Origin of the sequence: Variovorax sp. PAMC 28711 (assembly GCF_001577265.1) — a bacterium.
Classification (GTDB): domain Bacteria; phylum Pseudomonadota; class Gammaproteobacteria; order Burkholderiales; family Burkholderiaceae_C; genus Variovorax.
The window spans coordinates 425,001-648,997 of record NZ_CP014517.1 but is presented as its reverse complement, the minus strand read 5'-3'; the positions used below and the strand labels follow the sequence as shown (position 1 = coordinate 648,997).

Here is a 223,997-nt window from a genome sequence, read left to right as displayed (position 1 = left end):
CGCGTATCCGCTCGACGGGCTGGCGCGAGGCCTGTTCGGCTGGTGCTGTGCTGTCGTGGTGTACCTGTTGCTGGTCTGGCGCCTCGCGATGACCTGCGACGCCAAGCGCGTGCGGGCCCGAGCGCAGGCGCTCGACCAGCCCAACATGCTGATCCTCTTCGCGATGCTGGTCGCCATCGGGGTCAGCGTGGTGGTCATCGGCATGTTGCTCCGGCAGGTCAAGGACATGGGCGATCTGGACCGGGCGTTGCACATCGGGCTGGGCGTCGTGTCGCTCGCCGGCTCGTGGTTGCTGATCCACACGCTGTTCACGTTCCACTACGCGCATCGCTACTACCAGGCCGAGAAGAGCGCCGATTCGAGCAAGCAAGCCGGGCTCGATTTCCCAGGCACGGAAGACCCGGACTACTTCGACTTTCTCTATTACTCCTACGTCGTCGGCATGACGTCGCAGGTGTCCGACGTCCAGGTCACGTCGCGCCAGATGCGTCGGCTCACGCTGCTGCACGGGGTGTTGGCGTTCGCCTTCAACATGGTGGTGCTCGCGCTGTCGATCAACGTGGTGGCCAGCGCCATCTAGGGGCAACTGCCGGCTCAGGGTTTGCGAAGCGGCGCCGCAATGCCCGACGATGGGGATGGTTCGCCGATCACCAGATTTCCCAGCGGATCGAATATGGCGCTGGCCGCCGCACCCGACCGCAATTTCTGGACGTCGAGGATGGCCGCTTGGCGGGTGCTGAATCCAGCACGCAGCGCGCGATGGCTGAGCCATCGGCCGCCCGGAATTCCCAATCCCAGCGACCGCCGGCAACTTGAAAGACAACGAACTTCATGGCTGAGTTGGGCGAGGAGCGAAATGGAGCACAGCGTCGCCAGCATGCACGTTGTCAGCCCGTTTGCAAATCCGAAATTTCCTCACTCTTGTAGGAAATTCCCTTCAACCGCCCGAGCTTCAAGCGCCTGCGGCGCGGCGCCCGAGTTTGACAAGGCCCGTCGACAGCGCCACGCCGCAGACGATCACCACGGCGCAGAGCAGCATCCACTGGGTGATGCTCTCGCCCAGGAACACCGCGCCGTAGAACACCGCGAAAACCGGCACCAGAAAGGTCACGGTGAGCGCGCGCGCCGGCCCGGCGTTTTCGATCAGCCGGAAAAACAGGATGTACGCGATGCCGGTGCTGGCCACGCCGAGCGCAATGAGCGCGAGCCAGGCGCGCAGCCCCGGCATCTGCGCAGGCCAGAACCAGATCGCGGGCAGGGCGAGGAACAGCGTGGCGCCGATCTGGCTGCCGGTCGCGGTCGCCAGTGCAGGAATGCCGCCGAGGTAGCGCCGCGCTGCGCTGGCCGAAATGCCGTAGCTCACGCAGGCGCCCAGGCAGGCCAGCACGGCCCACAGTGCCGCGTTGCCGCCGCCGGCTTCGGCATGAAGCCCGGCACTGCGACTCGCGAGCATGGCCACGCCGGCAAAGCCGATGACCAGGCCGATCAGGCGCGCACCGTCGGGCCGATCCTTGAACCAGGCCCACGCGACGAGCGCGCCGAACATCGGCACCGTCGCGTTGAGCACGGCCGCCAAGCCGCTGTTGATCGTCAGCAGCGCGAAACAGAACAGTGCGAACGGAATGCCCGAGTTGAAGACGCCGATCAGCAGCGCCGGCTTCCAGTGGCGCACCAGCGTCGCGCCATGTCCGCGCGCCATCATCAGCGGGATGAGGAACACCATGGCCACCGCCACCCGCACGGCGGCGGCCGGCAGTGCGCCGAACTCCGCCGCACCGATGCGCATGAACAGGAACGACGCGCCCCACAGCGCGCCAAGCAGCACCAGATCGACCAGCCAGCTGCGCGGCGCGCGCGCTGCCGCCGCGCTCACAGCGCGCCTTCCAGTTCGAGCAGCGCCGTTTTGCGGTCGAGCCCGCCTGCGTAACCGGTGAGCGAGCCATCGGCGCCGAGCACGCGATGGCACGGCACGATCACGCTGATCGGGTTGCGCCCGACAGCCGCACCCACGGCGCGAACCGCGGCCGGCTTGCCGACCCCGGCGCTCAGCCGGCCGTAGCTCGTGGTCGCGCCGGCCGGGATCGCCCGCAACGCCTGCCACACGGCCTGCTGGAACGCGGTGCCATGCGAGAGGTCGAGCGGCAGGTCGAACTGCCGGCGCCGGCCTTCGAAGTAGTCGCGCAGCTGCGTCGCTGCTTCGGCCAGCACCGGGTGGGCGTCGTTCGTTTGCCAGCCGGTGATGTCGGGGAAGTGCCGTTGCGCGTCGAACCAGACGCCGGCCAGGCCCTGGTCGGTGGCAACCAGGCGCACGCCGCCCAGGCGGGTGTCGATGTGCGAGGTGAAAAGGAGGGTGTTCTTGAATTTCATGGGAGCAATCAGGCGCGGGCAGCGGCTGGTGGAGTTGAAAGGGTGTGCCATGCGCGCAGCACCGCGTAGCCGCGCCACGGGCGCCAGGCTTGCGAGGCCTCGGTGGCCGCGCGGGCGCCGGTCACGCCGAGTGCTTTTTGCAGCGCCACGTCGCCGGCCGGGAACGCGTCGGGCCAGCGCAGTGCGCGCATCGCGATGTATTGCGCGGTCCATTCGCCGATGCCGGGCAGCGCCTGGAGCGCGACCAGCGTCGAGGGAACGTCGGCGCCGGCGTGCAATGCGAGCCGGCCTTCGGCCACCTCGCGTGCGATGGCCTGCAGCGCGGCCTGCCGCTGGCGCACGATGCCGAGGTGGCCCAGGGCGTCGCCGCTTGCCGCGGCAATCGCGGCGGGCGTCGGGAACAAGCGGTCGAGTCCGGCCACCGGCGTGGCGATGGCGTCGCCGAAGGCCTCGACCAGCCGCGCGCCCAGCGTGCGCGCCGCGGCCACCGTGATCTGCTGGCCGAGCACGGCGCGCACCGCGAGCTCGAAGCCGTCGACCGTGCCCGGCACCCGCAAGCCGTCGCCGTCCGGGAAGCGCGCGTGCAGCGCCGCATTGATCGCCATCGGCTCGGCATCGAGATCGAGCATGGCGCGCACGCGGCCGATCACGATCGGCAACACGCCGGCGAGCGAATCGCTGACCGACAGCAGCAGTTGTTCGCGCGACGGCTCGAAGCGCATCTGCAGCCAGCCGGTGTGCGTGTGCGCGCCTTGCAGCACGCGCAGCGTGCGCGCGATGCCCGCCTGCCCGCCGCTGCCGGTGACGGCCTCGATGCCGCGCAGTGCGCGCCGTCCGAAAAAGCCGAGCATCGCCGCCGCGTCGTACGGTGGCCGGTAACCGAGGCGCACTTCGACCGGCTGGCCCTCGCGGCGCTCCGCCGTGCCACCGGCGCGTCGCAGCGCGCTCGGGTTGAGCCCGTAGTGCGCGACGAACGCCGCATTGAAACGCCGCACGCTCGCGAAGCCGCTGGCCGGCGCCACCTGTGTCATCGGCAGGCGGGTGTCGGCGATGAGTTGCTTGGCCGCGAGCAGCCGGCGGGTTTGCAGGTATTGCAGCGGCGAGACGCCGAACTGCGTTTCGAAGATGCGGCGCAGATGCCGGTCGCTCACGCCAAGGCGCGCCGCGATCTGCGCGGCGCCGGGGCCGCTGCCCTCGGTGAGATGCGCCCAGGCATCGGGCTGGTCGATCAGCCGCGCCGCCTGCAGCGCGAGGATGCGCGACGCGTCTTCGGTCGACCAGCTCGCCGCACGCGGCGCAAGTTCGGGCCGGCAGCGCAGGCAGGGGCGAAAACCTTCGGCTTCGCACTGCGCCGCGTGGCGAAAGAACCGGCAGTTCTCGCGCCGCGGCAGCTTCACCCGGCACACCGGGCGGCAATAGATGCCAGTCGATGTCACGGCGGTAAAAAAAGAACCGTCGAAACGCGCGTCGTGCGTCTTCATCGCGAGGTAGCAGGCATCGCCTTCAAGGCCGGGCGTGAGAGGGGTGGACATGGTCGGATGATACGAGTCTGTCATTCTGGCGCTGGCCGTTTTCGGACATGTGGCTCGGGGTGCGGATGCCTACAATGGTTCCCAGTTTTCAGCCAACCACAGGGCACTCATGCAGCTCAACGCATCCATCTTCAAGGCCTACGACATTCGCGGTGTCGTGCCCGGCACGCTCGACACGCAGGTCGCCGAGGCATTGGGCCGGGCCTTCGGCAGCGCGGCCCGCGCCGCCGGCGAAAAATCCGTGGCCGTGGGACGCGACGGTCGCCTCTCGGGTCCGTCGCTCGTCGAGGCGCTGATCAAGGGCCTGGTCGCCACCGGCGTCGAGGTGCTCGACGTCGGCGCGGTGACCACGCCGATGCTCTACTTCGCGGCGCACACGCTGTGCACCAGCGGCATCCAGGTCACGGGCAGCCACAACCCCAAGGACTACAACGGTTTCAAGATGGTGATGGCTGGCCGCGCGATCTATGGCGACGAAATCCAGGCCTTCGCCGCACGATGGAGGCCGACAGCGCCATGCGCGCACCCGGCGGCAGCGTGCGCCAGGTCGATGTGACCGAGGCCTACACGCAGCGCATCGTGGGCGACATCCAGCTGGCGCGCCCATGAAGATCGTGGTCGATTCGGGCAACGGCATCGCCGGCGCCTCGGCCCCGGCGATCTTCCGTGCGCTGGCTGCGAAGTGACCGAGCTTTTCAGCGAGGTCGACGGCGACTTTCCCAACCACCACCCCGACCCGAGCCGGCCCGAGAACCTCAAGGATCTGATGGCTGCCTTGAAGGCTGGCGACGCCGAACTGGGCCTCGCGTTCGATGGCGACGGGCGACCGCCTCGGCATCGTCACCCAGGACGGCCAGAACATCTTCCCCGACCGCCAGATGCAGCTCTTCGCAGCGGATGTGCTCTCGCGCGTGCCGGGCGGCACCATCACTACGACGTGAAGTGCTCGCAGCGCCTGGGCCCCGGCCATCGAAGCCGCCGGCGGCGTGCCGATGATCTACAAGACCGGCCACTCGCTCATCAAGGCGAAGATGAAAGAGATCGACTCGCCGCTCGGCGGCGAGATGAGCGGCCACATCTTCTTCAAGGAGCGCTGGTTCGGTTTCGACGACGGCACGTATGCGGGTTGCCGTCTGCTCGAGATCCTGAGCAAGAGCCCGGATGCGAACGCCGTGCTCAACGGCCTGCCGACCAGCTTCTCGACGCCTGAGCTGAACGTGAAGTGCGCCGAAGGCGAACCGCATGGCCTGGTCGAGCAACTCGTGAAGACGGCGACCTTCGATGCGCCGGCGGTGGTGTCGACCATCGACGGCCTGCGCGTCGACTGGCCCGACGGCTTCGGCCTGATTCGCGCTTCCAACACGACGCCGGTGCTGGTCATGCGCTTCGAAGGGCAGACCGACGCCGCGCTGCACCGCATCCAGGACACGTTCCTCGCACTGCTGCGCACCGTCAAGCCCGACGCGTCGCTGGCGGAGGCTTCCCACTGAACGCGTCAACACGCAACGTGCGGTCGTTGATGCTGCGCCTCTACGGCGCGTTCACGCGGTTGTCGCAGCCGCTGGTGCGGCGAAAGCTCAAGAAGCGCGCCGTGGCCGAGCCCGGCTACGCCGTGGCGGTGGAAGAGCGCTTCGGCATGTACGACCCCGTACTCACCGGCCAGGACTGGTGCTGGATCCATGCGGTGTCGCTCGGCGAGGCGCGTGCCGCCGGCATCCTGCTGATCGAGCTGCGACGCCAGCATCCGGGCGTGCCGATCCTGCTCACGCACGGCACGGCGACCGGCCGCGAAGAGGGCGCCCGACTGCTCGAGCCCGGGGACCTGCAGGTGTGGATGCCGTGGGACACGCCGAAAGCGGTGGCGGCATTTCTCGATCGATTCCGCCCGCGCATCGGCGTGCTGATGGAAACCGAGGTGTGGCCCGAAATGACCGCGGCCTGCGCCGAGCGCGGCATTCCGCTGGTGCTCGCCAACGCCCGCCTGAACGAGAAGTCGCTGGCGTCCGCCGAGCGCCTCGCCTGGCTGGCGCGGCCGGCCTACGGCGCGCTCACCGCGGTGTGGGCGCAGACCGAAGCCGATGCGCACCGGCTGGTGTCGCTCGGTGCCAAGGTCGAAGGCGTCTACGGCAATCTGAAGTTCGACGCCGCCCCCGACATTCGGCAACTCGCCGCGGCCGATCAGTTGCGCGCTTCGCTGCCCAAGCCGATCGTGGTGTTCGCCAGCTCGCGCGACGGCGAGGAGCAAATGCTGCTCGAGGTACTGAAGCGGTTCGGTGCCGCCGTGCCCGTTCCGCCGGCGCAGGCCGCGATCAATTCCATCGCGAAGCGCGTGCACGACGTGCAGTGGATGATCGTCCCGCGCCATCCGCAGCGTTTCGACGAAGTGGCTGCGCTGGTTGCCTCGCATGGCTTCGGCGTCGCGCGCCGGAGCGCCGCTGCCGACGAGCTCAGCGATGCCGAGATCTGGCTCGGCGACTCGCTCGGCGAAATGGCGCTTTACTACGGCCTGGCCCACGTGGCGCTGCTCGGCGGCAGTTTCGAGCCACTGGGCGGGCAGAACCTGATCGAAGCCGCCGCCTGCGGCTGCCCGGTGGTGATGGGGCCGTCGACCTTCAACTTCGCCGAGGCGGCCGAACTGTCGCTGGCGGCGGGTGCCGCGCAGCGCGTGGCCGACATGGAGCAGGCGGTGAAGGCCGCTTTGGCCATCGTCAACAACGCGGCCAAACGCGATGCGATGGTTCAGGCCGCGCTGGCGTTTTCGTCATCGAACCGCGGCGCCGCGCAGCGCACGGCGGCGGCGGTGCTGGCGCTGGTGCAGGACGTGCCGCGGCCCGTCGCGGGTGCGGGCGCCTCGGGTCCGGCCGGCGTGCCGGCGGGTGCGTCCGCGGAGCGAACCGACCCGGTGCTCGACGACCTCAGCGCACCGGCGGACTGAGGATGACCGGCGGCGGCGGTGCCGTCGGCATCACGGGCGGCAGCGGGTTGAAGGGTTGCTGCGGCACCGGCGGCACGGTGGGAATCGTCGTCGGCGCGACCGGCACCGGGCTTTGCGTCGCAGCCGACGGCGTGACGGCCGAGGCGGCGGCGCCGGCGGTGCCCGGTGGCGCCAGCGTCGCGTTGATCGCCTGCAGGTCTTCCGGCACCAGCGTGCCGTTGGCCTGGCGCAACTTGAGGTTGCCCAGCAGAACGTTGTAGCGCGCCTGCGCGAGGTCGCGCTTGGTCTGGAACAACTGGCTCTGCGAATTGAGCACGTCGATGTTGATGCGCACGCCGACCTGATAGCCGAGGCGGTTGGCGTCCAGCGCACTCTGGCTCGACGATTCGGCCGCCTCCAGCGCCTTCACCTGCCCGGCACCCGACACGAGCCCGAGATAAGCCGCGCGGGTCGCCTGCGTCACGCTGCGGCGCGTGGATTCGAGGATCTGTCGCGATTGCTCTTCGAGTGCCAGCGTTTCCCGGATCCGGTTTTCGGTCGCGAAGCCGGCGAAGAGCGGCATGTTGAACACCACGCCGATGCTTGCCGCGTTGACGCGCGTGCCCACGGTGGCGGTGCTGGTGCCGGTCGGGTTGCGCGAGATGTTGTAGCCGAGGTTGGCGTCCAGCGTCGGCTTGTGGCCGGCTTCGGCCTTCTTCACTTCCAGCCCGGCCACGTCGAGGCCCAGGCGCGCCTGCCTGATCGACGGGTGCACTTCTTCGGCCTGCGCGACCCACACGTTCATGTCGGTGGGCGTGGCAACCGGCAACACCACCGGCGCGGCGAGCGGCACCGGCACGCTGCCGGGCCGGCCGACCAGCTGGTCGAGCACGATCTTCTTGACCTGCAAGTCGTTCTCGGCGGCGATCTCCTGTGCGATCACCAGGTCGTAGCGCGCCTGCGCTTCGCGCGAATCGGTGATGGTCGAGGTGCCGACTTCGAAGTTGCGCTTGGCCGACGCGAGCTGTTCTGCCACGGCCACCTTCTGCGCGCGAACCAGCGCCAGGCTGTCCTGGCTGGCCAGCACGTCGAAGTAGGTCTGGCTCACGCGCACGATGAGGTCTTGCTCCGCACTGGTCAACACCGCCTGCGCCACTTCGGCCTGCAGCTTGCCCTGCTCGTAGGTCGCCCAGGCGGCGGGGCGGTAGATTGGCTGTGTCGCGTTGATGCCGGCGCTCTGCGTATTGAAGTCACGCGACGCGGAGCCCTGCTGGCTGCCGCTGATCACGTGGATGTCGAGGTCGTTGCGGTTCACGCCCGCCGACAGACCCACCGCGGGCAGGATGCCAGCCTTCGCCTGTGCGGCGCGTGCCACGCTGGCATCGAACTGCGCGCGGGCGCCCTGGTACGTGGCGTCGTAGCCGCGCGCAGATTCATAGAGGTCGATGAGGCTCTGGCCATGGGCCGGCAACGCAAGCGCCGCGACGAGTGCAGCCGGAAGGGGAAGTAGCCGGGGCCAGACAGACATCGCAGGTCCTTGGAAGATCAGTAGCGCGGCACGCTCGCGTCGTGTTGCGCCGACCAGGCGTCGATGCCGCCCGCCACATTGGCGATGTCGGCAAAGCCGTTCTGGCTCAGAAAGGCGGCCACGCGTTGACTGCGCGCGCCGTGATGGCACAGGCAGGCAATGCGCAGGCCGGGATCGAGTTCGGCCACACGCGCCGGGATCTCGTTCATCGGAATCGCCACCAGCGCAAAGCCTTGCGGCGTGACACTCGCGGTCTGCAGCTCCCACGGCTCGCGCACGTCGAGCAACACGGCAGGCGCGTCACCCTCCTGTGCGAACCAGGCGGCGAGATCGGCGGGGCGGACCTGATCGATCATCGCGTTCAGAAGGCGAACTTCGACGGCTCGGGGAAGCTGAGCAGGCGCGGCGCCACGGTGTCCCAGGGCTGCGCCGTTTCCCACTTGCCTTCGCTCACGCGCGTGACGATGTGGGTGCGCATCATCGGCTCGTCGCCCACGATGGCAATCAGACGGCCACCGACGTTGAGCGAGCCGAGCAGGTTCTGCGGCACCTTCGCGACCGAGCCGCTCAGCACGATCACGTCGAAGCTGGGGCCGCTCGCCAGCGGCTTCGCGCCGTCGGCGTGGCGCACCTCGACATTGGACATGCCGTTCTGGCGCAGCGTCTCGGCGGCGCGGGCCGCCAGCGCGGGATTGATCTCCAGCGTCAGCACGCTGGCGGCGCGGTTGCCGAGCAGCGCGGCCATGAAGCCGGAGCCGGTGCCGATCTCCAGCACCTTCTCGTGCTTCTGCACATGCAGGTCGTGCAGCATGCGCGCTTCGACCTTCGGCGCCAGCATGGTTTCGCCCGGCACGCTGCCGTCGCCGAGCGGCAGCTCCATGTCGAAGAAGGCCAGCGCGCGGTGTGCCTGCGGCACGTAGTCCTCGCGGCGGATCTGGTCGAGCAACGCGAGGATCTCGGCGTCGTGCACATCCCAGGGACGGATCTGCTGCTCGATCATGTTGAAGCGCAGGAGCGCGAGCGTGGCGGGGGATTGGTGGGGTTCATGGGACTTTCTCCGAGGGGTCTCAGGACAAACCCTCAATTTTAGGTGGGGTCGTTGGCAAGGGTGTGGGCGAGCCGTTCCAGCGGCGGCGCGCCCAGGTCGCGAGATCGTCCATGTAGCAGTAGACGACCGGCACCACGACCAGCGTGAGCAGCGACGAGGTGATGACGCCGCCGATGACGGCCTGGCCCATCGGCGCGCGCTGCTCGGAGCCTTCGCTGAGGGCGAAGGCGAGCGGCACCATGCCGAAGATCATGGCGAGCGTGGTCATCAGGATGGGCCGCAGCCGCACGCGCGCGGCGAGCAGCAAGGCGTCGGCGCGATCCAGGCCCGGTACTTCCGTGCCGTCGTCGGCAAGGTGCGGTTCGCGTGAGCGAATCGCGAAGTCGACCAGCAAGATCGCGTTCTTGGTGACGAGGCCCATCAGCATCACGATGCCGATGACCGAGAACATCGAGAGCGTCGAATGGAAGGTGAGCAGCGCCAGCACCACGCCGATCAGCGTGAGCGGCAGTGCCGTCATGAGCGCCAGCGGCTGCAGGAAGCTTTTGAACTGGCTCGCCAGGATCATGTAGATGAAGATGATCGCGAGCGCCAGCGCCGACACCGCGTACGCGAACGACTCCTGCATGTTCTTGGTCGAGCCGCTGAACTGGTAGCTGTAGCCGGGTGGAAAAGCGATCTCGGCCAGCGCGGTGCGCACGTCGTTCGACACCTCGCCAGCCGAGCGGCCGTCGGTGTTCGCGTTGATGCCCACTTCGCGCGCCAGCGCGCGGCGGTTGATCTGGTTCGGCCCGGTCGATTCGCGCACGTCGGCCACCTGGTTGAGTCGCACGATGCGGCTCGAGCCGTCCGCGTTGCTGCCGGCGGCGGTGGTCACGAACGGCAGGCGCGCCAGGTCGGCCGGCGAGTTGCGCACCTCGGGCGCGAGCCGCACATTCACGTCGTAGGTCTGGTCATCGGGTGCGCGCCAGTTGCCGACCGTGGTGCCGGCCACCAGCGTGCGCAGCGCGGTGGCGATCGGTGCCACGCCGAGGCCGAGGTCGGAGGCGGCGTCGCGGCGCACCACCACGCTCACCGTCGGCTTGTTGGGCTTGAGGCTGGAGTCGAGGTCGACCAGGCCGGGGATCTGGCGGAGGCGCTCCATCACGCGCTGGCTCAGGCGTTCGAGCTCCTTCAGGTCGGGCCCCTGCAGCGAGAACTCGACCGGCTTGTTGCCGCCGACCGAATCGCGCAGGCCGACGTGCGTGACGGTGATGCCGGGCACGGACCGCAACCGCTGGCGCAGCACCGCCGACATCTGGTCGACGCTGCGCTCGCGCGCACTGCGGTCGACCAACCGCACGTAGATGCTGGCGTACATCTTTCCCTGCGCGTCGCCGGTGTTGATGGTTGAAAGCGTGTAGCGCACCTCGGGCATCTCGCGCAGGATGCCTTCGACCTGCCGCGCCCGCGCTTCGGTGACTTCGATCGACGAGCCGACCGGCGTGTAAAAGTTGATCGCCGTCTCCGAAAAATCGGCCTTGGGCACGAACTCGGTGCCGAGCAGCGGCACCATGAAGACGCTGCCGACGAAGATGCCGATTGCGATGAACAGCGTCGTCAGCTTGTGCACCAGCGACCAGCGCAGGATGCGTTGATAACCTTCGGCCAGCCGTTCGGTCGCGCGGTCGAATCCGCCGGTGACGCGGCCGATCGTGCGGTCGTAGAAGGTGACCGGCCGGCCGCGCTTGCCGTGGTTGTCAATAGCCGGGTCGTGCCAGAGGCTGGAGAGCATCGGGTCGAGCGTGAAGCTCACGAACATCGAGATCAGCACCGCCGCCACGATGGTGATGCCGAACTCGTGGAAGAACTTGCCGATGATCCCCCCCATGAAGCCGATCGGCAGGAACACCGCGACGATCGACAGCGTGGTGGCCAGCACCGCCAACCCGATCTCCTGCGTGCCCTCGAGCGCGGCGCGGTAGGGCGTCTTGCCCATCTGCACATGCCGCACGATGTTCTCGCGCACCACGATCGCGTCGTCGATCAGCAAGCCCACGCACAGCGACAGCGCCATCAGCGTGACCATGTTGATGGTGAAACCGAACATCGCCATGAACCAGAAGGTGCCGATGAGCGCGATCGGCAGCGTGAGGCCGGTGATGACGGTGGAGCGCCACGAATTGAGGAACAGGAAGACGATGAGTACCGTGAGCAGCGCGCCTTCGATCAGCGTCTGGCGCACGTTCTGTACCGCGACGCGGATCGGTCGCGAGGCGTCGCCGATGGGTTCGAGCTTCACGCCCGGCGGCAATTGCGAGCGGATTTCGGCGATGGCCTTCACCAGCCCGTCGACCACTGCGATGGTGTTCTCGTCCTGCGCCTTCTGCACCGAGAGCAGCAGCGTGCGCTGGCCGTTGTAGAGCGCGAGGCTGTCGAGCTCCTGCGCGCCGTCTGACACGCGCGCCACCTGTTCAACGCGGATCGGTGCGCCGCCCTTGCGCATGACGATGATCCGGCCGAAGTCTTCGGGCCGTTCCATCCGCGCATCGATCTGCACCACCCGGTCTTGCTCCAGCGAGCGCACCGAGCCGACCGGCAGCGCCTGGTTCTCGTTGCGCACCGCGTTCACGACCTGCTCGGTGCTGACGCCGAAGCCTTCCATGGCCTGCGGATTGAGGTAGAGGTTGATCTCGCGTTTGGTGCCGCCCACGAGCGTGACGGAGCCGACGCCGCGCACGTTCTCCAGGCGCTTCTTCAGCACCTGGTCGGCCCAGTTGGTGAGCTCGACCGCGCTCGGTTGCTTGGCGGCGCCGCCATCGGGCAGCACCGCGACCGACCAGACGGCCCGCGAGGCCGGATCGAAACGCAGCACGCGCGGGTCTTTCACCTCGTCGCGAAACAGCGGCCGCACCGCAGCGACTTTTTCGCGCACGTCGTCGGCCGCCTTGCGTCCGTCCACGTACAGCTGGAACTCGACGATGACGACCGACTGGCCCTCGTAGCTGCGCGAGGTCAGGGCGTTGATGCCGGCGATCGAGTTGACGCCTTCTTCTACCTTCTTGGTGACTTCGCTCTCGACGATTTCGGGCGACGCGCCGGGGTACTCGGTGATGATGACCACCACCGGGAAGTCGATGTTGGGGAACTGGTCGACCTGCAGCCGCTGGTACGAAAAGAGGCCGAGCACCACCAGCGCGAGCATCAGCATCGTCGCGAAAACGGGGTTCTTCAGGCTGACGCGGGTGAACCACATGAGGGGGCGGGAAGATCAGGGGGCGGGCAGCCGCACGGCGGTGCCGTCGCGCAAGGGCCCGACCGTGCCGGCCACGACCATCGCGCCGTCGGCGATGCCGCTCACCACCACCATCGTCTGACCATCGACCTGGCCGCGCGGGCCGGTCTGCACGCCGCGGTGTGCGATGCGGCCATCAACCACTGTCTGCACATACGGCGCGGGCTTGTCGATGCGCACTGCCGACAGCGGCAGCGCGAGTGCCGTGCTGCGGCCGACCTCGATGCTGCCCTGCGCGAACAGGCCCTGGCGGAAGCCCGCGTTGCGGTCCAGCCGCAGATACACCAACACGCTGCGGCTGCCGGCCTGCGCGGTCGGGTTCACGCGCACCACCGTCGCGTTGACCTGGCGGTCGGCGCCGCTCGCATCCACGCCGCTGCCTTCGATCTGCAGGCTCGCGCGCTGGCCGACCCGCACCGCGACCGAATCGGCCGCCGCGAGCGTGGCCTCGACCTCGATCTTGCTCAAGTCGACCACTTCGATCACGCGCGTGTCGATCGCGACGCGCTCACCCGACTGCACCAGCCGCTGCGCGACCTGGCCCGCGATGGGGCTCTTGAGCACGGTGTCGTTGAGCGACTTGCGAGTGACCTCGACCGCAGCGAGCGCGGCACGGTGCGTGGAGCGTGCGGAATTCAGGTTGGACTGCGACGTGTCGAGCGCCGTCTTCGAGATGAACCCCTGGTCGACCAGTGCCTTGTTGTTGTCGTACGAACGTTGGGCCACGTCGGCCTGCGCAGCGGCAGCGTCGGCTTGCTCCTGCGCCTGCCGCACGCGCGATTCGTATTCGGCCGGCTCGATGCGGCCGATGACCTGGCCGGCCGTCACCGTGTCGCCCTCGCGCACGGTGAGGCCGGTGAGTTCGCCGGCGACCCGCGCCTTCACGGCGGCCGAGTCGACCGCCTTGAGCGAGCCGGAAACGCCGAGCGTTTGGGCCAGCGAACGCGGCCGCACCGTGACGACATCGGCCGCGGCCAGTTGCACCACCGTTTCCGCCGGCGTGGCCGAGGCCGCAGCGCTCGCCTGCGTGGCCTTGCGGGCGCCGATCGTGCGGAAGGCGCCGCCGGCCACCAGCGCGATCGCGAGCACCGCGATGCCCCATTTAACGGCGCGCTTCATGGCTTGGCATTCCGCTGCGCCGAGAGGCCGAACAGCACCGTCTCGGCCTGGATGGCGAGGTATTTTTCAGGATCGATCTGCGTCTGGTCGTCCACGCAGATGTTGCTTGCATGCTTCCAGAGCATCAGGAACATCATCGGCGCGAGGACCGAATAGATCGCGTGGTCGACATCGACCGGCGCGAACTCGCCGCTGTCGATGCCGCGGCGCAGGATCCGGCGCAGCAGTTCGTGGCCGGGTCGCACCACCTCCTGCCGGTAGAACTCGGCCAGCGCGGGAAAGTTGCCGCCCTCGCTCATCATGAGCTTGGTGAGGCCCGAGGCTTTGGTCGAGCCCACGCGCTCCCACCAGATGCGCATGCAGTAGCGCAACATGTCGGCGCTGGTGCCTTCGAAAGCCTCGAATTCCTGGTTCCACTCGGTGAAGCGGCCCGACAGGTTCTCGACGATCACCGCCTTGAACAGCTCTTCCTTGCTCGGGAAATAAAGAAAGAGCGTGCCCTTGGAAACACCCGCGCGCGCCGCCACCTCTTCGGATCGCGTAGCCGCAAACCCTTTTTCGACGAACAGGTCCAGCGCTGCTTCGAGCAACTCGCCCGGGCGCGCTTCTTTCCGACGCTCGCGCTTGGCGCGGATCGGGCAGAGCTTGTCGGCGAGGGAGCGGGGCGCGGACATTCGGCGGGGCGGGTTAATGACTGACGGGTTAGTAATGTAGTGACGGGCAGGAAGCCCGTCAAGCCGCGACAATACCGGCCCCCGCCTCTTTCAATCCAGCAGGAGTCCTTGAACATGTCCACAACGTCGAACACCGAATCCATCACCCTGGGTGGCGGCTGCTTTTGGTGCACCGAAGCGGTTTTCGACCGCGTGCAGGGCGTCGTCGATGTCGAGTCGGGCTATTGCAACGGCGCCGTGATCAATCCGACCTACGAGCAGGTGTGCACGGGCCGCACTGGGCACGTCGAGGTGGTCAAGGTCGCGTTCGACCCGGCCGTCATCAGCTTGCGCGAGATCCTCGAGATCTTCTTCGTCGTGCACGACCCGACGACGCTAAACCGCCAAGGCAACGATGCCGGCACCCAATACCGCAGCGGCATCTACACGACCAGCGACGCGCAAAAAGAAGTGGCGCAGGGCGTGATTCGCGAGATCACCGAGAGCAAGACGTACAAGTCGCCGATCGTCACCGAGGTGGTGCCGCTCGCGAACTACTCGACGGCCGAGGCCTATCACCAGGATTACTTCCTGAACAACCCGAACCAGGGCTACTGCGCGTTCGTCGTCGGCCCGAAGGTCGAGAAGTTCCAGAAGACCTTCGCGTCGCGCGTGAAGTAGCCACATGCGGCTGCCCCGGTTCGCCTTCCTCACCGCCTGCGTGCTCACGCTGGCGTTGTGGTTCGCGTCGACCCTGGGGCTTGTGCATGGCGTCGTGCACGCGCCGGGGCTGGCACACACGCATGCCACGGCCACCGCACAAGACACGCACAGGAGCCTGTTCGGCTCGGTGGCCGCACTCTTCACCGACCACCACGATGGCGATGCGCAGTGCCGCATCTACGACCAGCTGTCGCACGGGCCGGCGGCCATCGCCGTCCCGTTGATCGTGTTGCCGCTGGTCCTGCCGGCGGCCAGCTTCGACTTTTTCCAGGGCGAAGCACTCGCCCGCTGGGTCGCGCTGTTCCAGGCACGCGGCCCGCCTTCTCCTCGTTGAATTTCCGTTTTCCGGTTCCGGTTGCGATGCCCTTGCGGGCGTGCGGCCGGCCCGATGCCGTTGCGGCATCGATTCAACGAGTTTTCCTTCATGACTTCCCCTTTCCGTCGGGGCGCCATCGGCGTCGCCGCATTCACGTTTCTTGCCTCTTTCGTTTCCGTCGCGTCGGCACAAACCGCCACGTTGCAGGAGATCACCGTCACCGGCAACCCGCTCGGCGCCACCGATTCGATCGCGCCCACCGCCGTTCTGCAGGGCGACGCCTTGCTCCTGCGCTCGCAATCCACGCTGGGCGAGACGCTCGACAGCCTGCCGGGCGTGAGCAGCAGCTATTTCGGCCCGAATGCCAGCCGGCCGATCATTCGCGGACAGGACGGCGACCGCATCCGCATCCTGCAAAACGGCGGCGGTGCACCCGACGCCTCGGCGCTGAGCTACGACCACGCGGTGCCGATCGATGCACTGGTGACCGACCGCATCGAAGTGCTGCGTGGCCCGTCGGCGCTGCAGTACGGTGGCAGCGCCGTCGGCGGCGTGGTCAACGTGATCGACAACCGCATCCCGACCGAGCCGTTCGACGCGGCCGGCAGCTTCGGCGGGCGTGCGGATCTCGGCTATTCGATGGGCAATCGCGAGAAGAACGGCGGCGTGGTGCTGGAGGGCGGCAACGACCGCTATGCGCTGCACGTCGACGCGTTCAGCCGCGACTCCGACGACGTGAAGGTGCCGATCGAACTGCAGTGCAGCAAGCCGGGATCGCCGTGGGTAGCGCGCCGCATCTGCAACTCGGCCAATGAAGCGCACGGCGGCGCCATCGGCGGCACACTGTTCTTCGATCAGGGCTGGATCGGCGCCTCGGCCAGCACCTATCGCAGCACCTACGGCACCGTCGCCGAAGACGACGTGACGATCGGCATGAAGTCGGACCGCTACGCGCTCGAAGGCGAGTGGCGCCCGGGCGGCTTTTTCACCAGCGTGCATGCCAAGCTGAGCCGCACCGACTACCGTCACACCGAATTCGAAGGCAGCCAGGCGGGCACCACCTTCGCCAACAAGAGCGACGACTTTCGCCTCGAAGCCAAGCACCGGAAGATCGGCAATCTCGAAGGCCTGGTCGGCTTCAGCAGCGAGAGCAATCGTTTCTCGGCCGATGGCGAAGAGGCGTTCGCACCGAACAGCCGCACGCGGGCGAACGCCTTCTTCCTGCACGAGGAATACGGCACCTCGTGGGGCCGCCTGAGCTTCGGCGCACGCACCGAGCAGGTGAAAGTGACATCGCTCGGCTACCCGGAAGACCTGTCGGTCACGCGCTTCACGGAGGGCGAGCGCAGCTTCAATCCGCACAGCGCAGCCTTCGGCGCACTGGTGAACCTGACGCCGCAATGGCAGCTGACCTCGAACCTCGCCTACACCGAGCGCGCACCGAAGGACTACGAACTCTTCGCCAACGGCCCGCACGTCGCGACCGCGGCGTGGGAAGTCGGCGACGCGTCGCTGCAAAAGGAAAAGTCGACCGGCATCGACTTCGGGGCGCAGTGGAAATCGGGTGCGAACACGGCGAAGGTCAACCTGTACGCCACGCGTTTTCGCAACTACATCGGGCTTGCCGCTTCGGGCCGCAACCTCGATGAAGAAGGCAACGTCGTGACCGATCCGGAGGTCACCGACACGCTGGCCGAGTACCGCTACAGCGGCGTGCGGGCCCGCTTCGCCGGCGTCGAAGCCAGCGGCAATCTGCGGCTGCTCGGCAAAGACGGTTTTGCGCGTGCGGACGATGCCTCGACGCTCGACCTCGAGTGGCGCGGCGACGCGGTGCGCGCGACCAACAGCGACACCGGCGAGCCCTTGCCACGCATCGCGCCGTGGCGCCTGGGTGCGACGCTGGCCTACGCCAACGGTCCGTGGGGCGCGCGTGTCGGGTTCGACTACAACGCTGCCCAGCGCCGGGTGCCGACCGTGGGCGCACGCGAAACCGAGGCCTACACGCTGTGGAACGCCGCGCTGACTTACCGCATGAAAGTCGATCGCGCCAACCTCACGTGGTATGCGCGCCTGGACAACATCGGCAACAAGCTGGCGTACAGCGCGACATCGATCCTGACGACGACCGTGTTCCCCAACGCGCCGTTGCCGGGCCGCACCCTCAAGGTCGGACTTCGCGCGACCTTCTGAAGCTTGCGGCCGGGCGAGCGCGAAGGTTGATGATTCGCGCGGGCGACGAGCAGGCGTCCGATGGACGGCGGGCGAGAACCATCTTAGGATTCAGGAATGAATGCTTTAAGACTACTTTCGCTCGGCGCCATGGTCTGCGCCCTTGTGCCTCTGGCGTCCGCGCAGGAAGTCAATTCCTGCAGGGACGCCAAGGGCCGAACCATCCTGACCGACCGGCCTTGCAACATCGCACAGGTCGATCGGCCCACGGTCCCGGCACAGGTGGGCAGCCCGCTTGATCGGCTCGAGGCCAAGGACATTTTTTCGGCGCAGAAGAAGATCCTCGATGACGGCAAGCCGATGCCGCCCGAGTTGACGGCGCCGCAGCCCGGCAGGCCGTTGCCGGACACTTTCTAGCCGACTCGTCAAGAAGCGCTCAGGGCGCCAGGCGCTCGCGCAACCAACCGGCTCCTTCACCGTCGCGCCGATAGCGCAGCCTGTCGTGTAATCGGCTCTTGCGGCCTTGCCAGAATTCCCAGCGCTCCGGCACCAGCCGGTAGCCACCCCATTGCGGCGGTCTCGGCGGCGAGAGCAAATGCCTGGCGGCGACGACCGCCGCGTTCTTGACGAGCACGTCGCGACCCGAGATCACTTCGCTTTGCGGGCTGGCCCATGCGCCGATGCGCGAGTCGAGTGGACGGCTCGCGAAGTAGGCGTCGCTCTCTTCATCGCTCACCTTTTCGACCGTGCCTTCGATGCGCACCACGCGTTCCAGCTCGACCCAGTGAAACTGCAGCGCGGCATACGGATTGCCCGCCAGCTCCTGGCCTTTGCGGCTTTCGTAGTTCGTGTACCAGACGATGCCGCGCGCGTCGTAGCCCTTGATCAGCACGATGCGGGTCGAAGGCCGCAGGTCGCCGCCAACGGTGGCCAGCGTCATCGCGTTCGGTTCGGGCACTTTGGCGTCGATCGCTTCGGCCAGCCAGCGCTCGAACTGCATGAGCGGCACCTCGGCACTGGCGTTTTCGTCGAGTTCGGCCCGTTCGTAGCTTTTGCGCAGGGCCGCGAGATCGTCGTTCGGAGAAGTCATGGAAGGCATTGTCGGTCGATACTGGCGGCATGAGCGCGCCACTACCCGTTGTGATCGTGCTGGCGTCCGGACGCGGTGAGCGTTTCCGGGCCGCCGGTGGCGAAGGATCGAAGTTGCAGGCGAGGCTGGGCGGGCAGACCGTGCTGGCCCGCACCCTGGCCGCCGTGCAGGCCAGCGGCCTGCCCTGGCACCTGGAAGACGCGGGGCATCCGGGCATGGGCGATTCGATCGCAGCCGCGGTGCGAGCCACGCCGGATGCGGGCGGATGGCTGGTCTTGCCGGGCGATCTGCCGCTGGTTCAGCCATCGACCTTGCGTGCCATGGCAACGGTGCTCCGTGGAGCCTTGCAGGCGGCACGACCGTCGTATCGCGGTGAGCTCGGTCATCCGGTGGCCTTCGCGCGCAGCTGCTTCGCTCAACTCTCCGCGCTCGAAGGGAACCAGGGCGCTGCACCTGTCTTGCGGATCTTGGCCGCCGCCGATCGGGTCGCCATCGTCGACACGGACGACATCGGAACGGTGACTGACATCGACACGCCCGCCGCGCTCCGGCATGCCGAAGCGCTCCTCGCTAAAGGGGCGTGGGAGGCCTAGGTCCGCGCGATCACGGCACATGCCGTGCGCGGCCCGGAGTTGCCTGACGGCTGGGTCTTGAAGTCGTCGGGGTCGCGGTGCACCACCAGCGCGCGGCCGACCACGTTGTTGTCGGCACCGTCCATCAGCGACACGGTGTGGTCTTCGACGCTGAAGCGCGCGACGCCATTGGCATCGGCGACCAGGCTCGGCAGTTCGCCGGCATGGCTGCCCGGCGCGCCGAACTTGCCGTGCGTGCCGCCGGCCGGATTGAAGTGGCCGCCGGAGGCATCGCCGTTGTTGCCGCAGTCGCCCTTTTCATGGATGTGGAACCCATGCTCGCTGCCCGGTACCAGGCCGCGCACTTCGCCGGCGATGCGCACGCCGTGTTCCAGCGCGTCGAACGTGACCTTGCCCATCGTCGGGTTCGGCGTGATCGCGGCGGTGGGGGTGAGGTTGGCGACAGCGGCGGCCTTGCCGCCCATCTTCATGCCGCCACAGCCGGCCAGCGCGGCCGTGGTGAGCAGGGCGGCGACGCTCAAAGTGAATCGGTTCGTCATGTGTCGGGTTCCTTGAAGTGAATGCGCATCGTGCGACTGCCGATGGTTTAGCGCATCGGCCCATTCTGTGGCGTCGGACGCGGTCTACAGATCGGAACGGGCCAGCCGGAGCAGCCGCGCCAGCGCCGCATCGTGGATCGCGTGGCGCTGCAGCTCGACCAGCGTCTGGTGGGCGTAGTCGAGCGAGGTGCCGTAGCGGCCGGTCGCGCTCGCGAAAATTTGCCGGTAACGCGCTTCGGTCAGGTCGCCGGTGAAGTTGGGGCTGCGGCGCGACAGCGTGAAGGCGAGTGCCCGCACGTTGCCGCCGGGTGTCACGCAGTCGAGCCAGCGCGGGTCGTAGACGCCGGTCGGCATTTCGCGCAGCCAGAGCCGGCCCAGCGTGTCGAGCGCATCGGCGCGCGGAATCCGGAACACCATGCCGCGACAGCTGCCGCCCGACAACAGGCCGAACACCAGGCCCGGGTTCTCGACCGTGCCGCGGTTCACCCGGCTCCACATCTTGAGTGCCCGATGCCAGCCATGCACCCGCGCCGGTCGCCGCTCGGCGAAGTCGAATTCGGGGCGCCAGATCAGCGAGCCGTAGCCGAAGACCCAGAAATCGTCGTGGCCGCCCCATTCGTCGATCACGCGGTCGAGCATCGGTTGGGGGTCGCGCACAGGCTTCGTCATGGGGTAGAGAGGGAGGCCACTTACAATTTCGCCGTCATGGAACACCCCACCATTATTTACCGACCCCTTTCTTACGGAGATCGCCCGATGGCATCCAGCAACGACGACGACAGCCAGCAACGATTCGCTCTCGGTTTCCTGATCGCACTGCTCGCAGTGGTCGTGTTCTTCGTGATCGGCATCGCGCTCTGGCACAACGGCCGCAGCGCGGCGGCGAAAACGCAGGCGCCCGTCGTCGTGGTCAATCCGCCGACGCTCGCCGTGGTGACCGAAACGGTCACGGTGACCATTCCCGACGGCGCAAGCATCCGTGTCAACGACGGCGTGGTGAACTTCTACTTCGCCACCGGCAGTGCCGACCTGGCACCCGGCGCGGCCGAAGCGCTGGCCGCGGTGATCAAGGGCGTGCAGGACGGTCGCAAGGCGGTCGTCTCGGGCTTCCACGACACGACAGGCGACGCCGCCATCAACGAGCAACTGGCGCAAAAGCGTGCCGAGATGGTGCGCGACGTGCTGGTGGGCCTCGGTGTACCGGCCGACAAGGTGAATCTGCAAAAGCCGGCCGTCACCGCCGGCAGCGGCAACGACGCCGAAGCGCGCCGCGTCGAAGCCAAGCTGGTGGACTGAACGCAAAAGCGCTGCAGTGGCGCAAATTCCTATCGACCTGAAGCCCGGCAATACCGGGCTTTTTCATGGGCGCTTGGTACCATGGGTTTTCCCTGATCGATGAGAACCTCATGAGCCCACATGCCACCGTCCTCGCGGTCACCGACCGCATCCGGGAACGCAGCCGAAGCACGCGCAGCGCCTACCTGCAGCGCCTCGCCGAGATCAAGAACCGCGACCGCGGCGCCGAACGCATGGGCTGCGCCAACGTCGCGCACGCCGTGGCCGGCGCCCCCGCCAACGACAAGCTGCGCATCGTGGCCGAGCACGCGCCCAACATCGGTATCGTCACTGCGTACAACGACATGCTCTCGGCGCACGCGCCGTACCAGGACTACCCGGACATCATCAAACACGAAGCCCGCCGGCTCGGCGCCACCGCGCAGGTGGCGGGCGGCGTGCCGGCGATGTGCGACGGGGTGACGCAAGGCACCCCCGGCATGGAGCTGAGCCTGTTCAGCCGCGACCTGATTGCGATGAGCACCGCCGTCGCGCTCACGCACGACATGTTCGATGCCGCGCTGATGCTCGGCGTGTGCGACAAGATCGTGCCCGGCCTGCTCATCGGTGCGCTGCATTTCGGGCACCTGCCCACGGTGTTCGTGCCTGCGGGGCCGATGTCTTCCGGGCTTTCGAACAACGCGAAATCGAAGGTGCGGGAACAGGCCGCGCAGGGCCTGGTCGGCCGCAAGGGCTTGCTCGAAGCGGAGATGGCGGCCTATCACTCGGTCGGTACTTGCACCTTCTACGGCACGGCCAACAGCAACCAGATGCTGCTCGAAGCGATGGGGCTTCACGTGCCCGGCACCGCGTTCATCCAGCCCGGCGATGCGATGCGCGAGACGCTGACGCGCGAAGCGGTGCGCACCGTGCTCGGCCGTGCCGGCGATGTGGCCCACACCGTGCCGCCGATCGGCGAGATGGTCGACGAGCGCTGCATCGTGAACGCGATGGCCGCGCTGCTCGCCACCGGCGGCTCGACCAATCACCTGATTCACTGGGTCGCCGTGGCACGCGCCGCAGGCATCCTGATCGACTGGAACGATTTCTCCGAACTGTCCGACGTGGTGCCGCTGCTGACGCGGGTCTATCCGAACGGCAGCGCCGACGTCAACGAATTTCAGGCCGCAGGCGGCCCGGGCTTCGTGATCGGCGAACTGCTCGACGCCGGCCTCATGCACGCCGATGTGTTGACGGTGCGCGCCGGCGGCCTGCGCGAATTCGCCGGCATTCCCGCGGTGGCCGAGGGCGCGCACGCGCTGCGGTGGGTGCCTGCGCAGCCTTCTAAAAACGACGCCGTGACGCGGCCTGTCGGCAACCCGTTCAGCGCGAGCGGCGGGCTGAAGCTGCTCGAAGGCAACCTCGGTCGCAGCGTCATCAAGGTGTCGTCGGTGCCGGTCGCACTGCATGTGATCGAGGCGCCGGCCCGCGTGTTCGATTCGCAGGCGGCGCTGCAAACCGCCTTCACCGCGGGCGAGCTCGACCGCGACGTCATCTGCGTGGTGCGCTGGCAGGGGCCGCAGGCCAACGGCATGCCCGAGCTGCACAAGCTCACGCCGCCGCTGTCGGTGCTGCAGGGCAAGGGCTACAAGGTCGCGCTGGTCACCGACGGCCGCATGAGCGGTGCGTCGGGCAAGGTGCCGGCCGCGATCCACGTGTCGCCCGAGGCCGCAGCGGGCGGACCGTTGGCCAAGGTGCGCGACGGCGATGTGATCCGGCTCGACGCCGGGGCCGGCACGCTGGTCGTGCGGGTGCCGGCCGACGAGTGGGCCGCCCGCGAAACGGCGACACTCACCGATTCCCAGCGCATCGCCGATGGTCACGGGCTCGGCCGCGAACTGTTCGCCGGCATGCGCCGCAATGCATTGACTGCTGAAGAAGGAGCCTGCACATGGCTGTAGACAAAAAACTCACTGCCCTCGACGTGATGCGCGACGCGCCGGTCATACCGGTGATCGTGCTGTACGACGTCAAGGATGCGGTTCCGCTGGCGCGTGCGCTGGTGGCCGGCGGCATCCGCATGCTCGAGGTGACCTTGCGCACGCCGCAGGCCTTGCAGTGCATCGAGGCGATCGCGAAAGAAGTGCCCGATGCCGTGGCCGGCGCGGGCACGATCCGCAGCGCTGCCGATGCGCAGGCCTCGGCGTTGGCCGGCGCGAAGTTCGGCGTGAGCCCGGGCTACACCCGCGCGGTCGGCAAGGCGTGCCACGACCTCGGCCTGCCGCTCTTGCCCGGCGTGGCCACCGGCAGCGAAATCATGACGGCGCAGGAAGACGGCTACACACAGCTCAAGTTTTTCCCGGCGCTGCAGGCCGGCGGCTTGCCGATGCTCAAGGCGTGGCAAGGCCCGTTCGGCGACGTGACCTTCTGCCCGACCGGCGGCATCCACGCCGGCAACGCCGAGGAATTTCTCGCGCTGTCGAACGTGGCGTGTGTGGGCGGCTCGTGGATCGTGCCGGCCGATGCGATTCGCGACGGCGACTGGGGCCGCATCGAGCAACTCGCCCGCGCGGCCACGCAGCTGACGCGCTGACGCCATGACGACGACGTTCGACGCGAGCGATCTCAAGGTCATCGCCTTCGACGTGTTCGGCACCGTGGTCGATTGGCACAGCGGCATCGCCGCCGAAGCCGAGCGCCTGTTGCCCGGCGTCGACGGCAAGGCATTCGCGCTGGCCTGGCGCGCCGGCTACAAGCCCGCCATGAAAAGCGTGATGGCGCGCATCGCGGCGGGCGAGGGCGGCTTCACGCTCATCGACGAACTGCACCTGAGCATCCTCGGTCCGGTGCTGCGCGACTTCGGATTCGACGGCCTCGACGAGGCCCGCAAGCGCGAGCTGAACAAGGCGTGGCACCGCTTGCCGGCGTGGCCCGATGCCGTGGAAGGCATCACGCGGCTCAAGTCGAAATACATCGTGTGCACGCTCTCCAACGGCAACATCGGCCTGCTCACCGACATGGCGAAAAACGCGGGCCTGCCCTGGGACTGCGTGCTGTCGGCCGAGGTGTTCAAGGCCTACAAGCCCGATCCGCGCACCTACCTCGGCGTCGCGGGTGTGTTCGATGTCGCGCCGGGGCAGGTGATGCTCGCGGCGACGCATCAGGACGATCTGGCGTCGGCTCGCGCCTGCGGTTTGAAGACCGCCTACATCGAGCGCCGGGCCGAGTTCGGTGCGGCGCAGCCGAAAGACGTGTCGCCCGTGGCGGCCAACACGCTCCACGCGCGCGACATCGTCGCGCTCGCGGAGCAGCTCGGCTGCTGAATCAGGCCGCGACGCGCAACAGCTTGCCGGTCGACGAGGCGCGGGCCAGCAGGCGGCCATCGGCAGCCCACAGGTCGGCCTCGAGAAACACGATGCTGCGGCCCCATCGAACGATGCGCGCCTCGACCTCGAAGGTCTCCACGCCGACGCGCTCCAGAAACGACACCTTCAGTTCGAGGCTCGCGAGCGCGGCAGACGGGTCGCGTCCCACCACGGCAAACGCCATCGCGTTGTCGAGCCAGGCCGTGATGATGCCGCCCTGCACGATGGTGCCGTTTGTGTGGGCGAACTCGGGGCGCGCGATGAAGCGCACGCGCGCGGTGCCGGCCTCGGGGTCGGTCTTCAACAGGCTGGAAAAGCCGATTGTGTGCAGCAGGGGTTCGGGGAAATCTTCGAGGGCCATGGCGAGTCAGCGCAGTCCGCCGCCGCCGGCGCCTTCCTGGCGCTGGATCAGCTCGATCTTGTAGCCGTCGGGGTCCGTCACGAAAGCGATCACCGTCGTGCCGCCCTTGACCGGGCCCGGCTCGCGCGAGATGGTGCCGCCGGCGGCCTTGATCTTGTCGCACGCGGCGTAGGCGTCGGGGACGCCGAGCGCGATGTGGCCGTAGGCGGTGCCGAGCTCGTAGTGGTCGGTGTCCCAGTTCCAGGTCAGCTCGATTTCGGCCTGCGCCGGATTGCCTTCGTAACCGACGAACGCGAGGCTGTACTTGTATTCGGGGTTCTCGGAGGTGCGCAGCAATTGCATGCCGAGCACCTGGGTGTAGAAGTCGATCGAACGCTGGAGGTTGCCAACGCGAAGCATCGTGTGAAGTAGTCTCATAGTGGCGGAATTATTGCGCGCGTGGCGGTCCAGCGCACGAGGCGGCCGTTGTGCATCACGCCGGTGTGGTCGGCCATGGCGCGGGCTTCGGCTTCGTTGTGCGTCACCAGCACGGCGGTCTGGCCGGCGGCCTTGAGGATGCTGCGCACTTCGAGCGTGAGCCGGTCGCGGGTGGCGCCGTCGAGGTTCGAAAAAGGCTCGTCGAGCAGCAGCAGGGCCGGCGCCGGCGCGAGGGCGCGGGCCAGTGCGATGCGCTGCTGCTGACCGCCCGACAGCTCGTGCGGAAAGCGACCGCCGGCGTCGGCCAGCCCGACCGTCGCGAGCATTTCACTCACGCGCCTGTTCCGCGTGTCGGCGGTCTCGCGCCGCAGTCCGAACCCGACGTTCTGCGCTGCCGTGAGGTGCGGGAACAGCGCGTATTCCTGGAACATCATGCCGACCCTGCGCCGCTCCGGCGGCAGGTGAACCTGTGTCGACGACAGCAGCGTGGCGCCGAGCTGGATGCGGCCGGCGCGCAGGGGTTCGAAGCCGGCAATGGCACGCAACACGGTCGTCTTGCCGCAGCCCGACGGGCCGAGCAGGCACCCGATGTCGCCTGCGTCGAGCGCGAGCGAAAAGTTGTCGAGCACGGCGTGCGCGCGGTGGTCGTAGGCGACGCGCACGGCGTCCAGGTGCAGTGAGGCGGTCATGCGATGCGAGTGTCGAGTGGGGTGCCGAGTTGATGGCGTGCGAGCAGCACCACGGGCAACAGACCGGCCAGCACGATGGCCAGTGCCGCGATCGCGCCTTCTTCGTAGGTGCCGCGCGACGCTTCGGCATAGAGCCAGGTGGCGAGGGTGTCGAAGTTGGCCGGCCGCAGCAGCAGCGTGGCGGGCAGTTCCTTCATGGCATCGACGAACACCAGCAGTGCGCCGGCCGCCAGTGCCGGGCGCAGCAGCGGCAGATGCACGCGGCGCAGCGTGCCGCTGGCGGTTTCGCCGAGCAGGCGCGCGGCTTGCTCGATGGTGGGCGGGATGCGCGCCAGCCCGGATTCGATGCCGCCCACCGGCATCGCGAGAAAACGGATAGCACACGCGATCACCAGCACGATCCCGGCGCCCATGAGCGGCAGGCCGGGCAACCCGAAGAACGCCGCGAAGCCGGCATCGAAGGCGAGGGCCGGTGTGAGCAGGCCGATCGCCAGCACGGTGCCGGGCACGGCGTAGCCCAGCGTGGCGGCACGGGCCTGCCATTGCGCAGGATTGCGTCTCGCGCCGGCACTGCGCGTCGCCCATGCCACGACGAGGCCGGCCGCCACGGCCACCAGCGTGACGCCGGCGGCCAGCCCGAGCGTGTTGACCAGGCTGGCGACGAGACCCGGCGACACGCCACCGCCCTGAAGCAGCCGCTTGGCGCTTTCCCAGACCAGGTAAAGCGCGGGCGCAACGAAGCCGATCACGACCGGCGCGGCCGTCAACACCGTCGCCGTGCAGGCGGCGGCGCCGTGCAGCCGGCGCGGCTGCATCGCGCGCATGCGTTGCGCGGAACCGAAGCGCTGGTTCCGGCGACCGTGGCGTTCCATCCAGACCAGCGCCACCACCAGCAGCAACATCGCGCACGCGATCTGCGCCGCGCCGGCCAGGTCGGAGCGCGTGATCCAGGTGGTGTAGACCGCGACGGTGAGCGTGTTCACCCCGAGGAATTCCGACGCGCCGATGTCGTTCAGCGTTTCGAGCAGCGCCAGGCTCAGCCCGACTGCGATCGCTGGCCTCGCCAGTGGCAACGCGACCCGCAGGAACGCGCCGAGCCGGGTCTCACCGAGCGTGCGTGCGGCTTCCATGAGGTGGGCCGGCTGCGTCGTGAACATCGCGCGGCTGGTGAGGTAGACGTACGGGTACAGCACGAAGCCGAGCACGAAGATCGCGCCCGGCAACGAGCGCAGGTCGGGCAAGCGGAATTGCCGTGGGCTGTCGAAGCCCAGCAGCCACCGGATGGCGCCTTGCACCGGCCCGATCGGGTGCAGCAGGTCGAGGTAAGCGAAGGCGACGATGTAGGTCGGCATGGCGAGCGGCAGCAGCAGCGCCCAGTGCAGCGTCGCGCGGCCCGGAAAGTCCCACGCCGTGACCGCCCACGCGCAACCCACGCCGATCAGCAGCACCAGCGCGCCGACGCCCGAGAGCAACAAGGCCGTGTTGAGCGCTGCCTGCGGCAGCACGGTGCCCAGCAGGTGCGACCAGTGCCCGAGGCCCGAACCGAACGCCAGCCACGCCAGCGTGAGCACCGGCGCGAGCACGCCGAGCGCGATCAGCAACGAGGCGCCGCGCCAGAGCGGCCCGGCCGCTGGCAGGCCCGCGGCCCGCGCGATCACTGGTCGAAGCCGACCTTGTCGACCAGCACGCTGGCCTGCTTGCGGTGCTTCGCGATCTCGGTCAGCGGCAGCGGGTCGACCTTGAGCTCGCCGATGGTCGCGGCCAGGATCGGATCGAGCGCCACGCCCTTGCGCACCGGGTATTCGTAGTTGGCTTGCGCGTACAGCACCTGCGCCGGGGCCGACACGAGGAACTCGACGAGCTTCACCGCGTTGGCGCGGTTCGGCGCGTTCTTCGCGACGGCGGCGCCGCTGATGTTCACGTGCGTGCCGGCACCCGTACCGCCGGTTTTGGCATTGGCGAAGGTCGGGCGTATCACTTTGATGGCGTCGCCCCACTTGCGCGCGTCGGTGCCTTCCTTCGAGGCCTTCATCTGGCCCACGTAGTAGGAATTGGCGAGGCCGACATCGCAGATGCCGCCGAGGATGTCGCGCGCCACGTCGCGGTCGCCGCCGGTCGCCTTGCGCGCCAGGTTGGCCTTCACGCCGCGCAGCCATTGTTCGGTCTTGGCTTCGCCGTCGTGCGCGATCATCGAGGCCACGAGGGCCGTGTTGTAGGGGTGCTGGCCGGCACGGATGCAGACCTTGCCCTTCCACTTCGGATCGGCCAGGTCTTCGTATCGGAAGCTGGTGAGCGGCAGGCTCTTGTCGGCATAGAGCACGCGGGCGCGCAGCGAGAGCGCGAACCACTGGCCGTCGGCGCCGCGCAGGTTGGCCGGGATCGCGGATTCGAGCGCGGCGGATTTCACCGGCTGGGTCACGCCGCCATCGACCAGGTCGATCAGGTTGCCGATGTCGACCGTCATCAGCAGGTCGGCCGGCGAGCGCGCGCCTTCGGCCTTGACGCGCTCGAGCAGCCCGTCCTTGATGAACACGGTCTTGACGTCGATCTTCGTCTGCGCGGTGAAGGCCGAAATCAGCGGCTGGATCAGCGCGGCTTCACGGGTGGTGTAGAGCGTGAGTTCTTCGGCGGCATGCGCGGGGAGCGCTGCGGCGAGCCATGCGGCGGCAGCCACGCAAAGCAGGGTGGTGGGGCGTCGGGTCACGGGTGTCCTCCAGAGATTCTCGAATTGGAATGGTGCATTGGCGCAGGCGTGTCAATGCGAACAATTATCAACTCGCGGTCGCGCGAATGCCTCAAAACACGTACGCGATGCAGGGTCAGCGTTGCGGCAGTTCGAACACCAGGCAGGTGGTGGTGGCGTGCGCGTAGAGCGTGCCGTCGGCGCCGACGAGCCGCGCTTCGGCGGTGGCGAGCTGGCGACCGCAATGGATCACCTTGCCTTCGGCCCGCACCCGTTGAATTTTCGGCGTGAGGCCGCGCACGTAGTTCACGCTGAGTTCGGCCGTCGTGTAGCCGCGGCCCGCCGGCATCATCGTGTGCACCGAGCAGCCCAATGCGGAGTCGAGCATCGTCGCGGCCCAGCCGCCGTGGATGGTGCCGAGCGGGTTCAGGTGGCGGGGCAGCGGGGTGCCCTGGAAAATCGCCACGCCGGGGCCGACTTCGACGATCGTGAAGTCCAGCGTCTTGGCGATGGCCGCATACGGAATCTCGCCAGCCAGCATCATCTGCATGACTTCGAGGCCGGTCTTGCCTGCGACCTGTTCGGGGCGTGCCAGGCCCGGACCCGGGCCGGCTTCCAGCCGCGCGATCACTTCGCTTTCCGCGGCGAGCCAGGCGTCGAGCTGATTGCTTTGGGTCATGGTTTCTCCGTTAAGTTGCATATGCAACGATTGTAGCTACAATTGTTTTCATGAAAACCGCCATCAAGCCGCAAGGCTGTACCAACCTGAGGCTGCGCCGGCTGGGTCGGCTTGTCTCGCGCCACTACGACGCGCACGTGTCGGTCAGCGGGCTGAAGACGACGCAGTACTCGCTGCTCTCGCATGTGCTGCACCTCGGGCCTTTGCGTCCGGTCGATCTGGCGCGCGCGATGAACATCGAGGCCTCCACGCTCACCCGCAATCTCAAGCCGATGGTGGGGGGCGGCTGGCTCACGCAGACCGAAGGCCCGGACGCGCGCAGTCGCCTCATTTCGATCACCGAGGAAGGGCGCGCCAAGCGGGCGCAAGCGCAGGCGCACTGGCGTGAAGCGCAAGAAGGCCTGAACGAACTGCTCGGTGTGGAGCGCGTGCTGGCGCTTCATGCGCTGCTCGACGAGAGCCTCGAGATCCTGCAACAGGCCGGTTTGGCCGACGACCGGCGAGCCGACCATGAGTGAACCTCTGAAGACGGCGACCGCACCGGCCTATCGCGCGCTCTGGATCGTGCTGCTCGGCGCCGCCGGCGCCTTCGCACTGACGATGGGCGTGCGGCAGACGATGGGGCTCTTCCTCTCGTCGCTCAACACCTCGACCGCGCTCGGCATCGGCAGCATCAGCCTGGCCTTCGCGTTCGGCCAGCTGTGGTGGGGCCTGACCCAGCCGTTCGCCGGGGCAGTGGCCGACCGCGTCGGCACCGGTCGCGTGGTCTTCATTGGCGTCGTGCTGGTCGCCATCGGCACGCTGATCACGCCGCTCATGACGACGACCGCCGGCCTGATCTTCGCGATCGGCGTGCTCGCCGCGGGCGGCGCCGGCATGGCCGGGCCGTCGGTGCTGATGGGCGCGACGACGCGGCTCGTGCCGCCTGAGAAGCGCGGCCTGGCCACCGGGATCGTGAATGCCGGCGGCTCGTTCGGGCAGTTCGCGATGGCACCGATCGCCATCGGCCTCACGGCGACGCTCGGCTGGGCCGCGTCGATGCAATGGCTGGGCGTGCTGGTGTTGCTGGCGCTGCCGGCGGCCTGGCTGCTGCGTGGCAACTCGAACGCGATCGCGGCGCAGGCTGCAGCAGCGTCGGGCAAGAAGGCATTGACGGCGCGGGAAGCGATCGGGCAAGCGCTTTCAACACCGAGCTACCGCTATCTGAGCCTGGGCTTTCTCGTTTGCGGTTTTCACGTCGCGTTTCTCGCGACGCACTTGCCGGGCGTGGTGGCGGCCTGCGGCTTGCCGCCGGAGGTGGGCGGCTGGGCGCTCGCGATGATCGGCCTGTTCAACATCGTCGGCAGCCTCGCGATGGGTTGGGCGGTCGGCCGTTGGCGGATGAAGTCGCTGCTGTCGCTGCTCTACGCGACACGCGGTCTTGCGGTGCTGGTCTTCCTGTTCGCACCCAAGACGGCCGGCGTGATGCTGGTGTTCGCCGCGGTGATGGGCGTGACCTTCCTGTCGACCGTGCCGCCGACCGCAGGCCTCGTCGCCAAGATGTTCGGCCCGAGCAACATGGCGATGCTGTTCGGCATCGTGATGCTGGCGCACCAGGTCGGCGGCTTTCTCGGCGCGTTCCTCGGCGGCTACATCTTCCAGGCGACCGGCAGCTACGACTGGGTCTGGTACATCGACATCGTGCTGGCCGTGGGCGCAGCGCTGATCAACCTGCCGATTCGCGAGGCGCTGCTGCCACCGCGTCGCGCACCGAAGGTGGCCGCATGAGCGCCGCGCTCGACCCCCGCACACGGATGCTGCTCGAAGCGCCGATCGTGCCGACACTGCTGAAGCTGGCCGCGCCCAACGTGGTCGTGATGGTGGCGCAGGCAGCGGTCGGCCTCATCGAAACCTATTTCGTCGGCAAGCTGGGGCTCGATGCGCTCGCCGGCATGGCGCTCGTGTTTCCGGTCGTGATGCTGATGCAGATGACGTCGGCCGGGGCCATGGGCGGCGGCATCGCCTCGGCCATCGCGCGTGCGCTCGGCGCGCAGCGGCGCGACGATGCCGATGCGCTGGTGCTGCATGCGGTCGTGATCGCGCTGGGCTTCGGCATCGCGTTCTCGCTGGCGCTGCTGCTCGGCGGGCGCTGGCTCTATGCGCTGATGGGCGGCACCGGCGCGGCGCTCGAGGCGGCGCTGGTCTATTCCAACTGGGTCTTCGTCGGCGCCATCCTGGTGTGGATGTTCAACTCGCTGGCCGCCGTGATCCGCGGCACCGGCAACATGGCCGTCCCGGCGAACGTCACAGTGGTCGGGGTGCTCTTTCTCATTCCGGTGTCGCCGCTGCTGATCTTCGGCTGGGGTCCGATTCCCGGCATGGGCATCGCGGGCGGCGCCGTCGCGCTGCTGCTGTACTACCTCTTCGGCACGCTCGCGCTGATCGTGTACCTGCGATCGAGCCGCAGCCTGCTCAAGCCGAAGTTCGCCGGCGTGAAGCTGCGCTGGCCGCTGTTCCGCGACATCCTGCGCATCGGGTTGGTCGGTTCGATCGCGACCTTGTCGACCAACCTGTCGATCGGCATCGCGACCGCGCTGTCGGGCCACTTCGGGTCGGGTGCGATCGCCGGCTACGGCACGGCGTCGCGGCTCGAATACCTGCTGGTGCCGCTGGTCTTCGGGCTCGGCGCGCCGCTCGTTGCGATGGTCGGCACCTGCATGGGCGCAGGCCAGCGCGAGCGGGCCATGCGCGCGGCGTGGGCCGGCGCGGCGATGGCCTTCACGCTCACGGAATTGATCGGGCTTGTCGCGGCGTTCTTTCCGCGACCCTGGCTCAGCCTGTTCGGCAGCGATCCGGCCATGCTCGATACCGGCACGCAATACCTCCAGGCGGTCGGGCCCTTTTACGGTTTCTTCGGCGTCGGGCTGGTGCTCTATTTCGCTTCGCAAGGCGCGGGGCGCTTGCTGTGGCCGGTGGTCGGCAACCTGACGCGCCTGCTTGTCGCCGGTCTCGGCGGCTGGCTGGCGCTGCGTTGGGGCGGCCAGCTTCATCACGTGTTCGCCATCCAGGGGCTGGCGATGGTTTTCTATGGCGTCGTCATCGCTTCGGCGATTGCCGGCGGCGCCTGGTTCGGCCGTGTCGGCTGGCCCCGAACGACGGCCGGCCTGTTGCGACGGCTGCCGGCTGGCGCGCCGACATGATCCGGCATCCGGTCAGCGTCGATAGGGATTGTTCGGCCGGCTGTCGTAGCGGTTCGGCACGCCGTCACGGTCGTTGTCCCAGCGGCCGCGGCGGTTGTCCCAGCGACGGTCATGGCGATCGCGACGGTCGTAGCGGTCGTGCCGGTAATGGCGCGGCGGCGGACCGTAGTAGCGGCGCGGCTCGGCGTGGCGGTAATAGCCGGGCGGCGGCGGTGCGGGCACCACGTAGACCTGGGTCTGGATGAGGCGTCCGGCGGGCTGCGCCTGCGCGGTCGTGCCGAGCGAGGCGAGCGACAGCAAGGCTGCAAGGGCGACTGCGAAAGAGAGTTTTTTCATGGCGACTCCGATGGGGTTGAGTGAGCCTCTATCGTCGCGGCCCGATGTGAAGGCTGTGTAAGGCGCGCGCGAAGTGTCATGAACAACTGTAAGCCGTCAGGTGGCACTCAGCCAGTGGTGGTTACCAGTCGCGCCGTCGCGGTGTTCGGATGCGCGTTGCCCGTGGACGTGGTCTCGACGAGGAAGAAGCGCGCCACCATCTCGCGCGTGATCTCGATCGCGCGCTTCAGGCTCATGTCGATGTGTTCGGTCAGCGTCTGGAGTGCGGCCGCGGTGTCGCGCCTGGCGATGAGCGCCATCAGCTCGCGGTGCGCATCGAACGCGCGGGCGTTCCAGTCCGACGATTGCTCGATGTCGATGTGCCGCGCCACGTGGATGCGTCGCGTGACCACTTCCATGAACGCCGACAGTTCCTTGTTGTGCGACAGCGCGACCAGCCGGCGATGGAACTCTTCGTCGGCCAGCACCATGTCGCCGCTGGCGAGCCGCGCGGATTCGTCCAGGAACGTCTGCCAGAACCCCGCCACGGCCGCGATCTCGTCGTCGCTCGCGCGCTGCACGGCCAAGAACACCGCGCGTCGCTCCAGCGCGATCCGCACCTGGTAGAGATCGAACACTTCGTCGACGCTGATCGCCTTGCGAAAGAAACCCTTGTTCATCACGAAGTCGAGCAGGCCTTCGGCAACCAGCCGGTTCAGCGCCTCGCGCAGCGGCGCGCGGCTCACGCCGAGTTCGCGCCCGAGTGCCTGTTCGTTGATGCGGGCGCCGGGCTTGAAGTCATAGCGCATCGAGCGCTCCCGCAGTTCGAAATACAGGCGCTCGACGCTGCTCTCTTCGCGGGGTGCGCGAAGCGGCTTCTTGATGGCGCGGGGCGCGGTTTTGGGCATTCGGGGCGAGTCTCGCAGGTGACTGACAACGGCGCAGTGTAGCCAGACCGCGCCCGCAAGCAGGGCCATCGGACTTTCCCTAGTAGGCGGCCGAAAAATAAGTGTCGACACTTGTGCCGGCAAAGTTCGGACGCGCGTTCGAAGCGACCCCTATTCCCACGAAAACGAGGACCGGCCATGGCTCTGAAGACGGTGACGCTGGATGACAAGTACACGCTCACGAGCGGGCGCATTTTCATCACCGGCACGCAGGCGCTGGTGCGCCTGCCGATGACGCAGCAGCAGCGCGACCTGCGCGAAGGCCACGCCACCGCGGGCTACATCAGCGGGTATCGCGGTTCGCCGCTCGGCACCTTCGACGAGCAGATCGGCCGCGCGAAAAAGCACCTCGATGCGCACCACGTCGTCTTCGTGCCGGGCGTCAACGAAGACCTGGCGGCCACCGCGGTCTGGGGCACGCAGCAGGCCGAGATTGGCGGCGAGGGCAAGTACGACGGCGTGTTTTCGATGTGGTACGGCAAGGGCCCCGGCGTCGACCGCACCGGCGATGCGTTCCGGCACGGCAACCTGGCCGGATCGTCGAAGCTGGGCGGCGTGCTCGTGCTGATGGGCGACGACCACACCTGCGAATCGTCGACCACCTGCCACCAGAGCGAGTTCGCGATGGTCGACGCGATGATCCCCGTATTGAGCCCCGCCGGCGTGCAGGAAATTCTCGACTACGGCGTGATCGGCTGGGCCATGTCGCGCTTCAGCGGCTGCTGGGTCGGCATCAAGTGCGTCAAGGACACGGTCGAGGCGACCGCGTCGATCGACGTCGACATCGACCGCGTCGAGATCACGCTGCCGCAGGGCGTGGACTTTCCGGCCGACGGGGTGAACATCCGCCAGCCCGACACGCCGCATGCGCAAGAGGCGCGGCTGCACCGCTACAAGCTTGGCGCGGTCACGGCCTTTGCGCGCAGCAACCGCATCGACCGCGTGGTCCTCGGCGGCGCGGGCGCGAAGCTCGGCGTCATTTCGCACGGCAAGAGCTACCTCGACACGCTGCAGGCGCTCGACGACCTGAACCTCTCGGAAGAGATGGCGGCCGACCTGGGCCTGCGGCTCTACAAGGTCGGCATGCCGTGGCCGCTGGAGCCCGAAGGCGCAGTCGAATTTGCCGAGGGGCTCGACAAGATTCTCGTGGTCGAAGAAAAGCGCAGCCTCATCGAATTCCAGCTGAAGGAGCAGCTCTACGGCCGTGCGCACGCACCCGCGATCGTCGGCAAGAAGGACGAAGCCGGGCAGGTGCTGCTGCAGTCCGAAATGGCACTCGACTCGAACCAGATCGCGATCGCCATCGGCGAGCGGCTGCTCGAACTCGGCGAGAACGCGGCGCTGCGCCAGCGCATCGAAGAGATCCGCGCCTACCGCGCGCCGAAGGGCGTGATCGACATCCTGTCGCGCAGCTTCTACTTTTGCAGCGGCTGCCCGCACAGCTCGTCGACCGTGCTGCCCGAAGGCAGCAAGGGCTACGCCGGCATCGGCTGCAGCTGGATGGCGCAGGCCATGGACCGCTCCACCACCGGCTACACGCAGATGGGTGCAGAAGGCATGTCGTGGGTCGGCGAGGCGCCGTTCTCGAAGCGGCCGCACATGTTCCAGAACATCGGCGACGGCACCTACTTCCACTCGGGCCTGCTCGCGATCCGCGCTGCCGTGGCCGCGAAGACGAACATCACCTACAAGATCCTGTTCAACGACGCGGTCGCCATGACCGGCGGGCAGAAGCACGACGGCCCGCTCGACGTGCCGACGATCACGCACCAGGTGCGCGCCGAGGGCGTCGGCCGCATCGTCATCGTGACCGACGAGCCCGACAAGTACCCGGCCGACATCCGCTGGCCCGACGGTGTGACGGTGCATCACCGCGACGACATCGATGCGGTGCAGCGCGAGTTGCGCGAGCTCACCGGCACCACCGCGCTCATCTACGACCAGACCTGCGCCGCAGAAAAGCGCCGGCGTCGCAAGCGCGGCGCGTTCCCCGACCCGGCGAAGCGCCTGGTGATCAACGACCTCGTGTGCGAAGGCTGCGGCGATTGCGGCGTCAAGTCGAACTGCGTCTCGGTGCAGCCGCTCGAAACCGAGTTCGGCCGCAAGCGCGCCATCGACCAGTCGTCCTGCAACAAGGACTACTCCTGCGTGAAGGGCTTCTGCCCGAGTTTCGTGACGGTGCTCGGCGGGTCGCTGCGCAAGCCGCAGCCCGTCAGCGAGAGCACGCTGTTCCCGGTGCTGCCGGAACCGGTGCGCCCGTCGATCGACGAGAAGGTCTACAGCGTGCTCGTGACGGGCATGGGCGGCACGGGCGTCGTCACGATCGGCGCGATCCTCGGCATGGCCGCGCACCTCGAAGGGCGCGGCTGCGGCCTGCTCGACATGGCGGGGCTGGCACAGAAGGGCGGCTCGGTGTGGAGCCACCTGCGCTTCGGTCCGTCGCCGGAGTCGATCAAGACGATCCGCATCGCGGCCGGCGGCGCCGACCTCGTGCTGGGCTGCGACGTGATCGTGGCGGGCAACTCCAAGACGCTGGCCGCGGCGCGCCGCGGCAGCACGCGCATGCTGGTCAACACGAAAGAGTTCATGCCCGGCGAGTTCTCGCGCAACGCGAACATGCAGTTCCCGCGCGATGGCTTGCGCGGCAACGTGATCGACGCGGTCGGTGAAGACCATGCCGAATTCGTCGATGCCGGCCGCATCGCGACGGCGCTGCTGGGCGACAGCATCGCGGCCAACATGTTCATGCTCGGCTTCGCGTACCAGCGTGGCCTCATCCCGATCGCGGCGGAGTCGATCGACGCGGCCATCGACCTCAACGGTGCGGCGAAAAAAATGAACAAGGACGCCTTCCTCTGGGGCCGTCGCACGGCGGTCGACGCGAAGGCGGTCGAACGGTTGCTGGCCTCGCGCCGCGCCACCTCGGAGGCCGGCGTGTCGCCTTCGCCGGTCAAGACGCTCGACGAAACGATCGCGCTGCGCAAGACCTTCCTCACCGGCTACCAGGATGCGGCCTACGCACAGCGCTATGTCGATCTGGTCGGCAAGGTGCGCGCCGTCGAGGCCAGGACGTTCGGTGGCAGCACCGCGCTGACCGAGGCCGTGGCGCGCTATCACTTCAAGCTGCTCGCGATCAAGGACGAATACGAAGTGGCCCGCCTTCATGTGAACAGCGGCTTCCTCGACAACGTGGCGCAGCAATTCGAGGGCGACTACAAGCTGGTGTTCAACCTCGCGCCGCCGCTCCTGTCGAAGCGCGATGCGGTCACCGGCGAACTCAAGAAGCAGGAGTTTGGCGCCTGGGTCATCCCGGTGTTCCGCGTGTTGGCGAAGCTGCGCTCGTTGCGTGGCACCGCCTTCGACATCTTCGGCTACAGCGAGGAGCGGCGCAGCGAGCGCGCGGTGCTGGCGCGCTACGAGACTACGATCGCCCAGGCGCTGCTGACCCTCGAGGCGCACGCCGACCCGGTCCACCACGAAGCCGCCGTGGCGTTGGCCTCGCTGCCGGAAGAGATCCGCGGCTACGGCCATGTGCGTGCCAAGGCACTGGCCGCGACCCGCCTGCGCGAGCAGGACCTGATCGCCGCGCTGCAGCGCCGCGTGATCCCGCTGAAGCGGGCTGCCTGAACCTGCGGGTCACCACAAGAAGGGGCGGGCGCTGAAGTTTCAGCGCCGCCACTTTGAGTCTTAGGCCACCCCGAGATAGATCTGCTGGATGCGGTTGTCGGCAGCCATCTCGGCCGACGTGCCGCATTGCGCGACCTTGCCGTGCTCGAGCACGTACACGCGGTCGGCGATGCGCAGCGCCGACAGCGCGTCCTGCTCCGCCATCAGGATTGCCACGCCTCGATCGCGGATCGCGCAGATGGCCTCGAAGATCTGCTGCTTGAGCTTGTGCGCGATGCCCACCGAGGGCTCGTCGAGCAGCAGCAACTTCGGCGCACCCATGAGCGCCCGGCCGATGGCGACCATCTGCTGCTGGCCGCCCGACATCGTGCTGACGATCTGGCTGCCGCGTTCGTGCAGCACCGGAAAGAGGTTCAGCACCCAGTCGTAGTCTTTGTTGATCGCGTCGCGGTCGGTCCGCAGGTACGCGCCCAACATCAGGTTTTTGCGCACCGTGAGCTCGCCGAACAGGCGCCGCCCTTCCGGGCAGTGGCACACGCCGCGGCCGACCACCGCATGCGCCGGCAGGTTCTGCAGAGACACGCCCTCCAGTTGGAGTTTGCCGATGCCCTGTACCGTGCGCGAAATCGCCTTGAGCAACGTCGTCTTGCCTGCGCCGTTCGGCCCGAGCACCGCGACCAGTTCGCCGCGTTCGACGCCCAGCGTGATGTCTTCCAGCGCCATGGCCTTGCCATAGAACGCCTGGAGGTGTTCGATCTCAAGCAGCATGTTCCACCTCCTGACGGCCGATGTAGGCCTCGACGACGCGCGGGTTCTTCACGATGTCTTCGGGCGATCCCATGCCGATCACCTCGCCGAAATCGATCGCCACCACACGCGACACCAGTTTCATGAATTCGCGCAGCTTGTGCTCGATGAGGATGATGGTCAGCCCCTTTTCGCGGTGCAGGTGGCGGATGAGCACCGACACCTCTTCGATCTCGCCCGAGCCGAGGCCGGCGAACGGCTCGTCGAGCAGCAGCAGGTCGGGTTCGGTTGCGAGCGCGCGCGCGATCTCCAGGCGCCGCAAGTCCCCGTAGGAAAGCTGCTCCGACGGGTAGTGCGCCTTCGCGGCGAGGCCGGTGTCGGCGAGCAGCCGGTGCGCGCGCGCTTCGCGGTCGCCGGCGGGCACGCGCGGCCCGAGGCTGCCGACCAGCACGTTCTCCAGCACCGACATGCCGACGAAGGGCCGGCACAGCTGGAAGGTGCGCGCGATGCCCAGGCCGACGATTCGGTGCGGCCGCACGCCGCGAATCGATTTGCCATTGAGCAGCACCTCGCCGCTGTCGGCCGGGATGAAGCCGGTCAGCAGGTTGTAAAGCGTGGTCTTGCCGGCGCCATTGGGCCCGAGGATGCCGACGATCTCGCCCTTCTCCACGTCCATGCTGATGTTCTTGACCGCATGCAGGCCGCCGAAGTGCTTGTTCAGGTTGCGAACGGTGAGGAGCGTCATGCCGAGGCCTTTCCGAGGCGCGCGCGCAGCCACTGCCAGCCCGGTGCCACGATGCCCTTGGGCAAGAAGAACAGGATGAGGATCAACACCACGCTATAGATCATCAGGCGCCACTCGCCGAAGTCGCGCAGCAGCTCGGTCATGAGCGTGAGCAGCAGGGCGCCGCCGATCGCGCCGTAGATCGACGTCATGCCGCCGACGTAGACCATCGTGATGATGGTGACCGAGGTGACGACCGCGAACAACTGCGGGCTCACCTGCAGCTGGTAGTGCGCATACAGCGCGCCGCCCAGCCCGGCGAAGGCCGCGCTGATCGCGAGCGACGCCAGTTTGTAGAACGTGATGTTGAGGCCAGCGGCCAGGCAAGTGGCTTCGTCGCCGCGGATCGCACGCAGGATCAGGCCCCAGTTGGAGCGCGCGATCCAGGCCAGCAGCGCGGTCGTGAGCGCGAGCACCCCGATCACGAACCAGTAGAAATGCAGCGGGGACGACAGCAGGGGTTCGATGCCCTGGATGCCTTCTTCACCACCGGTGTACTCCCAGAAGATCAGCATGAGCCGCTGCATGATGACCGCGCCCGACAGCATCGCCAGCGCGAAATAGGGGCCCTTGAGCCGCAGCGTGGGAAAGCCCATCACAAGCGAGAAAAAGACCGCGACCAGCATGCCGGCCGGCAGCCCCCACCAGGGTCCGAGGCCCATGCTGGTGTTGAGGAAGCCGGCCGCATAGGCGCCCACGCCGATGAAAAGCGAGTGGCCGAAGTTCTCGCGGCCGGTGAGGCCGGACATGAAATCCCAGCTCACGGCCCAGATCCCGTAGATCGCCGCGACCGTGAGGACGCCGATCAGGTAAGTGCTTTGAATGACCAGCGGCAGCGCGATGAAGAGCGCGAGCACGAGGACGCATGCCGCAGCGTCGAGTTTTCGGAGTTTTCTGTGTTCCATGTGCAGTGCTCCGCCTCAGAACGCCGCCCGGCGGCCGAACAGGCCGGCCGGCCGGACCACGAGCACCACCAGCGTGATCAGCACCGACAGGATTTCGGTCCAAGCGGTCGACACGAGGTAGCTGACGATCGTCTCGGCGTAGCCGAGCATGAACGCCGCGATGATGCTGCCCGGAATCGAGCCCAGCCCGCCCAGCACCACGATCGCGAAAGCCTTGACCAGCGGCAGCAGGTGCATCGACGGATTGACCGAGAGGAACGGCCCGGCCATCACACCAGCGAGGCCCGCGAGCGCGGCCGAGATGCCCATCACCACCGAGAAGATGCGGTCACTCGGGATGCCCATGTACTGCGCGGCTTCCGGATCCTGCGAGATGGCGAGGATCGCGCTGCCGAGGCGCGTGGTGCGGATGAACACGTACACCGCGACGATCGCAATCACGCCGACCACGAGCGCGAGAAGGCGGGAGCCGGCCACGTCGACGCCGGCGATCGTGTACTTCACGTCCGAGAAGGCGGGCACGTTGCGGTACTCCGAACCGAAGGTGAGGAAGAGGGTCTGCTCGACCACCAGCGCGACGGCGAGCGACATCATGAGCACCGCGAGCTGTGAGGCCCGCATCGGCCGGATCAGTACCCGCTCGACCAGCATGCCGAAGATCGCGACGAACAGCACCGACAAGATGGCGGCCGCCCAGAGCGGCAGGCCGGCCACCGCCGTCAGCGTGTAGGCCCCGTAGGCGCCGAGCGCATAGAACGAGCCATGCGCGAGATTGAGGATGCGCGCCACGCCGAAGATCAGCGTGAACCCGACCGCGAGCATCGCGTAGATCGAGCCCGTGATGGCGCCGAAGATGAGAATCTCTGCCACGTGCAACTCCCGAGCCCCCGCCATGCGGCGACTCAACGGTCAGATGAAAAGGGAAAGAAAGAAGGCCCGGTGCAGCGCACGCGGGCCAGGCGGCATGACCGCTACTTCTTCGCCAGCCACGGCGGGCTGATCACCGGGCCGGTGCGCAGCGCCTTGGGCCACACGACGACGCGGTTGCCCTTGTCCTGCCATTGCGCGAACAGCAGGTTGTTGAAGCCGGGGCCGGCCTTGACGTCATGGTTTTCGTCGTACTCAAGCTTGCCGGCGATGCCGGGCATCGACGTCTTCTCCAGCGCCTTGATGATGGCGTCGGTGTCGAAGCTCTTGGCTTCCTCGACGGCGGCCGCATAGGCGTACACGCTGTCGTACGCGCCGTAGGCGGTGTAGACCGGCACGCGGTTCGTGCGCTTCTTGAACTCGTCGAAGAACGGAATGGTCTTGGGCGTCAGTGGTGCGCGCACCGCGAAGTTGGCGGCGATCTCGCTGATCGCCTTGCCCCCGACGCGCTCGTAGAAGTCACCGTCCATGCTCTTCACGTCGATGCCGCCGTAGGGAATCGGGAAGCGCGCGTCGTGCCACTGCTTGGCGAAGGTGTCGCTCGAGCCGTGCGACAGGATCACGATCATGAACTGCGCCTCGCTGGCTTTCACCTTGGAGAGCAGCGGCGAGAAGTCGGAGGTGCTCGCGTCGAACAGCTCGGTGATGCGCACGTCGGCACCGACTTCGCCGGCGCCCTTCTTCAGGATCGGCACGAGGTCTTGCACCCACTTCGCGTTTTCGCCGACGATCGCGATCTTCTTCAGACCCATCTCGCCGATCACGAGGCCCGAGATGAAGTCGACCAAGCCACGCGCCTGGTGCGCTGCGTTGATCGGGCCGGTGCGGAAGATGTACTTGTTCTTGTCGTAGTCTTTTCTCACACCGGCGGTGATCGACGGCGAGGCCGCGCCGACGCCCAGGTAAATGGTCTTGGACGCGGTGATGTGCGGCAGTTGCGCGAGCGTCACGCCGCTGGTGTAGCCGCCGATGAGCACATCAACCTTTTCATCGGCCGTGAGTTTCTTGATCGCGTTGATGCCGGCTTCGGGGTTTTCGGTTTCGTCCGCAACGGTCATCTCGAGCTTGCGCCCGCGCACACCACCCTTGGCGTTGATCTCGTCCATCGCGATCTTGATGGCGTCCTGCGTGTCGCGTCCGACCTGCAGTTGGATGGGTGTGGTGATGCCGAGCTTGATCGGCTTGTCTTGCGCTTGCGCAGTGCCGGCGAGCATGCCCGCAGCCATTGCCAGCCCGCACGCCCATGTCGTCTGACGGGGGAAAAAAGTCATTTGTCTCGCTCCTTCTGTGGATAGATGGAATCGTCGATGCGAGATTTTTTATGAAGCAAATCGTCTGCACCCAGCACGCGTCGCACGGCGCTTTTCAGTGCCGTTTTCGTGTGCCGAGCAAAGTGTAGACAGTTGTCGTCAAACCGTGGAATGCTGTTTGATAGTGGTTTACGCTAGATCGGAAGCAGGCGTCGGAGGGCTTCGAAAAACAGATCGGATTGCTCGCGCTCGCTTTGCACCTGCGCGGCGACGCGCGCCGCCAACGCGGCGTTCACCGGGGCCAGCGGCCGGCCCGTCGACTGCGCGATCACCTGGTGCATGCACGCGCGTTCGAGGTAGTAGAGATCGTCGTAGGCATGCGCGACGGTCGCGCCCGCGACGATGACGCCGTGGTTGCCGAGGAACGCGACATCCTTGCCGGCCATCGCGTGCGCGAGACGCTCCCCTTCGGCATCGTCGAGCGCGAGTCCGTTGTAGTCGTGATCGATCGCGATACGGTGCATGAAACGCATCGCGTTCTGGCTGAGCGTCGGATCGAGCGCGCGGTCGACAGTGAGCGTGAGTGCTGTCGCGTAGGGCATGTGGCAATGCAGCACCACCGCGTGGCCGGTGAGGCGATGCACCGCGCCGTGGATGAAGAGCGCCGTCGGCTCCACGCGATGCCGGCCCGCCAGGACGTTGCCCTGCACGTCGATCAGCACGATGTCGTCGAGACCGATCTCGCTCCAGTGCAGCCCGCGGGGATTGATGAGATAGCGGTCTTGCGCGCCCGGCAGTGCCACGCTGAAGTGGTTGCAGACGCCTTCGGACAAGCCGTGGTGCGCGGCGGCGCGCAGGGCCAGGGCGAGGTCGTCCCGCAGGCGGCGCACCGAGGGGCTGGCGTAGTCGGATTCAGCGGACATGGGGAATCGGCGTTGTGCCTTCGTGCGCCGCGATGAATTCGAGCGCGCTTTCTCGCACGGCGACCGCGCTCTTTCCCGGTTTGTAGAGCGCCGAGCCGATGCCGAAACCGACTGCCCCCGCAGCGCGCCATTCGGCCATGTTGTGTGGCGTGATGCCGCCCACCGGCATGAGCGGCGTGCCCTTCGGCAGGACCGCGAGCAGCGCTTTCACGACCGCCGGCGAAGCCAGCTCGGCCGGGAACAGCTTGAGCCCCGTCGCGCCGGCGGCCACGGCGCCGAAGGCCTCGGTCGGCGTCATCACGCCGGGCAGGCAGACCATGCCGAGATTCACGGCTTCGCGAACCACGTCGGCATCGAAGTTCGGCGAGACGATGAGTTCGCCGCCCGCCGCGTGCACCTCGCGCACCCGGCGCGCGTCGAGCACGGTGCCGGCCCCGACCAGCGCATCGGGAAAGCGGTCGCGCATCGACGCGATGCTCGCGTACGGATCGGGCGAGTTGAGTGGCACCTCGAGCAGTCGGAAGCCCGGCTGGACGATCGCGTCGCCGATGGCGGCGGCTTCGCCGGGCGTCAGGCCGCGCAGGATGGCGACGAGTGGCAGCGTGTGCATCGCGCCGGTGAATTTTTCGAGAGGTGTCATGCGGTTCATGGGTTGTCGAGAAAACCGGACAGCGCATACAGCCCGGCCCAGGTGGCTTCGGCGCCGAAGGTGCGCGTCGCGACGCCCTTGCTGCGCAACGCCAGCGCGTAGCGGTCGGTGAGCGACGGGGTGCCGATGAGCACGACGTCGCCGGTTGCACGCAGCGACTGGGTGCGCAGTTCCTCGCCGATCAGCACGCCGGAAAGATAGCTCGCCACCTCGGCGACCGGCATGCGTTGGAAGAGCGGCAGGGTGCGCGCGCTGAACGCGTTGTGCAGCAGCCCTTCGCCGTTGCCGGACTGCGTCACGCCTTGCAGGAAAGCCGCTCCGTCGAGCGGCGCGTCGGCGTCGAGCATGCGCGCCAAGATGGAGTGTTGGCCGAGCAGCGCATAGAACTCGCCCGTCATGAAGGTGCGGAATCCGGTCACGCGACCGCGCTGCACGGTGACCCATTTGTTGTGCGTGCCGGGCAGCACGAACACACCGTCTTCCAGGCCCGCCAGCGCCATCGCGCCGAAGATCTGCACCTCTTCGCCGCGCATGACATCGGGCACCCCGTCGTGCTCGCACTGCAGGCCGGGCACGATCGCGATGCGACCGTGCTCGATGTCGACGATCGCATGGCCGACGTCGGCAGGCGTCGCAGGGCAGGCGCAGTAGGGCGCTTCGATCCAGCCCTGCTGGCTGCCGGCCATGCCGGAGATCAGGCACCGCGTGTTCGGCGGTTGCATCCATGCCCCGAACAGCGAATCGAATACTTCGCCGAATCCACCCTTCGAAACGCTCAGAATGCCACGCGGATGGCTCTGCGTTTCGAGCACGGCACCGTCTGCATCGAGCAGCGCACCCCGCAACGATGTGGTGCCCCAATCCACTGCGACCAGACGCATTGAAATGTCTCCGAATTTTGTGCTTTCGAGGTCGACCTGTCAGGGTTTGTCCCGCGAGATCGACCTTTTCAATCATCATATGATAAGACCCGGAAGCCGTCTGCAACGCGGGGGTTTCCATTCACTCATCTGGAGAAAACTTCGTGCAACACACCCTGAAGACCGCTGCGTCATGAGTGACAAGGTCGAAGTCCTCGTCGTCGCGCCGCTGATGCCATTCTTGATGGAAGCGCTGCGCGGCCAATACACCGTGCATGACCGCATCCACGCCGGAGATCCGGCCGCGTTCGCCGCGGCGGCGCCGCGCATTCGTGCCATCGTCGCGAACGGCGAAGCCAAGGTGCCGCGCGCCCTGATCGCGCAGCTGCCAGCGCTCGAGATGATCTCGGTGTTCGGGGTCGGCTACGACGGGGTCGATGTGTCCGCGGCCCGCGAGCGCGGCGTGCCGGTCACCAACACGCCCGAAGTGCTGAACGACGATGTGGCCGACCTGGCCATCGGACTGCTGATTTCGATCGCACGGCGCATTCCGCAGGCCGACCGCTTCGTGCGCGGCGGCGAGTGGTTGAAGGGCCCCATCGCCCTGGCGCGCAAGGTGACCGGCGCCCGTGTGGGCATCGTCGGCATGGGACGCATCGGTCAGGCCATCGCCCACCGGGCGCTCGCTTTTCGCATGGAGGTGTCGTACACGGCGCGTTCGCCGCGCGACAACGTGCCCTACACCTACTACCCGGATGCCGCGGCGCTGGCCGAAGCGGTCGATTTCCTTGTCGTCATCACGCCGGGCGGTGCCGCAACGCGCGGCTTGATCGATGCGAGCGTGCTCAAGGCGCTCGGGCCGCAGGGCTATCTCGTGAACGTGGCGCGGGGCACCGTGGTCGACCAGCCGGCGCTGATCGAGGCGCTGCAGCAAGGCGTGATCGCCGGCGCGGCGCTCGACGTGTTCATCGACGAGCCCAATGTGCCGATCGAACTGAGCCGGCTGGACAACGTCGTGCTCACCCCCCATGTCGGCAGCGGGACGCGGCAGACGCGCGAGGCGATGGCCGACTTGACCTTCAACAACCTGCGCGCACATTTTGCGGGCGAGCCGCTGCTCACGCCGGTCGACGCCTGAACGCTGCGATGAGCAAGAACGCCCACGGCCAAACCGTCGACCTGTTGGGCGAAGCCATCGTTTCCGGGCGGTACGGCGAAGGCGCGATCATCCCGCCGGAGCCCATCCTCGGCGAGGAGCTCGGTGTGAGCCGAACCGTGGTGCGCGAGGCCATCAAGGCGCTGGCCGCCAAGGGTCTGATCGTCACCGGCCCCAAGGTGGGCAGCCGTGTGCTGCCGCAAGACGTCTGGAACTGGTTCGATCCGGACGTGATCGCTTGGCAGGCCCACGCCGGACTCACTCCGGAGTTCTTGCGGGATCTGCAGGACCTGCGACGCGTCGTCGAGCCGGCCGCGGTGCGACTGGCTGCCGAGCGCGCCAGCGATGTCGACATCGCCGAGATCGAGGCGGCCTACGCGGGCATGAAGCACGCCATCGAGCATGGCGGGGACTACGTGACCAGCGACCTGCGCTTTCACCATGGCCTGCTGCGCGCCGCGCGCAATCGCATGCTCACTCAAATGAGCAAGGCGTTGAACGCGTTGCTGCGCACGAGCTTTGAAATTTCCACTGCCCGCAGGAATGGCCCGGCGCTGTCGCTGCCGATGCATCGTGCCGTGCTCGACGCCGTCAAGGTGCACGACCCGGCGGCCGCCGAGCGCGCCATTTTGAAATTGATCGATGGTGCACGCGCGGACATCGAAGGCGTATTGGGCTCGCGCAGGAGCCTTCCAAGACTGAGCCGCCCACCGCCACGCCTCCAGGCGATCTGAGCCGCTGCTGATTTTTTCCACGTGTTCCCCGTGATTCCCAAAGAAGGAGACAACCGACCATGAAATTCAAACTGAAATCGCTGATCGCCCCGACGCTGATGGCGCTGGGGCTGACAGTCGCCGGTCAGGCGAGCGCGCAGCAAACACTCACCGTCTGGTGGGTCAAAGGCTTCTACAAGGCCGAGGACGACGCGCTGTTCGCGGCGATCAAGAAGTTCGAGGAAAAGCACAAGGGTGTGAAGGTCGAGCTGTCGCAGTATCCCGTTCAGGACATGATTCCCAAGACCGTGTCGGCGCTCGATTCGGGCAGCCCGCCCGATGTGGCGTACGCCGACGTGTACGACTTCCAGGTCACGGGGAAATGGGCCTTCGAGAACAAGCTCGAAGACATCAGCAGCGTGATCACGCCCATGAAAGCCCGCTTCGCGCCCAACACGGTGGAGACGACCTATCTCTACAACGATCAGGCCAAGGCCAAGGCCTATTACGCGTTCCCGATCAAGCAGCAGACCATGCACATCGAGTACTGGGACGACATGCTCAAGGAAGCGGGCTTCAAGGATTCGGATATTCCGACAAAGTGGAGCGACTACTGGTCGTTCTGGTGCGAGAAGGTCCAGCCGGCGAGCCGCAAGGCCAGCGGCAAGCGCACGTTCGGCATCGGCATGCCGATGGGCGTGGATTCGAGCGATGCGTTCTATTCGTTCCTGACTTTCATGGACGCCTACAACGTGAAGCTGGTGGACGACAGCGGCAAGCTGCTGGTCGACGATCCGAAGGTCAAGGCCGGCCTCGTCGGTGCGCTGACCGACTACACCCGTCCCTACATGACGGGCTGCACGCCGCCGTCGTCGACCAGCTGGAAAGACCCGGACAACAACGTCGCCTTCCACAACAAGACGACGGTGATGACGCACAACGCGACGATCTCGATCGCCGCGAAGTGGCTGGACGACATGAACAACGCGACGCTGACCCCCGAACAGCGCGAGGAAGCCAAGAAGAACTTCGAGGAGCGCATCCACACGGCCGGCTTCCCGAACAAGCCCGATGGCGGCAAGATGGTTTACCGCACCGCCGTCAAGACCGGCGTGATCTTCAGGGAAGCCAAGAACAAGGCGCTCGCGAAGGACTTCGTCACGTTTTTGATGCAGGAGGAAAACCTGACGCCGTATGTGGAAGGCTCCCTGGGACGCTGGTTTCCGGTCACCAAGGCCGGACAGGCCAGCCCGTTCTGGCAGGCCAACACGCACCGCAAGTCGGTGTTCAATCAATACGCGTCCGGCACCGTCACGTTCGAATTCACCAAGAACTACAAGTTCACGATCCTGAACAACGAGAACGTCTGGGCCAAGGCCATGAGCCGTGTCGTGACCGACAAGGTGCCGGTCGACAAGGCGGTGGACGAGATGATCGAGCGGATCAAGGTGGTGGCGAAGTAGAAGCTCGCCCCCAGGCTGCGCGGCACGTCGTGTCCGCGACGCCTTTCCCCTACCGGGGGCGACACCTGCGGCCCGGCGAAGCCGGTTCCGCGGTGTTTCTCGAATGAACCGTCCAAAAGAAAAAGGGGGGTGCATGAACAGCATTGCCACCACTGCGGCCGCCAGCGCGCCGCCACTGCAGCGCAAAGACCGCTGGCAGCACTGGGGCCGACTGATGGTCGTCCCCTACCTCATCATCTTTCTGGTGTTCGTGGTCTACCCGGTGTGCTACGGCCTCTGGCTGGCGCGGCACCCGCAAAGCTACGTGCACCTGGTCGAGGACCCGATCTTCTTCAGGTCGGTGATCAACACGCTGGTGTTCCTGGTCGTCGCCATCAACGTCAAGATGATCCTGGCACTGGTGCTGTCGGGCTTCTTCGTCACGTCGCGCTGGTGGATCAAGATCGTCTCGGCGCTCTTCATCCTGCCCTGGGCGATGCCGTCGATTCCCACCATCCTTTCGGTGCGTTTCATGCTCAACCCCGAGTGGGGCGTGATCAACACGACCATTTTCCGGTTGACCGGCCTGGACGGTCCCAATTGGCTCAACGATCCGATGCTGGCGCTGACCTTCGCCATGTTGATGCATGTCTGGAAGTCGTTGCCGTTCTGGACGCTGATTCTCGTGGCCGGTCGCCTTGCGATTCCGAGCGATCAGTACGAGGCGGCCTCGGTCGATGGCGCGACGTCATGGCAGAAGTTCCGGTTCATCAGCTGGCCGGCGCTCAAGACGCTCTACATCACCTCCACCATCCTGTCGATGATCTGGACGCTCGGAGACTTCAACAGCGTCTATCTGCTCACCGGCGGGGGCCCGGCCGACATGACGCATGTGCTGGCCACGCTGGGCATCCGTTACCTGCGGCTCGACCAGGTCGACTTGTCGATGGCATCGATCGTGGTGGCGATGCCGCTCGTGCTGCCACTGGTTTATTTCATGATGAAGAGGTTGTCCAAATGAGCCGCAAACGCTGGACTGCCAAAAGCGTCGGCACCGAGGCAAAGCTGGTCCTGATCGGCATCCCGGTGGTGTTGTGGACGCTGATCCCGATCTACCACATGGTGCTGTTCGCGATTTCTCCGAAGGACTCGGCGACCTCCGGCCGGCTCTGGCCGGATCACCCGACGCTGGGCAACTTCGCGACCGTGTTCCAGCAGAAGCACTTCTACCTGAACCACTTCTGGACGCAGCTGGGCAACTCGCTGTTGATCGCGGTGACGGTGAGCGTGCTGACGCTGTTTGTGTCGACCACCGCAGCGTTCGCCATCAGCCGGTTGCGCGTCAACGGAGGGCGCACGGTCATGAACCTGGCGCTGTTCACGTACTTCATTCCTGCCGCATTCCTGGCGGTGCCGATGTACAAGACCATGGGCAACTACGGGCTGCTCAACAGCCAATGGGCGCTGATCCTCGCCATGGTGACGATCGCTTCGCCCTATTGCATCTGGGTGTTGAAACAGGCGTCCGACAAGCTGCCCTACGAACTGGACGAGGCGGCCCGGATGGATGGCGCGTCGCCTCTGCAGCTGTTCCGCCTCGTGTACCTGCCGCTCATGGTGCCGTCGTTGGTGGCCGTTGGCACCTACGCGCTGCTGCTCGCCTGGAACGAATACCTCTACGCCTTCCTGCTGCTGTCGAACGACAGACAGATCACCCTTGCGGTGGCGCTCGGCAACTTCCTTTCGGCCGACGACTCGCCCTGGGAACTGCTGATGGCCACGGGCCTGATCTACGCGCTGCCGCCGGCGGCAATCTATTACGCCTTCAAGCGCTACATGGTGGGCGGCCTGACCGCCGGTGCCGTGAAGAGCTGACCGGGGAGAAACATGGCTTCCGTCTCTTTTCGCAATATCCAGAAATCCTTCGGCAAGGTCGACATCCTGCGCGGGCTCGGATTCGACATCGCCGATGGCGAATTCGTCGTGCTGGTCGGGCCCTCCGGCTGCGGCAAGTCGACCCTCTTGCGCATGCTCGCCGGCCTGGAAGACATCACGGGCGGCGAGATCCTGATCGATGGCCGGGTGGTCAACGATCTGGAATCCAAGGACCGCGACATCGCGATGGTGTTCCAGAGCTATGCGCTCTATCCGCACATGACGGTCGGCGAGAACATGGCGTTCAGCATGCGGCTGCGCAATGCCGACAAGGCGGTCACGGCGGAACGCCTGGCCAAGGCGGCAAAGATCCTGAACCTCGATCAGTTGCTCGACCGCTATCCGCGCGAGCTGTCCGGCGGCCAGCGCCAGCGCGTGGCCATGGGCCGCGCCATCGTGCGCGACCCGAAGGTGTTCCTGTTCGACGAGCCGCTGTCCAACCTCGACGCCAAGCTGCGCGTGGCCATGCGGGCGGAGATCAAGGCGCTGCACCAACGGCTCAAGACCACCACCGTCTACGTGACCCACGACCAGATCGAGGCCATGACCATGGCCGACCGCATCGTGGTGATGCACGACGGCGTCATCGAGCAGATCGGCACGCCGCTGGAGTTGTTCGATCGTCCGGGCAACCTGTTCGTGGCCCAGTTCATCGGATCGCCCTCGATGAATGTGCTGGCCGGGGTCGCCCGTGTGGCCGATGGCGAGCGCTGGGTCGACGCGCAGGGCGCGCGATGGCCGCTGCCGAGCGGCGCCGGCGTGACCGATGGCCAGGCCGTTCATTACGGCGTGCGTCCGACCGACCTGATGCTGTCCACGACCGGACAGGGCATTCCGGCGCAGGTGGTGGTGGTGGAGCCGACGGGCGCGGAGACCGAACTGCTGCTGCAGGTGGGACAAGAGAAGTTCGTGCTGGTGATGCACGGTCGGGCTGATGTGGGGCCGGACGATGGCGTCCACCTCACGCTCGATCCGGTCAACGCCCACGTCTTCGATGGCGCGAGCGGCGCGCGTCTGGGGTAAATCGGGCGGCTCCGAGTTCCCAGCCGACCCACGTGATATCGCACACCACACCCTTGATTGAAAGAGACACCGTCTTGAATCCCGTTCTGAAAAGCTTCGACCTCACCGGCCGCACGGCCTTGATCACCGGATCGAGTTCGGGCATCGGCTTCGCCCTGGCACGCGGACTCGCGGGGGCCGGGGCACGTGTCATCCTCAATGCCCGCAATGCCGCCAAACTCGAGAGCGCCGCCGAGGTGCTGCGAAACGAGGGCCTGCAAGTGCTCACGGCGGCATTCGACGTGACATCGGGGCAGGCGGTGGCCGACGCCATCGCGCGCATCGAATCCGAGGTCGGCGCGATCGACATCCTGGTCAACAACGCCGGCATGCAGCGCCGCGCGCCGCTCGAGCAGTTCGCCGAGGCCGACTGGCACGAGCTCATGAAGACCAACCTCGACAGCGTGTTCCTGGTCGGCCAGGCCGTGGCGCGCTGCATGATTCCGCGTGGGCGCGGCAAGATCGTCAACATCTGCTCGGTGCAGAGCGAGCTCGGCCGGCCCGGCATCGCGCCCTACACCGCCAGCAAGGGCGCCGTGAAGATGCTCACCAAGGGCATGGCGATCGACTGGGGGCCGCACGGGATCCAGGTCAACGGCCTCGGGCCGGGCTACTTCAAGACCGAACTGACCGAAGCGCTGGTCGAGAACGAAGAGTTCACGCAGTGGCTGGTCGGACGCACGCCGTCGCGGCGCTGGGGCGATGTGGAAGACCTGATCGGCGCAGCCGTTTTTCTTTCCAGCGATGCCTCGAACTTCGTCAACGGCCACATCCTCTACGTGGATGGCGGCGTCACCGCCACCCTTTGAAAGAAAGCACCATGGAAGCCCTTGTCATTCATGCCCCCGGCGACCTGCGCGTCGAGGAGGTTCCGACACCCGCACTCGGCGCCGACCAGCTGCAGGTGCGCGTGCGCTGTGGTGGCATCTGCGGATCGGACCTGCACTACTACCAGCATGGCGGCTTTGGCACGATTCGCATCAAGGAACCGATGGTGCTGGGCCACGAGATCGCCGGTGTCATCGAGGCGGTCGGTTCGTCGGTGACCGGGTTCGCTGCAGGGCAACGCGTGGCGGTGAGCCCGAGCCGCCCGTGCGGAACTTGTCGGTACTGTCAGCAGGGCCTGCAAAACCATTGCCTCGACATGCGCTACTACGGCAGCGCGATGCGCACGCCGCACGTGCAGGGCGCTTTCCGGCAGCAGATCGTGGTCGAAACGCATCAGGCGCACCTGCTCGCAGATTCGGTGAGCGACGGCGAAGGCTCGATGGCCGAGCCGCTGTCGGTCGCGCTGCACGCGGTGCGCCGCGCCGGCTCGCTGCTCGGCAAGCGGGTGCTGGTCACCGGCTGCGGCCCGATCGGCGCGCTGGCCATCATTGCCGCGCGAAGGGCGGGCGCCGCGCACATCGTGGCCACGGACGTCGGCGCGCATACTTTGGGCAAGGCGCTCAAGGTCGGGGCCGACGAGGTCGTCAACGTGGCGGACGAGCCGGACGGCCTTCAGCGCTTCACTGCCGACAAAGGCAGCTTCGATGTGCTGTTCGAGGCCAGCGGAAACGCCCGCGCGCTGGTCGGTGCCTTCGACGCGTTGCGTCCTCGCGGCATCATCGTTCAGCTCGGTCTGGGTGGCGAGATGACGCTGCCGATCAACACCATCGTGGCCAAGGAATTCGATCTGCGCGGCGCGTTCCGTTTTCACGAGGAGTTCGCCATGGCGGTGGGCTTGCTCAACAAGGGGCTGGTCGACGTGAAGCCGCTCATTTCCGCAACGCTGTCGTATCGCGATTCGGCCCGTGCCTTCGCACTGGCCGCCGACCGGTCGCAGGCCATGAAGGTGATCCTGAACTTCGACTGATCGCCACGCTGGCAGCCGCAACAGGCATTCCCGGCTACGTACGAAAAAAGGGCGCCGAGGCGCCCTTTTTTTGTGTGTACCGCTGAAGATCAGCGGTCGGTATCAGCGGTTGTTGAACGACCGGCCACCGCCGCCCGAACGGTTGCCGCCGTAGCCACCACCGCCGCCGCCGCCCTGGCGACGACCGCGGCCGCCGCCCATGCTGTCGACGCTGGTGCGCAACGGATCCGGCTGGCCCTGGGCCATGCTTTCGCCGGCTTCGGCGCGCAGATGCGCGACCTGATTGGCCTGCGTCGGGCTGTGGCTGTTGCCGTGATAGCTGGGCTGACGCTCGTCGTACAGCGCATGGGCGCTGCCGCCCTGCGCCGGGTTGTGGCGCGCCGGAGGACGCTGGCCTTGTCCCTGGGGCGCGCGAGGCGCACCCGGGCCGCCGGGACCGCGCGGGCCGCCGGGGCCACGCGGCGCCGGGCCTCGGCCGGCGGCATTGCGACCGCCGTTGCCACCATTGCCACCGTTGCCGGCGCCACCGCCCGCAGGCCCACGGCGCGGCGCACCGCCACCGCCGTTGTTCGGACGCGCACCGCCGCCGCCTTGGCCTGCCTTGTTCTCGCGAACGCGGGTGAGCATTTCGGTGCGGGCGGCCTTGGCAGCCGCCTGCATCACGTCGCGGCTTGGCGGACGGCCTGCACCGCCCCAGATGGTCTGGCGACCCATGGCGATCGGTTCGGCGCGTTCGCCTTCTTCGGGGCCGAAGCCTTCGACGATCTGCACCGGGATCTGCTGCTTGGTGAAGCGCTCGATCTCCTGCATGAAGCCTTCTTCGTCCAGGCAGACGAAGCTCACGGCCTCGCCGCTGTTGCCCGCGCGGCCGGTGCGGCCGATGCGGTGCACGTAGTCTTCGCTGACGTTCGGGATTTCGAAGTTGACGACGTGCGGCAGCTCGTCGATGTCGATGCCGCGGGCCGCGATGTCGGTGGCCACCAGGGCGCGGATGTCACCGCTCTTGAAGCCGGCGAGTGCCTGCGTGCGCGCGCTCTGGCTCTTGTTGCCGTGCAGGGCCATGGCCTCGATGCCGTTCTTGGTCAGGAATTCAGCCACGCTGTTGGCGCCGAACTTGGTGCGCGTGAACACGAGCACCTGGCTCCACTTGTGCTCGTTGATGATGTGCGCGAGCAGCGCCTTCTTCTTGCCGCGGCCGACCGGATGGATCACCTGCGTGATGCGCTGGACGGTTGTGTTGCGCGGCGTGACCTGCACGCTTTGCGGGTTCTTGAGCAGCTGCGCAGCCAGGTCGCGAATCTCGTCGCTGAAGGTGGCGGAGAACAGCAGGCTCTGCTTTTCCTTGGGCACCAGCGCGAGGATCTTCTTCACGTCGTGGATGAAGCCCATGTCGAGCATGCGGTCGGCTTCGTCGAGCACGAGAATCTGCACTTGCGACAGGTCGAGCATGCCTTGCTGCTGCAGGTCGAGCAGGCGGCCCGGCGTCGCCACGAGGATGTCGACACCCTTCTTGAGTTTGCTGATCTGCGGGTTCATGCCGACGCCGCCGAAGATCACGGTCGACTCGAGTTGCAAGTACTTGCCGTACGTGCGAACCGATTCCTCGACCTGTGCGGCGAGTTCGCGGGTGGGGGTGAGCACCAGGGCACGGATGCCGGTGCCGCCGAACTTGTTGGTCGCGCTGCGGCTCATGGTGAGCTTGTGCAGCATCGGCAGCGTGAAAGCCGCCGTCTTGCCGGTACCGGTCTGGGCGCCGCCCAACAGGTCGTGACCATCGAGCACGACGGGGATCGCCTGGGCCTGGATGGGGGTGGGGGTGTCGTAGCCGTGCTCAAGCACTGCCTTCAAGATGGCAGGAGCCAACTTCAGTTCTTCAAAATTCATTGGAATCAATAAGCGCCCTACACGGCGCAGTGGTATCGGCCCGCTTCGCGCCCATTCCTTCGGAGGAAGCAACGCAGAGCCAGTCAAGGCAGATGAGAGTCAGGAGTGGGAGCCGGAAGACCGTCTATCGCAAGCAGTCGCAAGGAAAGCGGGCTTCTTCGTCCCCGGCAGAGAGCCGGTGTTGCGGGCAACTGGACCCGGCAACGGAGGCAATTGTCGCACGAGACGATAATCGACGGTTTGCCGCGGCCGGATATTTTCCGGACCGCCCGCGCAACCACCCTGACCCAACGCAAGTACACAGATGGCCCAATACGTCTATTCGATGAACCGCGTCAGCAAGACCGTGCCGCCCAAGCGGCAGCTCTTGAAAGACATTTCGCTCTCGTTTTTCCCCGGCGCCAAGATCGGCGTGCTCGGCCTCAACGGCTCCGGCAAGTCCACCCTGCTCAAGATCATGGCGGGCGTCGACAAGGAGTTCGAGGGCGAGGCGCTGCCCATGCCGGGGTTGACGATCGGCTACCTCGAACAGGAGCCCAAGCTCAACAACGAGCACACGGTCCGCCAGTCGGTCGAAGAATCGATGGGCGCGGTGTTCGCGGCCAAGGCACGGCTCGAAGAGGTCTACATCGCCTATGGCGCCGAGGACGCCGACTTCGACGCGCTGGCCGCCGAGCAGGCCCAGCTCGAAGCGGTCATCGCCACGGCCGGCACCGACTCCGAGCACCAGCTCGAAATCGCCGCCGACGCGCTGCGCCTGCCGCCGTGGGACGCAACGATCGGCAATCTGTCGGGAGGCGAAAAGCGCCGCGTCGCGCTGTGCCGCCTGCTGCTGAGCAAGCCCGACATGCTGCTGCTCGACGAGCCGACCAACCACCTGGACGCCGAGTCGGTCGAGTGGCTGGAAGTCTTCCTCAAGCGCTTCACCGGCACCGTGGTCGCCATCACCCACGATCGCTACTTCCTCGACAACGCGGCGGAGTGGATTCTCGAAATGGACCGCGGTCGCGGCATTCCTTGGAAGGGCAACTACAGCACCTGGCTGGAGCAAAAGGGCGAGCGCCTGGCGCAGGAGCAGAAGGGCGAAGAAGCCCATGCCAAGGCGCTGAAGAAGGAACTCGAATGGTCGCGCCAGAACCCCAAGGCACGCCAGGCCAAGAGCAAGTCCCGTCTCGCGCGCTTCGAAGAGCTGAGCGACATGGAATACCAGAAGCGCAACGAGACCCAGGAGATCTTCATTCCTGTGGCCGAGCGGCTGGGCCAGCAGGTGTTCGAGTTCCACAACGTCAGCAAGTCCTTCGGCGACCGGATGCTGATCGACGACCTGAGCTTCACCGTGCCACCGGGCGCGATCGTCGGCATCATCGGCCCGAACGGCGCCGGCAAGTCGACGCTGTTCAAGCTGATCGCCGGCAAGGAACAGCCCGACAGCGGCCAGGTCGTCATCGGCTCGACCGTGCGCGCGGCCTTCGTCGACCAGCACCGCGACGAGCTTGCCAACCAGAAGACCGTGTGGGAAGACATCTCGAACGGCCTGGACATCATCAACGTCGGCAAGTTCCAGATGGCCAGCCGGGCGTACGCCGGCCGCTTCAACTTCAACGGCGCGGACCAGCAGAAGAAGGTCGGCACGCTGTCGGGCGGTGAACGCGGCCGGCTGCACCTGGCCAAGACGCTGATCGCCGGCGGCAACGTGCTCATGCTCGACGAACCGTCGAACGACCTCGACGTGGAAACCCTGCGCGCGCTCGAAGACGCGTTGCTCGAATTCGCCGGCACCGTGATGGTCATCAGCCATGACCGCTGGTTCCTCGACCGCATCGCCACGCACATCCTCGCGGCCGAAGGCGACAGCCAGTGGACCTTCTTCAACGGCAACTACCAGGAGTACGAAGCCGACAAGAAAAAGCGCCTGGGTGAAGAAGGCGCCAAGCCGAAGCGGATGCGCTACAAGGCGTTGAAGTAAGGTTCGCCGCCAAAGGAAAAAGCCGCGAGTCGCGGGCTTTTTTCATGGGGAGGCGGTGGCCGAAGAAACCGGCGGCGCCGCCTTGGGCCACGTGCCCAGCAAGCGCTTGCGCACGGCGTAGATGTTGTTGCGCAGCGCATAGAGCTCGTCGGTGTACGACAGCGGCACGGTGATGCGGTGCGTCACGCGATCGAGCTCGTCGAGTTCGTCGAGCAGCGCGTCGCGGTCGCCCTTGCGCGTATCGACTTTCGCTTCGATGTCGCGCAGCCGCGCATACCAGCGGAACACCCGGCTGCGCACGCGGAACTGGTAGAGCGGCGGCACGATTTTGCTGAGCGGCAACATCAGCACGATCAGGCCGCCGAGCACCAGCCACATGCGCTCCACGAGGTTGCTGGCCCAGAAGGGCAGGTAGCGTTGCCAGAAGGGCGGCGTGCCGTTGATGGCGCGGTCGCCTTCGGGGCTCACGGGAAGTTCGCTGGTCTTCGTGTTGGGAAAGTCGCGTGCCCGGTTGAACCAGCCGGCGTCGCTGTGCACGGTCTGCGCGGTCTGTGCAAAAAGCTGGCGCAAGGCCGGGTGCGTCTGGTCGCGCGAGATCAGCGAGGTCGTCGCGGCCACCAGCGACACGTCGTGCGGTGGGACATCGGCGGCAAGGTCGACCACGCCGCGCGGCAGCGTCACCGCCTGCAGGAAGGGGAAGCGGCGCGCGTAGGCATCGCTCTGGCCGAAGTCCATCAACTGGATGCCGGGCGCGCGCAGCAGGCGCTGCACCAGCGGCGACTGCGGCGCCGAGGCGAGCACGACGGCATCGAGCATGCCCGCTTCGAGCGCCTCGGTGGCGGGCGCGGGTTCGAGGTTCGACAGCTGCAGCGTGCTGGCGTCGATATGGTTCGCCTTGAGCAGTTTCTCCATGATGTCGGGCACACCGCTGCCCGCCTTGTCGACGTTGACGCGCAAGCCCTTGAGCTGCGCCATCGAACTCAACACGCCGGTCTTGCGATCGATCTTCTGCGCGACGTCGGTGCGGTAGAACAACCACAGCGGTTCGTAAAACAGGCTGCCGAGCGAGGTCAGGCCGGCCTCTTCGTCGGCCAGCGTGTCGGCGCTGCCGCCGCGCACGAAACCCACATCCGCCTCGCCGCTGCGCAGCAGCTGCAGGTTGTCCGACGAGCCCGCCGTGGCCTTCAGCTCGACCTCGATGCCGTTCGCCCGCAGGGCGCGCGCATAGCGCTCGCCGAAGCCGGCGTACGCGCTGCCCGCCGGGCCGGTGGCGAGCGTGACTTTCTGCGGGGGTTGCGGATCGAGATACCAGTACGCCGCGATCAGCGCACCGATCACGATGAACACGACCGGGCCGGCCGACACGATGAGGTCGCGGATCGACAGCAGGATCAGCTTGAGGGTCTTGGGCATTTGCATCGGGGCCTTCTACCTTTTATTGCGGTGCGCCGGCCAGATCGGCGGCGCACGGGATGTGCAGCGTGCCGACCGTCACGGAGCGGGCAGCGCGCACCGCGCGCACCGTGGCGCGCGCGACGACTTCGGCCGCCATCGCACCGAGCACGGTCATGCCGGGCGTCGAGTCGTCGAGCGGCACGCGGCAGGTGGCGAGCGTGAAGAGCGTGTCGCCGTCGCTCATCGTGTGCACCGGGTTGATGCTGCGCGCCAACCCGTCGTGCGCCACCATGGCGAGGCGGTTCGCCTGCACCTTGGTCAGCACGGCGTCGGTCGCGACCACGCCGATCGTGGTGTTGGTGCCTGCCAGCAGCGGCTTGGGCAATTCGCCGCGCATCAGCGCGCGGCGCGTGTCGAGCAGCGCCTTGCCATCGGCGGTGCGCGCACCCGCCACCACCTGTGCGGTCTCGGGGTCGATCACGTCGCCCAGTGCGTTGCAGGCGATCAGGGCGCCGACCGTGACGCCGCCGACCGTGATGGACGCGGTGCCGACGCCGCCCTTCATCGCGCGGTCGACGCCAAACAGCTTGCCGACCAGCGCCCCGGTGCCGGCACCCACGTTGCCCTCGGCCGGGGCGTGCGTCGATGCGGCTTCGCAGGCCGCGTAGCCGGCTGCGGCGTCGGGCCGGATGCGTGCATCGCCCATCGGCAGGTCGAACAGCACCGCGGCGGGCACGATCGGCAGGGTGCCGAAGCGCACGTCCATGCCGATGCCGCGCTCTTCGAGCCACTGCATCGCGCCTTCGGTGGCGGCCAGGCCCCAGGCGCTGCCGCCGGCCAGCATGATCCCGTGCACCCGTTCCACCAGGTTGCCGGGCGCGAGCAGATCGGTCTCGCGCGTGCCGGGCGCCGCGCCGCGGACATCGACGCCACCGACCGCGCCGTCGCGGGTGACGATCACCGTGCACCCCGTCGGCCGGCGCGTGTCCGTGAAGTGGCCGACCTCGAGGCCGGCGACATCGGTGATGGTGCCTGCGGCGGCCGTATTGGGGGTGGGGGCGTGTGACATCGGCGGCCATGATAAGGCGCACCTTCGTTGTCGCCAGACGCCGGGAATTCCACTGACAGACTTGACCGGGAACGCCGTACACCGGCGCACGGCCCGCGCGGCGACAGTGCTGGCCTCCTCGGATTCCACACGCCCGCGCATGTCTCAACTCACCACCGCCCTCGGCCCGACGACCAGTCGCGCCTACCGCTGCATTTGCGGCAAGCCCGTGTTCCTGCGCAACACGCAATGCCTGCATTGCGCGCGCCAGCTGGGCTACGACGTCGGCCTGCGCACGATGGTCGCCATCGAGCCCGGTCCCGAGCCGATGGACTGGCTGGTGCCCGGCACGACCGACGGCCAGATTTTTCATCGCTGCAACAACCTCGAAACACCGTCGGCGTGCAACTGGCTGGTGCCAGGCGGGACGGCAGAACTGCGCCAGTCGCCAACCAATCTCGCGCCCGGGCTGTGCCTGGCCTGCAGCCTGACGCGCACGATCCCTGATCTGTCGACGCCGGAAAACCAGGCGTTGTGGCGCAAGCTCGAAATCGCCAAACGGCGTCTGCTGTCGCAGTTGCTGTCGCTCGCGCTGCCGATCGAGACCCGCCTCGAAAAGCCGAACGGCATCGCCTTCGACATGCTGGAAAACCTGCCCGACGGCCCCCCGGTGCTGACCGGCCACGACGACGGCCTCATCACGCTGAACATTGCCGAGGCCGACGATGCCGAGCGCGAAAAGATCCGCGCGGCCATGCACGAGTCGTATCGCACGCTGCTCGGCCACTACCGCCACGAGATCGGCCATTACTACTGGGACCGTCTCGTGAAAGACAGCCAGTGGCTGACTGCTTACCGCGAACTGTTCGGCGACGAAACCGTCGATTACGGCGAGTCCTCAAGCGCCATTACGAGAACGGGCCGCCGCAAGACTGGCCGCTGCATTACGTCACCAGCTACGCCACCACCCACCCGTGGAGGACTGGGCCGAGACGTGGGCGCACTACCTGCACATGGCCGATACGGTCGACACGGCGGTGAGCTTCGGCATCGATTCGAATTCGGTCGACATCGACAGCGATCCCTACACGGTCGACGACCTCTGGCAACCCGACCATCCGGATGCGGAGGCTTTCCTCGCATTCCTGAATTCTTGGGTGCTGTTGACGCACGTGCTGAACGAACTCACGCGCAGCATGGGCCAAGCGGACTATTACCCCTTCGTGCTGCCGCGCGATGCGATTGCCAAACTGCAGTTCATCCACGAGGTGGTGCGCTCGGCCAGCAACCCGGTCGTGGTCAACATGACGCCGGTGGAGCAGCCCGCGCCGAGCTCTGTCCCGGCCTAGCGCCGGAGGCGTATCGGGATCGATTTGGCTGCGGGCACTTGGCTTTTTTCCGCATGGTGCGCGAGCGGCATGAGCGGGTTGCACTCGGGGTAGTAGCCTGCGACGCAGCCCGGCGGAATGTCAAAGCGGGTCACGCGCAGGCCCGTCACTTCGCGCAGCGTGTCGTCGGCCACCGCGGTGCTCGCCGTGACGATGGCGCCGTCTTCGAGACCCAGCCGGACGATGTCCCCGTCGTTCATCAGCAGCACCATGCGCGTGCCGTAAACGCCGCGAAAGCGGTCGTCCAGGCTGTAGATCGTCGTGTTGAACTGGTCGTCGCTGCGCATCGTCATCAGGCGCAGCACGTCCGGTCCGGTCTCGGGTGTGTCGGGGTCCGCCACCAGGCCGGCCTCGGCGATGAAGGTCGCCTTCCCGCTGGCCGTTTTCCACACGCGCTCGCGTGCCGGGATGGGCCGCTGGAAGCCGCCGGGGTGAACAAAGCGTGCTTCGAAATCGCGGAACACATCGGGGTAGGTCGCTTCGATCGCCTGGCGCACCAGCGCGTAGTCGCCCGCCCAGGCTTCCCAGGGCACAAGGGCGTTGGCATCGAGCGCGGCGCGCGCGATGCCCGCGACGATGGCGGCTTCCGAACGGAGTGTGGCCGCGGCGGGCTCGGCCACGCCCTTGGAGGCATGGATGAAGCCCGTCGAGTCTTCCAGTGCCACCGTCTGCTCGCCGCTGGCCTGCCGGTCGATCTCGATCCGGCCGAGGCACGGCAGCAGATACGACACCTCGCCGTGCACCAGGTGGCTGCGGTTGAGCTTGGTGGCGATGTTGACAGTGAGCCGCAAGCGCTGCCAGGCCGCCTCGATGAGCTGCGTTTCTGGCACCGCGCGCACGAAGTTGCCGCCGAGCCCGATGAACGCGCGTACCGAGCCGTCGAGCACGCCCCGGCAGGCTTCGACGGTGTTCAGGCCCTCGTCGCGCGGCGGCTCGAACGCGTACAGCGCGGCGAGCTTGTCGAGGGGCGCGAGTTCCGGCTTTTCGGTGATGCCGACGGTGCGCTGCCCCTGCACGTTCGAGTGGCCGCGCACCGGGCAGATGCCCGCGCCGGGGCGGCCGATGTTGCCGCGCAGCAGCAGCAAGTTCGACACCATCTGCACGTTCTGCACGCCCTTGCGGTGCTGGGTCAGGCCCATGCCGTAGACGGCGATCACCGCACGCGCTGCGGCATAGACGCCGGCCGCTTCCTCGATGTCGGCGCGCGACAGGCCCGACTCCCGTTCAATGTCGGGCCACAACGCGTCACGCATCGCTTGCGCGAACGCATCGAAGCCGCTCGTGTGTTCGGCCAGGAAGTCCGCGTCCAGCACGCGCCCGGCGCCCTCGCGCTGCGCGGCATCGTCGGCCTCGACCAGCCACTTGCACATGCCGGTGAGTGCAGCGATGTCGCCGCCGATCTTCAGCTGCAGGTACTGCGTGCTGATCTGCGTCTGTGCGGGCGTGAGCATGTCGATCGGTGACTGCGGGTTGGCGAAGCTCACCAGCCCGCGTTCGCGCAACGGGTTAAACGTGACGATCGGGACGCCGCGCTTGCGGGCGTCCTGCAGCGGATGCAGCATGCGCGGGCTGTTGACGCCCGTGTTCTGGCCGAAGAAAAAGATGGCATCGGTCTGCTCGAAATCGTCCAGCGTGACGGTGCCGACCGGCACGCCGATCGTCGCCGGCAAGGCCACCGAAGTGCTCTCGTGGCACATGTTCGAACTGTCCGGCAGGTTGTTGTTGCCGTAGAGGCGCGCCAGCAACTGGTACATGTAGCTGGTCTCCAGCGACGCGCGGCCCGAGGCATAGAACACCACCGATTTCGGATCGACCGCGCGCAGCCGACGCAGCTCGGCACCGATGCCGGCGAACGCCTCGTCCCACGACACTTCGAGGTAGCAGTCGCTCGCCGCGTCGTAGCGCAGCGGAACCGTCAGCCGCCCACCGGCTTCGAGATCGTGGTCGCTCCACCGAAGGAGGCTGGTCACCGTGTTGTCCGCAAAGAAACCTGCCGGCATGCGCTTGCCCGTGAGTTCCCACGCGGTGGCCTTGGCGCCGTTTTCGCAGAACTCGGCAAAGTGAGGCTTCGCCGGCTTGGCCCATGCGCAACTGACGCAGGAAAAGCCACCGGGCTTGTTTTGCACCAACAGTGCCTTGGTGCCCGCGACCAGCGCCTCTTCGCGCAGCAGATACGTCGTCACGGCCTTGACTGAACCCCATCCGCAGGCAGGATGGTCATTGGGCTTGATCTCGGGGACGGTGCTCATCCGGCAACGGTAGGGAGACGCCATCCGCGACGAAGTAGGGAAGGCCGGCCACGCGCTGTCGGACGAGCGGCCTCGTGGTCACGGTTTGACCGGGTCCATCGACATCACGGTCAGCGCCCCGTCGACCTTGTCGGCGGTGAAGGTCACCTTGTCGCCGGCCTTCACCTGCTGCAGCAACGCCGGGTCTTTCAGGCGGAAGACCATCGTCATCGCGCCCATGTCGATGTTCGGAATCTCGCCATGCCGCAGCGTGATCTTCTGCGCGTCGACGTCGACTTTGCGGACTTCGCCCTCGACGCGCGGCAGCGCACCGGCCGTTTGCGACACAGCGTTGGCGGCGCCCAGCAGCAGGGCGCAGGCGGTGATGAATTTGCGGGTGTTCATGGTGTGTTTGCTTTTCGTCATCAATGGTTGTGGGCGCCATGGCCCGAAGGTTTGCGGACCGTCGCATCGGGCGCGCCGGTCGGCCCGGTCGCCGCCGGGGGCGCCGCGCGCGACGGTGCCGGCGGCGCGGCGTCGACGACTTCGCGGGCCACCGTGCCGGCCGGGTGCCTGAACCAGCCGGGGTCGGTGTAGTCGCCCGGCTTCTGGTCGCGCCGCACTTTCAGCAAGGTGAACATGCCGCCCATTTCGGCCGGGCCGAACGGGCCTTGCCCGCTCATCATCGGCAGCGTGTTGTCGGGTAAGGGCATTTCCATCGCGCCCATGTCGGCCATGCCCTTGTCGCCCATCACCATGTAGTCGGGCACGAGTTTTCTGATCTTGTCGGCCACGTTCTGGTGGTCGACGCCGATCATGGTGGGCACCTCGTGGCCCATCGGTCCCATCGTGTGGTGCGCCTTGTGGCAATGCAAGGACCAGTCGCCTTCCTCGTCGGCGACGAATTCCATCTGGCGCATCTGGCCGACGGCGATGTCGACCGACACCTCGGGCCAGCGCGCGCTCTTCGGCACCGGGCCGCCGTCGGTGCCGGTGACCTCGTATTCGTGGCCGTGGATGTGGATCGGGTGGTTCGTCATCGTGAGGTTGCCGACGCGGATGCGCACGCGGTCGTTCCTGCGCACGTTGAGCGTGTCGATGGCCGGGTACACGCGGCTGTTGAAGCTCCAGATGTTGAAGTCGGTCATGGTGTTGACCTTGGGCGTCTTGCTGCCGGGCTCGACGTCGAAGCTGCCGAGCAGGAAGCAGAAGTCGCGGTCGACCTTGTCGATGAGCGGGTGCGCCGCCTTCGGGTGCGTCACCCAGAAGCCCATCATCCCCATCGCCATCTGCACCATCTCGTCGGCATGCGGGTGGTACATGAAGGTGCCGGGTCGCCGCGCGGTGAACTCGTAGACGAAGGTCTTGCCCGGCGGGATGTGCGGCTGCGTGATGCCGCCCACGCCGTCCATGCCGTTCGGCAGGCGCTGGCCGTGCCAGTGCACGGTGGTGTGCTCGGGCAGCCGGTTGGTGACGAAGATGCGCACGCGGTCGCCTTCGACCACCTCGATCGTCGGCCCCGGCGACTGTCCGTTGTAGCCCCACATGTTGACCTTGAAGCCCGGCGCCATCTCGCGCACCACGGGCTCGGCGACGAGATGGAATTCCTTCACCCCGTTGTTCATGCGCCAGGGCAGCGTCCAGCCGTTGAGCGTGACGACGGGGTTGTACGGCCGGCCGGTCGGTGGCATCAACGGCGCGGCAGTGGTGGTCGACGTCTGGATCACCGGCTCGGGCAGCGCGGCCATCGCGACGCGGCTCACCGAGGTCGCGGCCACGGCGGCGGTGGCGCCGGCGAAGAAGTTGCGGCGGTTCATGTCGCGCTCCCGGTGAGCGTCAACTGGAGGTCGACATCGGCCAGCCAGAAGTCGCGTTGCGCGTCCATCGCGGCGTTCACGGCCAGCATCGAGGCGCGCGTTTCGCCGAGCAGTTCCCACACGCTCGCGAGCATGCCGTTGTAGCGCAGCACCATCTCGTCGTTGACCTGGCGGCGCAGCGGCAACACCTCGGTCTGGTAGCGCAAGGCGATGGCGTACGCGCTGTTCCAGCGGGCGAGCGATTCGCGCGCTTCGCTGGCGGCCCGCACGCCGGTGTCGCGCACCCGCGCTGCAGATTGAAGGTAGAGCGCTTCGGCACGCGCGTTGCCGGCCTGGCCCCAGTCGAACAGCGGGATCGGCAGCGCGAGCTCGACGCCGCGTTCGGTCGTGCGTGACCGGTCGGGGCCGTTGCCGAACACGGTGTTGCGCACCGCGCCGAGTTCCAGCGCGTTGACGACGCGTGTCGCGCGCGTGAGGCCGAGCGCATCGGCGGTGGCGGCGTTTTGCGCCTGGGCAGCGCGCACGTCGAGCCGGTCGCGCAACGCCAGCGCCTGCACGTCGCCGAGCGCGGGCGCGGCCGTCGGCAGCGCGGGCAGGCGGTCGGGCAGGGTGTACGACGCGGCCTGTGCACCGACGAGGCCGAGGGTGCGCGTCAGTTGTTCGCGGCTCTCGACTGCGGTCTGTTCGGCGCGCGCCAATTGCGCGGCGGCGTCGGCCAGCAGCAGCTGTTCGCGCGTGCGCTGCAGCGTGCTCCAGTTGCCGACCTTCGCCATGCGATGTGCGAGTTCGGCGCCGGCTTCGGCCGCGTCCTTCGCGTCGCGCAGGTACACCACGCTCTGTTGCGCCGCCACCGCGCGCACCCAGGCGCGGCGGGTGTCGGCGGCGAGCAGCAACACGCGCTGCGCGGCCTCGAGGCGGGCGACCTCGTGCCGTTGACCGGCCCAACGCGCCTGCCACGGCAGTGCGATCAGGTTGATGACGTTGAAGCTCAGCGCGCGGTCGATCTCCAGGGCGCTGCTCTCCCGCAGCCGGCTGAAGGCGAACACCGGGTTCGGCAGGCTCGACGCCTGCACGCGCTCGGCGTCGCTCAGCTGCAGGGTCGCAAAGGCATCCTGCACGCGCGGGCTGTTGACGAGCGCGATGCGCACGGCGGCTTCGACATCGAGGGGTTTCGCGAGCAAGGCCTCGACGGCGCGGGCCGAGGCGTCGTCGGGTGTGCGTTGTGGCGAGGCGCCGCGGGTCAGCGGGTTGTCGCCGACCAGTGCCTGCACGTCGGCGCTGCCGCCGTCAGGTGACAGGCTGGCGCAGCCGGTGACCGCCATGGCGGCGGCAAGTAAAAGGAATTTCAAGACAGATCTCCACGGGCAAGGAAACGGCCGACCGGCGCGCGAGCGCTTCAGGCGGACGGACTACGGGCACGGAGATCAGGAAATGGGCGGTTTCAGGCCCGGCGCCGGCTCGGCGCTGGCGAACGCGGCGGTGGCGAACGCCGGCGCGGTGCGTGGCGCCTCGACAGGCGTGGCCAGGGCGGGCCACAGCGTCACCGCGACGGAATGACAGAGCTGGCAGTCACCGCAGGTGCTGTGGCAGTCGTGCGGTGGCTGGCTTGTTTCGGCCGGCGCGCCATGGCCTTGATGTGCGTCATGGCCATCGTGGCCGTCCTGCGTGGCACCGGCCATCGAATGCGTCGCATGGCCGGTGGCGGACAGCGCCACCGCCTCGATCGCCATCGCTTCAATCGCCATCGCGTCACCCAGCCAGCCGCGCAAGGGCAGCAGCAGGATCGCGAGGGCGAGGATGAGAACGCGCATGGCCCGGATTTTAGGACGGTGTGTGCACAGGCGGCAACGCGCGCAGCAGCCGCAACCCGTTCGCCACCACCAGCAGGCTGGCACCCATGTCGGCGAACACGGCCATCCACATGGTCGCGCTGCCGAAGATCGCGAGCCCGAAGAACACCACCTTGATACCGATCGCGAGCGAGATGTTCTGCCACAGCACCGCATGCGTGCGGCGCGACAGCCGCACCGTCTCGGCGATGCGGCCGAGGTCGTCGTTCATGATGACCACGTCGGCCGCTTCCATCGCGATGTCGGTCCCCGCGGCGCCCATGGCGAAACCAATGTCGGCCTGCGCCAGCGCCGGCGCATCGTTGATGCCGTCGCCGGTCATGCCGGTGGCGCCGTAGCGCTGGCGCATCTCGTTCACCGCGGCGAGCTTGTCTTCGGGCAGCAGTCCGCCGCGCGCATCGGCGATGCCCGCGGCCTCGGCCACCGCCCTCGCGGTCGTCGTGTTGTCGCCGGTCAGCATCACGGGCGTGATGCCGAGCGCCTTGAGTTCGGCGATTGCGGCGCGCGATCCGGGCTTGACGGTGTCGGCCACCGCGAAGAGCCCGAGCACCGCGGCCTCGTCCGCCAGCAGCGTGACTGTGCGACCTTGCTGCTCGTGCGCGGTCAGCGCCGCTTCGAGTGCGGGGCTGCACAGGCCGCGCTCCTCGATGAGGCGGTGATTGCCGAGCACGAGCGCGCGCCCGGCGACGCGGCCCTCGACGCCGCGCCCGACCAGTGCGCGGAAATCGTCGACCGGCGCGTCGTTGCGCTCGATGCCGGCCGCGATGGCTTTGGATACCGGGTGGTCGGAGCGCAGTGCGAGGCTGGCAGCGGCCGCACGGGTCGCGACGTCGTCGGCGCCACCCCACGCTTGCCAATCGACTAGCACCGGCTTGCCTTCGGTGAGGGTGCCGGTCTTGTCGAGTGCCACCGCGCGCAGCTTGCGCGCCGACTCGAGGTGCGTGCCGCCCTTGATGAGGATGCCGCGCCGCGCCGCCGCCGTGAGGCCGCTCACGACCGTGACCGGCGTCGAGATGACGAGCGCACAAGGGCAGGCGATGACCAGCAACACCAGCGCCTTGTAGATGGCCTCGAGCCAGGGCCAGCCGAACAGCAGCGGCGGCAGCACCGCGACGGCCAGCGCCAGCACGAAGACCGTCGGCGTGTAGATGGCGGCGAAGCGCTCGATGAAGCGCTGCGTGGGCGCGCGCGACGCCTGCGCGCGCTCCACCGATTCGATGATGCGATCGAGCGTGGTGTGGCCGGTCTCCGACGTCACGCGCATCTGCAGCTCGCCGGTCTGGTTGACCGTGGCGGCGAACACGGTGTCGCCGACGGTCTTGTCGACCGGGATGCTCTCGCCCGTCACGCTGGCCTGGTCGATGGCGCTGGCGCCCGCCGTGACCACGCCGTCGAGCGGCACGCGGTCGCCCGGGCGCACCCGCACCACCGCGCCGACCGGCACCTCGCGCGCCGCGACGCGCTGCCAGTCGCCTTGCGGCGTCTGCATTTCCGCCTCGTCGGGGGCCAGCGCCATCAATCCGCCGATGGCGTTACGGGCGCGGTCGGCAGCGCGGTGTTCGATGAGCTCGGCGAGCGCGTAGAGCGCCATCACCATCGCCGCTTCGGGCCACTGGCCGATGAGGAATGCGCCGGTGACGGCGACCGACATCAGCGCGTCGATGCCGAGCTTGCCGCGCAGCAGGGAGCGGATGCCGCTCTGGTAGATGCCCAGGCCGGCCAGTCCGATGGCGACGGCGGCGAGACCCATGCCGGTGATGCGCCACGCGAGCGTGTCGGGCAGCAGCAGGTGGCTGAGCTCGGCGGCGATCGCGACGACGAGCGCGGCCGCGATGCGCGGCCAGGCGGGCAACGGCCCGTGGTCGTGGCCGTCGTGGTCGCCCCCTGCGGACTCGGCGTCGTGGTTGTGCGCCTTCTTCGCCGGGGGCTTCAGGGAGATGGGCGTGCCGCAGCAGCCGGTGTCGCAGGCGGCGGCAGCGCCCTTGGCAGCGGTGGGGGTCATCGGGCTTTGGTTTTCGGTGGTTCTCAACATGTGCCACGATTGGAAACGTTGAAGTCACTCGAAGGTCAAGCCCCATGCGCAATGTCCCTGCACCTCTCATTTACCGCATCGGCGAAGCCGCCACGGCCAGCGGCGTGAGCGCTGCCAACATCCGCTACTACGAGCAGCAGGGGCTGATCGCGCCGCCGGCGCGCGGTGACAACAGCTACCGCGTCTACAGCGATGCCGACGTGCACCGGCTGCGCTTCGTGCGCCTGTGCCGCGCAATGGACATGTCGCTCGACGAGGTGCGCACGCTGCTCGCGCTCGACCTGCGCAGCAAGGCCGATTGCGAGGCCGCTTGCGTTGCGCTGGATTCGCATCTGGGCCATGTGCGCGAGCGGCTGCGCGAACTGCGCTCGCTCGAAAAAGACCTCGTCGCGCTGCGCGACAGTTGCGACGGCACCGACGCGCAATGCCACATCATCGAAACGCTGCACGCCCGGGCGGATGCCCAGCCGGTAACCGGCGAGCGGGGCACGCCCGCCTCACGTCATGTTTAGGCCACGTTCAGGCCACGTCTCGCGCGCAGCGCCCGCCGGCAGCGGCATGCCGCGTTCCTGCTGTACCGCGCGCAGCACATCGGGGAAATCGGTGATGACGCCGTCCACCCGCATCTCGACCAGGCGGGCCATGTCGGCGCGCTGGTTCACCGTCCACGGCAGAACCAGGAGGCCGAGCTGGTGCGCCTCGGTGACCTGCTCGGCGCGCAGGTCGGCGAAGGCGGGCGACCAGGTCACGGGCGTCCTGGCGTCGCCCGCTGCCTGCTTGACCAGTTGCGGCGCCGAGCCGCCCACCGTGCCCACATCCAGGCCTGCGGTCCAGCGCGGATCCTTGAGGGTGCGCGGGCTGCTGAGGTAGGCACGCGGCAGTTGCGGTGCGCGCTGGCCGACGATCGCGAGCGTGCGCCAGTCGAAGCTCTGCACCGTCACGCGCGATGCCATGCCGGCCTTGTCGATTTCGGCCAGCAACGCACGCACCATCGGCTCCGGCGCGGCGGTGTCGTCGGGCCGGGTCGGGTCGATCTTGGTCTCGATGTTGAAGCGCACGTTGGCTGCGCCGCCGTCGCCGCGCGACTTGACCAGCGCGAACAGCGCGGCCAACGTCGGGATGCGTTCGCCATCGCGCGGCTGCTGGCCCGCGAAAGGCTTGCCGTAGGCGCTCGACGGGTTGAGCCGGCCCACGTCGTAGGCCTGCAGTTGCGCCAGCGTGAGCGAGCGGATGGCGGGCCCGGTGGCACCCAGCCACGCGCCGGCCGCATCGCGTGTGTGGTCGGGGTTGAGCGCGGTGTCGTGCGAGATAACGACCACGTCGTCGGCGGTGAGGCCGATGTCGAGTTCGAGCGTGGTCACGCCGAGGTCCATCGCTTGGGCGAACGCCGCCAGCGTGTTTTCAGGCGCGAGGCCGCGCCCGCCGCGGTGCGCCTGCAAATCGAAGGCGAGGGCGGGCGCGCCGAGTGAGAAAGCCAGCGCGGCGAGCAAGAAACGCAAGGTGTTCATTGTGGTCATGCGTGCGCGCCTAGCGCAGCTGCACCTTGATGCCGTCGCCGACGACGGTGATGTCGCCGATCTCGTAGGTCTTGCGACCGACCGTGAGTTCTTCGGGCTTGAAGGTGCGCAGCGCCTGGTCGCGCAGCAGTTCCTGCGCGACCACGGCGCCGATCTGCTGCAGCCGCTCCGCGTCGCGCCCGGTGATGCCCTGCAGTTCGAGGCGCTCGGCCTTGGGCTGGTCGAGCCGCAGCGTGCGCGTGGCGGCGTCGTATTTCAACGCGCTGCTGACCGTGACGACGCCCTGGATGGCGGCCGGCTGCAAGAGGGGGCTCGCGATCGACAGCACGGCCGTCAGCGCCGCGCGGTTGGTGCGCGCATCGAGGCCGAGTTGTGGCTCGCGCAGGCCGACGGTGAAGATTTCGGCATAGCGCTGCGCCACCGGAAAGTGGCGCTCGATCTGCGCCTGCAACTCGGCCCGCGTGGCTGTGTATTCGTTGGTGAAAAAGTTGAAGCCTGCCCACGCACTGGCAGCGGGCAACACGGCGGCGGCGAACGCAGTGCGAAGGGCGGTGCGTCGGGACATCATCGGTGTCATGCGCCCTCGCGCCGGGTCAGGTCGTCACGAAAAAATACGTTCAGTTCATCGCCCGGCGCCGCATCGGCGAAGCCTTCGAAGCTGCCTTGCTCCGCGATCAGTTGCGCGCTGCGCATGAAGGCGCCCCAGGCGGCTCGCGCCAGTCCGCCGCCGACGCTGACGCGGCGCACGCCCAAGTCGGCAGCGTCCTTCAGCGTGAGGCCGCCGGCCGATCCGATCAGCAGGTTGAAGGGCTTGGGCGCGACCGCGTCGACCACCGCGGCGATTTGTTCGCGGGTGCGGAGGCCGGGCGCGTAGAGGCAGTCGGCGCCCGCATCGGCATACGCCTTCAGCCGCGCGATCGTTTCGTCGAGGTCGGGGCGGCCGGCGAAGAAGCCTTCGGCGCGTCCGACCAGCAAGGTGTCGCCGCCTTTCTTGTCGATGGCGGTGCGCGCGGCACGCAGGCGCGTCACAGCGGTGTCGATGTCGTAGAGCGGGTGCGCGGCGTCGCCCGTCGCGTCTTCGATCGAGAGGCCGGCGACGCCGGTCTCGATGGCGAGGCGCACGCTTTGCGTGACGCCGGCCGCGTCGGGCGCGAAGCCGTTCTCCAAATCGGCGTTGACGGGCAGATCGGTCGCGGCGACCAACTCGTACAGGTGCGCGAGCACCGCGTCGCGCGAGGTCGCACCGTCGGGCTGGCCCTGCGACCAGGCGAAGCCCGAACTGGTGGTTGCCAGCGCCTTGAAACCGAGTCCCTGCAAGTAGCGCGCACTGCCGATGTCCCAGGGGTTGGGAAGCACGAAGCATCCGGCCACGTGCAGCTGGTGGAACGTGCGGCGCTTGTCGGCGATGCCGGGCCGTGTCGTGCTCGTCGTCATGGGTCGATAGTGCCAGAACACGCTTGCCCATCGCTCGCGTGGCGTGGTGTAGGCGGTGTCCGTCAAAGCGTTCCGCATAAGCCTGCCATGCGCCCGCCGAGCGCAATGTCAGATTGCATCGGCTTTCAGAAATACACAGAAGGAGACATCTCATGACATGCGAAGCGGTTCATTGCTTCGACAAGGCGAGTGTTCGCTTTGCCCTTTACCCCGATGGTTTCGACGGTACGCGCGTGCTGGCTGAAATTTCGGAAGACGCGTTGCGCGACGTGTTCGGCGCGCGCGGCAACGGCGAGAGCTTGGTCGAAGCCTGCAAGATGCACTTCAGTGCGATCGAGGCGCGCGCGCTCGAACACTATCGCGCGGTGCCTCGTGGCAGCCTCAACCTGGTGACCGACGACTTTTCATTCCACGTCATGCGCCGGACCGCCGTGCAGCCGCCGGCTGCTGGTCCGGCCAACGCGAGCCGCTTTGCCGATGCAACCCAGGCCCTTCGGGGAATTGCGATCGCCTGATCAGTCGTGGAGGGACGACAGGAACTGTTTGAGTTCCGGCGTCTGGGGATTGCTGAAAAGCTCCGTTGGCGGGCCCATCTCGTGAACCTTGCCCTGGTGCATGAAGATCAGCCGATCGCTCACCTTGCGGGCAAAACTCATCTCGTGCGTGACCATCAGCAACGTCATGCCTTCTGCGGCCAGTGACTCCATCACGCGCAGCACCTCGCCGACCAGCTCAGGGTCGAGCGCCGACGTGATCTCGTCGCACAACAGCACAGCGGGTTCCATCGCCAGCGCACGCGCAATGGCAACGCGCTGCTGTTGACCACCCGAGAGTTGGTCTGGCATCGCATCGAATTTTTCCGCCAGCCCGACGCGCAGCAACAGCTTTTTGGCCTGTGCACTCGCATCCGCCGTGCTCCGCTTCTTGACCAGCGTCGGGGCCAGCATCACGTTCTTGCCGACCGTGAGGTGCGGAAACAGATTGAACCCCTGAAAGATCATGCCGACGCGCTGGCGCAGCTCGCGCATGGCCATGGCACTTTCCTGGAGCAGCGGCTTGCCGTCGACGGTGAGGGCGCCTTCCTGGAACACCTCGAGCCCGTTGATGCATCGCAGCAGCGTGCTCTTGCCCGAGCCGCTCTTGCCGATGATCGCAATGACCTCGCCGCGCTTGACCGAGAGGTCGATGCCCTTGAGCACCTCGTTCGTGCCGTAGGACTTGCGCAGCGCGGTGATCTGCACAATGGCGGCGCCGTGCGCCACGCTCGCCTGGACGGGAACTGCTTCAGCGACGTTGGACATTGAGTTTTCTTTCAAGATGCTTGGCGTACAGGCTGATCGGGAAGCACAGCGCGAAGTACAGCAGCGCGACGCAGCTGAACACCACAAACGGCTGGAAGGTGGCGTTCGAAATCATGCTGCCCGCCTTGGTGAGCTCGACGAAGCCGATCACCGAGGCCAGTGCCGTGCCCTTGACCACCTGTACCAGAAAGCCAACCGTTGGCGCGGTCGCGATCTTGACGGCCTGCGGCAGGATCACGTGGCGCAGCTGTTCGCGAAAGGTCAGCGCGAGGCTGCTCGACGCTTCCCACTGGCCCTTGGGGATCGAGGCCACGCAGCCGCGCCAGATTTCGGTGAGGTAAGCGCTGGTGTAGAGCGTGAGCGCCAGGGTGGCGGCCGTCCAGGCAGACACGTCGATGCCCATCAGCGCGATGCCGAAGTACGCGAGGAACAGCTGCATCAGCAACGGCGTGCCCTGGAACAGCTGCACATAGACACTGATTGCGCGTTCGAGCCACTTGCCCGCCCGCAATCGAAAGAACAGCAGCAGGGCACCGACCAGCCCGCCGCCGACAAAAGCGATGAGCGACAGCACGACGGTCCAGCGCAATGCCATCAGGAGGTTGCGGACGATGTCCCAGAGAGTGAATTCCTGCACGTGTCTGTCTCGGGTTCAACGGCCGAAAAACCATCGGGGCCCGGCCCAGTCGAGCAGGCGGCGCAGGGCGACCGACAGTGCAAGGTAGATCAGCGTGGCGACGATGAAGGCTTCGAACGCGCGGAAGTTGCGGCTCTGGATCAGGTTGGCCGCGTAGCTCAGTTCCTCGACGGAGATCTGGCTGCACACCGCCGAGCCGAGCATCACGATGATGATCTGGCTCACCATGGCCGGCCACACCTTCTTGAGCGCGGGCGGCAGCACCACGCGCAGGAACACCTGAACCTTGTTCAGCGCGAGGCTGATCGCGGCTTCGATCTGGCCCCTGGGTGTGGCCTCGATGCCGGCACGGATGATCTCGGTCGAATAGGCGCCGAGGTTGGCGACCATGGCGATGATCGATGCCGTTTCCGGCGTCAGTTTCACCCCGGCGGCCGGCAGCCCGAAGAAGATGAAAAAGAGCTGCACGATGAACGGCGTGTTGCGGATGAGCTCCACATAGGCGCCGACGGTCCAGCGCAGCCAGGTCGGTCCGCTCGATCGCGCCCATGCACACGCCACCCCCACCACCATCCCGACCACGGTCGCGATGGCCGTGAGGCCGATGGTCCAGACGATGCCCTTGGCCAGCAGGCGCCAATCGACAAGGATGGCGCCGAAATCGAACTCCATCGGATCAGACCGGAAGGTCGCCGATGCCCTTGCCGAGCCACTTCTTGGACATGGCGTCGAGCGTGCCGTCCTTCTTGGCCGCCGCGATGATCTCGTTCACCTTGGCCTTGAGTGCGTCTTCGCCCTTCGGGATGCCGACGAAGCACGGGCTGTCCTTGAGCAGCAGCTTGTACTCGGCGTTGATCTTCGGGTTCTTGCGGATCATCTCGGCCGCGACCGCGCCGCTCATGGCGATGGTCTGCGTCTGGCCGGCCACGAAGGCGGCGATGGTCGCGTTGTTGTCCTCGAAGCGGCGATAGTCGACGTTGGCCGGCGCCACCTTGTTCAGTTCCTGGTCTTCCATCGCGCCGCGCGTCACGGCGACCGTCTTGCCGGCCATTTCCTTGAAGTCGGTGAGCTTGAGCGACTTGGAAGCGAACACGCCCTGAAAGAACGGCGCGTAGGCCGACGAGAAGTCCATGACTTTCTCGCGCTCGGCGTTCTTGCCGATGGTGGAGATCACGAGGTCGGCTTTCTTGGTCTGCAGGTACGGGATGCGGTTGGCGCTGGTCACTGGCAGCAGTTCGAGCTTGACGCCCAGCTTCGCGGCAATGAGCCGTGCGGTGTCGATGTCCAGGCCCTGCGGCGCCATGTCGGGGCCGACGAAACCGTAGGGCGGATAGTCGGTCGGGATGCCGATGCGGATCGTCTTGGCCTTCATGACGTTGTCCAGCACGTTCTGGGCATGGCTGCCGGTGGCGAGGAAGGCGGCGGTGGCGAGGACGGCCAGCGAAGCGGCGCGACGGGTGAAAGTCATGAACAGGATTCCCTTGGCGTGTGATCGGACCAGCGCAAAACGGTGCGCCGGGGGTGCCCGAAGGGATAAGCAAGAGGTGTGCCGAAGGTCCAGAATGGCGCCTTTCGACTCAGGAGACAACGCGATGAGCGCTTCCCCGATCGCCGCATGGCATCGACTCGTCATGAATCGCCACGCAGCCGGCATCGAGGCCATGCTGGCCGACGACGCCGTGTTCTATTCGCCCGTGGTGCACACGCCGCAGGTTGGCAAGCCGATCACCTTCAAGTACCTGGCATCCGCCTTCGACGTGTTGTTCAATCCCACCTTTCGCTACACGCGGGAGATCGAGGGGCCGCGCGATGCGATGCTCGAATTCGAAACCGTGATCGACGGCCTGACGGTGAACGGCGTCGACATCATTCGCTGGAACGACGCCGGCCTCATCACCGAATTCAAGGTGATGCTGCGGCCGCTGAAGGCCGTGAACCTGGTCCACCAGCACATGGGCGCGATGTTGCAGGCGGCGCAGCAGCAGCAACAGCAGCCGGGTTAGCTCAGGACTTGAGCGTGGCCTTCAGCGTGATCTCGGGCACGCTGGCGAGCGCCTTCGACAACGGGCAGCCTTCCTTGGCCCCCTTGGCGATTTCCTGAAACTTGGCTTCGTCCAGGCCCGGCACGGCGGCATCGAGTTCGAGCTGAATGCGGTCGATCTTGAAGCCGGCGCCGTCCTTGGCCAGTCGCACGGCCGCTTTGGTGTCGATGGACGTGGCCGCCAGGCCTGCGGCTTCGAGCGCGAAGGCAAATGCCATCGTCAGACAGGCGGCATGCGCAGCGCCGACGATCTCTTCCGGATTGGTGCCGCGCTTGTCGTCTTCGAAGCGGCTTGCAAAGCCGTAAGGGTAGCTTTTGAGAGCGCCGGTTTCGGTGCTGATTTTGCCCTTGCCGGTCTTGCCGGCGCCTTCCCAGTGAACGCTTGCGTGCTTGTCGGCTGCCATGGGTATTCCTTCGAAGTGGTGGATGAAGCGTCTCAGGCTACGGCAGCGAAGCGACCGTGTCTGTCGGCCGTCGGCTACGTCGCCAAGGTGACTCGGCCCGGGCTTCCCCGATTGGGCAGTCAGGTTGTGCGGCTTAGGCTGACCGCCTTCCCGAGACCGACCGAAAGAACCATGGACCGCCCGCATTACAAGTTCTGGCCAAAGCGCCTTCCGCATTCGATCACCGTCCCTGCCACCTCGCTCTGGCACAACCTCGCCACCAGCGCGGCGCGCTTTCCCGACAAGGCTGCCCTCGTTTTCTTCGGCACCGTCATCACCTACCGCGATTTCCTGGCGCAGACCGAGCGGCTGGCCGGCACGTTGCACGCGTTGGGCGTGCAGCGCGGCGACCGCGTGGTGCTCGACATGCAGAACTGCCCGCAGCTCGTGATCGCGCATTTCGCGATCCTGCGCGCCAATGCGGTCGTCGTGCCCGTCAACCCGATGAACCGGGCCGAGGAGCTCAAGCACTACATCACCGATCCGGATGCCAAGGTGGCCATCACCACCGGCGACCTCGCGCACGAACTCGCCAAGGCCAGCAATGCGCTGGCGCCACAAGACCGGCTGGCGCACCTGATCGTCACCCAGTTCACCGACACCTTCGACGCCGGGGTGAGCGGCGACGAAGCGCCCGCTGCGGCCTGGCGCGACTGGCTGCTGACCCGCCATCCGATGCCGCAACTGGATGGCGGAAAGACCATGGCGTGGACCGACGCGCTCAACGCCGGCCACGCGCCGCCCGAGCACGTGGTCGGCGCGAACGACATGGCGTTGCTGCCGTACACCAGCGGCACCACCGGCCTGCCCAAGGGCTGCATCCACAACCATTCGAGCCTGAACCACAACGCCTTCGCCGGCCACCTCTGGGGCCTGGGCTCGTCCGAGGCGGTGGTGCTGGCGGTCGTGCCGATGTTCCACATCACCGGCACGGTGAGCATGATGCACACGTCGATCGTGTTCGGCGGCACGCTGGTCATCATGCCGCGCTGGGACCGCGACGTGGCGGGCCGTCTCATCTCACGCTGGAAGGTGACGAGCTGGACCAACATCCCGACCATGGTGATCGACCTGCTCGCGAGCCCGAACTTCGCGAGCTACGACCTCAGCAGCCTCACCTACATCGGCGGTGGCGGCGCCGCGATGCCGCAAGCCATCGCGCAGCGCCTGCTCGAGCAGTACGGCCTGAAGTACCTCGAGGGCTACGGCCTCACCGAGACGGCCGCGCCGTCGCACGCCAACCCGTATGAAAACCCGAAGCAGCAGTGCCTCGGCATTCCCTACATGAGCACCGATTCACGCGTGGTCGACCCCGACACGCTGAAGGAATTGCCGATGGGCGAATCCGGCGAAATCATCACGCACGGCCCCGAGGTTTTTCAGGGCTACTGGAAGCGGCCCGACGCCACGGCCGCCGCCTTTGTCGAGTTCGAAGGCAAGCGCTTCTTCCGCACCGGCGACATGGGTCGCGTGGACGAAGACGGCTACTTCTTCATGACCGACCGGCTCAAGCGGATGATCAACGCGAGCGGCTTCAAGGTGTGGCCCGCCGAGGTCGAGCTGCTGATGTTCCGCCACCCCGCGATCCAGGAGGCCTGCATCATTTCGATGAAAGACGCCTACCGCGGCGAATCGGTCAAGGCCGTGGTCGTGCTGCGCCCGACCCACAAGGACACGACCGAGCAGGACATCATCGACTGGTGCCGCGAGAACATGGCGGTCTACAAGATCCCGCGCAAGGTGCAGTTCGTCGACTCGCTGCCCAAGAGTGGTAGCGGCAAGGTGATGTGGCGGTTTCTGCAGGAGGCGGAGGAGAAGGCGGGCTGAAAGGCGAGGGCTCTGGGTCGCTGCGCCGGCCTGATCGTGGGTGGGCGCAGAGGAGCGTGCACAGGCACCGATGAAACGGGAAGGCGCTGCTTCTCTGAATGGCCGCGTATGCCTAAAGCCGCTCATCGAGATGCGGCGTGAGCGACCGCTGTGCAGCGGTAGCTGCCGTTCAAGTTCGCGCTTGAAATGTCCGCTTTGTGGTCCACAAGCGGAAGTACACATCGCTCCGAAGCGGCGCCTCAATGAAACTCAACTTTTGGCTTTTGCACCTGTTTCTCTGCCCTATGTACTGAGTTGCGCGGGGAAAAAAGCAGCGCGGCACTGATAATTCTTCAATGGATACACGGCAAATGCGCTGCGTCGTCGCGATTGCCGACAGCGGGAGCTTGACCCGCGCTGCAGAGATTCTGGGTCTGGCACAGCCCGCACTGACGCAGACCGTCAATCGACTTGAAGCGGAAATCGGCACCCGGCTCTTCGTCCGCTCGCGGCGAGGAGCCACATTGACCGATGCAGGGCACGCCATCATCGACGACGTGCGTGCGAGCTTGGCTTATGGCGACGTTGCGCTGGCCCGTGCTCGTTCCATAGGCACCGGCACGGGTGGCGAATTAACCATCAGCTTCGTGTCGCATGCTTTGTACGAAGTGCTGCCGCGAGCGCTCCGGGGATTCAGAGCCCTTTATCCCGAAGTCAAATTCCGCCTGCGGGAGATGAACAACGCCGAGCAGGTCGAGGCGTTGGAGCGCGGTCACATCGACGTCGCGCTTCTCCATCCGCCTGTTTCGGTCAACGCCAAGGTTCACGAACTCAAACTCGGTGCGGAAGGCATGGTGGCAGCGCTTCCTTCCGCGTTCAAGCTGGCAGACGATGGGCGCGTCTCGTTGGCCGAACTGGCACAGCACGGGCTGGTGTGGTTCCCAGAGAACCAGGTGTCGGGCCTTCGAAACGAGATGCTCAGCGCGATTCGCAGCGCCGGACATCATGTGAGCGTGACGCAGGAAGCCAATCGTACTTTGACGGTGCTCGCCGCCGTGGCTGCAGGTCTGGGATGGTCGTTGCTCCCGCAGTCCGTGCGCGCCTTGCACCATGACGGAGTGCGCTATGCAGAGGTGAGAGACGGTGATGGTCTGCCGTCGTACGAACTTGCCGCCATGTGGCGCGTGCGATCAAGGCCAGGTTTCGCAGATTCCTTCGCAGCGCTTCTTGACAAACGCGGCACCTGAGCAGATCTCAGTCAAGGCTGATCTTGTTGTCTTTTGCGAGTTTCGTCCACTTGTCAATTTCGGTGCGACGGAAGCGATCCAGTTCCGCACTCCCGGATCCGATCACTTCGGCACCCATGGCTTCCAGGCGGCTCTTCACGGCGGGCTCCTGCACGACAGCGGCCAACTCGGTTGAGAGACGTTCTATCACTGCTGGGGGTGTGCCACCAGGCGCGAAGATGGCGTTCCATTCATAGACCTCGTAGCCTGGCAAGCCAGATTCCGCCACGGTGGGCAGTTGTGGCAACACCGGCGATCGTGCTTTGCCCGTCACTGCGATCGCCCGGAGCTTGTCGCTCTGGATGTACGGAAGACTGGAAGCAAGGCTCGCAAAGAACACGGGCACCTGGCCTGCCATAACGTCGGTCAATGCCGGACCACCGCCTTTGTATGCCACATGCGTCATGCGCACAGCACCCATCGTCTGGAACAGCTCGCCGGCGAGGTGCTGCGCCGAGCCGTTGCCGGAGGATGCGAAATTGATCTCGCCGGGCTTCGCCTTGGCCTGAGCAAGCACATCCTTCACGCTTCGATAGGACGTGGATGGCGTGACCACCAGGACGTTCGGAACCTTGACGAGCAGCGACACCGGCGTCAGGTCGCGCAGGGTGTCGAATGGCATTTTGCTGCGCAGCGCAGGGTTCTGTGCGTGGTTGGATGCGTCTAGGAGAAAAGTGTAGCCATCGCCGGGGGCCTTCGCGACGGCATCGCCGCCAATGGCGCCGCCGGCGCCGGCCCGGTTGTCCACCACCACGGGTTGCTTCAAGCGTTCAGACAATCGAGGTGCGATGACGCGCGCGACCGCGTCGACCGTGCCTCCGGGCGGATAGCTCACGACCAGCTTAATCGGCTTGGAGGGCCATGCCTGGGCCATGACGCAGCTGGATGCAAACAGGCACGTGGCCGCGAAGCCAATGAGGCGCAGAGGGCGATAAGTCTGAGATGGGGTCATTGTTGTCTCCTTTAAAATTTGAATAAGCGACGGGGCGTGTCGACAAGGATGGTGTGCCGCACTGCGGCGTCGGGCACCCAGGCGTGCAGGGCCGCGAGGGTGGATGGAAATGAAGCGAGTTCGCGATGCTGGGTGTGTGGCCAGTCGCTGCCCCACAACAGGCGCTCGGGACCGAATGCGTCGAGCAGTTCGGCGGCAGCGGCGGCGGCCTTGTCCGCCGTCGAGGGCGGCCAGTTGCGATACGCGGCAGAGAGCTTGACCCAAACGTGGCCCGTCTTTGCCGCACTCATCAGCCAGGTCCGGCTTGCAGCGTCATCTGCAGCCGGCCGCCCGAAATGATCGACGACGAGCGGACAGCCGCTGTCAATTACCGCCTGACCCACCGGAGGCAGTTCGGCCAGCTCGATGTGAACCTCCACATGCCACCCCAGCACTCGGACGCACTCGAGCAAAGCTGTCCAGGCATCGCTGGAAAAATCGCGTACTGCAGCACCAATGAGGTTCAGGCGGATGCCGCAGACCCCTCGACTTGCGAATCGACGCAGGTCGGCCTCGGTGAATGACGGGTCGATGACTGCGACCCCGCGCAAGCGATCAGGGCACGCATCCAGCGCGGCAAGCAGGAAGGTGTTGTCGGTTCCAAGGAAGCTCGGCTGAATCAGGAGCGCGTGCGAGACCCCGTTCGCGTCCAGCAGCCCGACGTAGTCCGCGAGCAGTGCATCGAAGTCGGGAGAATGCCGCCGGCCCTCGGCAAATCTCAGGTCGCGGCGGAAGACGTGTGCATGACTGTCGACTGCGCGGACGGGGTGCTCGCTGTGAGAAAGGGAGGATGTCATTCGGATGCGTATGGCGTTCGGCCAAGTATCCAAAACCCCCCGCGGTTTCGTCAGTCTTCAGGCGTTGTGTTTGCATAAGCGGTACTTATGCCGTCGGGCACGCGGATGGAGGCTCGGTACCGCCACGTCTGCACCGTTGACCGGCGACAAGGCTCATGGGCGGCTTTGGGATGTGCTGCTGCGCTGCGTTGAACGGCCACTGGTGGCTGGAAGGCTGCCGTCGCGAGTTCGCCTCGTGATCGACCGCCGTCAGTCCATTGCCGACGCGGAAGCGCCCACCGTTGACTTTCGCTTTCGGCGAGGAGCAGCCGGTCAGGTTTGGGCTCCGTCGGACCGAAACCATGGTCGACCTGTGGGCGGCGACCCCTGTGCCAACGCGGCGATCCTGATCGGGAGCGTCGTGGTATTTGCGGCTGCGCTTTGGTTGGTGCGCAGCCAGGCCACCGTGGGCGAGGTGTTTTGGATGAAGGCGCCGATCAAGGATCTGGAATCGAAGTGACCCTGTCGGAACCGACGAATCGCTGGCGCGCAAGCGGCGCATAGCGTCAAAGCCAATGGCATTCCCAACGGTCTTGTCCAGCCAGCGCTTGACCTTCACATGATGTCAGGGATGAGACTGTGTCTCTCACTTTTGGAGTTCCTCATGCAAGAGTTCCTTATCCCTTCGATGTCCTGCGGCGGTTGCGCGAGCCGTATTGCGCAGACGCTCCACAACTTGGATGCCAGCGCGATGGTTGAAGTGGACCTCCCGAACAAGACGGTGCGGGTCGACAGCAACCAGGAAAGCGCGAGCATCGAGGCTGCGCTCAAAGAAGCTGGCTACCCACCCATCGAAATCGATTCCGTCGCCAAACCGGAGACGGCAGGTACCGGGATGCGGCGAAGCGGCTGTTGCTGCGGCTGATCTTTCCATTGACGGTCTGTTGCGTTGGTTTGCCAGCGCACAGACGCATGAAAGCTCAAGGCCTAGAAGCAAAGCTCTGTGAGCGGCACCGCATTCACAAACCGAGCCTCTTGGATCACGCAGCGCTGGACCGACGCGCACATTCAGAAAGACAGATCAATGAGCACACTTTTGGAACACCGGCGCGATGTGAAGCCAGAGAAGGCCGGCGGCGCCAACGATGCGCCCGAAGGACCCGAGAAGCTGAAGGACCCGGTCTGCGGGATGGCCGTGACGGCGGAGGCCGCTCACCGTCCCGAGCATGAAGGCAGACCGTATTACTTCTGCAGTGCGGGCTGCCAATCGAAGTTCGCAGCCGATCCCTCGCGCTACATCGCCAAGATGACTGGACCCGACGCGCCGGCCACCACGCCCGGCCCCAGTGCGCCGTCGAATGCGCAGCCAGCAGCCGCGATCTACACCTGTCCGATGCACCCCGAGATCCGGCAGGACCATCCAGGCAACTGCCCGAAGTGCGGCATGACCCTGGAGCCCGTCATGCCGACGCTCGACGACGACGATGAGAGCCCTGAGCTCGCCTCCTTCACCCATCGCTTCTGGTGGACGCTGCCGCTGACCGCCATCGTCGCGTCGCTTTCCATGTTCGGCCACTCGTTGGGTTGGTTCGACATGGCCACGCAGAGCTGGATCGAGTTGGTTCTGTCTCTGCCCGTCGTGCTCTGGGCCGGCTGGCCGTTCTTTGTACGTGGTGCGCAATCGGTGATGAACCGCAGCCCCAACATGTGGACGCTGATCAGCCTGGGCACGGGTGCCGCCTTCGTCTACAGCGTGGTGGCGACGCTGGCCCCTGGCGTCTTTCCGGCCTCCTTCATCTCGATGGGACGCGTGGCGGTCTACTTCGAGGCGGCCGTGGTCATCATCTCGCTGACGCTGTTCGGGCAGCTGCTCGAATTGAAAGCGCGCTCGAAGACCTCAGCAGCCATCAAGTCCCTGCTCGGCCTGGCGCCCAAGACGGCTCGCCGCGTGAAAGCAGACGGCAGCGAAGAAGACATCCCGCTCGCCAATGTGCACGAAGGCGACAGCCTGCGCGTGCGTCCCGGCGAGAAGGTGCCGGTCGACGGTGTAGTCCTGGAAGGCAGCAGTGCGGTCGACGAATCGATGCTGACCGGCGAGCCGGTGCCAGTGACCAAGCGCATCGGCGACAAACTCATCGGCGCCACGCTCAACACCAGCGGTGCCTTGGTGATGCGATCGGAACACGTCGGGTCGGCAACAGTACTGTCCCAGATCGTCCAGATGGTGGCGCAGGCCCAGCGTTCCAAAGCGCCCATGCAGCGCATGGCGGATGTGGTGGCCGCGTACTTCGTCTATGGGGTCGTGGGCATCGCACTGCTGACCTTTTTTGCATGGGGCGTCTTCGGCCCGCAGCCGAGCTGGGTCTACGGTCTGATCACGGCCGTCACGGTGCTGATCATTGCCTGCCCCTGCGCACTGGGGCTGGCCACGCCCATGTCGATCATGGTCGCCACCGGTCGCGCCGCCACGCAGGGCGTGCTGTTCCGCGATGCCGCCGCGATCGAAAACCTTTGCAAGGTCGACACCCTCATCGTCGACAAGACCGGCACGCTGACCGAGGGCAAGCCGGCCTTCGAGCAGGCGGTGGGAATCAATGGCTTCAGCGAAGACGAGGTGTTGCGTTTGGCGGCCTCTCTGGACCAGGGCAGCGAGCACCCGCTGGCCGCGGCCATCGTCCATGCAGCGCGGGATCGCAAGCTGACGCTGGAGAAAGCCGAACAATTCGACTCCGCGTCGGGCATCGGGGTCAAGGGCGTTGTGGGCGGCAAGTCCCTTGCGATCGGCAACGCGACGTTGATGCAGCAGTTGGGCATCGATGTGGCGCCGCTGGCGGACCAGGCCGAAGCACTGCGCGCGCAAGGTGCCAGCGTGATGCACCTGGCCGCAGACGGCAAGCTGGCCGGGCTGCTCGCCGTGTCCGATCCGGTGAAGGCCAGCACGCAAGAGGCGCTCACGATGCTTCGCAAGTCCGGCCTTCGCATCATCATGGCTACAGGCGACGGGCTCACCACGGCTCAGGCTGTCGGCAAGCGCCTGGGGATCGACGAGGTTCATGGCGAAGTCAAGCCGCAGGACAAACTGCAACTTGTCGAACGCCTGCAGAAAGAGGGGCGCATCGTCGCGATGGCCGGTGACGGCATCAACGACGCGCCCGCATTGGCCAAAGCGGATGTCGGCATCGCAATGGGCACGGGCACCGACGTGGCGATGAACAGTGCCCAGCTCACCCTGGTGAAAGGCGATCTGCGCGGCATCGCGACGGCGCGGGCTTTGTCGGTCGCCACGGTCGCCAACATGAAGCAGAACCTGGGTTTTGCCTTCGTCTACAACCTGGTCGGCGTGCCCCTCGCGGCCGGTGTGCTGTTTCCATTCACGGGCTGGCTCCTGTCGCCGATGGTGGGCGCGGTGGCGATGAGCCTCAGCTCGGTGTCGGTGATCGGCAACGCGCTGCGGCTGAGGATCACGGCGCTCAAGTCTGACTGATCCGACGTCCGCGGCGCACAAGGAAGGACGCAAGCCGACTAGCTCGATGTACGAGCAGCAACTGAACGGCGCGCAGATTCTGGGTACGCCCACAGATCAAAGGCCGTCGTCCTGCGCATCGAGTGTGTTCCATCGTCGGCGCGATCCAGCCCCAAATCATCCACCCAATGCTCCAGGATCCGGGCGTACTGCCGGGTCCCCGAGTGGGCAGAGTCGTGAAGCCGGCTGGGAAACAGGAAGTCTTCCGACTTCAGCTCGGCCAAATTGATCCATGCCAGAAGGGCTTCTTTCGCTGCTGGCGTCATCTCAAACTGTACGGGTCGTTGAGTCTTCTGCGAAAGCAAGAACCCTCAGGACTCTTCCTTCCCAGCCACATCCGCCACCACCCGCGCATTTCGCCGAAAACTCCAGTACGCGCTGGCCCAATCCATCAGCACCACGAAGCGGTTGCGGAAGCCGATCAGGAAGTAGACGTGGGCGAAAAGCCAGAACAACCACGCCGACTTGCCGCTGAAGCGCAACGGGCCGAAGGGCGTGCCGAGGTCGACGACGGCGGCGTTGCGGCCGATGGTCGCGAGGTTGCCGTAGTCGGCGTAGCGGAACGCCTGGGTCGGCTGCCCGGCGATGCGGCGCAGGATGTTGGCGGCCGCCGCGCGGCCCATCTGCTTGGCGGCGGGTGACACGCCGGGCACCGGCTGGGGTTCCTTGCCGGGCGCATGGCTTTGCGCTGCGGCGAGGTCGCCGACCACGCTGATCTCCGGATGGCCGACGAGACTCAGGTCCGGCTCGACGGCAATGCGACCGGCGCGATCACACGCGATGCCGGTCGCGGTGCCGAGCAGTCGACCCAGCGGCGATGCGGCCACACCCGCCGCCCACACGATGCAGTGGCTGTCGATGCGATAACCCGTCGCGGCGGTTGCGTCGGCACCGTGAGCTGATTCGACCTGCAAACCTTCCGCGTCGATGGCGGTGACCCGTGCATTCAAGCGCACCTCGACGCCGAGTTTTTCGAGTTGCCGCAGCGCCTTCTGGCTGAGGCTTTCCGGCATCGCCTGCAACACGCGCGGACCGCCTTCGATCAGCAAGATCTGCGCGGTGCTCGGATCGATGCGGCGGAACTCGCCGGCCAACGTGTGGCGCGCGATTTCGGCCAGCGTGCCGGCCAACTCGACGCCGGTCGGCCCGGCGCCGATCACGCAGAAGGTGAGCAGCGCGCGACGCTGCGCGGGGTGCCTTGCGTTTTCTGCCATTTCGAACGACATCAACACGCGGCGCCGGATGTCGAACGCGTCGGCCAGCGTCTTGAGGCCCGGCGCCATCGGTGCCCATTCGTCGTGCCCGAAATAGCTGTGGGTGGCGCCGGCCGCCACGATCAGGTGGTCGTAGCCGATGCGCGTGCCGCCGGCGAGTTCAACCGTGCGCGTGTCGGGGCGGATGGCGGTCACTTCGCCGAGCAACGTGGTGATGCTCGGCTGATTGCGAAACAAGAGGCGCACCGGCGCCGCGATCGAAGGCGCAGCGAGTCCGGCGGTCGCCACTTGGTAGAGCAGCGGCTGGAACAGGTGGTGATTGGTCTTCTCGATCACCGTGACGTCGACGTCGGCGCGCTCGAGTTTCCGGGCGGCTTCCAGGCCACCGAATCCACACCCGATGATCACGATGTGCGGGCGGCCCGCGGGGGAGGGCAGGGTCATGCCGGGGATGATACGCAGCCGCCCTGCAAGCACCTGGGCGTTGTGCCACAGTGAGCGGTCGCGCCGGCGGGTGCGCTGCGCGGGCTTGTCCTACGCGTGGCGCCAGCGACCTTCGGCTACAACAACTTTCCAAAAAGCCCGAGCGGAGACCCCATGACTTTTTCGCGCCCGACGGCGCCGGCGGCCGACGCACTGCGCTCGCGTTTTCGCGAGGTTCGCGCGCACAGCGTTGCACTGGCGGCGACGCTCTCCGCCGAAGACCAGTGCATCCAGTCGATGCCCGATGCCAGCCCGACCAAGTGGCACCTTGCACACACCACCTGGTTTTTCGAGACGGTGCTCTTGCAGATGCATGCGGGTGGCTACCGTCCGTTCGACGAGCGGTTTCACTACCTCTTCAATTCGTACTACGAAGCGCTCGGTCCGCGCCACCCGCGACCGCAGCGCGGGCTGCTGACACGCCCGTCGGTCGATGAGGTGCACGCGTATCGGCTGCATGTCGACGCCGCCGTGCAGGCCCTGTTCGACCGCGCGGATGCCGGGCTGTGGGTGACCATCGAACCGATCGTGACGCTCGGCCTGCACCACGAGCAGCAGCACCAGGAACTGCTCGTCACCGACATCCTGCATGCGCTGTCGTGCAACCCGTTGCTGCCGGCCTACCGCGCCCCGGCGGGCCCTGCGCTGCGCCTGGCCTCGGTGGCGACCCCGATGCGCTGGCTGCGGCAGACGGGCGGCATCGTCGACGTCGGGTTCGAGGGCGACGGCTTCGCCTTCGACAACGAGACGCCGCGGCATTCAGTGCTGCTGCGTCCTTACGAAATCGCCGACCGCGTGGTGAGCTGCGCCGACTACGCCCAGTTCATCGCCGATGGCGGTTATGAGCGTGCCGACCTGTGGCTCTCCGACGGCTGGGCGGCCGTCAAGGCGAACGGATGGCGTGCGCCCGCTTACTGGCTCGCACCGGACGATCCGCGGCTGGCGCACCAGGGCTCGACCGCAGGCTGGCATGTGTACGGCCTGCACGGCGTGCGTCCGCTGGAACCGGAGGCGCCGGTGTCCCAGCTGAGCTTCTACGAAGCCTCGGCCTATGCGGAATGGGCTGGCGCCCGCCTGCCGACCGAGTTCGAGTGGGAGGCCGCGAGCCACGCGCCCGGCATCACGCAAACCACCGGCCACGTGTGGCAGTGGACGCGCTCTTCCTACGATCCTTACCCCGGCTTCCGGCCTCTGCCCGGCATCGCCGCCGAGTACAACGGCAAGTTCATGGTGGGGCAGCTGATCCTGCGCGGTGGCAGTGTGGCGACGCCTGACGACCACACGCGCCCGACCTATCGCAATTTCTTCCCGCCGGCCGCGCGCTGGCAGTTTTCCGGCGTGCGCCTGGCGCGCGACGTGGAGTGAGACCCGACATGAGAAATCCAGCTGTCAACCTGCAAGTGCCGCCCGCGCCGCCCCGTCTGGCGACCTCCGAATTCGGTCGCGACCTGCTCGCCGGCCTCGCGCGCACACCGCGCAGCGTGCCGCCCAAGTATTTCTACGATGCCGCGGGCTCTGCGCTGTTCGACGGCATCTGCGATCTGCCGGAGTACTACCCACGCGCACTGAACTCAAGATCCTCGCCGAGCGTGCGCCCGAGATCGCCGAGCAGATCGGCCCCAACGCCGAGCTTGTCGAATTCGGCGCGGGGTCGCTGACCAAGGTGCGGCTGCTGTTCGACGCGTTCGATGCCGCGTCGGCACCCAAGCGTTACCTGCCGATCGACATTTCCGGAGAGCACCTCGAAGGCGCTGCGGAGCGCCTGCGTGCGGACTATCCGTCGATGGTGGTGCAGCCGATCGTGGCCGACTACACGATGCCGCTCGTGTTGCCGGCCACGGGCGCGGGCGTCGGCCAGCGCGTGGGCTTTTTCCCCGGCTCGACCATCGGCAATTTCCACCCGGAGGAGGCGCTTTCTTTCCTGCAACTCGCCGCGCGCCTGCTGCGCGGCGGCGGCATGCTGGTCGGTGTCGACCTCGTGAAGGAGCCGTCGCTGCTGCATGCGGCCTACAACGACGCGCAGGGCGTGACCGCCGCCTTCAACCTCAACCTGCTGCGCCGTGCCAAACTCGAACTCGACGCCGATTTCGACCTGGACGGATTCGACCACTACGCGTTCTACAACCTGCAGCTGCAGCGCATCGAGATGCATCTCGTGAGCCGCCGTGCCCAGGTCGTGCACATCTCGGGCGTGCGCTTCGCGTTCGAAGAGGGCGAGAGCATCCACACCGAGAACTCGCACAAATTCACCGTCGAAGGGTTTCGGACACTGGCCACGCGCGCGGGTTTCCGGCCGGGCCCGGTGTGGACCGACGAGGCGCGCCTGTTCAGCGTGCACTGGCTGCACGCGCCGGCGGCACAATAGACGCCTCCCTGGAGTACCCGATATGAAAGCAACCTGGAACGGCGCCACCATCGCCGAGAGCGACGACATCGTGGTCGTCGAAGGCAATCACTACTTTCCGATGAGCTCGCTCAAGCGCGAGCACGTCACGTTCAGCAACCACAAGACCACCTGCGCCTGGAAGGGCTCGGCGAGCTATTACTCGCTGCTGGTCAACGGCGAACTCAACGCGGACGCCGCCTGGTACTACCCCGAGCCGAAGTTCGAGGCCGAGGAGATCAAGGACCGCGTCGCCTTCTGGAAGGGCGTGAAGGTCGAGGCGTGAGCGCCCCGGCTTTTTCACCGCCTTTCACCCCGCCCGAACACGCCATCCCGCTCCTGCGCGAGCAAGGCTACGCCGTGCTCAGCGCATCGGGCGTGGCCGAGTGGCTCGCCACGCCGATTGCGCAGCTCGAAGCGCTGCACGGCGACTGGGACCATCTCCCGCCCGACGAGTACCTGAAAGACGGTGGCCGTTACCGGCAGCGTCGGCACGCGTGTTTTGCCGTTGATGGCCAGGCGGTCGCGCAGGTGCCGCACCGCGCGCACTGGCAGCCGGTCGAATACAACGCGTTGCATGGCGGCATGCAGCGATGGTTTGAGCCGATGGAGGCGGGCACCGTGGCCCAGCCGGCCTGGCAGCATCTGATGCGCAGCCTGGCGGCCGTGGCGTCGGGCCTGCGAGGCCCGCAGCGCTGGTTCGTCGAGGCGCACCAGTTCCGCATCGACACAGCCGGCGGCATCGGCCGGCCCACGCCCGAGGGCGCCCACCGCGACGGCGTCGACCTGGTGGCCGTGGCATTGATTGGCCGGCACAACGTCAAGGGCGGCGAAACGCGCGTTTTCGAGGCCATCGGCCGGCGCGGCGAGCGCTTCACCATGACCGAGCCCTGGACGCTGCTTTTGCTCGATGACGCCCGCGTGATCCACGAATCGACGCCGATTCAGCCGGCAGACGACACGCAGCCCGGTTTCAGGGATACGCTCGTGGTCACGTGCCGCGCTCAGGGTTTTCAGGGCGCGCTGTAAATTTGTGAATGACAAGGAGGTCCGCATGTTCAATCACATCCTGGTTCCGATCGACGGCTCCGAAACATCCATGTTCGCGGTCAGCAAAGCCAGCGGGCTGGCACTCGCGTTCGGCAGCCGCATCACGCTGATTCACGTCATCGACAACTACCCGTTCATCGGCGTGGGCGCGGACTACGCGCTGGGCCAGAACGAATACCTCGCCGCCGCGACCAGCAGCGCCAACGCGGCACTCGCCCGCGGCGTGACGGCGCTGGCCGCGGAAGGCCTGCACAGCGACCAGCGGGTGATCGACGGGCACGTGGTGCACGAAGGCATCGTCGACACCGCCAACGCGCTGGGTGCCGACCTCATCGTGATGGGCTCGCATGGCCGCACGGGCATCGAAAAGCTGCTGCTCGGCAGCGTGACGCAACGCGTGTTGCAGGACGCACCGATGCCGGTGCTGGTCGTCAAGGGCGGCTGAGCCCGACGCGCCTCAATCGAACGGCGCAGCGCTCTCGAAGCGCATCGGCTCACCCGTGACCGGATGCACGAACGCCAGTGCGGTGGCGTGCAACAGCAGCCTCGTCGCGCGCGCTTGGACGGGTGCATCGCCGTACAGCGCATCTCCGAGGATCGCGTGGCCGATGGAGTGCAAGTGAACGCGCAACTGGTGCGTCCGCCCCGTGACAGGTTCCAGCAGCACATGCGTGGCGCCGCCCGCGGCGCTTGGCGCCACCGCCATCCAGCGCGTGACGCTCGGCTTGCCCGCCGGGTCGATCTTTTGCCGCGGACGGTTCGGCCAATCGGCCATCAGTGGCGCATCGATCTCCGACCACGCGTCGTTGCACGGCACCCGCCCGTCGACGATGGCCTCGTAGCGCTTGTGGACCTCGCGACGCGCGAAGGCGTCGCCGAGCGCCCGCTGGACCGCGATGCTGCGTGCCATCACCACCAGGCCGCTGGTCGCCATGTCGAGACGGTGCACGATCAACGCGTCGGGCCATTGCCGTTGCGCGCGTGCGCTGAGGCAGTCCTGCTTGTCGTCGCCGCGCCCGGGCACGCACAGCAGGCCCGCGGGCTTATCGAACACCAGCAGGTGCGCATCGTCGTGGAGTGCGTGCAAGACCGTCATCGGGCAGCAGTCTAGGGGCTCGGCTATCCTCGACCGAATGCCTGCCGACGCCGCTTCCGTTGCTCCTGCTCCGTCCAGTTTTTCCGATCTGCGCCGCGTCAAGCCCTTCATGCAACTGTGGGTGGCGCGGCTGTTCGGCACGGCTGCAGCGCAGATGTTGCTGGTCGCCATCGGTTGGCACATGTACGACCTCACCTCCAGCGCATGGGACCTGGGGCTCGTGGGGCTCTACCAGTTCGCGCCGGCGCTGGTGCTGGCGCTCTATGCGGGCCACGTCGTCGACCGGCATCACCGGGGTCGCATCGTCGCCGCCTGTTTCGCGGTGCAGGGCATCGTCGCCCTCGGGCTTCTGGTCGCGCACCAGGCGCAGCACGACTCTCGCGGCCTGCTGCTCGGCATGTCGCTGGTGCTGGGCGCGGTGCGCGCCTTCCAGATGCCGGCGCAGCAGGCGCTCACGCCGATGCTGGTGGCGCCGCTCATGCTGCCGCGCGCCATGGCGTTCAGTTCGGCCGGGATGCAAGGCGCGATCATCGGCGGGCCGGCCCTCGGCGGCCTGCTTTTCATCCTCGGCATGGGTGCGGTCTACGGGGCCAGCGTGCTGTGTTTCGTGGTCGGTGGCATGCTGGTCGCGCGGCTGCGCTACAGCTACACGCCGGCGGTGCGCGAGCCTGTGACCGTCGCCACGGTGCTGGCGGGCGTCGACTTCATCTGGAAGCGCAAGCCGGTGCTCGGTGCCGTGTCGCTCGACCTGTTCGCGGTGCTGCTCGGCGGGGCGGTGGCGCTGCTGCCGATCTATGCCCGGGACATCCTGCACACCGGGCCGTGGGGGCTCGGCCTGCTGCGCGGCGCTCCGGCGGTCGGTGCGCTGGTGATGTCGATCGCGCTCACGCGTCGGCCGATCGAGCGCAACGTCGGGCGCACGCTGCTGCTGGCGATCGCGCTCTTCGGCGTGTGCATGGTGGTGTTCGGGTTCTCGCGCAGCTTCCTGGTGTCGCTCATCGCGCTGGCGGTGTCGGGCGGCGCGGACATGGTGAACGTGGTGATCCGCCAGACGCTGGTGCAGCTCGAAACGCCCGACGCGATGCGGGGGCGGGTGAGCGCGGTCAACTCGATCTTCATCGGCGCGAGCAACCAACTGGGCGAGTTCGAGTCGGGGGCGACGGCGGCGCTGATCGGGCCGGTCGGTTCGGTGGTGCTGGGCGGGGTCGGCACGGTGCTGGTCGCGCTGACCTGGTTTCGGCTCTTTCCGTCGTTGTCGCGGCGCGACCGGATGACCTAGAAAACCGACCTGGCGTGCGGCACGACGAGCGTCACGTCGCCGAGCGGCTCCGCCACGCACGGCAGGATCCAGCCGTCTTCTTTTTCGTCGTAGCTGACGCCTGGCCACTCGATGCGGTAGCGCACCGCGCCGGCGGTCATGTGGCAGAGGCAGGTGCGGCAAGTGCCGTTGCGGCAGGAGCTCGGCAGTTCGATGCCGGCAGATTCGGCCGACTGCAACAGCGTGGCGTCGGGCTCGGCCTCGAAATCGAAGCCGGCCGGCGCGATCGTCACTTTCATCGGCCCTTCATTCGCCGCGGGCATTGCGCCGCTGGTCGCGCAGCATGAAGAGGTAGAGGCTCTCGACCTTTTCGCGCGCCCAGGGCGTCTTGCGCAAGAATTTGAGGCTGGACGCGACGCTCGGGTCGGTCGTGAAGCAGCGCACCGGAATGCGCTGCCCGAGGTCTTCCCAGCCGAAGTAATCGGCCAGCGCAGTCACGATGGCCTCGAGTGTGAGCCCATGCAGCGGATTGCGCGCCTGCGCGGGTGACTCGGACCGGTCCGGCCCGGTCACTTGTTCTTGAGCTTGCCGCGCGGAATGACCGCGGTGGTGACGGTGGCACGCACCGGTTCGCCGCCCAGCACCGGCGCCTTGGGGGGCGAGGTGTCTTTCTTGGGCTTCTTGGTTTCTTTGCTGCTGCGTTGTTGACTCTTGGCCATGACGACTCTCCTGTGATGGTGCGATGCGAGCGGGGAGTTTAGCGGGCAAGGGCGTGGCGCACGCCGGGCGCGGCGACAATAGCCGGTCCATTTGTTTCACCTGCCGCCATGTCCGATTACGAAGTCCGCCCCGCTGAAATGAGCGATGCCAAAGCCATCGCCGAAGTTCACGCCGCCTCCGCCCGCGCCGCCTACGAGGGCATCCTGCCCGAAGACCAGCTGCGCGCCCTGGCGCCCGCCACCCGCGAAGCCAAATGGCGCGAAGCCATCGAATTCAGCGAGCCGCAGGTGCAGGTCGCGGTGCTCGACGACGAAATCGTCGGCTTCGTCGGCTACGACCGTTCGCGCGATCCCAAGACCAAGTCCACGACCGGCGAGATTTGGTCGATCTACGTCAAGCCCGAACACTGGGACAAGGGTGTCGGCGTGGCGCTCTGGGATGCGGCTCGCGAAGGCCTCGAAGAAGAGGGCTGCACCGAGGTGACCATCTGGGTGCCGATTCGCAACGAGCGCGCCATGCGCTTTCACGACCTCGCCGGTTTCAAGCGCGACATGAAAACGCTCAAGACCACCAGCGTCGGTACGGTCAAAGTCGAAGAAATCCGCTTCAAGCGCGCGGTGGTCTGATCGCGTGGCTGCCAGTCTTTTCCTGCTGCTCGACGACATCGCAACGGTGCTCGACGATGTGTCGATCCTCACCAAGGTCGCCGCCAAGAAGACTGCGGGCGTGCTCGGCGATGACCTCGCGCTGAATGCGCAGCAAGTGACCGGCGTGCGCGCCGATCGGGAAATTCCCGTGGTGTGGGCCGTCGCCAAAGGATCGTTCGTCAACAAGGCGATCCTGGTGCCGGCGGCACTGGCGATCAACGCGTTCATCCCATGGGCCGTCACGCCCTTGCTCATGCTCGGCGGTGCATTCCTGTGTTTCGAAGGCTTCGAAAAGCTGGCCCACAAGTTCCTGCACAAGAACGAACACGATGCAGGCGTCGCGCAGCATGTGAACGCCATTGCCGATCCGGCCGTCGATGTGCTCGCCGTCGAAAAGGACAAGATCAAGGGCGCCGTGCGCACCGACTTCATCCTGTCGGCCGAGATCATCGTGATCACGCTCGGCACGGTGGCCAGCCAGCCCTTCACCACGCAGTTGACGGTGCTCGCGCTCATCGCCGTCGTGATGACGGTCGGCGTCTACGGCCTCGTCGCGGGCATCGTGAAGCTCGACGACGCCGGTCTGTGGTTGAGCCGGCGCGCGAGCAACGCCCAACAGGCCCTCGGCCGTGGCCTGCTGGCGGCAGCGCCATGGCTCATGAAGACGCTGTCGGTGGTCGGCACGGCCGCGATGTTCCTGGTCGGCGGCGGCATCCTGGTGCACGGCGTGCCGGCGGTCGGGCATGCGGTCGAGGCCTGGGCGCAAGGCGTCGGTGGATTTGTCGGCGTGGTCGGATCGAACCTTGCCAACGCCGTCGTCGGCCTCGTGGCCGGTGCCGCGGTGCTGGCCGTGGTGGAACTCGTGAAGCGGTTGCGCCCGAAGGGCTGAGCCCTTCGGCGGTCCGGGTCAGTTCCGGAACTTGCGAACCAGGTCTTCCACGCGTGGCCCGCCAGCCTGTGCCCCGCTGGAGACCTTGATGATGCTCAGCGTGCGTTCGGCGCCGGCTTCGAGCGTGGCCTGGTGGACGGCCTGCAGGAGCGGCCAGACCTTCTCGGGCGGGCCTTCGACGACGGTGCCCAGGCCGTGGACTTCGTAGCGCAGGCCCGACGCCTGAATGACGGCAATGGCGGCGTCGACGTGCTTGTAGCGGTCGTCTGCCGTGCCGGCTGGCCGCGGGATGACCTGGATTTCGGCCAGCATGTGCCCGCTCGGGGTCGGGGCCGGCGCCGTGGCGCTCGATGGCGCCTGTTGCGCCCAGGCGGCGCCGCAGGCAAGGAGCGACAGCGAGACGAGCGAAAGCCGCAAGCGACGCGAAAGTGAAAACGATGGATGTGCCATATGCAATTCATGCAAACAGCAGGTCGGCGAGCGTTCGAGGTCGCTCTGCCGGCGCGAGAAGGAGAAAGCCGGCAGGCCTCGAAACTTGCTTCCCTGCGCGAGGATTACCTCAATCAGGTTCAAAGGGACTCTCTCAGTCGGCGCGCCTTGCGGTCGTGCCAACACCCCCAGCGGGTGCCGCGCCGGCAGCCTGATGGCAGCCGACATGACGATCGCGATTGTAGAGCGGGCAGTGCGCCCCGTCGGGCGCCCTAGTTGCGCACCTTGCCGCGCTTGAACAGGTCGACCGCGATGAGCGCAATGCCCAGCACCACCGCGAACCAGCCGACCACCGACGCGCCCGCGATCATGTCGCGCGTGCCGGAGGCGCCGAGAAAATGCGGCGCCACCAGCACGGCCGCGCCGATGAGCACACAAAGAATGCCGCGCTCGACCATCCGCGGGGGCGTGATTGTTTCTTTGCCATCAGTTGATTTTGCTGCGCATCGCGGCCGGGTGGCCCTGCAGCGCGAACGACTTGCCGGTGGGCACCAGCGTGTCGCCGTCGAGCCGCAGGATGCTGATGTCCTGGTCGATGAAATTGCCGACATACAGATACCGGCCGTCAGCGCTCCACACCGCCCCTTCCGGCAGGCCGCGCACCACGACTTCGTTGCCGCGCGTCACCTTCTTGCCGTCGATCTTCAGCAGCACCACCGAGCCTTCGCGGTGGTGGAAGTACGCGCTCTTCGCGGCGTTGCTGCCGCGCAGGATCACGGCCACCGCGTGCTTGCCCGTCGGGCTGATCGCAAGACCTTCGGGGCCGTCGCCGACCACCACCTTGTCGACCACGCGCGGCGGCATCGCTTCCATGTCGATCACGCTCACCGTGTCGACCTGGCCGTCGGAGGCGCCCGAGTTGCCGTTGTCCGCGGTGAGCGCGAGTTTGCCGTCGGGCGTCACATCGACGTTGTACGGCCACAGGCCGGCGGCCATGTCGACCTTGTTGTAGCTGACCTTCTCGCCGTTGACTTCGAGCAACGCGATCTTGTGCGTCGTGAACTTGGCGGCGAGCGCGCGCTTGCCATCGGGCGTGAAGCGCACGTGCGCGACCGAATCGCCCATCGGCACGGTGTCGATCAGCGACACCTGCTTGCCGGCGATGCGCAGCACGCTGACCGAGTTGTCGGCGCGGTTCGCGACCAGCGCGAGGTTGCCCGCGCGATTGATCGTGAGGCCGGAAGGTTGCTTGCCGATCGTGAGCGTGTCGATCAACTTCGGCGGCACGGTCGTCAGGTCGATCACGAAAAGCCGGTTGTCGGGCACTTGCTTTCGCACGCCGTTTTCTTCGACCACGTTGAGCGAGTTGGCGACCAGCGCCAGCGTTTCGCCGGGCGTGATCGCCAGGTTGGTCGGCGGGCCGGCGATGGTGTTGTCGAGCTGCAGCGTGCCAAGCACCTTCGGCGCGAGCGGGTCGGTGCCGATGTCGAGGATCTGCACGGTGTCCTTGCCCTGCGGACTGAGGACGACGCCGCCGGCGTCGTTCCACGCCTGCTTTTCGTCGTTGGCGACCAGCATCAGCTGGCGCTGCGGCACGGTCGGCGTCATGTTCGTGCAGCCGCCGAGGGCGGCGAGCGCGGCCAGCGTGAGGGCGGCGAGGCTGCCGGTCAGGGTGTTCATTTTGTTGTCTCCTGTTGTGGGGACCGGCCGTGCCGGGTGGGGCATGGTAGCGAGCAACGGCACAATCGCCGACACGTTTTTGCCGGAACCCACGCATGACCATCGAAATTTCCAGGGAGGCGCGGCAAGAAGCCATCGCCTCCATCGAACGCTACTTCCGCGAGAACATCGAAGAGAAAATCGGGAACGTCGCCGCCGGCGCGTTGCTGGGTTTCTTCCTTGAAGAGATGGGTCCGCTGGTCTACAACAAAGCCGTCGCCGATGTGCAGGATCGGCTGCAGGCGCGCATCTCCGAACTGGACATCGACGTGCACGAAGACGAGTTCGCCTACTGGCGCAAGTTCGACAAGGCGCGAGGCAAGCGATGAAGGGCGCGAAAATCACCGCCATGACATGCCATCGCATCCTCCTTGCCCTGACGCTGGCCCTCGTGGCGCCGCTGGCCTCTGCGCAGGCGCCGGCCTCGGAGTTTCCGCTCGCCGCCACCGGCTTCCTCAACGAGGAATTGCCACGGATGGAAACCGCGGTGGCCGAGCGCGATCGCGACTACTTCGAGGAATCGATGGGCCGCGCGATGGTCTTTTCGGAGCAGTGGGGCTTCAAGACGAAGGCCAACCCGGCGCTCGCGCGCTACAAGCCCTGCTCCGATGCGGTGTCCGACTACATCGTGGTCGGCCTGTGCCGGCTGATCCCGTCGGGCGACGTGTGCGAACCCGGCCTGGCACCGCGCTTCAACAGCAATCTGAAACTCTGCCGCGACATGGCCGCCGCCCGCTGAACGTCAGTTGGCCGCGAGCTGGTAGCTCAGCATCAGGCTGAGGCGCGGTTTGCGGGCCGGGTTGGTCGCTGAGGCATCGCCCGTCGGTTTGGCGACGGCGATGTCGACGCTGTAGTAGCGGCTGTCCGACAGCCGCACCCCGAGCGCGACCGAGCGCAGTTTTTCCGGCGCCGGCGTGCCCACGTGGTTCGACACGCGCGCCGCTTCGACCAGCAGGTAGGGCTCGACCTGGTTGAGCCACACGCCATCGAACTTGAAGAGCCGGTTGAGTTCCAGTCCCACGCCCCAGCCCGCGTCGCCCGCGGCATCGCCTGCCGCATAGCCACGGCCGAAGCGCGCGCCGCCGAATGAAATGCGCTCCGACGCCGCCAGCGTGTGGCCGCTGTACTGCGCGCCGAACGACACGCCGGTGCCCCACTGGTTGGCAAAGCGGTCGCGCTGGCTCGCGTCGAACGCGATGCGCGTGAAGTCGAGACTGGCGCTGCCGGGGCCGGAGAGTCCGGCGATGTTGCTGCGCACCTCGGCCTGCGCGCCGACGCCGTCGATCCCTTGCGCGACGAGCACGCTGGCGCTGCGGCTGCGGTCAGGCTGTGCGTCGGCATACGCGAGTTGGGCGAAGAGCGCGCGCACGCGGGTGTCGTCGGCCAGCCGGCCGCCGGTCGAACGTTCGCGGTAGTCGTCCACGTTGTCGACCGCGTAGAAGCCGCCGTTCAGCGTGACGCTGCTGCGGGCGCTCAGGTAGAGCGGGTAGCTGGCCGACAGCTCGAAGCGGCGGTTGGTGTTGAAGCGCTCCAGCGGCTCGCCGCGGCCCAGTTGCTCGTCGGGGTAGCCGCGATAGGTCGAGAAACTGGTCTTGAGCTGCAAGCCGTCGGCGCCGACCAGTTGGGTGTAGCCGAGCGTGAGCAGTTTCTCGCGCTCGAAGTTGCCGAGCAGCGTCGAGGCGCTCAGCTGTCCACCGGACCCGAACGGGTCGTTGAGCACGCCGCTCAGCACGGCGCGCGGTGTCGGCTGGCGCACGTCGGCGCCGAGTGACACGTTGTAGGGCTGGCGCTTCACCTTGAGCACCAGCACGGTGGCGCCGTCGGTCGTCTCTGGCAGTGACGCGGTGGCGTCGACCTTGACGCCGGGCAGGCGCGCGAGGAGTTGCGTCACCCGCTCGAAAGTCGCCTGCGACAACGGCCGGTCAGCCTGCAGGCGCTCGGCGATCTCGCGCAGCTTGGGCTCGGCCGCGCCGCTGTCGCCCTCGATGCGCACGCTCGCGATGTAGCCCTCGACTGCGACGACGCGCACCACGCCGCCGTCAAAACTCTGGTCGGGCACGAAAACGAAGGACAGCGGATGGCCGCGCTCGCGATAGAGCGCGGTTGCATCGCGCGACAGCGCCACCAGGCGGGCCACCGTCACCGGTTGCCCGGCCAGCGGCGCAAACAGGTTCGCCACATCGGCGAAGGGGATCGCGTTGACGCCCTCGATGTCGAAACGCGAGGGCGTCACGCTGCGCGCCAGCTTGGCTTCGGCCGGGCCGGCCGGAGCCTGCACATCGACCGTCGTCCGCGGCGGCGGAACCGGCTGCAGCGGACGCGTCGCCGGCAACTGGTCGAGCGGATTGCCGCCACCGGACTGCGCGTGCAGTCCGGTGGCGGTGGTGGCCAGCGCCAGGGCCACCACCACACTCACACGGCGCATCGGGTGCGGAAGCCCAGTGCTCATCTGCGGCCCAGACCCAGGCCGCCGATCAGGCCGCCGGCCACGCCGCCCACCGTCGCGACCGTGCCGCCCACCACGGTGCCCACGCCACCGCCCACGTTGCTGACGGCACCGGTCGTGCCATTCACCACGCCGCCCACCACGGTGCCCGCAGTCGCGACCACGGTCCCGGTCGTCTGCACGACGGTACCGACCACCGGCGTGACGACGGCCACGACCGGCGCCAGGACCGGGCTTGCGATGGCGGTGACGGGCGAGAGCACCGGGCTCAGGACCGAGTTGATCGGCGCGGTGATGCCGGCCACTGCACCCAGGCCGACGCCTGCGCTGACGCCGCCGGAGCCGGCCGAGACACCTGCGCCGGCACCCACGCCGAGACCGGCCGTGACGGCGCCGAGGCCGCTGCCACCGCTGCTGCTGCCGCCGCTCAGGCCGCCACCGAGAACGCCGCCCAGGCCACCGCTCAAGCCGCCGAGGCCCGAGGGCGTGCTGCCCGGTGCATTGACCAGGCCGCCGACGCTGGCGACGGTGGTGCCAAGTGCGCTGGTGAGGCCGTTGGTCTGGTTGCCCGGCAGCTTGCCGCCGAGCTGCGCAATGCCGGCACCGACCTTGTTGGTCAGGCCGTCGATCGGGGCGCCCAGGCCTGTTGCCGCACCCACTTTTTGCGTTGTCGTGAGCAGCCCGTCGTCGATGCGTGCGACCACCGTGCTGACGCCGGTCGTCACCTGGCGCACCGCGCCGTTGCCCGTCACGCCGCCAACCACGTCCGATGCCTTGTTGACGATGCCGCCGACGGTGCCTGTCACCGGCGCGAGCGCCGTTCCGGCGCCCACGCTGGCGACCCCGTCGCCGAGCTGCCCGACCGCCACCGGCACGCTGTCGACGGTAACGCCCAGCGCATTGGGTTGCTGCAGTTGACCGATGCCGTTGGTCACGCCCTTGCCGAGCGTATCGATCGCGCCACCCGTGTTGCTGACCAGTCCGGTCGCGGGGCCGGCATTGAGGCCGCCGACCAGTTGCCCGGTGGCACTGACCGTCTGGCCGACGCCGCCGAGCAGGCCGTTGCTCGCGCCAAGCGCGGGGCTGATCGGAGTGACCGTGCCACCACCCGTGCCGCCACCGCCGGTGCCACCACCACCCGTGCCGCCACCGCCCGTTCCACCGCCGCCCGTTCCACCCGTGCCGCCGGTCCCGCCGGTGCCGCCACCCGTGCCGCCGCCCCCAGCGACGACTTCACCGCCGCCCGCGGCGCCCGTGCCACCGTTCGCGCCGCTGCCGTCCGCGGCGACCCCGCCGCTCGTGCCGTCGGTGCCCGCGCCGCCCAATCCGCCTGGCGTCGCAGCGCTGGTGCCGCCGAATCCGAAGCCGGCTTTGCCGTCGGACGCACAGCCGCTCAGCACCGAGAGTGCAGCTGCCACGGCTGCGCCGCACAGCACTGCGCGAAAGCGCGTTGGTTGAGAAGTCTTCATATCGATCTCCAGACAAGGGTTGAAAAAGCGCGTAGGACTCGGCCGACGCGTGATTGATTTTTCAATCCGGAGACCGGTTTGCTAGCAAAAGTAGCCAGGGGACAGGCCGTTTCAGCCAACACCGACTGTGTAGAAGTTCACATTTGGTGACGTTGGATGAAGCATGTAAACCAAAGGACCACATGTCGTCCGCGGGACGAACAGTCCGCATCTTCCGCGTCAGAGCGCCGGAAACTCGACGAGGGGACAGCCTGGCGCCCAGGCGGCGTATTTGTGCATGGCGGTGGCGAAGGCCGCCGTGCCGGTCCAACCGACGAGCCAGGCCTGCAGGTGGGGCCAGTGTTGGGCGGCAAACCAGTGCGGCTCGACCATCGAGAACTGCCGCACGAAAGGCATGAGCGCCGCATCGGCCAGCGAAGGCCGCTCTCCGGCCAGGTGGGTGGACGCCGCCAGCCGGGCATCGAGCATGGCGAGGAATGCTGCGCCGCGGTCGCGAGGGGTCGGCTCGCCTTCGACGAGGACGAAGCGGTCCGGGTATTTGTAACGATCGAGTTGCGTCTTGAAGTCGCCGTCGCAGCCAGTCACCAGCGCCAGCAGGTCATCGAGCGACGCCGATTCGGGTGCCAGCCAGCCCCAAGGATCATTGCGCCGCAGCGCCCACAGCATGACGTCGAGGCTGTGTTCGATGACGGCGCCGTCGGGGGTCACCAGCACCGGCACCGTGCCCTTGGGCGATGTGGCGAGCAGGGCGGCGGGCTTGTCGCGCAACACGACTTCGCGCAGCTCGCAGCGCTCGCCGCTCGCGATCAGCGCCAGCCGGGCCCGCATCGCATACGGGCAACGCCTGAACGAATACAGGATGGGCAGCAGGCGCCGGCCCTCAGTAGCGCGCCAGCATCTGCTCGGTATTGAGCTTGCGCTCGGCGTTCACGGCCTGCACATGCGGCCTGGCGTTCAGGCGCTTGAGGTAGTCGCGCGCTGCAGGCAGTTGGGCGGCCAGCATGTCTTCGCCGTAGATGATTTTTGTGGCGCTGGCGAGCACCGGCAAATGACACACCGCTGCGCAGTCGGCCAGCGTGAGCTGGTCGCCCGCGATGAAGGGCGTGTCGAAGCGCGCCAGCTTGCCGAACGCAGCGATGTTCTTGGTGAGCTGCTTGCCGATCATCTGCTTCAAGCCATCGCTCACCTTGCCGCCGAAAAACGCTTCGGAATAGACGTTGCGCACCACCAGTTCGAGGTGCAGCTCGAGATACAGCACCAGCTCGCGCACCTTGGCCGCGGCAAAAGGGTCGGCCGGCAGCAGCGGGACTTCAGGGTAGGCCGCTTCGATGTATTCATTGATGGCGGAAGACTCGCACAGCGTGCCTTCGGTGGTGCGCAGATACGGCACCTTGCCGAGTGGCGAGGCGGTCAGGTCGGTCTCGCCGACCCAGGCCAGTTCTTCGTCGAAGCGCACGCCTTTTTCGAGCAGGGCGAGTTTGACCTTGTTGTAGTAGTTGCTGGCGGCAAAGCCGATCAGGGTGAGCATGGGTGTGTCTCCGTCGTTGTTGCGATCGACGGAGATTGTCACTCCCTGAACGACGAGACCACTGTCGCGGCGAGCGCTGCGGCATCTTCTTCGCTCTGCAATTCAGCCGCCAGCAACGCTCGCCCCGAGGCGACGGCAGCGACGGCGATGGCTTTTTTCGGGCACAGGCCGAGACAGCTCGATGCCACGATGCGCAGCCGCACCGGCGACTGCACCAGGCCGCGCTTCATTTCCTTGCGCACGGTCTTTGCCTTGAGCTTCGACGGGCCGCTGCTGCGGTCTTCGCAATCGCTGCAAACGAGCACGACGCCGCCGAACTTGACCTTGACGAGCAACGACGGGTCGGGCGTTGCGGGGGAGGGGGAATGGCTCATGGGGTTCCTTCTTGGCGCACTATGTTGCGCCGTCGGGCGCCACTTCCGAGTCAGCAAAAGGGCCGTCCGGATGCGGGGCTCGAAGGGTCGATAGTGCGATATGGTCACGCCATGTCACGTCCTCCCATCGAAATCGAAACCGGCCCCCACCCGACCGCCACGGTCATCCTGATGCACGGCCTGGGCGCCGACGGCAACGACTTCGTGCCGATCGCCGGCGAGCTCGACCTGTCGAGCGTCGGCCCGGTGCGCTTCGTGTTCCCGAACGCGCCGGTCATCCCGGTCACCATCAATGGCGGCTACGAGATGCCGGCCTGGTACGACATCGCGGTCGCCGATCTGGTGCTGCGCGAAGACGAAGCCGGCCTGCGCCGTTCCCAGGCGGCCATCGAGACCCTGATCGCCGCCGAAAAGGCGCGCGGCATTCCGGCCAGCCGCATCGTCGTCGCCGGGTTCTCGCAGGGCTCGGCGATGGCGCTGATGACCGGCCTGCGCCACACCGAGCGCCTGGCGGGCATCGTCGGCCTGTCGGGCTATTTGCCGATCGCCGCGACCACGGCGGCCGAGCGCCAGGCAGCCAACCACGACACGCCGGTGTTCCTCGGCCACGGCACCCGCGACGGCGTGGTGACGATCGCGCGGGGCCACCAGACGCGCGATGCGCTGGTCGCGCTGGGCTGCGCCGTCGAGTGGCACGACTACCCGATGGAGCACTCGGTGTGCATGGAAGAAATCGCCGATCTGAACGCGTTCCTGCTGCGGGTGTTCGCCCCGGGCGCCTGAAAAGGCTCTGGCGCCGGATGGCTGGATTTCCGGTGCCAGCAGCATCGGCGTGCGCGTGCTACCTTCCGTGCCCACAAGAACGAGGGTCACAAGAACATGAGCAGCACATTGCACGAACGCCTGGGTGCGCTCTCGCCTGCGCGGCTGAAGGGCATCCGCCGGGGCATCGAGAAGGAAAGTTTGCGCGCGCAGCCGGATGGCACGCTGGCGCTCACCCCGCATCCGCTGCCGCTCGGTTCGGCCCTCACGCATCCCCACATCACCACCGATTTCAGCGAATCGCAGCTCGAGCTGATCACCGGCGTGCACGACGGCGTCGATGCGGCGCTGGATGAGCTCACCCGCGTGCACCAGTACACCTACCGCGTGCTCGATGCCGCGGGCGACGAGCGGTTGTGGGTGTCGAGCATGCCCTGCGGGCTCCCGACCGACGAGACGATTCCGATCGGCCGCTACGGTTCGTCGAACGTGGGCCGCGCCAAGAGCGTGTACCGCATGGGCCTGTCGCACCGCTACGGGCGCCGCATGCAGACGATTTCGGGCATTCACTACAACTGGTCGTTGCCAGGCGTGGGAAGCGACCAGTACTTCGGGCTGATCCGCAATTTCCGCCGCAACGCGTTCTTGCTGCTGTATCTCTTCGGCGCGTCGCCGGCACTGTGCAGCAGCTTCGTCGCGGGGCGCCCGCACGAACTGCAGCCGCTGGGCGAGGGCAGCGTCTACATGCCGCATGGCACGTCGCTCCGCATGGGGCGCCTCGGCTACCAGAGCGAGGCGCAGGCATCGCTGGCGGTGAGCTACAACAGCCTCGACGGCTACGGCGCTTCGTTGCAGGACGCGCTCACCCGACCGTGGCCGGCCTACGAAAGCATCGGCATCCAGAACCTGGGCGGCGACTACAACCAGCTCGCCACCAGCCTGTTGCAGATCGAGAACGAGTTCTACGGGACGATCCGACCGAAGCGCGTGATCTACCCGGGCGAGCGTCCGCTGCATGCGCTGCGCGAGCGCGGCGTGGAATACGTCGAAGTGCGGCTGATGGACCTCGATCCGTTCGAGCCGGTCGGCATCAATGCGCAGACGATGCGCTTCATCGATGTGTTCCTCTTGCACTGCCTCTTGAGCGACAGCCCGGACGACACCCCGCAGGAAATTGCCGAACTGGCGCACAACCAGAACCTGACCGCTGCGCGCGGTCGCGAGCCCGGCCTGAAGCTGCAACGCGCGGGTCGCGAAGTGCCGCTCACCGCGTGGGCCGCTGAGCTCGTCGCACAGTGCGAGCCGATCGCGGCGGCACTCGATGCCGCGCACGGCACCGCGCTGCACGGCGAGGCGGTGCGCGCTGCGATGGCGGCGCTCGACGATGCCGACAGCCTGCCGTCGGCGCGCGTGCTGGCAGCCATGGCCGCATCGCACGACAACTCGTTCACCGGGTTCGTGCGGGCGCAGTCGGAGTCGACGCGCCGCACGCTGCTCGGCTTGCCGTGGAGCGCCGAACAGCAGGCGCAGTTCGATCGCATGACGCAGACCTCGATCGACGACCAGAAGCGCATCGAAGCGGGCGACACGCTGCCCTTCGAAATCTACCGCGAGCAGTACGTGTCGCCGAGCCGGCTGGGCATCCGGAGCCGCACTGCGGTTGCCGCCTGAACGCGGCTGCATGAAATTGGTGCGGTAGGTTCACGCCTACCCACATTGGCCTGCATCGCCCACCCGTGGTGCGGCCAGGGCTGCGACCATGCGATGGTGTACCGAACCACCAGCACCCATGTTCAACCTCCGTCGCTTCCATCCTTACCCGCCATGACCTTCCAGACCTATTTGGTGGAAGACAGTCCGGTGATTCGGGAGAACCTCGTCGACTTTCTCGAAGATGTGGCTGACACCCACGTCGTTGCGCATGCGAGCACGGAGAGCGAGGCGGTCGAATGGCTGCGGGCCAATCCAGAGGGCTGGGATCTCGCACTGGTCGATCTTTTCCTCGAGCAAGGCAACGGGCTGGCGGTCGTCAAGGCGTGCCGCACCCGTCGACGCTCGCAGAAGGTGGTGGTGTTGAGCAACTACGCCACGGCCGAGATGAGAGTGCGTGCCAAAGCACTCGGTGCCGATGCGTTCTTCGACAAGTCGTCGCAGCTCGAAGAACTCGCGGCTTACTTCGACGGGCTGTCGAGACCGGCGCTGCGCTGAGCGTCTTTCGACCGCCCAGGCTTGTCGCGACCGCGCGAGCCTCGCCGTGCTTTCTGGGGTAAAACGCCACGCGTCAACGACTCCCAACCGAAAGCAGCGACAGACATGAGCAGCAACTCCAGCATCGAATTTTCCGGCCGCGTGGCCATCGTCACCGGCGCGGGCGGCGGCCTCGGCCGTCAGCACGCACTGGCACTGGCGGCGCGGGGCGCCAAGGTCGTGGTCAACGACCTCGGTGGCGCGGTGGATGGCGCCGGCGCATCGGTCAGCGCGGCGCAGGCCGTGGTCGACGAGATCAAGGCGGCCGGCGGCGAAGCCATGGCCAACGGCGCCTCGGTGACCGACTTCGAGGCGGTGCAGGCCATGGTGCAGCAGGCGATGGACACCTGGGGCCGCGTCGACATCCTGGTCAACAACGCCGGCATCCTGCGCGACAAGAGCTTTGCCAAGATGGACGTGGCCGACTTCAAGCGGGTGGTCGACGTGCACCTGATGGGTGCGATGCACTGCACCAAGGCCGTGTGGGCCATCATGAACGCGCAGAAATACGGCCGCATCGTGATGACCACGTCGTCGTCGGGCCTCTACGGCAACTTCGGCCAGAGCAACTACGGTGCGGCCAAGCTGGCGCTCGTGGGCTTCATGCAAACGCTCGCCATCGAAGGCGCGAAGAACGACATCCGCGTCAATTGCCTCGCGCCCACGGCGGCCACGCGCATGACCGAAGGGCTGATGCCGCAGGAAGTGCTCGACGCGCTCAAGCCCGAAGCCGTGGTGCCCGCGATGCTGGTGCTGGCAGCACGCGACGCACCCACGCGCACCATCCTGTGTGCTGGCGCGGGCACCTTCGAGTCCGCAAATATCACGCTGACCGAAGGCGTCTTCATCGGCATCGGCGGCGATGCGCCGGAGCGCCTGGCTGCGCGTCTGGTCGAGGTGACCGATCGGACCGGGGAAACCGTGCCGCAGAGCGGCGCCGCCCAGGGCACGAACGAAGTCGGCAAGGCGATGGCGGCCGCCAAACGCTGAGCGTCCGGCCTTATTCCTCGATGAGGCTGCCGTCCTTGCGGATCGAATCGCGATCGCGATGCTTGTTCAGCCGGCCGAGCGTGCTGTCGAGCACGCGCTTGAGCTTGTCGCTCGCGCCGCGAAACGCGTCGTCCAGCGTGCTGGCGTGGTGGGTCACCGCCAGCGGCTGATGGTGCGCAAGGCGCGCTTCCATCACGCAGCACTTGTCGGCGCTGCCGGCCTTGTCGTGGTTCTCGTCGCTCAAATGAACTTCCACGCGCGTCACGTCTTCGGCGAAGCGCGCGAGGTGTTGCTTGATCTCGGCATCGGCCCAGCGTTCCAGCGTGTCCTTGTTTTCGATGCCGTTGCTTGCGTTGACTTGAATTTGCATGCGAATGCCTCTCTTGGTTGACGAGGCTCCACTGTGCACCTGAAACGAAAGCCCCTGCGTAGGTCTGCGGGCATTGCCGTCGGCAGAGGCGACAATTCGACCCCGAAAGAGAAAGACCCAATCGATGGCCATTCAATGGTTTCCCGGCCACATGCACCTCACGCGCAAGGCCATCGGCGAGCGCGTGAAAGACACCGACGTGGTGATCGAGCTGCTCGATGCCCGCCTGCCCGCGTCGAGCGCGAATCCGATGCTCGCCGAGCTCACTGCGGCGAAGCCGACGCTGAAGGTGCTGAACAAGCAGGACCTGGCCGACCCCGAACGCACCGCGCAATGGCTGACCCACTACAACGCCTTGCCCGACACGCGCGCGATTGGCCTTGACGCGAGCCTGACCACGCCGGCGCAGCAACTCGTGCGCGCCTGCCACCAGCTGGCGCCCAATCGCGGCGGCATGGCCAAGCCGATGCGGGTACTGATCTGCGGCATTCCCAATGTGGGCAAGTCGACGCTCATCAACACGCTCACCGGCAGCAAGAAAGCCAAGACCGGCGACGAGGCCGGCATCACCAAGCTGGAGCAGCGCATCACCCTGGCCGACGACTTCTATCTCTACGACACGCCCGGCATGCTGTGGCCGCGCATCATCGTGGCCAAGAGCGGCTACAACCTGGCCGCCAGCGGCGCGATCGGCCGCAACGCCTTCGACGACGAAGAGGTCGCGCTCGAACTGCTGGCCTACCTGAAGACGCACTACGCAGGATCGATTGCCACACGCTTCAAGCTCGACCTCGGCGCTGCCGACATTGCGGCCATGAAGGACGAGGAAGTGCTCGACATCATCGGCCGCAAACGCGGCGCCATTCTGGGCAAGGGACGCGTCAATCTGCAGAAGGCGGCGGAGATCGTGATGCACGAGTTCCGTGCCGGCAACCTCGGGCGCATCACGCTCGAAACACCTGAAGAATTCGCGCAATGGCTGGCGGTCGGGCAGCAGCTCGACGCGGAGCGGCAGGTCAAGAAAGAGGCGCGCGGCAAGCCGCAGCGCAGTGCGCAGACCGGTGCGCCACCGGCCGACAAGGGCTAGTTTTCGAACCCGCAAGACGGAGGTCGGCTGACCTACAGGCACCGGCTCGACGGGCTGACAGGGTCGCGCCGGCTTGGAGCGAACCATGGTGTTTTCCCAAAACAAAGGAGCGCTCCATGGCCAACGAAGCAATCAACCCCGTCGGGAAGGGCCGCGAAGCACTCGCAAATGACAAGGTGGTCGGCGTCCTGAATGACCTGCTCGAGAACGCGCACGACGGCGAATACGGCTTTCGCGTGTGTGCGGACGAGGTCGACGCGTCCTCGGCGCTCAAGCGCGTTTTCGGTGAACGCGCGGTGCAATGCCGCGTGGCAGGCAATGAACTGGCTGCGCTGATCGCGCAGTACGGCGGCACGCCGGCCGAAGGCGGCTCGGCCACCGGTGCAATGCACCGTGGGTGGGTGCATGTGAAAGCCGCGGTCGGCGCCAACAGCGAACTCTCGATGCTCGAGGAATGCGAACGCGGTGAGGACGCGGCTGTCGCGCGTTACCGCAAGGCGCTCAAGCAGGACCTGCCGATCGACGTGCTTGCGCTGGTGCAGCGGCAGGCCGACGGCGCACAGCGCAACCACGACCAGATCCGCGACCTGCGCGATCAGGTGCGCGCGCGCAAGTGATCAACGCGCCTGCAAGCGCGCTTCCTTCGGGTAGCGGATGGTGCAGTCGGCGGCCACGCGGGCACGCCTGCGGGCTGCGTCACAGCGGGGCTTTCGGCGGGTAAGTATTCGACCCCTACTCATGCGGACGAGTGCGCCCCAAGGGGTCAAGCCGCATGAATAAAACGCATGGGGCGCGTCACGCCTGCGACGGCTGCGCCGGCATCGGCTTCCTACAGTCCATGCAACTCACAAAGGATTTGCCATGCTCGACACGCTCCAGGCCATCAACGCGACCGCGGCCTTCAATCGCTGGGCAGGCTTCGAAGTGACGCGCGCAGACAAGGGCGAGGCCGAGTTGCGCATGCGGTGGCGGGAGGCGGACATGGGCCAGTACGCCGGCTACCTTCACGCAGGGCTGATCGGCGCGATGCTCGACACCGCCTGCGGCTTCGCAGCGGCCACGGTGTCGGGCCGCGTGCTGGCTTCTCATTTTTCGGTGAACTGCCTCGCGCCGGCCGTGGGCCGCAGCTTCATCGCGCGTGGCCGCGTGGTGAAGGCGGGGCGAAAGCAGGTTTTCGCGTCAGCCGAATTGTTCGCGCAAGGCGAGGGCGACGCGCTCAAGCTGGTCGCGACCGGCGAGGCGATCCTCGTGCCGGTCGAGGCATGAAGCAGGCGCTCGGGCTCAGGCTTCCGGCCGGATTTTTCCTTCCTTGAGATAGCGCTCGTACTCGTCGATCGGGATCGCGGTGAGGCCGGCGGCGTCGTCGCCGGCGTCCCAGCTCAGCGTGGCGCTGTCGGGCGCGGACAGGTCGACTTCAACGCGGCCTTCGGGAATGCCGATGGGCACGCCGTCGCCGGGGGTGTAGGTAACGTGGCCATGAATGGTGGCGAAATGCGTCATGTAAAAACTCTCGGTCAATGATGGGCCGGGGGTGGCCCTGAGAGCGTAGCGCATTGCGCAAGGACTTCTGCGGTGTAGCAAACTCTCACACACCATGACAGACATTCCTACCCCCACCATCGAGGTCGTCCAGGGCGACCTTTCCGCCTATCGTCAAGGCAACACCGGCATCGACTATGTGCACCGCTTCGAGTCGGGCCGGCCCGGCCCGCATGTGCTGGTCAATGCCCTGACGCACGGCAATGAAATTTGCGGCATGGTGGCCGTCCGGCACCTGCTCGACACCGGCGTGCGGCCGCTCGTCGGCACGCTCACCGTGAGCTTTGCGCACGTCGAGGCCTACGACGCTTTCGATGCGACCAAGCCCTTCGACAACCGGCAGATCGTGCACAACCTCAACCGCATCTGGTCCGACGAGATGCTGAGCGGCACCGAGGACAGCCCCGAGCTGCGCCGCGCACGCGCCCTGCGGCCGGTGGTGGCGGCGGCCGATCACATCCTCGACATTCACTCCACCAGCCAGGACGTGGTGCCGTTCTGGGTCTATCCGGACTTCGGGCGCAATGCGACGGTCGCGCTGGCGATCGGTTTGCCGTCGGTGCACCTCGTCATGCCCAACGGTCTCGGCTCGGGCACCCCGCTCATCCAGCACGGCGCGCATGCGGGCGCCGACGCGCCGGGCGCGGCGATGGTCGCCGAGTGCGGCCAGCATTTCAAGCGTGCCACCGCTGACGTCGCGACCGAAGTGGCCTTGCGCTTCCTTGCGCACTTCGGCTCATCGAGCGCCAGCCGTCGGCGCCTTCGGCCCGCAGCGGCGCTACGAGCTGCTGCAGACGCACATCATCCAGAGCGAAGACTTTCACTTCGTGCGACCGCTGATCGGCTTCGAGACCTTCGCCAAGGGCGAGCTCATCGCGGTCAACGGCCCCGACGAAATCTGCGCGCCGTGCGACGACTGCACGGTGTTCATGCCCGCGCAGCGTGCGATCGTCGGGCGCGAAGCGGTGTACCTGACGCGGCCGATGCTGTGACGGCTGCACGCTGGCGCATCGCCGGTCTGGCATTCGTCTTTCTGTGGTTCGCCATCGGCGGCGTGGCGCACTTCGCGTTGACCGACACCGAGATGCGCATCGTGCCGCCCTGGATGCCGTGGCCACGCGCCGCGGTGCTGGCGAGCGGCGTGTTCGAACTGCTTGGCGCGGCCGGCCTCTTGTGGCGACCGACGCGGCGCGCCGCAGGCATCGGGTTGTTCGTGCTCACGATCGCTGTGACGCCGGCGCACTTCTACATGCTGCAGCAATCCGCGCTGTTCCCGACCGTGCCTTACTGGGCGCTGTTGTTGCGCTTGCCGATCCAGGTCGCGTTGCTCGCCCTCATCGCGTGGAGCACCGGCGCGTTCGCACCGAGGCGCACGCGCTGACGCGGCGTCAGCCCGCCCAGCTGCCCGGCGCGAGCCCGTCGAGCGTGTGCGGACCGATGGCGGCACGGATCAGGCGCAAGGTCGGCAAACCCACCGCGGCCGTCATGCGGCGCACCTGCCGATTGCGGCCTTCGCGGATGGCCAGCTCGATCCACGCCGTCGGAATGTTCTTGCGTTCGCGAATCGGCGGCTGACGCGCCCACACATCGGGCGGCGGATCGAGCCGGCGCGCGCGGGCCGGCCGCGTCAGGCCGTCGTTGAGCTGAACCCCGCTGCACAAGGCGGCCAGCGCGACCTCGTCGGGCGTGCCTTCGACCTGCACCCAATACACCTTCTCCATCTTGAAGCGCGGATCGGCAATGTGTGCCTGCAGCTTGCCGTCGTCGGTGAGCAGCAGCAGGCCTTCGCTGTCGGCATCGAGCCGGCCCGCGACGTACACGCCGGGCAGGTCGATGAAGTCCTTGAGACCCTGCCAGCGCCCCTCGGGCGTGAACTGGCTCAGCACGCCCCAGGGCTTGTTGAAGCGGATCAGGCGGGCGGCAGGCATCGACGCAGCGTCAGGCCGCAATGAACAGCGCGGGGTCGACCATCGCGCGGTTCAGCATCACCGACCAGTGCAGGTGCGGCCCGGTGACGCGGCCGGTGGCGCCGACGGCGCAGAAGCGCTCGCCGGTCTTCACGAAGTCGCCCACCTTCACGTCGACGCGGCTCAGGTGGCAGTACATCGAAAGCAGGCCGCCGCCGTGGTCGAGCCACACGGTGCCGCCGTTGAAGAAATAGTCGCCGGTGTCGATCACGCGGCCGGGCAGCGGCGCCACCACCGGCGTGCCGGTGCCGGCGGCGATGTCCATGCCGCTGTGCGGATTGCGCGACTGCCCGTTGAACACGCGCCGCAGTCCGAACGAGCCCGAGCGCCGTCCGGGCACCGGCACTTGCATGCCCAGCGCGCCGGCGAGCATCGCTGGGATGGCGTCGGTGAACGTGGCCATCACCTTCGCCAGGTGTTCGCGCTCGCGGTTGTAGCGGGCTTCGTCTTCCGGCGAGAGATCGACCTTGCCCGGCGCGACCGTCAGCCGCTGCTCGCGGTACTGCTTGGGCGCGACGGTGTAAGGCAAGCGGTGGGCATCGCTGCCCACGGTGATGATGGCTTCACCCGGCGTGGCCGACAGCGGAATGCCGACCAGCGCGGTCCACTCGATCGCGTCGCCGATCACGAGCAACGGCACGTCGCCTTCGGCCGTGCGCGCCACGGGGCGCGCAGACGAAGGGCCGAGCGACAGACGCGCGACGCCGCCAGGCACTTGCGAGTCGCGCGGCCAGATGTCGGTTGTCGCGGAGGCGGGTGCTGCCTTGGGCTTGACGGCGTGCGCCGACGGCAGGGCGATCAGGCCGGCCACACCGAGCAGGGCGGAGCGGCGGGTGAAGTGGGGATGAGAGGAATAGCGCATCAGCAAAGTGTGTATAGAAATGGATTTTCGGCAGCCGATCAGGGGCGCTCCTGCGCCAACTGCGGCAGGTAGTCCGCTACCAGTCGCGCGACCGTGTCGGCCTGCAGTGCGTCGCGCCTCGACTTGAGCGGATCGCGATCGGGACGGCCTGCGAGCCAGCGCTTGAAGCGCACGAAAGCCAGCGGATGCACGGTGTTCATGCGTGCCATGTGGCCGGTGGTGCCGACCGTGACGGCCGAGAAACGTTGCGCGCTCACCAATTGCTCCGCGTTGCGCGCTTGCACGACCCAGAACTCGTCTTCGGCATCGCTCGGTTGCGCGGGATGCGGGTCGTTCTCTTGTGCCTCGCGACGCAGGATGTCGACCTCGAAGCCGCTGCTGTTGACTGCGGTGTACCGCTGTTCGTCGATGAGCGAGAAGCTCTTGTCGACCTTGCGCAGAAGCGAAAGCATCGACAAGTCGAGACGTTTGAGTTGCGTCGCCAGTCGGAAGCGTTTGCGCGTGTCCCACAGCAAGTCAACGTCACGCGTCGCCACCGCTGCGCTCTGCACCCGAACGCCTGCAGCGGCCTCGTAGGCATAGAGCGCGTGAGTGCCGACGACTGTGAAATGCTCGGCGACATCGGCGCGGTGCAGCATGTCGAGGATGTCGATGACGATGGTCGGCACACGGCCGACGAAAAGCGCGCGGTTCATGCGCTGGTGACGCTTCAAGGCATCGCTCAAGTCCTTGACGCGCGACTGCACCTCTTCCTTTCGGCTCGCGAAACTGCGCTGCATTGCTTCGGTTTCGGCGCTCCGTGCGCCGAGGCTCTTTTGCGCATTGCGGGTGCTGGTCCGCACCAAGTAGTCGGTGCCGGAAACGGTTTTCCAGTACATCCCGCCGCGCACGCCCGCCGCCTGCCGTTCGGCCGCTTCAAGGGCTTCGAAGGTGGCGCGTGCGTCGATGTACTGGCGACGGGCGTCGTCGCCGATGTCCTGGAAATCCATTTTTTCCGTGCATAAATAGAAAAACGTAATTTATACGGAAATCGATTTGGTTTCAAAGACTTATTCGAGCTTCTGGTCCTCGCTTTTCGCCTCCGCCATCGCTTCCGGCTCCAGCTCCTCGGCGTAGCGGTTGAGGCGAATGAACACGCCCCAGCCCGCCAGCACGATGCCCACCGCGGCGAACATCACGGCCGCGTGGAGCATCAGTTCGGGCTTTTCGCGCGACTTGAAAGTCGCGACCAGCGCCTCGACCGCGATCGCCACCACGATCACCACCATGAAGCGCGAGAGGAAGCGTCGCACGCGCGTCGGGGCGCCGATGTGCGCATCGCGAATCACTTCTTCTTCAGTGATGGTCTGCGAGATCTGCAACGCCACGACGGCGGCGGCAAGCAGGCCAATCGCCTCGATCACCGCTTCGCCGGCGGTGGTGTCGACGCCGCCGGTGACGGCCATCCACCCGTTGTGCGCGGCGATCACCATGAGTGCCATGCTGGCACCGGCAAAGAGCAGCGCCATGAGCGCGTGGACGAAGGGGTAGAGGCGCAGAAAGAATTTCATGGCGGACAGCAGGTTGACGGCGGTGCGCGATTCTCTGGCGTGCATCGCGTGAAGGCTGTCAGCGGCGGGCTTGACCAAGCCCGGCACCGGCTACCGACGGCACGGTCTCGGCTCCTTCATACTTTCATCCATGACGCTCTCCACCTACCTCCTGTACGTCGCAGCCGTCGCGCTGCTCATCGCCACGCCGGGCCCCACCATGCTGATGTGCATGACCAATGCGCTGAACCACGGCACGCGGCGCGCGATGACATCGGTGGCCGGCTCGGTGACCGCCGTGCTGGTGGTCATGCTGCTCTCGGCGGCCGGCCTCGGTGCGCTGCTGGCCACATCGGAAGCCGCCTTCACGACCGCCAAGCTCATCGGCGCCGCTTACCTCGTCTGGCTCGGCATCAAGACGTTCCGGAGCGATGCGTCGGCGTTGACCGTCGACCAGGATGCGGCGGCCACGCCGCGCCGCTCGTTCTACCTGCAGGGCCTGCTGGTCGGTGCGAGCAACCCGAAGGCCGTGCTGTTCTTCGCGGCGTTCTTCCCGCAGTTCCTGAACCCCGCCGCACCGATGGCGCCGCAGTTCGCGATCCTCGCGCTGACCTTCATGGCCTTCGAGTTCGCCGTGCTCACGACCTGCGCGCTCAGCGTGTCGCGGCTGGCGCCGCTGCTGCGGCGCAGCGGGCCGGTGAAGTGGGTGAACCGAGTGTGCGGTGGGCTGTTTACCCTGATGGGCGGGTTGCTGTTGCTGACGCGGCGGAGCGTGTGATCCGGATCGAGTAGGCTGCCGAGCGAGCCGCCCAAAGAAGTGGCGCTGAGATGCCCAGATTGGGTTCGCTCATACCCAATGTGGGTTTGATCGGAGTCGCTGTTCGACCACAGCCGGTGGCGGCCCGAAGCTGTGATTGAAAGCTAGGCTCTGCCGGACTCAGTGACCGCTACGCCGAGCGCATCGCAAAGTGGGTCTTGCACCGCGGATAGTTGCTGCAGCCCCAGAACTTGCCGCCGTCACGCTTGCGCTCCCGTTCGACGGTCTTGATGCCGCAGCTTGCGCACGTCGGCTTCCAATATTCGCCTTCGTAAGCGACCGCCAGCAACGCCGCCTGCTGCTCCGGCGTCCGCTGGCCGATCAGCTTGAGCAGCGCCGCGCCGTCCTGCAACTGGATGCCGTTCGCCTTGGCGAAAGCCGTGGCGTCCGCGGTGAAGGTCGAGCTCGTCACGTAGGTGCCGCTCTGCAGCTGGTGCGACGCCATGACGCCGCGGAACTCGCGCATTTCCTTCACGCCGACCGGCTTGCCCAGCCAGTGCTTGCACTGAACGATGCGCGGCGCGCTCATGTGTTTGGACTGCGGCCAGATATCGACGCCGCCGTCTGCGCCGTGGGATTGGCTGCGCGTGGCGAGGCCGGCTTGCGCATAGAACGCTTCACAGATCGCCTCGAAGCGACGCCACTCGATGGAGGCGAGCGCGGCGGGGCTCCATTGCTGCGTGGCTTGAGGCCATGGCGCTGACGGCGTCTGCTGCGGCGCGGTAACCGCAGCCGCTTTGGTGTCCTGACTCTTGATCGCGCGCTGCGGTGGCGCTTGCTCGACCGGACTCGATGCGGATATGCGGCGCAAGACGTAGTGCAGGGCGAGCAATGCCGTGCCGATCGCCAATGCCGTCCAGCCTGCTGGCCGCAAAGCGATCGCCAGCATGGCGGTCATCGGGCTGCGCATGAACAGTGGAGCAACCACCAAAAACATCACGCCGAGGACGATGGCGGTCCAAGCCTTGCCGGCGAATTCGCGGCGGGCGTTTTCACGGCGGCGGTCGGCTTTGTTGGGGCGGGACATGGAGAGCGCTTTCGGACGATGGGGTCAAGACTTCGAGCTTACAAGCCCGAAGTGGCTTTCCGCGTCCGTTGGCATTGCGCAGGGGGCTATCAAAAACATAGCGCGGATATCCCTCTCGGCGGAGCCACTTGGCAAACCGCTGGATGAACAGCCGCATCTGCACCGGCAGCTCCGCAAAGCCTTGGGTGCTGCGTGTGACCACCACCCGATCGTGTACCGGCGCAGTGGCGGCGAGCAGGGTGCCGATGTCAGGTCACAGCCGGCCGGCCGGCCGGCTGGCGTCGTCGTCGGCTGGACCTTTCGGTCTGCCAACCTGATCATGGGCTGGCGCGGTGCACGAAATGCGAACGCGCATTCCTTTCATGCAGTGCGCCAAAGTCGCCGGCAAACCGTTATGAGCCGCTGTTAGAAACGCAGTAGATTCAAGCAGCTGCAGCGACCACCTGCCGCTTCGCTTCGTCCAGCGTTCTGCCAGAAGCATCTTTCCACTCTAACCATCCGTTGGCGGTGCGGCCTTGCAAGGCGGTGGCCGCCATGCTGGGACTCGAAAATAGGTAGTCACGGGTGAGCACCACGCCACTGCTGTCGACGGCAAGGATGCCTTCCTCGAGTAACTTTTGGCGGAAGCGCTCACTGGATGTGCCTTGGATGGAGGCCACGTTTTCCAGTCGACCTCGTGAGCCTTTAAGCACCACAAAGCCCTCGGCGGTGTACTCGCCCACGCCGTCGGCTCCTGATCCTTTGCAGTAGAAGCGTTCAGTCACACCCTTAGCCGTGGGAGCGTTGGTCAGCGGCTCAAAGATCGGCTGCCCCAGCGTGGCCAGCAAGGTGGCGGCAGTCTCGTGAATTTCATGGCAGTCAGCTTGCAACGGCGCGGGGGTGTAGGGCTGCGAGCCGGCATTGCCGTTCTCAAGACTGTAGCGCCCGGCTTTGGTCGCCTCTGCTATCGCAAGCCACTCCAGAAACAATGCATGTGTTTGCGTCATGCTGTTGGTGAGGGAGATGACCACCAGCGCCCGGTTCCAGAAGTCTTTGCTCTGGTTCTGCTGCACGAGTCGGCTGCCCACGTTGCCAGACTGGCCGATGTAGGCGCGTGGCAATCCGGTTTCCGACAACTCGCCCATCAAAAAGTAAACGCCTACCTGCTGTGCCTCAGGCAGCTTCAGGAAGTCAGCCAACTGGCTGCGCGGCACCTCAATCACGCGAACGATGCGCGTCGTGATCTCAGCCACGCGCATTCCGCGCGGGTCACCAGCCGGGAGAAAGATTTGAATGGTTTGGGGACGGATCATTTTTCTGGCAGCGCGTGCCGAGCAGTGCGCACGCACGTTTTTTTGCTCAAGCAAAGTTAAGAACGAACGACTTATTTCCCCCACCCATCCCGCATCCCCGCAGCCCGATTGAACACACGCGTCCCGCCCGCACCGGTAGCCTTCGCGTCAATTACAAAGTACCCATGCCGCTCGAACTGAAACCCTGCGCCGCTGGCCGTCGCACCGGCCAGTGACGGCTCCACAAACCCCGCACACGTCGTCAAGCTGTCCCGGTTCAGTTCGTCAAGCAGTTCCCCATTCCCCGGCTTCTCCGCCGCGAACAACCGCTCATACAAGCGCACCTCCGCAGGCAGCGCATCCGCCACCGCCACCCAGGTGATGTTCCCCTTCACCTTCACCGCGTCGGCGCCAGGCGTGCCGCTCTTGGTGTCGGGCACCAGCGTGGCTTGCACTTCGAGCAGCTTGCCGTCGGCATCGCGCGTGGCGCCGGTGCATTCGATGGTGTGGCCGTATTTCAGGCGCACCTTGTTGCCGGGGAACAGGCGGAAGAAGCCCTTGGGCTGGACGTCTTCGTAGTCGGTGCTTTCGATCCACACCTCGCGGCCGATCTTGAAGTGGCGCAGGCCGGCGTCGGGGTCGCGCGGGTTGAGGGGCGCGGTGCAGTCGTCGAGCACGTCGTCGCCGCCCATCAACTCGCCCCAGTTGGTGATGACGAGCTTGACCGGGTCGAGCACGGCCATGGCGCGCGGCGCGATGGGGTCGAGCGTGTCGCGCAGGGCGGCTTCGAGGCTGGCGTAGTCGATCCAGCCGCCGGACTTGGTCACGCCGCTGCGTTCGCAAAAGAGCTTGAGCGCGTCGGGCGTGTAGCCGCGGCGGCGCAGGCCGGCGAGGGTGGGCATGCGCGGGTCGTCCCAGCCGTCGACGTGGCCTTCTTCGACCAGCTGGCGCAGCTTGCGCTTGCTGGTGATGACGTGCGTGACGTTCAGGCGCGCGAACTCGTATTGGCGCGGGTGTGGGCTGGCGATGAGGCCGCCTTCGGCCAGGCGATCGAGCAGCCAGTCGTAGAACGGGCGCTGGTCTTCGAATTCGAGCGTGCAGATGGAATGGGTGATCTGCTCCAGCGCGTCTTCGATCGGATGCGCGAAGGTGTACATCGGGTAGATGCACCAGGTGTCGCCCGTGTTGTGGTGCGTGGCCCGGCGGATGCGGTAGAGCGCCGGGTCGCGCAGGTTGATGTTGGGGCTCGCCATGTCGATCTTGGCGCGCAGGATGGCGGCGCCGTCTTCGAGCTGGCCGTCGCGCATGGCGCGGAAGCGGGCGAGGTTGTCTTCGACGCTGCGGGCGCGAAACGGGCTGTCTTTTCCGGGCGTGTTGAAGTCACCGCGGTTCACGCGCATTTCGTCTGCGCTTTGCTCGTCGACGTAGGCGAGGCCGGCCGAAATCAGGTGCTCCGCCGCGCGGTACATGAAGTCGAAGTAGGCGCTCGCGAAGTACTCGTGCGGCTGCAGCGTGCCGGGCGCGCTCGGGCGGTCGGCCAGATAAGTCTCGTAGCCGAGCCATTCGACGGCGTCGCGGATGGCGTCGACGTATTCCTGCTCTTCTTTCTCCGGGTTGGTGTCGTCGAAGCGCAGGTGGCACACGCCGCCGTATTCCTTCGCCATCTCGAAGTTGAGCCAGATGCTCTTGGCGTGGCCGATGTGCAGGTAGCCGTTGGGCTCGGGCGGGAAGCGCATGCGCACTTTGGCGGGGTCGGCCATGCCCTGGGCGTGGTGCTGCGCGTCGCCGGGCGAGCCGCCCCACTGGCGGGCGGCGTAGGCGCCGGTTTCGAGGTCTTTCTCGATGACGTGGCGGAGAAAATTGCTGGGTGTGACAGGTGCGGGAGCGGCCGCGGATTTGGGCGTCTTGGCGCCGTCTTTGGGAGCAGGAGAGGTCATTTGTTCATTCTAGGCGGGGCCTCTCCCGGGTTACCTTTGGCAACGATCTTCACATTGCCGAGTGCACCTGATTCACGCCTGACGCGTTCAATACACACATGGGCAGCTTCTGCCCGCAACAGGAGTCCGAAACATGAGCCTCACACGTTCAACCTTCTTCAAGTGGGCCGCTGCCGCCACCGTGGCCGCCGGCGCACTGTTCGCCGCCAATTCCGCCAACGCCGGTGTCAACTGGTCGGTCGGCATTGCCGCCCCCGGCATCGCCGTCGGCGTGAACCAGCCTTACTATGCGCCGGCGCCCGTTTACTACAACGCGCCCCAGCAGTACTACGCACCGCCGCAGCAGTACTACGCACCGCCACCGCCGGTTTACTACCGCCCGGCCCCGGTGTACTACGCGCCGCCGGCACCTGTCTACTACGGCCCGGGCCGTGGGTATTACCGCGGCGGTCCCGGCTATCGTCATCACCGCGACTGGCGCTGATTCGCCTGACGGCGGCCCGAGCGGGTTGCCGTCACGCCCAAAGAAAAAGCCGACCTCCGGGCCGGCTTTTTCTTTGGGTGGTCACATCGCACGAAACAGGTGGGCGTAGAGCCGGCTGACCGCAATGCGCTCGCCGCGCCCGCGCAGCGCCAGGTGCAGCTTGCCGCCCTCGTCGCGCTGCACCGATTCGATCGCATCGCTGCGCACCACCACCGCGCGGTGCACCTGCCAGAAGGTGTTGGCGTCGAGCTGCGGCATGAGCTGCTTGAGCGGCGTGCGGATCAGGTATTCGTGCCCGGCGGTGAGCACGCGCACATATTTGTCGGCCGCCTCGAAATACAGCACCGCGTCGATCGGCACCATGTGGACGGTGCTGCCGCCGGTGTCGCTGGCGGCGATGAACTTGAGCAGCGCGGCTGCCGGGGCGAGCGGCGCACCGCTGCCGGCGGCGGCAAGCAACTGGCGCCACTGGGCGAGCGTCTGTTCCAACGCGGCCGGTGCGGGCAGGGCGTTCGACGTCACGGGTGCTTGCGTTGCGAGGGCTTGCTGGAGCCGCCCGACCGTCTTGCGCAAGCGCTCGGCCTGCACGGGCTTGAGCACGTAGTCGAGCGCCTGCGCCTCGAAGGCGCGCGCTGCGTATTCGTCGTAGGCCGTCACGAAGACGAGCTGCGGCATCGGCGCCTCTTCGGCTGGCCAGCTTTCGGCCAACTCGGCCGCGGCGCCGAGGCCGTCGAGGCCGGGCATGCGGATGTCGAAGAACAGCACCTGCGGCAGCCGGTCGAGCGCCTCGCGCACGGCGCTGCGGCCGTCGCCGACGAGCGCGACGATTTCCAGTTCGGGCCACGCGGCCGCGAGCTCGGCACGCAGCGCCTGCGCGAGCAGCGGTTCGTCTTCGGCGATGAGTGCGGTGGCGTGCATGGCGTTGTCGACGGCCGCTACAGGCGGTGAGCACCTGTCAGCTTGGACAAATCTTTGTCAAATGTGCCGAGCGGCGTGTGGCCCGCCTTGAGCGCGATTTCGAGAACGAGGCAGTCTGAAAAGCCAAGCGCCGGCCTCTGCCTGAAATTGGCAAGCGCTGCGCCGATCGTGTCGGCGTCTTGCAGTGTCAGCGTCTCGTGCGCCAGCAGTATTTCGAGCGCCGCGGCCAGTTGGGCCGGCGTGCGGTCGTAGACCGATTCAAGAACCCTCAGCGTTTCGGCCAATACCAGCTGCGAAACCCACGCGCTGCCGCCGACAAAGGCTTCCGTCGTTTCGACCTGCTTCGGGTCATCGCGCACCAGCAGGCGGACCAGCACGTTGGTGTCAATCGCCCGCATGGCGGCGCTTCATGCGTTGACGGATGCCTTGCTTGAGCTCGTCGAGCGACTTCGCGGCGGGCATCGCGGCGCCTTCCGGAAAAAGCGCGTCATGCACCGCTTGCGAATTGTGGCGCGCAGCCCGCTTCACCACGATGCGGCCCTGCTCCTCGGTCCATTCCAGCGTGGAGCCGGGCGTGAGCCCGAGGGCGCGGCGCACCGAGGCCGGCACCGACACCTGCCCTTGCGAGGTGAGTTTGGTGTGGGTGTGAATCATCGCGAAAGGCTAGCACATTACCCGGGTAATGTGAAATTCAACGAACTGGATAAGTCACAGAGGAAAAGTGACCGTAGCGCTTGTCCCGCCTACAGGAGATGCCACTAAATTCATGGCACTTCGACTGCCGAAGGTCGCCGCGAGGCGCTCCCGCACCTGTGCCACGCCGAAGCTGCTGCCGTCGGATGCAGGCGCTGCACCCAGGCCGACCCCGGTGTCGTTCACCTCGATCGTGATCCGGGTCTCGCCGTCGGGGCCGGTGTCCCGCCTCGCGCGCACGGTGATCTCGCCGCCTTCCACCTGCGGCTCTAGGCCGTGGCGGATCGCGTTCTCGACCAGCGGCTGCAGCAGCAGCGGCGGCACCGGCACGTCGCGCAGGTCGTCGGGCAGGTCGAGCGTGTAGCGCAGCCGCGGGCCCATGCGGATCGACATGAGTTCCAGGAAATCGCCGAGCCGCGCGAACTCGGCCGACAGCGGATGCGACAAGGCGCGCGAGCCGGCCAGCGTCACCCGCAGGTAGTTGTTGAGGTGGTCGAGCATGGCGATCGCGCGCGGCGGATCGAGCTGGATGAGCGCCCGCAAATTGGCGAGCGTGTTGAAGAGCATGTGCGGCTCGAGCTGCGTTTCGAGCAGTCTGAGTTTGGCTTCGCTGGCGTCGCGCTCGGCAATGGCCACCTGTGCTTCGAGCGCACGGGCGGTACCGCGGCTGAAGAAGAAGTACGCGACCACGACGGTCGCGATCAGCGAGATCACCACGATCGACAGGAACTTCGAGGGCGCGAACGACAACAGCTGCCAGGTGGATTCGCCACTGTACGCGTCGCCGATGCGGGTGCCGACGACGAAGCCGACGCTGGTGCCCAACACCACCAGCGCCGCGCCGTGCCAGCCCCGGTTCCAGAACTTGCCTTCGCCGCGTGCGATGAGCCACCAGCCTCCGTCGATCACCGCGAAGCTGACCAACCCGATCGACAGCGAATACACCATCTGCACGTCCCACCGACCGCGCCCCGACACCGCGAGCGCGACCGCGATGACGCAGCAGAACGCCATGGTGATCACCGCGTGCCGAAGCACATCGAAGATCTTGATACGGGTCGCGTCGGACAGACTCATGCCGGCAGATTCTGGACGAAGAACGACCGGCGTCGTGGTGCGGTTCACCAGAGGTCGGCCTTGGCGCCGGCCAGCTTGATGCGTTCGCGCTCGACCATGCGGTTCAACAGGTCGCCGCCTGGCGGCAGCATCCAGACCGAGAGGCCGTGCGCCATCAGGCCGATGCCCCAGCCGAGCAGCGGATACACCGCCCACATCTGGCCGTTGGCCGCCGACAGGCCGACCAGGCCCAGGTTGACGACTGCATACACCGTCGCGTGGCTGAAGAAGCCGAGCTTGGCCCTGGCGCGGCGGCGTGCGAGGCGGTCGATGCGGGCGGTGTCGTTGACGTTGACGTTCATGACGGTCTCCTTGATTTGTAGATCGGGCGGTCAAACGGCGCGGGCGGCGCTCAGGTCGCGGTCCTGCCGCAGTGCCAGCTTCCAGAGGCGGATCGCGCGGCCGGCGAACACCCCGGAGAACACGCCGTAGAGCGTCGGCACGACGGCGGCAATGGTCGCGTCATGGCGCGTTTCCGGGTGCATCGCGAGCATCACACCGACCACGTACTTGGTGAAGAAGATGCCCATCATCAAAACGAGCGGGACGGCACTGCCGGCCACATGGAACTGGCGCGTGGTGGCGTCGTAGCGGGTGCTGGCGGGCAGGGTGCGTTGCAGCACGAGGGCGGCGACGACCACCGCGGCCGCCGCCCAGCAGGCCAATGCCGCAGGCGAATCGCCGAACACCGAGATCACGCCGTAAACCGACAGGCCGGTCATGACGATCGGCATGACCGTGACGCGGCCGAGGCCAACGGTGCCGGCCATCATTTGCTTGGCGCCAAGCCAGACCAGGAACACGAAGAGGCCGAACACCCAGTGGGGCGTGTGGGTCAGGATTTGCAGCAGCATGGTGGACTCCTTGAAACAGGGGGTTGAAAAGTCGATGGGTGGACTGTCTTCCTGACGCGCCCCCGCTGCGAGCGGGATGCGACGAAACGCAGCGTCGCGGCGCCAAATGCCGATCCCGGGGATGGATGGCGGGCGCTTTACAGAAGGTTTACGGACCGGTCTGACAGCCGTCGCAATCCCCGGCAGGGTGCAGGCTACGATTCGCCGCGGTCGCTCCTTTCGGCGCCCGCCGCCTGCTTTTTGCTTTCCTCAGGACTTCCATGGACCCCCGACCGCCCGAACCTCCGATCGCCACTCCCACCAACCCCGTGCCGCCCAGGCGCCGGCGGCGCTGGCTCGGTTCGGTCGTCGCGGTGCTGGGGCTGGCCGCCGTGGTCGGCGCGGCCTATTACCTGGTGAACCGCCCGCCGGCCGATGCCGCTGCGGGCGCGCGCCGGGTGGCGGCCCCCGGGGCCGGGCGGACCGGGTGGCGCGCGGCCGCGCGGTGCGGGCCCAGGCAGCGGGGTGCCAGCGCCGGCCCGACGGTCACGGTCGGCATGGCGGTGGCCAAGCGCGCCGACATCCCGGTGATCATCGACGCGCTCGGCACCGTGACGCCCGTCACCACGGTCACGCTGCGCCCGCAGGTGAGTGGCGTCATGACCGATGTGCTCTTTTCCGAAGGCCAGACCGTGAAGAAGGGCGAGGTGGTCGCCCGCATCGATCCGCGCCCTTACGAACAGCATGATGCGCAGCACAGGGCACCCGCGTGCGCGACGAGCGCAATTGCAGGCCGCGCGCGTCACGCTGGAGCGCTACCGCACGCTGCTCACGCAAGATTCGATCGCGCGGCAAGACGTGGACACGCAAGGCGCCCTGGTCAAGCAGCTCGAGGGCACCGTCATCACCGACAAGGCCTCCGAGGCCACTGCGAAGCTCAACCTCGACTACACGCGCGTGACTGCGCCCGTCACCGGCCGCATCGGCCTGCGCACGGTCGACCCCGGCAACTACGTGGCCGCCGGTGCGACCACCGGCATTGCGGTCATCACGCAGATGAACCCGATCGACATCCAGTTCACGCTGCCGCAAGACCGCATCCCCGAAATCCAGGCCCGCATGGCGTCGAAGGCGAAGCTCGAAGTGACGGCACTCGACCGCAACCGCACCGCCACGCTCGACACCGGCGTGTTCTCCACGCTCGACAACGTGGTCGACGTGACCACCGGCACCGTGAAAGCCAAGGCGCGCTTCGCCAACGACAAGCTCGCACTGTTCCCGAGCCAGTTCGTCAACGTGAAGCTGCTGCTGCGCACCATCGATGGCGCCGTGGTGGTGCCGGTCACCGCGCTTCGCACATCGGGCACCGGCAACTACGTCTATGTGATCAACGAAGACCGGACCGTGTCGCAACGCGCGGTGAAGCGGGGTGATTCGACGGTCGAATCGGTGGTCATCACCGAGGGGCTGAAAGACGGCGAACGCGTGGTGACCGAAGGCGGCGACCGCCTCAAAGATGGCTCGCGCGTGCAGTTGCCGACAGACGTTCCCGCAGCGGGCGGACGCGCCGGCGGACGGCGCCAGGGCGCTTCGGCGCCGCGCGGCGCCGCATCGGCCCCGGGCGCCATGCCGGCGACGGAACCTGCCGCGCGCGGCACCGCGACGCCCGAAGGCGCGCCCACCAATCCGGGCGTCGAAAAGCCCGTGCCCACGGCCGAGCAACGCCAGCGCATGGGCGAGCGTCGCCGTGAAGGCGGCGGCCCGTCGCAATGAGCCCGTCACGTCCTTTCATCGAGCGGCCCGTCGCGACGGCGCTGCTCATGGTCGCGATCGTGCTCGCGGGCCTGGTGGGCTTCAAGTTCCTGCCGCTGTCGGCGTTGCCGCAGGTCGACTACCCGACCATCCAGGTGCAGACGCTCTACCCCGGCGCCAGCCCGGAAGTGATGAGCCGCACCGTGACCGCGCCGCTCGAGCGCCAGTTCGGCCAGATGTCGGGCCTCTCCCGCATGAGCTCGACCAGCGCCGCGGGCGTGTCGATCGTCACGCTGCAATTCGGCCTCGGCGAAACGCTCGACGTGGCCGAACAGGAAGTGCAGGCCGCCATCAACGCCAGCAACTCGCTGCTGCCGGCCGACCTGCCCGCGCCGCCGGTGTACGCCAAGGTGAACCCGGCCGACGCGCCGGTGCTCACGCTGGCGATCAGCAGCAAGGAGATGCCGCTCACCGAGGTGCAGAACATCGTCAACACCCGGCTGGCGCAGAAGATCAGCCAGGTGTCGGGCGTGGGGCTCGTGACGCTCGCCGGTGGTCAGCGGCCGGCCGTGCGCATCCAGGCCGACACGCGCGCGCTGGCGTCTTTCGGCATCGGGCTCGATTCGCTGCGCACCGCGATCTCGGCGGCCAATGCGAACAGCGCCAAGGGCAGCTTCGACGGCCCGAAGCGTTCGTACACGATCAACGCGAACGACCAGCTCGTCACCGCTGCCGATTACAAGGGCTTGATCGTCGCCTACAAGAACAACGCACCGGTGCGCATGAGCGACGTGGCGCGCGTGATCGAGAGCGCCGAGAACAACCGGCTCGGCGCCTGGTCGGGCGAGACCGGCACGCTCACGCCGGCCATCATCCTGAACGTGCAGCGCCAGCCCGGCGCCAACGTGATCGCGACGGTCGACGCCATCAAGAAGCAGTTGCCCGAGCTGCAGGCGGGCCTGCCCGCATCGCTCGAGGTCAAGGTGCTGAGCGACCGCACGACCGGCATTCGTGCGTCGGTCAAGCACGTCGAGATCGAACTGCTGCTGGCCGTGTTCATGGTCGTGCTGGTGATCTTCTTCTTCCTGCACAGCTGGCGCGCCACGCTGATCGCGAGCCTCGCGGTGCCGATCTCGCTCATCGGCAGCTGCGGCCTCATGTACATGCTGGGCTACTCGCTCAACAACCTGAGCTTGATGGCGCTGACGATCGCGACCGGCTTCGTGGTCGACGACGCGATCGTGATGATCGAGAACATCGCGCGCTACCTGGAAGAGGGCGAGACGCCGTTCGCGGCTGCGCTCAAGGGCGCCGCGCAGATCGGCTTCACGATCATTTCGCTGACGGTCTCGCTCATCGCGGTGCTGATTCCACTGCTCTTCATGGGCGACGTGGTGGGCCGGCTGTTCCGCGAATTCGCGGTCACGCTGGCGATCACGATCCTGATCTCGGCGGTGGTCTCGCTCACGCTGGTGCCCATGATGGCGGCGCGCATGCTCAAGAGCGAGCCACACAACGCGACGCGCGGGCTGGCGGGCAAGGTGCAGGCATTTTTCGACCGCGTGATCGCGCGCTACGACATCTGGCTGCAGTGGGTGTTCCGCCGTCAGGGTCTCACGCTCATCGTCGCGCTGATGACGCTGGTGCTCACCGTGCTGCTCTACGTGTTCATTCCCAAGGGCCTGTTCCCGACGCAGGACACGGGACAGTTGCAGGGCCGCATCGAGGCCGCGCAAGACGTGTCGTATGCGCGCATGTCCGAACTGCAGCAGGCCGCGGCGCGCGCCATCCTGGCGGATCCCGATGTCGACACGCTGAGCTCGTTCACCGGGGTGGACGCGGCCAACAACACGATGCTGAACACCGGCCGCCTGCTCATCAACCTGAAGGCCGATCGCGGCTCGCAGGAAGACACGATGAACCGTCTGCGCCGGCGCGTGTCGGAAGTGGCGGGTGTCACGCTGTACCTGCAGCCGACGCAGGACCTGACGATCGACGCGGAGACCGGGCCCACCGAGTACCGCTTCTCGATCGAAGGCGTCGATTCGGCGACGGTGACCGAATGGGTCAACAAGCTCAAGGCGCGCCTGCAGGACGTGAAGCAGGTGCGCAACGTGACGAGCGACGCGGGCGCGCAGGGCCTCTCGGCCTATGTCGACATCGACCGCAACACGGCCTCGCGCTTGTCGGTGACGGCGAGCGCGGTGGACGACGTGCTCTATAGCGCGTTCGGCCAGCGCATCGTCTCGACGATCTTCACCGAGACCAACCAGTACCGCGTGATCCTGGAGGCGCAGCCCGAATCGATCGAGACGCCGCAGCAGCTCGGCACGCTGAACCTCAAGACGGGTTCGGGCGCGCCCACGCCACTGTCGGCTGTGGCGACCATCCGCGAGCAACTCGCGCCGCTGCAGATCACGCACGTGGCGCAGTACCCGGCCGCGACGGTGGGCTTCGATACGGCCAACGGCGTGTCGCTCGGCAAGGCGGTCGATTCGATCCGCCAGGCCGCGAAAGACATCGGGCTTCCGAGCGGCGTGTCGATGACCTTCCTGGGCGCATCGGGCGCGTACGAAAAATCGCTGTCGAACCAGCTCTGGCTGATCCTGGCCGCGGTGTGTGCGTGTACATCGTGCTGGGCGTGCTGTACGAAAGCTACATCCATCCGCTGACCATCCTGTCGACGTTGCCGTCGGCCGGCGTGGGCGCGTTGCTGGCCTTGATGGTGACGGGCAACGACCTCGGCGTGATCGGGATCATCGGCATCATCCTGTTGATCGGCATCGTGAAGAAGAACGCGATCATGATGATCGACTTCGCCATCGAGGCCGAACGGCACCAGGGCAAGACCGCGCTGGAGGCGATCCATCAAGCGGCGCTGCTGCGCTTCCGGCCAATCCTGATGACGACGCTGGCCGCGCTGTTCGCGGCCGTGCCGTTGATGCTGGGCTTCGGTGAAGGCGCCGAGCTGCGCCGTCCGCTCGGCCTCGCGATCTTCGGCGGACTGATCGTGAGCCAGGTGCTGACGCTGTTCACCACGCCGGTGATCTACCTGGCGTTCGATCGACTGGGGCAACGGTTCGGTCGCAAGCCGGCTGCGGGCGAGCAGGTGGTCGTGTGAATCTTTCCCGTCCCTTCGTCGAGCGCCCGATCGCGACGGTCCTGCTGACCATCGGCATCGCTCTGGCGGGCATTGCCGCGTTCTTCGTCTTGCCTGTCGCGCCGCTGCCCAGGGTCGACTACCCGGCGATCTCGGTGAGCGCCAGCCTGCCCGGCGCCAGCCCGGACACGATGGCGAGCAGCGTGGCGACGCCGCTGGAGCGGCGGCTCGGCACCATTGCGGGCGTCAACGAGATGACGTCGAACAGCTCCACCGGCTCGGCCCGCGTGAGCTTGCAATTCGACCTCAACCGCAACATCGACGGCGCAGCGCGCGAGGTGCAGGCCGCCATCAACGCGGCGCGCGTCGACCTGCCGGCCACGCTCAAGAGCAATCCGACTTACCGCAAGGCGAACCCCGCGTCGTCGCCGGTCATCATCCTGGCGCTGACGTCCAAGACCAAGACGCCGGGGCAGATTTACGACGCGGTGTCGAACATCGTGAGCCAGCGCATTTCGCAGGTGAACGGCGTGGGCGACGTGGAAATCGGCGGCGGCTCGCTGCCGGCGGTGCGCGTCGAGCTGCTGCCGTTCGCGCTCAACAAGTACGGCATCAGCACCGAAGACGTGCGCGCGGCCATCCAGGCGAGCAACGCGAACCGGCCCAAGGGCGCGATCGAAGGCGAAGGCCGGCGCCTGCAGATCTACACCCCGGCTCCGGCGCGTCGTGCAGCCGAATACCGCTCGATGGTCATCGCGTGGCGCAACCAGGCGGCCGTGCGGCTGTCGGACGTGGCCACGGTCTCGGATGGCGTGGAAAACCGCCGCACGCTCGGCCTCTTCAACGGCGATCCGGCCATCATCGTGCTCATCACGCGCGAGCCGAGCGCCAACATCATCGAGACGGTCGACGGCGTGCGCGCGCTGCTGCCCGAACTGCGTGCGCAGCTGCCGCCCGACATCGAGCTGCAGGTCGCCTCCGACAGTACCAATTCCATTCGCGCTTCGCTGCACGAGGTCGAGATCACGCTGATGATTTCGGTCGTGCTGGTGGTGCTTGTCGTCGGCCTGTTCCTGCGCCGCGCGCGCGCCACCATCGTGCCGGCCGTGGCCACCGTGGTGTCGCTGCTCGGCACCTTCGGCGTGATGTACCTGCTGGGGTTCAGCCTCAACAACCTGAGCCTGATGGCCCTAACCGTCGCGACCGGCTTCGTGGTGGACGACGCGATCGTGGTGCTCGAAAACACGATGCGCCATATCGAGGCCGGCATGGACCGCGTGGAGGCGGCCCTGCAGGGCGCGCGCGAAGTGGGCTTCACGGTGCTGTCGATCAGCCTGTCGCTGGTGGCGGTGTTCATTCCGCTGCTGTTCATGGACGGGCAGGTGGGCCGGCTGTTCCGCGAGTTCGCGGTCACGCTGTCGGCCGCGGTGCTGATCTCGCTCGTCATCTCGCTCACCACCACGCCGATGATGTGCGCCTTGCTGCTGCGCCGCGAGCCCGTGCTCCCCGAAGGCACGCCGCCGAAGCGCCATGCCTGGCCGGTGCGCTGGGCCGAGGCGGGCTACGACTTCACGCTGCGCGGCTACGAGCGCAGCCTCGACTGGGCGCTCGCGAGCAAGGCGCTGGTGATGATGATCCTGGTGGTGGTGATCGGCCTCAACTACTACCTGTTCACCAAGGTGCCCAAGGGCTTCTTTCCGCAGCAGGACAACGGCCAGCTCAACGGCGGCCTGCGGGCCGACCAGAGCATTTCGTCCGAAGCGCTGGGCAACAAGTTGCGCGAGGCGGTCGACATCATCCGCAAGGACCCCGCGGTCGACACCGTGGTCGGCTTCGCGGGCGGCAGCCGGGCCGGCGGCGGCTTCATGTTCGTGAACCTGAAGCCGGTGAACCAGCGCGACGTCACCAGCCCGCAAGTCATCGCGCGCCTGCGCCCGCAGCTCGACCGGCTCACTGGCCTGCGCGTGTTCCTCGGCCAGGTGCAAGACCTGCGCATGGGCGGCCGGTCGAGCAATTCGACCTACCAGTACACGATCAAGAGCGACAATATCAAGGACCTGCGCCTGTGGGTCGGCAAGCTGACCGACCGGATGAAGCAGCGGCCCGAACTCACCGACATCGACAGCGACCAGTCCGACAACGGGGTGGAGAGCTACATCACGGTGGACCGCGACCGCGCATCGCAGCTGGGCCTCACCTCCGCCGCGATCGACAGCTCGCTCTACAACGCCTTCGGCCAGCGCTCGGTGGCGACGATCTACGACGAGCTCAACCAGTACAGCGTGATCATGGAGTGGGCACCGCGTTTTGCGCAGGGGCCGGTGGTGCTGAACGACCTGTACCTGCCGTCGAACCCGACCGCGACCAGCGGCACGGTGTTGACGACGACCTCGGCCAACCCGGGCCTGCGCGGCGCCTCGACCGGCGCGCCGCTCACCACCTCCGCCACCACGATGGTGCCGCTCGGCACGCTGGCCAAGGTGTCGGAGCGCGCCATCCCGACATCGATCTCGCACGACGGCGGTGAACTGTCGAGCACGATTTCGTTCGACCTGGCGCCGGGCGTCGCGATCGGCGATGCCCGAACCCTCATCGAACAGGCCACCGCCGATATCGCAATGCCGATCAACGTGCGCGGCAGCTTCAGCGGCACGGCCGCGAGCGCACAGGCGTCGCAAGGGCAACAGGCGTTCCTGATCGTCGCGGCGATCGTGGTGATCTACATCGTGCTCGGCGTGCTGTACGAGAGCCTGATCCACCCGATCACCGTGCTCACCACGCTGCCTTCCGCGGGCGTCGGTGCCGTGCTGGCGTTGATGCTGTTCCGGATGGACTTTTCGATCATTGCGCTGATCGGCGTGTTCCTGCTGATCGGCATCGTGAAGAAGAACGCGATCATGATCATCGACTTCGCGCTCGACGCCGAACGCGCGCGGGGCCTCTCCGCTGCCGAGGCGGTGCGCGAGGCCTGCATGCTGCGCTTCCGCCCGATCCTGATGACGACGATGGCCGCCGCGCTCGGTGCACTGCCGCTCGCCGTCGGATTCGGGCAGGGCGCCGAGCTGCGGCAGCCGCTCGGTGTCGCGATCATCGGCGGACTCATCGCGAGCCAGCTGCTCACGCTGCTGACCACACCCGTCGTCTATGTGCTGATGGACAAGTTGCGTCGCCCGACCTCGAACGAAAAACACCTGAGCCGCGCCGCCGGCGCCCAAGCATGACCGTCCTCCATCGCATTCCCGTTCGCTATCGACAACTCCCGGTGCTGCTGCTGGCCGCCATGCTGGCCGGCTGCGCGATCGGGCCGACCTACGACCGGGCCACCATCGTGTCGCCGGGCGCCTGGAAAGAAGCGCCGGCTGCCGCCGGCTGGTTGCCCGCCGCACCGGCCGATGCGCTCGACCGCGGCGAGTGGTGGAGGCTCTTTGGCGATGCCACGCTCGACGATCTCGCCGGCCGGGTACAGGTGTCAAACCAGAACATCGCCGCTGCGGTCGCGAACTACGCCCAGGCGCAGGCATTGGTGCGGCAGCAACGCGCGGCCTTGTTCCCGCAGGTGTCGGTCGTTGGCACCGGCCGCCGCAGCGGCGCGCGAAATTCCGACACCCCGCCCAGCAACGCGTTCTCCGCCACGCTGGGCGTCGACTGGGCGCCCGACGTGTGGGGGCGGCTTCGCAACGCCGTTACCAGCGCGCAGGCCAATGCGCAGGCAACCGAGGCCGATCTCGCATCGGCCCGGCTCTCGGCCGTCGGTGAACTCGCGATCAACTACTTCTCGGTGCGCGAGGCCGACACCGAACTGCGCCTGCTCGACGAAACCATCACCGGCTACGAGCGCGCCTACACGATCACCAAAAACCGCTACGACGCCGGCATCGTCGCGCAGACCGACGTGCTGCAGGCGCAGACGCAGCTCATCAACACGCGCGCCGACCGGCTGACCGTGCAGCGCACGCGGACTACGCTCGAACACGCGATCGCCGTGCTCATCGGCGTGGCTCCCGCCGACTTCAGCCTGGCCGCTGCCGAGTGGACGGCCACTGTGCCGGGCATCCCGAGCGGCGTGCCGTCGACCGTGCTGCAGCGCCGGCCCGACATCGCGGCCGCCGAGCGCGCGATGGCCTCGGCCAATGCGCAGATCGGGGTGGCGCGTGCGGCGTACTACCCGAGCTTCGGCCTGAACGCGTCGCTCGGCAGCAATGCGAGCCGCGTGGGCGACCTGTTCAGCGCGTCGAACACGCTGTGGGCGCTGGGCCTGTCGGTCGCGCAAGTGGTGTTCGACGGCGGTGCGATCGGTGCCGGCGTCGATGCGGCCAAAGCGTCGTACGACGCCAGCGTCGCGCGCTACCGGCAGACGGTGCTCACCGCCTTCCAGTCGGTCGAAGATCAGCTCACCGCCGGTGCCACGCTGGCGCAGCAAGAGGGCTTGCGCCGCGAAGCCTCGCTCGCGGCCGACAAGACCGAGCAGCAGCTGCTCAACCGCTACCGTTCGGCGCAGGTGAGCTACACCGACGTGGTCACTGCGCAGGCCGCCGCACTCAACGCGCGTCGCTCGCTGGTGCAGACCCAGGTGAACCGCCAGATCGCCGCGATCACGCTGATCCAGGGCCTGGGCGGCGGCTGGCAGGCGGCGTGGTTGGCCGATCCTGCGTCGTAGCGCGGATCTGTACCCAATCCCTCGGCCACCTCCGAATTTGAACTTCAAGATGGGCGCTCCTGGTGCCTGGCGCATCTGGTCGACTGGTGGCGAAGCGCATCAGCCGCCGCGTGGCCCCGGCGTCTTCAGGTAGGCGCCAGATTCGAAAAGCTGCATCTCGGACCGGTCGATTCGCTTGACCACCGACTTGCCGGCGCGGCTCGCCAGCAACTCCAGCAGGGCTTCTGTGACCGCGAAGCCCGAAGTGACCGACGGAAAGAACGACGGACTGCGGATCGCGAACAGGATTGTTTCGTCGGCCAGCAGCGACAGTGGCGAGGCGGCACTGTCGGTGATCGCGACGATGCGGCAGCCTGCGGCTTTCGCGGCTTCCGTCACCTGCAGGGCTTCACGGGAGTAAGGCGCAAAGCTCACGATCACGAGCGCATCGCCCTTGACCATCGCGCGTTGCTGCATCTCGAGCGAGCCGCCCTGGCCATCGACCAGATGTACGCTGCTGCGGAACAGCCGATACACGTAGACGAAAGAGAAGGCGAGCGGAAAGCAGGCGCGAAAACCGGCGGCGTGCACTGCGCCAGCTTTCTCCAGCAGCGCAGCGGCGGCCTGCAGCGAATCGACGTTCTGCCGTTCCGTGACATCCAGGTTGGCGCGCTGGACGTCGAACAACTCATGCACCAGCGTGTGGTCCTTGACGCGGCCCACGAGCTGGCGTGCGCGGTCGCCGTAGGCCTCCGTGCTGCCCAGGCCCATCTCGCCGGCCACGGCCTCCTTGAGCTGCGGCCAGCCCGGGTAGCCGAGGTGCTGCGCGAAACGCACCAGCGTGGCGGGCGTGCTGCGGGCGCGCGTGCCGATCGTGCGCATCGAATTCGTCACGATGTCGTTGGGGTGGTCGAGCAGGTACTTGGCAACCTGCTGCAGGGCGGGGCTCAGGTCCGCGAAACGTTCGCGCAATTCGTCTTTGACAGCCATGGTTTCTCTCCGGGTTCTGGAACGAATGTACCGGAGCGGAACAGTCGTGTTTCAAGCTTTGATTGACGGAGCATATGTTCCAGACAATAATTAATACGGAACAATCGAAACATGCCCAATTCCATGACACACGTCTTCCATCGCCACCTGCGCAGGACGCCGCCCGTGGCTGTCGCCGCCAGCGGCATGACCATCCGCGATGCGGACGGTCGTGAGTACCTCGATGCCTGCGGGGGCGCTGCGGTGTCATCGCTCGGCCACGCGCACCCCGATGTGCTCGCGGCCATGCATGCGCAGATCGACCGGCTGCCTTATGCGCACACCAGTTTCTTCACGACCGGGGTGGCCGAGCAGCTGGCCGACGAACTGATCCGTACCGCACCGAAAGGCATGAGCCATGTCTACCTGGTGAGCGGCGGCTCCGAAGCCGTCGAATCGGCGCTGAAGATGGCGCGGCAGTACTTTGTGGAGATCGGCCAGCCGCAGCGCTCCCATTTCATCGCGCGGCGGCAGAGCTACCACGGCAATACGCTGGGCGCGCTGGCGGTCGGCGGCAATGCATGGCGGCGCGCGCCGTTCGCACCCATCCTGGTGCCGGCAACGCATGTGGCGCCGTGCTATGCGTACCGCGAACAGCGGGACGACGAGACGCCTGTCGCGTACGGTCTGCGGCTGGCAGCCGAGCTCGAAGCGGCGATCCTGCAACAGGGCGCCGACAGCGTCATCGCCTTCGTGGCCGAGACCGTCGGCGGCGCGACGGCCGGCGTGCTGACGCCGGTGCCGGGCTACTTCAAGGCGGTGCGCGCCGTGTGCGACAAATATGGTGTGTTGCTGATCCTGGACGAGGTGATGTGCGGCATGGGACGCACCGGCACGCTCTACGCGTCGGAGCAGGAGGGCGTCGTGCCCGACCTCGTCACCATCGCCAAGGGACTCGGTGGCGGTTACCAGCCGGTGGGCGCGGTGCTCGCGCAAAGGAAGATCGTCGACGCGATGTCGAAAGGCAGCGGGTTCTTCCAGCATGGCCACACCTATCTCGGTCATCCGGTGGCGTGCGCCGCGGCGCTGGCGGTGCAGCAGGTCATCCATCGGGACGGGCTGCTCGACAAGGTGCGCGACGACGGCGAAGTCTTCGATGCGATGCTGCGCGAAGCGCTGGGTGCACACCCTCACGTCGGCGACATTCGCGGCCGCGGATTCTTCCGTGGACTCGAACTGGTGGCCGACCGCGCCAGCAAGACGCCGTTCGATCCGGCGCAGAAGGTGAATGCGCGGATCAAGCAGGACGCGATGACGCGCGGCCTCCTGTGCTACCCGTTCGGCGGCACCGTCGACGGCCTGCAGGGCGACCACGTCCTGCTGGCGCCGCCTTTCATTGCGACACGCGGCGATCTGCAGACGATCGCGACCCTGATGGCCGAGTCCATCGAGGCGGTCACGCGCGCCGTGACCTGACCTTCGTTTACGTCTCCGGTTCTTTTCTTTCTTTGTTCAACTCCTGAGGAGTGTCTCCATGGCTTTGCCCTGCCTGTCGAATTTCACACGAACCGCAGCCCTGCTGGCGGCCATCGCGCTGGTGCCATTGACTGCCGCGCAAGCGCAGGACACGAGCACGCTCGCGAGGATCAAGGCCACCGGGGCCATCACCGTGGGTTATCGCGAGTCGTCGTTCGGCTTCTCGTATCTCGACGGCAGCGTGAAGCCCGTGGGCTACAGCCTGGACATCTGCAAGCGCATCATCGAAGCCGCGCGCGACGAACTGAAGCTGCCGCTGATCGAGGTGAAGTATCAGGCTGTCACCTCGGCCAATCGCATTCCGCTGGTAGTCAACGGCACGGTCGACATCGAATGCGGGTCGACCACCAATCTGGTCGAGCGGCAGAAGCAGGTCGCGTTCTCGCCGGACATCTTTCGCTACAACGTGCGCATGCTGGTGAAGGCCGACTCGGGCATCCGCAGCATCGCCGACCTGCAGGGCAAGACGGTGGTGACGACCACAGGCACCACTTCATTCCGGCTGCTGCGCGATGCCGACAAGGGCCGCAACCTCGACGTGAACAACCTCGCCGGCAAGGACCACACCGATTCGTTCCTGCTGGTGGAGAATGGCCGCGCTCAGGCCTTCGTGCTGGACGACATCCTGCTGGCGGGGCAGATCGCCAATGCGAAGAATCCGAAGGATTTCGTCATTACCGGTGAGAGCCTGCGCACTGAAAACCAGTCGCTCATGTTCCGCAAGGACGATCCGGCCTTCAAGGCGCTGGTCGACCGCGTGGTCGGTGGGATGATGAAGTCCGGCGAGATGGAACGGCTCTACACGCGATGGTTCATGTCGCCGATCCCGCCGAAGAACATCAACATCAACTACCCGCTGAATGCCGAAACGAAGGAAGGCTTCGCCAATCCTTCCTCCAAAGGCATCTGAACCCGACTGCATGACCCGCATCGCCCTGATCCACGCCCTCGCACATTCGGTTGCGCCCATCAACGAGGCATTCGCGCGCGACTGGCCGCAAGCCGAGCGCATGAACCTGCTGGACGACAGCCTGTCGGCCGATCTGGCGCGGAGCGGTCGAGGGCTCGATGCCGCCATGCACGCGCGCTTCGAGCGCCTTGCGCAGTACGCGGTCGACACGGGTGCCGACGCGATCCTCTTCACCTGTTCGGCTTTCGGTGCGTGCATCGAGGCGGTGGCGCGCCGGCATTCGGCGCTGCCGGTGAAAAAGCCCAACGAAGCGATGATCGAGGAAGTGGCGCGCGGCACGGGCACGCTCGGCCTGATCGCGACTTTTGCGGACACCCTCAGGTCGATGCCGCCGGAGTTCCCGGCGCAACTTTCGCTTCGCACCGCGTTGGCCGTGGGTGCGCTCGAGGCGCTCGACGGCGGTGACGTGCAGCGGCACGACGCGCTCATCGCCGAGCAGGCGATCGCCTTGCGGGCGAAGGGCTGCACCCGCATCGCGTTGGCGCAGTTCAGCATGGCGCGTGCACGCGCAGCATGCGAGGCCGCGACCGGACTGCCAGTGCTCACGACGGTCGACAGCGCGGTGCGGGCGCTCAAGCGTCGACTCGCCTGAACGCGGCCTGACCGCGCGGCTCGCCATAATCGGCGCCACTGCTGATTACGCAAGGAGCGTGTGTGGACATCGTTTTGTTGGTCAAGGCCGCGATCATGGGCATCGTCGAGGGCCTGACCGAATTTCTGCCGATCTCGTCGACCGGTCATTTGATATTGGCCGGCGCGCTGCTCGGCTTCGACGACGACAAGGCCAAGGTCTTCGACATCGCGATCCAGACCGGCGCCATCTTCGCGGTCATCCTCGTCTACTGGCAAAAGATCAAGTCGACCGTCGTCGCGCTGCCTCGCCAGCCCAAGGCGCGGCGCCTGGCGCTCAACATCGTCATCGGCTTTTTGCCGGCGGTGGTGCTGGGCCTGCTGTTCGGCAAGGTGATCAAGGAACACCTGTTCATTCCGGTGGTGGTGGCGACCACGTTCATCATCGGCGGATTCATCATCCTGTGGGCCGAAAAGCGGCCGCCCGGCTCCGTGCGCGTCGAGCATGTGGACGACATGACGCCGTGGGATGCGCTCAAGGTCGGGCTCGTGCAGTGCTTCGCGATGATCCCCGGCACCAGCCGCAGCGGCTCGACCATCATCGGCGGCATGCTGCTCGGCCTGAGCCGGCAAGCCGCGACCGACTTCTCCTTCTTTCTTGCGATCCCGACGCTCATCGGGGCCGGTGTGTACAGCCTCTACAAGGAACGTGCGTTGCTGTCGGTGGCGGACATCCCGATGTTCGCGGTGGGGCTCGTCTTCTCGTTCCTGAGCGCTTGGCTTTGCGTGCGCTGGCTGCTCAAGTACATCAGCACCCACAACTTCGTGCCCTTCGCCTGGTACCGCATCGCGTTCGGCATCGTGGTGCTGGTGACGGCGTGGACGGGGATGGTGGTCTGGGCCGAATAAGGCCCTGACTCGGGGCTCAGTCGAGCAGATTCCGCAGCGACGTTTCGATGGCCGCAGCCGTGGCGATCGGCTTTTCCATGGGGAACAGGTGGGTGCCGTCGAGCATGCTGATGCGGCCCTTGGTCACTTGCTGGGTCATGGCCATGCCGACCTGCTTCATCTCGCGCGACTGCAGCCCACCGATGAAGGCGACCTTGCACTTGAGCGGATGGCGGCGCAGCAGGGTGCTCAGGTTGTGCGGCAGCGTGTCGTAGATGGCGGTCTCCACGTCGCGGTCGAAGCTCAGCGTGCGCGCTTCATCGCCTTCGAGCGTGCCGTGGTCGATGTAGTCGTGCAGCACCTGCTCGTCCCACCGCGCGAAGGCCTTCTTGCTGCGAAAGTGATTGAACACCGCCTCGCGGTCTTCCCAGCTGTTGCGGCGTTTGCGGCTGATCAGGCCGGGCGACAGGCTCTTCATGAGTGGCGTGCGCTTCACGAGGCTGAGCGTGTCGGCGCGCCAGCCGCCGATGATGGGCGAATCGAGCAACAACACGCCGGCGACCAGGTCGGGGTTGCGCGCGGCGCACATCAGACTCAGGAAGCCGCCGAGCGAATGGCCGACCAGGAACACCGGGCCCCGCGCGTTGTCGGCGGCGCCCTGCGCGAAATCGCCGAGCTGCTGCACCAGGTGCGGCCAGTTGTCGGTGACGGGGTAGGACGGATCGTGACCGAACTTCTCGATGGCGTCGACGGCGAAACCGCGATTGCGCAGGCTGTCGAGCATCACCCGGTAGGTGCTGGCCGGAAAGCTGTTGCCGTGCGAGAAGATGACCGGGGGCAACGCACTCATCGGCGCGGTCAGATCAGCTTTTCTTCGGGCGTCGAGATCTTGCGCAGCGCGCTGTGGCGCGTGGCCGGCATCTTGAGCGGATGCGCGGTGGCGGCGTCGTCCCAGACCGGGTCTTCGATGCTGTCGAACACTTCGCGCAGCTTCTGGCCCCAGCTGTTGTGCATCATGCGGTAGTACGGATTTTCGGCATCGATGCAGATCACCTTGTCGGTTTGCAGGCGGTTGGCTTCGTACACCACCAGGTCGAGCGGCAGCCCGACCGACAGGTTCGACTTCATCGTCGAATCCATCGACACCAGCGCGCATTTGGCCGCCTCGTCGAGCGGCGTGTCGGGTGTGAGCACGCGGTCGAGCACGGGCTTGCCGTACTTGGACTCGCCGACCTGGAAGTAGGGCGTCTCGTTGGTCGCCTCGATGAAGTTGCCCGCCGAATAGACGAGGAACAGGCGCATGCCTTCGCCCTTGACCTGCCCGCCGAAGATGAAGGACACGTTGAAGTCGAGGCCTGCATGCTTGAGCGCCTCGGCATCGCGGTCGTACACATGGCGCACCGCCGAGCCGAGCACGCGCGCGGCATCGAACATGCTCTTGGCGTTCCAGATGGTGATGGGCGGCTTGTCGTCGGATTCGCGGAGCTCTTCGATCTGCAGGATCTCGCGCACCGACTGCGAAATGCTCAGGTTGCCGGCCGACAGCAGCACCATGACGCGGTCGCCGGGCTGCTCGTAGCAGATCATCTTGCGAAAGGTGCTGATGTGGTCCACGCCCGCGTTGGTGCGGGAGTCGGACAGGAACACCAGGCCGGCGTTGAGTTTGATGCCTACGCAATAAGTCATGAGTTCTCAGTGCACGATCCGCGCCATCAGGGGCGGTCGCGCGCATTCAGTTTCTGGAGTGTGTAGAGCGCATCGAGCGCCTCCCTGGGGCTCATCGCATCGGGGTCGAGCGCGGCCAGCGCCGATTCTACGGCGCTCACCTCGGGCGCCTCGGCCGCGGGCGGCGGCGCGAACAGGTCGACCTGTGCCCGCGCTTGCGTCTGCTGCGCCTCCAGCGCATCGAGCGCCTGCCGCGCATGGTTGACCACTGCGGCCGGCATGCCGGCGAGCCGCGCCACCTGGATGCCGTAGCTCTTGCTGGCCGGGCCGGGCTGCATTTCGTGCAGGAACACGATATCGCGACCTGATTCAGTGGCGCTCACATGCATGTTGACCGCACCGTGGTGGGTGGCCGGGAATTCGGTCAGCTCGAAGTAGTGCGTCGCGAACAACGTGAAAGCCTTCGTGCGATCGTGCAGCTGCGCGGCGATCCCTGCGGCCAGTGCGAGCCCGTCGAAGGTGCTGGTGCCGCGCCCGATCTCGTCCATCAGCACCAGCGATTGCGCGCTGGCGCTGTGCAAGATCTGCGCGGCTTCCGTCATCTCGAGCATGAAGGTCGATTGCGCGTTGGCCAGGTCGTCGGCCGCGCCGATGCGCGTGTGGATCGCATCGATCGGCCCGAGCCGGCAAGCTTGCGCGGGCACGTGCGACCCGATCGATGCGAGCAGCACGATCACCGCGATCTGCCGCATGTACGTCGACTTGCCGCCCATGTTCGGTCCGGTAATGACCTGCATGCGTTGTTGCGGGCCCAGCTGCGTGTCGTTGGCGATGAAGGCGCCCGACGACTTCTCGGCCAGCCGCGCTTCGACCACCGGGTGGCGACCCTGCTGGATGTCGATGCACGGGTGCGCGACGAAGGTCGGTGCGCGCCAGTGCAGCGCGTGCGAGCGTTCGGCCAGCGTGCAGAGCGCGTCGAGCGTGGCGATGCCCGTGGCCAGCCGCGTCAGCGCCGGCACCGATGCCTGCAGCGCGTCGAGCAGTTGTTCGTAGAGGAATTTTTCGCGCGCGAGCCCGCGGTCTTGCGCGCTCAATGCCTTGTCCTCGAAGGTCTTGAGCTCGGGCGTGGTGAAGCGCTCGGCGTTCTTCAGCGTCTGGCGCCGACGGTAGTTGTCGGGCACTTTGGCGAGCATGCTTTGCGTCACCTCGATGTAGAAGCCGTGCACGCGGTTGAACTGCACGCGCAAGTTCGAAATGCCGGTGCGCTCGCGCTCCTGCACTTCGAGCTGGAGCAGGAAGTCGTCGCAGTTCTCGCTGATGGCGCGCAGCTCGTCGAGCTCGGCGTCGTGGCCGGTCGCGATCACGTCGCCGTCGCGCACCAGCGCCGAGGGGTCGGGCTTGATCGCGCTCACCAGCAGTTCGGCGCAGCCCGGCGGCGCAGCGAGGGCATCGGCGATCTGAACGAGCAGCGCGGCCGAACCCGGCAGGGCAGGCGCGAGCTGCGCTGATTTGGAGAGCGCCAGGCACAGCGCGACGAGCTCGCGCGGGCGCACCTGGCGCAGCGCGATGCGGGCCGCGATGCGTTCCACGTCGCTGGTGTTCTTGAGCTGTTCGCGCAGCGTGCGCCACGGCGCGGCGGTGTGGCCGGGCGCCGCGGTTTGCAGTGCGGCAATGGCTTCGAGCCGCGACTGCGCTTCGATGCGATCGCGCCGCGGCGACAGCAGCCAGCGCTTGAGCAGGCGGCTGCCCATGCCGGTCATGCAGGTGTCGAGCAGCGAAAAGAGCGTGGGCGAATCCTCGCCGCGCAGCGTCTGCACGAGTTCGAGGTTGCGGCGCGTGGTCGGCGGCAGTTCGATGCCCTCTCCGTCGCGCTCCACGGTCAATTTCTGCACATGCGTGAGCGCGCGGCCCTGCGTGTGTTCGGCGTAGCCCAGCAACGCGGCCGCCGCGGCGTGCGCGTTGCCGAGGCCTTCGGCGTTCCAGGCGGCCAGGTTCTTGCTGCCCAACTGCTCGGCGAGCTTGCGCTCCCCGAGACCGCCATCGAACTGCCAGGCCGGCCGCAGCGAGAGCGTGAAAGGCGTCGCCGAGCGCGCGGCTTGGAGCCGGTGCTCGAAGGCCGGCGTGACTTCCGCGCTGTAGAGCAATTCGCTCGGCGCGACGCGTGCGATCCAGGAATCGAGCGCATCGGCCGGGCATTCGGCCAGGCGCAGTTCGGCGCCCGTCACGCTGAGCCACGCCAGCCCGACGACGTTGCGTGTGCCTGCGTGAACCGCGAGCAGCAGCGATTCGCTCCGATCGTTGAGCAGCTCGGCGTCGGTCAGCGTGCCGGGCGTGACCACGCGCATCACCTTGCGCTCCACCGGCCCCTTGCCGGCGCCGACTTCGCCGATCTGTTCGCAGATCGCCACCGACTCGCCCAGCTTGATGAGCCGCGCGAGGTAGGTGTCGAGCGAATGGAAGGGCACGCCGCACATCGCCACCGGTTGCCCTGCCGACTGGCCGCGCTGCGTGAGCGTGATGTCGAGCAGGCGCGCGGCTTTCTCGGCGTCGGCCCAGAAGAGCTCGTAGAAATCGCCCATCCGGTAGAACAGCAAGGTGTCGGGATGGTCGGCCTTGAGGCGCAGGTACTGCGCCATCATGGGCGTGTGGGGAGCGGTGTCGGCGGGCGCGGGCGGGGTCATCAGCATGTGGCGCTGATTTTCGCCCGGATCAGGCGGCGATCCGTTCGGCCTGCTGCGCGATGAACAAGGTCAGGCGCTGCGCCAGCGCCGCGGTACCGCCCAAGGCGCGCACTGCAGCGGCCGCCTGGCTCGCGACGGTGTCGGCAATGCGCCGGATCACCTCGTCTGCGCGTGCCGGCGCCAACCCGAAATGCGGTGCGGCTTCCCGGGCCGCCGACAGGCTCGACGCGTGCCGGCCCGGCAGGATCGCCAGGCCCTGGTAGCCGGCATGGCTGCCGAGCTGTGCCACCAGATCGAATGCAGGCGAGAGGCGCCAGAGGTCCTGCCCCTGATGCAGCACGCCATGGTTCTTGACGTGGTCGTCGCTGTTGCCAACGACCAGGTTGAACACCATGCGACGAAACAGCTCGGTCACGTCTTGCTCCGGCCGCGCGGAGAGGCGGCGCAGGGCCTGCGCAAGCGCCATATAGCTGCCATCGCTCGATTCGTAAGGTACGTTCAGCAGCGCCGACGCCGAGAGGTAATGAAACCGCCGCTCATCGGTCACGGGTCCGGTGCGGTCGAAGCGTTCGAGCAGCAGTGCATGGCCGGTGGTCAGCGGTGCCAGCAGCCGCGGCGGAACCGTGATGTCGCACGCCGCGGCCAGGCCCATCGTCGCGGCTTCGATGATTTCCATGTCGACCTCGTCGCCGCGCGAGGCGAACTTGGCGATATGGCGGCGGCCTTCGCGGATGAAAGTAGCCTTCGGTCGCGCGCCGCCCAGGCTGCCGCCGCGCAGCAACTGCTGCATGCGCGGCGTGACCTCCAGGCCGGCTTCGATGCGGCGCGACGCTTCCGCGAGGTCTTCGAGCGAGAGCAGGTCGGTTGCCGGCGTGTCGGCGGGCATCGGCAGCGTTTCGGAAAACACCATGGCGCCGACGCGGTCCTCGTTGGTCAGCAGCAGCGCATCGACATCGGACAGCGGCCCGCCGTGCTGAATCTCCAGCACCTTGCGACCCCAGCTGTCCGGCAGCGCATCGCGCAAGGTGAGCGGCAATGCGCCGCCATCGCGGACCCGGCGATCGGGCAAGGTGAAGGCTGCGGCCTGCAGCGGCAGGTGGTCGGGGTTGAGCGGCTCAGCGGTCGGCGTCTGGAGATAGCGCAGTCCATAGGCGAATTCGCCGGATTCCATCACGCCGCGTCGAGCCAGCTTCACCAGGCCCACCGGCTGCGCGCGGGTGGACGTGTGCCGGCTCAGCCCGACATACAGACTGCGCTCGTCATCTGCAGGGTCAGAAATCACGCTCGCCCTCCGCGATCACCCCGGCCGCGGTTTTGCCCGCGGCCCGGCGCACACGCCGATGCGCGGCCAGCGCCGCCGGGGTGGGCGCCACGGCGTCGAGCGATTCGGCCTCACCGAACAACCACAGCGCGTGGGCCAGCAGACCCATGCTCGTGCCTGGCTTGCCGCTTTCCAGTGCGCGCCAGGTGGTGGGAGAGCAGATCAGGCGCTCGGCGACTTCAGCGATCGTCCAGCCGCGCTGAACTCGGTGAGCGCGCAAGCGTTGTCCAAGGCGGACAAGCGCTGCGTTGCCGACGTCCGGGAGGGTCGAGAGATTGGGGTGAGGCTTCGACATCAATAAAACAACTATTAAGCGACTTAATAGGTATTTTATTGTTCAAAATTCCGCTCGGCAAGAGCGCTTCAAGCCATCATTCCGCGACGACGTCGCGCCACGCGCACCGCGTCGACCCAGGTGTCGACATTGAAACGCTGGCCCGAATCGGCGATACGCGCGGCCACGATGTTGCGCAACGGGATGCTGCGGACGTCGGCGGGCAAGTCGCAGTAGCCGACGACCACGCGCTTGTGCACGTCGAGGTGCTGCACCTGCAGCGTGGCCTCGATCTTCTTGTGTGTGGGGCCCAGGTAGCGGATACGGATGCGCGGCTGTTCGTCGATGACCGCGAACTCGCCGTCGTCGTTGGCTGCGAGCGCCTGCGGCGCGCTGTCCGGGCCGAGTTCACCGAAGCCGGTGAACCCGGCGCGAACGGTCGGCAGTTCGCCCGGGATGTGACCGGAGCGCACGCGGGCGGCGGCAATGAGGCGGGCCGAACGTCGGCGGTCGGCCGCGATGTGCCACACCGCGTAGACCAGGCCGGCGATCACCAACGCGACGGCGAAGAGCGAGGCCACGCCGTGCCATTTGTCGAGTTCGATGTTCATCACTTTTCCCTTGCCGCACCCGAGGCGCTGGTGGTCGGTTCGCTGCCATCTCCCTGAACGAGATATTAGTTCTTTGGTACTCAATTGCCAAACGGCAATTTGGCCTATGCCCCGGAGGCGCCGACGCCCGCCTTCAGTCCTCGTGCGTGTCGTGCGTGGCGGCATCGCCGCGGCGCCAGTAGCCTGCCGCCTTCGTCCATTTCGGGTTGGCGCCGCGTTCACTGACCAAGTGAACACGCAAGGCTTTGGCCGCGAGCGACTCGCACGCGACCCAGGCGTGGAAGTCGCCTGCGGGCAGGGTGAGCACGCGCAAGGCGTCCAGCAACACCGGTCGGGTGCCGGGTTCGGCGCCCTGGCGATGCGCCCAGTGCAATGTGAGGGATGCTTTCGTTTCGAACGCGAGCTGGTCGGCTGGTCCGTCGACCTCGGCCAGCACCACGGCGCGGGCGCCGGCCGGCAACTCGGCCAGCCGGCGCGCGATGGCCGGCAGCGCGGTGTCGTCGCCGATCAGCAAATGCCAGTCGAAGTCAGTCGGGATGAGGAACGAACCGCGCGGGCCGCCGATGCCCAGGCTGTCGCCGGGCTTGGCGCGCTCGGCCCATTGCGTCGCGGGGCCGGCATCGTGCAGCGCGAAGTCGAGTTCCAGCGTGCCGGCCGCGGCGTCGTGGCGACGCGGCGTGTAGTCGCGCATCGTCGGCTTGCGGCCTTCGGGCCAGACGGGGCCGTCCGGGCCGGCGGTCGGCAGGCTGAGCGCGCCGGTTGCAGCGTCGGGGAAAAAGATCTTCGCGTGGTCGTCGAAGCCGGGGCTGTGGAAGCCAGCGAGCTGTTCGCCGGCGAGCGTGACGCGCACCAGGTGCGGCGTGATCCGCGTCACGCTCTGCACCTCGAGCTGGCGGAAGCGCAGTTCATGGCGCACGCGGCGCGGCTGGCGGTCGGGGCTGGTAGCGGCGGCAGTGTTTGCGGTGTCGTTCATCAGAGCTGCTCCAGTTGCTGGGCGGCGCTGTCGAGCACGGCGGCGAAAGCATGAGCCTGCGCTTCGGTCAGCGGCTCGCGCGAGAGGCGCATGCGCATCGCGAGCTTGAGGTTTTCGATGGCGCGCGTGACCTGGGGCGGACGGCCGCCGCGCGGGCCTGCGCCGTCCACACCGCCGCTCATGCGAGCCATCATGGTGTCGGTCATCTGGCGGTTCGCGGCCTGGAAGTCCCGGCCGGCCGGCGTGATGCTGTAGCGCTTCCGCCCGCCTGCATCGGCCGCGTCGACGCTCACATAACCAAGTTCTTCGAGCAACGTCAGCGTGGGATACACGATGCCGGGGCTCGGGCTGTAGCTGCCGCCCAGGCGCTCTTCGATCTCCTTGATGAGTTCGTAGCCGTGGCTGGGTTTGTCGGCGATGAGCTGCAGCAGCACGAAGCGCAAGCCGCCGTGGCCGAACACTCTGCCCCCGCCGCCTCCGCCGCCCCGACCGCTGCGTCGGCTCTCGTGCGCGTCGCCGTGTTCGACACAGCGGATGCCGTGGTCGAAATGTCTGAAATGTCGCATGTCGATCTTTCGTGTTTGTATCTAAAATACAAAAGATATATCTAATTTAGATCGATGTCAAATGCGGAGTTCCGGCAATGTCCTGCATGCGCAGGAGCGGCAGCGCATTCGGATGCTCCCGTTGCATGTAATTGATGAGCCCTTCGCGGATCGAGCAGCGCAGGTCGAAAGCTTGCGGCCCGCTCGCCGCCGTCGCCAGCACGCGCAATTGCATCGAGCGCTCGGTGGTGTCGGTCACCTGCAGGTTGAAGAAGCGGCCGTCCCAATCGGGTGCGGCCTTGACCAGGCGCTCCACTTCGGCGCGCAATGGCGCGATCGGCATTGCGTAGTCGACGTAGAAAAACACCGAGCCCAGCAGTTGCGCGCTGTGGCGCGTCCAGTTCTGGAACGGCTTCTCGATGAAGTAGCTGAGCGGCAGGATGAGCCGCCGGTCGTCCCAGATCTTCAGCACCACGAAGGTGCCGGTGATCTCCTCGACGCGGCCCCATTCGCCTTCGACCACCAGCACATCGTCGATGCGGATGGGTTGTGCCAACGCGATTTGAAGCCCGGCGATCATGTTGCTGAACACCGGTTTGGCTGCGAGGCCGCCCACGATGCCAATCACCCCGGCCGACGCCAACAGGCTGGCACCGACTTGGCGCGCACCGGGGAAGGTCATGAGCACCATCGCCGCGCCCGCCACGATCACCATCGTGATGGCGGTGCGCGAGAGCACCCGTGTCTGCGTCAGGACGCTGCGCGCCCGAAGGTTGTCGGCAACGTCGTACGGGTACTTCGCCAGGAGACCTTCGGCAAAGCCGTTGATGGCGCGAACCGCCACCCAGGTGACGGCGGCGATGAGTGCCACACCGGTGATGTGGCGTACCCGGGCGATGGCTTGCAGGTCGTCCGGCGCGGCTTGCCACACGATCGAAAGCGCGATCAGCGGCAGCAGCCAGGCCGCGGCCGGGCGCACCTTGTCGACCATCGCGTGCAGCGTCGGCGCATTTCGGGTCAGGCGAAGCAACAACAGTCGACCGATGCGGTGAACCGCAATGGCGAGAGGGACGGCAATGAGCGCGGCCACGAAAGGACCGAACCATGGATGGGTGGTCAGGAGTGTCAGGGTCATGAGTGTGTGTAAGTCGCCGGTGAACCGCGGCAGCAGGATGCATGCCGCGCACACCGGTCTCGTGGGCCTCGGCGCCCGGGTCGATTTAGATTTCTTCGGCGCTCGCTGGCTGCAGGATGCGCGCGGCGTCGTCGCGCAACTGCGTCGCGATGCCCAACGCCAGGTCGAGCCGGCGCAGCAGCCAGGGGCTGATGTCGTTGTCGAACGGATCGGGCAGCGGAATCGCGCCGCCCAGCGCCGTGGCCGGCGCGTGGTCGATCGATGGCCCCGCGGCGATGGGCGGACTGCCGATGGCGGCTTCGATTCGCTCGGCCGCGCGCGCCAGAGGGCCTTCGATGTCGCCCGGCGTCAAGCGGTCGCGCCGCAACACCAGCATCGACTTGACCGCGCTGAGCTGCGCCAGCAACTGGTAGCTGTGCGCCTGCAAGTGCTCCAGCGGACCGATCGGCGGGCGCACGGCGCGCGGTTCGGAGAGCGATCGTTGCGTGGCTTGCACGAGCGCGGACAGGCTGTCGAACGCTTCGCGGCGGGCAAGGCGCCACTCGAGTTCGGGTGCGGTATCGATCGCGCGCAGCGGGTGCAGCCCGAGCGCCAGTTGCGCGTGCAGTGCCTGCGCCTTCAGCGTGCGCAGCACCAGGGCAGGGATCTGTCCGCGCTCCCAGGATGGCAGCACGTAGCAGAAGGCCCATGCGACGCCTGCGCCGATGAAGGTGTCGGCGATGCGCTCGACCAGCGCGAAGGTCGTGCTCACGCCGGTGTTCAACATGTGTGCCTGCACGAGGCCCAGCACCGTCGCCGCCACCGCCGTGATGAGGTATTTGCGCACCGCGAAACCGTGGGCCACGGCTTGCGCGAGCGTCATCGCCAGCAACAGCGTCAGCGCGCTGGGATGCGCCGACAGCAGGCCGACCGCGAAGACGCAGCCGAGCAGCGTGCCGGCCACGCGCGCGTTGCGCCGCTCCAGCGTCTGCGACAGACTGCCGCGCAGCACCACGACGATGGTCAGCAAGATCCAGTAGTCGTGCGAACCCCAGGGCATGAGCACCGAGATCGTGTAGCCGACCGCGATGGCAAGCGCGGCGCGGATCGCGTGACGCAGCGGCGGCGCGTCCCATTTCCACAGCGTGAGCAGCGGCCGCCACGACCACGCAGTGGCGCTCACGAACATCTGCCAGTTGGCGCGCACGACGGCGAGGTTGGGTTCGGCTTCGCCACGCGCGAGACGCGTCAGGTGCAGCACTTCGTCGTTGATGTGGCCGATGCGACTTGCGAGCCCGCGCGCCAGCATCGAGGCCGACGGGCCGCCCTGCGGCGTGCCGTGCGGGGCGTCACCGGCGATGTGGATGCCCGCGAGTTCCGGCCGCCGGTCGATCAGCCGCGCGGGCTTGCGGAACATCAGCATGCTGTCGGCGAGTGCGGTCAGCTCGTCGGCCAGTTCCTCCATGACGCGGCGCATGCTGGCGAGCGCCCCGGCGTGTTGCGGCTGCGAACGCAACGCATCGAGGTCGAGCTCGCTGGCGAGCAACTGGTCGCGCAGTTCGAGCACGATGACCAGCATGCCGGCGAGCCGCTGCCGGCGCGGCGTGCGCGGCGATTCGAGCACGATGTCGCGCGTGCCCTGAATTTGGTCGGCCAGCGCCGCGGTCTGGCGCAGCAGCTGGCCGAGCAATGGCGCCGGCGTGTCGCGCACGTCTCCGGTTTCATCGACGGCGGTGAACTGGCTGGCTTCGGTGCGCATCAGCGCGGCGACCGAATAGAGCACATCGGCGATCAGCAGCACCCGATAGCGCGCATTGAGCGCGAGATTGGCGAGCGTCGCGTAGAGCACATACAGGCCAGCGCCCAGGCCGAAGTGCCACGTGCGCTCCAGCACTTCGTGCAGGTCGACAGGTTTGGGTGTGGCGATGGAAAACACCATCGCGAGCATCACGGCGATCGCGATCGGAATGCCGCGCTTGCCCCAGGCCATGGCGAGGAACGCGAGAAAGGTGGCAGGGATCAGCACCATGCCCAGGCGTATCGGCATGGCGTGCAGCATTTGCACCGCGAAGAAGAGCGGCAGCGAGAGCAGCGGCGCCGGCAGCATTTGCCAGAACTTGCCGCGGCGCGGGCTCGGCTGGTCGGGCGGGGAGGCGACGATGACGCCGACCGCGGCCGAGGCACCGGCAACGGCGCCGAGCCACAGGTGCACGCCGCCCGAGATGAGGAACAGACCGACGGCGACCGACAGGCCGCACAGCACATAGTGGCTGAGCGCAATCCGGAGCGCGGCGCGCGTTCGGCGCGCCGCCGCGGTGGTGGCCGCGCTGGCCGCGTCCGCCGCGTCTCTGGCGTGCATCACTTGCCGGTGGTATCGCCGGCTGGCTCCGACGTGTCGCGGCGCACGCGCGTGAGCTTGCGGGGCGTGGCGGGGACTTCCACCGCGGGCGCGGCGTCGGCGCCTTCGGCGGTGAGGGTCGCATCGGACACCGTGCTGCGAGCGTAGAGATCGCCCGAGGTGTCGGCCTCCGGATGGGCGGTGGCGTCCGCCGATGCAGCCACCGCACGCACGCGGTCGCTGGCGCGCATCTTGTCGTCGACGCCGGCGAACTTGGAGTACTTGGCCAGCAGCGGCACCAGCTGGCCATAGATGCGCGGCGCGCCGGCCAGGCATTCGCGCTGGTCGAGGAATTCGGGCTCGCCGGTGAAATTGCCGACCAGGCCACCGGCCTCGGTCACCAGCAGCGAACCGGCGGCGACGTCCCACGGGTTCAGGCCGGTTTCGAAAAACGCTTCGGTGAAGCCGGCCGCGACGTAGGCAAGGTCGAGCGCCGCGGCGCCCGGGCGGCGCAAGCCGGCCGCACGCGGCATCAGGTCGGCCATGATGGCCAGGTATTGCTTGAAGTTGTCACCGGTGCGAAACGGGAAGCCGGTCGAGATCAGGCACTCCGACAGGCGCGTGCGCTTGGACACGCGCAGGCGGCGGTCGTTCATGTACGCGCCGCGGCCCTTGGTGGCCGTGAACAGATCGTTGCGGCTCGGGTCGTAGATGCAGGCCTGCTCGACCTTGCCGCGCACCGCGAGCGCGATCGACACGCAGTACACCGGAAAGCCGTGGATGAAGTTGGTGGTGCCGTCCAGCGGATCGATGATCCAGACGAATTCGGAGTCTTTGGCGCCGTGTTCGGTGCCCGATTCTTCGGCCAGGATGCCGTGCCCCGGGTACGCGGTCAGAAGGGTCTCGATGATGACCTTCTCGGACGCGTGATCGACTTCGGTGACGAAGTCGTTGACCTGCTTCTGCGAAATCCGCACGGCCTCGACGTCGAGCGCAGCGCGGTTGATGATCGCGCCGGCGGCGCGTGCGGCCTTGACGGCCACGTTGAGCATGGGATGCAGGTTGGGGGACGACATTGGATTGTGAGAAGAACCGTTGATGCCGACCGGCGATGCGGACAGCGAGAATCGAAGGATTTTAGCCGCCCGACATTTTCCAGCCCATGCGCACCCGTTTCATCCTCATCCAGACCAGCCACGCCGGCAATGTGGGCGCCGCGGCCCGCGCCATGAAGACGATGGGCTTCACTGATCTGGTGCTGGTCGCACCACGATGGGCCAACGTGCTGCGTCGCGAAGAGACGATCCAGCGCGCGAGCGGCGCGCTCGACGTGCTCGACAACGCCCGCATCGTCGATACGCTCGACGAGGCGCTCGACGGCGTCACCCACCTCTGCGCCACGGCGATGATTTCGCGCGACTTCGGCCCGCCGACGCGAACGCCGCGCGAGCACCTGGCGCCGTTGGGCGCCGACGCGGGCGATGGGTGCGTGGCTTTTTTGTTCGGCTCCGAGCGCTTCGGTATGCGCAACGAAGACGTCTACCGCTGCAACGTCGCGCTCAGCATTCCCACCGACCCGACATTCGGCTCGCTCAATCTGGGTGCGGCGATCCAGGTGGTGGCCTACGAATGGCGGCTCGCGCTGGGCGGCTACGCCGTGCGGGAGGCCCTCGTGCCGTCGCCGGCTGCCGACGCGCAGGCCGTGGCGGGCATGCTCGCGCACTGGGAGCGCTCGCTCGTGCAGATCGGCTTCCTGGACCCGGACGCGCCGAAGAAGCTGATGCCCCGTTTGCAGCAGCTCTTCAACCGCGCGCAGCCCACGCCCGAAGAGATCCACATCCTGCGTGGCATCGCCAAGGCGATGGTCGACGGGCCCCATCCGGGCAAGCCCGCCGCTTAGACTGCGTGCCCGCTGTCCCACCAACCTGAAGATCCGAAGCGATGTTTGCCCGACTGCGTTCCGATATCCGCTGCATCCTCGAGCGCGACCCCGCGGCCCGCTCGGCGTGGGAAGTACTCACGCTGTATCCCGGCCTGCACGCGGTGGTGCTGCATCGCCCGGCGCACTGGTGCTGGACCCACGGACTGCACTGGCTCGGCGGCTTCATCGCGCATTTTTCGCGCTGGGTCACGGGCATCGAAATCCATCCTGGCGCGAAGATCGGGCACAGGGTGTTTTTCGATCACGCCATGGGCGTCGTGGTCGGCGAAACCGCCGAAATCGGCGACGGCTGCACCATTTATCAAGGCGTCACGCTGGGCGGGACCTCGCTCTACAAGGGCACGAAGCGGCACCCGACCCTCGGGCGCGATGTGGTGGTGAGCGCGGGCGCCAAGGTGCTCGGCGGCTTCACGATCGGCGACGGGGCCCGGATCGGCGCGAACGCGGTGGTCATCAAACCGGTGCCAGCGGGAGCGACCGCCGTCGGCATTCCGGCCCGGATCATTCCGGCTGGCGAGGCACCACGCGAAAAAGGCGACGAACGGGAAAAGTTTGCCGCGTACGGCATCACGCAAGCCGACGATCCGTTGTCATTGGCGATGCGGGGGCTGATCGACAACGCGTCGTCGCAGGAACACCAGATCGCGCTGCTGTGGCAGGCGATCGAGACGCTGTCTGCGGAGCGCGGCCAACACGCGAAATGCGTGCCGTCGGACGCGGCGCGCGACGAATGTTTCGAAGCCGAGAAACTGACTCAGCTGGTCGGGAAGTAGCGCGGACGCTGCCTCAGAAGGCGCCGCACAGTGCGAAGGCGTAAGTGCCGTCCTGCGTCGATGCGAAGCCGCTGCGCGCGGGCAGGCTCAAATCGGCGGGCGAGGTATCGACCGGCGACCGCGACGGCTCGTTCGAGAAGCGACGGAAAACACCGGCCCGCTTGGCAGGTGCGTTGAGCGATTGCCCAAAAGGCCGGATGACGATGTCTTCGATGCGCTTGCGGTCGTGCCGAACGATGGCCTGACGGTCACCGTCGACGATGCAGAGGGTACCGGCTTCGGTTTCCAGCACATCGCGAAAGCGTTCCCAGACCGTCGCGATGGCGGGCTTGATGCCGGCGAGTTCGCACCCGGATTGTTTGGCGTGAGCGGCCAGCTCCACTGGGAGTCGGGCGGAAACCCATGAAACCAGTTGGCTGCTGCCATGCGACGCAGCGCCGAAACCGAATGCAGCACTGCTCGCATCGCGTTCGTAAAGCTGCTCGAAGTGTGCGCGGGCATAGGCATCGCGCATGCCTTGATCAATCAGGGCCGGGGACCAAGGAAGCACAAAATACTCCGCTTCGGCCGGGCCGATGATCCAGACGATGGTCCTGCGTGCGGAGCCCTTGCCGATCCAGTCTGCCAGCTTGTCCATGGCAACGGCCCGTTCGCCGGCTTCGAAATCGAAGCTTTGCTTCCGCGTGACTTTGGTCCCGCGCCAGTTGCGCCGCAATTCGCAGGCGATGAGGGTATCGGCCGCAAGGTGAACACGGATTTGGGTACTGCCAAGTAGAGCTTCCATGGCCCCCATTGGAGCGCTGGATGCTTCAAAAAGTAACTACCAAAAATGGTAGGTTGTTTGTACTACCTCAGTTCAGCAACCCGGACATCAACGCGCGGACCACGGCGGCCGTCTTGTTGGCCGCCTTCATTTTGAGCACGACGTTCTTGATATGAAAATTCACGGTCGGCACGGCAATCGAGAGGATGTCACCGATTTCGCCCGCCGTCTTGCCGTCCGCGCTCCACTTCAACACTTCGATTTCCCGAGGCGTGAGCGGCGTGTCGGGCTGCACCGTGAACTTGGGCTGCATGACCCGGGAGAGCGCGAGGTGCGCCGCCTGGACCAGCCATCGCATCTCCATTTCCTTGCCCTGGAGCTCGGTGGCGGTCAGAGCGTCGCTCGAGCGGGACAAGGTCAGCATGCCGCCGACGCCCGATCCGTCCAGGCTCGATTGGGCCCATCCCACGCAGAGCCCGGAGTGGCGGGCTTCCTCCCACATGTCGTGGGCAGAGGAAAAGACGTCGTCGGTCCAGACCAGGGGCGAACGGCTCAGCACACCGTGCCGGACGCTCGGGTCCACAGCCATGTAACCCGCCTCCTGATAGCGCTGCTGCCAGATCGTCGGGTAATTGTTGAGCGTGATGACCTTGGGATTTGACACTGGCACAGCGAGTCGCAGTCCGTACGCCAGGTGTTCGAATCCGAGCATCTGCGAGGCCGATAGCAGCGCACTGAACACATCTTCTTCGCTGGTCGCGCCGTCCAGTGCGATCAGAAGGCTCTCATTGAACTGTTGCATGGGCATTCTCCTCAGCGGCGGGTTCGGAGGCGGCGTGCACAGGGTGTCGAGTAGGTAGGGGAAGCGGAATCGGGCAGCTGTCGCAAATGTAATTCGATTGTTAAAGCTCCGGCGGGCAGAAGAGCCGAACCGGCGCAGCGAATTTGCTGCAAAGCGTGTGATCCGCCGCACGCGAGCCCTCGACCTCCTATTTATGGCGGTTGTCCAAAAGCCCGGACGCACGCAAGCTTTCGTATGACGCCGCGATCGTCAAGGCGTCACAAGCCCGCTGGGCAGGAACTGAACATGAACACACCTCTGAACGACGGGCTGTTGCGCCTTCGCCGGCACGACCTGAACCAAATGCAACTGACGCACCTGATGTCGGGGCTCGACGACGACGCCAGCCCCTCCGATGCCAACCCGCTGTGCGGCAGCAGCGCATCCTTCTGCGGCTACACCGAATGGATCAGCGAAAAGGACCCCCGGCTCACCATCGGATGGGACTGGCAGCTGGACGACGGCGCTCCGATGCAACGCGTCGTTCGGCTGGGCTTGCCGCGCACCAACGTCCTGGTGCTCGACGGTGAACAGGAGCCATTGCCCTGGAACGAAAGTCTCCACGTTCTGGCGACCTTCATCGATACCTTTGACTGGAATACGCCTGCTTTTCAAGCCGTTTGCCAGCGCTATGCGTGATCACTCGTTAAAAAACACACACCTAGCAGAAATAATAGTTTCGCCGAAGGACGCCGGGCGCTGAAATCTTCCCAACTCATAACTGGGAATAAGCAAAATGGAAATTCTGGCAGGCCGACCCGGTCAACTCGCACCCCGCGTCCTCGAATCTGTCGAACGCTACCGCCACAAGGTCTTCGTGGAGACCCTGGGTTGGGACCTCATGACAGAAGAGGGTCGTGAACGCGACCAGTTCGACGGCGATGAAACCGTCTACCTGGCGGCACGCGATGAGGCGGAGAACATCGTCGGCACCGGGCGCTTGCTCCCGACCACGGGCCCGTATTTGCTGGGCGATGTGTTTCCGCAGCTGATGGGCGGCGTCGAAGTGCCCCGCGATGCGCGGGTCTGGGAGCTTTCCCGCTTCGCAGCGGTTGATTTCACGAATCCACTCGCCGGCGCACTGGGTCAGTTTTCGTCGGAAGTCACCATCGCGCTTTTCCACAGCGCGCTCGACGTGGCCGAAGCGCATGGTGCCGAACGGATCATCACCGTGTCGCCGCTGGGCGTGGAGCGCTTGCTGCGCCGCAAGGGCATTCGCGCACACCGTGCGGCGCCGCCGATGGTGGTTGACGGTCATCCGATTTTCGCGTGCTGGATCGATATCGCAGGGTCCGCGCGCTCCTGATCTGTCAGGGGCGGCTTCTCACCGCCGCCTTCGGCCTGAAGGCCTTGCACACGGGCTCGTCGGTTTCGAGGTAAGGGCCGCCGATCAAGTCGACGCAATAGGGCACGGCTGCAAAAATGCCGGGCACTTGCTGTGTGCCGTCGGCGTCTTTCAGGCCTTCCAGCGTTTCCGCGATCGCCTTGGGTTGGCCCGGCAGATTGAGGATCAGGGCGCGGTCGCGGATCACCGCGACCTGGCGAGACAGGATCGCCGTCGGCACGAAGTGCAGGCTGATCTGGCGCATCTGCTCTCCGAATCCCGGCATCTCCTTGTGCCCCACGGCCAGCGTGGCCTCGGGCGTGACGTCGCGCAGCGCAGGACCGGTGCCCCCGGTGGTCAACACCAGCGAACACCCGGCGTCGACCAGTTCGATGAGCGTGGCGCTGATGCGCGCGCTGTCGTCAGGAATCAGGCGGGGTTCGAAAACGATCGGGTTCTTCAATGCCCGCAGGAGCCATTCCTGCAAGGCGGGCAAGCCCTTGTCTTCGTACACCCCGGTCGATGCGCGATCACTGACCGAAACGATGCCGATGCGGACAGCCTCTGGCGCTGCCGGCAGTGGCGCCAGGTCGCTCATGCATCTTCCTCACGGTCCTGCGCCGCCGCGGCTTCGGCGTGGTCACTGCCGCCATGGACAGCGAGCTGCGCCCGCACCAGCTGGAACACTTCGCGGTATGCCTTGTTTTGGCGCGGCGCTTCGCCGGGCAGGCCGGTCTTCATGTCCTTGCGCGCCTGTCGCACCAGCGCGCGGAGCTGCTGGGAGTCGGTGGCCGGATGCGTTTCGATCCAGCCGCCGAGCGCGTCGTCGTCGGCGATCAGGCGGTCACGCCAGCGCTCGGCTTCGTGCAGCGCCGCAGTTTCGGCTGCGGGCACGCGGTCCTGCTCGGCGATCACGGCCCGCACTGTTTCGAGTGTCTCGGCGTCGAGCTTGCGCATCAGCTTGCCGATGAACTGCATCTGGCGACGCTTGCCTTCGAAGTTGGTGATGCGCTTGGCTTCTTCGACCGCGTCGCTCAGCTTTTCGCCGAGCGGCAGCTTCTCGAACAGGCTGGCGCGCACGCCAAGCAGCGCTTCGCCGAGCTTTTGCAGTTCGTCGCTCTCGCGTTTGAGGTCGGTTCGGCTGGCTTCGTCGGTGCCTTTGAGCTCGCGCTTGAGCTCGAGATCGAGCTCGCTGCCTTCATGAACGAACTCGCCACGGACGAAGTAGCCTTTTTTGGGTTTGCGGGACATGGGTGAAATCCTTGGCCGCACCATCGGAAACAGGGGGCGCCGGTATCATAGCCAACACATGAAGACATCTCCCTCGAAACCGGCTTCGCGTGCCGACTCCGGCTTTGCCTACAGTCGCCCCTTCTTTGAAAACCTGGTCGACACCGCTCTGGCGCATGCCAAAAAGCTGGGCGCGACCGATGCCGGCGCCGAGGCCTCCGAGGGCTGTGGCCTGAGCGTGTCGGTTCGCAAGGGCGAACTCGAAAACGTCGAACGCAACCGCGACAAGTCGCTTGGCATCACCGTGTACGTCGGCCATCGGCGCGGCAACGCGAGCACCTCCGATTTTTCGGACGCGGCCATTGCCCAGACCGTGCAAGCCGCCTATGACATTGCCCGTTTCACCGCCGAAGATCCGGTCAGCGGCCTGCCGGACGAAGACGACATCGTGAAGGTACAGCCCGACCTCGACCTGTTCTTTCCATGGGACGTCACGAGCGAGAAAGCCGCCGAGCTGGCGCTCGAATGCGAGGCGGCCGCACTGTCGACCGACAAGCGCATCACCAACAGCGAAGGCGCCGGCGTCTCCGCGCAGCAGAGCCACTTCTTCAGCGCGCACACGCACGGATTCCGGGGCGGCTACGCCAGCTCGCGGCACTCGATTTCGGTCGCACCGATCGCCGGCAGGGGCGACGACATGCAACGCGACGCGTGGTACAGCTCGATGCGTTCGGCCGACGAGCTTGCGAGCCCGCAGTCGGTGGGCCGCTATGCCGCGGAGCGCGCGCTGAGCCGCCTCAAGTCGCGCAAGATCAAAACGACGCAATGCCCCGTGCTGTTCGAGTCGCCGCTGGCTGCAGGCCTGCTGGGCGGGCTGGTGCAGGCGGTGAGCGGCGGGGCGCTGTACCGCAAGAGCACGTTTTTGCTCGATTCGCTCGGCAAGCCGGTACTGCCCAAGCACATCAGCGTCGACGAAGACCCCTTCCTGAAGCGCGGCAAGGGCAGTTCGCCATTCGACGACGAAGGCGTTGTCACGCGGGCCCGCAAGGTGGTCGACGCGGGCCGGCTCGAGGGCTATTTCCTCAGCACCTATTCGGCGCGCAAGCTGGGCATGAAGACAACTGGCAACGCGGGAGGCTCACACAACCTCACGCTGACGTCGCGGCTCACAAAACCCGGTGACGATCTCGACGAGATGCTCCGCAAGCTCGGCACCGGATTGTTCGTGATCGAGCTCATGGGGCAGGGCGTGAACTACGTGACGGGCGATTACTCGCGCGGCGCCAGCGGGTTCTGGGTCGAGAAGGGCCGCATCGCGTTTCCTGTTCAGGAGATCACGATTGCCGGCAACCTCAAGGACATGCTGATGGGCATCGAAGCGGTGGGCTCGGACGCCTACAACTACGGCGCCAAGACGACGGGTTCGCTGCTCGTCAATCGCATGAAGGTGGCCGGTGCCTGATCTCCCCCTGATCAGGCACCCGAGAGCGCGGCCTTCACTGCAGCGCTGACCTGGCCCATGTCGGCCTTGCCGGCCAGTTGGGCTTTCACGGTGCCCATGACCTTGCCCATGTCGCCCGGGCCTTTGGCGCCCAGCTCGGCAACGATGGCCTTCACCGCTGTGGTCACTTCTTCGCCGCTCATGCGCTGCGGCAAGTAGACCTCGAGCACCTTGATTTCGGTGGCTTCCTTGTCGGCGAGGTCGATTCGGCCACCTTGCGTGAAGGCGGTGACCGAGTCCTTGCGCTGCTTGACCAGCTTGTCGACGATCGCGACGACCATCGTGTCGTCGAGGTCGATGCGCTCGTCGACTTCCTTTTGCTTCAGGGCGGCGAGCAGCAAGCGAATGGTGCCGAGGCGCTCCGAATCCTTGGCGCGCATGGCGGTCTTCATGTCTTCGGTGATCTGTTCTTTGAGTGTCATGGCATTTCCTGAAGAAGAGGGCATTTGAAAAAACAAAAGCCGCGGCAGGTTTCCCCGGCGCGGCTCGGATTTGCCGGCGGCTGCCGGCAAACGGTGCTTTAGAACAGCTTCTTGGGAAGCTGCATGCTGCGCACGCGCTTGTAGTGGCGCTTGACGGCCGCGGCCTTCTTGCGCTTGCGCTCGGCGGTCGGCTTTTCGTAGAACTCGCGGGCACGCAGGTCGGTCAGCAGGCCGAGCTTTTCGATGGTGCGCTTGAAGCGGCGAAGGGCGACGTCGAACGGCTCGTTTTCTTTAACGCGGATGGTGGTCATGTAAATCGTTGAATTGAATTTGGCCGGGGAGATCGAGGCCCCAGGCCGGGGTTCCTCAACTGACAATCTTTTGCGGCCGTTGAGGGAAGGCCAGAGTTAGCCAAATATTATAGCGCGCTCGCGCAGGCATGCGCGCTGGCCCAGGCCCACTGGAAGTTGTAGCCACCGAGCCAACCCGTCACGTCGACCACTTCACCGATGAAATAAAGGCCAGGTTGCTTGGATTCCAGGGTCTGCGACGAGAGATCGCGCGTGTCGACGCCGCCGGCGGTCACCTCGGCCTTCTTGTAGCCTTCGGTGCCGCTCGGCGTGATCTGCCAGCGCGCAATGCGCTCCGACAACGCTGTCAGCGCCTTGTCGGGTGCTTCGTTGACCGGGCGCTGCAGCGCGGCATCCTGGCCGGTCCAGGCGTCCGCCAGCCGCGACGGCACAAGGGCCGCCAGTTCGTTGGCGACCCGCTTTTTCGAGCGCAGCTTGGCGTCGCCCAAGGCGTCGGCGATGTCGACACCCGGCGCGAAATCGAGTGTGAGCGGTGTGCCGGGTCTCCAGTAGCTGGAGATCTGCAGCACGGCCGGGCCGGACAGGCCACGGTGGGTGAAGAGCAGGTCTTCGAGAAACGCCATCCTGTCCTTTTTCGCACCGGTCTCGATGCGCACCGGCAGCGCGAGACCGGCCAGCGCCGCGTACGGTGCCCAGGCGTCGCCGCCGAAGGTCAGCGGCACCAGCGCGGGCCGCGGCGCGACCATCCGGATGCCGAACTGCTCGGCGATGCGGTAACCGAAATCGGTCGCGCCGATCTGCGGGATCGAAAGACCGCCCGTGGCAATCACCAGCTTCGCTGTTTCGATCGGACCCCGGGTGCTGTCGATCCGGTAGATGCCTGCGGTCGAAAACGCGATGCCCTGGATGCTGCACGGCTGCCAGTGGGTCACGTGGCCCTCTGCGCATTCGGCCAGCAGCATGTCGATGATCTGCTGCGAGGGCCCGTCGCAAAAGAGCTGGCCCTTGTGCTTCTCATGAAAGGCGATGCCGTGCTTTTGCACCAGCGTGACGAATTGCTGCGGCGTGTAACGCGACAGCGCCGAGCGGCAGAAGTTCGGGTTGTCGCCGATGAAATGACGTTGTGGCGCGCGCACGTCGAGATCGCGATTGGTGAAGTTGGCCCGCCCGCCACCCGAGATGCGGATCTTCTCGGCGATGCGCTCGCCGTGGTCCAGCAGCAGCACCCTCTTGCCGCGCTGCCCGGCCACGCCGGCGCAGAACAGGCCGGCAGCGCCCGCGCCGATGATGACGACGTCGAAGGTATTCAACGCGGTCAGCGGGTGCTGTTCCCGTCCACCACGATGACGGGCGGCGGGTTGTATTTGAGGTGACCCACGTAGCGCAGCGGTTGCGTGGCGGCGATCGTCGGCACGTCGCCTTCGCGCATGTGCAGCAGGTCGGCAGGGCTGACCCAGCGCGGATCGGCCGTGGTGATCGGCAGGCCGGCCTGGTTGTAGGCCTCCAGCACGAACTGCGAGCAAAAGAAGCGATCGTCGTGGCTGCCGCCGAGCTGCACCATCGCCATGCCGGTCACGCAGAAGCGGCTCACGGCCGATGGAATCAGCGGCAACTCGCACACGCGCCGGTTCAGCACGAAAGGCGCGTTCAGCACCACGCCGACCGTGTTGTAGCGAACCCCGACCTGCGAGATTGCCCAGGCACGAAGACGCTCGACATGCGCGGCGTCGATGCCCGGCACGCGGAACGCCACCACCATCTGCTCTTCGGCGATGACCGCGTCGAGGCTGCGCGCGCGCACCCCGCTTCCGACGGCTTCGGCGATCTGGCCGTCGCCCAGGTACAGCAGCGCGTGGCTCACCGGCGAGAAGGTGCCCAGGCGGATGCCGAAGGAGTTGAGCGTCGCGACCGAGGTCAGCAGGATGTCGCCCGGCAGCAGCGCGGCGCCGTTGATCAACTCACCGCCGTTGCCCGGCGCGATGGCCGAGTTCTGTATGCGCAGGCCGACGCGCAGGTTGTCGCTGGAAGGCAGGTCGACGCGCGATGCGCAAGCCGAGACGAGGAGCGCCGCGCAGATCGCAGCGAGCAGGGTGATGCGTTTCATTGGCTGTACTCAGGTTCCGAACTGGTCGCGCATTTGCGGCAGGCCCGCCGCGATGAGACCCTGCAGCACATCGCCCACCACGATCACCGAGGGGCTCGCGAGCCCGGCTTGGGCGATGCCCGACTGCAGGCACGCCAGCGTGGTCGCGATGTGGCGTTGCTGCGGCAGGCTCGCATGCTGGATCACCGCCACCGGCGTGTCGCCCGGCAGGCCTTGCAGCAGTTCGCTCTGGATGTGTCCGGCACCCGCCACGCCCATGTAGATCACCAGCGTGAGCCGCGCGTTGTGCGCGGTGGCGGCCAGGGCGCGCCAGTCGGTCGGGTCGTCGACGGCCGCAGCGCCGGTGCGGGCATGACCGGTGACGAACACGACACCCTGCGCATGGTCGCGATGCGTGAGTGGCACGCCGAGGCTGGTCATGGCGGCGAGGCCCGCGGTGATGCCGTTGACCACGGCGCATTCGATGCCCGCTTCCCGCAGGTGCTCCACCTCTTCGCCACCGCGGCCGAAGATGAACGGGTCGCCGCCCTTGAGCCGCACCACGCATTCGCCTTCGCGCACTGCCGTGATCATGAGTTTCTCGATGAAGGCCTGCGGCGTGCTCTTGCAGCCGCCGCGTTTGCCGACGTGCACGATGCGCGCCTCCGGTCGTGCGTAGGTCAGGATGGCCTCGTTCACCAGGTCGTCGACGAACAGCACCGTGGCCGCATGGATCGCCTTGACGGCTTTCAAGGTCAGCAGGTCCGGGTCGCCGGGGCCGGCACCGACCAGCGTGCAGGTGCCAGGGTTCGAAGTGAGGTTGCTCATAGCCGTGCCGCCAGTTGAACGATGTGTCGAACCTGTTGTGCGATCGCGCCCGGCACCGGCAGCTCGCCGGCCAGCACGCGCCGTGTGTAGGTCGCCGTGGTGTCGATGTCGGTTTCCTTCGGCAGGCCTTCGACGTCATTGTGCGTGCCGGCCTCCTGCGCCTGCAAGGGGATGCGCTCGCCGCGGATGAAACCGTCGATCTGCGCGGTGCGGCGCGGGTCGGACACCACTTCGCCTTCGAGTCCGCGCGAGAGCAGAGCGCTCATGCCCATCAGCGCGAAGGTCGCCGCCATCGACTGCGCGTACTCTGGATGCGTGTAGCTCGCGACCACGATCGACGGGCCGGCCGTGGGTTGCATGAGCTTGACCACGCTGTGCGCCGGGTTGCGCAGCCCGACCACGCGGCGCACGTCGAGGAGGCGCTTCAGGCCCGTGCTGAGCAGTTCGGTCGGTGCAAACGCGACCGTGCCGCTGACGACGGTGTCGACGGCGGTCAGCGCGGGCATTCCGAGCGCTGCGAGCACGCCCGACGCGAGTACGCGCGACGATTCGGTTGCCGCGCCGTGCACCAGCACCGGCAATCCTTCGCGCGCAATCAGCAGCGCGAGCAGCGGCGTGAGCACGGGGAGCTTGCGTGCGCCGTTGTAGCTGGGCAGCACGATGAGCGGTTGCGCGCCGGCTGGAAAGCGGTTCAGGCGTGCGTGGGTCGCGTCGAGAAATCCTGCCATCTCGTCCGGCGTCTCGCCCTTGATGCGCATCGCCAAGCAAAAGGCGCCGACTTCGAGGTCGGTCACGCTGCCGTCCAGCACCTGGCCGAAGAGGTCGGTGGCTTGTTCGCGCGTGAGCGGCTTCGCGCCGCGCGCGCCGCGGCCGATTTCCTTGATGTAGTGACTGATTCCCATGGGTATGCGGATTGTCCCGCAACCGTTATGCCGGAATCCGGCCTCGCTTATGCCGGCCATGAAGCCGGCCATGACCGTGCTCGCGGTGCGGTCTTGGCGGCCTCGGGTGCGGTCGCACGCACCATGCGCTGGAGCGCGCCCTGCAGTTCGGTGCAGGTTGATGAGACCTGCGTTCTTCGCGGTGCCCGCCGACTGGCGCATGCCGATGCAGTGGAGGCTGAGCGCTGCTCATGCCCAGGCGCCGAGGGCGGCGGTTTTCAAAACGGTGCGGCGGCTCAGCTTGAATGTCGTTTGCGTATCGGTCATGGGGGGGAACTCCGCTGAAAAAGGGCAAGTGCGGAAGACGAAAAAGGCGTCCTCACCGCACACGGGCTGCTCGTCGAAAAACGAGCCCATGCGGCGAAGGACGCCTTTGTCCAGTTCGGTGGGAGACACCCGCCATTGGGTGCCGCCTGCCTCAGACCTCCTCGGTCCGATGTCTTGACGGCCGCAAGCTGTGTGCCGGCAACATGCACACCCCCCATTGCCACGAAAAAGATAGCGAGACGGTAAGAGTTGGCGAGCACTTCGGCCGCATGCGGGCGAGAGACGAGCGAGAGCACGATTGTTGTGCGGTGCACCAAAGCGTCCGCGCTCGCGTTCAGCGCGGCGCATCCACGGCCAGGTAGTCGGCCATGGCGAGCACCGACTCGGCCACGTCGATGAGCCGGCGGTTCTGGTTCATCGCGGTCTGGCGCAGCATCTTGTGGGCTTCTTCTTCCGTCATGCGGCGGTGCGCCATCAACAGGCCCTTGGCGCGCTCGACCACCTTGCGTTCGTTGAGCGAGGCGCGCACGGTTTCAAGCTCTTCGCTCATCGCCTGCAGTCGGCGCGATTGCTGCTGGACCATCTCGAGCACCGAGCGCTCCAGGTGACGGCCGTAGGGCGCGTCGGGCGCGTCGCCGCTCACCGCCTCGTCGAAGAACAGATCGTCGGACGCAGCGACCGCGCCATCGGACTGCTGCTCCAGCGTGTCGAGGATCTGCTGGTACTTCAGCAACTCGTCACGCGCCTGCCCGGTCTTTCGGCCGCAGCCCGCGCGCAGTTCGGCCGCCAGATGCTCCTCGACCGTCTTCATCGCATCGATGCGGCGGGTGCAGCAATCGAACCAGGGCTGGCTGAGCGCCGGGTCGAGCGTCTGGCCGACCGGCAAGGCGCCGATGCGGCGCAACCGTTCCAGCTCGGCCAGGGTCGCGTCCGATTGGTTGTGCTGCCAGAGCGCGAGCAGCGGCGGCGTCGAGAAATCGGTGAACACCTGGAAGCAGCGCTCCTGCGATTCGATGAGGTGCAGCCACTGATGGCGGCTCGCGTCGTCGGTGCGGCCCAGCGAGAACGCCGCCGCACCGAAAGCCCGCTCCTGCCCGGCGAATTCCTTTCCTTGCATGAAGTTGAACATCGCGACCAGCAGGCGCGAGATCTCGGGATCGGTGGCGCCGTCGGCCGCTTCGAACACCACGGCCAGCAGGCCGGCGATGAGTTTCACCACGGCGGCCGTGGCCTGCGCGGGCGAGAGTTCGAGGGCGCCGACGCGGCGGCGCAGCTCGGGCAGTGCATCGAGCCCCGGGAGCACCCAGGCGATGCGGCTGAAAAGCCGCGCGCTGCTGCCGGCGCGGCGGGAATCCGTGGCGAGCTCGTCGAAACCGGCGCGGACTTCCTGTTCGACCTGTCGGGTCGCGGTGATCTGTTGACCGCGCTGGTCGGCAAAGCGCAGGCCGCGCGACGCGATGAACACGTTCGACAGCCCGCGTTCACGCTGGAGCGCGTGCACCAGGCGGCCGATCACGCCAACGAGGTCGCTGGTGCGGGCGAGTTGTTCCAGTTCCTCGATTTCGCAGCGGCGGGCGGCCACGAGGAAGCTCAATCCGGATTTCATGAAAAGACATGCAGCAACATTCATGCCTCAAAACGGGGTTTTGGGGCGCCGCCTACACTCGGCCCATGCTCTTGTTGGGAATCGAATCATCGTGTGACGAGACCGGCGTGGCGCTGGTCGAGTCGCATGACCAGACGCTGCCGGTGTTGCTGTCGCACGCGCTGCACAGCCAGATCAGCATGCACCAGGCCTACGGCGGCGTGGTGCCCGAGCTGGCCAGCCGCGATCACATCCGCCGCGTACTGCCGCTGACCGAAAGCGTCATGGCGGACGCCGGCCGTTCGCTGAAGGACATCGATGTGGTGGCCTACACACAAGGGCCCGGGCTGGCGGGCGCGTTGCTCGTGGGCGCCGGTGTCGCGTGCGCGCTGGGGGCGTCGCTCGGCAAGCCGGTGCTCGGCGTGCACCATCTCGAAGGGCATCTGCTGTCGCCGTTCCTGAGCATCGACCCGCCCGAATTCCCTTTTGTCGCCTTGCTGGTCTCGGGCGGTCACACCCAGCTGATGCGCGTCGACGGCGTCGGCCGCTACGAACTGCTCGGCGAGACCATCGACGACGCGGCCGGCGAAGCCTTCGACAAGAGCGCCAAGCTGATGGGCTTGCCGTACCCCGGCGGCCCGTGGCTCGCGAAACTGGCGGAGGCGGGCGACGCGACCGCGTTCAAGCTGCCGCGCCCGTTGCTGCACAGCGGCGATCTGGATTTTTCGTTCGCCGGGCTGAAGACGGCGGTGCTGACGCAAGCCAAAAAGCTCGGCCCCGAACTGCAGGCGCGCAAGGCCGACCTGGCAGCGTCGACGCAGGCCGCGATCGTCGAAGTGCTGCTGAAGAAATCGATGAAGGCCTTGGAGCAGACCGGGCTCGACCGCCTGGTCGTGGCCGGCGGCGTGGGTGCCAACCAATCGCTGCGGGAGCAACTGAACGCGGCTTGTGCCCGGCGTGGGGTTCGGGTTCACTACCCCGAGCTGCATCTGTGCACCGACAACGGCGCCATGATCGCGATGGCCGCGGCGATGCGCCTGCAGTCGGGGCTGTCGCAAGCGACGGCGCGCTATGCGTTTGACGTCAAGCCGCGCTGGCCCATGACGGCCCTGGCCGTGTCCTAGCCAGCGGCAGCACGTCGAGCACCTTGCGCCAGAGCCGCGACCATTGCGGCCAGTCGTGGCCACCCTCGGTGGTGAACACCCGCCCGTCGGGCAACGCATCGGCCAGCAGGCGATGGTTCGCTGCGAAGCGATCGGCAAGGCCGAATCCCAGGTAAAGCGGTGGCAGCTTTTTCGTGGCGGGCGGCGCCGCATATTGCTGCAGCCAGGGCCACAGCTGGCGGTCGAGTTCTTCGTCGGGCGGCGGACCCTCCGGCGCCCGCCAGGCGCGCAGCCCACCGGCCTTGTGAATGGCCGCGCCGAGCGGCCGCCGTCCCAGGTAGGGCGCGAGCGCGACGATGCCGTCCACCGCACCGGGTCGCGCCAATTCGTGGATCAGCGCTCCGAAACCCCCGATGGAAATGCCGACCAGCCAGATCTGCCGGTAGCCCGCCGCACGCTGCGGCACGATCACGTCGGCGCTCAGCCGCTCGACGAAGGTCTGGTCGTGAAAGTACGACACGTTGGCATCGACCAGCAGCATGTCGGCCGCCAGGTGGCGCTCACGCACTGCGCTCACGAAGCCTTCGCGCTCGAACGCTTCGGGCGGCAGGAACGCACCCGGCAAGAACACGAGGAGGGTGTCGGCGCGGGTGTGGCCATCGGCCCGTTGGAGGTGCGTTCGCATCGCCCCGATTGTGCGGTTCGGAAACGAAAAAACCGGCGACGGTCGGTCGCCGGCTTCCGGGTGCGCACGCTCAGTTGATCGGCAACTGCGTGACGTTGCTGACCGGCAGCAGCTTGCCGAGCTTCAGGGTCAGCACGCCGTTCTCGAGCCTGGCTTCGCTCACGCTGGTGTCGATGGCCAGCGGAAACTCATACGCCGCCCGCACCGCGCGCTTGGCGTCGGCCTTGCTCTCGATGCGGACCACGGCACCTTCGATGCCGATGGTGAGGTCTTCACGCGACAGGCCGGGCACGTCGAGCGAGAGCATCCAGCTCGTCTCGTCCTGCGCGACATCGAAGGTGCGGCGGGCGCCGGTGAAGGCTTCGTTGACGAAGCGCTCGAAGCTGCGATCGTAGGAACGCGGGCGAGGCGGGCGGTGCGGGTGGCGGGTGCGAAAAACATGGTGATTCCTTGAAGCAATGAACTCAACGGGGACAAGAAACGTGTGTCCCGTACACTGCGCGGCCCCTCCATTCATGCGTGCCGCTTGCCACCTCATCTAGGCACGCCGGTACCCGTTTCAAGAGAATGAATTCCACCTTTATTTGGCGTCGCCGGGCCTTGAAATTCGGTGCGCTGGCGCTAGGCGCGCCAGTGCTGTTGACGGCGCGCGCGCAGGCCCCGGCACCCATCCGCATCGCTCTGATCGAAAGTTTGAGCGGCCCTTTCGCCAATACCGGCGAGGCTGTCTTTCGCAATTTGCTGTGGGCCGTGGAACGCGTGAACGCGCGTGGCGGCATCAAGTTGCCGGCGGGGCGCGGCCGCTGCAGCTCGATCGCTACGACAGCAAGGGCCAGAACGAAGAGGCGCTGTCGGCGTTGCGTTCGGCCATCGACAACGGTGCGCGCGTCGTCATGCAGGGCAACTCGTCGGCGACCGCGGCCGCGCTGCTCGACGCGGTCGACAAGAACAATGAGCGCGACCCGTCGCGCCGCGTGCTGTTCCTCAACTACTCGGCGGTCGATCCGGTGCTGACCAACGAGCGCTGCAGCTTCTGGCACTTCCGTTTCGACGCCCATGCCGACATGCGCGTGGCCGCGCTCATGGACGTGGTGAAGGACGATCGCGACGTGAAGCGCGTCTACCTGATCGGGCAGGACTACAGCTTCGGCCAGGCGGTGTTGCGCGAAAGCCGCCGGCAGCTCGGCGTGCAGCGTCCCGATGTGCAGATCGTCGGCGACGAACTCCATCCGCTGGGCCGCGTGAAAGACTTCGCGCCCTATGCAGTGAAGATCCAGTCGAGCGGCGCGCAGGCGGTGATCACCGGCAATTGGGGCAACGACCTGACGCTGCTCGTGAAGGCCGCACGCGAGGTCGGCTTCGAAGGCAAGTTCTACACGTTCTACGGCAACGCACTCGGCGCGCCGGCTGCCATCGGCGAGGCCGGCATCGGCAAGGTGATCGCGGTGGCCGACTGGTTGCCGAACGTGCAGACGCCGGAGTCGGCCACGTTCTATCGCGCGTTTCGCCAACGCTTTCCCAACCCGTCGGACGATTACGTGCACATGCGCATGCAGCTCATGGTCGAGGCCCTCGCGCAAGCGATCGAACAGGCCGGCAGCGTGGAGGCGCAGCCCGTGGCGCTCCAGCTCGAAAAGGTGCGGGTCAGCCTGAGCGGCCGCACCGGCCAGATGCGCGCCGCGGACCATCAGTTCCAGCAGCCGCTCGTCGTCGGCGTGATGGACCGGCAGGGCGCGCCCGGCGTGCCCTTCGACGTCGAGGGGTCGGGCTTCGGGTTTCGCGTGATCAAGAACGTCGAAGCCTCCCGCGCAGAATTGCCGACGACTTGCAAAATGCAGCGTCCCTGAACACGAGAACCACCATGCGCAGCGCCATCCAGAACCTCGAAGCCTCCAAGATCCGTGAAGTGGCCAACGCCGGCCTCGGCCGCAGCGACGTGCTGGCCTTCTGGTTCGGCGAGAGCGACGAGGTCACGCCCGAAGTCATCCGAGAGGCCGCCATCGATTCGTTGAATCGGGGCGAGACCTTCTACGCCCACAACCTCGGATTGCCCGAACTGCGCGAAGCGATCGCCGTCTACACGAGCCGGCTGCATCCGCGCGTCGACGCCGGGCGGATCGCGGTCACGTCGGGCGGCGTGAACGCGTTGATGCTGGCGGTGCAGGCGCTGGTCGACGCGGGCGACGAAGTGGTCGCCATCACGCCCGTCTGGCCCAACCTGACGGCCCAGCCGGCCATCATGGGCGCCACCGTGCGCTGCCTGCCACTGGTGCCGGTGCGAGGCGAGTGGACGCTCGACATGGCGGCGCTCCGACGCGCCGTGACCGACAAGACGAAGCTCCTGATCGTCAACGCGCCGAACAACCCGACCGGCTGGACGCTGACCGGCGACGAGCAGCGCGCCATCCTCGACCACTGCCGCGCGACTGGCACCTGGATCCTGGCCGACGAGGTGTACGAGCGGCTGTACTTCGAGCCGTCGCCGAACGGCTGCGCGCCGAGCTTCCTGGACATCGCCGCGCCGGACGACCGGCTGGTGGTGGCGCACAGCTTTTCCAAAAGCTTCCTCATGACGGGCTGGCGCCTGGGCTGGCTGGTGCTGCCGCCCGCGCTGATGGACGACCTGGGCAAGCTGATCGAGTTCAACACCTCGTGCGCCAGCGTGTTCACCCAGCGCGCCGGGATCGCCGCGCTGAAGAACACCGACGACATCACGCCGCGCGTGGTGGCCCACCTGAAGCACTGCCGCGACACGCTGCTGCCGCTGCTGGCCCGGGTGCCCGGTGTGCAGGTGGTGCCCGCCAAGGGCGGCATGTATGCCTTTTTCCGCCTCGAAGGCTTCGACGATTCGCTCGACGTGGCCAAGCGCCTGGTGACCGAGGCCGGCCTCGGCCTCGCCCCGGGCAACGCCTTCGCGCCCGAAGCGCAAGGCTGGCTGCGCTGGTGCTTCGCCTCCAAAGACCCGCAGCGGCTGGTTGAGGGCGTGGAGCGCCTGAAGCGCTGGCTGGCCGCTCAAAGGTAAGCGGGCCGCAGGCCCCGCTTTTGTGGGTGGGGTGCCGCGGAACCGGCTTCGCCGGGCCGCTGGCGCCGCCCCCGGTAGGGGGTTGGAGAAGCGACACGAAGTGCGCGCAGCCTGGGGGCGGGCTATAATCCCGGGTTCATTGCCGCAAGGCGCACGGTGTATGCAGTTCCAGCGCACACCGCAAGTCAAACAAACCGGAACAGGAAATCAAACATGATCGCATCGTCCATCAAGGCTGAAGTCGTCAAAGACAACGCCCGCGCCGCCAACGACACCGGCAGTCCTGAAGTGCAGGTCGCACTGCTGACCGCCCGCATCAACGAGTTGATGCCTCACTTCAAGACGCACGCCAAGGACCATCACGGTCGTCGTGGTCTGCTGCGCATGGTGAGCCGCCGCCGCAAGTTGCTCGACTACCTGAAGTCCAGGGATGTCCAGCGTTACGCCGCGCTGATCGCCAAGTTGGGCCTGCGCAAGTAATTCGAATCGCATGCAAAAACGCCTGAGTTAGTCCGCTAGCTCAGGCGTTTTTTACTTCGGAGCCGCAAAACAGAGCGACGCTGTGTCATTCCAAGGAATCCCCGGGCGGGTTTCGCTGGAATGGCATCGTGTTCTGAAAAAGCGCTCCAACGCCCGCGGGGTCTGGGTACCTCGCTATCAAAACAGGAGCAAAAATGAGCCTCTTCAACAAAGTCACCAAGTCCTTCCAGTGGGGCGACAAGACCGTCGTCATGGAAACCGGTGAGATCGCCCGCCAGGCTGGCGGCGCCGTCACCGTCGAGATCGACGGCACCGTGATCCTGGCCACCGTGGTCGCTTCCAAGACCGCCAAGCCGGGCCAGGACTTCTTTCCGCTGACCGTCGACTACATCGAGAAGACCTACGCCGCCGGCAAGATCCCCGGCAGCTTCTTCAAGCGCGAAGCCAAGCCCAGCGAACACGAAACCCTGACCAGCCGCTTGATCGACCGCCCGATCCGCCCGCTGTTCCCTGAAGGCTTCCTGAACGAAGTGCATGTGGTGATCCACACGCTGTCGCTCAACCCCGAGGTCGATGCCGACATCGCCGCCATGATCGGCGTGTCCGCCGCGCTGTCGGTCTCCGGCATCCCGTTCAGCGGCCCGATCGGCGCCGCCCGCGTGGGCTACGTCAACGGCCAGTACGTGCTGAACCCGGGCCAGACGGCGCGCAAGGATTCGCAGATGGACCTGATCGTCGCCGGCACCGAAGCGGCCGTGCTGATGGTCGAGTCCGAAGCCCAGCAACTGAGCGAAGAAATCATGCTCGGCGGCGTGGTGTTCGGCCATGAGCAGGCCGCCATCGCGATCAACGCGATCCACGAACTCGTGCGCGACGCCGGCAAGCCGGTGTGGGATTGGCAGCCTGCCGCCAAGGACGAAGCCTTCATCGCCAAGGTCAAGGGCCTGGCCGAAGAAAAGCTGCGCGCCGTGTACCAGATCCGCAGCAAGCAAGCGCGCACGCAAGCCCTGCGTGAAGCCAACGCCAGTGTGATGGCGGCGCTCAAAGACGCCGGCGAGCCGTTCGACGCCGGCAAGGTCAACGACCTGCTGTTCGAGATCGAAGCCAAGATCGTCCGCAGCCAGATCCTCGAAGGCGAACCCCGCATCGACGGCCGCGACACGCGCACCGTGCGCCCGATCGAGATCCGCAATTCCGTGCTGCCACGCACCCACGGTTCGGCGCTGTTCACCCGCGGCGAAACACAGGCGCTGGTGATCACCACGCTCGGTACCGAACGCGACGCACAGCGCATCGACGCACTGGCCGGCGAGTACGAAGACCGCTTCCTGTTCCACTACAACATGCCTCCGTTCGCCACCGGCGAAGTGGGCCGCATGGGCTCGACCAAGCGCCGCGAAATCGGCCACGGCCGTCTGGCCAAGCGCGCGCTCGTCGCCGTGCTGCCGAGCAAGGAAGAATTCCCGTACACGGTGCGTGTCGTGTCCGAAATCACCGAGTCGAACGGCTCGTCGTCGATGGCTTCGGTCTGCGGCGGTTGCCTGTCGATGATGGATGCCGGCGTGCCGATGAAGGCGCACGTCGCCGGTATTGCCATGGGCCTGATCAAGGAAGGCAACCGCTTCGCGGTGCTGACCGACATCCTGGGCGACGAAGATCACCTGGGCGACATGGACTTCAAGGTGGCCGGCACGACCGCCGGCATCACCGCGCTGCAGATGGACATCAAGATCCAAGGCATCACGAAGGAAATCATGCAGGTCGCCCTGGCTCAGGCCAAGGAAGCGCGCATGCACATCCTGGGCAAGATGCAGGAAGCCATGGGCGAGGCCAAGACCGAAGTGTCGAACTTCGCGCCCCGCATGACCACGCTGAAGATCAACCCCGAGAAGATTCGCGACGTGATCGGCAAGGGCGGCGCGGTCATTCGCGGGCTGCAGGAAGAAACCGGCACGACGATCAACATCGACGAAGACGGCACCATCACGATCGCATCGGTCGACCCGGAAAAGGCCGAACTCGCCAAGAAGCGCATCGAGCAGATCACGGCGGAAGTCGAAATCGGCAAGGTGTACGAAGGCCCGGTCACGAAGATCCTGGACTTCGGCGCACTGATCAACCTGCTGCCCGGCAAGGACGGTCTGCTGCACATCAGCCAGATCGCGCACGAGCGTGTCGAGCGCGTGCAGGACTACCTGAGCGAAGGCCAGATCGTGAAGGTCAAGGTCCTCGAGACGGACGAAAAGGGCCGCGTCAAGCTGTCGATGAAGGCCCTGACCGAGCGTCCGGCCGGCATGGAATTCCAGGAACGTGCACCGCGCGAAGACCGCGGCGACCGTCCGCCGCGCAGCGACCGTGGCCCGCGTGAAGACCGTGGCGACCGCGCACCGCGTGGCGACCGTCCGCCGCGCTTCGAAGGCGAACGCAACGATGCACCGCGCAACGACGCACCGCGCAACGACTCGCCGGCACCTGCCGCAGAGCACGCTCCGCGCGAATCGCAGGAGTAAGTCGACCGGATGCGGCGGCCTCGTCTCGACGAAGCCGCCGCTATCTTTTTTGATAGCAGTCTGCGCCTGTCTTGCAGGCGCTGCAGCCCCGAAAAGACCATGAAAGCCATTGAAATCTCTTCGTTCGGCGCCCCTGAGGTGCTGCGCGTGACGGAGCGTCCGCAGCCGGTGGCCGGCGTGGGTGAACTGTTGATTCGCGTGGCGGCCAGCGGCGTGAACCGGCCCGACGTGCTGCAACGCATGGGCCACTACCCGGTGCCGCCGGGCGCCTCCGACTTGCCGGGCCTCGAAGTGGCCGGCGAGATCGTGGCGGGCGATGCCGAGGCCATGGCCGCGGCAGGGTTCGCCATCGGCAACCTCGTGTGCGCCCTGGTGGCAGGCGGCGGTTACGCCGAATATTGCGTCGCCCCGGTCGCGCAGTGCCTGCCCGCGCCGCGTGGCTGGAGCACGCTGGAAGCGGCTTCGCTGCCGGAGACGTTCTTCACTGTGTGGAGCAACGTGTTCGAACGCGGTCGCCTGCAAAAAGGCGAGACGCTGTTGATCCAGGGCGGATCGAGCGGCATCGGCGTGACGGCGCTCCAGCTGGCCAAGGCGCTCGGCGCCACGGTGATCGTGACGGCCGGCTCGGACGAGAAGTGCGACGCCTGCCTGAAGCTGGGCGCCGATCACGCGATCAACTACAAGAAGGCCGACTTCGTGGCCGAGGTCAAGCGTTTGACCGACGGCAAGGGCGTCGACGTGCTGCTCGACATGGTCGCCGGCGACTATGTGGCGCGCGAGATCGATTGCATGGCCGAGGACGGCCGCATCGTGATCATCGCGGTGCAGGGCGGCGTCAAGGCGGAGTTCAACGCGGGCGTGCTGTTGCGCCGTCGCCTCACGGTGACGGGGTCGACATTGCGGCCGCGGCCGATCGCGTTCAAGGGCGCGATCGCGAAGGCGTTGCGCGAAAAGGTGTGGCCGCTGCTGGAAGCCGGGGCGATCCAGCCGGTGATCCACAGCACGTTCGCCGCCATCGGCGAGCCGAGTGGTGCGGCGCAGGCGCACACCCTCATGGAGTCCAACGAGCACATCGGCAAGATCGTGCTGACGTGGTGAGTGCGATGACGATGACAAAGAAGAAGCTGATCGCCGGTAATTGGAAGATGAACGGCAGCCTGGCGGCGAACGAGGCGCTCGTGAAGGCCTTGTTGCAGGGCGCCGGTGCGCCGGCGTGCGATGTTGCGCTGTGCGTGCCCGCGCCGTATCTGGCGCAGGTGCAGTCGTTGGTGGCCAGCTCGTCGCTGGCCCTCGGCGCACAGGATGTGTCGGCCCATCCGCAGGGCGCTTTCACCGGGGAGCAGTCGGCGGTCATGCTGAAGGATTTCGGTGTGCGCTATGCCATCGTCGGCCATTCGGAGCGTCGTCAGTACCACGGTGAAACCGACGAAGGCGTGGCCGCCAAAGCCGCCGCTGTATTGGCCAACGGCATCATGCCAATCGTGTGCGTGGGCGAAACGCTGGCGCAGCGCGACGCAGGGCAGACCGAAGAGGTCGTGAAGCGCCAACTGGCGGCGATCATCCATGTCAACGGCCACTGCATCAGTGAGATCGTCGTGGCTTACGAACCGATCTGGGCGATCGGTACCGGCAAGACCGCCACGCCCGCGCAGGCGCAGGCGGTGCATGCATTGTTGCGTGCGCAGCTGCACCACGCGGCAAGCGAACACGCCGCGGGCATCCGGATCCTCTACGGCGGCAGCATGAACGCGGCGAATGCTGCCGAGTTGCTGGGCCAGCCCGACATCGACGGCGGCCTCATCGGCGGCGCGTCGCTCAAAGCCGCAGACTTTCTGCAAATCATTGCCGCAGCCGCCTGAACACAGGCGCGGGCTGCTATCAAATCAGGAGTAAGAAGAATGAATGTGATCCTCAACCTATTGGTCGCCGTGCAGATGCTCTCGGCGCTCGCGATGATCGGGCTGATCCTCGTGCAGCATGGCAAGGGTGCCGACATGGGTGCAGCCTTCGGAAGCGGCAGTGCAGGCAGCCTGTTCGGCGCCAGCGGAAGTGCCAACTTCTTGTCGCGCACGACGGCCGTGCTGGCTGCCGTTTTCTTCGTGTGCACCTTGGCCCTGGCGTACTTCAGCCACTCGCGGCCGAACAGCGGCGGTGGCGGCAGTCTGCTCGAGCGCGCCGCCGTGGGCGTTCCCGCGCCCGCCGCATCGGGTGCTTCCGGTGCCCAGATTCCTGCAGGCAGCGCACCGGCTTCGGCACCTGCTGCACCGGCTTCGGGTCCCGCGCAGATCCCGACCAAGTAATCTCGTTGTTTTCAGTGCATCGGCCTGTGAGAAAAGGCTGCATTTCAGGGTAAACTCTTAAGCTGTCTGGAAAGCTAAAACCCTCACGGGTTCCTCATGCCATCTGGACAGAAAAACCGCGGTCGTGGTGAAATTGGTAGACACGCTATCTTGAGGGGGTAGTGGCGAAAGCTGTGCGAGTTCGAGTCTCGCCGACCGCACCAAATATCACCGGCAGGAACAGTTCCTGCCGGTGGCAAGCGGTATACCCTGATGAACCTCGATTCCTACCTGCCCGTCCTGTTGTTCATCCTGGTCGGCGTCGGTGTCGGCATCGCTCCACAGGTTCTTGGCTACATCCTCGGTCCCAACCGGCCGGATGCGGCAAAAAATTCTCCTTACGAATGCGGCTTCGAGGCGTTTGAAAACGCCCGCATGAAGTTCGATGTGCGCTACTACCTGGTCGCCATCCTTTTCATTCTTTTCGACCTCGAAATTGCTTTTCTGTTTCCCTGGGCCGTGGCGCTGAAAGAAGTCGGCGCGACAGGTTTCTGGGCGGTCGTGATCTTCCTGGCGATCCTTGTCGTGGGCTTTGTCTACGAGTGGAAAAAAGGCGCACTTGACTGGGAATAGCCGGGTTCCGGCAACAAGGTACACCCATGGCCATTGAAGGCGTTTTCAAAGAAGGCTTTGCCACGACGTCGTACGACGCCGTCGTGAACTGGGCCAAGACCGGCTCGCTCTGGCCGATGACGTTCGGCCTGGCGTGCTGCGCCGTCGAAATGATGCACGCCGCTGCGGCGCGCTACGACATCGGCCGCTTCGGCGCAGAGGTGTTCCGCGCGAGCCCGCGCCAGTCCGATCTGATGATCGTGGCCGGCACGTTGTGCAACAAGATGGCACCGGCGCTGCGCAAGGTGTATGACCAGATGGCCGAGCCGCGCTGGGTGCTGTCGATGGGCTCGTGTGCCAATGGCGGCGGCTACTACCACTACAGCTATTCGGTGGTTCGCGGTTGCGACCGCATCGTGCCGGTCGACGTGTACGTGCCGGGTTGCCCGCCGACCGCCGAAGCGCTGATCTACGGAATCATCCAGCTGCAGCAGAAGGTGCGCCGCACGAACACCATCGCTCGCGCCTGAACGGACATCCATGACAGCCTTTGCGATCGCGCCCGAAGCTCTTCGGGACACCCTTTCTTCAGTCCTCGGCGACAAGGTCGTCAGCATCACCGTCGCGCTGGGCGAGGTGACCCTGGTGCTGAAGGCCGCCGACTATCTCGAAGCCATGCAGACCCTGCGCGACGCGCCCGGTTGCAAGTTCGAGCAGCTCATCGATCTGTGCGGCGTCGACTACTCGGCGTGGCGCGACACCGAATGGGACGGCCTGCGCTACTGCGCGGTTTCCCATCTGCTGTCCGTCAGCCTGAACCAGCGCGTGCGGGTGAAGGTGTTTTGCCCGGACGACGATTTTCCCGTGCTTCCTTCGGTGATGCATGTCTGGAACGCCGCCAACTGGTTCGAACGCGAAGCCTTCGACCTTTACGGCATCGTGTTCGACGGGCACGAAGACCTGCGTCGGATCCTGACCGACTACGGTTTTATCGGCCACCCTTTCCGCAAGGACTTTCCGCTGTCCGGGCACGTCGAAATGCGTTACGACGAAGAGCTCAAGCGCGTGGTCTACCAGCCGGTGTCGATCGAGCCGCGCGAGGTCACGCCGCGCATCATCCGCGAAGAAAACTACGGCGGCTTGCACTGATATGGCCGAAATCAAGAACTACACCCTGAACTTCGGGCCTCAGCATCCGGCCGCGCACGGCGTCCTGCGCCTGGTGCTCGAGCTCGATGGTGAAGTCGTCCAGCGCGCCGATCCGCACATCGGCCTGCTGCACCGCGCCACCGAAAAGCTGGCCGAAGGCAAGACCTTTATCCAGTCGCTCCCGTACATGGACCGTCTCGACTACGTGTCGATGATGTGCAACGAGCACGCGTACTGTCTGGCCATCGAAAAGCTGCTCGGCCTCGAAGTGCCGATTCGTGCGCAGTACATCCGCGTGATGTTCTCGGAAATTACCCGGCTGCTCAATCACCTGATGTGGCTGGGCTCGCACGGCAACGATTGCGGCAGTTCGACCATCCTGATCTATGCGTTCCGTGAACGCGAAGATCTGTTCGACATGTACGAAGCGGTGTCGGGCGCGCGCATGCACGCGGCTTACTTCCGGCCCGGCGGCGTGTACCGCGATCTGCCGGACACCATGCCGCAGTACAAGGTCAGCAAAATCAAGAACGCCAAGGCGCTCGCTCGGATGAACGAGAACCGCCAGGGTTCGATGCTCGACTTCATCGATGACTTCACGCAACGCTTCGTGAAGCACATGGAGGAGTACCACACACTGCTCACCGACAACCGGATCTGGAAGCAGCGCACCGTCGGCATCGGCGTCATGACCCCCGAGCGCGCGTTGAACCTCGGCCTCACGGGCCCGATGCTCCGCGGCTCCGGCATCGCCTGGGACCTGCGCAAGAAGCAGCCCTACGACGTGTACGACCGCATGGATTTCGACATCCCCGTGGGCAAGACCGGTGACTGCTACGACCGCTATCTGGTTCGCATGGAAGAGATGGCGCAGTCCAACCGCATCATCAAGCAGTGCGTCGACTGGTTGCGCGTGAACCCTGGCCCGGTCATCACCGACAACCACAAGGTGGCGGCGCCCGAGCGTGAATCCATGAAGTCCAACATGGAAGAGCTGATCCACCACTTCAAGCTCTTCACCGAAGGCTTCCACGTGCCCGAGGGCGAAGCGTATGCCGCCGTGGAACATCCCAAGGGCGAGTTCGGCATCTACCTGGTGAGCGACGGTGCGAACAAGCCCTACCGCCTCAAGATCCGCGCGCCCGGTTTCGCGCATCTGGCCGCCCTCGACGAAATGACGCGCGGCCACATGATTGCCGACACGGTTGCCGTGATCGGTACCCTGGACATCGTGTTCGGAGAGATTGACCGATGAGCAACGACAATGGCGCCGTGCACGCGTCTGGAATTTCCGAGGCCGCGTTTGAGCGTTTCGCGCGTGAAGTCGCCAAATACCCTGCAGACCAGGCCCAATCTGCGGTGATGGCCTGCTTGGCGATCGTGCAGCAGGAATCCGGCTATGTGAGCCTCGACCACGAAAAGGTCATCGCCGACTATCTCGGCATGCCGCAGATCGCGGTGCACGAGGTCACGACCTTCTACAACATGTACAACCAGCATCCGCTGGGCAAGTTCAAGCTCAACGTGTGCACCAACCTTCCATGCCAGCTGCGCGATGGCGCCCGGGCGCTCGCGCATCTTGAGAAGAAGTTGGGAATCCACATGGGCGATACCACGTCCGACGGCCTGTTCACGCTGCAGCAAAGCGAATGTCTCGGCGCCTGCGCCGACTCGCCGGTGATGCTGGTGAACGACCGCACGATGTGCAGTTTCATGACCAACGAAAAGCTCGACCAACTGATCGACGGTTTGCGCAGCGCATCCGCCGGGGAGGCTTCCTGATGTCGCCGGATCAAGTCCTCGCCCAGTTTCAGGCCACGGGTGTCCAGACCTGTTTTCACGATCGGCACATCGGTGCGCAGATCTACGCCGGTCTCGATGGCACCAACTGGCGGCTGGCCGACTACGAAGCGCGCGGCGGCTACAAGGCCTTGCGGAAAATCCTGAGTGAAGGCTTGACCCCTGACCAGGTGATTGCCGAAGTCAAGGCCTCGGGTTTGCGTGGCCGCGGCGGCGCTGGTTTTCCGACCGGGCTCAAGTGGAGCTTCATGCCGCGTCAGTTCCCGGGCCAGAAGTACCTGGTCTGCAATTCGGACGAAGGCGAACCGGGCACTTGCAAGGACCGCGACATCCTGCAGTTCAACCCGCACATCGTGATCGAAGGCATGGCCATCGCCGCGTATGCGATGGGCATCAGCGTGGGCTACAACTACATCCATGGCGAGATCTTCGCGAGCTATGACCGTTTCGAGGAAGCGCTGGAAGAAGCGCGCGCCGCCGGTTATCTCGGCGACAAGATCATGGACAGCGACTACAACTTCCAGTTGCACGCCGCGCACGGCTTCGGCGCCTACATCTGCGGCGAAGAAACCGCACTGCTCGAATCGCTCGAAGGCAAGAAGGGTCAGCCGCGCTTCAAGCCACCGTTCCCGGCCAGCTTCGGCCTGTACGGCAAGCCGACGACGATCAACAATACCGAAACCTTCGCCGCGGTGCCCTGGATCATCATCAACGGCGGTCCGGCCTATCTCGAATGCGGCAAGCCGAACAACGGCGGCACCAAAATCTATTCGGTCAGCGGCGACGTCGAGTGGCCTGGCAACTATGAAGTGCCGATGGGCACGCCGTTCTCCAAGCTGCTCGAGATCGCCGGTGGCGTGCGCAAGGGCCGCACGCTCAAGGCGGTCATCCCTGGCGGCTCGTCATCACCGGTGCTGCCCGCATCCATCATGATGGAATGCACGATGGACTACGACTCCATCGCCAAGGCCGGCTCGATGCTCGGCTCGGGCGCGGTGATCGTGATGGACGACAGCCGCTCGATGGTGGAGTCGCTGCGGCGCTTGTCCTATTTCTACATGCACGAATCCTGCGGTCAGTGCACACCCTGCCGTGAAGGCACGGGCTGGTTGTGGCGCGTGGTCGACCGCATCCACAACGGCCTGGGTCGCCAGACCGACATGGACCTGCTCAATTCGGTCGCCGACAACATCCAGGGTCGCACGATCTGCGCGCTGGGCGATGCCGCTGCGATGCCGGTGCGCGCCATGATCAAGCATTTCCGTCACGAGTTCGAGGCGCTGATTCCGGGCTATGTCGTCCCCACAGTGGCCAAGGCCTGAGATCCCGGTAAACACATATGGTTGAACTCGAAATCGACGGCAAGAAGGTGGAGATCACCGAAGGCAGCATGGTGATGCATGCGGCCGACAAGGCTGGCACGTACATCCCGCACTTCTGCTATCACAAGAAGCTGAGCATCGCGGCGAACTGCCGCATGTGCCTGGTCGACATCGAAAAAGCGCCCAAGCCGATGCCAGCCTGCGCCACGCCGGTGACGCAGGGCATGATCGTTCGTACCAAAAGCGAAAAGGCCATCAAGGCCCAGCAGTCGGTGATGGAGTTCCTGCTCATCAACCACCCGCTGGACTGCCCGATCTGCGACCAGGGCGGCGAATGCCAGTTGCAGGACATCGCCGTCGGCTACGGCGGCTCTGCGTCGCGCTACGAAGAAGAAAAACGCGTCGTCTTCCACAAGGACGTCGGTCCGCTCGTCAGCATGGAAGAGATGACCCGCTGCATCCACTGCACGCGTTGCGTCCGCTTCGGCCAGGAGGTCGCGGGCGTGATGGAGCTGGGCATGATCCATCGCGGCGAGCATTCCGAAATCACGACCGTGCTCGGTGAGACCATCGACTCGGAGCTGTCGGGCAACATGATCGACATCTGTCCGGTCGGTGCCTTGACCAGCAAGCCGTTCCGCTACAGCGCCCGCACCTGGGAGCTGTCGCGTCGCAAGTCGGTGAGCCCGCACGATTCGACCGGTGCGAACCTGATCGTCCAGGTCAAGAACAACAAGGTCATGCGCGTCGTCCCGCTTGAGAACGAGGACGTGAACGAATGCTGGATCGCCGACCGCGATCGTTTCTCGTACGAAGCGCTCAACAGCGACGAGCGCCTGACCCAGCCGATGCTCAAGCAGGGCGGTCAGTGGCAGGCGGTGGATTGGCAGACGGCACTCGAATACGTCGCGAACGGCCTGCGCCAGATCAAGACCGACCATGGCGCATCGGCCATCGGCGCACTCGTCAGCCCGCACAGCACCGTCGAAGAGCTGGCGTTGGCTGGCGCACTGGTGCGCGGTCTCGGCAGCGAGAACATCGATTACCGTCTTCGCAATGCAGACTTCGCACGTGCCGGGGGCATTCACTGGCTCGGCACATCGATTGCGTCGCTATCGCAGTTGCAGCGCGTGCTGGTGGTCGGCTCCAATCTGCGCAAGGACCATCCGCTCTTCGCGCAGCGCATCCGCCAGGCCGCGCGCCGTGGCGCGAAGGTGAGCGTCATCGCATCGACGACGGAACTGGCCAGCCGCGACGCGTGGGCCATGACGCTCGCCGGCATGCAGACCGTGGCGGCAGATCAGTGGGTCCAGTCCCTCGCCGATCTGGCCACGGCCATCGGCGCCGAAAAGGGTGCGACTTCGCCCGTCGCCGGTGAAGCCAACGATGCTGCGAAGGCGCTGGCGTCGTCGTTGCTCGGCGGCGAGCGCAAGGCAATCCTGCTCGGCAACGCCGCAGCGCACCATGCGCAGGCGTCGCAACTGCTGGCACTCGCGCAATGGATCGGCGAGCAGACCGGCGCCAGCGTCGGTTACCTGACCGAAGCGGCCAACACGGTCGGCGCGCAGTGGGCGGGTGCGTTGCCCGGTGTCAATGGGCTCAACGCCGCACAGATGTTGTCGGGCGGTGTGAAGGCTTTGCTGCTGCTCAACAACGAACCCGAATTTGACTCGGCAGCCGGTGCTGCGGCGCCCGCAGGCCTCGAACACGCCCAGATGGTCGTGACGCTCAGCCCGTTCAAAGCCAATCTCGCGTTCAGCGACGTTCTGCTGCCGATCGCGCCGTTTTCGGAAACGCCCGGCACCTTCGTGAATGCCGAAGGCCGCGTGCAAGGCTTTCATGCGGTGGTGAAGCCACTGGGCGAAGCGCGCCCGGCCTGGAAAGTGTTGCGCGTGCTGGCCAACCTGCTTGGTCTGCAAGGTTTCGATTTCGAGTCTTCGCAAGATGTCCTGTCTCATGTGCGCAAGGGCGAGGCGACCGGAACGCACATGCCGACGGCTTTGCTTGGCAACGCGGCACCCGCGGGCGTCGATTTCGCGGCAGGGTCCGCAAAAGAGGCGATCCCTGCGGTCGCGAGCATTTACCAGCTCGACGGCCTGGTGCGGCGCGCCACGTCGTTGCAACTGACGGCCGATGGCCGTGGCAGCCGCCACGCCGTCTTCGGCGTCAAGCCGGGTGCCGGGGTAATCGCATGATCGATTCCATCTACGGCTTCGGCCGCGGCCTCATCGCCGCCAACTGGTGGACGGTGGGCGGCTGGCCGGTCCTCTGGACGCTGATCAAGATCATCTGCGTGCTGCTGCCGCTGATGGGGGCGGTGGCCTATGCCACGCTCTGGGAGCGCAAGCTCCTCGGCTGGATCCAGGTGCGTCACGGCCCGAATCGGGTGGGGCCGCTGGGTCTCTTGCAACCGATCGCCGATGCGGTCAAGTTGCTCACCAAGGAAATGATCAACCCGTCGGCTGCGAGTCCCGGGCTGTTCCGGCTCGGGCCGATCATGGCAATCATGCCGGCGCTCGCCGCGTGGGTCGCCATTCCGTTCGGCCCCGAAGCCGTGCTCGCCAACGTCAATGCCGGCCTGCTGCTCATCATGGCGATCACCTCGATCGAGGTGTACGGTGTGATCATCGCGGGCTGGGCGTCGAACTCGAAGTACGCGTTTCTGGGTGCGCTGCGCGCGTCGGCCCAGATGGTGAGTTACGAAATCGCGATGGGCTTCTGCCTGGTGGTGGTGATCATGGTCACCGGCAGCCTGAACCTCGGCGACGTGGTCGCGGTGCAGGGCAAGGGAACGTTCGCCAACATGGGCCTCGGCTTCCTGTCCTGGAACTGGTTGCCGTTGCTGCCGATCTTCGTGGTCTACGTGATTTCCGGCGTGGCCGAAACCAACCGCCATCCGTTCGACGTGGTCGAAGGCGAAGCCGAGATCGTGGCCGGCCACATGGTCGAGTACTCGGGCATGGGCTTCGCGATCTTCTTCCTGGCCGAATACGCCAGCATGTGGCTCGTGTCGATCCTCGCGGCACTGATGTTCCTCGGCGGCTGGCTGTCGCCCGTCGGCTTCCTCGATTTCATTCCAGGGTGGATCTGGCTCGGGCTCAAGACCTTCCTCGTGCTCTCGCTCTTCATCTGGATCCGTGGCACGTTCCCGCGCTTCCGTTACGACCAGATCATGCGTCTGGGCTGGAAGATCTTCATTCCGGTCACCCTCGTGTGGCTGCTGGTGGTCGGGGGCTGGATGCAGACGCCCTGGAACATCTGGAAATAAGCGGAGAAAAACAAGATGTCTTCAGCTGTTGCTGCCTCCCCCTTTTCGGTCAAGGACTTCCTCAAGAGCTTCATGCTCGCGGAACTGTTCAAGGGCATGGTCCTGACCGGACGCTACGCGTTCCGCCGCAAGATCACCGTCCAGTTCCCCGAGGAAAAGACGCCGTTGTCGCCGCGTTTTCGTGGCCTGCATGCGCTGCGCCGCTACGAAAACGGCGAAGAGCGCTGCATCGCGTGCAAGTTATGCGAAGCCGTGTGCCCGGCAGTGGCGATCACCATCGAGTCCGAGGTGCGTGACGACGGTTCGCGCCGCACCACGCGCTACGACATCGACCTGACCAAATGCATCTTCTGCGGTTTCTGCGAAGAGAGCTGCCCGGTCGACTCGATCGTCGAAACGCACATTCTGGAGTACCACGGCGAAAAGCGCGGTGACTTGTACTTCACCAAGGAAATGCTGCTCGCCGTCGGCGACCGCTACGAACCAGAAATCGCGGCAGCCAAGGCGGCCGACGCGAAGTACCGTTAACGGCAGACGCACCCAAAGAAAAATTCCATGGACGTCAAGACTGGTTTCTTCTATCTGTTCTCGCTCGTGCTGCTGTTCGCAGCCTTCCGGGTCATCACCGCGCGCAATCCCGTGCACGCGGTGCTCTATCTCATGCTCGCGTTTTCGCAGGCGTCGGCGGTGTGGCTGCTGCTGCAGGCCGAGTTCCTGGCGATCGTGCTCGTGCTCGTCTACCTCGGGGCGGTGATGGTGCTGTTCCTGTTCGTCGTGATGATGCTGGACCTCGACATGTCGGGTCTGCGGCAGGGGTTCTGGAAACACTTTCCGCTGGCGGCGCTGGTCGGCGTGGTGATCGCGCTCGAAATGGCCTACGTGCTGATGGGCGGCTTTCGCGAAACGCCGGTCGCTGCCGTGGCCAAGGACGTCCTGGCGCAGGGCTCGAACACCAAGGCGCTGGGCATCCTGCTCTACACCGAGTACCTCTATCCGGTCCAGATTGCGGCCGTGATCCTGGTGGTCGCCATGATTGCCGCCATTGCGCTGACCCTGCGCGAGCGCAAGGACACCAAGTTCGTCAACGTGCAGGACCAGGTCCATGTGAAGGCGCGCGATCGCCTGCGGGTCCTGAAGGTCGATGTCACCAAACCCGCCTTGCCGCCGGTGCCGCCTGAAGCCGCCGCCCAACCTGCCGCCCCCGTGGAGAAGAAGGCATGACACTGACCCTTCCTCATTACCTGTCGCTCGGAGCGATGCTGTTTGCGCTCTCGGTGATCGGCATCTTTCTGAACCGCAAGAACCTCATCGTGCTGTTGATGTGCATCGAACTGATGCTGCTTGCGGTCAACATGAACTTCGTTGCGTTCTCGCACTACCTCGGCGACATGCACGGGCAAGTGTTCGTGTTCTTCATCCTGACCGTCGCCGCGGCGGAGTCGGCCATCGGTCTCGCTTTGCTGGTGCTCCTGTTCCGAAACAAGTCGAGCATCGATGTCGACGAACTCAACTCGCTCAAGGGCTAAGAAGACTGCACCATGAGCGCAACCCTTTCTGCATCCACTCTCCTGGCGGTCCCGATGGCGCCGCTGGTCGGTTCGGTATTGGCCGGCCTGTTCGGCACGAAGTTCGGCGGCAACCACATCGGCCGCAAAGTCACGCATTCGCTGACCATCCTGGGCGTGTTGATCGCCTTCGTCATTTCCGCGATGACGCTGCGCAGCGTCATCGTCGACGGTGCCCGCTTCAACGCGACGCTGTACGAGTGGATGGTCGTCGGCGGCCTCAAGATGGAGGTCGGCTTCCTGGTCGACGGCCTCACCGCCATGATGATGTGCGTGGTGACCTTCGTGTCGCTGATGGTTCACATCTACACCATCGGCTACATGGAAGAAGACGAGGGCTACAACCGGTTCTTCGCCTACATCTCGCTGTTCACCTTCTCGATGCTGATGCTCGTCATGAGCAACAACATGCTCCAGCTGTTCTTCGGCTGGGAGGCGGTGGGTCTGGTGTCCTACTTGCTGATCGGCTTCTGGTTCAACAAGCCGACCGCCGTGTTCGCCAACATGAAGGCCTTCCTGGTCAACCGCGTGGGCGACTTCGGCTTCATTCTCGGCATCGGCCTGATCGCGGCGTATGCCGGCACGCTGAACTATGGCGAGGCTTTCGCCAAGGCAGACGACCTGGCCAAGCTGACCTTCCCGGGCACCGGCTGGATGCTCATCACCGTGGTCTGCATCTGCCTGTTCATCGGCGCCATGGGCAAGAGCGCGCAGTTCCCGCTGCATGTGTGGCTGCCCGATTCCATGGAAGGTCCGACGCCGATCTCGGCGCTGATCCACGCGGCGACCATGGTGACGGCCGGCATCTTCATGGTGGCGCGCATGTCGCCGCTGTTCGAACTGAGTGACACCGCGTTGAGCTTCATTCTCGTGATTGGCGCCATCACCGCGCTGTTCATGGGCTTCCTCGGGATCATCCAGAACGACATCAAGCGCGTGATTGCGTATTCGACGCTTTCGCAGCTCGGCTACATGACGGTCGCGCTCGGCGCATCGGCCTATTCGGTCGCGGTGTTCCACCTGATGACGCATGCGTTCTTCAAGGCGCTGCTGTTCCTTGGTGCCGGCTCGGTGATCATTGGCATGCATCACAACCAGGACATCCGCTGGATGGGCGGTGTGCGCAAGTACATGCCGATCACCTGGATCACCTTCGTGATCGGGTCGCTCGCGTTGATCGGCACGCCGTTCTTCGCCGGCTTCTACTCCAAGGACAGCATCATCGAAGCCGTCCACGAAAGTCATTTGTGGGGCGCGGGCTTCGCCTACTTCGCGGTGCTTGCCGGCGTGTTCATCACGTCCTTCTATTCGTTCCGTCTGTATTTCCTGGTCTTCCATGGCAAGGAACGGTACGACCAGAATCCTGATGCGCATCACGACGACGCGCATGGCCACGACGATCATCATGGGCACGCGCACGATGCCAAGCCGCACGAGTCGCCGTGGGTCGTCTGGCTGCCGCTGGTGCTGCTGGCCATTCCTTCGGTGATGATCGGCTTCATCACGATCGAGCCGATGCTCTACGGCGGCTTCTTCAAGGACGCGATTTTCTTCAACCTGGAGAAGCATCCCGTCATGGAAGAGATGAGGGCGGCGTTCCACGGACCGGTCGCCATGGCGATCCACGGCCTGACCGCAGCGCCGTTCTGGCTGGCCTTGGCAGGCGTTGTGGCGTCGTATTACATGTACATGGTCAACCCTGCGCTGCCGACGGCGATCAAGCGTTCGTTCGGCCCGGTGTATCGCCTGCTCGAAAACAAGTACTACCTCGACTGGATCAACGAGAACATCATCGCGCGCGGCACGCGCGCGCTCGGCACCGGTCTGTGGAAGGGCGGCGACCAGGCCATCATCGATGGCGCGTTGGTCAACGGTTCCTGGAAGATCGTCGGCCGCATCGCCGGGGCAGTCCGTTGGCTGCAGTCCGGCTACATCTACCACTATGCGTTCGCGATGCTGCTCGGCATCTTCGTTCTCATGACGTACTTCGTCTGGTTCAACCGATAAGCCGCAGCGCTGGAGAAAAATAAAAATGGGTTTGTTGAGCCTTGCCATCTGGGTACCGATCGCATTCGGCGCCGTGTTGCTGGCGTTCGGCCGTGACGAGCATGCGAACGGAGTGCGCTGGATCGCACTGATCGGTTCGGTCGTGAGTTTCCTGGTCACCGTGCCGCTGTACATGCGCTTCCAGCTGGGCAGCGCGGCCATGCAGTTCGTCGAGAAGGCGAGCTGGATCGAACGCTTCCATGTCAACTACCACCTCGGCGTGGACGGCATTTCGCTCTGGCTGGTGCTGCTGACGTCGTTCATCACCGTGGTGGTGGTGATTTCGGCGTGGCAGGTGATCACCGAGCGAGTGAACCAGTACATGGGCGCGTTCCTGATCCTGTCGGGCTTGATGATCGGCGTGTTTTCCGCGATCGATGGCTTGCTGTTTTACGTGTTCTTCGAAGCCACGCTGATCCCGATGTACCTGATCATCGGCATCTGGGGCGGCCCGAACAAGATCTATGCGGCGTTCAAGTTCTTCCTGTACACCTTGCTCGGCTCGTTGCTGATGCTGGTCGCCTTGATCTACCTGTACAACAAGTCGGGCGGCAGCTTCGACATCCTGACGTGGCACCAGCTGCCGCTCACCGGCAGCGCGCAGACCTTCCTGTTCTTCGCGTTCTTCGCGGCCTTCGCCGTCAAGGTGCCGATGTGGCCGGTCCACACCTGGCTGCCTGACGTGCACGTCGAGGCGCCCACGGGTGGCTCGGCCGTGCTGGCGGCGATCATGCTGAAGCTCGGTGCCTACGGTTTCCTGCGCTTCTCGATGCCCATCGCGCCCGACGCATCGCACGAGTGGGCCTGGCTCATGATCGCGCTCTCGCTCGTCGCCGTCATCTACGTCGGCCTGGTGGCGTTGGTCCAGCAAGACATGAAAAAGCTGGTGGCGTATTCGTCGGTTGCCCACATGGGTTTCGTCACGCTCGGCTTTTTCATCTTCAATGAGCTCGGCGTGGCCGGCGGCATCGTTCAGATGATCGCCCACGGTTTCGTTTCCGCTGCGATGTTCCTGGGCATCGGCGTCCTGTACGACCGCGTGCATTCGCGCCAGATCGCCGACTACGGCGGCGTGGTGAACACCATGCCGAAGTTCGCGGCCTTCGCACTGCTGTTCGCCATGGCCAACTGCGGCTTGCCGGGCACCGCCGGTTTCGTGGGCGAATGGATGGTCATTCTGGGCGCGGTCAAGTTCAACTTCTGGGTGGGTTTCGGCGCGGCCACCGCGTTGATTTTCGGCGCGGCCTACACGCTGTGGATGTACAAGCGCGTCTACCTGGGACCGGTCGGCAACGACCACGTCAAAGTGCTCAAGGACATCAATGCCCGCGAGTTCTTGATGCTGTCGCTCCTGGCCATCGCCGTGCTGTGGATGGGCCTGTATCCGAAGCCTTTCACCGACGTGATGAACGCATCGGTGACCGACTTGCTGCGTCACGTCGCGATCTCCAAGATCCCGTCCTGAGCCCGAGCTGAACAAGAGAACGAGATGATTGACAAACTCAGCCTGGCAACGGTCTACCCTGAAATCGTGTTGCTGGTCATGGCCTGCATCATTGCGCTGGTCGACCTGTCCAACACCAGTCCCCGGCGCACGCGCACCTACGTGTTGACGCTGCTGACGCTCGCCGTCGTCGGTGTGCTCACCGGGCTCAACGCCGTGGAAGGCAAGACGGCTTACGGATTCGGCGGCATGGTCGTGAGCGACCCGATGGGCAACTGGCTCAAGTGTTTCGCCACCATCGCACTGATGGTGACGCTGGTCTACGGCCGGCCCTATGCGGGCGACCGCGACATGCTGCGTGGCGGCGAACTCTTCACCATCAGCATGTTCGCCTTGCTCGGCATGTTCGTGATGATCTCGGGCAGCAACTTTCTCCTGATCTACCTGGGCCTGGAGCTGCTCACGCTGTCGAGCTACGCGCTCGTGGCCTTGCGCCGTGACAACGCTGTGGCAAGCGAAGCCGCCATGAAGTACTTCGTGCTCGGCGCAATGGCGAGCGGCTTCCTGCTGTACGGCCTGTCGATGATGTACGGGGCCACCGGCTCGCTCGACATCAACGAGGTCTACAAGTCCATTTCGACCCACAAGGTCAATCACCAGGTGCTGGTGTTCGGATTGGTGTTCATCGTGGCCGGACTCGGCTTCAAGGTCGGCGCGGCCCCGTTTCACATGTGGGTGCCCGACGTGTACCAGGGCGCGCCCACGGCCGTGACGCTGTTGATCGGTGCGGCGCCCGAGCTTGCCGCGTTCGCGATCATCATTCGCCTGCTGGTCGAGGCGCTGGTGCCGCTCGCTTTCGACTGGCAACAGATGCTGGCGGTGCTGGCCATCGCCTCGCTGCTGGTCGGCAATCTGGCGGCCATCGCACAGACCAACCTGAAGCGCATGCTGGCCTACTCGACCATCGCACAGATGGGCTTCATGCTGCTGGGCTTGGTGGCCGGTGTGGTCAACGGCAACAGCTACAACGGTGCGTCGGCGTACAGCGCGTCGATGTTCTACATCGTCACCTACGTGCTCACGACGCTGGCCAGCTTCGGCATCATCCTGCTGCTGGCGCGCGAAGGTTTCGAGAGCGAAGAAATCGTCGATCTCGCCGGCCTCAACCAGCGCAGCCCGCTCTACGCCGGTGTCATGGCCATCGCGATGTTCTCGCTGGCCGGCTTGCCGCCGCTGGTTGGCTTCTACGCCAAGCTGGCCGTGCTGCAGGCGCTGATCGCCTCGGGGCAAGCCATCTACATCTACCTGGCGGTGTTCGCGGTGCTCATGTCGCTCATCGGCGCGTTCTACTACCTGCGCATCGTGAAGGTGATGTATTTCGACAAGCCGGTCACGGTCAGCACGGTGTCCGCGCCGCGCGACGTGCGCGTGGTGCTGACGCTGAATGGCGCGCTCATTCTCGGCCTCGGCATCCTGCCAGGCGGTCTCATGACCCTGTGCGCCAAGGCCATCGTGGCCACGCTCGCGACCTGATTCGCCAGAGCCGTGTCGCAATCCGCTTCGGTCTGGCTCGTGCTCTTGCTGGCCCTGGCCCTGGCCAACCTGCCATTCGTCAACGAGCGCGTGCTGGCTGTCATTCCTTACGGGACTGTGGCGATCAAACCGCTTTCGGTCCGGTTTGCCGAACTGGTCCTGTTCTATTTTGTGACGGGTGCGGTCGGCCTGCTCTTCGAGCGGCGCCTCGGGCAGATCGCGCCACAGGGATGGGAGTTTTACGCGGTCACGGCGACGCTGTTCATCGTGCTGGCCTTCCCGGGCTTCACCTGGCGCTACCTCCTGAAGCATCGGGCCCGGCATGTCTGACGCCCACCTGAAAGAGGACGCGATCGGCAGCGAGCTGCTCTTCAAGGGCAACTTCCTGCATGCCCAGCGCGACACGGTTCGACTTCCCGACGGCCATACCGCCACCCGCGAGTACGTGATCCATCCCGGCGCGGTCGTCGTGGTGCCCTTGCTTGATGATGGGCGCGTGGTGCTGGAGCGCCAGTTCCGCTATCCGATCGGGCACGTGATGATTGAATTCCCGGCCGGCAAGCTCGACGCCGGCGAGGCCCCGCGGGTGTGCGGCCAGCGCGAGCTGCTCGAAGAGACCGGCTACAGCGCGCGCGAGTGGGCGTATGCCGGCGTGATGCATCTGGCCGTCGCTTACTCCACAGAAATCATTCACCTCTACTTCGCGCGCGGGCTGTCGCTCGGCGAACGGCAACTCGACCAAGGCGAATTCCTCGACGTATTCACCGCCACGCGCGCCGAGCTGGCTGGCTGGTGCCGCGACGGCAGCGTCACCGATGCCAAGACGCTGACCTGCGCGCTGTGGCTTCAGAATGTCCTGTCAGGCGCATGGCCGCTCGACTGGCAGACCGCAGCGGGCGCCGACGGCCCTCGATAATCGGGCGCATGAAGGTCCTCAACCTCCAATGCGCACAGGCTCACGGCTTCGAGGGCTGGTTTGCGTCGAGCGACGCGTTCGACACCCAACTCGCCGGCGGACTCGTCGAATGCCCGATCTGCGGCGATACGACCATCACCAAGTTGCTGACCGCACCGCGCATCAACCTCGGCCACGCCAAGGCGCCTGAAGCCGGGGCTTCACGCGCGCTGGCTGCGCCTGCAACGCCGGAAGCGCGCTGGCTGCGCGCGGTGCGCGAGGTCATGGCCAACACCGAAAACGTCGGCGACCGCTTTGCCGACGAGGCCCGAAAGATGCACTACGGCGAAGCCGAGGAGCGCAGCATCCGCGGCGAGGCCACGCCCGAGCAGGCCGAAGCCCTGATCGACGAAGGCATCGCGGTGATGCCACTGGCCTTGCCGCCCGCGCTCAAGGAAACGCTGCAGTAATCGGGGGGTGAGAAAGAGCCGCAGAAGGGTGGCTTAGGCGGCGAACTGCAAGGCCGCCAGGCGCGCATACACGCCGCCCTGCGCCACCAGCGTCGCGTGCGTTCCCTGCTCGACGATGCCGCCGTGGTCCATCACGATGATGCGGTCGGCCTTTTGCACGGTGGCGAGCCGATGGGCAATGACGACGGTGGTGCGGCCCTGCATGGCCGTCTCCAGCGCCGCCTGCACCATGCGCTCGCTCTCGGCGTCCAGCGCACTCGTGGCTTCGTCCAGCAGCAGCAGCGGCGGGTTCTTGAGGATCGCGCGCGCAATCGCGATGCGCTGGCGCTGGCCGCCCGACAGCCGCACGCCGCGCTCGCCGAGAAAGGTGTCATAGCCCTCGGGCAACGCGCTCAGAAAGTCGTGGGCGTACGCGGCGCGGGCTGCCGCATGCACTTCGTCGGCGGTCGCTTCGGGGCGCCCATAACGAATGTTTTCGAACGCGCTCGACGAGAAGATGACCGCGTCTTGCGGCACCAGCCCGACGCGATGACGCAACGCCTCGAGCGCCAACGACGCGAGCGGCACGCCGTCGAGCAGCAACCGGCCTGATTGCGGATCGTAGTAGCGCAGCAGCAACTGGAAGACCGTGCTCTTGCCTGCACCGCTGGAGCCGACCAGTGCCACCGTTTCGCCGGGCGCCACCCGCAGCGTGAAGTCGCGCAGGGCCGGCGTGTCGGGCCGGGACGGATAGTGGAAGGTGATCGCCTCGAAAGCGATGGCGCTCCCCGCCGGCGGGACGGGCGCGGCGACCGGGTGCGACGGCGACACGATGGCCGACTGCGCGTGCAACAGTTCCATCAGTCGCTCGGTGGCGCCCGCGGCGCGCAACAAATCGCCGTACACCTCGCCGAGCACCGCCGCCGCGCTCGCCAGGATGATCACGTAGACCACCGTCTGGCCGAGATGGCCGGCCGTGATGTCGCCGTGCAGCACGGCTTGCGTGCCCTGGTACAGGCCCCACAAAAGCGCAGCCGAGGTCGCGATGATGATGAATGCCACCAGCACCGACCGCGCCTTGGTACGCCGCACGGCGGTACGGAACGCGGCATTGGTCGACGCATCGAAGCGGGTCGCCTCGCGACCTTCCGCGGTGTAGCTCTGCACGACCGGAATCGCGTTCAGCACCTCGGCGGCGATCGCGCTCGAATCGGCCACCCGGTCCTGGCTGGCGCGCGAGAGCTTGCGCACCCGACGGCCGAACCACATGCTCGGCAGCACGACCAGCACCAGGATGCCGAGCACCTGGACCATCACGTAGGGATTGGTCCACACCAGCATTGCCAGCGCGCCGACACCCATCACCGCGTTGCGCAAGCCCATGCTGAGAGACGATCCGACCACCGTCTGCACGAGTGTGGTGTCGGCGGTCAGGCGCGACAGCACCTCGCCGGTCTGCGTCGATTCGAAGAAGGCCGGGCTCTGCCGCAGCACCCGCGCATAGACCGCGTTGCGCAGATCGGCGGTCACGCGTTCGCCCAGCCAGCTCACCGTGTAGAAGCGCGCCGCCGAGAAGAGGCCGAGCGCCACCGCCACCGCGAACAATTCCAGGAAGTGGTTGCGCAGCGCCATCGTCTGCGCTCCCTTGTCGGTCGACACCAGGCCGCCATCGATCAGGCTGCGCAGCGCCATTGGGAAGACCAGCGTCGTGACCGCGGCCAGTACCAGAAACAGGGCGGCGAGCCCGATTTGAAGGCGATAGGGAGAAAGGAACGGGCCCAGCCCCGAAAGCGACTGGGGCGCGCCCTTGGCGGGCAACGACGATGGAGAAACGGGAATGGAGACGGGAGCGGAGACGGCCATGGCGTGATTCTATCGAACGGTTGCCCGCACAAAAGTCGCCTTGACAGTAATTGCCTTGGCAACTATTATTCGCGGCACCATGAATTCGAATGCGAGCCCCATGCCGTCTTCCGATCCCGGCGCGGGCTCCGAGGGCAGTGCCGTGCCGACCTTCTACAAGGCCGAGACCTACCGCTCGGAAGAGAGCGTCGGCTACCTCATGCGGCGCATTCTTACGGCCGTCAGCCAGTCGGTCGAGTCGAGCATGTGCGACCCCGGCAGCCCGACCTACCCGCAATGGATTCCGCTGCACAAGTTGCAAATGGGCACGGCCACGACGGTCGCCGAGCTGGCGCGCGAGTGCCTGCTCGACACCGGCGCCATGACGCGCCTGCTCGACCGTCTGGAAGCCAAGGGCCTTTGCCGTCGCGTGCGCTCGCTGTCCGACCGCCGCGTCGTGAACATCGAACTCACCGACGAAGGCCGGGTGGCCGCCGAACAGGTGCCGCACGTGCTCAGCCGCGTGCAGAACGAACATCTCGCCGGATTCAGCCATGCCGAGTGGGAGCAACTCAAGGGCTACCTGCGCCGCATCCTCGACAACGCACAGGCCCTCTCGGCCCGTGGAGAAAAAAATGAATCTTCGTCGTCTTCCTGAACCTGCCGGGCGCCGCGCGCCGCCGGTCGTTTTCACCGCGCTCGCACTGGTGTCGGCGCTGTTGCTGGCCGGCTGCGCAGACATGGCCGGCATCGCGTCACACGCCAGGTTGCGCGACGCCGATTCGCTGGGGCTCACCGCACCGACGGCACCGCTGAATCCGGCCGAGGGGGTCGATCCGCGCTGGTGGACCGCGTTCGGCGACGCGCAGCTCAACGGCCTCATCGACCAGGCGCTCGAAGGCAATCCGAACCTGCAAGTGACGCGCGCCCGCCTGGCCCGCGCGCAGGCGTCGGCCGACATCACGCGCGCAGCCGACAAGCCGCAGCTCACCGGCTCGCTCGACCTGACGCGCCAGCGGTTCAGCGAGAACTACATTTACCCGTCGCCGCTCGGCGGCTCCATCCAGGAAACCGGCACGCTGCAGCTCAACGGCAGTTGGGAGCTCGACTTCTTCGGCAAGAACCGCGCGGCGCTCGACACCGCCATTGGCGCCGCCAGTGCCGCCGCCGCCGACGAGCAGGCGGCCCGCGTGATGCTGGCGGCCAACATCGCGCGCGGTTATGTGCAGTGGGCGCGACTGGTCGACCAGCTGACGGTCGCGAAGCGCACGCTGGCCCAGCGCGATGAAACGCTGAAGCTGGTGCGCGACCGCGTGTCCGCCGGCCTCGACACCCGCCTCGAACTGCGCCAGAGCGAAGGCGGCCTGCCCGAAGCGCGCCAGCAGATCGAAGCGCTGAACGAGCAAATCGCCTTGGCGCAGCACGCACTCGATGCACTGGTCTCGAAGCCGAACGCGACCGCAGGGCTGACGCCGCCCGCGCTGGGCGCGATCCGGAACGTTGCGCTCCAGCCCAACATCCCGGCCGACCTGCTGGGTCGCCGGGCCGACATCGCCGCGGCACGTTTCCGCGTGGAGGCGGCGACCAGCGACGTCGCCAATGCGAAGACGCAGTTCTATCCCAACATCAATCTGGTGGCCTTCGCGGGGTACCAGGCGATCGGCTTCGGCACGCTGCTCAAGAGCGGTAGCCAGCAGTGGGGCGTCGGCCCCGCGATTCGTCTGCCGATCTTCGAAGGTGGCCGGCTGCGCGCCAACCTGCGCGGCAAGGCGGCCGACCAGGACGCCGCGATCGAAAGCTACAACGCCACCGTGATCGACGCGGTGCGCGACGTGGCCGACCAGGTCGCCAGCGCGCAATCGATCACCCGTCAGCAGGCCGAGCAGCGCAGCGCGCAAACGGCGGCCGAAGGCGCCTACGACATCGCCGTCCAGCGCTACAGCGCGGGCCTCGGCAACTACCTCAACGTGCTGACGGCCGAAACGACGGTGCTCGCGCAACGCCGCCAGGCCGTCGACCTCGCGGCCCGTGCGCTCGAAGTCCAGGTCGGCCTGGCGCGTGCGCTCGGTGGCGGCTACCAGGCGCCCGAGACGACCGCCGCCCTCGCACCGCCGGCGCAATGAATCTTTCGAGAGTGACCACAACATCATGAACAACGACACCTCTTCGACCCCCGCTGCACCCGTGGCAGCCGTCACCCCCGCAGCGCCGGTTTCCGACGCACCTTCCAGCAACAAGCGCCGTCGCGCACTCACCGTGCTGGCCGCGGTCGTCGTCGTCGTGGGCGGCGGCTGGGGCGTCTACGAATGGCTGGTCGCCAGCCACTACGAGGACACCGACAACGCCTACGTGCAGGGCAACGTGATCCAGATCACGCCGCAAATCGGCGGCACCGTCATGTCGATCGGCGCCGACGACACCGACTTCGTAAAGGCGGGCCAGCCGCTGGTCCAGCTCGACCCGGCCGATGCCAAGGTCGCCCTGGAGCAATCCGAAGCGGCGCTGGCCCAAGCCGTGCGACAGGTTCGCACGCTCTACGCCAACAACGGTTCGCTGGCCGCGCAGGTCACGCTGAAGCAGTCAGACGTGGTGCGCGCTCAAAGCGACATCGCCCGCGCGCAAGACGACCTGAAGCGCCGGCAGGCGCTCTCGGGCAACGGCGCGGTGTCCAAGGAAGAACTGAACCATTCGGAGACCACGCTCGCCAACGCGAAGAGCTCGCTGGCGGCAGCGCAAGCGGGTGTGGCGGCCGCGAAAGAGCAGCTCGTCAGCAACCAGTCGCTGACCGAAGGCACCAGCGTGGCCGAGCACCCGAGCGTGCTGGCGGCCGCTTCCAAAGTGCGGGAGGCCTACCTCGGCACCCAGCGCGTCGCACTGCCCGCGCCGGTCGACGGTTATGTGGCCAAGCGCACCGTGCAACTGGGTCAGCGGGTTTCGGCCGGCACGCCGATGATGTCGATCGTGCCCTTGAACCAGCTGTGGGTCGATGCCAACTTCAAGGAAGTCCAGCTGCGCAACATCCGCATCGGCCAGCCCGTGAAACTGACGGCCGACCTGTACGGCACCAAGGTCGAATACAGCGGCAAGGTGGCCGGGCTCGGCATCGGCACCGGTTCGGCGTTCGCGTTGCTGCCGGCGCAGAACGCCACCGGCAACTGGATCAAGGTGGTGCAGCGCGTGCCGGTGCGCATCGCGCTCGACCCGGAACAGCTCAAGAAGAATCCCCTGCGCGTCGGCCTGTCGATGGACGCCGAAGTCGACATCAGCAACAAGGACGGGATGATGCTGGCCGCGGCACCGCGCAGCAACGCGCTCACGCAAACGCAGGTCTACAGCACGCTCGACCATGGCGCCGATGCCGTGGTCAACGGCATCATCGCGGCCAACCTGAGCGGTGCCGCGCCGTCGGTGGTGGGCAAGCGCCCGGCGGCCGCGGCGGCAGTGCCTGCGCCGGCGGTTGCTGCGGTCGACGGCCGCGGCTGAGTCCGGACGCGCTGCTTCCGCCATGGCCACCGCCGCTCCCGCCCACATCACTCACGCGCCGCTCGAAGGCGCGGCCCGCGTCTGGGGCACCATTGCACTGTCGGCGGCCACGTTCATGAACGTGCTCGACACGTCGATCGCGAACGTATCGCTGCCCGCCATCTCGGGCGACCTCGGTGTCAGCTCGACGCAGGGCACCTGGGTGATCACCAGCTTCGCGGTGGCCAACGCCATCGCGGTGCCGCTCACCGGCTTCATGACGCAGCGCTTCGGGCAGGTCCGCCTGTTCATGGCGAGCGTGATCCTGTTCATGATCACCTCGCTCCTGTGCGGCCTCGCGCCGAACATGACGACGCTGATCCTGTTTCGCGCGCTCCAGGGCTTCGTCGCGGGTCCGATGATCCCGCTCTCGCAGACACTGCTGCTGTCGAGCTATCCGCGCGCCAAGGCCGGCCTCGCGATGGCGATGTGGTCGATGACCACGCTGGTCGCCCCGGTGATGGGGCCATTGCTCGGCGGATGGATCACCGACAACATCTCGTGGCCGTGGATTTTCTACATCAACATCCCGGTCGGAATCGCCGCCGCGACCATCACCTGGGTGCTCTACCGCAAGCGCGACAGCGCCACCTACAAGGTGCCGATCGACGCGGTGGGTCTGGCGCTGCTGGTGCTGTGGGTCGGCTCGATGCAACTGATGCTCGACAAGGGCAAGGAGCTCGACTGGTTCCACTCGGCCACCATCATCACGCTCGCCGTGGTCGCGCTGGTCGGGTTCGCCTTCTTCCTGATCTGGGAGCTGACCGACAAGCATCCGGTGGTCGACCTGTCGCTCTTCAAGCGCCGCAACTTCTGGTCGGGCGCGTTCGCGACCGCGGTGGCGTACGGCCTGTTCTTCGGCAACGTCGTGATCCTGCCGTTGTGGTTGCAGCAATGGATGGGCTACACGGCCACGCAGGCCGGGATGATCATGGCGCCCGTGGGCATGCTGGCGATCATCTTCTCGCCGATCGTGGGGCTCACGGTCGGCAAGGTCGACCCGCGGCGCTATGCGACCTTCTCGTTCCTGGTGTTCGCGCTGGTGCTTTGGATGCGCTCCAACTTCAACACGCAGGCCGACTTCTGGACCATCATGATCCCGACAGTCATCCAGGGCGTGGCGATGGCGTTCTTCTTCATCCCGCTGGTCACGATCACGCTGTCGGGCCTCACCCCCGACCGCATCCCGGCCGCGTCGGGCCTGTCGAATTTCCTGCGCATCACGGCTGGCGCGATGGGCACCTCGATCGCCACCACGGTGTGGGAGAACCGTGCCGCCCTGCACCACGCGCAGCTGGTGGAAAACGTCACCACCGGCAATGCGGCAGCCAGCAGCGCCATTGCCGGTCTGAGCGCGAGCGGTTTCAGTACCGAACAGGTGCTGGGCCAGCTCAACCGGCTGGTCGACCAGCAGGCCTTCATGCTGGCCTCGAACGACCTGTTCTACGGCTCGGCTTTCCTGTTCGTGCTGCTGATTCCGCTGGTCTGGCTGGCCAAGCCGGCCAAGGGCGGGGCGGCCGGCGATGCCGCAGCCGGGGCGCACTGATTCGTGCAGGGAGATTCGGCGCGGCGCTGCATTACGCAACGCTGACGCCGGTTGCAGTGCAGCATAGGCATTTGCCCCAGTAGGAAGCGCCTGCGGGCCCGCCTAACATCCGTCCGCGCTCAATCAGAGCGCGTACCGATGGACCGCATGACCGACTTTTTCCGCCAGCTTTCCGGCGCCAGCGCGAGATGAGCGACATCATTCTCGAGACACGCCAGCTCACCAAAGAATTCAAGGGCTTCACCGCGGTCAGCAAGGTCGACCTGTCGGTGGTGCGCGGCTCCATCCACGCGCTGATCGGCCCCAACGGCGCGGGCAAGACCACCTGCTTCAACCTGCTGACCAAGTTCCTGGAGCCGACCACCGGCACCATGCTGTTCAACGGGCAGGACATCACGGGCGAGCGCCCCGCACAGATCGCGCGGCGCGGCATCATCCGCTCGTTCCAGATCTCGGCGGTGTTTCCGCATCTCACGCTGCTCGAAAACGTCCGTCTCGGCCTGCAACGCAAGCTCGGCGTGAGCTACCACTTCTGGAAGAGCGAAAAATCCCTGCGCGCCCTTGACGGCCGGGCGCGGGAGTTGCTCGCCGAAGTCGGGCTCGAAGACATGGCCGACGAGCAAACCGTCAACCTCCCGTACGGCCGCAAGCGCGCGCTCGAGATCGCCACCACGCTGGCCATGGAGCCCGAACTGATGCTGCTTGACGAGCCGACGCAGGGCATGGGCCACGAAGACGTGCACCGCGTCGCCGAACTCATCAAGCGGGTGTCGGCCGGCCGCACCATCCTCATGGTCGAACACAACATGAGCGTCGTCTCCACGATCGCCGACACCATCACCGTGCTGCAGCGCGGCGCGGTGCTCGCCGAAGGGCCGTACGCCGAAGTCTCCAGGAATCCGCAAGTGATGGAGGCCTACATGGGCACCACCGACGGCCAGCTCCAGGGCGCCCACTGATGACCGCCGCACTCGAAATCAAGGGTCTCAACGCCTGGTACGGCGAGTCGCACGTGCTGCACGGCGTCGACATGGTCGTGCAGCCCGGCGAAGTGGTCACGCTGCTCGGCCGCAACGGGGCAGGGCGTACCACGACACTGCGCGCCATCATGGGCCTGACCGGCGCGCGCAAGGGCAGCATCGAGGTCCACGGTGTCGAGACCATCGGCATGGCGACCCACCGCATCGCCCACCTGGGCATCGGCTATTGCCCGGAAGAGCGTGGCATCTTCGCCAGCCTCTCGTGCGAAGAAAACCTGCTGCTGCCGCCAGCGCTCAAGGGTGCGGGGCCGGGCATGTCGGTCGACGAGATCTACGCCATGTTCCCCAACCTGGCCGAGCGTCGGCACAGCCAGGGCACACGCCTCTCGGGCGGCGAGCAGCAGATGCTGGCCGTCGGCCGCATCCTGCGCACCGGCGCCAAGCTGCTGTTGCTCGACGAAATCTCCGAGGGCCTGGCCCCGGTGATCGTGCAGGCGCTGGCTCGAATGATCACCACGCTGCGCGGCAAGGGCTACACGATCGTCATGGTCGAACAGAACTTCCGCTTCGCCGCGCCGCTGGCCGACCGCTTCTACGTGATGGAGCACGGCCGCATCGTCGAGAAATTCGGCGCCGCGGAACTTGAAGCCAAGATGCCCGTGCTGACCGAGTTGCTCGGCGTCTGACGCGCCGCCATTCCAGATTTCAACGGAGAAAAAACATGAAAAACCAGCTCACCGCATTCGCCCTGGCCATCGCATCGCTTGCACTGGCTGCGGGCGCGCAGGCCCAGGAAAAAGTCAAGATCGGCTTTGTCACCGACCTGTCGGGCCTCTACGCCGATCTCGAAGGCAAGGGCGGCGCGACCGCCATCCAGATGGCGATCGACGACTTCGGCGGCAAGGCGCTGGGCCAGCCGATCGAGCTGCTCGTGGCCGATCACCAGAACAAAGCCGACGTGGCCGCTTCCAAGGCCCGCGAATGGATCGACACCGCCGGCGTCACGATGATCTTCGGCGGCACCAGTTCGGGCACGGCGCTCGCCACGGCCAAGGTGGCCGAAGAAAAGAAGCGCGTGTATTTCAACAACGGCGCCGGCACCTCGGCGCTCACCAACGAACAGTGCAGCCCGTACACGGTGCACTACGCTTATGACACGGTGGCGCTGGCCAAGGCACGGGCGCTGCGGTGGTCGACAAGGGCGGCAAGAGCTGGTTCTTCCTGACCGCCGACTACGCATTCGGCCACGCGCTGGAAGCCGACACCACCACCGTCATCAAGGCCAAGGGCGGCACGGTCGTCGGCTCGGTGCGCCATCCGCTCAACGGATCGGATTTCTCGTCGTTCCTGCTGCAGGCGCAAAACTCCAAGGCGCAAATCCTCGGCCTCGCCAACGCGGGCGGCGACTTCATCAATTCGGTGAAGGCGGCACGCGAGTTCGGCATCAACAAGACCATGAAGACCGCCGGCCTGCTGGTGTTCCTGAGCGACGTGCACAGCCTGGGCCTGAAGAACACCGAAGGCCTGCTGCACACCACCAGCTGGTACTGGGACCTGAACGACGACACGCGCAAGTTCGCGAACCGCTATTTCGCCAAGACCCAACGCATGCCCACCGACGTGCAGGCCGCCGACTACTCCGCCACCACGACCTACCTGAAAGCCGTGGCCGCCGCCAAGACCACCGACAGCGACAAGGTGATGGCGCAGCTCAAGAGCATGAAGATCGACGACTTCTACGGAAAGGGCCAGATCCGCGCGGACGGCAGCTTCATCCACGACATGTACCTGGTCGAAGTGAAGTCGCCGGCCGAATCCAAGAAGCCGTGGGACTACCTGAAGGTGATCTCCAAGCTCGACGGCGACAAGGTCTTCACGACCAAGGCCGAGACCAAGTGCGCTCTCTGGAAGTGACCCGTCCCGCCCGCCGCCCGTAACCCCAAGGAAGACCCATGAAACGCACCCACATCGCTATCGCCGCCGTCATCGCACTCTCCCTCTTTGCCGGAGCTGCCGCGCAGGCGCAGGACAAGGTCAAGATCGGCTTCATCACCGACATGTCGAGCCTCTACGGCGACGTGGAAGGCAAGGGCGGCGCGACCGCCATCCAGATGGCCATCGACGACTTCGGCGGCAAGGTGAATGGCATGCCGATCGAGCTGCTCACGGCCGACCACCAGAACAAGGCCGACATCGCCGCTTCCAAGGCGCGCGAGTGGATCGACACGCAGGGCCTCACGATGCTGTTCGGCGGCACCAGCTCGGGCACGGGTTTGGCCATGGCCAAGATCGCTCAGGAGAAGAAGCGCGTCTTCATGGTGAACGGCGCCGGCAGCTCGGCCCTTACCAACGAGCAGTGCAGCCCGTACACCGTGCACTACGCCTACGACACGGTCGCGCTCGCCAAGGGCACTGGCGCCGCAGTCATCGCACGCGGCGACAAGAGCTGGTACTTCCTGACAGCCGACTACGCCTTCGGCCAGGCGCTCGAAGCCGATGCGACCAAGGTGGTGAAGGAAAAGGGCGGCACCGTGCTGGGTTCGGTGAAGGCACCGCTCAACACCTCCGACTTCTCTTCGTTCCTGCTGCAGGCGCAGAACTCCAAGGCGCAGGTGCTGGCACTGGCCAACGCTGGCGGCGATACCCAGAACGCGATCAAGTCGGCGCGGGAATTCGGCATCAACAAGAGCATGAAGATGGTCGGCCTGCTGGTGTTCATCACCGACGTGCACAGCCTGGGCCTGAAGAACACCGAGGGCCTGCTGCTCACGACCAGCTGGGACTGGAACCTCGACGACAAGACGCGCGCCTTCGGCAAGCGCTTCTTCGAGAAGACCAAGCGCATGCCCACCGACATCCAGGCCGCCGACTACTCCGCCACCATGACTTACCTGAAGGCGCTGCAGGCCGCCAAGACGGTCGATGCCGACACGGTGATGGCGCAGATCAAGAAGACCCCGATCGACGACTTCTACGCCAAGGGCATGGTGCGTGCCGACGGCCGCTTCGTGCACGACATGTACCTGATGCAGGTGAAGTCGCAGGCCGAATCCAAGCAGCCGTGGGACTACTACAAGGTCGTCCAGAAGCTGAAGGGCGACGAGGTCTTCACGACCAAGGCCGAATCCCGTTGCGCACTCTGGAAGTGATCGCGCGTTCATGAACATATCAATGCCCGCTCTGTTGAGCCAGCTCCTCTTGGGGCTGGTCAACGGTTCGTTCTATGCGATCCTGAGCCTCGGGCTGGCAGTGATCTTCGGTCTGCTCAACGTGATCAACTTTGCGCATGGCGCGTTGTTCATGCTGGGCGCCATCCTGAGCTGGATGGCGATGGAGTATTTCGGCATCAACTACTGGGTGATGCTGTTGCTGGCGCCGGTGGTGGTGGGGCTCTTCGGCGTCGTCATCGAGCGCTTGCTGCTGCGCTGGATCTACAAGCTCGATCATCTCTACGGACTCTTGCTCACGCTCGGGCTGACGTTGCTGATCGAGGGTGTGTTCCGCTCGATCTACGGCGTGTCGGGCCTGTCGTACGACGCACCCGACGCGCTTGCCAGCGCAACCGACCTCGGCTTCATGGTGCTGCCGAACTACCGCGCCTGGGTCGTGGTCGCCTCGCTCACCGTGTGCTTCGCCACGTGGTACGTGATCGAGAAAACCCGGCTCGGCGCCTACCTGCGGGCCGGCACCGAAAACCCGCGGCTGGTCGAAGCCTTCGGGGTGAACGTGCCGTTGATGATCACGCTGACCTATGCGTTCGGCTGTGCGCTCGCCGCCTTCGCCGGCGTGTTGGCCGCGCCGGTGATCCAGGTCACGCCGCTCATGGGGCAGAACCTCATCATCGTGGTGTTCGCGGTGGTCGTGATCGGCGGCATGGGTTCCATCATGGGCGCCATTCTCACCGGCCTGGGCCTCGGCGTGATCGAGGGTTTGACCAAGGTTTTCTATCCCGAAGCGTCCTCGACCGTGGTGTTCGTGATCATGGTGATCGTGTTGCTCATCCGCCCCGCCGGCCTGTTCGGCAAAGAGAAATAAGCGGATCGCGCCATGAAAAAAATCACTCCCGTCGTCTACGCGCTGCTGCTCCTCGCGCTCCTGGTCGCGCCCTTCTTCGGCGCCTATCCGGTGTTCGTGATGAAGCTCATGTGCTTCGCACTGTTCGCCTCCGCCTTCAACCTGCTGCTCGGCTACACCGGCCTGCTGTCCTTCGGCCATGCGGCCTTCCTGGGCGGTTCGGCCTACGTGGCGGGCCACGCGATGAAGGTGTGGGGTCTCACGCCCGAGCTCGGCTTGCTCTGCGGCACGCTGACCGGGGCACTGCTCGGCTGGCTCTTCGGCATCCTGGCCATTCGCCGTCAGGGCATCTACTTCGCGATGATCACGCTGGCCTTGGCGCAGATGATGTTCTTCGTCGCGCTGCAGGCCAAGTTTACCGGCGGCGAAGACGGCCTTCAGGGCGTGCCGCGCGGCAAGCTCTTCGGCGTCGTCGACCTCTCGAACGACCTCACGATGTACTACGTGGCGCTGGTGGTGGTGGTCGCGGCATTCCTGGTCATCGTGCGCACCATCCATTCGCCTTTCGGCCAGGTGCTCAAGGGCATCAAGGAAAACGAACCGCGCGCGCTGTCGCTGGGTTATGACGTCAGCCGCTTCAAGCTGCTCGCCTTCGTGATCTCGGCCGCACTCTCCGGGTTGGCCGGTTCTCTCAAGACGCTGGTGCTCGGTTTCGCCACGCTCAGCGACGTGCACTGGACGGCCTCGGGGCAGGTCATCCTCATGACGCTGGTCGGCGGCCTCGGCACGCTGTCGGGTCCGCTCGTCGGCTCGGCGGTCGTGGTGCTGCTCGAGAACAAGATCGGCGAACTCGGCAGCTTCCTCGCGCGCCTCACGAGTGTCGAGTGGTTCAACACGCTCGGCGAGTCGGTGACCATGGTCACCGGCCTGATCTTCGTGATTTGCGTGCTGGCCTTCCGCAAGGGGATCATGGGCGAGATCATCGCGTTCATCGACCGGCGGCGCGGTCGCCACGGCTGACACGACGGACGCAGACCATGTGGCAGCCGGCGTTGCGTTACCCCGATCCGGCGGTCGAAATTCTTGACCCGCGTTTCGCCCCGTACGTTCTCTTCAACGCCGCTGTCGAGCGGCTCGCGACCGGCTTTCGCTGGGCCGAAGGGCCGGTCTGGTTCGGTGATCAGCGCACGCTGCTCTGGAGCGACCTGCCCAACGACCGCGTGATGCGCTGGGACGAGGCGACCGGCGCCTCCAGCGTGTTTCGCCAGCCTTCGCGCTTCGCCAACGGCCACACGCGCGACAGGCAAGGCCGCCTTCTGAGTTGCGAGCACGGCGAGCGGCGCGTGACGCGCACCGAGTACGACGGCCGCCTCACCGTGATCCTCGATCGCTTCGACGGCAAGCGCCTCAATTCGCCGAACGACATCGTCGTGAAAACGGACGACTCGATTTGGTTCACCGACCCACCCTTCGGCATCCTTGCGCACCACGAAGGCGGCAAGGCCGATGCCGAGTTGCCGACGAACATCTACCGCGTGGACGGTCAGACCGGCGTGGCCACCGTCGTGAGTGCCGACGTGGCGCGCCCGAACGGTCTTTGCTTTTCGCCCGACGAGAAGCGGCTGTATGTGGTCGAGTCCGGCGCATCGCCGCGACGAATCCGCGTGTTCGATCTGGCCGATGACGGACGGCGACTCGTCAACGACCGCGTGTTCGTCCAGTGCGGTGCGCACAGTGCCCCCGATGGATTCCGCTGCGATGTCGATGGCAACCTGTGGGCCGGCTGGGGCATGGGCGAGGGCCATGACGGCGTGCGGGTGTTCGCGCCCGACGCCACGCCGATCGGTCACATCGCGCTGCCCGAGCGCTGCGCCAACCTCTGCTTCGGCGGCGTCGCGCGCAACCGGCTCTTCATGGCGGCGAGCCAGTCGCTCTATGCGCTGTACGTGAACACGCAAGGCGCGCCGGGCGGCTGAACAAGTTGCCAGCGCCGAGCGCCGTCAGAGCTTGAGCGGGGCCGCGTAGCCGGTCATCTCGAGGTAGCCACGCCCTACGCGCTGGCCGCCTGCATCGAGCAACTCGCTCAGGCCCTCCCAGTACACGCCCCCGGTCGAGCCGCGGCTGTCGAGTTCCTGGTCATCGAGCAGGGCGCGCACGCTGAAGGCGCCGGCCGGCGTGTGCACGCGCCATCGCGTCGGGTAGCGCGCCTCAGTGCGCGGACTGGTCCATGCGGTCTCGGCTTCGAAGCGCACCTCGTCGGCGCCGAACACACGCAGCACGCCGGCGCGCGTGCGCATCGACCCGCCGGCCCACAGCGCACTGCCGTCACGTCGCCGCAAATGGAAAGCAGTGAGCGCGCTGCCATCGTCCAGGTTCATGCCGATCCAGTCCCAGCCGACCGCGTCGGGGTGCAGCACTGCATCGCTGGCTTCATGGTCGAGCCACGCCGTGCCGGTGACGTCGAAGGCGCGACCCTTGAGCGTGACGCGACCCTGTGTCGCCAGCTGCGGCTCGCTGTAGTAGTAGCTGGCCTGCGCCTCTTCCGGGCCCTTGCGAGAGAGGCCGGCGGCGCCTTGCAGCAGCACCGGCTGCGTCGGCGTAAAGCGCAGGTCGAGCCCGAATTCGCCAGCCGCAATGCGCGCCTGGTAGCGGCCGTCCTGCCGCACCAGCGACCAGTCGCGCAGGCGCACGTCGGTGTCGGTCTCGCTGGCCGATGCGATGCCGAAGCCCGCGCGTGCGATGCGCTGGTCGTGCAGCAACACGCGTCCTTGCAGGTCGGTGACCGCTGCGTGCGCAAAGATCATCTGCTTGGCCGCAAAGCCTGAACGCATCGATTGCGTCGCATCGATGCGGGAGCGGAAGAAGGTCACCTGGAAACCGAATTCCCGTCCCCCCGCATCGTGGGCGTGGCCGGTGATGTACCACCACTCGGTCTGAAGATCCGGGTGGCTGCCGAAGTCGCGCGGGAACTGGAGCGTGCGCGGCGGCAACGCCCATGCGGTCGGTGCGAACAGCGCGGCCAGCAAGAGATGACGACGCGACAGGCGGCCGCGTGGGGGCGTGATGTTCACCAGTCTTCCTTCACCGCCAGCACCGCATCGCGGCCTGCCGCGGCCCGCCCCGCGAGCCATGCCGTCACCGTGCCGGCCGCGACCACCGCCGCGCACAGCGCGATGAGCCGCAGCCACGGCACCAGCAAATCCATCGTCCAGTGGAAGCTCTGCGGGTTCACCACCTTCACCAGCACGACCGACACCGCGAGTCCTAGCAGCAGACCCGCGACGGCGCCGATCGCCGTCCACGCCGCGCCTTCGCCGGCGACGATCCCAAGCACCTGGCGCCGGGTGAAGCCGAGGTGCGCGAGCAACCCGAACTCCTTGCGCCGCGCCAGCACCTGCGCGCTGAAGCTGGCCGCGATGCCGAACAGGCCGATCGCGATCGCGACCCCTTGCAGCCAGTACGTCACCGCAAAGCTCCGATCAAAGATGCGCAGCGAGGTCGCGCGGATCTGGCCCACCGAGGCGATCTCGACCGGCACCGCGGCCTCGCCGGTCGCGCGTGCGGCGACGGCGCGCACGGCGGTCTGCACATCGGCCTCGCTGGCGCCGGGTGCGAGCCACAGCGACACGTCGCTCACGCTGCGGTCGCCGGTGAGTCGCTCGAAGTCGCGCGCGTCGATCGTGATGGCGCCGAACTGCCGCACGTAGTCGCGCCACACGCCGGCCACGAAAAAGACCGCGGGTTGCGCCGTCGCCGTCACCGCCGGCACGAACGCCCTGGAAAGCGGCGCGAAGACGGTGCCCGGCTTCGCGCCGTACAGCGCGACCATCGCCTCGCTCACGTAGATGCCGATCTGCCCTGCAGGCACCGGCACCGCGGCGCCCACGAGCGGCAGCGAGCGCGATGCGTCGTCGTCGAGACTGCGCGAAACGAGGGTGACGGCGGGCCGCGTCGCTTCGAGTAGCAGCGCGCGCGTGCGCTGCGTGCCGGTGCGTGCAACGCCGGGAATCTGCGCGAGCGCCTGCACGAAGGCCGGGGTGAACGGCGCCGCATCGGCGTTGCTCGCGGCCGCGCCGCCACTCTTGCTGCCCTCCACGCTGGACCGCACGTAGAGGTCGGCCGGCAGCACCACGTCGAGCCATCGCGTCACCGAGTCGCGAAAGCTCGCGACCATCACGGTGAGCGCGACCGCCAGGCTCAGGCTCGCGACCACGCCGCTCACCGCCACCGCCGCAGTGCCGCGCATGCGGCGTGCGCGTTCGATGGCGAGCATCGGCAACAGGCGTTGCGCGAACAGCGGCGCCACGCGGTCGTAGAGCAGCGCGATCAGCCATGGCAGCGCCGTGATGCCACCGACCAGCAGCAGGCCGACCGAGAGGTACGCGGCGATGGGAATGCCGAACACGGCCGGTGCGCCGGCAAGCAACGCCCCTGCTGCGATCAGGACCAGGGCGATGCGATGCCCGCGACCCTGCGCCGGCGCGGCGCCCAGACCTTTGAGCGTCTGCGCCTCCGGCAGCGATTGCGCAGCGCGCGCGGGCCACCAGCCGCCGACCAGCGCCGCGAGCACACCGAGCCCGCCGTAGACCAGCGCCGCGCCGGTGCGCCAGTGCAGCACAGGTGCGACACCGTCGAAATAGCCGCCACCGAGATCGCCGCCCAGCACGCGCAACGCGAAGGCCGCGAGTGCGGTCCCAAGCGCGATACCGGTCACGCTGCCGATCACGCCGAGCACCAGGGATTCCACCAGCACCAGCCGAAGTCGCTGCCTCGGTGTGAGGCCCAGCACGCCGAGCAGCGCGAACTGCTGCGCGCGTTTGGCGACGCTGAGCGCGAGCACCGAGAAGACCAGGAACGCGCCGGTAAACAGCGCGACCAGCGCCAGCACCGTGAGATTCACCCGGTAGGCGCGCGACAAATTGCTCACGCGCTCGGCCGAATCGCCCGGCTCGGCGATGCGGATGCCGGCCGGCCAGTCCGGCGCGCTTTCGAGTGACCGGATGAACGCGGTGCGATCGGCGCCCGCCACGAGCCGCAGGTCAATGCGGGTGAGCCGACCGGTGCGGCCGAACAGGTCCTGCACCGCGCCGATGTCCATCACCGCCAGGGCCGTGCCGCCCGCGGCCACGGTGCCCGCGACCTGCACCCGACGCCATTGCCCGTCGCTCGACAGTTGCACCGTCGTTGCGGCCTCGCCGAGCGCGCTGCGGGCTGCGGCGTTGAGAAAAACCGTGTCGGGTGCGAACAACGAAAAGCGCTCGGCGGTCCCTGAAGGCGAAGGCATCAGCGCGGGGGCGATGGTCGGCAGCACCAGCGCGTCGACGCCGATCACGCGCAGTGCAATCGGCGCGTTGGGCGCGTCGGTGTCGGTCGATGGCGCCGCCACCGTTTGCACTTCCAGCACCGGGCTCGCGAGCAACACCTGCGGATGCCCTGCGACACGCGCGTAGACCGCTTCGTCGAAGCCGCCCTGCTGCACCGCGCGCAGTTCAAGGTCGGGCTGGCCGTTGACCGAACGCACCGCGCTGGAGAACTCGTCGAGTGCCGAGGCGTTGATGAGGTGAACCGAAAACGCGAGCGCCACGCCGAGCATCACCGCGACGACGGCGGCTGCGTTGCGCCACGGGTGGTGGCGCAGCTCCTGCCAGGAAAAAGTGGTGAGCAGGGCGCGCATGGCAGCGATTGTGCCGATGCGTCGGCGCCCGCGTGTTCAGTCGGGTGAAGTGGGTGGCGTCGCGACGCCGTCGGCTTCGTCGAGCAAGCGGCCCGCGAGCTTCGCCGACATTTCGAGGCGCCGCAGGTGGCGCTCGCCCACGCTCGGGTCGGGGTTGAGGCTGAAGCAGCACAAAGTGCCGTAGATGCGCCCGTCGTGCCGCTGCACCGGCACGCTCAGATGTGCTCGGATCTCGATGTCGAACACCGGCAGGTCCACCGTCTCGCGCAGGGCGAGGAGGTCTGGCACGACCTGCGGCAGGCGGCCGTCGATCACGCGCTGGCACAGTGTGGCGTCCATCGGATGCGACAGGCCCGGCGCGATGGCCTCGGCGCGCGGTCCGACGTCGACATAGCGCATCACGCGCTCGCCGCCGACGAACTCCGACACGAAAGCCACGTCCATCTGCAGTTCTTCGCGCATCAGCTTCAGCAGCCGGTTCATCGCCGAATCGATGCCGCGCTCGCGCAGGTCGCCAGTCGCGACCAGAAGTTCGGTCATCGCCTTGTCGACGGCATCGCGCGTTGTCATGGCGTGGATGCTAGGGGTCGTCGAGGCGTGGCATGTAGTCCCGGGGGACGCGCAGAGCTTCAAAAGCCGCCGTAATTCGCGGATCGACGCACCGTTGGGCCGGCATGGCGTCAGAATTGTCCCTTTGCGCGCCACCTCGACATCCGATGACCGAACTTCCGACCTACAACGACGTGATCGCGGCGTCCGCGCGTCTTGAAGGCCATGCGCATCGCACGCCGGTGCTGCGTTCCGCCACGGCCGACGCACGCTACGGCGCACGCTTTTTCTTCAAATGCGAGAACTTCCAGCGCATGGGCGCGTTCAAGTTTCGCGGCGCCTTCAACGCGTTGTCGAAATTCGACGCGACACAGCGCCAGGCTGGCGCCATCGCGTTTTCCTCCGGCAACCATGCGCAGGCGGTTGCGCTGTCGGCGCGCCTGCTCGGCATGCCGGCCGTGATCGTGATGCCGAAGGATGCGCCGGCCGCCAAGCTCGCGGCGACGCGCGGCTACGGCGCCGAGGTCGTGCTGTACGACCGCTTCACCGAAGACCGCGAAGCGCTCACGCAGCGCCTCGCGGCCGAGCGCGGCATGACCTTGATCCCGCCCTACGACCACCCCGACGTGATCGCGGGGCAGGGCACGGCGGTGAAAGAGCTCATCGAAGAAGTTGGCGAGCTCGATGCGCTGTACGTCTGCCTTGGCGGTGGCGGCCTCACCGGCGGGTCCGCGCTGTCGGCCCGCGCGCTGTCGCCGCGCTGCAAGGTGTACGGGGTCGAGCCCGAAGCCGGCAACGATGGGCAGCAGTCGCTGCGGGCGGGGCACATCGTGCACATCGAGACGCCGCGCACCATCGCCGATGGCGCGCAGACGCAGCATCTGGGCCGTTACACCTTCGGCATCATCCGGCGCGACGTCGACGACATCGTCACGGTGAGCGATGCGCAGCTGGTCGAGGCGATGCGCTTCTTCGCGGAGCGCATGAAGATGGTGGTCGAGCCGACCGGTTGTCTGGCTTTCGCGGCGGCGTGCGCGGCAGGGAACGCGCTGGTGGGACAACGCGTGGGCGTGGTGGTGAGCGGCGGCAACGTCGACCTTGCCCGCTACGCGGCGCTGTTGGCCGGAACCTGAGGCGCGCTCGCCCGATGCGCCGGCTCCGCTTCCTCACCAACCGCCATCGGGCGCCTTCGACGAACCGCGCGCTCGGTCTGCTGCTCGCCTTCAACGCAGGCGCGCTCAACGCCGGCGGCTTTCTCGTGTTGCACATGTACACCTCGCACATGACCGGCTTCGCTTCACAGCTGGCCGACGGCGCAGTGTTGCTCGACCCGCGGCTGATACTCAATGCGCTCGGTGCGATCCTGGCCTTTGTCTCGGGTGCGGCGTTGTGCGCGGTGCTGGTGAACTGGGGTCGCCAGCATCGGCTGCACAGCGTCTATGCGTTGCCGTTGCTGCTGGAGGCGCTGATGATGTTTCCCTTCGGCCTGATGGGCGCGGTCACGCTCACATGGAGCACGCCGTTTGCAGTCCCGCTCACGGTGTTGCTGCTGTCTTTCATGATGGGCTTGCAGAACGCTGTCGCGTCGAAGACCTCCAGCGGCAGCATCCGCACGACGCACATGACGGGCAACATCACCGACCTCGGCATGGCGATGGGCAAGCTGCTCTACTGGAACGCGAGTCGCAGGCCGCCGATGGCGCAGGCGCGTGAAGACCGGCTGCGCATGACGCTGGCCGGTGGCCTGATCGGCATGTTCGTGCTCGGTGGCGTGGCGGGGGCACTCGGCTTCAAATACCTCGGATTCATTTGCGTGGTGCCGCTCGCCGCGTTGCTGCTGGTGCTGTCGGTTCCACCATTTCTGCGGGACATCCCACGCTCCCGCACCCTGCTTGCGCTGTTCGGGAAATGGGTCCATCCCGGCGCGCCCCCCTGAGCGGCCATCGGGCGGGGTCGGCCCTCACCAGTGCGCGCCGAACTGCTGCCGCAATTGATCGATCTGCGCAGCGTCGAGTAGCGGTGCATCCGGCGCGCGGAGTGCCCACAATTTCGCCGTTTCTTCCAGCTCCTCCAGCACCGCCATTGCCGCTGCCGGGGTCTCGTGCCAGACGTTCGGTCCCAGGCGCGCCAGCATGACCGCGCGGATCGGTGTGCCGGCCGCGTGATAACGCGCGATCGCGGCTTCAGCCTCGGCCGCGGCCTCGGGCGCACCGGGCCGCGCATAACCGATCAACGGCACGTGGCCCACCTTCATGACGAAATAGGGCGTGAGCGCGGGCAGGAGCTCGGGCCCCTGCGCGGTCGTGCACACGTCGGGGCCGAGCGTCAGCGCAACGCAGTGCGTGCTGTGGGTGTGGATCACGCAGCCGGCCGGCGCGGCCGTGGTGACGCTCGCCGCGTAGATGCGTCGGTGCAGCGCGAGGGTCTTGCTCGCGCGATCGCCGCCGAGTTGCACGCCTTCTGCGTCGAGGTGCGCGAGGCGTGCGGGTTCGAGAAAGCCGAGACAGGCATCGGTCGGGGTGATGAGGAAACCCCCGCCCTCGGACGCCGGCAGGTGCACGCTGATGTTGCCTGCGGTCGCATGCACGTAGCCGCGGTCGAACAGGCTGCGGCCGACGCGGCAGATTTCTTCGCGTGCAGTCGATTCGTTCATCGCATCACGCGTCGCGTCCAAGCGTCGCGAAGGCCTGCGTGAAGAAATCGACCGCACCGAAGTTGCCTGATTTCAACGCAATGTGCAGCCCGCCATCCTTCGCGTGTGGCGAAGCGGCGTGGCACCAGGGCACGCCGGGCGCGATCTGCGGGCCGATGCGAAGCGTCGTGATGCCGAGCGACTGCACGCACGCGCCTGAGGTTTCGCCACCCGCGACGATGAGCTGCCCGACACCACGTTCCGCCAGCCCGCGGGCGATGGCGCCCATCGCATGCTCGACGATCTCGCCGGCGTGGGCCACGCCCAGTTGCGCCTGCACGGCGCGCACCGCGTCAGGCTGCGCCGTCGCGTAAACCAGCACCGGGCCATCGGCCAGTTGCTCCTCTGCCCACGCGAGCGCTTCGCTCGCCACGTCGGCGCCTTCGGCCAGCCGCAACGGATCGATCGCGAAAGCCGCGCCGCCATGGCCGATGAAATTTGCGACCTGCGCGTTGGTTGCCGTCGAGCAGCTGCCCGACACGATGGCGCGCCCTCCGCGCGCTGCTGGCAACTGCGCGGCACCCGCGACGGCGTCGAGGCCGAAGTTCTGTGGCAGTCCGATCGCGACGCCTGACCCCGCCGTGACGAGCGGCAAGGTGGCGAACGCGCGCCCCATCTGCATCAAATCTTCGTTGTCGGTGGCGTCGACGATGGCCATCGACACGCCTTGGCTGCGCAGCGCCGCGATGCGCGTCTCGATCGCAGCCGTGCCCCCTGCCACGGTGCGATGGTCGATGAGCCCGACGCGTCGCGTCGTTTGTGCCTGCAGCACGCGCACGAGGTTCGAATCGGTCATCGGCGTCAGCGGATGGTTGCGCATGCCCGATTCGTGCAGCAACTCGTCGCCGACGAACAGGTAGCCCTTGAACACCGTGCGGCCGTTCTCGGGGAAGGCCGGGCAGGCGATGGTGAAGTCGATTTGCAGCGCATCCATGAGCGCGTCGGTCACCGGGCCGATGTTGCCCTCGGCGGTCGAGTCGAAGGTCGAGCAGTACTTGAAGTAAGTCTGCTGCGTGCCCTGCGCCCGCAGCCACTTCAAGGCCGCGAGCGATTGCGCCACCGCCTCGGCGGCCGGGATCGTGCGGGACTTCAGCGCGACGACGATGGCATCGGCGTCGGTGTCGAGCGGGGCGTCGGGCACGCCGATGCTCTGCACCACCCGCATGCCGGCGCGCACGAGGTTGTTGGCCAGGTCGGTGGCGCCGGTGAAGTCGTCGGCGATGCAGCCGAGAAAAGGTGCTTTCATCACTGCATTAAACATCCGCGGCGATCCCGTCGGCGCGCAAATGCAGCACCCGGTCGGCACGCGCGGCAGCCGCCTCGGAATGCGTGACGAGCACCAACGACGCGCCATGCTCGCGCGTTTGTGCGAGCAGCACGTCCATGACCTTCGCGGCGGTGGTCGGGTCGAGGTTGCCGGTCGGCTCGTCGGCGAGCAGCAGCGCGGGCTTGTGCACCAACGCGCGGGCGATCGCAACGCGTTGCAACTGGCCGCCGGAAAGCTGTTGGGGCAGTCGCGCGCCCAGTCCGCCGAGGCCGACCACGTCGAGCATCCGCTCGACGCGCGCCGGGTCGCTGCGCCCGAGCAGCATGAGCGGCAATCCCACGTTCTGCGCCACATCGAGATGCGGCAAGACGTGGAACGCCTGAAACACGAAACCAACGTGGTTGCGGCGCCAGAGCGCACGCTGTTCGGCGTCGAGCGTGCCGATGTCGGTGCCGTCGTGCGAAATCGTGCCGGCGTCCCAGCTGTCGAGGCCTGCCATGCAGTTGAGCAGCGTCGATTTCCCGACGCCCGATTCGCCGACGATGGCCACGAATTCGCCGCTGGCGACGTCGACGGAAACATGCTCGAAAACCGGCGTTTCGCCGTAGTGCTTGCCGAGGTGGTGGAGCGAAAGCGTCATGAGAGGGCGTTGACTTGCTGGACGATGTGCGCGATGGCATCGGGGGCATCGCACGGAATCACGCGGCGCGCCGGCATGCTGCGCAGCCAGGTCATCTGCCGCTTGGCGAGCTGGCGCGTGGCCCCAATGCCGCGCTCGCGCAACTCGGAGATGGGCCAGTCGCCGTCGAGCGTTTCCCAGGCTTGCCGGTAGCCGACGCAGCGCATCGACGGCAGGTCGGGTTGCAGGTCGCCGCGCGCGCGCAGCGTTTTCACCTCGTCGATGAAGCCACTGGCGAGCATCGCGTCGAAGCGCCGCGCGATGCGCGCATGCAACCAGGCACGGTCGTCGGTTTCGAGCGAGAAGAGAACGGCAGTGCCAGCGCTTTCGGCAGCGTTCGTTGCCTTCTTCGCGGCATGGAAATGCGAAAGCGGCTGTCCGCTGGCGTGCCACACCTCGAGCGCGCGCTGGACGCGCTGGCTGTCGTTGGGCGAGAGCCGCGCGGCCGTCACTGGATCGACGAGCGCGAGCCGTGCGTGCATGGCAGGCCAGCCGATGGCGATGGCCTCGGCTTCGAGCGTGGCGCGCAACGCGGGGTCGGCCGGTGGCATCGCGTCGATGCCGTCGATCAGCACCTTGAAGTACATCATCGTGCCGCCGACCAGCAGCGGCAGGTTGCCGCGCGCCGTGATCTCGCCGATGAGCCGGGTCGCGTCGTCAACGAAAGCCGCGGCGCTGTAGGCGTCGCGCGGATCGCGAATGTCGATCAGGTGGTGCCTCACCTCGTCGCGTTCGGCGGGCGTGGGCTTGGCGGTGCCGATGTCCATGCCGCGGTAGACCAGCGCCGAATCGACGCTGACGATTTCCACGGGCCGGGTGCGCGCAATGGCCATCGCGGCAGCGGTCTTGCCACTGGCGGTCGGGCCGGCGATGGCGACATAGCGCAGGTCAACGGCCATTCGGTTCCCCGAACTTCTGCACCAGGGTCCAGGCACAGAGCGCGATGCACACGCTCCAGAACCACATGCCGAAAGCGAGCGGGCGGGCCGTGCCGTCGAGGTGCGTGCCGAGCCAGCCGCCGATGCCGAAGGCTGCCAGCATCATCACAAATCCGTTGAGCGCCGATGCCGCGCCGGCGGCTTTCGGAAAGGGGCCGACCGCGCCCGTCTGGCCGCAGGGCTGATGCACCCCGTGGCCCAGCATCACGAGAGTGAGCGGCACCACGATGGCTGCGACCGACTGCACGCCGACCAGCGCCAGCCCGCCCATCACCGTGCCGCCGACGAGCGACAGCACGCCGCCCCGCGCCACGCAGCCGCGCACCCCGTGCCGCGCGAGCCAGAAGCGGCACAGGAAGGTGCCGGCGATGTAGGCGAGCGAATTCCACAGCATCACCAGGCCGTACTGCGTTTTCGTGAGGCCGAGCACCTGGGTGAACACGAAGGACGAGGCCGCAAGAAAAGTGAAGAGCACCGCATAGGCGCAGGTCGTGAGTGCGGTGAAGGCGAGGAAGGTCGGATGCCGCAACACCATCGACCAGGTGCGCAGCAGCGTCTGTGCGTGCAACGCCTGCGGGTTGCGCACCGCCAACGTCTCGCCGAAACGCAGCGCAATGAGCCCAAGCGTGACCGCGCCGAACAGCGCCGGCACCAGCAACGCGATGCGCCACCCGAAGCCATCGGACACCAGGCCGCCGACCGGCGCGCAGAGGCAGGCGATCACGCCGAGACCGGTGAGCGCGCGCGACATCACGCGCGCGCCATCGGCCGGCACATAGAGATCGCGAACGACCGCGCGTGCGCACATCACGGCAGCCCCCATGGCCGCGCCTTGCAGCGCACGCCAGACGATCAGCCACACCATCGAGGGTGCCAGCGCGCCGCCGATGGCGCCGATCACATACGCGGCCAGGCCCCAAAGCAACACCGGCCGGCGGCCGAAGCGGTCCGAAAGCGGTCCGAGCACCAGCTGCGCGCAGCCGAAGGCGAGCAGCAAGGCCGTGAGCGTGAGCTGTGCATGCGCCACCGGCGCACCGAAGCCAGTGGTGAGCGCGGGCAGCGCCGGCAGGTAGAGGTCTGTCGTGACTGGCTGGATGCCCAGCAACAACGCCAGCAGCACGACGACGAGGCCCGGCGACATGAAGGAGGAAGAGGGAAGCGCCGCGGAATTCGGAGCCGCCGCTGCGGCAGAGGGCAACATGCGCCCGAGGGTAACAGCGCGCTAGCTTTGCAGCGCGTGCAGGCTGACCACGTTGGCCGGTGGTTTCATGCGAAACAACTGCCCCAGCGCGGCGCGGTATTGCGACTCGCCGATCGAGCCGGTGTCGTGGTGCGATCCTCCCTTGACCAGCACGAAAAGCTTGGGGACGGTTGCCGCTTCGTACAGCTTGCGCCCGAGCGTCGGGTTGATCAGGCTGTCGGCGGTGCCGTGCACCACGAGCAGCGGCGCCCCGATGTCCTTGACGCTCTTGATCGCTTCGAAGCGCTGCGTGATGAACGGGCCGAAGGGCAACCATCCCCACTTGAAGCCGCCCGCAACGTCGGCGATGGAGGTGAATGTGCTCTCGACGATGGTGCCGCTTTCGTCGTGAACATGCGCTGCCAGGTCGATGCCGATGGCCCCGCCGAGCGAGTGGCCCATGATGTAGCGGCGCTGCTGCGGGTGGCGTGCGGCCAGCCATTCCCACGCGGCGCGGGCGTCTTCGCGCGCGGTTTCTTCGGACGGCAGGCCCTTGCTGCTTTTGCCGAAACCGCGGTAATCGATGGCCAGGACCGAAAAACCGAGTTCGTGCATGCGCTGGATGCGGGGCGCCGAGCCCGCCACGTTGTAGCGCGCGCCGTGCAGGTAAAGAAGCACGGGGTGTCTGCGGATTCGGGTGCGCCCCCGAGCCACAGGCCGTGCAAGCGCGCGTTTTCGCCGGAAATGTTGGACTTGAAGTCGATCCACACGTCGGCCATGCCCTCGGTCATGGCCGCGCTGTTGCCCCAGCTGCGGTCGCTGGGCTGGAAAATCCACTCCCGCTGCCGCTCGTCGAGCGTGGAGCAGCCGCCCGCCAAAAGGGCGAAAGCAGCGATGACGACAGCGAAAAAAGACCAGCGTTTCATGGAGGTGTCAGACAGACCGGCGGTGACTTGCAAAGTTCAATCCAGGGTCACACGCAACGCCCGTGCCCGCCGTTCGGATGACGCGGGAAAACCCCAGCCTGTCGGGGTGTTGTCTCAGCGGCCGCGCAGAAACAACCCGTCGAGTTCCCGGACCGAGAGCTGCCGCCAAGTGGGGCGGCCGTGATTGCATTGGTCGGAACGCTCGGTCGCCTCCATCTGGCGTAACAAGGCGTTCATTTCGTCGAGCGTCAGTTTGCGGTTGGCGCGCACCGCGCCATGGCATGCCATGGTCGAAAGCAGTTCGTTCTGGGCGCGCTGCACCACGGTGCTGGCGTCGTGCTGCGCCAGTTCGGCGAGCACGCTGCGCGCCAGTTCGACCGGATCGCCGTCGGCCAGCGTGCCCGGCACCGCGCGCACCGCGAGAGTGCGCGGCGAAAAAGGCGTGATTTCGAGGCCAAGCGTCGGCAGCACGGCCGCGCAGGCCTCGGCCGTCGCGACCTCCTGCGGCGTGGCAGCGAAGGTCGCGGGGATCAGCAAGGGCTGACTGGTGATCGCGGCACCGTCAAGTTGCAACTTGAGCCGCTCGTAGACGATGCGCTCGTGCGCCGCGTGCATGTCGACGATCACCAGACCCTGGCTGTTCTCGGCCAGGATGTAGATGCCTTGCAACTGGGCCAGCGCGCGCCCGAGCGGCCACGCTTCGTCGTTCGTGGCGAGCGAGGGCGTGTCGGGTGCCCGCGCGGCGTAGGTCGGCGGCGCAGCCGCCGTTTCCGGCGGCGATTGAGGCCACATGGCGAGGGAATCGCCGAAGCCGCCCGGGGTGCGCTCCGCCGCGAAATGAATGGCCGGTTGCGCCCACGGGGCTGGCGTGGCCGGCAGGCTCGGCTTGAAGAAAGGCGTGGCGACCGGGTTCAGTGCCTCGCCGGCGCGCGGTGCCGACAACGCATTTTCGATCGCATGGCGCACCGCCTGGTGCACCTCGCGGCCATCGCGAAAACGCACTTCGATCTTCGTCGGGTGCACGTTCACATCGACGCGCGAGGGGTCGATCTCCAGATACAGCGCGTAAACCGGCTGCCGCTGGCCATGCAGCACGTCTTCGTAGGCACTGCGCACCGCGTGCGACAGCACCTTGTCGCGTACGAACCGGCCGTTCACATAGAAGAACTGCTGGTCGCCACGCGCGCGTGCCGCGTCGGGAATGCCGGCACGACCGGTCACGCGCACCGGGCCGTGCGTGTGGTCGACTTCGATGCTGCGCGTCACGAACTCGTCGCTCAGCGCATCGGCCATCCGCTGGTCGCGCGGCTGGGCGCCATCCGCGGCCCGCCACTGTTCGACCAGCTTGCCGTCGTGCCAAACCGCAAAGCCGACGTCGGGCCGGGCCAGCGCGTGCCGGCGCACGGATTCGACGCAGTGCGCGAGCTCGGTGGCGTCGGTCTTCAAGAACTTGCGGCGTGCCGGGGTCGCGAAGAACAGCTCCCGAACTTCGAGCGTGGTGCCCGTGGCGCGCGCCACCGGGCGCAACTCGCCGGTGCGCCCGTCGAGCGCCCAGGCACCGTCGGTGTCGGCATGCGCATAGCGCGACGAGATCGTCAGGTCGGCGATGGCGTTGATCGCGGCCAGCGCCTCGCCCCGAAAGCCCATCGTGCCGACGGTTTCGAGATCGCCGAGGCTGGAGATCTTGCTGGTCGCATGACGGCGCAGCGACACGATGAGTTCTTCGCGCGGGATGCCCTGGCCGTCGTCTTCGACCGAGATCAGCCGCACGCCACCCGAAGCCAGCCGCACGGTGATTTGACGCGCGCCTGCATCCAGTGCGTTGTCGAGCAGTTCGCGAACGACGGAGGCGGGTCGTTCGACCACTTCGCCGGCGGCGATCTGGCTGATCAGTTCGTCGGGAAGTTCGCGAATCGGACGGCGCGTGGCCGCGGTGAACGCGGCGGGGAGGGACGAGGGGAGGGCGCTCACAAGGCCATTCTAGAAGGCGCGTGCGCGTGCCCGGATAATGCCCGACCTATGGAAATCATCAGCTTTTTCGTCGACTTCATCCTGCACATCGACAAACACCTCGAGGCCTTCGTGATCGCCTACGGGCCGTGGGTGTATGCGCTGTTGTTCCTGATCGTGTTCGTCGAGACGGGTGCGGTGGTCATGCCCTTCCTGCCGGGGGATTCGTTGCTCTTCATCGTCGGCGCGCTGTGCGGCGCAGGTTTGATGAGTTATCCGATTGCCTGCGGCGTGCTGGTGGTCGCGGCGATTCTGGGCGACCAGTGCAACTACAGCATCGGACGCTACTTCGGGCCGAAGGTGTTCCAGTGGGAGAACTCGCGGTTCTTCAACCGCAAGGCCTTTGATCAAGCCCATGGTTTCTACGAGCGCTACGGCGGCGTGACGATCATCCTTGCGCGCTTCATGCCGTTCATTCGCACCTTCGCGCCGTTCGTGGCCGGCGTCGCCGAGATGAACCGCGCGAAATTCACGATGTACAACGTCGTGGGCGCGTTCATCTGGGTGTTCGGCATCGCGACGGCCGGCTATTTCTTTGGCAACCTGCCGGCGGTGCGGGAACATCTCGACAAGATCATCTGGGCGTTGATCTTTGTGCCCGGCCTCATCGCGATTTTCGGTGCCTGGCGCGCGAGCAAGGCCGAGAAGGCGAGAGCCCGCTCGGAGGGCTGAGCGGGCACAAAAAAAGGGCGTGATTCACGCCCTTTGTTCCTGATGCAGCTGGCGCTCAGTAGCGCGGGCCGTTGTTGGGGTAATAGCCACCGTTGTTGTAATAACGATCCTGGTTGCGGCGGTCGGCACCCTTGCCGACTTCATTGCCGATGAGACCGCCGATGGCCGCGCCGCCAACCGTGGCAGCGGTGTTGCCACCGATCGCATTGCCGAGCAACGCGCCGCCAACCGCGCCACCGGCCACGCCGATTTGCTGGTTCGGGCCCGTGCCCGCGCAGCCCGCCAAGGTCATGACCGAAGTGGCGGCAACGGCCGCGATCCAAAGACGTGTTTGCATGTGTCCACCTTTGATTGAGTGATATGCCACTCTAACCAAGGCGGCGTGTCGCGTTCTGTAGGAGCCAGACGCGCACGCGTGCGCGAAAGCGCGAGAGATGCCTGCGCGAAAACTACAGCTCGCGACTGCGTGCCAGGGGCGGATTCTGCGCAAAGTAACGCTGGATGCCGCGCATGAGCGCATCGGCCAGGTCGTCCTGGTAGGCGGCGCTGCGCAACTTGGCTTCTTCTTCGGGATTGCTGATGAACGCGGTCTCGACCAGCACGCTCGGGATATCGGGCGCCTTCAGCACCGCGAAGCCGGCCTGCTCGACCGAGCCCTTGTGCAGCCGCGCACCGACGTTCTTGATTTCGCCGAGCATCGCCGTGCCGAGCTTCAGGCTGTCGTTGATCTGCGCCGTCGTGCTCATGTCGAGCAACGCGCGCTGCACTTGCGCCTCGTGATCGCCGACGTTGATGCCGCCGACCTTGTCGGACTGGTTTTCCTTGTTCGCCATGTAGCGCGCTGCACTGCTCGACGCGCCGTGCTGGCTCAGGGCAAACACGCTCGCGCCGCGCGCGGCGGGCGTGGTGAACGCGTCGGCGTGAATGCTCACGAACAGGTCGGCCTGCACGCGACGCGCCTTCTGCACGCGCACGCCGAGCGGCACGAAGAAATCGGCATCGCGCGTGAGGAAGGCGCGCATCGGATTGCCTGCGACGCTGCTCGCGTTGATGCGGTCGCGCAACTTGTGCGCGACCTGCAACACGATGTCTTTCTCGCGCGTGCCGGCCGGGCCGATCGCACCGGGGTCTTCACCGCCGTGGCCGGGTCGAGCGCGATGATGATGATTCGGTCGGTGCGGCTGGCCGTTGCCGTGACGATGCGAGGCGCGGGCGTCGGTATCGGTGCTGGCCTGAGCGGGATGTTGCCGACCAGCGGCGGCAATGCCGGCGCCGCCGCCGGTGGCGGCGCAGCCGGACGGCCCGGCACGGCGGGCGTCGGACGCATCGATTGCTGGGCCATCAGATCGCCCAGCGCATCGCCCGCCGGAGCTGGCGGTCGCGGCGTATCGCGGGGCGCGGCGCCGGCCACGGTGGCATCGGGCGCATCCCCCTTGGCAGTGGATTTGGGCGCATCGCGCAGTCGCTCGGCGATGAGCGCTTCCATCGGGTCGATGGCTTCGGCGGGATGCAGATCCAGCACGAGACGGTCGCGGTAGGCCGCGATCGGCGCAAGCGAAAAAACTTGCGGCACCACCGCCTGCTTCAGGTCGAACACGATGCGCACGACGTTCGGCGCGTACTGCCCGACGCGCAAACCGTTGATGTACGGGTCGCCCGGCTTGATCTTGCCGACCAGTTCGCGCAGTTGCGGGTTGAGGTCGATGCCGGTGATGTCGACTGCGAGCCGCGGGGGGCTGCCAACAGTGAGTTGCTGCGTTTGCAGCCGTGCGTCGGATTCGATCGTCACGCGCGTGTAGTCGGCGGCGGGCCAGACCCGCACGGCCAGAATGGTCGCGCCGCGTGCGATCTGCTGCACGCCGAGGAGCATCGCCAGAGTTCCGCCCTGCAGCAGGTCGCGGCGCTTCATGCGAAACGGGGGGTGGGGGCTGCCACCAGATGCGCGAGGAGCTCGCGGCCGCGCGGTGTTGCCGCTTCAAGAATCACGGTACGGGAGTCGTCTGTCATTGCTTCTATTTTAATAGCAAGGTCTGCAGGCGGGATGCGGCCCGCCGCGTTGTCAGGCCATTCGGCGAGCTTCAGGCCTGGTCCGGCAAAAATGTCACGAAAACCGGCGTCTTCCCACTCGCGCGGATCGCCGAAACGATAGAAATCGAAGTGGAAAACAGCCAGTCCGTCGGGTGCTTCGTGAGGCTCGACGACCGCATAGGTCGGGCTTTTGATGCGGCCGGTGACGCCGATCGCACGCAACAAATGACGCACGAAGGTCGTCTTGCCGGCACCCAGATCACCATGCAGAGTGAGGAACGCGTCGCGCAACGCTGGCGCTTCTGCCAGCGTGCGCGCAAAGGCCTCGGCGTCGGCTTCGCTGGGCCACTGCAAGGTGACAACAGGCATTTCTACAATCGGCAGGTGATCGGTACTCAACGCGTGACTCGTGAATTCGTGGCTTCTATGGGCGGGTGGGCCCGCGAGCTGGATTCTCCCAAATCGGCATTGCAGGCGTCGATCTCGCCGATGCCGAAGCCGGTCTCGGCGAGTGGTTGAACAACGGCTTTCATGGCGAGATGGCCTACATGGCCGCGCACGGAATGCGCCGGGCGCGGCCTGCCGAGCTGGTGCCCGGCACGGTCAGCGTGATCACCGCGCGCATGGATTACCTGCCGCGCGGCACCGACCCAGGTTGGCAGGCGGTCGAGTTCGAGCGGCTGGCGCGGCCCGGTGAGGGCATCGTGTCGGTCTATGCGCGAGGCCGCGACTATCACAAGGTGCTGCGTTCGCGCCTCCAGAGGCTGGCCGATCGCATTGCCCGGGAACTGGGCCCGTTCGGCCACCGCTGCTTCACCGATTCGGCCCCCGTGCTCGAGGCCGAACTCGCGTCGCGCAGTGGCCAGGGCTGGCGCGGCAAGCACACGCTGGTGCTGGACCGCGAGGCAGGCTCGATGTTCTTCCTGGGCGAGATCTACGTCGATGTTGCGCTGCCGCACAGCGCGCCGGTGACGCCGCATTGCGGCAGTTGCCGCGCCTGCATCGACATCTGCCCGACGCAGGCGATCGTCGCGCCGCACCGGCTCGATGCGCGACGCTGCATCTCTTATTTGACGATCGAGCACGCCGGGCCGATCCCGCTGGAGCTGCGTCCGCTGATCGCCAATCGCATCTACGGATGCGACGACTGCCAGCTCATCTGCCCCTGGAACAAGTTCGCCAAGAAGAGCGCGCTGCCGGATTTCGACGAGCGCGAAGGTCTCAAGGGACAGCAGCTGGCGTCATTGTTCGCATGGACGGAGGAGGCGTTTTTGCGCTTCACCGAGGGCAGCCCGATCCGGCGCATCGGCCACGAGCGCTGGCTGCGCAACATCGCGGTGGCATTGGGCAACGCACTGCGGGCGGGCGACACAGCGGCAGAGGCGGCGCTGCAGACCCGTGCGGCTCATTCGAGCGCGTTGGTGCGCGAGCACGTCGAATGGGCCCTCGCGCAGCGCCGCCGGTCGGCGGTGCCTAGCGAGGCAGGGCCAGCGCAAACGGCAGGCTGAGCACGCCGAGCACAGTCGACAGCGTGACCAGCCCGGCCACAAACGGCCCGTTGTAGCCCATGCGCGCTGCCAGTACGTAGGCGCTCGACGCCGTCGGCACGGCAGAAAACGCCATCAGCACGGTGGCTTGCGCGGGGTCGAGTTTGAGCGCAAGTGCCAACCCCCATGCAGTCAGCGGAAGGAGCAGGTGCCGGATCGTCAAGACCGACATCGCCAGCACCTTGCCGCGCCCGAGCGTGGCGAACTGCATGCCGGCGCCGGCTGCCAGCAGGCCGAGCGCCAGCGCTGCGCTGCCGATTCGCGTCAAGGTTGGGTCGGCCCACCACGGCAGCGAAAAGCCGAGCAGGTTGGCGATGAGGCCGATTGCGGTGGCGACGATGAGCGGATTGCGCACCAGTTGCCGCAAAAAGCCGGTCTGCGCATGGCGCGCCATCGGCCAGACCGCCGCGATGTTGAGCATCGGCACCCCGACGCCGATCAGGACCGCGATCATCAGCAGGCCGGGCGCGCCGGCCAGCCGTTCGGCCAGGGCCAGGCAGATGAAGGAGTTGAAGCGGAACGCAACCTGCGCACTGGCGGCGTGGTCGCGTCGGTCGATGTGCGTGCCGATCCACGGCAGGAACGGCAATGCATAGGCGAGCGCGATGCCGCACAGGCCCAGGCCGACGCCGGCGGTGATCAGGTGCGACATCGCGCCGAAGTCGAGCGGGCTGCGCACGATCGAGTGGAACAGCAGCACCGGAAACAAAAAGTAGTAGACGAGGCTCTCGACCTTGTCCCACACGCTGCGGTCCAGCGCGGTGAAGCGGCAGAGCAACCAGCCGATGACGATGAGCGAAAAATCCGGGAAGAGCAGCTGTGCGTAGGTCACAGGCTCGAGGATAAACCGGCAGTTCCGTGGGTATTCCAGAGCGCGTTGCGCGCGGGTCTGTCGCTAGCATGCTCGATTCCGTTCAACCGATTTCTCCAAGGAGTTTGCTGATGCAACGTCGCCAATGGAACGCGCTTGCGGTCGCCACCGTGCTCGCCACGCTCACTGCGCCTGCCTGGGCGCAGGGCTATCCCACCAAACCGATCGAACTGCAGGTGCCATTCGCACCGGGCGGCACCACCGACATCGTGGCGCGCGTGATCTCCGAGCCGCTCGCCAAGGCGTTGGGCCAGCCGGTGGTCGTGATCAACAAGCCGGGTGGCGGCGGCATCGTCGGTGCGGCTGAGACCGCGCGCGCTGCGCCCGACGGCTACAAGCTGGGCGTGGCCACCGTGTCGAGCACCGCAGCCAATCCGGCGATCAATCCGAAGACGCCTTACGACCCGATCAAGGATTTCACGCCGATCACGAACATCGCCGCGACGCCGAACATCATTGCGGTCAACCCGAATTTCCCTGCCAAGGATTACGCCGGGTTCGTGGCCGAGCTCAAGAAGAATCCGGGCAAGTACTCTTATGCATCGTCGGGCACCGGCGGCATCGGCCACATGCTGATGGAGCTCTACAAGAGCCTGACCGGCACTTTCGTCACGCACATTCCGTACAGCGGCGCCGGCCCTGCGCTGAACGGCGTGGTCGCAGGGCACGTGCCGATCATGTTCGACAACATTCCGTCGGCCATGCCGTTCATCAAGGCCGGCCAGCTGGTGCCGATCGTGGTGTCGGCGCCGCAGCGCCTGAAGGAGCTGCCGAACGTGCCGACCTTCAAGGAAGTGGGCCTGGAGCCGGTCAATCGCATGGCGTACTACGGCATCCTGGGGCCGAAGGGGCTGCCGAAGGAAGTGGTCGACAAGATCGCGGCCGGCGTGAAGAAGGCGGTCGATGATCCGGCGGCGCGCAAGAAGATTGAGGAGACGGGTTCGATCATCATCGCCAACTCGCCGGAACAGTTCGCCGCGCAGATCAAGGCCGAGTTCGAGATCTACAAGGACGTCGTGGTCAGGCAGAAGCTCAAGCTCGACTGACATCCGCAAGGCCACAAAAAACCGCTCGCGCTCCGGGCGGCTTTTTTTGTTTGCTATCTTGTCGCGCATGACTGAGCAGGAAGAACACATCGTTGTCGCGACCCCTGAGATCGATGAGTTCGTGGATGCGTTGTGGCTTGAGCACGGTTTGTCGAAGAACACCTTGGCGGCCTACCGGCGCGATCTCGAATTGCTGGCGCGCTGGTTGGCGCCGCGCGGCACCGCGCTGGATGCCGTTCGCGAACACGACCTGCAGGCCTACATGGGCGCCAAGCTGGCGGACAAAGGCAAGGCCACGTCGGCGAACCGACGGCTCACTGTGTTCAAGCGGTACTACCGCTGGGCACTGCGCGAACGCCGCATTGCAGCCGACCCGACGTTGCGGCTGGTGCCGGCGCGACAGGCCATGCGCATGCCGAAGACCTTGTCGGAAAAACAGGTCGACGACCTGCTGGGCGCACCGGACGTCGAGTCGCCGCTCGGACTGCGCGATCGCGCGATGCTGGAGGTGATGTATGCAAGTGGCTTGCGGGTGAGCGAGCTGGTCGCGCTCAAGGTGATCGACATGAGCCTGAACGACGGCGTGCTGCGTATCCTGGGCAAGGGCAGCAAGGAGCGGCTGGTGCCGTTCGGAGGCGAAGCGCGGCGCTGGATCGAGCGCTACCTGAAGGAGTCGCGGCCTGGCATTCTCGACGGACAGCAAACGCCAGACCTCTTCGTGACCGCGCGCGGTGCCGGGATGACGCGGGTGATGTTCTGGATCATCGTCAAGAAACAGGCGATTGCCGCCGGGATTCACGTGCCGTTGTCGCCGCACACCTTGCGGCACGCCTTTGCGACCCACCTGCTCAATCACGGCGCGGACCTGCGTGCAGTCCAGCTGCTCTTGGGGCACGCCGATATTTCGACGACGACGATCTATACGCATGTGGCGCGGGAGCGGCTCAAGCAGCTGCATGCGAAGCACCATC

Annotated in this window: 218 protein-coding genes, 1 tRNA gene, 11 pseudogenes and 1 riboswitch (2 of these 231 cut by a window edge); of the genes and pseudogenes, 111 read left to right on the top strand and 119 right to left on the bottom strand. The window is 66.5% G+C overall.

What is annotated here, in order from left to right; translation table 11 throughout:
* Positions 1-580: the 3' portion of a DUF1345 domain-containing protein gene (locus AX767_RS03350; RefSeq protein WP_068628627.1), read on the top strand. It extends 80 nt beyond the left edge of the window; 580 of the gene's 660 nt are visible here — the last part of the coding sequence; its start codon lies off the left edge, out of view; its stop codon occupies positions 578-580.
* Between the two features lie 14 nt (positions 581-594).
* Here the strand turns inward: AX767_RS03350 and AX767_RS03345 are convergent, their stop codons facing one another.
* From AX767_RS03345 to AX767_RS03330, 4 genes are all read right to left on the bottom strand, one after another.
* A complete protein-coding gene (locus tag AX767_RS03345) occupies positions 595-879 on the bottom strand; it encodes a hypothetical protein (protein WP_156480945.1) in 285 nt (94 codons plus the stop codon).
* Positions 880-952: 73 nt separating this feature from the next.
* Entirely contained in the window at positions 953-1,873 is a 921-nt protein-coding gene (locus AX767_RS03340; RefSeq protein WP_068628623.1) for a DMT family transporter, read from the bottom strand.
* Complete coding sequence (locus tag AX767_RS03335) at positions 1,870-2,367, bottom strand: methylated-DNA--[protein]-cysteine S-methyltransferase (protein ID WP_068628621.1); 498 nt, start codon at positions 2,365-2,367, stop codon at positions 1,870-1,872. Before AX767_RS03335 ends, AX767_RS03340 begins: the two co-directional genes overlap by 4 nt.
* A gap of 8 nt (positions 2,368-2,375) precedes the next feature.
* On the bottom strand, positions 2,376-3,899 hold the full coding sequence (locus tag AX767_RS03330) for an AlkA N-terminal domain-containing protein (protein ID WP_068628619.1): 1,524 nt from the start codon (positions 3,897-3,899) through the stop codon (positions 2,376-2,378).
* Between the two features lie 109 nt (positions 3,900-4,008).
* On the opposite strand from AX767_RS03330, the pseudogene AX767_RS03325 reads away from it, so the two are divergent.
* Both AX767_RS03325 and AX767_RS03320 read left to right on the top strand, forming a co-directional pair.
* Positions 4,009-5,389: pseudogene (locus tag AX767_RS03325) on the top strand (phosphomannomutase/phosphoglucomutase).
* Positions 5,390-5,406: 17 nt separating this feature from the next.
* Complete coding sequence (locus AX767_RS03320) at positions 5,407-6,834, top strand: 3-deoxy-D-manno-octulosonic acid transferase (protein WP_068628617.1); 1,428 nt, start codon at positions 5,407-5,409, stop codon at positions 6,832-6,834.
* Here AX767_RS03320 and AX767_RS03315 read toward each other — a convergent pair.
* The 6 genes from AX767_RS03315 to AX767_RS03290 all read right to left on the bottom strand — a co-directional run bounded on the left by AX767_RS03315 (position 6,815) and on the right by AX767_RS03290 (position 14,456).
* Positions 6,815-8,341 (bottom strand): TolC family outer membrane protein, encoded by a 1,527-nt coding sequence (locus AX767_RS03315; protein WP_068628615.1) that lies wholly within the window; start codon positions 8,339-8,341, stop codon positions 6,815-6,817. The two genes, AX767_RS03320 and AX767_RS03315, sit on opposite strands and share 20 nt — an antisense overlap.
* A gap of 17 nt (positions 8,342-8,358) precedes the next feature.
* Complete coding sequence (locus tag AX767_RS03310; protein ID WP_068628613.1) at positions 8,359-8,697, bottom strand: rhodanese-like domain-containing protein; 339 nt, start codon at positions 8,695-8,697, stop codon at positions 8,359-8,361.
* Positions 8,698-8,702: 5 nt separating this feature from the next.
* Complete coding sequence (locus AX767_RS03305; RefSeq protein ID WP_068628611.1) at positions 8,703-9,341, bottom strand: protein-L-isoaspartate O-methyltransferase family protein; 639 nt, start codon at positions 9,339-9,341, stop codon at positions 8,703-8,705.
* 67 nt (positions 9,342-9,408) lie between these two features.
* A complete protein-coding gene (locus AX767_RS03300; RefSeq protein WP_068628609.1) occupies positions 9,409-12,624 on the bottom strand; it encodes an efflux RND transporter permease subunit in 3,216 nt (1,071 codons plus the stop codon).
* Between the two features lie 15 nt (positions 12,625-12,639).
* Complete coding sequence (locus tag AX767_RS03295; RefSeq protein WP_068628607.1) at positions 12,640-13,782, bottom strand: efflux RND transporter periplasmic adaptor subunit; 1,143 nt, start codon at positions 13,780-13,782, stop codon at positions 12,640-12,642.
* Positions 13,779-14,456: a TetR/AcrR family transcriptional regulator gene (locus AX767_RS03290; protein ID WP_068628605.1), complete on the bottom strand. Its 678-nt coding sequence runs from the start codon at positions 14,454-14,456 to the stop codon at positions 13,779-13,781. Before AX767_RS03290 ends, AX767_RS03295 begins: the two co-directional genes overlap by 4 nt.
* 114 nt (positions 14,457-14,570) lie before the next feature.
* Here AX767_RS03290 and msrA point away from each other — a divergent pair, with 114 nt between their 5' ends.
* The 4 genes from msrA to AX767_RS03270 all read left to right on the top strand — a co-directional run bounded on the left by msrA (position 14,571) and on the right by AX767_RS03270 (position 18,060).
* Complete coding sequence (msrA, locus tag AX767_RS03285) at positions 14,571-15,116, top strand: peptide-methionine (S)-S-oxide reductase MsrA (RefSeq protein WP_068628603.1); 546 nt, start codon at positions 14,571-14,573, stop codon at positions 15,114-15,116.
* Between the two features lie 4 nt (positions 15,117-15,120).
* The gene (locus tag AX767_RS03280) at positions 15,121-15,492 is read left to right on the top strand and encodes a hypothetical protein (RefSeq protein ID WP_068628601.1); all 372 of its coding nucleotides are present in this window, start codon (positions 15,121-15,123) and stop codon (positions 15,490-15,492) included.
* Between the two features lie 90 nt (positions 15,493-15,582).
* Positions 15,583-17,664 carry a TonB-dependent receptor gene (locus AX767_RS03275; protein WP_068633302.1) on the top strand — a complete coding sequence of 694 codons (2,082 nt, stop codon included), beginning with the start codon at positions 15,583-15,585 and terminating at the stop codon, positions 17,662-17,664.
* A 129-nt stretch (positions 17,665-17,793) separates the two neighbouring features.
* Positions 17,794-18,060, top strand: a complete 267-nt coding sequence (locus tag AX767_RS03270) for a DUF4124 domain-containing protein (protein WP_068628599.1) — start codon at positions 17,794-17,796, stop codon at positions 18,058-18,060.
* Between the two features lie 19 nt (positions 18,061-18,079).
* On the opposite strand, the gene pdxH is transcribed toward AX767_RS03270, so the two are convergent.
* Complete coding sequence (gene pdxH / locus AX767_RS03265) at positions 18,080-18,733, bottom strand: pyridoxamine 5'-phosphate oxidase (RefSeq protein ID WP_068628597.1); 654 nt, start codon at positions 18,731-18,733, stop codon at positions 18,080-18,082.
* Positions 18,734-18,762: 29 nt separating this feature from the next.
* Here pdxH and AX767_RS03260 point away from each other — a divergent pair, with 29 nt between their 5' ends.
* On the top strand, positions 18,763-19,326 hold the full coding sequence (locus AX767_RS03260) for a nucleotidyltransferase family protein (protein WP_068628595.1): 564 nt from the start codon (positions 18,763-18,765) through the stop codon (positions 19,324-19,326).
* Here AX767_RS03260 and AX767_RS03255 read toward each other — a convergent pair.
* Positions 19,323-19,865, bottom strand: a complete 543-nt coding sequence (locus tag AX767_RS03255; RefSeq protein ID WP_068628594.1) for a superoxide dismutase family protein — start codon at positions 19,863-19,865, stop codon at positions 19,323-19,325. The two genes, AX767_RS03260 and AX767_RS03255, sit on opposite strands and share 4 nt — an antisense overlap.
* A gap of 84 nt (positions 19,866-19,949) precedes the next feature.
* Entirely contained in the window at positions 19,950-20,534 is a 585-nt protein-coding gene (locus tag AX767_RS03250) for a gamma-glutamylcyclotransferase (RefSeq protein WP_068628591.1), read from the bottom strand.
* A gap of 87 nt (positions 20,535-20,621) precedes the next feature.
* On the opposite strand from AX767_RS03250, the gene AX767_RS03245 reads away from it, so the two are divergent.
* The 4 genes from AX767_RS03245 (at position 20,622) to AX767_RS03230 (ending at position 24,463) form a co-directional block, all read left to right on the top strand.
* Positions 20,622-21,161, top strand: a complete 540-nt coding sequence (locus AX767_RS03245; protein WP_068628589.1) for an OmpA family protein — start codon at positions 20,622-20,624, stop codon at positions 21,159-21,161.
* Positions 21,162-21,271: 110 nt separating this feature from the next.
* A complete protein-coding gene (gene edd, locus AX767_RS03240) occupies positions 21,272-23,101 on the top strand; it encodes a phosphogluconate dehydratase (RefSeq protein ID WP_068633300.1) in 1,830 nt (609 codons plus the stop codon).
* The gene (gene eda, locus AX767_RS03235; RefSeq protein WP_068628587.1) at positions 23,092-23,733 is read left to right on the top strand and encodes a bifunctional 4-hydroxy-2-oxoglutarate aldolase/2-dehydro-3-deoxy-phosphogluconate aldolase; all 642 of its coding nucleotides are present in this window, start codon (positions 23,092-23,094) and stop codon (positions 23,731-23,733) included. Before edd ends, eda begins: the two co-directional genes overlap by 10 nt.
* A 4-nt stretch (positions 23,734-23,737) precedes the next feature.
* Complete coding sequence (locus tag AX767_RS03230) at positions 23,738-24,463, top strand: haloacid dehalogenase type II (RefSeq protein WP_068628585.1); 726 nt, start codon at positions 23,738-23,740, stop codon at positions 24,461-24,463.
* A gap of 1 nt (position 24,464) precedes the next feature.
* On the opposite strand, the gene AX767_RS03225 is transcribed toward AX767_RS03230, so the two are convergent.
* The 6 genes from AX767_RS03225 to AX767_RS03200 form a co-directional block, all read right to left on the bottom strand.
* Positions 24,465-24,866 (bottom strand): PaaI family thioesterase, encoded by a 402-nt coding sequence (locus AX767_RS03225; protein WP_068628583.1) that lies wholly within the window; start codon positions 24,864-24,866, stop codon positions 24,465-24,467.
* Positions 24,867-24,872: 6 nt separating this feature from the next.
* Positions 24,873-25,283, bottom strand: coding sequence for a lactoylglutathione lyase (gene gloA, locus AX767_RS03220; RefSeq protein WP_068628581.1), 411 nt, complete (start codon positions 25,281-25,283; stop codon positions 24,873-24,875).
* Positions 25,280-25,972 (bottom strand): ABC transporter ATP-binding protein, encoded by a 693-nt coding sequence (locus AX767_RS03215; protein WP_068628579.1) that lies wholly within the window; start codon positions 25,970-25,972, stop codon positions 25,280-25,282. The genes gloA and AX767_RS03215 overlap by 4 nt, the downstream gene beginning before the upstream one ends.
* Positions 25,969-27,630, bottom strand: coding sequence for an ABC transporter permease (locus AX767_RS03210; RefSeq protein WP_082754779.1), 1,662 nt, complete (start codon positions 27,628-27,630; stop codon positions 25,969-25,971). The genes AX767_RS03215 and AX767_RS03210 overlap by 4 nt, the downstream gene beginning before the upstream one ends.
* Positions 27,627-28,676 carry a Fe(3+) ABC transporter substrate-binding protein gene (locus tag AX767_RS03205; RefSeq protein ID WP_068628578.1) on the bottom strand — a complete coding sequence of 350 codons (1,050 nt, stop codon included), beginning with the start codon at positions 28,674-28,676 and terminating at the stop codon, positions 27,627-27,629. The genes AX767_RS03210 and AX767_RS03205 overlap by 4 nt, the downstream gene beginning before the upstream one ends.
* Positions 28,677-28,791: 115 nt before the next feature.
* Positions 28,792-29,334 (bottom strand): PaaI family thioesterase, encoded by a 543-nt coding sequence (locus tag AX767_RS03200; RefSeq protein ID WP_068628576.1) that lies wholly within the window; start codon positions 29,332-29,334, stop codon positions 28,792-28,794.
* A 50-nt stretch (positions 29,335-29,384) separates the two neighbouring features.
* Between AX767_RS03200 and AX767_RS03195 the strand changes: the two genes are divergently transcribed.
* From AX767_RS03195 to AX767_RS03185, 3 genes are read left to right on the top strand one after another with little or no spacing between them, the layout of a single operon-like run.
* Positions 29,385-29,852 carry a MarR family winged helix-turn-helix transcriptional regulator gene (locus AX767_RS03195; RefSeq protein ID WP_068628573.1) on the top strand — a complete coding sequence of 156 codons (468 nt, stop codon included), beginning with the start codon at positions 29,385-29,387 and terminating at the stop codon, positions 29,850-29,852.
* Entirely contained in the window at positions 29,845-31,101 is a 1,257-nt protein-coding gene (locus AX767_RS03190; RefSeq protein ID WP_068628571.1) for an MFS transporter, read from the top strand. Before AX767_RS03195 ends, AX767_RS03190 begins: the two co-directional genes overlap by 8 nt.
* Positions 31,098-32,513, top strand: coding sequence for an MATE family efflux transporter (locus AX767_RS03185; RefSeq protein WP_068628569.1), 1,416 nt, complete (start codon positions 31,098-31,100; stop codon positions 32,511-32,513). The genes AX767_RS03190 and AX767_RS03185 overlap by 4 nt, the downstream gene beginning before the upstream one ends.
* Positions 32,514-32,525: 12 nt before the next feature.
* Here the strand turns inward: AX767_RS03185 and AX767_RS03180 are convergent, their stop codons facing one another.
* Positions 32,526-32,849, bottom strand: coding sequence for a hypothetical protein (locus AX767_RS03180; RefSeq protein ID WP_068628567.1), 324 nt, complete (start codon positions 32,847-32,849; stop codon positions 32,526-32,528).
* A 107-nt stretch (positions 32,850-32,956) separates the two neighbouring features.
* Positions 32,957-33,736, bottom strand: a complete 780-nt coding sequence (locus AX767_RS03175; RefSeq protein ID WP_068628565.1) for a GntR family transcriptional regulator — start codon at positions 33,734-33,736, stop codon at positions 32,957-32,959.
* A 177-nt stretch (positions 33,737-33,913) separates the two neighbouring features.
* Here AX767_RS03175 and AX767_RS03170 point away from each other — a divergent pair, with 177 nt between their 5' ends.
* Positions 33,914-37,402, top strand: a complete 3,489-nt coding sequence (locus AX767_RS03170; protein WP_068628563.1) for an indolepyruvate ferredoxin oxidoreductase family protein — start codon at positions 33,914-33,916, stop codon at positions 37,400-37,402.
* 60 nt (positions 37,403-37,462) lie between these two features.
* Here the strand turns inward: AX767_RS03170 and AX767_RS03165 are convergent, their stop codons facing one another.
* The 8 genes from AX767_RS03165 to AX767_RS03130 form a co-directional block, all read right to left on the bottom strand.
* On the bottom strand, positions 37,463-38,170 hold the full coding sequence (locus AX767_RS03165; protein ID WP_068628560.1) for an ABC transporter ATP-binding protein: 708 nt from the start codon (positions 38,168-38,170) through the stop codon (positions 37,463-37,465).
* The gene (locus AX767_RS03160; protein WP_068633297.1) at positions 38,160-38,894 is read right to left on the bottom strand and encodes an ABC transporter ATP-binding protein; all 735 of its coding nucleotides are present in this window, start codon (positions 38,892-38,894) and stop codon (positions 38,160-38,162) included. The genes AX767_RS03165 and AX767_RS03160 overlap by 11 nt, the downstream gene beginning before the upstream one ends.
* Positions 38,891-39,838: a branched-chain amino acid ABC transporter permease gene (locus tag AX767_RS03155; protein WP_068628558.1), complete on the bottom strand. Its 948-nt coding sequence runs from the start codon at positions 39,836-39,838 to the stop codon at positions 38,891-38,893. Before AX767_RS03155 ends, AX767_RS03160 begins: the two co-directional genes overlap by 4 nt.
* A gap of 15 nt (positions 39,839-39,853) precedes the next feature.
* Entirely contained in the window at positions 39,854-40,708 is an 855-nt protein-coding gene (locus tag AX767_RS03150; protein ID WP_068633295.1) for a branched-chain amino acid ABC transporter permease, read from the bottom strand.
* A 101-nt stretch (positions 40,709-40,809) separates the two neighbouring features.
* A complete protein-coding gene (locus AX767_RS03145; RefSeq protein ID WP_082754777.1) occupies positions 40,810-42,036 on the bottom strand; it encodes an ABC transporter substrate-binding protein in 1,227 nt (408 codons plus the stop codon).
* A 173-nt stretch (positions 42,037-42,209) separates the two neighbouring features.
* Positions 42,210-42,938: an aldolase gene (locus AX767_RS03140; protein ID WP_068628554.1), complete on the bottom strand. Its 729-nt coding sequence runs from the start codon at positions 42,936-42,938 to the stop codon at positions 42,210-42,212.
* Positions 42,928-43,587 (bottom strand): 2-dehydro-3-deoxy-6-phosphogalactonate aldolase, encoded by a 660-nt coding sequence (locus AX767_RS03135; protein WP_082754775.1) that lies wholly within the window; start codon positions 43,585-43,587, stop codon positions 42,928-42,930. The genes AX767_RS03140 and AX767_RS03135 overlap by 11 nt, the downstream gene beginning before the upstream one ends.
* Entirely contained in the window at positions 43,584-44,468 is an 885-nt protein-coding gene (locus AX767_RS03130; RefSeq protein ID WP_068628552.1) for a 2-dehydro-3-deoxygalactonokinase, read from the bottom strand. Before AX767_RS03130 ends, AX767_RS03135 begins: the two co-directional genes overlap by 4 nt.
* Positions 44,469-44,640: 172 nt before the next feature.
* Here AX767_RS03130 and AX767_RS03125 point away from each other — a divergent pair, with 172 nt between their 5' ends.
* From AX767_RS03125 to AX767_RS03090, 8 genes are all read left to right on the top strand, one after another.
* Positions 44,641-45,585, top strand: a complete 945-nt coding sequence (locus AX767_RS03125) for a 2-hydroxyacid dehydrogenase (RefSeq protein ID WP_068628549.1) — start codon at positions 44,641-44,643, stop codon at positions 45,583-45,585.
* Between the two features lie 8 nt (positions 45,586-45,593).
* Positions 45,594-46,337 carry a FadR/GntR family transcriptional regulator gene (locus tag AX767_RS03120; protein WP_068628548.1) on the top strand — a complete coding sequence of 248 codons (744 nt, stop codon included), beginning with the start codon at positions 45,594-45,596 and terminating at the stop codon, positions 46,335-46,337.
* Between the two features lie 59 nt (positions 46,338-46,396).
* A complete protein-coding gene (locus tag AX767_RS03115; RefSeq protein WP_068628546.1) occupies positions 46,397-47,779 on the top strand; it encodes an ABC transporter substrate-binding protein in 1,383 nt (460 codons plus the stop codon).
* Between the two features lie 133 nt (positions 47,780-47,912).
* Complete coding sequence (locus AX767_RS03110) at positions 47,913-48,779, top strand: carbohydrate ABC transporter permease (RefSeq protein WP_068628544.1); 867 nt, start codon at positions 47,913-47,915, stop codon at positions 48,777-48,779.
* Complete coding sequence (locus AX767_RS03105; protein ID WP_068628542.1) at positions 48,776-49,633, top strand: carbohydrate ABC transporter permease; 858 nt, start codon at positions 48,776-48,778, stop codon at positions 49,631-49,633. The genes AX767_RS03110 and AX767_RS03105 overlap by 4 nt, the downstream gene beginning before the upstream one ends.
* 12 nt (positions 49,634-49,645) lie before the next feature.
* Positions 49,646-50,716 carry an ABC transporter ATP-binding protein gene (locus AX767_RS03100; RefSeq protein WP_068628540.1) on the top strand — a complete coding sequence of 357 codons (1,071 nt, stop codon included), beginning with the start codon at positions 49,646-49,648 and terminating at the stop codon, positions 50,714-50,716.
* A gap of 74 nt (positions 50,717-50,790) precedes the next feature.
* On the top strand, positions 50,791-51,564 hold the full coding sequence (locus AX767_RS03095; RefSeq protein ID WP_082754773.1) for a glucose 1-dehydrogenase: 774 nt from the start codon (positions 50,791-50,793) through the stop codon (positions 51,562-51,564).
* Positions 51,565-51,575: 11 nt separating this feature from the next.
* Complete coding sequence (locus AX767_RS03090; RefSeq protein WP_068628536.1) at positions 51,576-52,610, top strand: L-idonate 5-dehydrogenase; 1,035 nt, start codon at positions 51,576-51,578, stop codon at positions 52,608-52,610.
* Between the two features lie 102 nt (positions 52,611-52,712).
* Here the strand turns inward: AX767_RS03090 and AX767_RS03085 are convergent, their stop codons facing one another.
* Positions 52,713-54,494, bottom strand: coding sequence for a DEAD/DEAH box helicase (locus tag AX767_RS03085; RefSeq protein WP_068628534.1), 1,782 nt, complete (start codon positions 54,492-54,494; stop codon positions 52,713-52,715).
* Positions 54,495-54,798: 304 nt separating this feature from the next.
* Here AX767_RS03085 and ettA point away from each other — a divergent pair, with 304 nt between their 5' ends.
* Positions 54,799-56,460 (top strand): energy-dependent translational throttle protein EttA, encoded by a 1,662-nt coding sequence (gene ettA, locus AX767_RS03080; protein ID WP_068628532.1) that lies wholly within the window; start codon positions 54,799-54,801, stop codon positions 56,458-56,460.
* A 42-nt stretch (positions 56,461-56,502) separates the two neighbouring features.
* On the opposite strand, the gene AX767_RS03075 is transcribed toward ettA, so the two are convergent.
* Positions 56,503-57,879: a TAXI family TRAP transporter solute-binding subunit gene (locus AX767_RS03075; protein ID WP_068628530.1), complete on the bottom strand. Its 1,377-nt coding sequence runs from the start codon at positions 57,877-57,879 to the stop codon at positions 56,503-56,505.
* Between the two features lie 16 nt (positions 57,880-57,895).
* Positions 57,896-58,924, bottom strand: coding sequence for a P1 family peptidase (locus AX767_RS03070; protein WP_068628528.1), 1,029 nt, complete (start codon positions 58,922-58,924; stop codon positions 57,896-57,898).
* Here AX767_RS03070 and AX767_RS22215 point away from each other — a divergent pair.
* A pseudogene (locus tag AX767_RS22215) lies at positions 58,881-60,252 on the top strand (zinc-binding metallopeptidase family protein). The gene AX767_RS03070 and the pseudogene AX767_RS22215 overlap by 44 nt on opposite strands.
* Here AX767_RS22215 and AX767_RS03055 read toward each other — a convergent pair.
* The 6 genes from AX767_RS03055 to AX767_RS03030 form a co-directional block, all read right to left on the bottom strand.
* Entirely contained in the window at positions 60,249-62,540 is a 2,292-nt protein-coding gene (locus tag AX767_RS03055; RefSeq protein ID WP_068628522.1) for an FdhF/YdeP family oxidoreductase, read from the bottom strand. The pseudogene AX767_RS22215 and the gene AX767_RS03055 sit on opposite strands and share 4 nt — an antisense overlap.
* A 78-nt stretch (positions 62,541-62,618) precedes the next feature.
* Positions 62,619-62,924 carry a copper-binding protein gene (locus AX767_RS03050; RefSeq protein ID WP_068633291.1) on the bottom strand — a complete coding sequence of 102 codons (306 nt, stop codon included), beginning with the start codon at positions 62,922-62,924 and terminating at the stop codon, positions 62,619-62,621.
* A 20-nt stretch (positions 62,925-62,944) separates the two neighbouring features.
* Positions 62,945-64,336 carry a multicopper oxidase family protein gene (locus AX767_RS03045; RefSeq protein ID WP_068628520.1) on the bottom strand — a complete coding sequence of 464 codons (1,392 nt, stop codon included), beginning with the start codon at positions 64,334-64,336 and terminating at the stop codon, positions 62,945-62,947.
* Positions 64,333-65,685, bottom strand: a complete 1,353-nt coding sequence (locus tag AX767_RS03040) for a TolC family protein (protein ID WP_237288531.1) — start codon at positions 65,683-65,685, stop codon at positions 64,333-64,335. Before AX767_RS03040 ends, AX767_RS03045 begins: the two co-directional genes overlap by 4 nt.
* 75 nt (positions 65,686-65,760) lie before the next feature.
* Positions 65,761-66,147: a DUF2946 family protein gene (locus AX767_RS03035; RefSeq protein ID WP_068628516.1), complete on the bottom strand. Its 387-nt coding sequence runs from the start codon at positions 66,145-66,147 to the stop codon at positions 65,761-65,763.
* Positions 66,148-66,157: 10 nt separating this feature from the next.
* A complete protein-coding gene (locus tag AX767_RS03030) occupies positions 66,158-68,188 on the bottom strand; it encodes a heavy metal translocating P-type ATPase (protein WP_082755113.1) in 2,031 nt (676 codons plus the stop codon).
* A gap of 74 nt (positions 68,189-68,262) precedes the next feature.
* Here AX767_RS03030 and AX767_RS03025 point away from each other — a divergent pair, with 74 nt between their 5' ends.
* Complete coding sequence (locus AX767_RS03025; RefSeq protein ID WP_068628514.1) at positions 68,263-68,730, top strand: Cd(II)/Pb(II)-responsive transcriptional regulator; 468 nt, start codon at positions 68,263-68,265, stop codon at positions 68,728-68,730.
* Here AX767_RS03025 and AX767_RS03020 read toward each other — a convergent pair.
* From AX767_RS03020 to AX767_RS03010, 3 genes are read right to left on the bottom strand one after another with little or no spacing between them, the layout of a single operon-like run.
* The gene (locus AX767_RS03020) at positions 68,716-69,726 is read right to left on the bottom strand and encodes a glycerophosphodiester phosphodiesterase (RefSeq protein ID WP_210392618.1); all 1,011 of its coding nucleotides are present in this window, start codon (positions 69,724-69,726) and stop codon (positions 68,716-68,718) included. The two genes, AX767_RS03025 and AX767_RS03020, sit on opposite strands and share 15 nt — an antisense overlap.
* Before the next feature lie 19 nt (positions 69,727-69,745).
* Positions 69,746-70,300: a DUF1439 domain-containing protein gene (locus AX767_RS03015; RefSeq protein ID WP_237288530.1), complete on the bottom strand. Its 555-nt coding sequence runs from the start codon at positions 70,298-70,300 to the stop codon at positions 69,746-69,748.
* Between the two features lie 8 nt (positions 70,301-70,308).
* Positions 70,309-71,169, bottom strand: a complete 861-nt coding sequence (locus AX767_RS03010) for an isocitrate lyase/PEP mutase family protein (RefSeq protein ID WP_068633286.1) — start codon at positions 71,167-71,169, stop codon at positions 70,309-70,311.
* Positions 71,170-71,321: 152 nt separating this feature from the next.
* On the opposite strand from AX767_RS03010, the gene AX767_RS03005 reads away from it, so the two are divergent.
* Positions 71,322-71,684 carry a hypothetical protein gene (locus tag AX767_RS03005; protein WP_210392548.1) on the top strand — a complete coding sequence of 121 codons (363 nt, stop codon included), beginning with the start codon at positions 71,322-71,324 and terminating at the stop codon, positions 71,682-71,684.
* Here AX767_RS03005 and AX767_RS03000 read toward each other — a convergent pair whose 3' ends face one another.
* From AX767_RS03000 to AX767_RS02985, 4 genes are read right to left on the bottom strand one after another with little or no spacing between them, the layout of a single operon-like run.
* Complete coding sequence (locus AX767_RS03000; protein WP_068628510.1) at positions 71,685-72,470, bottom strand: amino acid ABC transporter ATP-binding protein; 786 nt, start codon at positions 72,468-72,470, stop codon at positions 71,685-71,687. It lies immediately after the preceding gene.
* Positions 72,454-73,107 (bottom strand): amino acid ABC transporter permease, encoded by a 654-nt coding sequence (locus tag AX767_RS02995; RefSeq protein ID WP_068628509.1) that lies wholly within the window; start codon positions 73,105-73,107, stop codon positions 72,454-72,456. Before AX767_RS02995 ends, AX767_RS03000 begins: the two co-directional genes overlap by 17 nt.
* Before the next feature lie 15 nt (positions 73,108-73,122).
* Positions 73,123-73,779 (bottom strand): amino acid ABC transporter permease, encoded by a 657-nt coding sequence (locus AX767_RS02990; protein ID WP_068628507.1) that lies wholly within the window; start codon positions 73,777-73,779, stop codon positions 73,123-73,125.
* 4 nt (positions 73,780-73,783) lie between these two features.
* Positions 73,784-74,575: a transporter substrate-binding domain-containing protein gene (locus AX767_RS02985; protein WP_068628505.1), complete on the bottom strand. Its 792-nt coding sequence runs from the start codon at positions 74,573-74,575 to the stop codon at positions 73,784-73,786.
* Between the two features lie 124 nt (positions 74,576-74,699).
* Between AX767_RS02985 and AX767_RS02980 the strand changes: the two genes are divergently transcribed.
* Positions 74,700-75,110, top strand: coding sequence for a nuclear transport factor 2 family protein (locus AX767_RS02980; RefSeq protein WP_068628503.1), 411 nt, complete (start codon positions 74,700-74,702; stop codon positions 75,108-75,110).
* A gap of 1 nt (position 75,111) precedes the next feature.
* On the opposite strand, the gene AX767_RS02975 is transcribed toward AX767_RS02980, so the two are convergent.
* The gene (locus AX767_RS02975; RefSeq protein ID WP_068628501.1) at positions 75,112-75,552 is read right to left on the bottom strand and encodes an OsmC family protein; all 441 of its coding nucleotides are present in this window, start codon (positions 75,550-75,552) and stop codon (positions 75,112-75,114) included.
* A 171-nt stretch (positions 75,553-75,723) separates the two neighbouring features.
* Here AX767_RS02975 and AX767_RS02970 point away from each other — a divergent pair, with 171 nt between their 5' ends.
* Together AX767_RS02970 and AX767_RS02965 are read left to right on the top strand one after the other, a co-directional pair.
* Positions 75,724-77,418, top strand: a complete 1,695-nt coding sequence (locus tag AX767_RS02970) for a long-chain fatty acid--CoA ligase (protein ID WP_068628499.1) — start codon at positions 75,724-75,726, stop codon at positions 77,416-77,418.
* A gap of 335 nt (positions 77,419-77,753) precedes the next feature.
* Positions 77,754-78,644, top strand: coding sequence for a LysR family transcriptional regulator (locus tag AX767_RS02965; protein ID WP_068628497.1), 891 nt, complete (start codon positions 77,754-77,756; stop codon positions 78,642-78,644).
* A 7-nt stretch (positions 78,645-78,651) separates the two neighbouring features.
* On the opposite strand, the gene AX767_RS02960 is transcribed toward AX767_RS02965, so the two are convergent.
* The gene (locus AX767_RS02960) at positions 78,652-79,635 is read right to left on the bottom strand and encodes a tripartite tricarboxylate transporter substrate binding protein (protein WP_068628495.1); all 984 of its coding nucleotides are present in this window, start codon (positions 79,633-79,635) and stop codon (positions 78,652-78,654) included.
* 11 nt (positions 79,636-79,646) lie between these two features.
* On the bottom strand, positions 79,647-80,471 hold the full coding sequence (locus AX767_RS02955) for an amidohydrolase family protein (RefSeq protein ID WP_068628493.1): 825 nt from the start codon (positions 80,469-80,471) through the stop codon (positions 79,647-79,649).
* 136 nt (positions 80,472-80,607) lie between these two features.
* Between AX767_RS02955 and AX767_RS21665 the strand changes: the two genes are divergently transcribed.
* From AX767_RS21665 to AX767_RS02945, 3 genes are all read left to right on the top strand, one after another.
* Positions 80,608-80,970: a hypothetical protein gene (locus AX767_RS21665; RefSeq protein ID WP_210392546.1), complete on the top strand. Its 363-nt coding sequence runs from the start codon at positions 80,608-80,610 to the stop codon at positions 80,968-80,970.
* A gap of 144 nt (positions 80,971-81,114) precedes the next feature.
* Complete coding sequence (locus AX767_RS02950; RefSeq protein WP_082755112.1) at positions 81,115-81,375, top strand: heavy-metal-associated domain-containing protein; 261 nt, start codon at positions 81,115-81,117, stop codon at positions 81,373-81,375.
* Positions 81,376-81,639: 264 nt separating this feature from the next.
* Positions 81,640-83,934, top strand: coding sequence for a heavy metal translocating P-type ATPase (locus tag AX767_RS02945; protein WP_237288620.1), 2,295 nt, complete (start codon positions 81,640-81,642; stop codon positions 83,932-83,934).
* Here AX767_RS02945 and AX767_RS21775 read toward each other — a convergent pair.
* A pseudogene (locus AX767_RS21775) lies at positions 83,921-84,278 on the bottom strand (tyrosine-type recombinase/integrase); the annotation flags it as partial. The gene AX767_RS02945 and the pseudogene AX767_RS21775 sit on opposite strands and share 14 nt — an antisense overlap.
* A 6-nt stretch (positions 84,279-84,284) precedes the next feature.
* Positions 84,285-85,631 (bottom strand): NAD(P)/FAD-dependent oxidoreductase, encoded by a 1,347-nt coding sequence (locus AX767_RS02935; RefSeq protein ID WP_068628491.1) that lies wholly within the window; start codon positions 85,629-85,631, stop codon positions 84,285-84,287.
* A gap of 153 nt (positions 85,632-85,784) precedes the next feature.
* On the opposite strand from AX767_RS02935, the gene egtB reads away from it, so the two are divergent.
* The 5 genes and pseudogenes from egtB (at position 85,785) to AX767_RS02910 (ending at position 89,548) form a co-directional block, all read left to right on the top strand.
* Entirely contained in the window at positions 85,785-87,035 is a 1,251-nt protein-coding gene (egtB, locus tag AX767_RS02930; protein WP_068628489.1) for an ergothioneine biosynthesis protein EgtB, read from the top strand.
* 8 nt (positions 87,036-87,043) lie between these two features.
* Positions 87,044-88,035, top strand: a pseudogene (gene egtD, locus AX767_RS02925) (L-histidine N(alpha)-methyltransferase).
* Positions 88,036-88,057: 22 nt separating this feature from the next.
* A complete protein-coding gene (locus tag AX767_RS02920; protein WP_068628487.1) occupies positions 88,058-88,339 on the top strand; it encodes a DUF427 domain-containing protein in 282 nt (93 codons plus the stop codon).
* On the top strand, positions 88,336-89,082 hold the full coding sequence (locus AX767_RS02915) for a 2OG-Fe dioxygenase family protein (protein WP_068628485.1): 747 nt from the start codon (positions 88,336-88,338) through the stop codon (positions 89,080-89,082). Before AX767_RS02920 ends, AX767_RS02915 begins: the two co-directional genes overlap by 4 nt.
* Before the next feature lie 25 nt (positions 89,083-89,107).
* On the top strand, positions 89,108-89,548 hold the full coding sequence (locus AX767_RS02910; RefSeq protein ID WP_068633280.1) for a universal stress protein: 441 nt from the start codon (positions 89,108-89,110) through the stop codon (positions 89,546-89,548).
* 12 nt (positions 89,549-89,560) lie between these two features.
* Here AX767_RS02910 and AX767_RS02905 read toward each other — a convergent pair whose 3' ends face one another.
* Positions 89,561-90,199 (bottom strand): RluA family pseudouridine synthase, encoded by a 639-nt coding sequence (locus AX767_RS02905; RefSeq protein WP_068628483.1) that lies wholly within the window; start codon positions 90,197-90,199, stop codon positions 89,561-89,563.
* A gap of 109 nt (positions 90,200-90,308) precedes the next feature.
* Here AX767_RS02905 and AX767_RS02900 point away from each other — a divergent pair, with 109 nt between their 5' ends.
* Positions 90,309-91,478 carry an MFS transporter gene (locus tag AX767_RS02900; protein ID WP_068628481.1) on the top strand — a complete coding sequence of 390 codons (1,170 nt, stop codon included), beginning with the start codon at positions 90,309-90,311 and terminating at the stop codon, positions 91,476-91,478.
* Here the strand turns inward: AX767_RS02900 and AX767_RS02895 are convergent.
* The 3 genes from AX767_RS02895 to AX767_RS21505 are packed head-to-tail and all read right to left on the bottom strand — an operon-like array spanning position 91,475 to position 92,176.
* The gene (locus AX767_RS02895; RefSeq protein WP_068633278.1) at positions 91,475-91,756 is read right to left on the bottom strand and encodes a 2Fe-2S iron-sulfur cluster-binding protein; all 282 of its coding nucleotides are present in this window, start codon (positions 91,754-91,756) and stop codon (positions 91,475-91,477) included. The two genes, AX767_RS02900 and AX767_RS02895, sit on opposite strands and share 4 nt — an antisense overlap.
* 7 nt (positions 91,757-91,763) lie before the next feature.
* The gene (locus AX767_RS02890) at positions 91,764-92,030 is read right to left on the bottom strand and encodes a VF530 family DNA-binding protein (RefSeq protein WP_068628479.1); all 267 of its coding nucleotides are present in this window, start codon (positions 92,028-92,030) and stop codon (positions 91,764-91,766) included.
* Positions 92,027-92,176, bottom strand: coding sequence for a hypothetical protein (locus tag AX767_RS21505; RefSeq protein WP_168164797.1), 150 nt, complete (start codon positions 92,174-92,176; stop codon positions 92,027-92,029). The genes AX767_RS02890 and AX767_RS21505 overlap by 4 nt, the downstream gene beginning before the upstream one ends.
* Before the next feature lie 108 nt (positions 92,177-92,284).
* On the opposite strand from AX767_RS21505, the gene AX767_RS02885 reads away from it, so the two are divergent.
* Together AX767_RS02885 and AX767_RS02880 are read left to right on the top strand one after the other, a co-directional pair.
* On the top strand, positions 92,285-92,803 hold the full coding sequence (locus tag AX767_RS02885; protein WP_068628477.1) for a GNAT family N-acetyltransferase: 519 nt from the start codon (positions 92,285-92,287) through the stop codon (positions 92,801-92,803).
* Between the two features lie 4 nt (positions 92,804-92,807).
* Positions 92,808-93,713: a DUF808 domain-containing protein gene (locus AX767_RS02880; RefSeq protein WP_068628474.1), complete on the top strand. Its 906-nt coding sequence runs from the start codon at positions 92,808-92,810 to the stop codon at positions 93,711-93,713.
* Between the two features lie 18 nt (positions 93,714-93,731).
* Here the strand turns inward: AX767_RS02880 and AX767_RS02875 are convergent, their stop codons facing one another.
* The 3 genes from AX767_RS02875 to AX767_RS02865 form a co-directional block, all read right to left on the bottom strand.
* Complete coding sequence (locus AX767_RS02875) at positions 93,732-94,163, bottom strand: thiamine-binding protein (protein WP_210392544.1); 432 nt, start codon at positions 94,161-94,163, stop codon at positions 93,732-93,734.
* 73 nt (positions 94,164-94,236) lie between these two features.
* Positions 94,237-94,342, bottom strand: a riboswitch (TPP riboswitch).
* 72 nt (positions 94,343-94,414) lie between these two features.
* Positions 94,415-94,600 (bottom strand): hypothetical protein, encoded by a 186-nt coding sequence (locus AX767_RS02870; RefSeq protein ID WP_068628472.1) that lies wholly within the window; start codon positions 94,598-94,600, stop codon positions 94,415-94,417.
* 28 nt (positions 94,601-94,628) lie between these two features.
* Positions 94,629-95,822, bottom strand: coding sequence for a YncE family protein (locus tag AX767_RS02865; RefSeq protein WP_068633274.1), 1,194 nt, complete (start codon positions 95,820-95,822; stop codon positions 94,629-94,631).
* 95 nt (positions 95,823-95,917) lie between these two features.
* On the opposite strand from AX767_RS02865, the gene AX767_RS02860 reads away from it, so the two are divergent.
* Positions 95,918-96,190: a DUF2164 domain-containing protein gene (locus AX767_RS02860; protein ID WP_068628470.1), complete on the top strand. Its 273-nt coding sequence runs from the start codon at positions 95,918-95,920 to the stop codon at positions 96,188-96,190.
* Positions 96,187-96,600 carry a hypothetical protein gene (locus AX767_RS02855; RefSeq protein ID WP_068628468.1) on the top strand — a complete coding sequence of 138 codons (414 nt, stop codon included), beginning with the start codon at positions 96,187-96,189 and terminating at the stop codon, positions 96,598-96,600. The genes AX767_RS02860 and AX767_RS02855 overlap by 4 nt, the downstream gene beginning before the upstream one ends.
* Positions 96,601-96,603: 3 nt before the next feature.
* Here AX767_RS02855 and AX767_RS02850 read toward each other — a convergent pair whose 3' ends face one another.
* The 5 genes from AX767_RS02850 to AX767_RS02830 form a co-directional block, all read right to left on the bottom strand.
* Positions 96,604-98,310, bottom strand: coding sequence for a ShlB/FhaC/HecB family hemolysin secretion/activation protein (locus AX767_RS02850; protein ID WP_082754767.1), 1,707 nt, complete (start codon positions 98,308-98,310; stop codon positions 96,604-96,606).
* The gene (locus tag AX767_RS22090; protein ID WP_156480943.1) at positions 98,307-99,776 is read right to left on the bottom strand and encodes a collagen-like triple helix repeat-containing protein; all 1,470 of its coding nucleotides are present in this window, start codon (positions 99,774-99,776) and stop codon (positions 98,307-98,309) included. The genes AX767_RS02850 and AX767_RS22090 overlap by 4 nt, the downstream gene beginning before the upstream one ends.
* 219 nt (positions 99,777-99,995) lie before the next feature.
* Positions 99,996-100,604: a glutathione S-transferase gene (locus AX767_RS02840; RefSeq protein ID WP_068628462.1), complete on the bottom strand. Its 609-nt coding sequence runs from the start codon at positions 100,602-100,604 to the stop codon at positions 99,996-99,998.
* 52 nt (positions 100,605-100,656) lie between these two features.
* A complete protein-coding gene (locus tag AX767_RS02835) occupies positions 100,657-101,304 on the bottom strand; it encodes a glutathione S-transferase family protein (protein WP_068628460.1) in 648 nt (215 codons plus the stop codon).
* Positions 101,305-101,342: 38 nt separating this feature from the next.
* Positions 101,343-101,678, bottom strand: coding sequence for a hypothetical protein (locus AX767_RS02830; RefSeq protein ID WP_156480942.1), 336 nt, complete (start codon positions 101,676-101,678; stop codon positions 101,343-101,345).
* A gap of 111 nt (positions 101,679-101,789) precedes the next feature.
* On the opposite strand from AX767_RS02830, the gene AX767_RS02825 reads away from it, so the two are divergent.
* The 4 genes from AX767_RS02825 to AX767_RS02810 all read left to right on the top strand — a co-directional run bounded on the left by AX767_RS02825 (position 101,790) and on the right by AX767_RS02810 (position 105,677).
* On the top strand, positions 101,790-102,461 hold the full coding sequence (locus tag AX767_RS02825) for an alpha/beta hydrolase (protein ID WP_068628456.1): 672 nt from the start codon (positions 101,790-101,792) through the stop codon (positions 102,459-102,461).
* A gap of 96 nt (positions 102,462-102,557) precedes the next feature.
* Complete coding sequence (gshA, locus tag AX767_RS02820) at positions 102,558-104,111, top strand: glutamate--cysteine ligase (RefSeq protein WP_068628455.1); 1,554 nt, start codon at positions 102,558-102,560, stop codon at positions 104,109-104,111.
* A gap of 153 nt (positions 104,112-104,264) precedes the next feature.
* The gene (locus AX767_RS02815; protein ID WP_068628453.1) at positions 104,265-104,648 is read left to right on the top strand and encodes a response regulator; all 384 of its coding nucleotides are present in this window, start codon (positions 104,265-104,267) and stop codon (positions 104,646-104,648) included.
* A gap of 105 nt (positions 104,649-104,753) precedes the next feature.
* A complete protein-coding gene (locus AX767_RS02810; RefSeq protein ID WP_068628451.1) occupies positions 104,754-105,677 on the top strand; it encodes an SDR family NAD(P)-dependent oxidoreductase in 924 nt (307 codons plus the stop codon).
* A gap of 10 nt (positions 105,678-105,687) precedes the next feature.
* Here AX767_RS02810 and AX767_RS02805 read toward each other — a convergent pair whose 3' ends face one another.
* Positions 105,688-106,047, bottom strand: coding sequence for an HPF/RaiA family ribosome-associated protein (locus AX767_RS02805; RefSeq protein ID WP_068628449.1), 360 nt, complete (start codon positions 106,045-106,047; stop codon positions 105,688-105,690).
* 124 nt (positions 106,048-106,171) lie between these two features.
* Here AX767_RS02805 and ylqF point away from each other — a divergent pair, with 124 nt between their 5' ends.
* The 3 genes from ylqF (at position 106,172) to AX767_RS02790 (ending at position 108,400) form a co-directional block, all read left to right on the top strand.
* Positions 106,172-107,134 (top strand): ribosome biogenesis GTPase YlqF, encoded by a 963-nt coding sequence (gene ylqF, locus AX767_RS02800; RefSeq protein WP_068628447.1) that lies wholly within the window; start codon positions 106,172-106,174, stop codon positions 107,132-107,134.
* Positions 107,135-107,250: 116 nt separating this feature from the next.
* Complete coding sequence (locus AX767_RS02795) at positions 107,251-107,751, top strand: ferritin-like domain-containing protein (protein WP_068628445.1); 501 nt, start codon at positions 107,251-107,253, stop codon at positions 107,749-107,751.
* 244 nt (positions 107,752-107,995) lie between these two features.
* Positions 107,996-108,400, top strand: a complete 405-nt coding sequence (locus tag AX767_RS02790) for a PaaI family thioesterase (protein WP_068628443.1) — start codon at positions 107,996-107,998, stop codon at positions 108,398-108,400.
* A 15-nt stretch (positions 108,401-108,415) separates the two neighbouring features.
* Here the strand turns inward: AX767_RS02790 and AX767_RS02785 are convergent, their stop codons facing one another.
* Positions 108,416-108,634, bottom strand: coding sequence for a hypothetical protein (locus AX767_RS02785; RefSeq protein WP_068628441.1), 219 nt, complete (start codon positions 108,632-108,634; stop codon positions 108,416-108,418).
* Between the two features lie 94 nt (positions 108,635-108,728).
* On the opposite strand from AX767_RS02785, the pseudogene AX767_RS02780 reads away from it, so the two are divergent.
* A pseudogene (locus AX767_RS02780) lies at positions 108,729-109,665 on the top strand (succinylglutamate desuccinylase).
* Positions 109,662-110,054, top strand: coding sequence for a DoxX family protein (locus AX767_RS02775; RefSeq protein ID WP_068628439.1), 393 nt, complete (start codon positions 109,662-109,664; stop codon positions 110,052-110,054). Before AX767_RS02780 ends, AX767_RS02775 begins: the two are co-directional and overlap by 4 nt.
* A gap of 7 nt (positions 110,055-110,061) precedes the next feature.
* On the opposite strand, the gene AX767_RS02770 is transcribed toward AX767_RS02775, so the two are convergent.
* From AX767_RS02770 to AX767_RS02755, 4 genes are read right to left on the bottom strand one after another with little or no spacing between them, the layout of a single operon-like run.
* Positions 110,062-110,601 (bottom strand): pseudouridine synthase, encoded by a 540-nt coding sequence (locus AX767_RS02770; protein WP_068628437.1) that lies wholly within the window; start codon positions 110,599-110,601, stop codon positions 110,062-110,064.
* A 10-nt stretch (positions 110,602-110,611) separates the two neighbouring features.
* The gene (locus AX767_RS02765; protein WP_068628436.1) at positions 110,612-111,502 is read right to left on the bottom strand and encodes a peptidoglycan DD-metalloendopeptidase family protein; all 891 of its coding nucleotides are present in this window, start codon (positions 111,500-111,502) and stop codon (positions 110,612-110,614) included.
* Between the two features lie 38 nt (positions 111,503-111,540).
* Entirely contained in the window at positions 111,541-112,491 is a 951-nt protein-coding gene (locus AX767_RS02760; RefSeq protein ID WP_156480941.1) for a GSU2403 family nucleotidyltransferase fold protein, read from the bottom strand.
* Between the two features lie 60 nt (positions 112,492-112,551).
* Positions 112,552-113,052, bottom strand: coding sequence for a hypothetical protein (locus AX767_RS02755; RefSeq protein ID WP_068633272.1), 501 nt, complete (start codon positions 113,050-113,052; stop codon positions 112,552-112,554).
* A 130-nt stretch (positions 113,053-113,182) separates the two neighbouring features.
* On the opposite strand from AX767_RS02755, the gene AX767_RS02750 reads away from it, so the two are divergent.
* A complete protein-coding gene (locus tag AX767_RS02750) occupies positions 113,183-113,809 on the top strand; it encodes a LysE family translocator (RefSeq protein ID WP_068628433.1) in 627 nt (208 codons plus the stop codon).
* Between the two features lie 169 nt (positions 113,810-113,978).
* Here the strand turns inward: AX767_RS02750 and AX767_RS02745 are convergent, their stop codons facing one another.
* The 3 genes from AX767_RS02745 to AX767_RS02735 all read right to left on the bottom strand — a co-directional run bounded on the left by AX767_RS02745 (position 113,979) and on the right by AX767_RS02735 (position 118,083).
* A complete protein-coding gene (locus AX767_RS02745) occupies positions 113,979-114,875 on the bottom strand; it encodes a restriction endonuclease (RefSeq protein ID WP_068628431.1) in 897 nt (298 codons plus the stop codon).
* A gap of 422 nt (positions 114,876-115,297) precedes the next feature.
* Positions 115,298-116,167: a GIY-YIG nuclease family protein gene (locus AX767_RS02740; RefSeq protein WP_068628429.1), complete on the bottom strand. Its 870-nt coding sequence runs from the start codon at positions 116,165-116,167 to the stop codon at positions 115,298-115,300.
* A gap of 71 nt (positions 116,168-116,238) precedes the next feature.
* Positions 116,239-118,083, bottom strand: a complete 1,845-nt coding sequence (locus AX767_RS02735; RefSeq protein WP_068628427.1) for a glutamine--tRNA ligase/YqeY domain fusion protein — start codon at positions 118,081-118,083, stop codon at positions 116,239-116,241.
* Positions 118,084-118,216: 133 nt separating this feature from the next.
* On the opposite strand from AX767_RS02735, the gene AX767_RS02730 reads away from it, so the two are divergent.
* A complete protein-coding gene (locus AX767_RS02730) occupies positions 118,217-118,567 on the top strand; it encodes a hypothetical protein (RefSeq protein WP_068628425.1) in 351 nt (116 codons plus the stop codon).
* A gap of 81 nt (positions 118,568-118,648) precedes the next feature.
* On the opposite strand, the gene AX767_RS02725 is transcribed toward AX767_RS02730, so the two are convergent.
* From AX767_RS02725 to AX767_RS22210, 7 genes are all read right to left on the bottom strand, one after another.
* Positions 118,649-119,485, bottom strand: a complete 837-nt coding sequence (locus AX767_RS02725) for a LytR/AlgR family response regulator transcription factor (RefSeq protein ID WP_068628424.1) — start codon at positions 119,483-119,485, stop codon at positions 118,649-118,651.
* Positions 119,486-119,502: 17 nt separating this feature from the next.
* Complete coding sequence (locus AX767_RS02720; RefSeq protein WP_068628422.1) at positions 119,503-119,883, bottom strand: PIN domain-containing protein; 381 nt, start codon at positions 119,881-119,883, stop codon at positions 119,503-119,505.
* A complete protein-coding gene (locus AX767_RS02715; RefSeq protein ID WP_068628420.1) occupies positions 119,870-120,139 on the bottom strand; it encodes an AbrB/MazE/SpoVT family DNA-binding domain-containing protein in 270 nt (89 codons plus the stop codon). The genes AX767_RS02720 and AX767_RS02715 overlap by 14 nt, the downstream gene beginning before the upstream one ends.
* A 54-nt stretch (positions 120,140-120,193) precedes the next feature.
* The gene (locus AX767_RS02710; protein ID WP_068628418.1) at positions 120,194-121,255 is read right to left on the bottom strand and encodes a sensor histidine kinase; all 1,062 of its coding nucleotides are present in this window, start codon (positions 121,253-121,255) and stop codon (positions 120,194-120,196) included.
* Between the two features lie 44 nt (positions 121,256-121,299).
* Positions 121,300-121,596: a 2TM domain-containing protein gene (locus tag AX767_RS02705; RefSeq protein ID WP_068628416.1), complete on the bottom strand. Its 297-nt coding sequence runs from the start codon at positions 121,594-121,596 to the stop codon at positions 121,300-121,302.
* A 30-nt stretch (positions 121,597-121,626) separates the two neighbouring features.
* A complete protein-coding gene (locus AX767_RS02700) occupies positions 121,627-122,148 on the bottom strand; it encodes a DUF6622 family protein (RefSeq protein WP_068628414.1) in 522 nt (173 codons plus the stop codon).
* A gap of 388 nt (positions 122,149-122,536) precedes the next feature.
* Positions 122,537-122,848: a hypothetical protein gene (locus AX767_RS22210; protein WP_068628412.1), complete on the bottom strand. Its 312-nt coding sequence runs from the start codon at positions 122,846-122,848 to the stop codon at positions 122,537-122,539.
* A gap of 23 nt (positions 122,849-122,871) precedes the next feature.
* Between AX767_RS22210 and AX767_RS02690 the strand changes: the two genes are divergently transcribed.
* From AX767_RS02690 to AX767_RS02675, 4 genes and pseudogenes are all read left to right on the top strand, one after another.
* Positions 122,872-123,900 (top strand): efflux RND transporter periplasmic adaptor subunit, encoded by a 1,029-nt coding sequence (locus AX767_RS02690; protein ID WP_443082765.1) that lies wholly within the window; start codon positions 122,872-122,874, stop codon positions 123,898-123,900.
* Positions 123,897-127,000: pseudogene (locus AX767_RS02685) on the top strand (efflux RND transporter permease subunit). The gene AX767_RS02690 and the pseudogene AX767_RS02685 overlap by 4 nt, the downstream one beginning before the upstream one ends.
* Entirely contained in the window at positions 126,997-130,200 is a 3,204-nt protein-coding gene (locus AX767_RS02680; RefSeq protein WP_068628409.1) for an efflux RND transporter permease subunit, read from the top strand. The pseudogene AX767_RS02685 and the gene AX767_RS02680 overlap by 4 nt, the downstream one beginning before the upstream one ends.
* On the top strand, positions 130,197-131,636 hold the full coding sequence (locus tag AX767_RS02675) for an efflux transporter outer membrane subunit (protein WP_068628407.1): 1,440 nt from the start codon (positions 130,197-130,199) through the stop codon (positions 131,634-131,636). The genes AX767_RS02680 and AX767_RS02675 overlap by 4 nt, the downstream gene beginning before the upstream one ends.
* A gap of 99 nt (positions 131,637-131,735) precedes the next feature.
* On the opposite strand, the gene AX767_RS02670 is transcribed toward AX767_RS02675, so the two are convergent.
* Positions 131,736-132,605: a MurR/RpiR family transcriptional regulator gene (locus AX767_RS02670; protein ID WP_068628405.1), complete on the bottom strand. Its 870-nt coding sequence runs from the start codon at positions 132,603-132,605 to the stop codon at positions 131,736-131,738.
* Positions 132,606-132,728: 123 nt separating this feature from the next.
* On the opposite strand from AX767_RS02670, the gene AX767_RS02665 reads away from it, so the two are divergent.
* The 4 genes from AX767_RS02665 to AX767_RS02650 all read left to right on the top strand — a co-directional run bounded on the left by AX767_RS02665 (position 132,729) and on the right by AX767_RS02650 (position 136,569).
* Entirely contained in the window at positions 132,729-134,060 is a 1,332-nt protein-coding gene (locus AX767_RS02665) for an aspartate aminotransferase family protein (RefSeq protein WP_068628404.1), read from the top strand.
* Between the two features lie 58 nt (positions 134,061-134,118).
* Positions 134,119-135,030: a transporter substrate-binding domain-containing protein gene (locus AX767_RS02660; protein WP_068628402.1), complete on the top strand. Its 912-nt coding sequence runs from the start codon at positions 134,119-134,121 to the stop codon at positions 135,028-135,030.
* 10 nt (positions 135,031-135,040) lie between these two features.
* The gene (locus AX767_RS02655; protein WP_068628400.1) at positions 135,041-135,682 is read left to right on the top strand and encodes an aspartate/glutamate racemase family protein; all 642 of its coding nucleotides are present in this window, start codon (positions 135,041-135,043) and stop codon (positions 135,680-135,682) included.
* 62 nt (positions 135,683-135,744) lie between these two features.
* Positions 135,745-136,569, top strand: coding sequence for an undecaprenyl-diphosphate phosphatase (locus AX767_RS02650; RefSeq protein ID WP_068628398.1), 825 nt, complete (start codon positions 135,745-135,747; stop codon positions 136,567-136,569).
* Between the two features lie 16 nt (positions 136,570-136,585).
* On the opposite strand, the gene AX767_RS02645 is transcribed toward AX767_RS02650, so the two are convergent.
* From AX767_RS02645 to AX767_RS02595, 11 genes are all read right to left on the bottom strand, one after another.
* Positions 136,586-137,398, bottom strand: coding sequence for an alpha/beta fold hydrolase (locus AX767_RS02645; protein ID WP_210392542.1), 813 nt, complete (start codon positions 137,396-137,398; stop codon positions 136,586-136,588).
* A gap of 8 nt (positions 137,399-137,406) precedes the next feature.
* Positions 137,407-138,234 carry a proteasome-type protease gene (locus tag AX767_RS02640; RefSeq protein WP_068628396.1) on the bottom strand — a complete coding sequence of 276 codons (828 nt, stop codon included), beginning with the start codon at positions 138,232-138,234 and terminating at the stop codon, positions 137,407-137,409.
* A 26-nt stretch (positions 138,235-138,260) separates the two neighbouring features.
* Positions 138,261-140,894, bottom strand: coding sequence for a DNA mismatch repair protein MutS (mutS, locus tag AX767_RS02635; RefSeq protein WP_068633268.1), 2,634 nt, complete (start codon positions 140,892-140,894; stop codon positions 138,261-138,263).
* A gap of 28 nt (positions 140,895-140,922) precedes the next feature.
* Positions 140,923-142,176, bottom strand: coding sequence for a type II toxin-antitoxin system HipA family toxin (locus tag AX767_RS02630; RefSeq protein ID WP_068628394.1), 1,254 nt, complete (start codon positions 142,174-142,176; stop codon positions 140,923-140,925).
* Entirely contained in the window at positions 142,166-142,435 is a 270-nt protein-coding gene (locus tag AX767_RS02625) for a helix-turn-helix domain-containing protein (RefSeq protein WP_237288528.1), read from the bottom strand. The genes AX767_RS02630 and AX767_RS02625 overlap by 11 nt, the downstream gene beginning before the upstream one ends.
* A 143-nt stretch (positions 142,436-142,578) precedes the next feature.
* Positions 142,579-143,100 (bottom strand): hypothetical protein, encoded by a 522-nt coding sequence (locus AX767_RS02620; protein WP_068628391.1) that lies wholly within the window; start codon positions 143,098-143,100, stop codon positions 142,579-142,581.
* 133 nt (positions 143,101-143,233) lie between these two features.
* Complete coding sequence (locus tag AX767_RS02615) at positions 143,234-144,073, bottom strand: siderophore-interacting protein (RefSeq protein WP_068628389.1); 840 nt, start codon at positions 144,071-144,073, stop codon at positions 143,234-143,236.
* The gene (locus tag AX767_RS02610; protein ID WP_068628387.1) at positions 144,073-144,639 is read right to left on the bottom strand and encodes a PadR family transcriptional regulator; all 567 of its coding nucleotides are present in this window, start codon (positions 144,637-144,639) and stop codon (positions 144,073-144,075) included. The genes AX767_RS02615 and AX767_RS02610 overlap by 1 nt, the downstream gene beginning before the upstream one ends.
* A 46-nt stretch (positions 144,640-144,685) precedes the next feature.
* Positions 144,686-145,753: a mechanosensitive ion channel family protein gene (locus AX767_RS02605; RefSeq protein ID WP_068633266.1), complete on the bottom strand. Its 1,068-nt coding sequence runs from the start codon at positions 145,751-145,753 to the stop codon at positions 144,686-144,688.
* 85 nt (positions 145,754-145,838) lie between these two features.
* Positions 145,839-148,091 carry an FUSC family protein gene (locus AX767_RS02600; RefSeq protein WP_068628385.1) on the bottom strand — a complete coding sequence of 751 codons (2,253 nt, stop codon included), beginning with the start codon at positions 148,089-148,091 and terminating at the stop codon, positions 145,839-145,841.
* Complete coding sequence (locus tag AX767_RS02595; protein ID WP_068628383.1) at positions 148,091-149,146, bottom strand: inositol monophosphatase family protein; 1,056 nt, start codon at positions 149,144-149,146, stop codon at positions 148,091-148,093. The genes AX767_RS02600 and AX767_RS02595 overlap by 1 nt, the downstream gene beginning before the upstream one ends.
* 86 nt (positions 149,147-149,232) lie before the next feature.
* Here AX767_RS02595 and AX767_RS02590 point away from each other — a divergent pair, with 86 nt between their 5' ends.
* Together AX767_RS02590 and cysE are read left to right on the top strand one after the other, a co-directional pair.
* Positions 149,233-149,970, top strand: a complete 738-nt coding sequence (locus AX767_RS02590) for an RNA methyltransferase (RefSeq protein WP_068628381.1) — start codon at positions 149,233-149,235, stop codon at positions 149,968-149,970.
* A gap of 41 nt (positions 149,971-150,011) precedes the next feature.
* Positions 150,012-150,785, top strand: coding sequence for a serine O-acetyltransferase (gene cysE, locus AX767_RS02585; RefSeq protein ID WP_068628379.1), 774 nt, complete (start codon positions 150,012-150,014; stop codon positions 150,783-150,785).
* 13 nt (positions 150,786-150,798) lie between these two features.
* On the opposite strand, the gene AX767_RS02580 is transcribed toward cysE, so the two are convergent.
* Together AX767_RS02580 and AX767_RS02575 are read right to left on the bottom strand one after the other, a co-directional pair.
* Entirely contained in the window at positions 150,799-151,578 is a 780-nt protein-coding gene (locus AX767_RS02580) for a hypothetical protein (RefSeq protein WP_156480939.1), read from the bottom strand.
* Between the two features lie 58 nt (positions 151,579-151,636).
* Complete coding sequence (locus AX767_RS02575) at positions 151,637-152,350, bottom strand: autoinducer binding domain-containing protein (protein ID WP_068633264.1); 714 nt, start codon at positions 152,348-152,350, stop codon at positions 151,637-151,639.
* Positions 152,351-152,635: 285 nt separating this feature from the next.
* Here AX767_RS02575 and AX767_RS02570 point away from each other — a divergent pair, with 285 nt between their 5' ends.
* Entirely contained in the window at positions 152,636-153,028 is a 393-nt protein-coding gene (locus tag AX767_RS02570; protein WP_068628376.1) for a DUF4902 domain-containing protein, read from the top strand.
* A gap of 97 nt (positions 153,029-153,125) precedes the next feature.
* Positions 153,126-153,695 (top strand): acyl-homoserine-lactone synthase, encoded by a 570-nt coding sequence (locus AX767_RS02565; protein WP_068628373.1) that lies wholly within the window; start codon positions 153,126-153,128, stop codon positions 153,693-153,695.
* Positions 153,696-153,699: 4 nt separating this feature from the next.
* Here AX767_RS02565 and mog read toward each other — a convergent pair whose 3' ends face one another.
* Both mog and yjgA read right to left on the bottom strand, forming a co-directional pair.
* Positions 153,700-154,311: a molybdopterin adenylyltransferase gene (mog, locus tag AX767_RS02560; protein WP_068628371.1), complete on the bottom strand. Its 612-nt coding sequence runs from the start codon at positions 154,309-154,311 to the stop codon at positions 153,700-153,702.
* Positions 154,308-154,964 (bottom strand): ribosome biogenesis factor YjgA, encoded by a 657-nt coding sequence (gene yjgA, locus AX767_RS02555; protein WP_068628369.1) that lies wholly within the window; start codon positions 154,962-154,964, stop codon positions 154,308-154,310. Before yjgA ends, mog begins: the two co-directional genes overlap by 4 nt.
* Before the next feature lie 58 nt (positions 154,965-155,022).
* On the opposite strand from yjgA, the gene pmbA reads away from it, so the two are divergent.
* Positions 155,023-156,405: a metalloprotease PmbA gene (pmbA, locus tag AX767_RS02550; RefSeq protein ID WP_068628368.1), complete on the top strand. Its 1,383-nt coding sequence runs from the start codon at positions 155,023-155,025 to the stop codon at positions 156,403-156,405.
* Positions 156,406-156,416: 11 nt separating this feature from the next.
* Here the strand turns inward: pmbA and AX767_RS02545 are convergent, their stop codons facing one another.
* The 8 genes from AX767_RS02545 to AX767_RS02515 form a co-directional block, all read right to left on the bottom strand.
* Complete coding sequence (locus AX767_RS02545) at positions 156,417-156,866, bottom strand: GatB/YqeY domain-containing protein (RefSeq protein ID WP_068628366.1); 450 nt, start codon at positions 156,864-156,866, stop codon at positions 156,417-156,419.
* A gap of 98 nt (positions 156,867-156,964) precedes the next feature.
* A complete protein-coding gene (gene rpsU / locus AX767_RS02540) occupies positions 156,965-157,177 on the bottom strand; it encodes a 30S ribosomal protein S21 (RefSeq protein WP_068628364.1) in 213 nt (70 codons plus the stop codon).
* A 107-nt stretch (positions 157,178-157,284) separates the two neighbouring features.
* On the bottom strand, positions 157,285-158,496 hold the full coding sequence (locus tag AX767_RS02535) for an NAD(P)/FAD-dependent oxidoreductase (RefSeq protein ID WP_443082774.1): 1,212 nt from the start codon (positions 158,494-158,496) through the stop codon (positions 157,285-157,287).
* Entirely contained in the window at positions 158,493-159,281 is a 789-nt protein-coding gene (locus AX767_RS02530; protein WP_068628360.1) for a YaeF family permuted papain-like enzyme, read from the bottom strand. The genes AX767_RS02535 and AX767_RS02530 overlap by 4 nt, the downstream gene beginning before the upstream one ends.
* 9 nt (positions 159,282-159,290) lie before the next feature.
* A complete protein-coding gene (gene cobA / locus AX767_RS02525) occupies positions 159,291-160,088 on the bottom strand; it encodes a uroporphyrinogen-III C-methyltransferase (RefSeq protein WP_068628358.1) in 798 nt (265 codons plus the stop codon).
* Positions 160,085-160,990 (bottom strand): DNA-binding protein YbiB, encoded by a 906-nt coding sequence (gene ybiB, locus AX767_RS02520; protein WP_068628356.1) that lies wholly within the window; start codon positions 160,988-160,990, stop codon positions 160,085-160,087. Before ybiB ends, cobA begins: the two co-directional genes overlap by 4 nt.
* A gap of 228 nt (positions 160,991-161,218) precedes the next feature.
* Positions 161,219-161,425, bottom strand: a complete 207-nt coding sequence (locus AX767_RS21230) for a hypothetical protein (protein WP_156480938.1) — start codon at positions 161,423-161,425, stop codon at positions 161,219-161,221.
* Positions 161,426-161,630: 205 nt separating this feature from the next.
* On the bottom strand, positions 161,631-162,902 hold the full coding sequence (locus AX767_RS02515; RefSeq protein ID WP_068628355.1) for a nitrate regulatory protein: 1,272 nt from the start codon (positions 162,900-162,902) through the stop codon (positions 161,631-161,633).
* 65 nt (positions 162,903-162,967) lie between these two features.
* Between AX767_RS02515 and tsaD the strand changes: the two genes are divergently transcribed.
* On the top strand, positions 162,968-164,005 hold the full coding sequence (tsaD, locus tag AX767_RS02510) for a tRNA (adenosine(37)-N6)-threonylcarbamoyltransferase complex transferase subunit TsaD (protein WP_068628353.1): 1,038 nt from the start codon (positions 162,968-162,970) through the stop codon (positions 164,003-164,005).
* Here the strand turns inward: tsaD and AX767_RS02505 are convergent.
* Entirely contained in the window at positions 163,965-164,669 is a 705-nt protein-coding gene (locus AX767_RS02505; protein WP_068628351.1) for an alpha/beta hydrolase, read from the bottom strand. The genes tsaD and AX767_RS02505 overlap by 41 nt on opposite strands.
* Positions 164,670-164,739: 70 nt before the next feature.
* Positions 164,740-164,976 carry an Hsp20 family protein gene (locus AX767_RS21765; RefSeq protein WP_237288527.1) on the bottom strand — a complete coding sequence of 79 codons (237 nt, stop codon included), beginning with the start codon at positions 164,974-164,976 and terminating at the stop codon, positions 164,740-164,742.
* Between the two features lie 260 nt (positions 164,977-165,236).
* Here AX767_RS21765 and AX767_RS02495 point away from each other — a divergent pair.
* From AX767_RS02495 to AX767_RS02375, 25 genes and pseudogenes are all read left to right on the top strand, one after another.
* Positions 165,237-166,516, top strand: a pseudogene (locus tag AX767_RS02495) (branched-chain amino acid ABC transporter substrate-binding protein).
* Between the two features lie 14 nt (positions 166,517-166,530).
* A complete protein-coding gene (locus tag AX767_RS02490) occupies positions 166,531-167,691 on the top strand; it encodes a pyridoxal phosphate-dependent aminotransferase (protein WP_068628349.1) in 1,161 nt (386 codons plus the stop codon).
* Between the two features lie 213 nt (positions 167,692-167,904).
* On the top strand, positions 167,905-168,171 hold the full coding sequence (gene rpsO, locus AX767_RS02485) for a 30S ribosomal protein S15 (protein ID WP_068628347.1): 267 nt from the start codon (positions 167,905-167,907) through the stop codon (positions 168,169-168,171).
* Between the two features lie 194 nt (positions 168,172-168,365).
* Positions 168,366-170,681, top strand: a complete 2,316-nt coding sequence (gene pnp / locus AX767_RS02480) for a polyribonucleotide nucleotidyltransferase (RefSeq protein ID WP_068628346.1) — start codon at positions 168,366-168,368, stop codon at positions 170,679-170,681.
* Positions 170,682-170,780: 99 nt separating this feature from the next.
* On the top strand, positions 170,781-171,779 hold the full coding sequence (locus tag AX767_RS02475) for an NAD(P)H-quinone oxidoreductase (RefSeq protein ID WP_068628344.1): 999 nt from the start codon (positions 170,781-170,783) through the stop codon (positions 171,777-171,779).
* A gap of 5 nt (positions 171,780-171,784) precedes the next feature.
* On the top strand, positions 171,785-172,540 hold the full coding sequence (tpiA, locus tag AX767_RS02470; protein WP_068628342.1) for a triose-phosphate isomerase: 756 nt from the start codon (positions 171,785-171,787) through the stop codon (positions 172,538-172,540).
* 39 nt (positions 172,541-172,579) lie between these two features.
* A complete protein-coding gene (gene secG / locus AX767_RS02465; RefSeq protein ID WP_068628341.1) occupies positions 172,580-172,981 on the top strand; it encodes a preprotein translocase subunit SecG in 402 nt (133 codons plus the stop codon).
* Positions 172,982-173,099: 118 nt separating this feature from the next.
* A tRNA-Leu gene (locus tag AX767_RS02460) sits at positions 173,100-173,184 on the top strand.
* Positions 173,185-173,233: 49 nt separating this feature from the next.
* A complete protein-coding gene (locus AX767_RS02455; RefSeq protein ID WP_068628338.1) occupies positions 173,234-173,593 on the top strand; it encodes an NADH-quinone oxidoreductase subunit A in 360 nt (119 codons plus the stop codon).
* A gap of 26 nt (positions 173,594-173,619) precedes the next feature.
* The gene (locus AX767_RS02450; protein WP_068628336.1) at positions 173,620-174,102 is read left to right on the top strand and encodes a NuoB/complex I 20 kDa subunit family protein; all 483 of its coding nucleotides are present in this window, start codon (positions 173,620-173,622) and stop codon (positions 174,100-174,102) included.
* A gap of 10 nt (positions 174,103-174,112) precedes the next feature.
* A complete protein-coding gene (locus AX767_RS02445) occupies positions 174,113-174,721 on the top strand; it encodes an NADH-quinone oxidoreductase subunit C (protein WP_068628334.1) in 609 nt (202 codons plus the stop codon).
* A 1-nt stretch (position 174,722) separates the two neighbouring features.
* Positions 174,723-175,976 (top strand): NADH-quinone oxidoreductase subunit D, encoded by a 1,254-nt coding sequence (locus tag AX767_RS02440; protein ID WP_068628332.1) that lies wholly within the window; start codon positions 174,723-174,725, stop codon positions 175,974-175,976.
* Positions 175,973-176,503: an NADH-quinone oxidoreductase subunit NuoE gene (gene nuoE, locus AX767_RS02435; RefSeq protein WP_068628330.1), complete on the top strand. Its 531-nt coding sequence runs from the start codon at positions 175,973-175,975 to the stop codon at positions 176,501-176,503. The genes AX767_RS02440 and nuoE overlap by 4 nt, the downstream gene beginning before the upstream one ends.
* A complete protein-coding gene (gene nuoF, locus AX767_RS02430; protein WP_068628328.1) occupies positions 176,503-177,843 on the top strand; it encodes an NADH-quinone oxidoreductase subunit NuoF in 1,341 nt (446 codons plus the stop codon). The genes nuoE and nuoF overlap by 1 nt, the downstream gene beginning before the upstream one ends.
* A gap of 17 nt (positions 177,844-177,860) precedes the next feature.
* Positions 177,861-180,038, top strand: coding sequence for an NADH-quinone oxidoreductase subunit NuoG (gene nuoG, locus AX767_RS02425; RefSeq protein WP_068628325.1), 2,178 nt, complete (start codon positions 177,861-177,863; stop codon positions 180,036-180,038).
* Positions 180,035-181,111: an NADH-quinone oxidoreductase subunit NuoH gene (nuoH, locus tag AX767_RS02420; RefSeq protein WP_068628323.1), complete on the top strand. Its 1,077-nt coding sequence runs from the start codon at positions 180,035-180,037 to the stop codon at positions 181,109-181,111. The genes nuoG and nuoH overlap by 4 nt, the downstream gene beginning before the upstream one ends.
* A 15-nt stretch (positions 181,112-181,126) precedes the next feature.
* Positions 181,127-181,639, top strand: a complete 513-nt coding sequence (gene nuoI, locus AX767_RS02415) for an NADH-quinone oxidoreductase subunit NuoI (protein ID WP_068628322.1) — start codon at positions 181,127-181,129, stop codon at positions 181,637-181,639.
* Between the two features lie 27 nt (positions 181,640-181,666).
* A complete protein-coding gene (locus tag AX767_RS02410) occupies positions 181,667-182,332 on the top strand; it encodes an NADH-quinone oxidoreductase subunit J (RefSeq protein WP_068628321.1) in 666 nt (221 codons plus the stop codon).
* The gene (gene nuoK / locus AX767_RS02405; RefSeq protein ID WP_068628320.1) at positions 182,329-182,637 is read left to right on the top strand and encodes an NADH-quinone oxidoreductase subunit NuoK; all 309 of its coding nucleotides are present in this window, start codon (positions 182,329-182,331) and stop codon (positions 182,635-182,637) included. Before AX767_RS02410 ends, nuoK begins: the two co-directional genes overlap by 4 nt.
* A 12-nt stretch (positions 182,638-182,649) precedes the next feature.
* Positions 182,650-184,683 (top strand): NADH-quinone oxidoreductase subunit L, encoded by a 2,034-nt coding sequence (gene nuoL / locus AX767_RS02400; protein ID WP_068628319.1) that lies wholly within the window; start codon positions 182,650-182,652, stop codon positions 184,681-184,683.
* Between the two features lie 25 nt (positions 184,684-184,708).
* The gene (locus AX767_RS02395) at positions 184,709-186,187 is read left to right on the top strand and encodes an NADH-quinone oxidoreductase subunit M (RefSeq protein ID WP_068628318.1); all 1,479 of its coding nucleotides are present in this window, start codon (positions 184,709-184,711) and stop codon (positions 186,185-186,187) included.
* A 24-nt stretch (positions 186,188-186,211) separates the two neighbouring features.
* On the top strand, positions 186,212-187,699 hold the full coding sequence (gene nuoN / locus AX767_RS02390; RefSeq protein WP_068628316.1) for an NADH-quinone oxidoreductase subunit NuoN: 1,488 nt from the start codon (positions 186,212-186,214) through the stop codon (positions 187,697-187,699).
* A gap of 12 nt (positions 187,700-187,711) precedes the next feature.
* The gene (locus tag AX767_RS02385) at positions 187,712-188,029 is read left to right on the top strand and encodes a DUF2818 family protein (protein ID WP_068628314.1); all 318 of its coding nucleotides are present in this window, start codon (positions 187,712-187,714) and stop codon (positions 188,027-188,029) included.
* A complete protein-coding gene (locus AX767_RS02380) occupies positions 188,022-188,615 on the top strand; it encodes an NUDIX domain-containing protein (RefSeq protein WP_068628311.1) in 594 nt (197 codons plus the stop codon). The genes AX767_RS02385 and AX767_RS02380 overlap by 8 nt, the downstream gene beginning before the upstream one ends.
* An 8-nt stretch (positions 188,616-188,623) precedes the next feature.
* Complete coding sequence (locus tag AX767_RS02375) at positions 188,624-189,064, top strand: DUF1178 family protein (RefSeq protein ID WP_068628309.1); 441 nt, start codon at positions 188,624-188,626, stop codon at positions 189,062-189,064.
* A 33-nt stretch (positions 189,065-189,097) separates the two neighbouring features.
* Here the strand turns inward: AX767_RS02375 and AX767_RS02370 are convergent, their stop codons facing one another.
* Positions 189,098-190,906, bottom strand: a complete 1,809-nt coding sequence (locus AX767_RS02370; RefSeq protein ID WP_068628307.1) for an ABC transporter transmembrane domain-containing protein — start codon at positions 190,904-190,906, stop codon at positions 189,098-189,100.
* A 100-nt stretch (positions 190,907-191,006) separates the two neighbouring features.
* Between AX767_RS02370 and AX767_RS02365 the strand changes: the two genes are divergently transcribed.
* The 11 genes and pseudogenes from AX767_RS02365 to AX767_RS02315 all read left to right on the top strand — a co-directional run bounded on the left by AX767_RS02365 (position 191,007) and on the right by AX767_RS02315 (position 202,923).
* Complete coding sequence (locus tag AX767_RS02365; RefSeq protein ID WP_068633262.1) at positions 191,007-191,543, top strand: MarR family winged helix-turn-helix transcriptional regulator; 537 nt, start codon at positions 191,007-191,009, stop codon at positions 191,541-191,543.
* Positions 191,521-193,008: an efflux transporter outer membrane subunit gene (locus tag AX767_RS02360; protein ID WP_068628305.1), complete on the top strand. Its 1,488-nt coding sequence runs from the start codon at positions 191,521-191,523 to the stop codon at positions 193,006-193,008. The genes AX767_RS02365 and AX767_RS02360 overlap by 23 nt, the downstream gene beginning before the upstream one ends.
* 25 nt (positions 193,009-193,033) lie before the next feature.
* Positions 193,034-194,368 carry an HlyD family secretion protein gene (locus AX767_RS02355; RefSeq protein WP_068628303.1) on the top strand — a complete coding sequence of 445 codons (1,335 nt, stop codon included), beginning with the start codon at positions 193,034-193,036 and terminating at the stop codon, positions 194,366-194,368.
* Positions 194,369-194,390: 22 nt separating this feature from the next.
* Positions 194,391-195,953, top strand: coding sequence for a DHA2 family efflux MFS transporter permease subunit (locus AX767_RS02350; protein ID WP_068628301.1), 1,563 nt, complete (start codon positions 194,391-194,393; stop codon positions 195,951-195,953).
* 188 nt (positions 195,954-196,141) lie between these two features.
* On the top strand, positions 196,142-196,912 hold the full coding sequence (locus tag AX767_RS02345) for an ABC transporter ATP-binding protein (protein WP_068628299.1): 771 nt from the start codon (positions 196,142-196,144) through the stop codon (positions 196,910-196,912).
* Entirely contained in the window at positions 196,912-197,619 is a 708-nt protein-coding gene (locus AX767_RS02340) for an ABC transporter ATP-binding protein (protein WP_068628297.1), read from the top strand. The genes AX767_RS02345 and AX767_RS02340 overlap by 1 nt, the downstream gene beginning before the upstream one ends.
* Positions 197,620-197,654: 35 nt before the next feature.
* Positions 197,655-198,847, top strand: a pseudogene (locus AX767_RS02335) (ABC transporter substrate-binding protein).
* 38 nt (positions 198,848-198,885) lie between these two features.
* Positions 198,886-200,082, top strand: coding sequence for an ABC transporter substrate-binding protein (locus AX767_RS02330; RefSeq protein WP_068628295.1), 1,197 nt, complete (start codon positions 198,886-198,888; stop codon positions 200,080-200,082).
* Between the two features lie 10 nt (positions 200,083-200,092).
* Entirely contained in the window at positions 200,093-200,968 is an 876-nt protein-coding gene (locus AX767_RS02325; protein WP_068628293.1) for a branched-chain amino acid ABC transporter permease, read from the top strand.
* A gap of 12 nt (positions 200,969-200,980) precedes the next feature.
* Entirely contained in the window at positions 200,981-201,967 is a 987-nt protein-coding gene (locus AX767_RS02320; RefSeq protein WP_068628279.1) for a branched-chain amino acid ABC transporter permease, read from the top strand.
* Positions 201,968-201,984: 17 nt separating this feature from the next.
* Positions 201,985-202,923: an SMP-30/gluconolactonase/LRE family protein gene (locus AX767_RS02315; protein ID WP_068628277.1), complete on the top strand. Its 939-nt coding sequence runs from the start codon at positions 201,985-201,987 to the stop codon at positions 202,921-202,923.
* A 24-nt stretch (positions 202,924-202,947) separates the two neighbouring features.
* Here the strand turns inward: AX767_RS02315 and AX767_RS02310 are convergent, their stop codons facing one another.
* The 3 genes from AX767_RS02310 to AX767_RS02300 are packed head-to-tail and all read right to left on the bottom strand — an operon-like array spanning position 202,948 to position 207,191.
* Positions 202,948-204,018: a lipocalin-like domain-containing protein gene (locus AX767_RS02310; protein WP_443082764.1), complete on the bottom strand. Its 1,071-nt coding sequence runs from the start codon at positions 204,016-204,018 to the stop codon at positions 202,948-202,950.
* On the bottom strand, positions 204,015-206,621 hold the full coding sequence (locus AX767_RS02305; protein ID WP_068628275.1) for an ABC transporter permease: 2,607 nt from the start codon (positions 206,619-206,621) through the stop codon (positions 204,015-204,017). The genes AX767_RS02310 and AX767_RS02305 overlap by 4 nt, the downstream gene beginning before the upstream one ends.
* A 36-nt stretch (positions 206,622-206,657) precedes the next feature.
* A complete protein-coding gene (locus AX767_RS02300; protein WP_068628273.1) occupies positions 206,658-207,191 on the bottom strand; it encodes a GAF domain-containing protein in 534 nt (177 codons plus the stop codon).
* A gap of 146 nt (positions 207,192-207,337) precedes the next feature.
* Here AX767_RS02300 and AX767_RS02295 point away from each other — a divergent pair, with 146 nt between their 5' ends.
* On the top strand, positions 207,338-208,303 hold the full coding sequence (locus tag AX767_RS02295; RefSeq protein ID WP_068628271.1) for a threo-3-hydroxy-L-aspartate ammonia-lyase: 966 nt from the start codon (positions 207,338-207,340) through the stop codon (positions 208,301-208,303).
* Positions 208,304-208,317: 14 nt separating this feature from the next.
* Positions 208,318-209,106: a YoaK family protein gene (locus AX767_RS02290; protein WP_068628269.1), complete on the top strand. Its 789-nt coding sequence runs from the start codon at positions 208,318-208,320 to the stop codon at positions 209,104-209,106.
* Positions 209,107-209,130: 24 nt separating this feature from the next.
* Here the strand turns inward: AX767_RS02290 and AX767_RS02285 are convergent, their stop codons facing one another.
* The 7 genes and pseudogenes from AX767_RS02285 to mutL form a co-directional block, all read right to left on the bottom strand.
* Entirely contained in the window at positions 209,131-209,823 is a 693-nt protein-coding gene (locus tag AX767_RS02285; protein WP_068633256.1) for a class II aldolase/adducin family protein, read from the bottom strand.
* Positions 209,824-209,827: 4 nt separating this feature from the next.
* The gene (gene otnK, locus AX767_RS02280; protein ID WP_068633258.1) at positions 209,828-211,108 is read right to left on the bottom strand and encodes a 3-oxo-tetronate kinase; all 1,281 of its coding nucleotides are present in this window, start codon (positions 211,106-211,108) and stop codon (positions 209,828-209,830) included.
* A 7-nt stretch (positions 211,109-211,115) separates the two neighbouring features.
* Positions 211,116-211,769 (bottom strand): ABC transporter ATP-binding protein, encoded by a 654-nt coding sequence (locus tag AX767_RS02275; protein ID WP_068628267.1) that lies wholly within the window; start codon positions 211,767-211,769, stop codon positions 211,116-211,118.
* Entirely contained in the window at positions 211,766-212,707 is a 942-nt protein-coding gene (miaA, locus tag AX767_RS02270; protein WP_156480937.1) for a tRNA (adenosine(37)-N6)-dimethylallyltransferase MiaA, read from the bottom strand. The genes AX767_RS02275 and miaA overlap by 4 nt, the downstream gene beginning before the upstream one ends.
* Positions 212,697-213,887 (bottom strand): multidrug effflux MFS transporter, encoded by a 1,191-nt coding sequence (locus AX767_RS02265; protein ID WP_237288526.1) that lies wholly within the window; start codon positions 213,885-213,887, stop codon positions 212,697-212,699. Before AX767_RS02265 ends, miaA begins: the two co-directional genes overlap by 11 nt.
* Positions 213,888-213,968: 81 nt before the next feature.
* Positions 213,969-214,852: pseudogene (locus tag AX767_RS02260) on the bottom strand (alpha/beta hydrolase).
* Between the two features lie 114 nt (positions 214,853-214,966).
* Complete coding sequence (gene mutL, locus AX767_RS02255; RefSeq protein WP_068628260.1) at positions 214,967-216,823, bottom strand: DNA mismatch repair endonuclease MutL; 1,857 nt, start codon at positions 216,821-216,823, stop codon at positions 214,967-214,969.
* A 48-nt stretch (positions 216,824-216,871) separates the two neighbouring features.
* On the opposite strand from mutL, the gene AX767_RS02250 reads away from it, so the two are divergent.
* Positions 216,872-217,534 (top strand): DedA family protein, encoded by a 663-nt coding sequence (locus AX767_RS02250; protein WP_068628258.1) that lies wholly within the window; start codon positions 216,872-216,874, stop codon positions 217,532-217,534.
* 55 nt (positions 217,535-217,589) lie between these two features.
* On the opposite strand, the gene AX767_RS02245 is transcribed toward AX767_RS02250, so the two are convergent.
* The 3 genes and pseudogenes from AX767_RS02245 to tsaE all read right to left on the bottom strand — a co-directional run bounded on the left by AX767_RS02245 (position 217,590) and on the right by tsaE (position 219,931).
* A complete protein-coding gene (locus tag AX767_RS02245) occupies positions 217,590-217,871 on the bottom strand; it encodes a glycine zipper domain-containing protein (protein ID WP_068628256.1) in 282 nt (93 codons plus the stop codon).
* A gap of 112 nt (positions 217,872-217,983) precedes the next feature.
* A pseudogene (locus tag AX767_RS02240) lies at positions 217,984-219,443 on the bottom strand (N-acetylmuramoyl-L-alanine amidase).
* Complete coding sequence (gene tsaE, locus AX767_RS02235) at positions 219,440-219,931, bottom strand: tRNA (adenosine(37)-N6)-threonylcarbamoyltransferase complex ATPase subunit type 1 TsaE (protein ID WP_068628254.1); 492 nt, start codon at positions 219,929-219,931, stop codon at positions 219,440-219,442. The pseudogene AX767_RS02240 and the gene tsaE overlap by 4 nt, the downstream one beginning before the upstream one ends.
* 57 nt (positions 219,932-219,988) lie before the next feature.
* Between tsaE and queG the strand changes: the two are divergent.
* A pseudogene (gene queG, locus AX767_RS02230) lies at positions 219,989-221,070 on the top strand (tRNA epoxyqueuosine(34) reductase QueG).
* On the opposite strand, the gene AX767_RS02225 reads toward queG, so the two are convergent.
* On the bottom strand, positions 221,036-221,953 hold the full coding sequence (locus tag AX767_RS02225) for an AEC family transporter (RefSeq protein ID WP_068628251.1): 918 nt from the start codon (positions 221,951-221,953) through the stop codon (positions 221,036-221,038). The pseudogene queG and the gene AX767_RS02225 overlap by 35 nt on opposite strands.
* 98 nt (positions 221,954-222,051) lie before the next feature.
* Between AX767_RS02225 and AX767_RS02220 the strand changes: the two genes are divergently transcribed.
* Positions 222,052-223,026, top strand: a complete 975-nt coding sequence (locus AX767_RS02220; protein WP_068628250.1) for a tripartite tricarboxylate transporter substrate binding protein BugE — start codon at positions 222,052-222,054, stop codon at positions 223,024-223,026.
* 67 nt (positions 223,027-223,093) lie between these two features.
* Positions 223,094-223,997: the 5' portion of a site-specific tyrosine recombinase XerD gene (gene xerD / locus AX767_RS02215; RefSeq protein ID WP_068628249.1), read on the top strand. The gene runs 11 nt beyond the window's last position; only the first 904 of its 915 coding nucleotides appear in the window; its start codon is at positions 223,094-223,096; its stop codon lies off the right edge, out of view.

Coding starts and splice junctions, on each gene's coding strand:
- AX767_RS03345 (WP_156480945.1), bottom strand. CDS start 879: ATGCTGGCGACGCTGTGCTCCATTTCGCTCCTCGCCCAACTCAGCCAT.
- AX767_RS03335 (WP_068628621.1), bottom strand. CDS start 2,367: ATGAAATTCAAGAACACCCTCCTTTTCACCTCGCACATCGACACCCGC.
- AX767_RS03330 (WP_068628619.1), bottom strand. CDS start 3,899: ATGTCCACCCCTCTCACGCCCGGCCTTGAAGGCGATGCCTGCTACCTC.
- AX767_RS03315 (WP_068628615.1), bottom strand. CDS start 8,341: ATGTCTGTCTGGCCCCGGCTACTTCCCCTTCCGGCTGCACTCGTCGCG.
- AX767_RS03310 (WP_068628613.1), bottom strand. CDS start 8,697: ATGATCGATCAGGTCCGCCCCGCCGATCTCGCCGCCTGGTTCGCACAG.
- AX767_RS03305 (WP_068628611.1), bottom strand. CDS start 9,341: ATGATCGAGCAGCAGATCCGTCCCTGGGATGTGCACGACGCCGAGATC.
- AX767_RS03300 (WP_068628609.1), bottom strand. CDS start 12,624: ATGTGGTTCACCCGCGTCAGCCTGAAGAACCCCGTTTTCGCGACGATG.
- AX767_RS03295 (WP_068628607.1), bottom strand. CDS start 13,782: ATGAAGCGCGCCGTTAAATGGGGCATCGCGGTGCTCGCGATCGCGCTG.
- AX767_RS03290 (WP_068628605.1), bottom strand. CDS start 14,456: ATGTCCGCGCCCCGCTCCCTCGCCGACAAGCTCTGCCCGATCCGCGCC.
- msrA (WP_068628603.1), top strand. CDS start 14,571: ATGTCCACAACGTCGAACACCGAATCCATCACCCTGGGTGGCGGCTGC.
- AX767_RS03280 (WP_068628601.1), top strand. CDS start 15,121: ATGCGGCTGCCCCGGTTCGCCTTCCTCACCGCCTGCGTGCTCACGCTG.
- AX767_RS03275 (WP_068633302.1), top strand. CDS start 15,583: ATGACTTCCCCTTTCCGTCGGGGCGCCATCGGCGTCGCCGCATTCACG.
- AX767_RS03270 (WP_068628599.1), top strand. CDS start 17,794: ATGGTCTGCGCCCTTGTGCCTCTGGCGTCCGCGCAGGAAGTCAATTCC.
- pdxH (WP_068628597.1), bottom strand. CDS start 18,733: ATGACTTCTCCGAACGACGATCTCGCGGCCCTGCGCAAAAGCTACGAA.
- AX767_RS03260 (WP_068628595.1), top strand. CDS start 18,763: ATGAGCGCGCCACTACCCGTTGTGATCGTGCTGGCGTCCGGACGCGGT.
- AX767_RS03255 (WP_068628594.1), bottom strand. CDS start 19,865: ATGACGAACCGATTCACTTTGAGCGTCGCCGCCCTGCTCACCACGGCC.
- AX767_RS03250 (WP_068628591.1), bottom strand. CDS start 20,534: ATGACGAAGCCTGTGCGCGACCCCCAACCGATGCTCGACCGCGTGATC.
- AX767_RS03245 (WP_068628589.1), top strand. CDS start 20,622: ATGGCATCCAGCAACGACGACGACAGCCAGCAACGATTCGCTCTCGGT.
- edd (WP_068633300.1), top strand. CDS start 21,272: ATGAGCCCACATGCCACCGTCCTCGCGGTCACCGACCGCATCCGGGAA.
- eda (WP_068628587.1), top strand. CDS start 23,092: ATGGCTGTAGACAAAAAACTCACTGCCCTCGACGTGATGCGCGACGCG.
- AX767_RS03230 (WP_068628585.1), top strand. CDS start 23,738: ATGACGACGACGTTCGACGCGAGCGATCTCAAGGTCATCGCCTTCGAC.
- AX767_RS03225 (WP_068628583.1), bottom strand. CDS start 24,866: ATGGCCCTCGAAGATTTCCCCGAACCCCTGCTGCACACAATCGGCTTT.
- gloA (WP_068628581.1), bottom strand. CDS start 25,283: ATGAGACTACTTCACACGATGCTTCGCGTTGGCAACCTCCAGCGTTCG.
- AX767_RS03215 (WP_068628579.1), bottom strand. CDS start 25,972: ATGACCGCCTCACTGCACCTGGACGCCGTGCGCGTCGCCTACGACCAC.
- AX767_RS03200 (WP_068628576.1), bottom strand. CDS start 29,334: ATGACCCAAAGCAATCAGCTCGACGCCTGGCTCGCCGCGGAAAGCGAA.
- AX767_RS03195 (WP_068628573.1), top strand. CDS start 29,385: ATGAAAACCGCCATCAAGCCGCAAGGCTGTACCAACCTGAGGCTGCGC.
- AX767_RS03190 (WP_068628571.1), top strand. CDS start 29,845: ATGAGTGAACCTCTGAAGACGGCGACCGCACCGGCCTATCGCGCGCTC.
- AX767_RS03185 (WP_068628569.1), top strand. CDS start 31,098: ATGAGCGCCGCGCTCGACCCCCGCACACGGATGCTGCTCGAAGCGCCG.
- AX767_RS03180 (WP_068628567.1), bottom strand. CDS start 32,849: ATGAAAAAACTCTCTTTCGCAGTCGCCCTTGCAGCCTTGCTGTCGCTC.
- AX767_RS03175 (WP_068628565.1), bottom strand. CDS start 33,736: ATGCCCAAAACCGCGCCCCGCGCCATCAAGAAGCCGCTTCGCGCACCC.
- AX767_RS03170 (WP_068628563.1), top strand. CDS start 33,914: ATGGCTCTGAAGACGGTGACGCTGGATGACAAGTACACGCTCACGAGC.
- AX767_RS03165 (WP_068628560.1), bottom strand. CDS start 38,170: ATGCTGCTTGAGATCGAACACCTCCAGGCGTTCTATGGCAAGGCCATG.
- AX767_RS03160 (WP_068633297.1), bottom strand. CDS start 38,894: ATGACGCTCCTCACCGTTCGCAACCTGAACAAGCACTTCGGCGGCCTG.
- AX767_RS03155 (WP_068628558.1), bottom strand. CDS start 39,838: ATGGAACACAGAAAACTCCGAAAACTCGACGCTGCGGCATGCGTCCTC.
- AX767_RS03145 (WP_082754777.1), bottom strand. CDS start 42,036: ATGACTTTTTTCCCCCGTCAGACGACATGGGCGTGCGGGCTGGCAATG.
- AX767_RS03140 (WP_068628554.1), bottom strand. CDS start 42,938: ATGTCCGCTGAATCCGACTACGCCAGCCCCTCGGTGCGCCGCCTGCGG.
- AX767_RS03135 (WP_082754775.1), bottom strand. CDS start 43,587: ATGAACCGCATGACACCTCTCGAAAAATTCACCGGCGCGATGCACACG.
- AX767_RS03130 (WP_068628552.1), bottom strand. CDS start 44,468: ATGCGTCTGGTCGCAGTGGATTGGGGCACCACATCGTTGCGGGGTGCG.
- AX767_RS03125 (WP_068628549.1), top strand. CDS start 44,641: ATGAGTGACAAGGTCGAAGTCCTCGTCGTCGCGCCGCTGATGCCATTC.
- AX767_RS03120 (WP_068628548.1), top strand. CDS start 45,594: ATGAGCAAGAACGCCCACGGCCAAACCGTCGACCTGTTGGGCGAAGCC.
- AX767_RS03115 (WP_068628546.1), top strand. CDS start 46,397: ATGAAATTCAAACTGAAATCGCTGATCGCCCCGACGCTGATGGCGCTG.
- AX767_RS03110 (WP_068628544.1), top strand. CDS start 47,913: ATGAACAGCATTGCCACCACTGCGGCCGCCAGCGCGCCGCCACTGCAG.
- AX767_RS03105 (WP_068628542.1), top strand. CDS start 48,776: ATGAGCCGCAAACGCTGGACTGCCAAAAGCGTCGGCACCGAGGCAAAG.
- AX767_RS03100 (WP_068628540.1), top strand. CDS start 49,646: ATGGCTTCCGTCTCTTTTCGCAATATCCAGAAATCCTTCGGCAAGGTC.
- AX767_RS03090 (WP_068628536.1), top strand. CDS start 51,576: ATGGAAGCCCTTGTCATTCATGCCCCCGGCGACCTGCGCGTCGAGGAG.
- AX767_RS03085 (WP_068628534.1), bottom strand. CDS start 54,494: ATGAATTTTGAAGAACTGAAGTTGGCTCCTGCCATCTTGAAGGCAGTG.
- ettA (WP_068628532.1), top strand. CDS start 54,799: ATGGCCCAATACGTCTATTCGATGAACCGCGTCAGCAAGACCGTGCCG.
- AX767_RS03075 (WP_068628530.1), bottom strand. CDS start 57,879: ATGCAAATGCCCAAGACCCTCAAGCTGATCCTGCTGTCGATCCGCGAC.
- AX767_RS03070 (WP_068628528.1), bottom strand. CDS start 58,924: ATGTCACACGCCCCCACCCCCAATACGGCCGCCGCAGGCACCATCACC.
- AX767_RS03055 (WP_068628522.1), bottom strand. CDS start 62,540: ATGAGCACCGTCCCCGAGATCAAGCCCAATGACCATCCTGCCTGCGGA.
- AX767_RS03050 (WP_068633291.1), bottom strand. CDS start 62,924: ATGAACACCCGCAAATTCATCACCGCCTGCGCCCTGCTGCTGGGCGCC.
- AX767_RS03045 (WP_068628520.1), bottom strand. CDS start 64,336: ATGAACCGCCGCAACTTCTTCGCCGGCGCCACCGCCGCCGTGGCCGCG.
- AX767_RS03035 (WP_068628516.1), bottom strand. CDS start 66,147: ATGCGCGTTCTCATCCTCGCCCTCGCGATCCTGCTGCTGCCCTTGCGC.
- AX767_RS03030 (WP_082755113.1), bottom strand. CDS start 68,188: ATGACCCCCACCGCTGCCAAGGGCGCTGCCGCCGCCTGCGACACCGGC.
- AX767_RS03025 (WP_068628514.1), top strand. CDS start 68,263: ATGCGCAATGTCCCTGCACCTCTCATTTACCGCATCGGCGAAGCCGCC.
- AX767_RS03020 (WP_210392618.1), bottom strand. CDS start 69,726: ATGAACACCTTGCGTTTCTTGCTCGCCGCGCTGGCTTTCTCACTCGGC.
- AX767_RS03015 (WP_237288530.1), bottom strand. CDS start 70,300: ATGTCCCGACGCACCGCCCTTCGCACTGCGTTCGCCGCCGCCGTGTTG.
- AX767_RS03010 (WP_068633286.1), bottom strand. CDS start 71,169: ATGACGACGAGCACGACACGGCCCGGCATCGCCGACAAGCGCCGCACG.
- AX767_RS03005 (WP_210392548.1), top strand. CDS start 71,322: ATGACATGCGAAGCGGTTCATTGCTTCGACAAGGCGAGTGTTCGCTTT.
- AX767_RS03000 (WP_068628510.1), bottom strand. CDS start 72,470: ATGTCCAACGTCGCTGAAGCAGTTCCCGTCCAGGCGAGCGTGGCGCAC.
- AX767_RS02990 (WP_068628507.1), bottom strand. CDS start 73,779: ATGGAGTTCGATTTCGGCGCCATCCTTGTCGATTGGCGCCTGCTGGCC.
- AX767_RS02985 (WP_068628505.1), bottom strand. CDS start 74,575: ATGACTTTCACCCGTCGCGCCGCTTCGCTGGCCGTCCTCGCCACCGCC.
- AX767_RS02980 (WP_068628503.1), top strand. CDS start 74,700: ATGAGCGCTTCCCCGATCGCCGCATGGCATCGACTCGTCATGAATCGC.
- AX767_RS02975 (WP_068628501.1), bottom strand. CDS start 75,552: ATGGCAGCCGACAAGCACGCAAGCGTTCACTGGGAAGGCGCCGGCAAG.
- AX767_RS02970 (WP_068628499.1), top strand. CDS start 75,724: ATGGACCGCCCGCATTACAAGTTCTGGCCAAAGCGCCTTCCGCATTCG.
- AX767_RS02965 (WP_068628497.1), top strand. CDS start 77,754: ATGGATACACGGCAAATGCGCTGCGTCGTCGCGATTGCCGACAGCGGG.
- AX767_RS02960 (WP_068628495.1), bottom strand. CDS start 79,635: ATGACCCCATCTCAGACTTATCGCCCTCTGCGCCTCATTGGCTTCGCG.
- AX767_RS02955 (WP_068628493.1), bottom strand. CDS start 80,471: ATGACATCCTCCCTTTCTCACAGCGAGCACCCCGTCCGCGCAGTCGAC.
- AX767_RS02950 (WP_082755112.1), top strand. CDS start 81,115: ATGCAAGAGTTCCTTATCCCTTCGATGTCCTGCGGCGGTTGCGCGAGC.
- AX767_RS02945 (WP_237288620.1), top strand. CDS start 81,640: ATGGCCGTGACGGCGGAGGCCGCTCACCGTCCCGAGCATGAAGGCAGA.
- AX767_RS02935 (WP_068628491.1), bottom strand. CDS start 85,631: ATGACCCTGCCCTCCCCCGCGGGCCGCCCGCACATCGTGATCATCGGG.
- egtB (WP_068628489.1), top strand. CDS start 85,785: ATGACTTTTTCGCGCCCGACGGCGCCGGCGGCCGACGCACTGCGCTCG.
- AX767_RS02920 (WP_068628487.1), top strand. CDS start 88,058: ATGAAAGCAACCTGGAACGGCGCCACCATCGCCGAGAGCGACGACATC.
- AX767_RS02910 (WP_068633280.1), top strand. CDS start 89,108: ATGTTCAATCACATCCTGGTTCCGATCGACGGCTCCGAAACATCCATG.
- AX767_RS02905 (WP_068628483.1), bottom strand. CDS start 90,199: ATGACGGTCTTGCACGCACTCCACGACGATGCGCACCTGCTGGTGTTC.
- AX767_RS02900 (WP_068628481.1), top strand. CDS start 90,309: ATGCAACTGTGGGTGGCGCGGCTGTTCGGCACGGCTGCAGCGCAGATG.
- AX767_RS02895 (WP_068633278.1), bottom strand. CDS start 91,756: ATGAAAGTGACGATCGCGCCGGCCGGCTTCGATTTCGAGGCCGAGCCC.
- AX767_RS21505 (WP_168164797.1), bottom strand. CDS start 92,176: ATGGCCAAGAGTCAACAACGCAGCAGCAAAGAAACCAAGAAGCCCAAG.
- AX767_RS02885 (WP_068628477.1), top strand. CDS start 92,285: ATGTCCGATTACGAAGTCCGCCCCGCTGAAATGAGCGATGCCAAAGCC.
- AX767_RS02875 (WP_210392544.1), bottom strand. CDS start 94,163: ATGGCACATCCATCGTTTTCACTTTCGCGTCGCTTGCGGCTTTCGCTC.
- AX767_RS02870 (WP_068628472.1), bottom strand. CDS start 94,600: ATGGTCGAGCGCGGCATTCTTTGTGTGCTCATCGGCGCGGCCGTGCTG.
- AX767_RS02865 (WP_068633274.1), bottom strand. CDS start 95,822: ATGAACACCCTGACCGGCAGCCTCGCCGCCCTCACGCTGGCCGCGCTC.
- AX767_RS02860 (WP_068628470.1), top strand. CDS start 95,918: ATGACCATCGAAATTTCCAGGGAGGCGCGGCAAGAAGCCATCGCCTCC.
- AX767_RS02855 (WP_068628468.1), top strand. CDS start 96,187: ATGAAGGGCGCGAAAATCACCGCCATGACATGCCATCGCATCCTCCTT.
- AX767_RS02850 (WP_082754767.1), bottom strand. CDS start 98,310: ATGAGCACTGGGCTTCCGCACCCGATGCGCCGTGTGAGTGTGGTGGTG.
- AX767_RS22090 (WP_156480943.1), bottom strand. CDS start 99,776: ATGAAGACTTCTCAACCAACGCGCTTTCGCGCAGTGCTGTGCGGCGCA.
- AX767_RS02840 (WP_068628462.1), bottom strand. CDS start 100,604: ATGCGGGCCCGGCTGGCGCTGATCGCGAGCGGCGAGCGCTGCGAGCTG.
- AX767_RS02835 (WP_068628460.1), bottom strand. CDS start 101,304: ATGCTCACCCTGATCGGCTTTGCCGCCAGCAACTACTACAACAAGGTC.
- AX767_RS02830 (WP_156480942.1), bottom strand. CDS start 101,678: ATGAGCCATTCCCCCTCCCCCGCAACGCCCGACCCGTCGTTGCTCGTC.
- AX767_RS02825 (WP_068628456.1), top strand. CDS start 101,790: ATGTCACGTCCTCCCATCGAAATCGAAACCGGCCCCCACCCGACCGCC.
- gshA (WP_068628455.1), top strand. CDS start 102,558: ATGAGCAGCACATTGCACGAACGCCTGGGTGCGCTCTCGCCTGCGCGG.
- AX767_RS02815 (WP_068628453.1), top strand. CDS start 104,265: ATGACCTTCCAGACCTATTTGGTGGAAGACAGTCCGGTGATTCGGGAG.
- AX767_RS02810 (WP_068628451.1), top strand. CDS start 104,754: ATGAGCAGCAACTCCAGCATCGAATTTTCCGGCCGCGTGGCCATCGTC.
- AX767_RS02805 (WP_068628449.1), bottom strand. CDS start 106,047: ATGCAAATTCAAGTCAACGCAAGCAACGGCATCGAAAACAAGGACACG.
- ylqF (WP_068628447.1), top strand. CDS start 106,172: ATGGCCATTCAATGGTTTCCCGGCCACATGCACCTCACGCGCAAGGCC.
- AX767_RS02795 (WP_068628445.1), top strand. CDS start 107,251: ATGGCCAACGAAGCAATCAACCCCGTCGGGAAGGGCCGCGAAGCACTC.
- AX767_RS02790 (WP_068628443.1), top strand. CDS start 107,996: ATGCTCGACACGCTCCAGGCCATCAACGCGACCGCGGCCTTCAATCGC.
- AX767_RS02785 (WP_068628441.1), bottom strand. CDS start 108,634: ATGACGCATTTCGCCACCATTCATGGCCACGTTACCTACACCCCCGGC.
- AX767_RS02770 (WP_068628437.1), bottom strand. CDS start 110,601: ATGCCTGCCGCCCGCCTGATCCGCTTCAACAAGCCCTGGGGCGTGCTG.
- AX767_RS02765 (WP_068628436.1), bottom strand. CDS start 111,502: ATGCGCTATTCCTCTCATCCCCACTTCACCCGCCGCTCCGCCCTGCTC.
- AX767_RS02760 (WP_156480941.1), bottom strand. CDS start 112,491: ATGGATTTCCAGGACATCGGCGACGACGCCCGTCGCCAGTACATCGAC.
- AX767_RS02755 (WP_068633272.1), bottom strand. CDS start 113,052: ATGAAATTCTTTCTGCGCCTCTACCCCTTCGTCCACGCGCTCATGGCG.
- AX767_RS02750 (WP_068628433.1), top strand. CDS start 113,183: ATGACGCTCTCCACCTACCTCCTGTACGTCGCAGCCGTCGCGCTGCTC.
- AX767_RS02745 (WP_068628431.1), bottom strand. CDS start 114,875: ATGTCCCGCCCCAACAAAGCCGACCGCCGCCGTGAAAACGCCCGCCGC.
- AX767_RS02740 (WP_068628429.1), bottom strand. CDS start 116,167: ATGATCCGTCCCCAAACCATTCAAATCTTTCTCCCGGCTGGTGACCCG.
- AX767_RS02735 (WP_068628427.1), bottom strand. CDS start 118,083: ATGACCTCTCCTGCTCCCAAAGACGGCGCCAAGACGCCCAAATCCGCG.
- AX767_RS02730 (WP_068628425.1), top strand. CDS start 118,217: ATGAGCCTCACACGTTCAACCTTCTTCAAGTGGGCCGCTGCCGCCACC.
- AX767_RS02725 (WP_068628424.1), bottom strand. CDS start 119,485: ATGCACGCCACCGCACTCATCGCCGAAGACGAACCGCTGCTCGCGCAG.
- AX767_RS02720 (WP_068628422.1), bottom strand. CDS start 119,883: ATGCGGGCGATTGACACCAACGTGCTGGTCCGCCTGCTGGTGCGCGAT.
- AX767_RS02715 (WP_068628420.1), bottom strand. CDS start 120,139: ATGATTCACACCCACACCAAACTCACCTCGCAAGGGCAGGTGTCGGTG.
- AX767_RS02710 (WP_068628418.1), bottom strand. CDS start 121,255: ATGAGTCTGTCCGACGCGACCCGTATCAAGATCTTCGATGTGCTTCGG.
- AX767_RS02705 (WP_068628416.1), bottom strand. CDS start 121,596: ATGAACGTCAACGTCAACGACACCGCCCGCATCGACCGCCTCGCACGC.
- AX767_RS02700 (WP_068628414.1), bottom strand. CDS start 122,148: ATGCTGCTGCAAATCCTGACCCACACGCCCCACTGGGTGTTCGGCCTC.
- AX767_RS22210 (WP_068628412.1), bottom strand. CDS start 122,848: ATGCGGGCGACCACCTCGCCCTTCTTCACGGTCTGGCCTTCGGAAAAG.
- AX767_RS02690 (WP_443082765.1), top strand. CDS start 122,872: ATGATGCGCAGCACAGGGCACCCGCGTGCGCGACGAGCGCAATTGCAG.
- AX767_RS02675 (WP_068628407.1), top strand. CDS start 130,197: ATGACCGTCCTCCATCGCATTCCCGTTCGCTATCGACAACTCCCGGTG.
- AX767_RS02670 (WP_068628405.1), bottom strand. CDS start 132,605: ATGGCTGTCAAAGACGAATTGCGCGAACGTTTCGCGGACCTGAGCCCC.
- AX767_RS02665 (WP_068628404.1), top strand. CDS start 132,729: ATGACACACGTCTTCCATCGCCACCTGCGCAGGACGCCGCCCGTGGCT.
- AX767_RS02660 (WP_068628402.1), top strand. CDS start 134,119: ATGGCTTTGCCCTGCCTGTCGAATTTCACACGAACCGCAGCCCTGCTG.
- AX767_RS02655 (WP_068628400.1), top strand. CDS start 135,041: ATGACCCGCATCGCCCTGATCCACGCCCTCGCACATTCGGTTGCGCCC.
- AX767_RS02645 (WP_210392542.1), bottom strand. CDS start 137,398: ATGAGTGCGTTGCCCCCGGTCATCTTCTCGCACGGCAACAGCTTTCCG.
- AX767_RS02640 (WP_068628396.1), bottom strand. CDS start 138,234: ATGACTTATTGCGTAGGCATCAAACTCAACGCCGGCCTGGTGTTCCTG.
- mutS (WP_068633268.1), bottom strand. CDS start 140,894: ATGACCCCGCCCGCGCCCGCCGACACCGCTCCCCACACGCCCATGATG.
- AX767_RS02620 (WP_068628391.1), bottom strand. CDS start 143,100: ATGAACATCGAACTCGACAAATGGCACGGCGTGGCCTCGCTCTTCGCC.
- AX767_RS02615 (WP_068628389.1), bottom strand. CDS start 144,073: ATGAACGACACCGCAAACACTGCCGCCGCTACCAGCCCCGACCGCCAG.
- AX767_RS02610 (WP_068628387.1), bottom strand. CDS start 144,639: ATGCGACATTTCAGACATTTCGACCACGGCATCCGCTGTGTCGAACAC.
- AX767_RS02605 (WP_068633266.1), bottom strand. CDS start 145,753: ATGACCCTGACACTCCTGACCACCCATCCATGGTTCGGTCCTTTCGTG.
- AX767_RS02600 (WP_068628385.1), bottom strand. CDS start 148,091: ATGCACGCCAGAGACGCGGCGGACGCGGCCAGCGCGGCCACCACCGCG.
- AX767_RS02595 (WP_068628383.1), bottom strand. CDS start 149,146: ATGTCGTCCCCCAACCTGCATCCCATGCTCAACGTGGCCGTCAAGGCC.
- AX767_RS02590 (WP_068628381.1), top strand. CDS start 149,233: ATGCGCACCCGTTTCATCCTCATCCAGACCAGCCACGCCGGCAATGTG.
- cysE (WP_068628379.1), top strand. CDS start 150,012: ATGTTTGCCCGACTGCGTTCCGATATCCGCTGCATCCTCGAGCGCGAC.
- AX767_RS02580 (WP_156480939.1), bottom strand. CDS start 151,578: ATGGGGGCCATGGAAGCTCTACTTGGCAGTACCCAAATCCGTGTTCAC.
- AX767_RS02575 (WP_068633264.1), bottom strand. CDS start 152,350: ATGCAACAGTTCAATGAGAGCCTTCTGATCGCACTGGACGGCGCGACC.
- AX767_RS02570 (WP_068628376.1), top strand. CDS start 152,636: ATGAACACACCTCTGAACGACGGGCTGTTGCGCCTTCGCCGGCACGAC.
- AX767_RS02565 (WP_068628373.1), top strand. CDS start 153,126: ATGGAAATTCTGGCAGGCCGACCCGGTCAACTCGCACCCCGCGTCCTC.
- mog (WP_068628371.1), bottom strand. CDS start 154,311: ATGAGCGACCTGGCGCCACTGCCGGCAGCGCCAGAGGCTGTCCGCATC.
- yjgA (WP_068628369.1), bottom strand. CDS start 154,964: ATGTCCCGCAAACCCAAAAAAGGCTACTTCGTCCGTGGCGAGTTCGTT.
- pmbA (WP_068628368.1), top strand. CDS start 155,023: ATGAAGACATCTCCCTCGAAACCGGCTTCGCGTGCCGACTCCGGCTTT.
- AX767_RS02545 (WP_068628366.1), bottom strand. CDS start 156,866: ATGACACTCAAAGAACAGATCACCGAAGACATGAAGACCGCCATGCGC.
- rpsU (WP_068628364.1), bottom strand. CDS start 157,177: ATGACCACCATCCGCGTTAAAGAAAACGAGCCGTTCGACGTCGCCCTT.
- AX767_RS02530 (WP_068628360.1), bottom strand. CDS start 159,281: ATGAAACGCATCACCCTGCTCGCTGCGATCTGCGCGGCGCTCCTCGTC.
- cobA (WP_068628358.1), bottom strand. CDS start 160,088: ATGAGCAACCTCACTTCGAACCCTGGCACCTGCACGCTGGTCGGTGCC.
- ybiB (WP_068628356.1), bottom strand. CDS start 160,990: ATGGGAATCAGTCACTACATCAAGGAAATCGGCCGCGGCGCGCGCGGC.
- AX767_RS02515 (WP_068628355.1), bottom strand. CDS start 162,902: ATGAAATCCGGATTGAGCTTCCTCGTGGCCGCCCGCCGCTGCGAAATC.
- tsaD (WP_068628353.1), top strand. CDS start 162,968: ATGCTCTTGTTGGGAATCGAATCATCGTGTGACGAGACCGGCGTGGCG.
- AX767_RS02505 (WP_068628351.1), bottom strand. CDS start 164,669: ATGCGAACGCACCTCCAACGGGCCGATGGCCACACCCGCGCCGACACC.
- AX767_RS21765 (WP_237288527.1), bottom strand. CDS start 164,976: ATGCTCTCGCTCGACGTGCCCGGCCTGTCGCGTGAAGACCTCACCATC.
- AX767_RS02490 (WP_068628349.1), top strand. CDS start 166,531: ATGCGCAGCGCCATCCAGAACCTCGAAGCCTCCAAGATCCGTGAAGTG.
- rpsO (WP_068628347.1), top strand. CDS start 167,905: ATGATCGCATCGTCCATCAAGGCTGAAGTCGTCAAAGACAACGCCCGC.
- pnp (WP_068628346.1), top strand. CDS start 168,366: ATGAGCCTCTTCAACAAAGTCACCAAGTCCTTCCAGTGGGGCGACAAG.
- AX767_RS02475 (WP_068628344.1), top strand. CDS start 170,781: ATGAAAGCCATTGAAATCTCTTCGTTCGGCGCCCCTGAGGTGCTGCGC.
- tpiA (WP_068628342.1), top strand. CDS start 171,785: ATGACGATGACAAAGAAGAAGCTGATCGCCGGTAATTGGAAGATGAAC.
- secG (WP_068628341.1), top strand. CDS start 172,580: ATGAATGTGATCCTCAACCTATTGGTCGCCGTGCAGATGCTCTCGGCG.
- AX767_RS02455 (WP_068628338.1), top strand. CDS start 173,234: ATGAACCTCGATTCCTACCTGCCCGTCCTGTTGTTCATCCTGGTCGGC.
- AX767_RS02450 (WP_068628336.1), top strand. CDS start 173,620: ATGGCCATTGAAGGCGTTTTCAAAGAAGGCTTTGCCACGACGTCGTAC.
- AX767_RS02445 (WP_068628334.1), top strand. CDS start 174,113: ATGACAGCCTTTGCGATCGCGCCCGAAGCTCTTCGGGACACCCTTTCT.
- AX767_RS02440 (WP_068628332.1), top strand. CDS start 174,723: ATGGCCGAAATCAAGAACTACACCCTGAACTTCGGGCCTCAGCATCCG.
- nuoE (WP_068628330.1), top strand. CDS start 175,973: ATGAGCAACGACAATGGCGCCGTGCACGCGTCTGGAATTTCCGAGGCC.
- nuoF (WP_068628328.1), top strand. CDS start 176,503: ATGTCGCCGGATCAAGTCCTCGCCCAGTTTCAGGCCACGGGTGTCCAG.
- nuoG (WP_068628325.1), top strand. CDS start 177,861: ATGGTTGAACTCGAAATCGACGGCAAGAAGGTGGAGATCACCGAAGGC.
- nuoH (WP_068628323.1), top strand. CDS start 180,035: ATGATCGATTCCATCTACGGCTTCGGCCGCGGCCTCATCGCCGCCAAC.
- nuoI (WP_068628322.1), top strand. CDS start 181,127: ATGTCTTCAGCTGTTGCTGCCTCCCCCTTTTCGGTCAAGGACTTCCTC.
- AX767_RS02410 (WP_068628321.1), top strand. CDS start 181,667: ATGGACGTCAAGACTGGTTTCTTCTATCTGTTCTCGCTCGTGCTGCTG.
- nuoK (WP_068628320.1), top strand. CDS start 182,329: ATGACACTGACCCTTCCTCATTACCTGTCGCTCGGAGCGATGCTGTTT.
- nuoL (WP_068628319.1), top strand. CDS start 182,650: ATGAGCGCAACCCTTTCTGCATCCACTCTCCTGGCGGTCCCGATGGCG.
- AX767_RS02395 (WP_068628318.1), top strand. CDS start 184,709: ATGGGTTTGTTGAGCCTTGCCATCTGGGTACCGATCGCATTCGGCGCC.
- nuoN (WP_068628316.1), top strand. CDS start 186,212: ATGATTGACAAACTCAGCCTGGCAACGGTCTACCCTGAAATCGTGTTG.
- AX767_RS02380 (WP_068628311.1), top strand. CDS start 188,022: ATGTCTGACGCCCACCTGAAAGAGGACGCGATCGGCAGCGAGCTGCTC.
- AX767_RS02375 (WP_068628309.1), top strand. CDS start 188,624: ATGAAGGTCCTCAACCTCCAATGCGCACAGGCTCACGGCTTCGAGGGC.
- AX767_RS02370 (WP_068628307.1), bottom strand. CDS start 190,906: ATGGCCGTCTCCGCTCCCGTCTCCATTCCCGTTTCTCCATCGTCGTTG.
- AX767_RS02365 (WP_068633262.1), top strand. CDS start 191,007: ATGCCGTCTTCCGATCCCGGCGCGGGCTCCGAGGGCAGTGCCGTGCCG.
- AX767_RS02360 (WP_068628305.1), top strand. CDS start 191,521: ATGAATCTTCGTCGTCTTCCTGAACCTGCCGGGCGCCGCGCGCCGCCG.
- AX767_RS02355 (WP_068628303.1), top strand. CDS start 193,034: ATGAACAACGACACCTCTTCGACCCCCGCTGCACCCGTGGCAGCCGTC.
- AX767_RS02350 (WP_068628301.1), top strand. CDS start 194,391: ATGGCCACCGCCGCTCCCGCCCACATCACTCACGCGCCGCTCGAAGGC.
- AX767_RS02345 (WP_068628299.1), top strand. CDS start 196,142: ATGAGCGACATCATTCTCGAGACACGCCAGCTCACCAAAGAATTCAAG.
- AX767_RS02340 (WP_068628297.1), top strand. CDS start 196,912: ATGACCGCCGCACTCGAAATCAAGGGTCTCAACGCCTGGTACGGCGAG.
- AX767_RS02330 (WP_068628295.1), top strand. CDS start 198,886: ATGAAACGCACCCACATCGCTATCGCCGCCGTCATCGCACTCTCCCTC.
- AX767_RS02325 (WP_068628293.1), top strand. CDS start 200,093: ATGAACATATCAATGCCCGCTCTGTTGAGCCAGCTCCTCTTGGGGCTG.
- AX767_RS02320 (WP_068628279.1), top strand. CDS start 200,981: ATGAAAAAAATCACTCCCGTCGTCTACGCGCTGCTGCTCCTCGCGCTC.
- AX767_RS02315 (WP_068628277.1), top strand. CDS start 201,985: ATGTGGCAGCCGGCGTTGCGTTACCCCGATCCGGCGGTCGAAATTCTT.
- AX767_RS02305 (WP_068628275.1), bottom strand. CDS start 206,621: ATGCGCGCCCTGCTCACCACTTTTTCCTGGCAGGAGCTGCGCCACCAC.
- AX767_RS02300 (WP_068628273.1), bottom strand. CDS start 207,191: ATGACAACGCGCGATGCCGTCGACAAGGCGATGACCGAACTTCTGGTC.
- AX767_RS02295 (WP_068628271.1), top strand. CDS start 207,338: ATGACCGAACTTCCGACCTACAACGACGTGATCGCGGCGTCCGCGCGT.
- AX767_RS02290 (WP_068628269.1), top strand. CDS start 208,318: ATGCGCCGGCTCCGCTTCCTCACCAACCGCCATCGGGCGCCTTCGACG.
- AX767_RS02285 (WP_068633256.1), bottom strand. CDS start 209,823: ATGAACGAATCGACTGCACGCGAAGAAATCTGCCGCGTCGGCCGCAGC.
- otnK (WP_068633258.1), bottom strand. CDS start 211,108: ATGAAAGCACCTTTTCTCGGCTGCATCGCCGACGACTTCACCGGCGCC.
- AX767_RS02275 (WP_068628267.1), bottom strand. CDS start 211,769: ATGACGCTTTCGCTCCACCACCTCGGCAAGCACTACGGCGAAACGCCG.
- miaA (WP_156480937.1), bottom strand. CDS start 212,707: ATGGCCGTTGACCTGCGCTATGTCGCCATCGCCGGCCCGACCGCCAGT.
- AX767_RS02265 (WP_237288526.1), bottom strand. CDS start 213,887: ATGTCGCCGGGCCTCGTCGTCGTGCTGCTGGCGTTGTTGCTGGGCATC.
- AX767_RS02250 (WP_068628258.1), top strand. CDS start 216,872: ATGGAAATCATCAGCTTTTTCGTCGACTTCATCCTGCACATCGACAAA.
- AX767_RS02245 (WP_068628256.1), bottom strand. CDS start 217,871: ATGCAAACACGTCTTTGGATCGCGGCCGTTGCCGCCACTTCGGTCATG.
- tsaE (WP_068628254.1), bottom strand. CDS start 219,931: ATGCCTGTTGTCACCTTGCAGTGGCCCAGCGAAGCCGACGCCGAGGCC.
- AX767_RS02220 (WP_068628250.1), top strand. CDS start 222,052: ATGCAACGTCGCCAATGGAACGCGCTTGCGGTCGCCACCGTGCTCGCC.